General features: G+C 53.2%; 212 protein-coding genes, 4 tRNA genes, 4 pseudogenes, 2 riboswitches and 1 other annotated feature (2 of these 223 only partly in view). Of the genes and pseudogenes, 124 read left to right on the top strand and 96 right to left on the bottom strand.

Annotation, left to right across the window (positions count from 1 at the left end; all coding sequences use genetic code 11):
- Together ACA108_15050 and ACA108_15045 are read right to left on the bottom strand one after the other, a co-directional pair.
- A protein-coding gene (locus tag ACA108_15050) for a DUF6708 domain-containing protein (GenBank protein XEX94689.1) crosses the window boundary here: on the bottom strand, positions 1-759 show its 5' portion. It extends 333 nt beyond the left edge of the window; only the first 759 of its 1,092 coding nucleotides appear in the window; it begins with the start codon at positions 757-759; its stop codon lies beyond the left edge, outside the window.
- Complete coding sequence (locus ACA108_15045) at positions 752-3,397, bottom strand: T6SS effector BTH_I2691 family protein (protein XEX94688.1); 2,646 nt, start codon at positions 3,395-3,397, stop codon at positions 752-754. Before ACA108_15045 ends, ACA108_15050 begins: the two co-directional genes overlap by 8 nt.
- 377 nt (positions 3,398-3,774) lie before the next feature.
- On the opposite strand from ACA108_15045, the gene cirA reads away from it, so the two are divergent.
- Positions 3,775-5,757, top strand: a complete 1,983-nt coding sequence (cirA, locus tag ACA108_15040) for a catecholate siderophore receptor CirA (protein ID XEX94687.1) — start codon at positions 3,775-3,777, stop codon at positions 5,755-5,757.
- 662 nt (positions 5,758-6,419) lie between these two features.
- Positions 6,420-7,082 (top strand): hypothetical protein, encoded by a 663-nt coding sequence (locus ACA108_15035; protein XEX94686.1) that lies wholly within the window; start codon positions 6,420-6,422, stop codon positions 7,080-7,082.
- A 330-nt stretch (positions 7,083-7,412) separates the two neighbouring features.
- Here the strand turns inward: ACA108_15035 and fghA are convergent, their stop codons facing one another.
- Entirely contained in the window at positions 7,413-8,243 is an 831-nt protein-coding gene (gene fghA / locus ACA108_15030) for an S-formylglutathione hydrolase (protein XEX94685.1), read from the bottom strand.
- Between the two features lie 107 nt (positions 8,244-8,350).
- Between fghA and ACA108_15025 the strand changes: the two genes are divergently transcribed.
- The 7 genes from ACA108_15025 (at position 8,351) to mglC (ending at position 16,666) form a co-directional block, all read left to right on the top strand.
- Positions 8,351-9,475, top strand: a complete 1,125-nt coding sequence (locus tag ACA108_15025; GenBank protein XEX98124.1) for a YbfB/YjiJ family MFS transporter — start codon at positions 8,351-8,353, stop codon at positions 9,473-9,475.
- A 116-nt stretch (positions 9,476-9,591) separates the two neighbouring features.
- The gene (folE, locus tag ACA108_15020) at positions 9,592-10,257 is read left to right on the top strand and encodes a GTP cyclohydrolase I FolE (protein XEX94684.1); all 666 of its coding nucleotides are present in this window, start codon (positions 9,592-9,594) and stop codon (positions 10,255-10,257) included.
- A gap of 20 nt (positions 10,258-10,277) precedes the next feature.
- Positions 10,278-11,435, top strand: a complete 1,158-nt coding sequence (gene yeiB, locus ACA108_15015; protein XEX94683.1) for a DUF418 domain-containing protein YeiB — start codon at positions 10,278-10,280, stop codon at positions 11,433-11,435.
- 156 nt (positions 11,436-11,591) lie between these two features.
- Positions 11,592-12,614, top strand: a complete 1,023-nt coding sequence (gene galS / locus ACA108_15010) for an HTH-type transcriptional regulator GalS (GenBank protein ID XEX94682.1) — start codon at positions 11,592-11,594, stop codon at positions 12,612-12,614.
- A 292-nt stretch (positions 12,615-12,906) separates the two neighbouring features.
- Positions 12,907-13,905 (top strand): galactose/glucose ABC transporter substrate-binding protein MglB, encoded by a 999-nt coding sequence (mglB, locus tag ACA108_15005; protein XEX94681.1) that lies wholly within the window; start codon positions 12,907-12,909, stop codon positions 13,903-13,905.
- A 212-nt stretch (positions 13,906-14,117) separates the two neighbouring features.
- Positions 14,118-15,635 carry a galactose/methyl galactoside ABC transporter ATP-binding protein MglA gene (gene mglA / locus ACA108_15000; GenBank protein XEX94680.1) on the top strand — a complete coding sequence of 506 codons (1,518 nt, stop codon included), beginning with the start codon at positions 14,118-14,120 and terminating at the stop codon, positions 15,633-15,635.
- Positions 15,636-15,655: 20 nt separating this feature from the next.
- Positions 15,656-16,666, top strand: coding sequence for a galactose/methyl galactoside ABC transporter permease MglC (gene mglC, locus ACA108_14995; protein XEX94679.1), 1,011 nt, complete (start codon positions 15,656-15,658; stop codon positions 16,664-16,666).
- A 45-nt stretch (positions 16,667-16,711) separates the two neighbouring features.
- On the opposite strand, the gene ACA108_14990 is transcribed toward mglC, so the two are convergent.
- The 6 genes from ACA108_14990 to ldtB all read right to left on the bottom strand — a co-directional run bounded on the left by ACA108_14990 (position 16,712) and on the right by ldtB (position 22,056).
- Complete coding sequence (locus tag ACA108_14990) at positions 16,712-17,698, bottom strand: IS110 family transposase (GenBank protein XEX94678.1); 987 nt, start codon at positions 17,696-17,698, stop codon at positions 16,712-16,714.
- Positions 17,699-17,999: 301 nt separating this feature from the next.
- Complete coding sequence (sanA, locus tag ACA108_14985; protein ID XEX94677.1) at positions 18,000-18,719, bottom strand: outer membrane permeability protein SanA; 720 nt, start codon at positions 18,717-18,719, stop codon at positions 18,000-18,002.
- Between the two features lie 131 nt (positions 18,720-18,850).
- A complete protein-coding gene (gene cdd, locus ACA108_14980) occupies positions 18,851-19,735 on the bottom strand; it encodes a cytidine deaminase (protein ID XEX94676.1) in 885 nt (294 codons plus the stop codon).
- A gap of 130 nt (positions 19,736-19,865) precedes the next feature.
- Complete coding sequence (locus ACA108_14975) at positions 19,866-20,561, bottom strand: CidB/LrgB family autolysis modulator (protein XEX94675.1); 696 nt, start codon at positions 20,559-20,561, stop codon at positions 19,866-19,868.
- On the bottom strand, positions 20,558-20,959 hold the full coding sequence (locus tag ACA108_14970) for a CidA/LrgA family protein (GenBank protein XEX94674.1): 402 nt from the start codon (positions 20,957-20,959) through the stop codon (positions 20,558-20,560). Before ACA108_14970 ends, ACA108_14975 begins: the two co-directional genes overlap by 4 nt.
- A gap of 176 nt (positions 20,960-21,135) precedes the next feature.
- On the bottom strand, positions 21,136-22,056 hold the full coding sequence (ldtB, locus tag ACA108_14965) for a L,D-transpeptidase (protein XEX94673.1): 921 nt from the start codon (positions 22,054-22,056) through the stop codon (positions 21,136-21,138).
- A 233-nt stretch (positions 22,057-22,289) separates the two neighbouring features.
- Between ldtB and ACA108_14960 the strand changes: the two genes are divergently transcribed.
- On the top strand, positions 22,290-23,885 hold the full coding sequence (locus ACA108_14960) for an ABC-F family ATPase (protein XEX94672.1): 1,596 nt from the start codon (positions 22,290-22,292) through the stop codon (positions 23,883-23,885).
- Positions 23,886-24,124: 239 nt separating this feature from the next.
- On the opposite strand, the gene moeB is transcribed toward ACA108_14960, so the two are convergent.
- Positions 24,125-24,886, bottom strand: coding sequence for a molybdopterin-synthase adenylyltransferase MoeB (gene moeB / locus ACA108_14955; GenBank protein ID XEX94671.1), 762 nt, complete (start codon positions 24,884-24,886; stop codon positions 24,125-24,127).
- Between the two features lie 2 nt (positions 24,887-24,888).
- Entirely contained in the window at positions 24,889-26,121 is a 1,233-nt protein-coding gene (gene moeA / locus ACA108_14950; GenBank protein ID XEX94670.1) for a molybdopterin molybdotransferase MoeA, read from the bottom strand.
- Positions 26,122-26,334: 213 nt separating this feature from the next.
- Between moeA and iaaA the strand changes: the two genes are divergently transcribed.
- The 5 genes from iaaA to gsiD all read left to right on the top strand — a co-directional run bounded on the left by iaaA (position 26,335) and on the right by gsiD (position 32,659).
- A complete protein-coding gene (gene iaaA, locus ACA108_14945; GenBank protein XEX94669.1) occupies positions 26,335-27,288 on the top strand; it encodes a beta-aspartyl-peptidase in 954 nt (317 codons plus the stop codon).
- Complete coding sequence (gene gsiA / locus ACA108_14940; protein XEX94668.1) at positions 27,288-29,162, top strand: glutathione ABC transporter ATP-binding protein GsiA; 1,875 nt, start codon at positions 27,288-27,290, stop codon at positions 29,160-29,162. Before iaaA ends, gsiA begins: the two co-directional genes overlap by 1 nt.
- Before the next feature lie 23 nt (positions 29,163-29,185).
- Positions 29,186-30,724 carry a glutathione ABC transporter substrate-binding protein GsiB gene (gene gsiB / locus ACA108_14935; GenBank protein ID XEX94667.1) on the top strand — a complete coding sequence of 513 codons (1,539 nt, stop codon included), beginning with the start codon at positions 29,186-29,188 and terminating at the stop codon, positions 30,722-30,724.
- Between the two features lie 100 nt (positions 30,725-30,824).
- A complete protein-coding gene (gene gsiC, locus ACA108_14930; protein XEX94666.1) occupies positions 30,825-31,745 on the top strand; it encodes a glutathione ABC transporter permease GsiC in 921 nt (306 codons plus the stop codon).
- 2 nt (positions 31,746-31,747) lie between these two features.
- On the top strand, positions 31,748-32,659 hold the full coding sequence (gsiD, locus tag ACA108_14925; GenBank protein ID XEX94665.1) for a glutathione ABC transporter permease GsiD: 912 nt from the start codon (positions 31,748-31,750) through the stop codon (positions 32,657-32,659).
- 158 nt (positions 32,660-32,817) lie between these two features.
- Here the strand turns inward: gsiD and ACA108_14920 are convergent, their stop codons facing one another.
- The 3 genes from ACA108_14920 to ACA108_14910 form a co-directional block, all read right to left on the bottom strand.
- The gene (locus ACA108_14920; GenBank protein XEX94664.1) at positions 32,818-33,372 is read right to left on the bottom strand and encodes a hypothetical protein; all 555 of its coding nucleotides are present in this window, start codon (positions 33,370-33,372) and stop codon (positions 32,818-32,820) included.
- Positions 33,373-33,573: 201 nt separating this feature from the next.
- A complete protein-coding gene (locus ACA108_14915; protein XEX94663.1) occupies positions 33,574-34,449 on the bottom strand; it encodes a LysR family transcriptional regulator in 876 nt (291 codons plus the stop codon).
- A 33-nt stretch (positions 34,450-34,482) separates the two neighbouring features.
- Complete coding sequence (locus ACA108_14910; protein ID XEX94662.1) at positions 34,483-35,394, bottom strand: LysR family transcriptional regulator; 912 nt, start codon at positions 35,392-35,394, stop codon at positions 34,483-34,485.
- 620 nt (positions 35,395-36,014) lie between these two features.
- Here ACA108_14910 and ACA108_14905 point away from each other — a divergent pair.
- The 4 genes from ACA108_14905 to ACA108_14890 all read left to right on the top strand — a co-directional run bounded on the left by ACA108_14905 (position 36,015) and on the right by ACA108_14890 (position 39,323).
- Positions 36,015-36,320, top strand: a complete 306-nt coding sequence (locus ACA108_14905) for a hypothetical protein (GenBank protein ID XEX94661.1) — start codon at positions 36,015-36,017, stop codon at positions 36,318-36,320.
- 42 nt (positions 36,321-36,362) lie between these two features.
- A complete protein-coding gene (locus ACA108_14900) occupies positions 36,363-37,574 on the top strand; it encodes a serine hydrolase domain-containing protein (GenBank protein XEX94660.1) in 1,212 nt (403 codons plus the stop codon).
- Between the two features lie 135 nt (positions 37,575-37,709).
- Positions 37,710-38,093 (top strand): biofilm formation regulator BssR, encoded by a 384-nt coding sequence (locus ACA108_14895; GenBank protein XEX94659.1) that lies wholly within the window; start codon positions 37,710-37,712, stop codon positions 38,091-38,093.
- Between the two features lie 120 nt (positions 38,094-38,213).
- Positions 38,214-39,323 (top strand): PQQ-dependent sugar dehydrogenase, encoded by a 1,110-nt coding sequence (locus ACA108_14890; protein ID XEX94658.1) that lies wholly within the window; start codon positions 38,214-38,216, stop codon positions 39,321-39,323.
- Here the strand turns inward: ACA108_14890 and ACA108_14885 are convergent.
- Entirely contained in the window at positions 39,320-39,946 is a 627-nt protein-coding gene (locus ACA108_14885; GenBank protein XEX94657.1) for a glutathione S-transferase family protein, read from the bottom strand. The genes ACA108_14890 and ACA108_14885 overlap by 4 nt on opposite strands.
- Positions 39,947-40,195: 249 nt before the next feature.
- Here ACA108_14885 and dacC point away from each other — a divergent pair, with 249 nt between their 5' ends.
- The gene (gene dacC, locus ACA108_14880; protein XEX94656.1) at positions 40,196-41,401 is read left to right on the top strand and encodes a serine-type D-Ala-D-Ala carboxypeptidase; all 1,206 of its coding nucleotides are present in this window, start codon (positions 40,196-40,198) and stop codon (positions 41,399-41,401) included.
- Here dacC and deoR read toward each other — a convergent pair whose 3' ends face one another.
- The 3 genes from deoR to ACA108_14865 all read right to left on the bottom strand — a co-directional run bounded on the left by deoR (position 41,402) and on the right by ACA108_14865 (position 43,626).
- Positions 41,402-42,166, bottom strand: a complete 765-nt coding sequence (gene deoR, locus ACA108_14875; protein XEX94655.1) for a DNA-binding transcriptional repressor DeoR — start codon at positions 42,164-42,166, stop codon at positions 41,402-41,404.
- A gap of 114 nt (positions 42,167-42,280) precedes the next feature.
- The gene (ybjG, locus tag ACA108_14870) at positions 42,281-42,889 is read right to left on the bottom strand and encodes an undecaprenyl-diphosphate phosphatase (protein XEX94654.1); all 609 of its coding nucleotides are present in this window, start codon (positions 42,887-42,889) and stop codon (positions 42,281-42,283) included.
- Positions 42,886-43,626 (bottom strand): phosphatase PAP2 family protein, encoded by a 741-nt coding sequence (locus ACA108_14865; protein XEX94653.1) that lies wholly within the window; start codon positions 43,624-43,626, stop codon positions 42,886-42,888. Before ACA108_14865 ends, ybjG begins: the two co-directional genes overlap by 4 nt.
- Positions 43,627-43,806: 180 nt before the next feature.
- Between ACA108_14865 and ACA108_14860 the strand changes: the two genes are divergently transcribed.
- Positions 43,807-45,027, top strand: a complete 1,221-nt coding sequence (locus ACA108_14860; protein ID XEX94652.1) for an MFS transporter — start codon at positions 43,807-43,809, stop codon at positions 45,025-45,027.
- 89 nt (positions 45,028-45,116) lie between these two features.
- Here ACA108_14860 and metG read toward each other — a convergent pair whose 3' ends face one another.
- On the bottom strand, positions 45,117-47,147 hold the full coding sequence (metG, locus tag ACA108_14855) for a methionine--tRNA ligase (protein XEX94651.1): 2,031 nt from the start codon (positions 47,145-47,147) through the stop codon (positions 45,117-45,119).
- Between the two features lie 161 nt (positions 47,148-47,308).
- On the opposite strand from metG, the gene apbC reads away from it, so the two are divergent.
- The 4 genes from apbC (at position 47,309) to ACA108_14835 (ending at position 49,607) form a co-directional block, all read left to right on the top strand.
- Positions 47,309-48,421: an iron-sulfur cluster carrier protein ApbC gene (gene apbC / locus ACA108_14850; protein ID XEX94650.1), complete on the top strand. Its 1,113-nt coding sequence runs from the start codon at positions 47,309-47,311 to the stop codon at positions 48,419-48,421.
- Positions 48,422-48,553: 132 nt separating this feature from the next.
- Positions 48,554-48,814: a type II toxin-antitoxin system Phd/YefM family antitoxin gene (locus ACA108_14845; protein XEX94649.1), complete on the top strand. Its 261-nt coding sequence runs from the start codon at positions 48,554-48,556 to the stop codon at positions 48,812-48,814.
- The gene (locus ACA108_14840; GenBank protein XEX94648.1) at positions 48,801-49,067 is read left to right on the top strand and encodes a Txe/YoeB family addiction module toxin; all 267 of its coding nucleotides are present in this window, start codon (positions 48,801-48,803) and stop codon (positions 49,065-49,067) included. The genes ACA108_14845 and ACA108_14840 overlap by 14 nt, the downstream gene beginning before the upstream one ends.
- A gap of 69 nt (positions 49,068-49,136) precedes the next feature.
- Complete coding sequence (locus ACA108_14835) at positions 49,137-49,607, top strand: DUF1456 family protein (protein ID XEX94647.1); 471 nt, start codon at positions 49,137-49,139, stop codon at positions 49,605-49,607.
- Here the strand turns inward: ACA108_14835 and ACA108_14830 are convergent.
- Positions 49,604-50,572: an XdhC family protein gene (locus ACA108_14830; protein ID XEX94646.1), complete on the bottom strand. Its 969-nt coding sequence runs from the start codon at positions 50,570-50,572 to the stop codon at positions 49,604-49,606. The two genes, ACA108_14835 and ACA108_14830, sit on opposite strands and share 4 nt — an antisense overlap.
- On the bottom strand, positions 50,559-51,149 hold the full coding sequence (locus tag ACA108_14825; protein ID XEX94645.1) for an NTP transferase domain-containing protein: 591 nt from the start codon (positions 51,147-51,149) through the stop codon (positions 50,559-50,561). Before ACA108_14825 ends, ACA108_14830 begins: the two co-directional genes overlap by 14 nt.
- A 173-nt stretch (positions 51,150-51,322) precedes the next feature.
- On the opposite strand from ACA108_14825, the gene ACA108_14820 reads away from it, so the two are divergent.
- From ACA108_14820 to ACA108_14810, 3 genes are read left to right on the top strand one after another with little or no spacing between them, the layout of a single operon-like run.
- Positions 51,323-54,112: a xanthine dehydrogenase family protein molybdopterin-binding subunit gene (locus ACA108_14820; protein XEX94644.1), complete on the top strand. Its 2,790-nt coding sequence runs from the start codon at positions 51,323-51,325 to the stop codon at positions 54,110-54,112.
- A complete protein-coding gene (locus tag ACA108_14815; GenBank protein XEX94643.1) occupies positions 54,109-54,660 on the top strand; it encodes a (2Fe-2S)-binding protein in 552 nt (183 codons plus the stop codon). The genes ACA108_14820 and ACA108_14815 overlap by 4 nt, the downstream gene beginning before the upstream one ends.
- A complete protein-coding gene (locus ACA108_14810) occupies positions 54,657-55,898 on the top strand; it encodes a c-type cytochrome (GenBank protein ID XEX94642.1) in 1,242 nt (413 codons plus the stop codon). The genes ACA108_14815 and ACA108_14810 overlap by 4 nt, the downstream gene beginning before the upstream one ends.
- 128 nt (positions 55,899-56,026) lie before the next feature.
- Here ACA108_14810 and ACA108_14805 read toward each other — a convergent pair whose 3' ends face one another.
- From ACA108_14805 to ACA108_14795, 3 genes are all read right to left on the bottom strand, one after another.
- The gene (locus ACA108_14805; GenBank protein XEX94641.1) at positions 56,027-56,404 is read right to left on the bottom strand and encodes a hypothetical protein; all 378 of its coding nucleotides are present in this window, start codon (positions 56,402-56,404) and stop codon (positions 56,027-56,029) included.
- A gap of 242 nt (positions 56,405-56,646) precedes the next feature.
- The gene (locus ACA108_14800) at positions 56,647-59,064 is read right to left on the bottom strand and encodes a DUF3772 domain-containing protein (protein XEX94640.1); all 2,418 of its coding nucleotides are present in this window, start codon (positions 59,062-59,064) and stop codon (positions 56,647-56,649) included.
- A 216-nt stretch (positions 59,065-59,280) separates the two neighbouring features.
- On the bottom strand, positions 59,281-60,063 hold the full coding sequence (locus tag ACA108_14795; GenBank protein ID XEX94639.1) for a hypothetical protein: 783 nt from the start codon (positions 60,061-60,063) through the stop codon (positions 59,281-59,283).
- Between the two features lie 293 nt (positions 60,064-60,356).
- On the opposite strand from ACA108_14795, the pseudogene ACA108_14790 reads away from it, so the two are divergent.
- Positions 60,357-60,518 (top strand): annotated as a pseudogene (locus tag ACA108_14790) (IS256 family transposase).
- A gap of 107 nt (positions 60,519-60,625) precedes the next feature.
- Here ACA108_14790 and ACA108_14785 read toward each other — a convergent pair.
- A complete protein-coding gene (locus ACA108_14785; protein ID XEX94638.1) occupies positions 60,626-60,898 on the bottom strand; it encodes a hypothetical protein in 273 nt (90 codons plus the stop codon).
- Positions 60,882-62,039 (bottom strand): PAAR domain-containing protein, encoded by a 1,158-nt coding sequence (locus tag ACA108_14780; GenBank protein ID XEX94637.1) that lies wholly within the window; start codon positions 62,037-62,039, stop codon positions 60,882-60,884. The genes ACA108_14785 and ACA108_14780 overlap by 17 nt, the downstream gene beginning before the upstream one ends.
- Positions 62,040-62,343: 304 nt before the next feature.
- Positions 62,344-62,438, top strand: a riboswitch (TPP riboswitch).
- A 67-nt stretch (positions 62,439-62,505) separates the two neighbouring features.
- On the opposite strand from ACA108_14780, the gene ACA108_14775 reads away from it, so the two are divergent.
- A complete protein-coding gene (locus ACA108_14775; GenBank protein ID XEX94636.1) occupies positions 62,506-63,807 on the top strand; it encodes a tyrosine-type recombinase/integrase in 1,302 nt (433 codons plus the stop codon).
- 382 nt (positions 63,808-64,189) lie between these two features.
- Here ACA108_14775 and ACA108_14770 read toward each other — a convergent pair whose 3' ends face one another.
- Positions 64,190-64,996 carry a hypothetical protein gene (locus tag ACA108_14770; protein XEX94635.1) on the bottom strand — a complete coding sequence of 269 codons (807 nt, stop codon included), beginning with the start codon at positions 64,994-64,996 and terminating at the stop codon, positions 64,190-64,192.
- A 293-nt stretch (positions 64,997-65,289) separates the two neighbouring features.
- On the bottom strand, positions 65,290-65,865 hold the full coding sequence (locus ACA108_14765; protein XEX94634.1) for a recombinase family protein: 576 nt from the start codon (positions 65,863-65,865) through the stop codon (positions 65,290-65,292).
- A 253-nt stretch (positions 65,866-66,118) separates the two neighbouring features.
- On the opposite strand from ACA108_14765, the gene ACA108_14760 reads away from it, so the two are divergent.
- Together ACA108_14760 and ACA108_14755 are read left to right on the top strand one after the other, a co-directional pair.
- Complete coding sequence (locus tag ACA108_14760) at positions 66,119-67,114, top strand: hypothetical protein (protein ID XEX94633.1); 996 nt, start codon at positions 66,119-66,121, stop codon at positions 67,112-67,114.
- A gap of 387 nt (positions 67,115-67,501) precedes the next feature.
- Positions 67,502-68,320: a chaperonin gene (locus ACA108_14755; GenBank protein XEX94632.1), complete on the top strand. Its 819-nt coding sequence runs from the start codon at positions 67,502-67,504 to the stop codon at positions 68,318-68,320.
- Positions 68,321-68,404: 84 nt separating this feature from the next.
- Here ACA108_14755 and ACA108_14750 read toward each other — a convergent pair whose 3' ends face one another.
- From ACA108_14750 to ACA108_14700, 11 genes and pseudogenes are all read right to left on the bottom strand, one after another.
- Positions 68,405-69,184: a nucleotidyltransferase gene (locus tag ACA108_14750; GenBank protein XEX94631.1), complete on the bottom strand. Its 780-nt coding sequence runs from the start codon at positions 69,182-69,184 to the stop codon at positions 68,405-68,407.
- Positions 69,181-69,690 carry an SLATT domain-containing protein gene (locus ACA108_14745; protein ID XEX94630.1) on the bottom strand — a complete coding sequence of 170 codons (510 nt, stop codon included), beginning with the start codon at positions 69,688-69,690 and terminating at the stop codon, positions 69,181-69,183. Before ACA108_14745 ends, ACA108_14750 begins: the two co-directional genes overlap by 4 nt.
- 66 nt (positions 69,691-69,756) lie before the next feature.
- On the bottom strand, positions 69,757-70,224 hold the full coding sequence (locus ACA108_14740) for a DUF6392 family protein (protein ID XEX94629.1): 468 nt from the start codon (positions 70,222-70,224) through the stop codon (positions 69,757-69,759).
- Complete coding sequence (locus ACA108_14735; protein XEX98123.1) at positions 70,224-70,994, bottom strand: S-type pyocin domain-containing protein; 771 nt, start codon at positions 70,992-70,994, stop codon at positions 70,224-70,226. The genes ACA108_14740 and ACA108_14735 overlap by 1 nt, the downstream gene beginning before the upstream one ends.
- Positions 70,967-71,896 carry a PAAR domain-containing protein gene (locus ACA108_14730; protein XEX94628.1) on the bottom strand — a complete coding sequence of 310 codons (930 nt, stop codon included), beginning with the start codon at positions 71,894-71,896 and terminating at the stop codon, positions 70,967-70,969. The genes ACA108_14735 and ACA108_14730 overlap by 28 nt, the downstream gene beginning before the upstream one ends.
- 17 nt (positions 71,897-71,913) lie before the next feature.
- Positions 71,914-72,525 carry a hypothetical protein gene (locus ACA108_14725; GenBank protein XEX94627.1) on the bottom strand — a complete coding sequence of 204 codons (612 nt, stop codon included), beginning with the start codon at positions 72,523-72,525 and terminating at the stop codon, positions 71,914-71,916.
- A 265-nt stretch (positions 72,526-72,790) separates the two neighbouring features.
- A pseudogene (locus ACA108_14720) lies at positions 72,791-73,145 on the bottom strand (hypothetical protein).
- A 10-nt stretch (positions 73,146-73,155) separates the two neighbouring features.
- Positions 73,156-73,935, bottom strand: coding sequence for a hypothetical protein (locus tag ACA108_14715; GenBank protein ID XEX94626.1), 780 nt, complete (start codon positions 73,933-73,935; stop codon positions 73,156-73,158).
- Between the two features lie 761 nt (positions 73,936-74,696).
- On the bottom strand, positions 74,697-75,830 hold the full coding sequence (locus tag ACA108_14710; protein ID XEX94625.1) for a hypothetical protein: 1,134 nt from the start codon (positions 75,828-75,830) through the stop codon (positions 74,697-74,699).
- Positions 75,831-75,865: 35 nt separating this feature from the next.
- On the bottom strand, positions 75,866-76,180 hold the full coding sequence (locus tag ACA108_14705; protein XEX94624.1) for a DEAD/DEAH box helicase family protein: 315 nt from the start codon (positions 76,178-76,180) through the stop codon (positions 75,866-75,868).
- Positions 76,181-76,521: 341 nt separating this feature from the next.
- On the bottom strand, positions 76,522-76,698 hold the full coding sequence (locus ACA108_14700; protein XEX94623.1) for a hypothetical protein: 177 nt from the start codon (positions 76,696-76,698) through the stop codon (positions 76,522-76,524).
- A 406-nt stretch (positions 76,699-77,104) separates the two neighbouring features.
- Positions 77,105-77,201, top strand: a riboswitch (TPP riboswitch).
- 33 nt (positions 77,202-77,234) lie between these two features.
- On the opposite strand from ACA108_14700, the gene thiM reads away from it, so the two are divergent.
- From thiM to ACA108_14635, 13 genes and pseudogenes are all read left to right on the top strand, one after another.
- Positions 77,235-78,023, top strand: a complete 789-nt coding sequence (gene thiM, locus ACA108_14695) for a hydroxyethylthiazole kinase (protein XEX94622.1) — start codon at positions 77,235-77,237, stop codon at positions 78,021-78,023.
- Entirely contained in the window at positions 78,020-78,829 is an 810-nt protein-coding gene (gene thiD, locus ACA108_14690) for a bifunctional hydroxymethylpyrimidine kinase/phosphomethylpyrimidine kinase (GenBank protein XEX94621.1), read from the top strand. The genes thiM and thiD overlap by 4 nt, the downstream gene beginning before the upstream one ends.
- A gap of 290 nt (positions 78,830-79,119) precedes the next feature.
- Positions 79,120-79,422: a KilA-N domain-containing protein gene (locus ACA108_14685; GenBank protein ID XEX94620.1), complete on the top strand. Its 303-nt coding sequence runs from the start codon at positions 79,120-79,122 to the stop codon at positions 79,420-79,422.
- Positions 79,423-79,642: 220 nt separating this feature from the next.
- Positions 79,643-80,125, top strand: a pseudogene (locus ACA108_14680) (Hcp family type VI secretion system effector).
- Between the two features lie 11 nt (positions 80,126-80,136).
- Positions 80,137-80,604: an STM2901 family protein gene (locus ACA108_14675; protein XEX94619.1), complete on the top strand. Its 468-nt coding sequence runs from the start codon at positions 80,137-80,139 to the stop codon at positions 80,602-80,604.
- The gene (locus ACA108_14670; GenBank protein ID XEX94618.1) at positions 80,604-80,927 is read left to right on the top strand and encodes a DUF1493 family protein; all 324 of its coding nucleotides are present in this window, start codon (positions 80,604-80,606) and stop codon (positions 80,925-80,927) included. The genes ACA108_14675 and ACA108_14670 overlap by 1 nt, the downstream gene beginning before the upstream one ends.
- An 88-nt stretch (positions 80,928-81,015) precedes the next feature.
- Positions 81,016-81,261, top strand: a pseudogene (locus ACA108_14665) (fructose-bisphosphate aldolase).
- A 314-nt stretch (positions 81,262-81,575) separates the two neighbouring features.
- Positions 81,576-82,733 carry a mandelate racemase family protein gene (locus ACA108_14660; protein XEX94617.1) on the top strand — a complete coding sequence of 386 codons (1,158 nt, stop codon included), beginning with the start codon at positions 81,576-81,578 and terminating at the stop codon, positions 82,731-82,733.
- 66 nt (positions 82,734-82,799) lie between these two features.
- On the top strand, positions 82,800-84,425 hold the full coding sequence (locus tag ACA108_14655) for an ABC transporter substrate-binding protein (GenBank protein XEX94616.1): 1,626 nt from the start codon (positions 82,800-82,802) through the stop codon (positions 84,423-84,425).
- Positions 84,422-85,456 (top strand): ABC transporter permease, encoded by a 1,035-nt coding sequence (locus ACA108_14650; protein XEX94615.1) that lies wholly within the window; start codon positions 84,422-84,424, stop codon positions 85,454-85,456. Before ACA108_14655 ends, ACA108_14650 begins: the two co-directional genes overlap by 4 nt.
- Positions 85,456-86,361, top strand: a complete 906-nt coding sequence (locus ACA108_14645) for an ABC transporter permease (protein ID XEX98122.1) — start codon at positions 85,456-85,458, stop codon at positions 86,359-86,361. The genes ACA108_14650 and ACA108_14645 overlap by 1 nt, the downstream gene beginning before the upstream one ends.
- Complete coding sequence (locus tag ACA108_14640; GenBank protein ID XEX94614.1) at positions 86,333-87,199, top strand: ABC transporter ATP-binding protein; 867 nt, start codon at positions 86,333-86,335, stop codon at positions 87,197-87,199. The genes ACA108_14645 and ACA108_14640 overlap by 29 nt, the downstream gene beginning before the upstream one ends.
- Positions 87,200-87,214: 15 nt before the next feature.
- A complete protein-coding gene (locus tag ACA108_14635) occupies positions 87,215-87,988 on the top strand; it encodes an ABC transporter ATP-binding protein (GenBank protein ID XEX98121.1) in 774 nt (257 codons plus the stop codon).
- A gap of 36 nt (positions 87,989-88,024) precedes the next feature.
- Here the strand turns inward: ACA108_14635 and yegS are convergent, their stop codons facing one another.
- The 8 genes from yegS to ACA108_14595 all read right to left on the bottom strand — a co-directional run bounded on the left by yegS (position 88,025) and on the right by ACA108_14595 (position 101,848).
- Positions 88,025-88,924: a lipid kinase YegS gene (gene yegS / locus ACA108_14630; GenBank protein XEX94613.1), complete on the bottom strand. Its 900-nt coding sequence runs from the start codon at positions 88,922-88,924 to the stop codon at positions 88,025-88,027.
- Between the two features lie 263 nt (positions 88,925-89,187).
- Positions 89,188-90,549, bottom strand: a complete 1,362-nt coding sequence (yegQ, locus tag ACA108_14625; GenBank protein XEX94612.1) for a tRNA 5-hydroxyuridine modification protein YegQ — start codon at positions 90,547-90,549, stop codon at positions 89,188-89,190.
- Between the two features lie 283 nt (positions 90,550-90,832).
- Positions 90,833-91,555 (bottom strand): two-component system response regulator BaeR, encoded by a 723-nt coding sequence (gene baeR / locus ACA108_14620; protein XEX94611.1) that lies wholly within the window; start codon positions 91,553-91,555, stop codon positions 90,833-90,835.
- Positions 91,552-92,949 carry a two-component system sensor histidine kinase BaeS gene (baeS, locus tag ACA108_14615; protein XEX94610.1) on the bottom strand — a complete coding sequence of 466 codons (1,398 nt, stop codon included), beginning with the start codon at positions 92,947-92,949 and terminating at the stop codon, positions 91,552-91,554. Before baeS ends, baeR begins: the two co-directional genes overlap by 4 nt.
- A 2-nt stretch (positions 92,950-92,951) precedes the next feature.
- Positions 92,952-94,361, bottom strand: coding sequence for an MFS transporter (locus tag ACA108_14610; GenBank protein XEX94609.1), 1,410 nt, complete (start codon positions 94,359-94,361; stop codon positions 92,952-92,954).
- Between the two features lie 52 nt (positions 94,362-94,413).
- Entirely contained in the window at positions 94,414-97,494 is a 3,081-nt protein-coding gene (mdtC, locus tag ACA108_14605) for a multidrug efflux RND transporter permease subunit MdtC (protein XEX94608.1), read from the bottom strand.
- Positions 97,491-100,616, bottom strand: a complete 3,126-nt coding sequence (locus ACA108_14600; GenBank protein XEX94607.1) for an MdtB/MuxB family multidrug efflux RND transporter permease subunit — start codon at positions 100,614-100,616, stop codon at positions 97,491-97,493. The genes mdtC and ACA108_14600 overlap by 4 nt, the downstream gene beginning before the upstream one ends.
- Complete coding sequence (locus ACA108_14595; protein ID XEX94606.1) at positions 100,616-101,848, bottom strand: MdtA/MuxA family multidrug efflux RND transporter periplasmic adaptor subunit; 1,233 nt, start codon at positions 101,846-101,848, stop codon at positions 100,616-100,618. The genes ACA108_14600 and ACA108_14595 overlap by 1 nt, the downstream gene beginning before the upstream one ends.
- 229 nt (positions 101,849-102,077) lie before the next feature.
- Between ACA108_14595 and ACA108_14590 the strand changes: the two genes are divergently transcribed.
- Both ACA108_14590 and ACA108_14585 read left to right on the top strand, forming a co-directional pair.
- A complete protein-coding gene (locus ACA108_14590; protein XEX94605.1) occupies positions 102,078-102,431 on the top strand; it encodes a type II toxin-antitoxin system RelE/ParE family toxin in 354 nt (117 codons plus the stop codon).
- Positions 102,428-102,742: a helix-turn-helix domain-containing protein gene (locus tag ACA108_14585; GenBank protein ID XEX94604.1), complete on the top strand. Its 315-nt coding sequence runs from the start codon at positions 102,428-102,430 to the stop codon at positions 102,740-102,742. The genes ACA108_14590 and ACA108_14585 overlap by 4 nt, the downstream gene beginning before the upstream one ends.
- Positions 102,743-102,779: 37 nt before the next feature.
- Here ACA108_14585 and yegD read toward each other — a convergent pair whose 3' ends face one another.
- Positions 102,780-104,138: a molecular chaperone gene (yegD, locus tag ACA108_14580; protein ID XEX94603.1), complete on the bottom strand. Its 1,359-nt coding sequence runs from the start codon at positions 104,136-104,138 to the stop codon at positions 102,780-102,782.
- Positions 104,139-104,271: 133 nt separating this feature from the next.
- On the opposite strand from yegD, the gene alkA reads away from it, so the two are divergent.
- The 5 genes from alkA (at position 104,272) to ACA108_14555 (ending at position 109,744) form a co-directional block, all read left to right on the top strand.
- Complete coding sequence (gene alkA, locus ACA108_14575) at positions 104,272-105,117, top strand: DNA-3-methyladenine glycosylase 2 (protein ID XEX94602.1); 846 nt, start codon at positions 104,272-104,274, stop codon at positions 105,115-105,117.
- A gap of 200 nt (positions 105,118-105,317) precedes the next feature.
- On the top strand, positions 105,318-106,214 hold the full coding sequence (locus ACA108_14570; GenBank protein ID XEX94601.1) for an NAD-dependent epimerase/dehydratase family protein: 897 nt from the start codon (positions 105,318-105,320) through the stop codon (positions 106,212-106,214).
- On the top strand, positions 106,214-107,245 hold the full coding sequence (locus tag ACA108_14565; GenBank protein ID XEX94600.1) for a glycosyltransferase family 4 protein: 1,032 nt from the start codon (positions 106,214-106,216) through the stop codon (positions 107,243-107,245). The genes ACA108_14570 and ACA108_14565 overlap by 1 nt, the downstream gene beginning before the upstream one ends.
- A gap of 5 nt (positions 107,246-107,250) precedes the next feature.
- Complete coding sequence (locus tag ACA108_14560; GenBank protein ID XEX94599.1) at positions 107,251-107,829, top strand: sugar O-acyltransferase; 579 nt, start codon at positions 107,251-107,253, stop codon at positions 107,827-107,829.
- A 142-nt stretch (positions 107,830-107,971) separates the two neighbouring features.
- Positions 107,972-109,744, top strand: coding sequence for a polysaccharide biosynthesis protein (locus ACA108_14555; protein XEX94598.1), 1,773 nt, complete (start codon positions 107,972-107,974; stop codon positions 109,742-109,744).
- 62 nt (positions 109,745-109,806) lie between these two features.
- Here ACA108_14555 and ACA108_14550 read toward each other — a convergent pair whose 3' ends face one another.
- Positions 109,807-113,136 carry a diguanylate cyclase gene (locus ACA108_14550; GenBank protein ID XEX94597.1) on the bottom strand — a complete coding sequence of 1,110 codons (3,330 nt, stop codon included), beginning with the start codon at positions 113,134-113,136 and terminating at the stop codon, positions 109,807-109,809.
- Positions 113,137-113,493: 357 nt separating this feature from the next.
- Between ACA108_14550 and udk the strand changes: the two genes are divergently transcribed.
- The 3 genes from udk to asmA all read left to right on the top strand — a co-directional run bounded on the left by udk (position 113,494) and on the right by asmA (position 116,728).
- Positions 113,494-114,135, top strand: coding sequence for a uridine kinase (gene udk / locus ACA108_14545; GenBank protein ID XEX94596.1), 642 nt, complete (start codon positions 113,494-113,496; stop codon positions 114,133-114,135).
- Between the two features lie 140 nt (positions 114,136-114,275).
- Entirely contained in the window at positions 114,276-114,857 is a 582-nt protein-coding gene (gene dcd, locus ACA108_14540; GenBank protein ID XEX94595.1) for a dCTP deaminase, read from the top strand.
- A gap of 32 nt (positions 114,858-114,889) precedes the next feature.
- Positions 114,890-116,728, top strand: coding sequence for an outer membrane assembly protein AsmA (gene asmA / locus ACA108_14535; GenBank protein ID XEX94594.1), 1,839 nt, complete (start codon positions 114,890-114,892; stop codon positions 116,726-116,728).
- A 130-nt stretch (positions 116,729-116,858) separates the two neighbouring features.
- Here asmA and ACA108_14530 read toward each other — a convergent pair whose 3' ends face one another.
- On the bottom strand, positions 116,859-118,439 hold the full coding sequence (locus ACA108_14530) for a TerC family protein (GenBank protein ID XEX94593.1): 1,581 nt from the start codon (positions 118,437-118,439) through the stop codon (positions 116,859-116,861).
- A 771-nt stretch (positions 118,440-119,210) separates the two neighbouring features.
- Between ACA108_14530 and ACA108_14525 the strand changes: the two genes are divergently transcribed.
- From ACA108_14525 to wzzB, 37 genes are all read left to right on the top strand, one after another.
- The gene (locus ACA108_14525) at positions 119,211-120,344 is read left to right on the top strand and encodes a polysaccharide export protein (GenBank protein XEX94592.1); all 1,134 of its coding nucleotides are present in this window, start codon (positions 119,211-119,213) and stop codon (positions 120,342-120,344) included.
- A gap of 6 nt (positions 120,345-120,350) precedes the next feature.
- Positions 120,351-120,794 carry a low molecular weight protein-tyrosine-phosphatase Wzb gene (wzb, locus tag ACA108_14520; GenBank protein ID XEX94591.1) on the top strand — a complete coding sequence of 148 codons (444 nt, stop codon included), beginning with the start codon at positions 120,351-120,353 and terminating at the stop codon, positions 120,792-120,794.
- 2 nt (positions 120,795-120,796) lie between these two features.
- On the top strand, positions 120,797-122,965 hold the full coding sequence (wzc, locus tag ACA108_14515; protein XEX94590.1) for a tyrosine-protein kinase Wzc: 2,169 nt from the start codon (positions 120,797-120,799) through the stop codon (positions 122,963-122,965).
- A gap of 132 nt (positions 122,966-123,097) precedes the next feature.
- On the top strand, positions 123,098-123,946 hold the full coding sequence (gene wcaA / locus ACA108_14510) for a colanic acid biosynthesis glycosyltransferase WcaA (GenBank protein ID XEX94589.1): 849 nt from the start codon (positions 123,098-123,100) through the stop codon (positions 123,944-123,946).
- A gap of 2 nt (positions 123,947-123,948) precedes the next feature.
- Positions 123,949-124,458, top strand: a complete 510-nt coding sequence (wcaB, locus tag ACA108_14505; protein ID XEX94588.1) for a colanic acid biosynthesis acetyltransferase WcaB — start codon at positions 123,949-123,951, stop codon at positions 124,456-124,458.
- Positions 124,455-125,672 (top strand): colanic acid biosynthesis glycosyltransferase WcaC, encoded by a 1,218-nt coding sequence (gene wcaC, locus ACA108_14500; protein ID XEX94587.1) that lies wholly within the window; start codon positions 124,455-124,457, stop codon positions 125,670-125,672. The genes wcaB and wcaC overlap by 4 nt, the downstream gene beginning before the upstream one ends.
- Entirely contained in the window at positions 125,647-126,867 is a 1,221-nt protein-coding gene (gene wcaD, locus ACA108_14495) for a colanic acid polymerase WcaD (protein ID XEX94586.1), read from the top strand. The genes wcaC and wcaD overlap by 26 nt, the downstream gene beginning before the upstream one ends.
- An 18-nt stretch (positions 126,868-126,885) precedes the next feature.
- Positions 126,886-127,638, top strand: a complete 753-nt coding sequence (wcaE, locus tag ACA108_14490; protein XEX94585.1) for a colanic acid biosynthesis glycosyltransferase WcaE — start codon at positions 126,886-126,888, stop codon at positions 127,636-127,638.
- A 52-nt stretch (positions 127,639-127,690) separates the two neighbouring features.
- Positions 127,691-128,233, top strand: coding sequence for a colanic acid biosynthesis acetyltransferase WcaF (gene wcaF / locus ACA108_14485; GenBank protein ID XEX94584.1), 543 nt, complete (start codon positions 127,691-127,693; stop codon positions 128,231-128,233).
- A 118-nt stretch (positions 128,234-128,351) separates the two neighbouring features.
- Positions 128,352-129,473, top strand: coding sequence for a GDP-mannose 4,6-dehydratase (gene gmd, locus ACA108_14480; protein XEX94583.1), 1,122 nt, complete (start codon positions 128,352-128,354; stop codon positions 129,471-129,473).
- Between the two features lie 2 nt (positions 129,474-129,475).
- A complete protein-coding gene (locus tag ACA108_14475; GenBank protein ID XEX94582.1) occupies positions 129,476-130,441 on the top strand; it encodes a GDP-L-fucose synthase family protein in 966 nt (321 codons plus the stop codon).
- Positions 130,442-130,443: 2 nt separating this feature from the next.
- The gene (locus ACA108_14470; GenBank protein XEX94581.1) at positions 130,444-130,923 is read left to right on the top strand and encodes a GDP-mannose mannosyl hydrolase; all 480 of its coding nucleotides are present in this window, start codon (positions 130,444-130,446) and stop codon (positions 130,921-130,923) included.
- On the top strand, positions 130,920-132,161 hold the full coding sequence (wcaI, locus tag ACA108_14465) for a colanic acid biosynthesis fucosyltransferase WcaI (GenBank protein XEX94580.1): 1,242 nt from the start codon (positions 130,920-130,922) through the stop codon (positions 132,159-132,161). The genes ACA108_14470 and wcaI overlap by 4 nt, the downstream gene beginning before the upstream one ends.
- The gene (gene cpsB / locus ACA108_14460) at positions 132,158-133,594 is read left to right on the top strand and encodes a mannose-1-phosphate guanyltransferase (GenBank protein XEX94579.1); all 1,437 of its coding nucleotides are present in this window, start codon (positions 132,158-132,160) and stop codon (positions 133,592-133,594) included. Before wcaI ends, cpsB begins: the two co-directional genes overlap by 4 nt.
- Before the next feature lie 73 nt (positions 133,595-133,667).
- Positions 133,668-135,038, top strand: a complete 1,371-nt coding sequence (gene cpsG, locus ACA108_14455; protein ID XEX94578.1) for a colanic acid biosynthesis phosphomannomutase CpsG — start codon at positions 133,668-133,670, stop codon at positions 135,036-135,038.
- A 150-nt stretch (positions 135,039-135,188) separates the two neighbouring features.
- The gene (gene wcaJ / locus ACA108_14450) at positions 135,189-136,583 is read left to right on the top strand and encodes an undecaprenyl-phosphate glucose phosphotransferase (protein ID XEX94577.1); all 1,395 of its coding nucleotides are present in this window, start codon (positions 135,189-135,191) and stop codon (positions 136,581-136,583) included.
- A gap of 11 nt (positions 136,584-136,594) precedes the next feature.
- Positions 136,595-138,073 carry an MOP flippase family protein gene (locus ACA108_14445; GenBank protein XEX94576.1) on the top strand — a complete coding sequence of 493 codons (1,479 nt, stop codon included), beginning with the start codon at positions 136,595-136,597 and terminating at the stop codon, positions 138,071-138,073.
- 26 nt (positions 138,074-138,099) lie between these two features.
- Complete coding sequence (wcaK, locus tag ACA108_14440; protein XEX94575.1) at positions 138,100-139,380, top strand: colanic acid biosynthesis pyruvyl transferase WcaK; 1,281 nt, start codon at positions 138,100-138,102, stop codon at positions 139,378-139,380.
- Positions 139,377-140,597: a colanic acid biosynthesis glycosyltransferase WcaL gene (gene wcaL / locus ACA108_14435; protein XEX94574.1), complete on the top strand. Its 1,221-nt coding sequence runs from the start codon at positions 139,377-139,379 to the stop codon at positions 140,595-140,597. The genes wcaK and wcaL overlap by 4 nt, the downstream gene beginning before the upstream one ends.
- A gap of 29 nt (positions 140,598-140,626) precedes the next feature.
- A complete protein-coding gene (gene wcaM, locus ACA108_14430) occupies positions 140,627-142,060 on the top strand; it encodes a colanic acid biosynthesis protein WcaM (GenBank protein ID XEX94573.1) in 1,434 nt (477 codons plus the stop codon).
- 176 nt (positions 142,061-142,236) lie between these two features.
- Positions 142,237-143,133 (top strand): UTP--glucose-1-phosphate uridylyltransferase GalF, encoded by an 897-nt coding sequence (gene galF, locus ACA108_14425; GenBank protein XEX94572.1) that lies wholly within the window; start codon positions 142,237-142,239, stop codon positions 143,131-143,133.
- A gap of 385 nt (positions 143,134-143,518) precedes the next feature.
- Positions 143,519-144,604, top strand: coding sequence for a dTDP-glucose 4,6-dehydratase (rfbB, locus tag ACA108_14420; protein XEX94571.1), 1,086 nt, complete (start codon positions 143,519-143,521; stop codon positions 144,602-144,604).
- A complete protein-coding gene (gene rfbD, locus ACA108_14415; protein XEX94570.1) occupies positions 144,604-145,506 on the top strand; it encodes a dTDP-4-dehydrorhamnose reductase in 903 nt (300 codons plus the stop codon). Before rfbB ends, rfbD begins: the two co-directional genes overlap by 1 nt.
- A gap of 48 nt (positions 145,507-145,554) precedes the next feature.
- Positions 145,555-146,433 carry a glucose-1-phosphate thymidylyltransferase RfbA gene (rfbA, locus tag ACA108_14410; GenBank protein XEX94569.1) on the top strand — a complete coding sequence of 293 codons (879 nt, stop codon included), beginning with the start codon at positions 145,555-145,557 and terminating at the stop codon, positions 146,431-146,433.
- Between the two features lie 3 nt (positions 146,434-146,436).
- Positions 146,437-146,985: a dTDP-4-dehydrorhamnose 3,5-epimerase gene (gene rfbC / locus ACA108_14405; protein XEX94568.1), complete on the top strand. Its 549-nt coding sequence runs from the start codon at positions 146,437-146,439 to the stop codon at positions 146,983-146,985.
- Positions 146,986-146,987: 2 nt separating this feature from the next.
- Positions 146,988-147,389 carry an FdtA/QdtA family cupin domain-containing protein gene (locus ACA108_14400; protein ID XEX94567.1) on the top strand — a complete coding sequence of 134 codons (402 nt, stop codon included), beginning with the start codon at positions 146,988-146,990 and terminating at the stop codon, positions 147,387-147,389.
- Positions 147,382-147,930 carry a GNAT family N-acetyltransferase gene (locus ACA108_14395; protein ID XEX94566.1) on the top strand — a complete coding sequence of 183 codons (549 nt, stop codon included), beginning with the start codon at positions 147,382-147,384 and terminating at the stop codon, positions 147,928-147,930. The genes ACA108_14400 and ACA108_14395 overlap by 8 nt, the downstream gene beginning before the upstream one ends.
- Positions 147,923-149,026, top strand: a complete 1,104-nt coding sequence (locus ACA108_14390) for a DegT/DnrJ/EryC1/StrS family aminotransferase (GenBank protein ID XEX94565.1) — start codon at positions 147,923-147,925, stop codon at positions 149,024-149,026. The genes ACA108_14395 and ACA108_14390 overlap by 8 nt, the downstream gene beginning before the upstream one ends.
- Positions 149,023-150,285, top strand: a complete 1,263-nt coding sequence (locus tag ACA108_14385; protein ID XEX94564.1) for an O-antigen translocase — start codon at positions 149,023-149,025, stop codon at positions 150,283-150,285. The genes ACA108_14390 and ACA108_14385 overlap by 4 nt, the downstream gene beginning before the upstream one ends.
- Positions 150,278-151,192: a glycosyltransferase gene (locus tag ACA108_14380; protein ID XEX94563.1), complete on the top strand. Its 915-nt coding sequence runs from the start codon at positions 150,278-150,280 to the stop codon at positions 151,190-151,192. Before ACA108_14385 ends, ACA108_14380 begins: the two co-directional genes overlap by 8 nt.
- Positions 151,193-151,942: 750 nt before the next feature.
- On the top strand, positions 151,943-152,551 hold the full coding sequence (locus ACA108_14375; protein XEX94562.1) for a hypothetical protein: 609 nt from the start codon (positions 151,943-151,945) through the stop codon (positions 152,549-152,551).
- Complete coding sequence (locus ACA108_14370; protein ID XEX94561.1) at positions 152,541-153,473, top strand: glycosyltransferase; 933 nt, start codon at positions 152,541-152,543, stop codon at positions 153,471-153,473. The genes ACA108_14375 and ACA108_14370 overlap by 11 nt, the downstream gene beginning before the upstream one ends.
- Positions 153,474-153,532: 59 nt before the next feature.
- A complete protein-coding gene (locus tag ACA108_14365; GenBank protein ID XEX94560.1) occupies positions 153,533-154,282 on the top strand; it encodes a hypothetical protein in 750 nt (249 codons plus the stop codon).
- A gap of 151 nt (positions 154,283-154,433) precedes the next feature.
- Entirely contained in the window at positions 154,434-155,195 is a 762-nt protein-coding gene (locus ACA108_14360) for a glycosyltransferase family 2 protein (protein XEX94559.1), read from the top strand.
- Positions 155,196-155,214: 19 nt separating this feature from the next.
- Positions 155,215-156,381 (top strand): nucleotide sugar dehydrogenase, encoded by a 1,167-nt coding sequence (locus ACA108_14355; protein XEX94558.1) that lies wholly within the window; start codon positions 155,215-155,217, stop codon positions 156,379-156,381.
- Between the two features lie 190 nt (positions 156,382-156,571).
- Positions 156,572-157,984: an NADP-dependent phosphogluconate dehydrogenase gene (gndA, locus tag ACA108_14350; protein ID XEX94557.1), complete on the top strand. Its 1,413-nt coding sequence runs from the start codon at positions 156,572-156,574 to the stop codon at positions 157,982-157,984.
- A 277-nt stretch (positions 157,985-158,261) separates the two neighbouring features.
- Positions 158,262-159,248 carry an LPS O-antigen chain length determinant protein WzzB gene (gene wzzB, locus ACA108_14345; GenBank protein XEX94556.1) on the top strand — a complete coding sequence of 329 codons (987 nt, stop codon included), beginning with the start codon at positions 158,262-158,264 and terminating at the stop codon, positions 159,246-159,248.
- A gap of 58 nt (positions 159,249-159,306) precedes the next feature.
- Here wzzB and hisIE read toward each other — a convergent pair whose 3' ends face one another.
- From hisIE to hisL, 9 genes are all read right to left on the bottom strand, one after another.
- Complete coding sequence (gene hisIE / locus ACA108_14340) at positions 159,307-159,918, bottom strand: bifunctional phosphoribosyl-AMP cyclohydrolase/phosphoribosyl-ATP diphosphatase HisIE (protein XEX94555.1); 612 nt, start codon at positions 159,916-159,918, stop codon at positions 159,307-159,309.
- Positions 159,912-160,688 carry an imidazole glycerol phosphate synthase subunit HisF gene (gene hisF, locus ACA108_14335; GenBank protein ID XEX94554.1) on the bottom strand — a complete coding sequence of 259 codons (777 nt, stop codon included), beginning with the start codon at positions 160,686-160,688 and terminating at the stop codon, positions 159,912-159,914. The genes hisIE and hisF overlap by 7 nt, the downstream gene beginning before the upstream one ends.
- Positions 160,670-161,407, bottom strand: coding sequence for a 1-(5-phosphoribosyl)-5-[(5-phosphoribosylamino)methylideneamino]imidazole-4-carboxamide isomerase (gene hisA, locus ACA108_14330; GenBank protein XEX94553.1), 738 nt, complete (start codon positions 161,405-161,407; stop codon positions 160,670-160,672). Before hisA ends, hisF begins: the two co-directional genes overlap by 19 nt.
- Before the next feature lie 5 nt (positions 161,408-161,412).
- Positions 161,413-162,003 carry an imidazole glycerol phosphate synthase subunit HisH gene (hisH, locus tag ACA108_14325; protein XEX94552.1) on the bottom strand — a complete coding sequence of 197 codons (591 nt, stop codon included), beginning with the start codon at positions 162,001-162,003 and terminating at the stop codon, positions 161,413-161,415.
- A complete protein-coding gene (hisB, locus tag ACA108_14320; protein XEX94551.1) occupies positions 162,003-163,070 on the bottom strand; it encodes a bifunctional histidinol-phosphatase/imidazoleglycerol-phosphate dehydratase HisB in 1,068 nt (355 codons plus the stop codon). Before hisB ends, hisH begins: the two co-directional genes overlap by 1 nt.
- The gene (gene hisC / locus ACA108_14315; protein ID XEX94550.1) at positions 163,067-164,149 is read right to left on the bottom strand and encodes a histidinol-phosphate transaminase; all 1,083 of its coding nucleotides are present in this window, start codon (positions 164,147-164,149) and stop codon (positions 163,067-163,069) included. Before hisC ends, hisB begins: the two co-directional genes overlap by 4 nt.
- Complete coding sequence (gene hisD, locus ACA108_14310; GenBank protein ID XEX94549.1) at positions 164,146-165,468, bottom strand: histidinol dehydrogenase; 1,323 nt, start codon at positions 165,466-165,468, stop codon at positions 164,146-164,148. The genes hisC and hisD overlap by 4 nt, the downstream gene beginning before the upstream one ends.
- A 4-nt stretch (positions 165,469-165,472) precedes the next feature.
- Positions 165,473-166,372 (bottom strand): ATP phosphoribosyltransferase, encoded by a 900-nt coding sequence (gene hisG / locus ACA108_14305; GenBank protein XEX94548.1) that lies wholly within the window; start codon positions 166,370-166,372, stop codon positions 165,473-165,475.
- A gap of 35 nt (positions 166,373-166,407) precedes the next feature.
- Positions 166,408-166,530: a sequence feature (His leader region), on the bottom strand.
- Positions 166,506-166,556 carry a his operon leader peptide gene (gene hisL / locus ACA108_14300; GenBank protein ID XEX98120.1) on the bottom strand — a complete coding sequence of 17 codons (51 nt, stop codon included), beginning with the start codon at positions 166,554-166,556 and terminating at the stop codon, positions 166,506-166,508. It overlaps the preceding feature by 25 nt.
- 197 nt (positions 166,557-166,753) lie before the next feature.
- Between hisL and ACA108_14295 the strand changes: the two genes are divergently transcribed.
- The 4 genes from ACA108_14295 (at position 166,754) to ACA108_14280 (ending at position 171,541) form a co-directional block, all read left to right on the top strand.
- Positions 166,754-167,581 carry an SDR family oxidoreductase gene (locus tag ACA108_14295; GenBank protein ID XEX94547.1) on the top strand — a complete coding sequence of 276 codons (828 nt, stop codon included), beginning with the start codon at positions 166,754-166,756 and terminating at the stop codon, positions 167,579-167,581.
- Positions 167,582-167,618: 37 nt separating this feature from the next.
- A complete protein-coding gene (locus tag ACA108_14290) occupies positions 167,619-168,527 on the top strand; it encodes a LysR substrate-binding domain-containing protein (protein XEX94546.1) in 909 nt (302 codons plus the stop codon).
- A gap of 144 nt (positions 168,528-168,671) precedes the next feature.
- Entirely contained in the window at positions 168,672-169,970 is a 1,299-nt protein-coding gene (gene gabT, locus ACA108_14285; GenBank protein ID XEX94545.1) for a 4-aminobutyrate--2-oxoglutarate transaminase, read from the top strand.
- Positions 169,971-170,176: 206 nt separating this feature from the next.
- Positions 170,177-171,541, top strand: coding sequence for an APC family permease (locus ACA108_14280; protein ID XEX94544.1), 1,365 nt, complete (start codon positions 170,177-170,179; stop codon positions 171,539-171,541).
- 207 nt (positions 171,542-171,748) lie between these two features.
- Here the strand turns inward: ACA108_14280 and sbcB are convergent, their stop codons facing one another.
- Entirely contained in the window at positions 171,749-173,188 is a 1,440-nt protein-coding gene (gene sbcB / locus ACA108_14275; protein ID XEX98119.1) for an exodeoxyribonuclease I, read from the bottom strand.
- Between the two features lie 64 nt (positions 173,189-173,252).
- Entirely contained in the window at positions 173,253-174,404 is a 1,152-nt protein-coding gene (locus ACA108_14270) for an acyltransferase family protein (GenBank protein ID XEX94543.1), read from the bottom strand.
- A gap of 240 nt (positions 174,405-174,644) precedes the next feature.
- Here ACA108_14270 and dacD point away from each other — a divergent pair, with 240 nt between their 5' ends.
- From dacD to ACA108_14220, 10 genes are all read left to right on the top strand, one after another.
- Positions 174,645-175,811, top strand: a complete 1,167-nt coding sequence (gene dacD / locus ACA108_14265; GenBank protein XEX94542.1) for a serine-type D-Ala-D-Ala carboxypeptidase DacD — start codon at positions 174,645-174,647, stop codon at positions 175,809-175,811.
- A gap of 167 nt (positions 175,812-175,978) precedes the next feature.
- Positions 175,979-176,449, top strand: a complete 471-nt coding sequence (gene sbmC, locus ACA108_14260; protein XEX94541.1) for a DNA gyrase inhibitor SbmC — start codon at positions 175,979-175,981, stop codon at positions 176,447-176,449.
- Between the two features lie 130 nt (positions 176,450-176,579).
- Positions 176,580-177,638: an FUSC family protein gene (locus ACA108_14255; protein ID XEX94540.1), complete on the top strand. Its 1,059-nt coding sequence runs from the start codon at positions 176,580-176,582 to the stop codon at positions 177,636-177,638.
- Between the two features lie 168 nt (positions 177,639-177,806).
- A complete protein-coding gene (locus ACA108_14250; protein ID XEX94539.1) occupies positions 177,807-178,127 on the top strand; it encodes a DUF496 family protein in 321 nt (106 codons plus the stop codon).
- Positions 178,128-178,373: 246 nt separating this feature from the next.
- The gene (locus ACA108_14245) at positions 178,374-179,903 is read left to right on the top strand and encodes a cobyric acid synthase (GenBank protein ID XEX94538.1); all 1,530 of its coding nucleotides are present in this window, start codon (positions 178,374-178,376) and stop codon (positions 179,901-179,903) included.
- Positions 179,894-180,436, top strand: coding sequence for a bifunctional adenosylcobinamide kinase/adenosylcobinamide-phosphate guanylyltransferase (cobU, locus tag ACA108_14240; GenBank protein XEX94537.1), 543 nt, complete (start codon positions 179,894-179,896; stop codon positions 180,434-180,436). The genes ACA108_14245 and cobU overlap by 10 nt, the downstream gene beginning before the upstream one ends.
- Positions 180,433-181,176 carry an adenosylcobinamide-GDP ribazoletransferase gene (gene cobS / locus ACA108_14235; protein ID XEX94536.1) on the top strand — a complete coding sequence of 248 codons (744 nt, stop codon included), beginning with the start codon at positions 180,433-180,435 and terminating at the stop codon, positions 181,174-181,176. The genes cobU and cobS overlap by 4 nt, the downstream gene beginning before the upstream one ends.
- 30 nt (positions 181,177-181,206) lie before the next feature.
- On the top strand, positions 181,207-182,262 hold the full coding sequence (gene cobT, locus ACA108_14230) for a nicotinate-nucleotide--dimethylbenzimidazole phosphoribosyltransferase (protein XEX94535.1): 1,056 nt from the start codon (positions 181,207-181,209) through the stop codon (positions 182,260-182,262).
- A gap of 70 nt (positions 182,263-182,332) precedes the next feature.
- Positions 182,333-182,617 (top strand): damage-inducible protein J, encoded by a 285-nt coding sequence (locus ACA108_14225; protein XEX94534.1) that lies wholly within the window; start codon positions 182,333-182,335, stop codon positions 182,615-182,617.
- On the top strand, positions 182,614-182,913 hold the full coding sequence (locus ACA108_14220; protein XEX94533.1) for a type II toxin-antitoxin system RelE/ParE family toxin: 300 nt from the start codon (positions 182,614-182,616) through the stop codon (positions 182,911-182,913). Before ACA108_14225 ends, ACA108_14220 begins: the two co-directional genes overlap by 4 nt.
- Positions 182,914-182,919: 6 nt before the next feature.
- Here ACA108_14220 and ACA108_14215 read toward each other — a convergent pair whose 3' ends face one another.
- Positions 182,920-183,225 carry an ArsR/SmtB family transcription factor gene (locus ACA108_14215; GenBank protein XEX94532.1) on the bottom strand — a complete coding sequence of 102 codons (306 nt, stop codon included), beginning with the start codon at positions 183,223-183,225 and terminating at the stop codon, positions 182,920-182,922.
- A gap of 189 nt (positions 183,226-183,414) precedes the next feature.
- Here ACA108_14215 and fusA point away from each other — a divergent pair, with 189 nt between their 5' ends.
- Positions 183,415-185,514: an elongation factor G gene (gene fusA / locus ACA108_14210; protein XEX94531.1), complete on the top strand. Its 2,100-nt coding sequence runs from the start codon at positions 183,415-183,417 to the stop codon at positions 185,512-185,514.
- 138 nt (positions 185,515-185,652) lie between these two features.
- Here fusA and ACA108_14205 read toward each other — a convergent pair whose 3' ends face one another.
- The 3 genes from ACA108_14205 to ACA108_14195 form a co-directional block, all read right to left on the bottom strand.
- Positions 185,653-186,789, bottom strand: coding sequence for an HlyD family secretion protein (locus ACA108_14205; protein ID XEX94530.1), 1,137 nt, complete (start codon positions 186,787-186,789; stop codon positions 185,653-185,655).
- Positions 186,790-186,793: 4 nt separating this feature from the next.
- Positions 186,794-187,117 carry a DUF3302 domain-containing protein gene (locus tag ACA108_14200; GenBank protein XEX98118.1) on the bottom strand — a complete coding sequence of 108 codons (324 nt, stop codon included), beginning with the start codon at positions 187,115-187,117 and terminating at the stop codon, positions 186,794-186,796.
- A gap of 193 nt (positions 187,118-187,310) precedes the next feature.
- Positions 187,311-187,386 (bottom strand) — tRNA-Asn (locus ACA108_14195).
- A gap of 160 nt (positions 187,387-187,546) precedes the next feature.
- Between ACA108_14195 and ACA108_14190 the strand changes: the two genes are divergently transcribed.
- Positions 187,547-189,034, top strand: coding sequence for an EmmdR/YeeO family multidrug/toxin efflux MATE transporter (locus ACA108_14190; GenBank protein ID XEX94529.1), 1,488 nt, complete (start codon positions 187,547-187,549; stop codon positions 189,032-189,034).
- A 4-nt stretch (positions 189,035-189,038) separates the two neighbouring features.
- Here the strand turns inward: ACA108_14190 and ACA108_14185 are convergent, their stop codons facing one another.
- Positions 189,039-189,950: a LysR family transcriptional regulator gene (locus ACA108_14185; GenBank protein ID XEX94528.1), complete on the bottom strand. Its 912-nt coding sequence runs from the start codon at positions 189,948-189,950 to the stop codon at positions 189,039-189,041.
- Positions 189,951-190,079: 129 nt separating this feature from the next.
- Between ACA108_14185 and nfsB the strand changes: the two genes are divergently transcribed.
- Positions 190,080-190,733, top strand: coding sequence for an oxygen-insensitive NAD(P)H nitroreductase (gene nfsB / locus ACA108_14180; GenBank protein XEX94527.1), 654 nt, complete (start codon positions 190,080-190,082; stop codon positions 190,731-190,733).
- A 92-nt stretch (positions 190,734-190,825) separates the two neighbouring features.
- On the opposite strand, the gene ACA108_14175 is transcribed toward nfsB, so the two are convergent.
- From ACA108_14175 to ACA108_14135, 9 genes are all read right to left on the bottom strand, one after another.
- Positions 190,826-191,977, bottom strand: a complete 1,152-nt coding sequence (locus tag ACA108_14175) for a CdaR family transcriptional regulator (GenBank protein XEX94526.1) — start codon at positions 191,975-191,977, stop codon at positions 190,826-190,828.
- A gap of 3 nt (positions 191,978-191,980) precedes the next feature.
- Entirely contained in the window at positions 191,981-193,171 is a 1,191-nt protein-coding gene (locus tag ACA108_14170; protein XEX94525.1) for a glycerate kinase, read from the bottom strand.
- Between the two features lie 71 nt (positions 193,172-193,242).
- The gene (locus ACA108_14165) at positions 193,243-194,577 is read right to left on the bottom strand and encodes an MFS transporter (GenBank protein XEX94524.1); all 1,335 of its coding nucleotides are present in this window, start codon (positions 194,575-194,577) and stop codon (positions 193,243-193,245) included.
- Positions 194,578-194,702: 125 nt separating this feature from the next.
- Positions 194,703-195,890: an acetyl-CoA C-acyltransferase gene (locus ACA108_14160; GenBank protein XEX94523.1), complete on the bottom strand. Its 1,188-nt coding sequence runs from the start codon at positions 195,888-195,890 to the stop codon at positions 194,703-194,705.
- An 11-nt stretch (positions 195,891-195,901) separates the two neighbouring features.
- On the bottom strand, positions 195,902-196,639 hold the full coding sequence (gene fabG / locus ACA108_14155; GenBank protein XEX94522.1) for a 3-oxoacyl-ACP reductase FabG: 738 nt from the start codon (positions 196,637-196,639) through the stop codon (positions 195,902-195,904).
- Between the two features lie 17 nt (positions 196,640-196,656).
- Entirely contained in the window at positions 196,657-198,240 is a 1,584-nt protein-coding gene (locus ACA108_14150; protein XEX94521.1) for an acyl CoA:acetate/3-ketoacid CoA transferase, read from the bottom strand.
- Positions 198,237-199,784, bottom strand: a complete 1,548-nt coding sequence (locus ACA108_14145) for a class I adenylate-forming enzyme family protein (protein ID XEX94520.1) — start codon at positions 199,782-199,784, stop codon at positions 198,237-198,239. The genes ACA108_14150 and ACA108_14145 overlap by 4 nt, the downstream gene beginning before the upstream one ends.
- A gap of 260 nt (positions 199,785-200,044) precedes the next feature.
- Positions 200,045-200,120 (bottom strand) — tRNA-Asn (locus ACA108_14140).
- 170 nt (positions 200,121-200,290) lie between these two features.
- Positions 200,291-201,745, bottom strand: a complete 1,455-nt coding sequence (locus ACA108_14135) for an AMP nucleosidase (protein ID XEX94519.1) — start codon at positions 201,743-201,745, stop codon at positions 200,291-200,293.
- Between the two features lie 192 nt (positions 201,746-201,937).
- On the opposite strand from ACA108_14135, the gene ldtA reads away from it, so the two are divergent.
- Positions 201,938-202,873 carry a L,D-transpeptidase gene (gene ldtA, locus ACA108_14130; protein ID XEX94518.1) on the top strand — a complete coding sequence of 312 codons (936 nt, stop codon included), beginning with the start codon at positions 201,938-201,940 and terminating at the stop codon, positions 202,871-202,873.
- Positions 202,874-202,926: 53 nt separating this feature from the next.
- On the opposite strand, the gene ACA108_14125 is transcribed toward ldtA, so the two are convergent.
- A tRNA-Asn gene (locus tag ACA108_14125) sits at positions 202,927-203,002 on the bottom strand.
- 183 nt (positions 203,003-203,185) lie between these two features.
- Here ACA108_14125 and ACA108_14120 point away from each other — a divergent pair.
- The 6 genes from ACA108_14120 (at position 203,186) to cbl (ending at position 208,806) form a co-directional block, all read left to right on the top strand.
- Positions 203,186-203,551 (top strand): copper resistance protein, encoded by a 366-nt coding sequence (locus ACA108_14120; GenBank protein ID XEX94517.1) that lies wholly within the window; start codon positions 203,186-203,188, stop codon positions 203,549-203,551.
- A 49-nt stretch (positions 203,552-203,600) separates the two neighbouring features.
- Positions 203,601-205,496, top strand: a complete 1,896-nt coding sequence (locus ACA108_14115; protein ID XEX94516.1) for a protein-disulfide reductase DsbD family protein — start codon at positions 203,601-203,603, stop codon at positions 205,494-205,496.
- Positions 205,493-206,119, top strand: a complete 627-nt coding sequence (locus tag ACA108_14110) for a DsbA family protein (protein ID XEX94515.1) — start codon at positions 205,493-205,495, stop codon at positions 206,117-206,119. Before ACA108_14115 ends, ACA108_14110 begins: the two co-directional genes overlap by 4 nt.
- Positions 206,109-206,615, top strand: a complete 507-nt coding sequence (locus ACA108_14105; GenBank protein ID XEX94514.1) for a protein disulfide oxidoreductase — start codon at positions 206,109-206,111, stop codon at positions 206,613-206,615. Before ACA108_14110 ends, ACA108_14105 begins: the two co-directional genes overlap by 11 nt.
- Before the next feature lie 223 nt (positions 206,616-206,838).
- Positions 206,839-207,756 carry a nitrogen assimilation transcriptional regulator NAC gene (gene nac, locus ACA108_14100; GenBank protein ID XEX94513.1) on the top strand — a complete coding sequence of 306 codons (918 nt, stop codon included), beginning with the start codon at positions 206,839-206,841 and terminating at the stop codon, positions 207,754-207,756.
- Between the two features lie 105 nt (positions 207,757-207,861).
- Positions 207,862-208,806, top strand: coding sequence for an HTH-type transcriptional regulator Cbl (cbl, locus tag ACA108_14095; protein ID XEX94512.1), 945 nt, complete (start codon positions 207,862-207,864; stop codon positions 208,804-208,806).
- Between the two features lie 112 nt (positions 208,807-208,918).
- Here cbl and ACA108_14090 read toward each other — a convergent pair.
- Together ACA108_14090 and mtfA are read right to left on the bottom strand one after the other, a co-directional pair.
- Positions 208,919-208,994 (bottom strand) — tRNA-Asn (locus ACA108_14090).
- Positions 208,995-209,094: 100 nt separating this feature from the next.
- Complete coding sequence (gene mtfA, locus ACA108_14085; GenBank protein XEX98117.1) at positions 209,095-209,892, bottom strand: DgsA anti-repressor MtfA; 798 nt, start codon at positions 209,890-209,892, stop codon at positions 209,095-209,097.
- Positions 209,893-210,397: 505 nt separating this feature from the next.
- Here mtfA and drpB point away from each other — a divergent pair.
- The 4 genes from drpB to ACA108_14065 all read left to right on the top strand — a co-directional run bounded on the left by drpB (position 210,398) and on the right by ACA108_14065 (position 213,442).
- Positions 210,398-210,670: a cell division protein DrpB gene (drpB, locus tag ACA108_14080; protein ID XEX98116.1), complete on the top strand. Its 273-nt coding sequence runs from the start codon at positions 210,398-210,400 to the stop codon at positions 210,668-210,670.
- A gap of 92 nt (positions 210,671-210,762) precedes the next feature.
- Entirely contained in the window at positions 210,763-211,458 is a 696-nt protein-coding gene (locus tag ACA108_14075) for a phosphohydrolase (GenBank protein ID XEX94511.1), read from the top strand.
- 87 nt (positions 211,459-211,545) lie between these two features.
- Positions 211,546-212,955, top strand: coding sequence for a DNA cytosine methyltransferase (locus ACA108_14070; GenBank protein ID XEX94510.1), 1,410 nt, complete (start codon positions 211,546-211,548; stop codon positions 212,953-212,955).
- 13 nt (positions 212,956-212,968) lie between these two features.
- On the top strand, positions 212,969-213,442 hold the full coding sequence (locus ACA108_14065) for a very short patch repair endonuclease (GenBank protein XEX94509.1): 474 nt from the start codon (positions 212,969-212,971) through the stop codon (positions 213,440-213,442).
- Positions 213,443-213,470: 28 nt separating this feature from the next.
- On the opposite strand, the gene yedA is transcribed toward ACA108_14065, so the two are convergent.
- Positions 213,471-214,388 carry a drug/metabolite exporter YedA gene (gene yedA, locus ACA108_14060; protein ID XEX94508.1) on the bottom strand — a complete coding sequence of 306 codons (918 nt, stop codon included), beginning with the start codon at positions 214,386-214,388 and terminating at the stop codon, positions 213,471-213,473.
- A 168-nt stretch (positions 214,389-214,556) separates the two neighbouring features.
- Here yedA and ACA108_14055 point away from each other — a divergent pair, with 168 nt between their 5' ends.
- Together ACA108_14055 and ACA108_14050 are read left to right on the top strand one after the other, a co-directional pair.
- The gene (locus tag ACA108_14055) at positions 214,557-215,477 is read left to right on the top strand and encodes a DUF808 domain-containing protein (GenBank protein ID XEX94507.1); all 921 of its coding nucleotides are present in this window, start codon (positions 214,557-214,559) and stop codon (positions 215,475-215,477) included.
- A gap of 92 nt (positions 215,478-215,569) precedes the next feature.
- Positions 215,570-215,749 (top strand): YodC family protein, encoded by a 180-nt coding sequence (locus tag ACA108_14050; protein ID XEX94506.1) that lies wholly within the window; start codon positions 215,570-215,572, stop codon positions 215,747-215,749.
- A 36-nt stretch (positions 215,750-215,785) separates the two neighbouring features.
- On the opposite strand, the gene ACA108_14045 is transcribed toward ACA108_14050, so the two are convergent.
- Entirely contained in the window at positions 215,786-216,175 is a 390-nt protein-coding gene (locus ACA108_14045; protein ID XEX94505.1) for a helix-turn-helix domain-containing protein, read from the bottom strand.
- Positions 216,176-216,329: 154 nt separating this feature from the next.
- Here ACA108_14045 and dgcQ point away from each other — a divergent pair, with 154 nt between their 5' ends.
- The gene (dgcQ, locus tag ACA108_14040; GenBank protein XEX94504.1) at positions 216,330-218,006 is read left to right on the top strand and encodes a cellulose biosynthesis regulator diguanylate cyclase DgcQ; all 1,677 of its coding nucleotides are present in this window, start codon (positions 216,330-216,332) and stop codon (positions 218,004-218,006) included.
- Between the two features lie 4 nt (positions 218,007-218,010).
- Here the strand turns inward: dgcQ and ACA108_14035 are convergent, their stop codons facing one another.
- Both ACA108_14035 and yodD read right to left on the bottom strand, forming a co-directional pair.
- On the bottom strand, positions 218,011-218,829 hold the full coding sequence (locus ACA108_14035) for a mannosyl-3-phosphoglycerate phosphatase-related protein (protein XEX94503.1): 819 nt from the start codon (positions 218,827-218,829) through the stop codon (positions 218,011-218,013).
- A gap of 191 nt (positions 218,830-219,020) precedes the next feature.
- Positions 219,021-219,254 carry a YodD family peroxide/acid resistance protein gene (gene yodD / locus ACA108_14030; GenBank protein XEX94502.1) on the bottom strand — a complete coding sequence of 78 codons (234 nt, stop codon included), beginning with the start codon at positions 219,252-219,254 and terminating at the stop codon, positions 219,021-219,023.
- Between the two features lie 131 nt (positions 219,255-219,385).
- Between yodD and dsrB the strand changes: the two genes are divergently transcribed.
- The gene (dsrB, locus tag ACA108_14025; GenBank protein XEX94501.1) at positions 219,386-219,574 is read left to right on the top strand and encodes a protein DsrB; all 189 of its coding nucleotides are present in this window, start codon (positions 219,386-219,388) and stop codon (positions 219,572-219,574) included.
- A gap of 133 nt (positions 219,575-219,707) precedes the next feature.
- Here dsrB and rcsA read toward each other — a convergent pair whose 3' ends face one another.
- From rcsA to fliF, 14 genes are all read right to left on the bottom strand, one after another.
- Positions 219,708-220,331 carry a transcriptional regulator RcsA gene (gene rcsA / locus ACA108_14020; GenBank protein XEX94500.1) on the bottom strand — a complete coding sequence of 208 codons (624 nt, stop codon included), beginning with the start codon at positions 220,329-220,331 and terminating at the stop codon, positions 219,708-219,710.
- Positions 220,332-220,631: 300 nt separating this feature from the next.
- A complete protein-coding gene (gene fliR, locus ACA108_14015; GenBank protein XEX94499.1) occupies positions 220,632-221,417 on the bottom strand; it encodes a flagellar biosynthetic protein FliR in 786 nt (261 codons plus the stop codon).
- Positions 221,414-221,683, bottom strand: a complete 270-nt coding sequence (gene fliQ / locus ACA108_14010) for a flagellar biosynthesis protein FliQ (protein XEX94498.1) — start codon at positions 221,681-221,683, stop codon at positions 221,414-221,416. Before fliQ ends, fliR begins: the two co-directional genes overlap by 4 nt.
- A gap of 8 nt (positions 221,684-221,691) precedes the next feature.
- The gene (gene fliP, locus ACA108_14005) at positions 221,692-222,441 is read right to left on the bottom strand and encodes a flagellar type III secretion system pore protein FliP (protein ID XEX94497.1); all 750 of its coding nucleotides are present in this window, start codon (positions 222,439-222,441) and stop codon (positions 221,692-221,694) included.
- A complete protein-coding gene (gene fliO, locus ACA108_14000) occupies positions 222,441-222,815 on the bottom strand; it encodes a flagellar biosynthetic protein FliO (GenBank protein ID XEX94496.1) in 375 nt (124 codons plus the stop codon). The genes fliP and fliO overlap by 1 nt, the downstream gene beginning before the upstream one ends.
- A 4-nt stretch (positions 222,816-222,819) precedes the next feature.
- Positions 222,820-223,230 (bottom strand): flagellar motor switch protein FliN, encoded by a 411-nt coding sequence (gene fliN / locus ACA108_13995; GenBank protein ID XEX94495.1) that lies wholly within the window; start codon positions 223,228-223,230, stop codon positions 222,820-222,822.
- Positions 223,227-224,231: a flagellar motor switch protein FliM gene (gene fliM, locus ACA108_13990; protein ID XEX94494.1), complete on the bottom strand. Its 1,005-nt coding sequence runs from the start codon at positions 224,229-224,231 to the stop codon at positions 223,227-223,229. The genes fliN and fliM overlap by 4 nt, the downstream gene beginning before the upstream one ends.
- 4 nt (positions 224,232-224,235) lie before the next feature.
- Positions 224,236-224,703, bottom strand: a complete 468-nt coding sequence (gene fliL / locus ACA108_13985; protein XEX94493.1) for a flagellar basal body-associated protein FliL — start codon at positions 224,701-224,703, stop codon at positions 224,236-224,238.
- A 125-nt stretch (positions 224,704-224,828) separates the two neighbouring features.
- Positions 224,829-226,073 carry a flagellar hook-length control protein FliK gene (locus tag ACA108_13980; protein XEX94492.1) on the bottom strand — a complete coding sequence of 415 codons (1,245 nt, stop codon included), beginning with the start codon at positions 226,071-226,073 and terminating at the stop codon, positions 224,829-224,831.
- The gene (gene fliJ, locus ACA108_13975) at positions 226,070-226,513 is read right to left on the bottom strand and encodes a flagellar export protein FliJ (protein ID XEX94491.1); all 444 of its coding nucleotides are present in this window, start codon (positions 226,511-226,513) and stop codon (positions 226,070-226,072) included. The genes ACA108_13980 and fliJ overlap by 4 nt, the downstream gene beginning before the upstream one ends.
- A 12-nt stretch (positions 226,514-226,525) precedes the next feature.
- Complete coding sequence (fliI, locus tag ACA108_13970) at positions 226,526-227,884, bottom strand: flagellar protein export ATPase FliI (protein XEX94490.1); 1,359 nt, start codon at positions 227,882-227,884, stop codon at positions 226,526-226,528.
- Positions 227,884-228,585, bottom strand: a complete 702-nt coding sequence (gene fliH / locus ACA108_13965; GenBank protein ID XEX94489.1) for a flagellar assembly protein FliH — start codon at positions 228,583-228,585, stop codon at positions 227,884-227,886. Before fliH ends, fliI begins: the two co-directional genes overlap by 1 nt.
- Positions 228,578-229,570 carry a flagellar motor switch protein FliG gene (fliG, locus tag ACA108_13960; protein XEX94488.1) on the bottom strand — a complete coding sequence of 331 codons (993 nt, stop codon included), beginning with the start codon at positions 229,568-229,570 and terminating at the stop codon, positions 228,578-228,580. Before fliG ends, fliH begins: the two co-directional genes overlap by 8 nt.
- On the bottom strand, positions 229,567-230,686 hold the 3' portion of the coding sequence (gene fliF, locus ACA108_13955; GenBank protein XEX94487.1) for a flagellar basal-body MS-ring/collar protein FliF. 575 nt of this gene lie beyond the right edge of the window; 1,120 of the gene's 1,695 nt are visible here — the last part of the coding sequence; the start codon falls outside the window, past its right edge — the gene reads right to left on this strand; its stop codon occupies positions 229,567-229,569. Before fliF ends, fliG begins: the two co-directional genes overlap by 4 nt.

The raw sequence follows: 230,686 nt of genomic DNA, 5'->3' as shown, positions 1-230,686 counted from the left end.
GAGCAGCCCGAACAACCAGCCTTCCTTCTGTTTTTCAACTGGGGGACACCAGGGAATGGTATCGACCAGATCCGGGAGATACTCATCGCTCTCCTCCATATAGCAGCGGATAAACTCCCAGTACATGGTCAGGTCTTCGGGATCCCAGTTCAAATCGATCGGGAGAGGAATGGCCCCCGTGACAGTGTCCCCGTCATCCCCCGTAAGGCATCCCACAATGGTCCATTGTGTTGATAATGGCATCTTTGCTGAAGTCAGGACAAAGTGGATATCCCGCCACGGAACGGACAGCACCGTTCCACCGGACTGATACACATACACCATGCCGTTTTTACGGTTAAAGCGGATCGGGTAGTAGGTACTGAAAAATACCTCAGAGGTCATCATTCGGTATGTGAGTAAAGAGAGAGGTAATGTGATAGCCCAGATTAAAACGGTTCCAAACCAGATACCAAAACTGAACCCATCCCATCCCATCATCACTTCGATGAAGCTGTAACAAAAAGAACCAAAAATCATGCAAAAAAAGATTACCCCGGCCAGCGTCCACGTCCCGCGCCAGTTGTAAGACCGATCAACCAGCTCCAGATAGGTCGAGTTCAGTCGCACCACGCTGTCAAACCCGGATACACTTGGAACATCCGGATCGCCTGTTTTCTGCGAATAAATCCGTGAGACATTTTTATCACTCAGCCGACGAAAACCCGTATAGAACCGCTTTGACGGGTCGACAGGGAGTCGCTTAAAAGGATTAAACATGTTTCCCTCCCTGTGCGTTCAGGGCCATATAGCCGTCCTTTTCCATACGTGCATTCGGATAGATAGCCGGGATATCACTCTCGCCCGGCGGTACCCGCCGCCACTGCGTGCTGAGCAGCCAGTTCTGTATATCGTTCCGGGTATGGCTTAGCAGCCAGGCTCCGGCCCCCAGAACCAGCAGCATTCCGACAAATATCCCCGCCGGCCCCAGGAAGAACGCCGCCACAGAACTCGCCAAAACGGCATCCGACACCCCAAAAATGGAGATGAGCGCGATTGTTATCCTGCTGCCCCCTCCCACGGTCATCATCCCAACACCGAGAGCATTAATCAGATGCGCAATACCTGTGCCCATTTTTCCACTGTAAAGATCTATCCCCCCATTCCCAAACTCTACAAAGGTATAAACCAGTCCACCGCCATACCCTAATAGCCCCCAAAACCCTGCTCCGACAACCTTCATCATACCGTTCCTGATTACCGATAAGGTCGAAGGCAGCTCCAACGACATCAGCGGCGTCATCGCCAGCTTCAGCGCCTCCGCCGTGGACGCCACCGCCATGCTGGCATTGGCCACGAACACCGTCGCCGCTTTCCCTTTAACCGGCAGGCCGCTCTCTTTCACACCGTAACTCAGCACCATCCACTGGAAGTACGCCGAGAACACCGTCCCGCCAAACGTCATGCCTTTTGCCGCCATCTCCGTCGCCAGCGTGCCGGGTTTCATCCCGCTCAGCTTCGCCACCGATGAATTCAGTGAGTTCGGGAACAGCATCCGCGCCAGCTCATCCTCCGTGAGCATTGCCGTACTGAGCTTCGCCAGCCGTTCTTTGACCGGCAGTGCCGCCAGCGCTTTCGCCGCCGCCACATCCAGGATGCGCGGCAGCTGTATCTGCCCACCCGCGCTGTCCGGCAGGTCTTTCACCAGCCGCTCGGCCAGCTTACGCATTGCGCTGTACAGCTGACCGCCGCTTTTCCCGCTCATTTCCAGCATCCTGGCCATTCCGCGGGTCATCGCCCCGACAAAGTTTTTCGTCCCCGGCTGCACACTGACCGCAGAGAACGCCTTGCCCTGCATCGCCAGTATCCCGATGGCAAAGCGTACCGGCGTGCCCTTCACCATCAGGTCCACTGATTTCATCATCGCCTCAGACCACAGCAGGCTGAGTTTTTCCAGCCCCGTCAGAATGGCACTGGCATAGTTGCCGCTGTACTCTTTGGCCCCGTCAGCCAGACGGTCCCAGCTCATCCCCAGCCACCAGTCCGGGCCGCCGGTTTTCAGCTGTGCATTCACCTGAGCTATCCACCCGTCATGGTTAAAAAATGCTGCCCGCTGCAAAAAGTTTTCCGGGGTCAGCGGGGCCTGATTCAGCTGCTGGTCGATATGGGTAATTACCCCACCTTTGTCATTCATCCCGGCCAGTATTTTTGCCACCGTCTGAATATAGCGCCCGCCGCTGTGCGCACAGGCCGGGTCAAAATGCTGCACAAAGTAATCGGCCATCACCGGCCCCTGTATCCAGGTCAGATACATCCGAGTAATGGGAACCACCACCGTGTTATCGTACTCAGTGAGCCAGTCTTTCAGGGTCTGGCTGAATGCCTGCTCCTGTGTCCGGTCGATGTATTTTTCATAGCCGTTCTGCCACGCCTCATCCACCCGGTCGGCCCGGCTTGCGTCGTTCAGCGTGTGCATCCGGTCAGCCACGACCGGGGCCGGGAAATGCGGTCCTGCCGGGCTGTCCCAGCCGTAGCGCATCCGCTGCTCAACATGCGCATCGCCGGTTTCCGCAGACAGATAGAAATGATTACGCATCGCCAGCTCAACGCTGCCGAGCATGGTCTGCAGCGCAATTCCCCGGCTCAGCGCCGGATCCATGGCAATGGCCTGCCGCATTCGGTAACGTGCCAGCGCTGAAATCTCCGTCGCTATCCCGACCGGATCAGAAAGCACCAGAATCACGCCGTTACCGGCGTTAAGGGTATCGGCAGCCTGCTGCAGGTCGGTAGGGGAGTGGCCGTTGATCGTTTTGAGGGGAGACGGTGTCCAGTTTTTAAGGGTGCTGCTGCGCAGCCCTGGACTGTACTCTGCCACGCTGCTGAGCTGGCTGAACGGTAGCGCCTGCTGTCCGCTGTGGCTGGCAAGCCACGCATCCATATCAAATGGCTGCATGTACCGGCGGCGGAAAGTCACCTCTTCATGCTGCTGGCGAACCGCCGGTGTCCACTGCTCTTCTGACCAGGCAAACCAGTACACCCCGTTGAGCATACCCGCCGGTTTTACCGGTAAAGTCACCAGCGACGCGGTGGCCAGCTCTGCCGGCTGGGTGATACAGGGTTTCATCTCGTCGTTTGCCACGCGCGGCGGTACGCTGCCGTCTTCGGGCAGCGGGTAAAAATAACCGTCGCCGGTCGCGTAATAGTTAATCCAGCGCTGTGAGCGTTCTACCAGAATATAGAGATAGCCCTGGCGCATCAGACGGGCGGTATAGCCCGCTCCGCCTTCCGCTACCACCGGCACAGTGATGCTACCCGGGAGTACCGGTAGCCGGTCGCCTTTTTCCATGACCGCCGGACGAACCGGTAAAACAGGTAAACCGTAACGCCGGCAGAAGGTGCAGCCCTTATCGTTGCTCATAAAGAAGAATTCCTTTTCCTGTCAGAGGGAGACCCATCCGGCTGTGCGGAAAGCCTTCACCCTGTTTTTATGGTGGTTATTTGCCCATCATACACTGTACGGACCGCAACCAAAATTCCCTTAAAGGAATACAAAAGGATTTTCAGAAAGGGAAGGGCGCGATTATCGCACCCTTTTTTTTTAACCCTCTCGCCATCACTTCCTCCTCCGTAGTAAATTTTAACAATTCAATTGATAATCATTATCACTTAATTTATGGTGTCGGCAGTTTTTTAGCACGACCGCAGCCGCCCGCCAAAGTAGCGGATGGCGCAGCAAGGAATGTGAGCGCATTCAACGTAAGACTTTGTTGTATTTACCTCATGGAGAGAAAAGGAATGGTAAGGTTGAATCCCATCGTCCGGGGAGGACTTTGCGCGTCGGTTATCACGTTTGCGTTTCCAGCCGCTGCGGTTGAGCGCGAAGAGAGTCGTGAAGACACCGTGGTTGTGACCGCTTCAGCGACCGAACAAAACCTCAAAGATGCCCCCGCCAGTATCAGCGTGATCACGCAGGAAGACCTGCAAAAGAAACCGATTCAGAACCTGAAAGACGTGCTCCAGGAAGTGCCCGGCGTGCAGCTGACCAACGAGGGCGATAATCGCCAGGGCGTCAGCATTCGCGGTCTGAGCAGCAGCTACACGCTGATTCTGGTGGACGGCAAGCGCGTCAACTCCCGCAACGCCGTCTTCCGCCACAACGACTTCGACCTCAACTGGATCCCGGTGGATGCCATTGAGCGTATCGAAGTGGTGCGCGGCCCGATGTCTTCCCTGTACGGTTCCGATGCGCTGGGCGGCGTGGTGAATATCATCACCCGCAAAGTGGGCAAGGCGTGGCACGGCACAGTCTCTCTGGATTCAACCATTCAGGAAAACCGCGATCGCGGTGATGCCTATAACGGCAACTTCTTTACCAGCGGGCCGCTGATTGACGACCTGCTGGGCGTAAAAGTGTACGGCAACCTCGGCAAGCGCGAAAAAGATAAGCAGGAGCCGTCCGATACGGCCGCTTCTGGCGAAACACCGCGTATCGAAGGTTACACTACGCGCGGCGCCAGCACGGAATTTACGCTGACGCCAACGGATAATCAGGAGGTTCTTTTTGGCTACGGCTTTGACCGCCAGGACCGCGATTCCGACTCGCTGGACAAAAACCGCATGGAGCGCCAGGACTACTCCCTTTCTCACAATGGCCGCTGGGACTACGGCAACACCGAACTGCGCTTCTACGGTGATAAAGTGGATAACCTGAATCCGGGCAACAGCGATCCTATTACCGCCCGCAACAACAGCGTTGACGGCAAACTTACCCTGCCGCTGGGCGAAATCAATCAGCTGCTGACCTTCGGCGGCGAGTGGCGTCACGACAAGCTGACCGACCCGGTTAACCTGACCGGCGGCAGCAGTTCCGCCACCTCCGCCAGCCAGTACGCCCTGTTTGTGGAAGACGAATGGCGCATCTTCGAGCCTCTGTCATTGACAACCGGCGTGCGTATGGACGACCACGAAACCTATGGTGACCACTGGAGTCCGCGTGCGTACCTGGTCTATAGCGCGACCGACACCGTCACGGTAAAAGGCGGCTGGGCGACGGCGTTTAAAGCGCCTTCCTTATTGCAGCTCAGCCCGGACTGGAGCAGCAACTCCTGTCGCGGAAGCTGTAAGATTATCGGTAGCCCGGATCTGAAGCCGGAAACCAGCGAAAGCTTCGAGCTGGGCCTGTACTTTGCCGGTGATGAAGGGATCTTAGATGGCGTAACGGGCAGCGTGACCGCCTTCCAGAACAACGTCGACGATATGATTGGCATCAACCGTACCGCCAGCAGAACGGAAGCGCCGACCTATCCGAACTTTGTTGGTTTCGACAGCAACGGCAATCCGATCTTTAAATACTACAACGTCAACAAGGCGCGTATTCGCGGCGTGGAAACCGAAGTGAAAGTGCCGTTCAGCGACCAGTGGAAGCTGACGCTGAACTACACCTATAACGACGGGCGCGATCTCAGCGACGGCGGTAACAAGCCCCTGCAAAACATGGGATTCCATACCGCCAACGGAACCGTTGACTGGGTACCGGTGGATGACTGGTCATTCTACGTTTCGGCTAACTACACCGGCGAGAAGCGAGCGTTAACCCAGAATGCTGCAACGCCTGGCGGCTACGTTATCTGGAATACCGGCGCGGCGTGGAAAGCGACGAAAAACGTCAAGCTTCGCGCTGGCGTGCTGAACCTGCTGGATAAAGATCTGAACCGCGACGACTACAGCTATAACGAAGATGGCCGTCGTTACTTCGCGGCGGTGGATTACTCGTTCTGAGTTTTTCCCCGAGCCTCCCCCATTGGGGCTGAGTGCTCCCCAGTAATATGGTCAGTCATGCATGACCATATTACTGGAGCCCTTTCCCAGAGCCTTTAACGCCTGTCCGATATTCATCTACCTTATCTTGTTCAGCGACAGGTCCGTGTAGATGATATTCATACCATGGCGCAATGGCTGCGTCGTCAAGCCAGAAGGTGACGGAGCCAAGGCTGATAATGGCTTTGTTGTAAATACGCCAGTCGGTAGTTCGGAACGTCTGCGTTGTCACGGGATTGCCTGCGTTGCCAGGATCATGGGTGACTTTATCCGGCCATTCAGCAAAGGTTCGATTTTTTCAACAAGGCCCTGCCAGAATATTAAACATCTTGATCATAATATTTCCTTTCTAATTTAGTTAAGTGCGTGGGTGTTTTTTATGATCGAACTAGAAGTTAAAGGTCACATTCAGGTTCTGTAAGTGAATGTTAATTGGGATGGGATGATGTTTAATTTTAAACAATTATGTGGTTGCATTTTCTTTGGCTCTTCTTTGGTGTTTTTTTTAAATGAAATTATCGTGATAATATTAGGGGTTTAATGAAGCAGAACACTTATGGCTTAATGTTATCTTAATATTTGTTGCATACTTGCCTCGTATTTCTTCACGGGCATCACTTATTATGAAAATAAACACCACGCTTTCACCTGCAACCGCACTACTGGCACTCTTCTCCTGCATAATCCCTTTCGCCGCAAATATGCATATTCCTCTGCTGTATGGTCGCACGGTTACCTGGATTGAAAATTCACAGGCCGTTCTGCTGCTGCTGGGGGCGGTTCTTACCTTTAGCTACATGAAGCCGTTTGAACTTCCGGAAGGGGCTAAGAAATTCTGGCTATGGTCTGCCCTGTGGTGGGTCGTACTGCTTGGGCGCAGCACCAGCTGGGGACGCGATTACTTTCCCCACCTGCCGCACATTGTGTTCAGAAGCATTTCGGTGCTGCTGATTGGCGGTCTGGTGCTCTCCGTCATCGTTTCAAAACAGCTGCGAAAAGAGATAGCGCTGCGGCTGAATAAGCTCAGTCTGCCCGTCTGGACCTGCCTGCTGGTCGTAGCTACATTTTTATTAGCGGACACGGTAGAACATCACCGCCTGCTGGCGCCGTTGTTCCTGCATAGCGAAAAGTATCAGGATCTGACGGAAGAGCTGTATGAGACACCGTTTATACTCGGCCTGCTGATGATTTCGTTTGATTTTATGAAGCAGGAAGTGCAGTACAAAAACACCTTTTCCGAGGCGATGCTGGCGCTGCAGTACCGTCAGTCGATGAGAAAGGCGTAGGATATAAAATGCGGAATCAGCTAGCGTAGGGGTTTACGCCGGCTGATTTGTTGCCGCTGGTTATGCGAGCCTGATATCTGCTTCCGGGGCATATTATTGAGTTATAATGTATTGATTTAAAATACTAAAAATATTTTCGAAACATATCCAAAATGCCTCCCGGAAATGAACTTTAAAAACTTACCTTATATCAGCGATATAACGCTCAGATTTCGCGTAGCTTAATAGGGTAATGCCTCCAGTTATTAGAACATGTATTTTTAAATGAAGGCACCGATGGCCTTCATGATATCCAAAGCGGTCGCAACTTTAAGGGTTGTGTCCGTGATGCTAAGCCAGATGCTCCGCGTGGAACCGTAAATGGTCCTCCACGAAAGAAGCAATAAAATAGTAGCTATGATCGTAGCCCGGCTGAACGCGCAGGGTTAACGGCCAGTTTTTTTGTCTTGCTACTTCGGCAAGCTGGGCGGGCTGCAGCTGATCCGCCAGGAACTGATCCGCATCACCCTGATCGATTAAGGTCGGGATCGCATCCGCCTGATCCGCCGCCATCAGCAGGCAGCAGCTGTCCCACTTCTGCCACTCGCTTTCCTCATTGCCCAGATAGGCTGCAAACGCCTTTTGGCCCCACGGCACACGGGTTGGGTTGACGATAGGCGCGAACGCGGAAACGGAACGGAAGCGGCCCGGATTTTTTAACGCGATGCTTAACGCGCCGTGTCCGCCCATGGAATGGCCGAAGATGGAGGCCTTTTCGCTGATGCTGAAGTTGTCGGCGATCAGCGCGGGCAGCTCGTCACAAATATAATCATACATGCGGAAATGCTTCGCCCACGGCTGTTCGCTGGCGTTCAGGTAGAAGCTTGCGCCCTGGCCCAGGTCGTAGCTGTCGTTGTTCGGTACGCCGTCGCCGCGTGGGCTGGTGTCCGGCATGACAAGCACGATCCCCAGCTCTGCCGCCACGCGCTGTGCGCCTGCCTTGGTGGTGAAGTTTTCATCGTTGCAGGTCAGGCCCGAAAGCCAGTAGAGGACGGGAGGGGGCGTGGTGCGCGGCGGCGGCAGAAAAATACTGAACGTCATGGGGCAGTTGAGTAGCGCCGAATCATGGCGCCAGCGCTGCTGCCAGCCGTCAAAACAGCGATGTTCTTCGAGGAGTTCCATCCAGAGGTTCCTTAATTATATTCAGTATCGTTGAACAATTTTCACTTCAACCCAGTCTAGCTATGCTGCATCATGCTGACAACGGTATTGTAACAATTGAGGTCGGTGTGGCGGCACGTATCGCGTTAACGGGTTTTCTGGTGCTGGTGGTAGCGATGGGCATAGGCCGCTTTGCCTTCACCCCGCAGGTGCCGCTGATGATGTCAGAGGGCCAGCTTACCTTAACCAGCGCGGGCCTGGTCGCCGCAATCAACTATTTAGGTTATCTGGTCGGCGCGTGGGATGCCATGCGCGCGCATCGCCGCATAGAGCTCCGCCTGATGGCTGGGGTGTGGGGAGCTGCTCTTCTGACGCTGCTTTCTGCCACCGTCGATTCCGCGCTCTGGCACGGGGTGATACGCTTTCTGGTTGGCTGGGCAAGCGGCTGGGCAATGGTGCTGGTGGCCGCCTGGAGCAATGAACAGCTGGCGCGGCTGGGCAAGCCGGGCTTAAGCGCCGCGGTTTTCGCCGGGCCGGGGGCCGGGATTTTCATCAGCGGCCTGCTGGCTACGGGGATTCATAGCCTGAATCTGACCGCCCGGGAGGCCTGGCTGGTGTATGGCGTTCTGGCGCTTGCCCTGGTGCTTCTTATTGCACGCAATCTGCCTCGGAAAGGGGAGCTGCACCGTCCAGATACTGCGCCGGAGCCGCTGGTGCTGAACGCGCCGCTTAAACGTCTGGTCTGGAGCTACAGCCTCGCCGGTTTCGGCTATATTCTGCCCGCTACTTTCCTGTCGCAGATGGCGGCGGCCCGCTTCCCGGCCAGCGTTTTTGCCCAGTTTGCCTGGCCGATTTTCGGCGGGGCAGCGGTGGTGGGCATCGCCATCGGCATTGCCACGCGCCATCTGCTGCACAGCAATCAGCGTCTGGCTTTGGTGCTTTGGCTGCAGGCGGTCGGGGTCTTCGCCTCTGATTTAGTGCCCGGCATGACGGGCCTGGTATTGGGAGCCGTGCTGGTCGGCGGCGGCTTCCTTTGTGCGGTGCAGCTTTCGCTGCAGTATGGCCGCGAAATGGCACCGCAACACACGAGGTACCTGGCCGGGTTGCTGACAACGGGCTATGCCGTCGGCCAGCTTATCGGCCCTGCATTATCCGCATTATCAACGGCTTTAACGCATCAACTGGAACCGGCGCTGTATGTCGCCGGGGTAGCATTACTTATCGGCGGCGCGCTGGTCTGGAAAAGGTATTGACGATTTCAATAATTATCCCCGCCGCCACTGGATTATGCGAGCGCGCTCACGCACAATGAGCGCACACTTTGTCCCACGTAGGGCAGAGGTCAGCCACACCTGCAGGAGAAAACGACATGCCATCATTAAGTCACGAAGCCGCTCTCGTTCACGAGGCCCTCGTTGCGCGCGGGCTGGAAACGCCGCTGCGTCCCCCGGTTCGTGAAATGGATAACGAAACCCGCAAGCGCGAGATTGCCGGACATATGACGGAAATCATGCATTTGCTGAATCTGGATCTGAGCGACGACAGCCTGATGGAGACGCCGCACCGCATCGCCAAAATGTATGTCGATGAGATTTTCTCCGGCCTGGATTACGCGAACTTCCCGAAAATCACCGTCATTGAAAATAAGATGAAGGTCGATGAGATGGTGACGGTTCGTGACATCACGCTGACCAGCACCTGCGAACACCACTTCGTGACCATCGACGGGAAGGCCACCGTGGCGTACATCCCGAAAGAGACGGTTATTGGCCTGTCGAAGATTAACCGCATCGTGCAGTTCTTCGCCCAGCGCCCGCAGGTTCAGGAGCGCTTAACCCAGCAGATCCTGATTGCTCTGCAAACCCTGCTTGGCACCAATAATGTGGCGGTGTCTATTGATGCAGTCCATTATTGTGTGAAGGCTCGTGGGGTGCAGGACGCGACCAGCGCCACCACCACCACCTCGCTGGGCGGGCTGTTTAAATCCAGCCAGAACACACGCCAGGAGTTCCTGCGCGCCGTTCGTCATAGCTAACTGTTAAACGGGCAGGGACCATGGAAAGAAATGTCACGCTGGATTTTATTCGTGGCGTCGCCATCCTGGGTATTCTGCTGCTGAATATCGTCGCCTTCGGCCTGCCAAAGGCGGCGTATATCAATCCCGCCTGGTCCGGCTCCGTTTCCCTGAGCGATGCCTGGACATGGGCCGTGCTCGATCTGTTCGCGCAGGTTAAATTCCTCACCCTATTTGCTTTGTTGTTTGGCGCAGGGCTGCAGATGTTGTTACATCGCGGCAAGCGCTGGATCCAGTCACGCCTGACGCTGCTCGTCCTGCTCGGTTTTATGCACGCTTTGCTGCTGTGGGACGGCGATATTCTGCTGGCCTACGGGCTTGTGGGGCTAATCTGCTGGCGGATGATCCGCGACGCGCCGACGACGAAGCAGCTCTTTAATACCGGGGCGCTGCTTTATCTTATTGGGGTCGGCGTGCTGCTGCTGCTGGGCTTTATATCAGGCAACGCGCCCAACCGTTCCTGGCTACCGGACGCTGCGAACATCCAGTATGAAGCGTTCTGGAAGCTGAACGGCGGCGTGGAGGCCATCAGCAATCGCTCCGACCTGCTTTCTTCGAACCTGCTGGCGCTGGGCGCGCAGTACGGCTGGCAGCTGGCAGGCATGATGCTGCTCGGCGGCGCGCTGATGCGCAGTGGCTGGCTTAAAGGGCAGTACAGTTTGCAGCACTATCGCCGTACGGGATTCTGGCTGGTTGCGGTGGGTATGGCGATAAACCTGCCGGGGATTTACGCTCAGTGGCACCTTGACTGGAGCTATCGCTGGTGCGCATTTATTCTTCAGGCCCCCCGCGAGCTGAGCGCGCCCTTTCAGACGGCTGGCTATGCCGCGCTGGCCTTCGGCTTCTGGCCGTGGCTGTCTAAGCTGCGTCTGGCAGCGGCAATCACCTGCGTTGGCCGCATGGCCCTGTCTAACTATCTGCTGCAAACGCTTATCTGCACGACATTATTCTACCGCTTCGACCTGTTTATGAAATTCGACCGCCTGCAGCTGCTGGCCCTGGTGCCTGCCGTCTGGGCGGTCAATATTCTCTTCTCCGTTCTGTGGCTGCGCCGCTTCCGTCAGGGACCGGTGGAGTGGCTGTGGCGTCAGTTAACCGCACGTGCTGCGGGTGTTTCATTAAAGCCTTCCGCAAGATAATGACTTGCATCACAAAGGTTAACGAATTGTATGTAACCGTTTTCACGAGTGTGATCCTCTTCACGTAAACCCGCCCCGACTCGCTGCCAGAATAGCCACCTTGCCAAATACAGGGTTCCGCTATGAAACCGACACATCATCCGCACGGTGACAACCATGATCACCATCCGTGACGTTGCACGCATTGCCGGTGTTTCCGTGGCGACCGTTTCCCGCGTCCTGAACAACAGCGCGCTGGTCAGCCCGGAAACGCGTGAAAGCGTGATGCGGGCCGTGAACCAGACCGGTTACCGCCCCAACGCTAACGCCCAGGCGCTTGCTACCCAGGTGAGCGACACTATTGGCGTGGTGGTGATGGATGTTTCCGACCCCTTCTTTGGCGCGCTGGTTAAAGCGGTGGACGTAGTGGCACAAGAGCACAACAAATATGTGCTGATCGGCAACAGCTACCACCAGGAAGAAAAAGAGCGTCACGCCATTGAGGTGCTGATCCGCCAGCGCTGCAACGCGCTGATTGTGCACGCTAAGGCGCTGAGCGACGAAGAGCTTGCCGAATTCCTTGAGCACATTCCAGGCATGGTGCTGATCAACCGCATCGTGCCGGGCTACGCGCATCGCTGCGTAGGCCTCGACAACGTAAGCGGGGCTTTAATGGCCACGCGCATGCTGTTCAATCAGGGGCATCAGCGCATCGGCTATCTTGCCTCCAGCCACAACATTGAAGATAACGATCAGCGTCGGGAAGGGTGGCTGCGTGGCTTGTCAGAGCAGGGGATTGCGGCTCCGGAAAGCTGGGTTGGCGTGGGGTCGCCGGATATGCAGGGCGGCGAGGCGGCCATGGTTGAGTTGCTCGGGCGCAATCTGCAGCTCAGCGCGGTGTTTTCCTATAACGACAGCATGGCGGCGGGCGCGTTGACGGCGCTGAAAGATAACGGCATTGTCGTGCCGCATCATGTTTCAGTCATCGGCTTTGATGATATCCCTATTGCCCGTTACACGGACCCGCAGCTGACCACCGTTCGCTATCCCATCGTTTCAATGGCCCGGCTGGCGACGGAGCTGGCGTTGCAGGGGGCGGCAGGGACCATAGACGCTACGGCAACGCACTGTTTTATGCCGACTCTTGTGCGTCGTCATTCCGTCTCGCCAAAGCAAATTGTGGGGCCGATCACTCTCTGATTAAAGACTTTGATGTAACCGGTTTCAATTTGTGAGTAAATTCACAGTTAATTAACATAACGCTGTCTATGATGTCAGCGTTTTATAGGCTGAAACTATATGTAACGGTGATTAATCAGTTTCACTATAGGTATCAAGCTAAAAAGCAGCCATAAAATGCAGTACAGGATCGTTACAGAACACGGAAGCTTATTTTTTTAGGATAATTTTCGGCATTCAGTAACGTTTTCATAACATTACTGCCCTGCCTGAAGCTCACTAAGCACTACCCTGCAAAAAAACCGGAGATACCATGAATAAGAAGGTTTTGACCCTGTCCGCCGTTATGTCCTGCATGCTTTTTGGCACGGCTGCTCACGCTGCTGATACCCGTATCGGCGTGACCATCTACAAATACGACGATAACTTCATGTCGGTCGTGCGCAAAGCAATTGAGAAAGACGCCAAAGCAAGCCCGGACGTTGAGCTGCTGATGAACGACTCCCAGAACGACCAGTCCAAGCAGAACGACCAGATCGACGTACTGCTGGCGAAAGGCGTGAAGGCGTTGGCCATCAACCTGGTTGACCCGGCAGCGGCAGGCACGGTCATTGAAAAAGCCCGTGGCCAGAACATCCCGATTGTTTTCTACAACAAAGAACCTTCACGTAAAGCGCTGGATAGCTACGATAAAGCGTACTACGTAGGCACCGACTCTAAAGAGTCCGGCATCATTCAGGGCGACCTGATTGCGAAACACTGGGCGGCAAACCCGGCCTGGGATCTGAACAAAGACGGCCAGATTCAGTTCGTGCTGCTCAAAGGCGAGCCGGGCCACCCGGATGCTGAAGCCCGTACTACCTACGTTATCAAAGAGTTGAACACCAAGGGCCTGAAAACCCAGCAGCTGCAGTTAGATACTGCGATGTGGGACACCGCCCAGGCGAAAGATAAGATGGACGCGTGGATGTCCGGCCCGAACGCTAACAAAATCGAAGTGGTTATCGCCAACAACGATGCGATGGCAATGGGTGCGGTAGAAGCGCTGAAAGCACACAACAAATCTTCTATTCCGGTCTTCGGCGTGGATGCCCTGCCTGAAGCGCTGGCGCTGGTAAAATCCGGTGCGTTGGCCGGAACCGTGCTGAACGATGCCAACAACCAGGCGAAAGCCACCTTCGATCTGGCGAAAAACCTGGCGGCGGGCAAACCTGCGGCAGAAGGCACGAACTGGAAGATTGAAAACAAGATCGTGCGTATTCCTTACGTCGGCGTTGATAAAGACAACCTGGCGCAGTTCTCAAACAAATAAATGCCCGTCATACTTCGAGCCGCAGGTGCGTTAGCTGCGCTCGCTCACCCCAGTCACTTACTTGATGTAAGTTCCTGGGGATTCCCGAGCTTGTTGCCTTCCTGCAACTCGAATTATTTAGGGCATTACGGTTAGCAATGTTATGTCCGGGTGCGTTAACCGTGCCCGGACAGGTTTTACGCTCAGCAACACTTTCGCAGCCAGGTATAACTATGGTCAGCAATCAGACAGCGACGCCTGAATTCTTGTTGGAAATGACTAACGTCAACAAGTCTTTCCCCGGCGTAAAGGCACTGGATAATGTCAATTTAAAAGTTCGTCCTCATTCCATTCACGCGTTGATGGGTGAGAACGGGGCGGGTAAATCAACATTATTAAAATGCCTTTTTGGGATCTACAGTAAGGATTCCGGCAGTATTCTTTTTCAGGGACAAGAAGTAAATTTCAACAGCACGAAAGAGGCGCTGGAGAACGGTATTTCAATGGTGCACCAGGAGCTGAACCTGGTTCTGCAACGTACCGTGATGGACAATATGTGGCTGGGGCGTTACCCAACCAAAGGCGTATTTGTCGATCAGGATAAAATGTACCGCGACACAAAAGACATTTTCGACGAGCTGGATATTGATATCGATCCGCGCGCCCGCGTTGGCACGCTATCCGTATCACAAATGCAGATGATCGAAATTGCCAAGGCGTTTTCCTATAACGCCAAAATCGTCATAATGGATGAGCCAACGTCCTCCCTGACGGAAAAAGAAGTTAACCACCTCTTTAAAATTATTCGCAAATTAAAAGAGCGTGGCTGCGGTATCGTTTATATCTCCCATAAAATGGAAGAGATATTCCAGCTGTGCGATGAAATTACGATTTTGCGTGACGGACAGTGGATCGCCACCCAGCCGCTGGAAGGGCTGGACATGGATAAAATCATCTCCATGATGGTTGGCCGCTCCCTAAACCAGCGCTTTCCGGACAAGTCAAACGTGCCGGGGGAAGTGATTCTGGAGGTGCGCAACCTGACCTCGCTGCGTCAGCCCTCTATCCGCGATGTCTCTTTTGATTTGCATAAAGGGGAGATTCTGGGGATTGCCGGCCTGGTGGGCGCGAAGCGTACCGACATTGTGGAAACGCTGTTTGGTATTCGTGAAAAATCATCCGGTACCATTTTTCTACACGGCAAAAAAATTAATAACCACAGCGCCAACGAAGCGATTAACCATGGCTTTGCGTTAGTGACCGAAGAGCGCCGCTCTACTGGCATTTATGCTTACCTGGATATCGGTTTTAACTCGCTGATTTCAAATATTCGCAACTATAAAAACAAAATTGGTCTGCTCGATAATAGCCGTATGAAAAGCGATACCCAGTGGGTTATCGACTCCATGCGTGTGAAAACACCAGGGCACCGCACGTCAATTGGTTCGCTGTCAGGTGGCAACCAGCAGAAAGTTATTATTGGCCGCTGGTTATTAACCCAGCCGGAAATTTTAATGCTTGATGAACCTACGCGCGGTATCGACGTGGGAGCGAAGTTTGAAATTTACCAGCTGATTGCTGAGCTGGCTAAAAAAGGGAAAGGAATCATCATTATTTCGTCCGAAATGCCGGAGTTGTTAGGGATTACAGACCGTATTCTGGTAATGAGCAATGGCCTCGTTGCGGGAATTGTAGACACTAAAACAACCACGCAGAACGAAATATTACGTCTTGCGTCTGTGCACCTTTGATAATTTAGGGGCTATTGAAAATGAGTGCGTTAAATAAGAAAAGTTTTCTAACTTATCTGAAAGAAGGCGGCATTTATGTCGTTTTGTTGGTGCTGCTGGCGATCATTATTTTCCAGGATCCGACATTTTTAAGCTTGCTGAACTTAAGTAACATCCTGACTCAGTCTTCTGTGCGTATTATTATCGCGCTGGGCGTGGCGGGCCTGATTGTTACCCAGGGGACCGACCTGTCTGCCGGACGCCAGGTAGGCCTCGCGGCGGTAATCGCGGCAACGCTTCTGCAGTCGATGGATAACGTCAATAAAGTATTCCCGGATATGGCGACCATGCCTATTCCGGTGGTGCTGCTGATTGTCTGTGCCGTAGGCGCGATCATTGGCCTGATTAACGGCATTATCATTGCCTACCTGAACGTGACGCCGTTTATCACCACTTTGGGTACGATGATCATCGTTTACGGGATCAACTCCCTGTATTACGACTTCGTAGGGGCGTCGCCGGTCTCCGGCTTTGACTCTAACTTCTCGACATTTACCCAGGGGTTCATCGCCTTAGGGACGTTCCGTCTCTCCTACATCACGTTCTACGCGCTGTTTGCGGTGATGTTCGTATGGGTGTTGTGGAACAAAACTCGCTTTGGCAAAAACATCTTTGCTATAGGCGGCAACCCGGAAGCGGCGAAAGTGTCCGGCGTTAACGTCGGCCTGAACCTGATTATGATCTATGCGCTGTCCGGCGTGTTCTACGCCTTCGGTGGGATGCTGGAAGCGGGGCGTATCGGTTCGGCAACCAACAACCTCGGCTTTATGTACGAGCTGGATGCGATTGCGGCCTGCGTGGTAGGCGGCGTGTCGTTCAGCGGCGGGGTAGGGACGGTTGTCGGCGTGGTGACCGGTGTTATCATCTTCACCGTTATCAACTACGGTCTGACCTATATCGGCGTGAACCCTTACTGGCAGTACATCATCAAGGGCGCGATTATTATCTTCGCGGTTGCCCTGGATTCACTAAAGTACGCTCGTAAGAAGTAAGAAACGAATCCACCCTGCAGGTCAATGTAGCTACCGTCTTGAACGTCAAGCGGTAGCTGCATAATTTTCATCCCATGGCAGGCGTGTTTTCAGCACCCCGAAGCACATGTGCACCAGCTTGCGCATTACTGCACCCAGCGCCGCCTTCTTTGCCTTCCCTCTCGCTATCAGCCTTTCGTATATCTCTTTCGCCGGTTTATTCCACCGGCTGGCGCTCATTGCCGCCACATACAGCTTCGCTCTTATCCCCGACGGCCCTGTTTTCGACATGTGAGGACGCCCACGCACCGAGCTTCCCGACGTTTTTTCCACCGGTGTGATGCCCAGATACGCCGCCACCTGCGAGGCACTTCTGAACGCGCCGTCTTTCAGGATAGCCAGCATTTCCCGGCCTACCTGATCCTTTACACCCTTAATCGATTTCAGCAGATCAAGATCTGCTTTCAGCCCCGGATCGTTGTCCGTGTGGTCTGTAATGAGCCTTTCTATCCGCTCCAGCTCGTCGCTCAACCAGCTGTGAGTCCGCTGGAGCGAGGTGATAACTTCCCGCGGCGTGGCCGTGGAGTGGGCTTTTTCCAGCCGGTTTGCCGTCCGCTGAACGTCTTCTTTCAGCGCATCGCGCTGACGCAGGAGTGCCCTGAGCTTGCGAACTTCAGGCGATGGAGGCACCCAGGGTTCCGGGTGTTTCAGCTCGCCGTAACAGGCCAGAACGAAGGCATCAACCCTGTCGTTTTTGGTGAGGATATTCATCCCACAGGCAAATTCGCGCACGCGGTGGGGATTGGCCATACAGACCTTAACACCGGCATCATGAAGACCGTATGCCAGGTTCTCGTGATAGATACCGGTCGCTTCCAGTACCACGGTGACGCTATCAGACGGGCACTTCTGAGCGTCGAGCCAGTCCGTGACCCTACGGGCCACGCCGGGTTCATTGGTGAAAACCTTGTGCTTTTTCTTGCCTTTAACACCAGCAGCAAGCAGACAGATATCGATTTTATTTTTACTGACATCAACACCGAGAGTGAACATATTTTGTCTCCTTTCACCTGAGCCAACACGTCATTCCAGCCTTGTACATACGAAGTCAGAGCTTCTGGTTACCGTTCGGATTTTGAGTGACGTGAAAGGTGAAACGGAGGGCTTAAGCTACAAAGAAAGATCGGCGTCTTCAGGGTGGATACAAGCTTCCTCCGTTTCGTGTAACCGGTAGCTAACCAGCTACCGGTTCAAGATACAAGGGTGGATAAACGAAGTGTCATCCACCGTCCCGAACTCGATATATGGCGGATGACGCAGGCTTATCCTCCCTACGAATCATCCCCGCCTTACGTCACTTCTTCTCTTTTTTCTGCCGCTCCAGCAGCTGTTCCGGCGTCACCGCCGGGTAGGCCTGGGCGTCGTCCGGGACTTCATGCTGAGCCGGGATCGGGATCAGCGGCCCCAGAAAGCGCGGCTCGCTCTTAAAAATATACACATCGGCAATGGCCCCCAGCCGGGCGGCAAATTCACGCATGCGTACGGACAGCATATTTTTCGGTGACGGGACGGCGTAGCACTGTGCCTGAATGCCTTCATGCAGAGCAATGAAAAGCGCGCGCTCGCAGTGAAAACGCTGGGTAATAATGATGAAGTCGTTGGTGTCGAACACTTTTCGGGTGCGCACAATCGAGTCGAGCGTACGGAAACCGGCATAATCCAGCACGATATCGGCCGGGTCAACGCCTCCGGCGATCAAATCCTTGCGCATCGTTCTTGGTTCGTTATAGCTGGACTGCGCGTTATCGCCGCTTAGCAGCAGGTAGTTAACCTTGCCGCTGTTGTAGGCGTTCAGCGCGCCCTGAATACGGTAGAGGTAGTACTGGTTAATGACCCCGGTGCGGTAATACTTGGCGGTGCCGAGCACGACACCGACCTGGCGATAGGGCAGGTCCTGCAGTTCGTCGTAGACATAGGGGGAGGTTTTCCAGCTCATCCAGCGATCGAGGGCAAGCGCAGTCAACGCAGTCAAGCCGATGAGGACTAACAGGCTATAAAACAAGCGCTTCAACATGGACTTACGGACTCGTGGTTTGGATGAAATTTTATTCAAGGCTACTTTACCTGGGGGGGAAGAGCAAGATAAGCGGTTTTGGTTGAGGTAAATTTCAGCAGTGCGGGTGGGGTTACACCCGCAAAGAAGGTTCAGGCCAGCAGCTGGCGGTCGATATTCAGGCAGCCAAGGGCTTTCAGCGTGGCGGCGGTGGCGTCCCACTGCGTGAGTGGAGCATCAGCACGTTCGGCAAGCACCGCGCGCTGGATATCGCCGTACTCATAGCCTGAAAGGCTAAGCAGATTCAGCGCAGCCTGAAGCGGAGGCAGAGACGGGTTGAACGCCGCGTTTTCCGCGTAGCTGCCCGCGATGATTTTGCCGTCGCGCAGGGCGAGCGCCACGCCAGCAGGCGCTTTGCTGTAAGGCGCATGGCTGCGGTTTGCTGCCTTGATGGCTGCCTGGCTGATCTCATCGCCTTCAACTTTGTACCCGTGGTCCAAATCATCGAGCAGCAGCTTTTCGATAGCCAGGTCGCGCGGGCCGAAAGAGTCCGGCAAATAGTCGCCAAGGGTGGCGGGCTTGCGGCCAGGCAGGTTGATCTGCAGCTTCACACCGCTGTTCAGCTCATTCATGAACTGGCGGCAGTGGCCGCACGGCGTGTAATTTACGGTAATCGAAGCCAGACCTTTTTCACCGCGCATCCAGGCGTGGGTGATGGCACTTTGCTCGGCGTGGACGGTTTGCTGCATGGTGGCCCCGGCAAATTCCATGTTGGCACCGAAATAGAGATTGCCGCTCACGCCGCGGGCGACGGCCCCGACGTTAAAATTGGAGATTGCCGCGCGCGCGCAGGCGGCAGCAAGAGGAAGAAGGGCGAAGGCCAGCGCATCATCATCCAGTCCGGTCTGGTGCTTTATCGCTTCCACTTCCTGCGCGCAAATCATGGCAGGGAAGTGGTCATCGGCAAGCAGGGGAAGCAGAGCGGCCTGCAGCGAAGCCGGGAGCTGTGCAAAAGCAGCATCAAAACGAGAACGCATCTATCTGAGCCTCATATCAGGTTATGGAACCGTAGTTTACGGTGCTTATAAGGCTTTATATGTGATCGGTATCTAATTGCAAATGCAACAGATGAAATAAAAACTGAAAATGCGCGATCTCTCGCAAGTTTTAACCAAATAACGACACGATTACCGGCAGCAGGAAAGGCGCGAGCAGCGAGGTAATGATCCCGCAGATAACCAGCGCCAGCGAGCTGAACGCCCCTTCCTGGAAATCCATCTCCACGCAGCGGGCGGTACCCAGCGCATGCGCCGCGCTGCCAATGGCCAGCCCGCGGGAGGCTTTGGTTTTGATGCGCATGATATTCAGCAGCGTATGGCCCAGTACGGCACCAAGAATGCCGACGTAAATAACGCAGACGGCGCTAATCGCCGGTACGCCGCCGATGCTGCCGCCGACGGCCATGGCGATCGGGGTGGTGACGGACTTAGGCAAGATAGAGGCGGCGATCTGTACGGGCGCGCCCATCATCAGCGCAATGCTCGTGCCGGTAACCATCGCCACCAGGCTGCCAATAAAGCAGATGGTAATAATTGATTTCCAGCGCGCGCGGATCTGATGCAGCTGCTCATAAAGCGGGAAGGCCAGCGCGACGACCGCAGGCTGCAGCAGATCGTTAAGTACCTTCGATCCCAGGAAATAATGCTCGTAGGGAATGCCGGTGAGCACCAGGAACGGGATGAGGATAGCCATGCTGACCAGCAGCGGATTGAGCAGCGGAGTGGGGAAGCGAACCGCCAGCATGCGTGCGCAGTAAAAGACGACAAGCGTTAACGGCAGGGACCACCAGATATAATGAATCATTTTTGATCGCCCTCCGCTTCACCTATCACTTTGCGTTCGCCGTGCACCAGATGGGAACTCCAGCTTACGATCGCTAAGACCAGCAGCGTGCTCACCGTACAGGAGACGATAATCGGCGCGAATTCCGCACGCAGCACGTCGAAATACTGCATAACGCCGACCCCAATTGGCACGAACAGCAGCACCATATAACGGATAAAAAGATGGCAGCCTGGCTTGACCCATTTTGCGGGCAGGATCTGTAAAGAGAGCAGCAAAAATAGAATCAGCATGCCAAGAATGCTGCCGGGAATGGCAATCGGCAGCACGGAGGAGAGGGCGATACCGGCATATAAGCACAGGTAAATCAGAATAAACGATCTCAGAAATTGCCAGATTACGGTGAGCGAGTTACGCATGGAGATGACCCCTTAATAAACGCATTCATCATACAATTAAATCTAAAATTGTGCTAGCGATCACATCATGACTTTTGAGCATACCAAATATTCCTGAAAGTAACGTTCCAGCATGCCTGACCCCCAGACAATAAAAAAGGCGACCCGGAGGTCGCCTCATTACCGCTGAAGGCAGTTTAGTTCAGACGCACCGGCATACCGGAACGGTTCTGAATCGCCTGGTCAATAACGTTGGTGTCAACGTCTGGCTGAGCGGTGATCGCGGTTACGTTATCTTTCAGCGTAATTGGCACGATTTCGCCGGAATTGAACTGTGCTTCGGTAGTCGACAGCGGATTATGCACCTCAATGTAACGGGTGCCGTCCGGCTCTACGGTTGCTTTAACGGGCTCATCGATAAACTGCACGCGAGTACCGACCGGTACATTCTCGAACAGGAACTTGATGTCTTCGTTACGCAGACGTACGCAGCCGTGGCTTACGCGCAGGCCGATACCGAAGTTGGCATTGGTGCCATGAATAGCATACAGGCGACCGATATACAGCGCGTACAGACCCATAGGGTTGTCCGGGCCGGCTGGCACAACGGCTGGCAGTGGCGTACCCGCCGCTGCGTATTCCGCGTGCATCTTAGCGGTAGGCGTCCAGGTCGGGCCTGCTTTCTTACGTTCTACTTTCGTGGTCCAGTTGATGGGGGTGTCTTTGCCCAGCTGGCCAATACCGATAGGCAGCACGATAACCGTGTTGGTGTCTTTCGGATAGTAGTAGAGACGCATTTCAGCACTGTTGATAACGATACCTTCATGAACCGTGTCCGGCAGGATAAGCTGCTGAGGAATGTTCAGGATGGTGCCGCCTTTCGGCAGATAAGGGTCAACGCCAGGGTTGGCTTCCAGCATGTTAGACAGGCCCATCTGGTACTGCGCCGCAAACTCTTCAAGCGGAGCGGTGCTACCTTCAGGGATCGTAATCACCTGGTTTTGTCCAATCAGACGGCTGCCATCGGTAGGCAGAGGATAAGTCACTGCAGAGGCTGTTTTGCAGAAAGACACCGCAGCCACAAATGCCAGTAAAATTGTGCGTATTTTCATATTCATGATGTGCGTAGTATTTATGGCCAGACAGGCTAGTTAGTTGAGTATAAGGTACGGTTCAGCCGCGCATTATATGTGCATTCCATCTGTCTGGGAAATCAGATGTGGCTGAAATCACATTTTTTTCATATCGATTAAACTTTAGACAGTGTACAAGCAACGCGATCCACGACCGCACTTATGGCATAATGAGGGAGATATCACAAATTACACACCTCATTTATCAGGACATCTCTGTGCTAGTTTCCAGTAACGTCACTATGCAGTTCGGCAGTAAGCCGCTGTTTGAAAACATCTCCGTCAAGTTTGGCGGCGGCAATCGCTACGGCCTGATTGGCGCTAACGGTAGCGGTAAGTCCACCTTTATGAAGATCCTCGGTGGCGATCTCGACCCAACCGTGGGTAACGTCTCACTCGATCCTAACGAGCGCATCGGTAAGCTGCGCCAGGATCAGTTCGCCTTTGAGAAATTTACCGTGCTTGATACGGTGATCATGGGCCACGCCGAACTCTGGGAGGTAAAAGAAGAGCGCGACCGCATCTATGCGCTGCCGGAGATGAGCGAAGAAGACGGCTATCGAGTGGCCGACCTGGAATCCAGATATGGCGAAATGGATGGCTACACCGCCGAAGCGCGTGCTGGCGAATTATTGCTGGGCGTAGGCATTCCGGTGGAGCAACACTACGGCCCAATGAGCGAAGTCGCACCGGGCTGGAAGCTGCGTGTGCTGCTCGCGCAGGCGCTGTTCTCTAACCCGGACATCCTGCTGCTCGATGAACCGACGAACAACCTCGACATCGACACTATTCGCTGGCTGGAAACCGTGCTCAACGAGCGCAACAGTACCATGATCATCATTTCCCACGACCGCCACTTCCTGAACATGGTTTGTACCCACATGGCGGATCTGGACTACGGCGAGCTGCGCGTTTATCCGGGCAACTACGACGAATACATGACGGCAGCAACCCAGGCTCGCGAGCGCCTGCTGTCCGATAACGCGAAGAAAAAGGCGCAGATTGCCGACCTGCAATCCTTCGTCAGCCGCTTTAGCGCTAACGCATCAAAATCCCGTCAGGCTACCTCTCGCGCCCGTCAGATTGATAAAATCAAGCTTGATGAAGTGAAGGCCTCCAGCCGTCAGAACCCGTTCATCCGCTTTGAGCAGGACAAGAAGCTGTTCCGTAACGCGCTGGAAGTGGAAGGGCTGGCAAAAGGCTTCGACGAAGGCCCGCTGTTCAAAGGCGTTAACATGCTGCTGGAAGTGGGGGAGAAGCTTGCGGTGCTGGGCACCAACGGCGTGGGTAAAACGACCTTCCTGAAAACCCTGGTGAGCGAACTGACCCCGGATGCCGGAACGGTTAAATGGTCCGAGAACGTGCAGATCGGCTATTACGCACAGGATCATGAATACGAATTCGAAAACGACCTGACCGTCTTTGACTGGATGAGCCAGTGGAAGCAAGAAGGCGATGACGAGCAGGCCGTGCGCAGCATCCTTGGCCGTCTGCTGTTTAGCCAGGACGATATCAAAAAGCTTGCCAAAGTGCTGTCCGGCGGTGAGAAGGGCCGTATGCTGTTCGGCAAGCTGATGATGGAACGCCCGAACGTGCTGGTCATGGATGAACCCACAAACCACCTGGATATGGAATCCATCGAGTCGCTGAACATGGCGCTGGAAATGTATCCTGGCACGCTGATCTTCGTCTCCCACGACCGTGAATTCGTCAGCTCCCTGGCTACCCGCGTCGTCGAGATCACCCCAGAGCGCGTTATCGACTTTACCGGTGGGTATGAAGATTACCTGCGCAGTAAAGGTATAGACGGCTAAGCAGTACCTTCATTAATCAGGATCTCCTCCACCCCGCGTGGAGGAGGTTCCCTCTGCGTTCCGCACTGTCGCGCCATATTTATCAAATCATTTCTTCCGTCAGTAAAATGCTTCCCACAGCGACAGCCAGCTGTTTTCGCAGCGCTACGGTTTGTCCAACGTTTTGCAAAAGAAGAATTGCCGATGATACCGTTCGCAGGTCGTGGCGTTATGCTGTCCCGATCTGCGAAAAACCTTTCTTAAGATGAGTGAGAGCCACAAACCTCGCACTGCGCATTCCTCGTCAGTTTCATCTCGCGGAACTGGCAGGTCATGGCGTCGTACATCACTATTTTTCCGCTCGCCGGGGTGCCGTAGTTCGCCAGCAGCTTTATCGCTTCCATCGCCTGCAGCGAACCTATTACGCCCACCAGCGGGGACATCACGCCCGCCTCGACGCAGGTCAGAGCATTTTCGCCAAACAGGCGGCTCAGGCAGCGGTAGCAGGGTTCCTTTTCCTGATACGTAAAGACGCTGATTTGCCCTTCCATGCGGATAGCTGCACCGCTGACCAGCGGCTTCTTAGCTTGAAAACAGCAGTGGTTCAGCTGATTGCGGATAGCCACGTTATCCGTGCAGTCCAGCACCAGATCGTGGCCAGCAACTTCATCCGCCAGCCGTTGCTCATCAAGCAGGGCGTTGATAACCGCAAGCGAAACGTGAGGGTTGATAACCGCCAGCGCGTCGCGGGCGGACTCCACCTTTGGCTTTCCGATGGTCGCATCGCTGTGCAGGGTCTGACGTTGCAGATTGGACAGCGCCACGGTGTCGTAATCCAGCAGCGTGAGATGCCCCACGCCTGCCGCCGCAAGATACTGCGCGGCGGCACAGCCCAGGCCGCCGAGGCCGACGACCAGCACGCGGGCTGCCTTCAGCGCTTCCTGCCCGTCAAAGTCGAAGCCGCGCAGAATAATCTGCCGGTTGTAGCGCAGCATTTCGCCGTCGCTGAGCTCTTCTGCCACGGTCAGCCTCCGAACAGCGCGTTAAACGGTTCGATCTCCACCCAGTCACCGGCTTCCACGCTGCCGCGCTCGCGCTCCAGCACGATAAAGCAGTTCGCCTGGCTGAATGAGCTGAAGATGTGCGATCCCTGATGGCCGGTGCTGAGCACTTCCAGCTGGCCGTCTTCCGCCCTGCGCATAATGCCGCGCTGGAAATCCAGACGACCCGGCGCTTTTTTCAGGCGGCCTACGGTGCGGGCGCGCTGGCGCGGCGGTAGCGCGTTACCCTGCTGGCCGCTGAGCTTAGCCAGCAGCGGCTGCACGAGCTGATAGAAGGTGAGGGCTGCAGAGACGGGGTTGCCCGGCAGGCCGCAGAACCAGCTGTTTTGCAGACGCCCAAAGGCGAAAGGCTTACCCGGCTTGATCGCCAGCTTCCAGAAGCCGACTTCACCCAGCTCTTCGAGCAGCTGTTTTGTGTAATCGGCTTCACCGACGGAGACGCCGCCGCTGCTGATAACCACATCCGCCTTGCTGTCCGCCTCGATAAAAGCGGCGCGCAGTGCTTCAGGATCATCCTTAATAATCCCTAAATCGATAACTTCGCAGCCCAGCTGCTCGAGCATCAGGTGCACCGCAAGGCGGTTGGTATCGTAGATTTGCCCTTCGCCGAGCGGCTGGCCCGGCAGCTGGAGTTCATCGCCAGTAGAAAATACCGCAGCGCGCACTTTGCGGACGACTTCGACTTCCGGGATACCCAGCGAGGCGATAAGCGGCAGTTCGGCGGCGGTCAGTTTCTTACCGGCTGGCAGCACGCTGCCATCCTGACGAATATCTTCACCGCGCCGACGAATGTTCTGACCGTTGGTGACGGCTGCGTTAATGCGCACGCCGCTTTCGGTCACCTCCGTCTCTTCCTGCATAACCACCGCCTGCGCGCCCGCTGGCACCGGGGCACCGGTCATAATTCTTACGCAGGTTCCTTCCGGCCACTCGCCGGTAAACGGCTGCCCGGCGAAAGCTTTTCCGGCAACCGGCAGCGCGCCGCCCGTGGCGATATCGCTCATGCGCACCGCGTAGCCGTCCATCGCGGAGTTATCAAAGCCAGGGACGTCAATTGGCGACGTGACAGGGTGCGCGGTGATGCGCCCGTTAGCCCCTAATAAAGGAACGGTCTGGGTTTCAGTGACAGGCATGATGCGTGAAAGCATCTGCTCCATCGCGGCTTCAAGGGGGATCAGCCCGGCGGTATATTCCATGAAAAACTCCTGCGGCGGGGGCAAAGTGAGGGGCATATTATGGCAGATAAAGCCCAGCGACTGAATGTTCCATTCGGGGGCCGGCGTGAGGTCGATTTTCTTTACAACACTTTTACATCTTTCTATATTCAAAAATCGTATGAGGATTTCGCAACGATTCTGATATTTATAGAAAAACGCAGCCCCAGATAACTATGACAAGGCTATGTCGTTATGAACAAAGCGGTAATCGCCATCCACGGCGGAGCAGGTGCCATCACGCGCTCGCAGCTGAGCGTTGAGAAAGAGCAGCAGTACATCCGGGCATTATCAGAAATAATCGAAGCGGGTCAGGCGATTCTCGAAGCCGACGGCAGCGCGCTGGACGCCGTCACAGAGGCGGTACGCCTGCTGGAAGAAAACCCGCTCTTCAATGCGGGAGTCGGTGCGGTATTTACCCATACGGGCACCCATGAGCTGGATGCCTGCGTCATGGATGGCAACACGCTGAACGCCGGGGCCGTGGCGGGCGTCAGCCATATCCGCAACCCCATTCTTGCCGCCCGAAAGGTGCTGGAGCACAGTCCGCACGTGCTGTTAATCGGTGAGGGCGCAGAAGTTTTTGCTCAGCAGCAGGGGCTTGAAGCCGTTTCAGCGGACGTCTTTTCTACACCGGAACGTTGGGAACAGCTCCAGCGTGCGCGGGATAATCACCAGACCGTGCTGGACCACTCCGGCGGTGAGCCTCTCGATCCAGACCAGAAATTCGGCACCGTCGGCGCAGTCGCGCTGGATAAATTCGGTAACCTTGCTGCCGCCACCTCTACCGGCGGCATGACGAATAAACAGCCCGGCCGGGTGGGCGATTCACCGATTATCGGCGCGGGCTGCTATGCCAACAATGCCAACGTCGCCGTCTCCTGCACCGGCACGGGTGAGGTATTTATGCGCACGCTTGCCGCCTACGACATCGCCGCGCTAATGGAATACGGCGGGCTGAGCCTGCACCAGGCCACCGAACGCGTGGTGATGGAAAAGCTCCCGGCGCTGGAGGGCGAAGGCGGGGTGATTGCTATCGACAACGAAGGCAACGTGGCGCTGCCGTTCAACAGCGAAGGAATGTATCGCGGCTACGGCTATGCGGGCGACGCGCCGAGCGTGGGTATTTACCGTGACCGGGAGTGCTGATGCCGCACAGCCATGAACTGCCTGAGGATCGGGTGCTCTCCATCAGCGGCCTGAACATTCGTTTTCGCCAGGAGAAGGCGTATACCGACGCAGTGCGCAACCTCTCTTTCGATCTTAAGCGTGGGGAAACGCTGGCTATCGTCGGTGAGTCCGGCTCTGGGAAGTCGGTGACCGCGCTGGCGCTGATGCGCCTGCTGGAGCAGTCCGGGGGGCTGGTGAACAGCGGCGATTTCCTTCTGCGCCGGCGCAATAAGCAGGTCATTAACCCCAACGAGCTGAGCAACGCGCAGATGCGCGACGTACGCGGCGCGGATATCGCGATGATTTTTCAGGAGCCGATGACCTCGCTCAACCCGGTGTTCCCTGTGGGGGAGCAAATCGCTGAATCTATCCGTCTGCATCAGGGCATGGATAAACGAGCAGCGCTGCTGGAGGCCCAGCGGATGCTGGAGCGCGTGCGTATCCCCGAGGCGAAGGCCATTCTGGGCCGCTATCCGCACCAGCTCTCCGGCGGGATGCGCCAGCGAGTGATGATCGCCATGGCGCTCTCGTGCCGCCCGGCGGTGTTGATTGCCGATGAACCGACAACGGCGCTGGACGTCACCATTCAGGCACAGATCCTCCAGCTCATCCGCGTATTGCAGGATGAAATGCAGATGGGCGTAATCTTTATCACCCACGATATGGGCGTGGTGGCGAACATCGCCGACCGCGTGCTGGTGATGTATCGCGGGGAAGCGGTGGAAACAGGCAGCGTTGAGCAAATATTTCGTGCGCCCGTTCATCCATACACCAAAGCCCTGCTCTCCGCCGTGCCGCGCCTTGGTTCAATGAACGGCTCCGATCTACCGCGCAAATTCCCCCTCCTTAATCAGAACGAACCAGATAAGCGTGAGCCGGAAACCGAGCAGGACACCCTTCCCGAAGGGGCTGGCCCCGTTCTTGAAGTCCGGGATCTGACCACCCGCTTTGATATCCGCAGCGGCATTCTGAACCGCGTGACGAAGCAGGTTCATGCGGTAGAAAAGGTGAGCTTCGACCTGTGGCCGGGCGAAACGCTGGGGCTGGTGGGCGAATCCGGCAGCGGTAAATCCACCACAGGCCGCTCCCTGCTGCGGCTGGTTGAAAATCAGGGCGGGAGCATCAGCTTCAACGGCCAGCGCATTGATAATCTGCACAACGCGCAGATGCAGCACGTCCGCAAAGACATTCAGTTTATCTTTCAGGATCCTTATGCCTCGCTCGACCCGCGCCTGACGGTTGGCTACTCCATCATGGAGCCATTGCTGGTCCACAACGTTATGCCAAAAGTGGAGGCGGAGAAGCGAGTGGCGTGGCTGCTGGAGCGGGTGGGGTTACTGCCCGAACACGCGTGGCGCTACCCGCACGAGTTTTCCGGCGGGCAGCGGCAGCGTATATGTATCGCGAGGGCGCTGGCGCTAAATCCAAAGGTGGTCATTGCCGATGAGTCGGTTTCGGCGCTGGACGTGTCTATCCGCGCGCAAATAATTAATTTGCTTCTCGATTTACAGCGCGAGTTTGGCATCGCTTTTCTGTTTATCTCCCACGACATGGCGGTGGTGGAGAGGATCTGCCACCGCGTGGCGGTGATGTATCTGGGGCAGATCGTCGAAATTGGTCCGCGTCGCCAGGTGTTTGAAAACCCGCAGCATCCGTATACCCGTAAGCTGATGGCGGCCGTGCCGGTTGCGGATCCGGCGCACCGTCGGCCAATACCCGTTTTACTTTCCGATGAGATCCCGAGCAACACGCGCAGCATCGGGGATGCACCGCTCGTCGCACCGCTGGTTGCCGTTGGGCCGGGGCATTTTGTCGCCCGCCACCCGATAGGCAGCAGCGATAACCGTATTTAGGCAGGGATAACAGGAGAATAACAATGAAACTGAACATGCATACTAAATGGCTGCTGGCGGCGGGCCTCGCGACCTCGGTCTTCGCCGCACCGGCGTTTGCTGCCAAGGATGTCGTGGTAGCGGTTGCCTCTAACTTCACCACGCTCGATCCTTACGACGCCAACGACACGCTCTCCCAGGCGGTGGCGAAGTCGTTTTACCAGGGGCTGTTTGGCCTCGATAAGGACATGAAGCTGCAAAACGTGCTGGCGGAGAGCTATAAAGTCTCTGACGACGGGCTGGTTTACACCATCAAACTGCGTCCTGACGTGAAGTTCCAGGACGGCACGGACTTTAACGCCGAAGCGGTTAAGGTAAACCTCGACCGCGCAAGTGACCCGGAAAACCACCTTAAGCGCTACAACCTTTATAAGGCCATCGCAAAAACCGAAGCGGTAGATGTGACCACGGTAAACATTACCCTTAAACAGCCGTTCTCAGCGTTTATCAATATTCTTGCCCATCCGGCGACGGCGATGATCTCCCCCGCGGCGCTAAAAAAATACGGCAAAGATATTGGTTTCCACCCGGTGGGGACCGGCCCTTACCAGCTTGATACCTGGAACCAGACGGATTTCGTGAAGGTGAAGAAATTTACCGGCTACTGGAAGCAGGGCCGGCCGTTGCTGGACACCATCACCTGGCGTCCGGTGGTGGACAACAATACTCGTGCGGCAATGCTGCAAACCGGCGAAGCGCAGTTCGCCTTCCCCATCCCTTACGAGCAGGCCGCGCGACTGGAAAAAAACGACAAGCTGGATCTGGTTGCTTCACCGTCCATCATGCAGCGCTATATCAGCATGAACGTGACGCAGAAGCCGTTTGATAATCCGAAGGTGCGCGAGGCGATTAACTACGCTATCAACCGTCAGGCGCTGGTGAAGGTGGCCTTTGCGGGCTATGCGACCCCGGCGGAGGGCGTGGTGCCGCCGTCCATCGACTTCTCTGAAAAATACAAGCCGTGGCCGTACGATCCGGCTAAGGCGAAGGCGCTGCTGAAGGAAGCGGGCTTCCCGAACGGATTTGAAACCACGCTCTGGTCCTCCCACAACCACAGCACCGCGCAGAAGGTCCTCCAGTTTACCCAGCAGCAGCTGGCGCAGGTGGGCATCAAGGTGAAAGTGACGGCGATGGATGCCGGTCAGCGCTCCGCCGAAGTGGAAGGCAAAGGGCAGGCCGAAAGCGGCGTAAGAATGTTCTACACCGGCTGGACGGCCTCCACCGGCGAAGCGGACTGGGCGCTGTCGCCGCTGTTTGCCTCGCAGAACTGGCCGCCAACGCTGTTCAATACCGCGTTCTACAGCAACCCGCAGGTAGATAAAGAACTGACGGACGCGCTGAAAACCACCAACCGCGACGAGAAGGCGAAGCTCTACAATGACGCCCAGGATACCATCTGGAAAGAGTCCCCGTGGGTGCCGCTGGTGGTGGAAAAACTGGTGTCCGCCCATAGCAAGAACCTGACCGGTTTCTACGTGATGCCGGATACCGGGTTCAGCTTTGACGATGCGGATTTGAAATAGCACCGGAGCTGGTGTTGTAGGGTGGGTAAGCGCAAGCGTCATCCACCGGGAACACGGCGGGTAGCGGTTGTGCTACCCGCCCTACGTGAACGGAGCTTTCTTGTTTAACTATTTCCTCAAGCGCCTGCTGGGTCTCATTCCTACGCTGCTAATCGTGGCGGTGCTGGTGTTTCTGTTTGTCCACATGCTGCCGGGCGACCCTGCACGGATTATTGCCGGGCCGGAAGCGGATGCTCAGGTCATTGAGCTGGTGCGTAAACAGCTGGGCCTGGATCTTCCGCTCTGGCAGCAGTTCCTGCACTTTATCTGCAGCGTGCTGAAGGGCGATTTCGGCACCTCGATGGTGTCGCACCGCCCGGTTTCAGAGGAGATTGCCAGCCGCTTTATGCCGACGCTTTGGCTGACGCTGACCAGCATGGTGTGGGCGGTGATTTTTGGGTTGTTTGCCGGCATTGTCTCCGCCGTCTGGCGCAACCGCTGGCCGGACAGGCTGAGCATGACCATCGCCGTGTCGGGGATCTCTTTCCCGGCGTTTGCGCTGGGGATGCTGCTGATGCAGGTCTTTTCCGTCGAGCTGGGCTGGCTGCCCACGGTTGGGGCCGACACCTGGCAGCACTATATTTTACCTTCCGTCACCCTGGGCGCCGCGGTGGCTGCAGTCATGGCCCGCTTCACGCGCGCGTCGTTTGTTGACGTCCTGCAGGAAGATTACATGCGTACCGCCCGCGCGAAAGGGGTGAGCGAAACGCTGGTGGTGATCAAACATGGCCTGCGCAACGCGATGATCCCGGTGGTCACCATGATGGGCCTCCAGTTTGGCTTTTTGCTCGGCGGCTCTATCGTCGTAGAGAAAGTCTTTAACTGGCCTGGGCTGGGGCGCCTGCTGGTGGACTCGGTGGAAATGCGCGATTACCCGGTAATCCAGGCGGAAGTGCTGCTCTTTTCGCTGGAGTTTATTGTTATCAATCTGGTAGTGGATCTGCTTTACGCGGCCATTAACCCTGCAATCAGGTACAAGTAAGGATGCGACTATTTAACTGGCGACGTCAGGCCGTGCTTAATGCGCTGCCGCTTGTGCGGCCCGATAGGGTACGCACACCGTGGCATGAGTTTCTGCGGCGTCTGCGCAGGCAGCCGGTGGCGGTGACCGCAGGCATTTTCGTTTTGCTGCTGATCGCTGTTGCCCTGATTGCCCCCTGGGTCGCCCCGTTCGATGCTGAAAACTACTTCGATTACGACAGGCTTAACGACGGCCCGTCGATGCTGCACTGGTTCGGCGTGGATTCACTGGGGCGGGATATTTTCAGCCGCGTGCTGATCGGTGCGCAGATATCGCTGGCGGCGGGAGTGTTCTCTGTTTTAATCGGTGCGGTTATCGGCACCTTCTTTGGCCTGCTGGCGGGGTACTACGAAGGCTGGTGGGACAGGGTCATTATGCGCATCTGCGACGTGCTCTTTGCTTTCCCCGGTATTCTGCTGGCGATTGCCGTGGTGGCAATCATGGGCAGCGGCATGGCGAATGTGATTATCGCCGTGGCGATTTTCAGCATTCCGGCTTTTGCCCGTCTGGTGCGTGGAAATACGCTGGTGCTCAAACACCAGACGTTTATCGAGTCGGCCCGCAGCATCGGCGCATCTGACTGGACCATTATCTTCCGCCATATTTTGCCGGGTACAGTGTCGTCCATCGTGGTCTATTTTACGATGCGCATTGGCACGTCGATAATTTCAGCGGCGAGCCTGTCGTTTCTCGGGCTTGGTGCGCAGCCTCCTACGCCAGAGTGGGGCGCAATGCTTAACGAAGCGCGAGCGGATATGGTGATGTCCCCGCATGTGGCTATTTTCCCGAGCCTGGCCATTTTCCTGACGGTGCTGGCATTTAACCTGCTGGGGGACGGGCTGCGGGACGCGTTGGATCCGAAGATCAAGGGATGAAGGCGATGCCCCTCGATCCGTTTCGGGGGAGGGGCAGGGTCACAAATGAAACGCTTAGCATTGGCCTCATTTCAGGAATAGCCTTTCTGTTTCAGCGGAACAGGAACGAAATTTCTGGTGATAATAATGCTAAGCGTTTGCTGTTTAACCGCGACGGATTAAGACGCTAAATAGCGCTGGCCTTCGGTGTCGGTACACATGATGGCATTCTTCATTCGCGTCAGGGCTAAGGAGTTAAAGGCCTTCATTTTTAGCTTCCGCTTGAGAATGATTTTGTAGCCGCTGGCGGTTTTTTGCGACAAATTAAGCATCGATGCCATTGTTGTATTGTTTAAATGCACGTGGGGCAGAATATCCAATTCACGCTGCGTGAGTTTATCACCCTTGCTCATAATCGGGGAAGTGATTATTTTGCGAATATGCTGCTGAGAACTGTCCATTGAAAAATAGATAACGTTATCGATTTCAAACCAGTCATTTTTAATCATATCTTCCAGCAGCACGACATATTTGGCCTGGTTTGCCCGACAGAATTCAATAACCACGCCGCGTAAGTGCATGTTTCTGAGGGCAATAATCAGATGATTTGTCTGGGTGAAGCTGGCGAAAAAAAGATTAACATCTTCATGATCAAGAACATAATGTACCTGGTTCTGGGATGATTTTATTCCTTCGCAGTAGAAGTAATTGTCACTGATGACGTCAAATTTCATAGAGTAAACCTTGTATTACAAAAAGTAAGTGTGCTTTGCGTTATTCATTATTTGGCGAAAATTTTCGTAATCCTGCTGGCTATCGCTAATTAGCTTTAACCTTATAGTGTATGGGGGAACAGGTAAACCCTGAGCGCCCGTTGATCATTTGAATGTTAAATTTAAAGAAATAGCATTGCGATTATAACTGCTGTGGGCAGGCTAAATTTTTGCTCTACCCTGATGAAAAGCATTAAAAATCGCCAGCTGGCTGATACTGGCTGCCATAGAACGGTGATAATGGAGATGGCAATCAAAGGTTAACGAGTGGCTATCCGGCAGCCTGAAGTGTTTCACCGGGAATATCTTCTGCAGCGATGGAATGAATATCTCGGGCATCAGCATGATATGAGGGCTACGGGAGCAAATGGCCGCCAGCGTCAGCAGGTTTGCGCTCTCATAGGCCGTAACGCGGCTCGCCATCAGGGATTCAGAGGATTTGAGTCCGTCCACAATATCGGCAATGCTGCCTACATCCCGCCGCCAGCGCAAATGCTGATTCTGCTGCCAGTCCTCCATCGAGAAGCTGTTGCCGATGGTCGGATGAGCTTTATTAACCAGAACGTGGACGTCACAGTGCAGATATCGGGCGCAGACGATGGATTTGTCGTCGGGTAACTTGCCACCGATATCGATATCCACCTCCCGGTGCTTGAGCTTCATCAGCCGGTTGTCTTCATTGCTGTCCATGGTAATAAAGCGCAGGGAAGTAGTATCCGTTCGCCTTATCATCTTATAAAGATGCTGAGAGAGAATCATTTCGATAGGGGAATAGGTGGTAATAATAAAATCGCTGCGCGAAGAGTTCAGGGACGATATCTGCTGATATTTTTTCTGTAACGCGTAAACTTCCGGGTTAGCCTTCAACCCTTTTGCCGTGCGGGTGAACAGCTGCTGGCCAGTAAATTTCCTTGCTTGATTGAGCGTATAGCTGATGGCAGAGGGAGAAATGTTGAGCTTCTGTGCGGCAAGTGCAGCGCTTTGACATTCTATGACCGCGTTAATAATCGCTAACTGCTTAATATTCAGCTCTTCCATTTTCTCTCTCTTAAAACACGTTAGATTTACGGCTTAACCATATAAAGCTTTAACTTTGCCGAGCAGTTTATTCAGGTAATCGATAGCCGCAGGTTCATTTATCAGCTGCTTATTAAAATGTAAAAAACAGTCGTACCAGGTTTCGATCTCCTCCGGCATTGTGAAGCTTCGCAGCTGGAAATTTTTCTCAAGGATTGGCACGCAATAAGCCGGCACAATCATAATACAATCCGTTGCGGCGCAAAAAGTCAGCATGTTGATAATGCTTCCTGAAACGACTGATATTTTCCGCGCGTCAAAGTGTTTAAGCGCCGCGCTGGTCTGGTGAATACCCGTTGTATAATAATCCACCATCACAGACCAGACGGCATGATGGTTGCTGTACCAGTCATCAAGGGTAAAGGCCGTACCGGCATGACGGTTATTCGCACCCGCAACAATCGCGACTTTGGATGTAAATAACTTTGTTTTACCTATCATTGCATCGGCGGGCAGCTTCGAACCAATATCAATATCTATTTCTCCCTCGCGCAGGATCCTCACTCTTTCCACGACGCTTTCGACATAAGGACGAAAAACATGGCGCCAGGGCGAGGGCTTATCATCGGGCAGCGAATCGGTGGAGGCCAGCATTAGCTCAAGCAGGGACCAGGTATTGAACGTTAATGTATCGCGTTGATAACTCTGTTCCACCTCTTTCTTTTCAGAGAGGCTGGAGCTGAATTTTTGATAACGCAGACTTAATTCCAGTGCGGTGGAGTCAGGCTTCATCCCGGTACGCGTTCGAATAAACAGATGTGCGCCGGTCTGGAAACGAGCCTTATTTAATGAATAGCTGATCGCCCCCGGTGAAACATTTAATATTTCGGCGGTTTTAGTCACGCTGCCGCAGCTGACCAGGGTACTGATTACTTTTAACAGAGACAAATCAATATTATTATGCATAGTTGTATTTTTACACGCTTGTGACGTTTACACTATCTGCTTGCTATTAAATAAATAATAACCTGATAAGTGAAATGGATGTTTATCACTTTGGCGAATTTTACAGGTGAAGCACTTAAGGGGATAAAATATAACGATCTTCAGTTGAAAAAACAATGATTTGATCGCCGAGCCTAAGCTGGCGATATGTTATTAATGGCAAACTCTTAAGTAACCCTTTGAAAGTCAATCTTTTCAGTGAGGAGGTAAATTCGTTTAAATATAAACTTGCTGGCATATTGAATTATGCTATCGTCCTGAGTTGCGTTCGACGCGACCGATTAATATTCCATGTTGGTCAATTTATTCTGACCTGCTTATTAGGTTATAGCTCTTAATGTTAAAAATAAAAAAATAAGTATTTATTATTCTCATGGAATGTCGTTACTGGCTTGCCGTTAACCGTGACTTTTAGCGCTGATCATGCGGCGCCTAAAGTCCGGTTAGCCGCGCCGGGACCCGATCTTTCATCCTTTTCTGTGGCTTTGCGACATCTCTTATTTTGCTCAGCGCGGCGGTACGCTTTATTATCACAGCCGCCAGGCCCACCGCTGTTAACGAACTTTTAAAAGGACGCTGAAATGCACAAGATTTTAGCTTTAACCGGCCTTTTCGCCGGCTCGCTGTTGCTGTCTGCCTGTAATGTCATCCCGACGCCGCTGAACACGCCGCCGGATACCGCTCAGAAATTTGTCTGCGGCGGCGAGAAGCTGGCGCTGGATGGCGATTACGCCTGGTATAACGGTCGACGCTACTCCTATCAGAACATGAGCGGCGGCCAGGCGCTGTACCGCTACCACAGTAGCAATATTGCCGTGAAAAAAACCGGGAATGACCGAACGCTGCTTGTCGAACTGAGTGCTAAACCTTGTATTGCAGCCAACTGACCATAAGAGCACGACAATGAGCCACCGCGCGTGAAGAAATTTGTGGCTGTAAAGCCTGGGGCGCTGCTGATTGTGACTTTCAGCGGCCTGCTGACGGGCTGCGGTACGCTCTCGAACGTTGCTCCGGAGGTGGAAGTCCCCCAGTTAGCTCAGCGCGCATGCGGTGACCCGTCACCTCGCGACATCAACGAGTGGCTGCCTAAAATGGTTGATCTCCGCTCTCCGGGCATGTCAGTGGGGGTCATTGATGCCCACAACCAGCGCCACTACTGGTATTTCGGGGTGACGGATGCTGAGCATCATTACCCGGTGAATCAGGAAACGTTGTTCGCCGTCGGCTCACTGAGTAAAGGCATGACCGCAGAAACCACGGCGGTGCTGGTAGCTCAGGGGCATCTGCGCTGGTCGGATACGCTGGAACAATTGTTGCCGCCGGGCACGCCGCTCAGCGACGATGCAAAGCGGATAACCCTGCTGCAGCTCGTGACCCACACCTCCGGCCTGCCGCGGCAGACCATGAATCTACCAATGCTCGCCGCATTCGTTCGCTATCTTGGCAGCGGCGAAAACTTTTATCCGCACCTGGACAGCGATCGAGTGATTGACGATCTGGCGACGTTTTCTAAGCCTTCTGGCAACGAGCCTCGCTACTCCAATCTCGGCTACGCCGTGCTGGACTACGTGCTGAAGTACCAGACCGGTCAGCGTGCTGACAAGCTCGCTGACAATCTGCTGTTTAAGCCGCTGGGCCTGCAAAGCACCAGCTTCACGCCGCAAACCTTAAAAGCCTTTCCTGTAAGGGCCATCGGCCACGCGGGCAGCCAGCCGAAGTTCATTCCCACAGGCCAGGTTGTGCCCGACTGGCGGTTCACCGGCAACATGCTGGGGGCTGGCGGACTGTATACCAATACCGCCGACCTGCTGACCTTTGCCGCCGCGCATCTCAGCGGCAGCGGCGACGCCGTGATTGATAAGGCGATGGCCGACAGCATGCAGGTTTATTATCCGCGCAGGAAAGAGGCGGCGAATATCGCCTGGGTCAGCGACACCTTTGATGAGCAGACCATTACATACCAGGTTGGCTATATCGGCGGCTACTCGAGCTATATCGGTATCGACCGGAAACACCATTTTGCCGTCGTCGTCTTGCAGAACAGCTTCACCTGGCAAAACAACCTTGGCCACAGCGTGCTACGCCAGATGTGGCGCGAGCAAAACGCCGTTGCAACCTGCGCCAAAGCTTCTACAGCCTGATCGAAATGGGTTGATTTCCCCTCTGTAAATCAGCTTGCGATGGATCAAAGTCTGCCGCAAAAACGCCGCCGATCGCCTGAAAAATAACCATACTATAACTAAGTCTTACAGGCACACGAAGAGGAGGGAAAAGGTATGTCAAGGGGTCTGCTCAGGCGTGATCTGCTGCAAAAAATGATCGTGGCGAAACATGATGTCGCCGCTTATCTCTCTTTGCGGAGGGCAAAAGGCTACATGTCGGTGAGCGAAAGCGAGCATCTGCGCGACAGCTTGTTTGAGTTATGTAACGTTTATCACGAAAGCGCTCCACGTCTTCAGGATGTACTTGCTGCGGATGAGGCGGCGGCCTTCAAACAGGCAAACGCAGCGCTTTCTGCCGCAGCCATTGCGCTGATGACGGGGCGGCACGACTGTCCGCACTATATCGCGATCGATGCAGATAAGCTCGCAAGCTGCCACGACCGGCTTTCATCCAGCCTCCACTTTTTGCTAAGCCTGGAGCTGGCCGTTGAGTCGTGACGGGCCATGCCGGCAGCGGGGAGAAGGACTCTCCCAACTGTCGGTAAAGGTTATGTAAAAATGTCTCTTACACGAAGTCAGGCGGCTACCCTTATCCTGTTACCGGAAAAGGAGAATGCTATGCCGTCCCGTACCCTCATCGTCACCGTGTTGCTGTTTGCCTCCGGGCTGGCCTGTGCCGCCGGAGTTAACGTTGACGTGCTGCAAAGCAAACTCGATCACCCCTGGTCGCTGGCATTTTTGCCGGACGATAAAGGCATGCTGATAACCCTGCGTGACGGCCAGCTGCGCCACTGGCAGCCGGAAGAGGGGTTGGGCGACCCAATTGTGGGCGTGCCGAAAGTCTGGGCGCACGGACAGGGGGGACTGTTTGACGTTGTGCTGGCGCCCGATTTTGCTAAGAGCCGCCGGCTATGGCTGAGCTATGCCGAGGTCGGCGCCGATGATAAAGCGGGCACCGCCGTGGGCTACGGCACGCTAAGCCCTGATCTGGAACGTCTTGAAGATTTTAAAGTCGTTTTCCGCCAGCAGCCTAAGCTCTCCACCGGCAACCACTTCGGCGGGCGCATGGTGTTTGACGGCAAAGGGCACCTGTTTATCGCGCTCGGGGAAAATAACCAGCGCTCAACTGCGCAGGATCTCGACAAGCTCCAGGGCAAGCTGGTACGGCTGAACGAAGATGGCACGGTGCCGAAGGATAACCCGTTTGCGGATAAGCAGGGCGCGCGGGCAGAGATTTGGTCATACGGACACCGCAATCCGCAGGGGATGGCTATCAACCCCGCCAACGGCGAGGTGTGGCTGAACGAGCACGGGCCGCGGGGCGGCGACGAAATTAACATCCCGCAGGCGGGTAAAAACTACGGCTGGCCGATTGCTACCTGGGGCATTAATTACAGCGGCATGAAGATCCCGGAAGCGAAAGGGGAAATTGTGGCAGGGACGGAACAGCCGAGCTATTACTGGAAAGTCTCCCCGGCGGTAAGCGGTATGGCTTTCTATAACGCGGAAAAATTCCCGCAGTGGAAAGGCAGGCTGTTTATCGGCGCGCTGAAGGATGAAAATCTGATTGAGCTGACGCTTAGCGGCGACAAAATAACGGACCAGCAGCGCCTGCTGGATGACCACAAAGAACGGATCAGGGATGTACGCGTCGGTCCGGACGGCTATATTTATGCCCTGACCGACGCTTCTGACGGGCAGCTGTTGAAGCTAAGCCCGAAAAGTTAGTCCAGGGGGACCATTACCGTTTTCTGGAACGCCGGGCGCTGGGTCAGCTGTTGATACCAGCGCAGCAGGTTGAGGTGTGGCCCCAGCTGGATAGCCAGGTTGAGCAGCCCATAAACTGACGGGCCCAGGGCAATATCCGCAGGGCCAAACTCAGACCCTCCCAGCCAGGGTTGTTTCGCCAGTTCAGCATCCAGAATGCCAAAGAGCGCGTCGCATTGGGCGATACTTTCTTCAATCAGCTTGTGGTCACGTAGCGCGGGTTCGGTACGCACCAGACCCATAAAGACCCCACGAAAAGGGCTGACCAGCGTCCCCGCTGCCCAGTCCATCCATTTTTCACCGTGAGCGCGGGCGGCCGGATCGTCCACCCACAGCGTGTTTTTGCCGTACTGCGCAGCCAGATAGCGAACAATGGTGTTGGACTCCCACAGCGTCAGGTTTGTGGCGTCGTCGTGAATGCAGGGCACCAGCGCGTTAGGGTTCATCGACAAATAGTCTGCGTCATGTGTTTTGCCAAACTTCCCGCCTGCCGGAATAGACTGATACTCTTCCCCCAGCTCCTCCAGACACCACAGTACCTTCTTCACGTTGGTCGAATTGTCTCTGCCCCAAACGGTTATCATAAACGTTCCTGCTTAGCGTGGCTGTTTGCGATTTATTGCGATCTTCGTTTAAGAAAACACCATAGCACCTCAACTGACCAGAAAAAAACAGGCGCGACTGCGGCAAGTACGCATAATATCGAATAAACTTAACAAACTTTACCAACGTCATGTTTCTTTGAGCGAGTTCGCACGTTAGCTTACTCCCGACTTGAAACAATGAGTGCGGCACGCGTCGTGACTTTTTTGAATGGATACTCGGGTGGTTTTATGAAGATTTTGCAAATCCCAGCGTCATTACGAGCAATGCTTGCAGGGACGGCCCTATTATTGCTGGCAGCCCCGGTGGTGGCGGTAGAACAAACGGCGAACGCGCCGCAGGTTGATGCGCGAGCCTGGATACTGATGGATTATGCCAGCGGCAAAGTGCTGGCAGAAGGCAACGCCGACGAGAAGCTCGATCCGGCCAGCCTGACCAAGCTGATGACCAGCTATGTGGTTGGACAGGCGCTGAAGGCTGGCAAAATCCACCTGACCGATATGGTCACCATCGGCAAAGACGCATGGGCTACCGGCAACCCGGTGCTGCGCGGCTCCTCGCTGATGTTCCTGAAGCCGGGCGATTTGGTCTCGGTTGAAGATCTGAACAAAGGCGTGATTATCCAGTCGGGCAACGACGCCAGTATTGCCATTGCCGACTACGTAGCGGGCAGCCAGGACTCCTTTGTTAGCCTGATGAACAACTACGCCCAGAAGCTGAACCTCGCCAGCACGACCTTCAAAACGGTACACGGTCTTGACGCGCCGGGGCAGTTCAGTACCGCCCGTGATATGGCGCTGCTGGGCCGGGCGCTGATCCACGACGTGCCGGAAGAGTACGCCATCCATAAAGAGAAAGAGTTCACCTTCAATAAAATCAAGCAGCCGAACCGCAACCGTCTGCTGTGGAGCTCTAACCTGAACGTGGACGGCATGAAAACCGGCACCACCGCCGGAGCGGGCTACAATCTGGTCTCCTCCGCCACCCAGGGTGACATGCGCCTGATTTCCGTTGTGCTGGGAACCAAAACCGACCGTATTCGCTTTAATGAAAGTGAAAAGCTGCTGATCTGGGGCTTCCGCTTCTTTGAAACGGTCACGCCGATCAAGCCGGATGCCACTTTCGTCACGCAACGAGTCTGGTTTGGTAACAGCAGCGAAGTGAAGTTGGGTGCGGGTGATGCGGGTTCAGTAACCATCCCGCGTGGGCAGCTGAAGAACCTGAGGGCGAGCTTTACCCTCGATCAGCCCCAGCTGACCGCACCGCTGAAGAAAGGGCAGGTCGTTGGCAAGATTAACTTCCAGCTCAACGATAAGGTCATTGAGCAGCGTCCGCTGATAGTCATGGAGGCCGTTGAAGAGGGCGGCTTCTTCAGCCGCATGTGGGACTTTGTGCTGATGAAATTTAACACCTGGTTCGGCAGCTGGTTCTCCTGATTACCACACCAGCCTGACAGCTTCCGCCGCGGCGTAATCCACAAACTCCGCGGCGGGTTTTTCATTGCTGATGATAGTATTAAAAGAGGAGAGCGGCCCCATGCAGGCCGGGCGTACCTTGCCGAATTTGCTTCCATCCACCACCAGCACTCGCTGCTGTGCCATAGACAACGCCCAGTGTTTGACGGGCAGCTCATCCAGGTTAAAACAGGTTGCCCCGTGGCGCGTGTGCAGCCCCGCCGCCGAGAAAAAGGCGACGTCCGGGCAGAGGTTGCTCAGGCACTCCTGAAAATTAATGGGTTTGAAAATTGCGTTGCTGGCGTGGAACTCGCCGCCGCTTAAAATTACCCGGCAGTTGGGCTTGTCATGGAGCGCCAGAAATGTGTTCAGCGAATAACAGACGCCGGTAAACGGCAGATCGCTATCCAGTGCCTCGATGATGTAGGGCGTCGTGGTACCGCAGTCGAAAAAAACGGTCTGATGCGGGCGGATCATGGCGGCGGCCAGGCGCGCGGCCTGACGCTTTTCTTCAACCTGGCGAGTCTTCTGATCGCTTAAAAGATAGTGGCTGACGGATGAACTGCGCGGTTCGAGTACGACGTAGCCGCCCAGCAGAACGACGGGGCCGGCCTCGCCGTTCAGATCGCGGCGAATAGTCATCTCCGACACGCCAAGCAGCAGTGCCGCATCTTTCAGGTGAATTTTATCGCTGCGTTTAAGCGCCTGAATCAGGCGTGTAATGCGTTCGTCGCGCCGGGTTTCCATAATGCCCTCTGAACAGTAAAGACCCGGCATTGCCGGGTCTTTAAAAGCGTAGGGCGGATAAACCTAAGCTATCCGCCGTTTGTGTTTGAGCAGATATTACCTGCCGATCGCCGCTTAGTCACGTATCCAGCCCTTGCGGATAAACAGCGCGAAGCAGAAGCGGTGCAGCTGATACAGGCGGCGGTAGATGTTCACGCCCCACTGGTTCCAGATCATCTGCGACCACAGGCATGAGCACAGGCCGACCAGCAGCCCGCCGAGCATGTCCATCGGCCAGTGGACGCCCAGATAAACCCGCGACCAGGCGATGACGCAGGCAATAGAAAAGAGCAGCACACCTGACCATAACCGGTGCCATAACAGGAAGGCGAGGGCGAAGGTGAAGATCACCGTGCCGTGGTCGCTTGGGTAGGAATCATCCGCCGCATGGTGCAGGAAGTTATAGCCAATGCCTTCTACGAAGGGACGATCGTGCGGGAAGATATGGCCGACAATCCAGGACAGCGACACGCTGATAATGATAGCCATTGAGGTTTTAATGACAACCTCGCGCTGGGCGGCGATCTGTCTGCGCTGGCCCCACAGCCAGAGAATAGCAATCAGCAGCGGGACGATATTAATCAGATCTTTGGCGATAAAAATCGCCAGCTTAATCGTCCACTCCGGCGAGCCCGGGGTGGCATTAATCAGTAAAAAGAGCGTCTGATTGAGGTGTTCCATCATAGCGATTCGGGTTCCTTAACCAGCAGAGTGGAGACGATGCCGTACACCACAACCTGCGTTAACCATACCCACCAACCTGCCCACAGGTTGTGGCTGAAAAAGTGTGCCCCGCGCATGACCTGACCATAGCCCATCACCAGCCCGAGGGCGGTACCGCCAGCGAAGCAACACCAGGCAAGCGCTGGACGCTCGCGGTAAAAAAGAAAAAACAGCGCCATAACCCCAAACCCGCTGGAAGCATGGCCGCCGGGGAAGCAGCGCCCTGGACCGCTGCCGTCCGGCACCTGGCCGAACAGCGGCCAGGAGAGTGCCTTGCCGCCGTATTCCACCAGATCCCACGGGCATGAGTGGTGGCTGGTGGCTTTCAGCACGCCCACCGTCAGTGCGCCAAGCCCGAACAGTGCCGCAACGGTGACTAAGCGCGGCTGGCGGCGAATCAGGCCGTAAAACAGGCCGATTACGGCCCCGGCGATGACGATATCCTTCAATAGCCGGTGGTTGATCAGATCCAGCAGCTGATTTTTTTGCAACGGGAAGCGATGGCTGGCAGCGTCGTACCAGTAGCCGGTCATCAGACGATCCAGCCCTTCATTGCGCGACAGCCAGGTAAACACCACGGCAAGCAGAAGCAGCCAGCAGAACTGGTAAAAGTAAAAGCGTGCTGGCAGGCGGTAAATCGGGTTTGTCTTAATTGCCCAATCTTTAGCGGATATAGGGAGTTTGTCCTGGATCGTCATGGCTGAACTATTCAAGGGAAAAGAGCAGCATACGCAGGCGATCTTAAGAAAACCTTAAACAAAAAACCGGTTGTGCTATATCCCGGTTTTTAACCCACAATTTACTATCCGCCGCGCGGGCAATTGATTAAACTGCGCGTGATTTTCGTTTCTTCAAGTCATTATCCTCTCGAGTTACTAATGCAAAATAACAAACGACTGGGTCGCCAGGCGCTGCTTTTCCCGCTGTGCCTGGTGCTCTATGAATTTTCGACCTATATCGGCAACGACATGATCCAGCCAGGCATGCTGGAGGTCGTTAAACAGTACAACGCGGGGATCGAATGGGTGCCAACGTCGATGACGGCTTATCTCGCAGGCGGCATGTTTTTACAGTGGCTGTTAGGGCCATTGTCTGACCGCATTGGCCGCCGCCCGGTGATGCTGACCGGCGTGGTCTGGTTTATTGTCACCTGTCTTGCCACCTTGCTCGCGCAAAACATTGAGCAGTTCACCTTCCTGCGCTTCCTGCAGGGGATAAGCCTGTGCTTTATCGGCGCTGTGGGCTACGCGGCGATTCAGGAGTCGTTCGAGGAGGCTGTCTGCATCAAGATTACCGCGCTGATGGCGAACGTGGCGCTGATCGCCCCTCTGCTAGGGCCGTTGGTGGGGGCGGCGTGGGTGCATTATGCGCCCTGGGAAACCATGTTTATTTTGTTCGCCCTCCTGGCAGCCTTTTCATTCTTTGGCCTGCACCGCGCGATGCCGGAAACCGCCACGCGTCTGGGCGAGAAGCTCTCCCTCAAAGACCTTGGGCATGACTACAAGCTGGTCCTGAAAAACGTCCGCTTTGTCGCCGGATCGCTGGCTATCGGCTTTGTCAGCCTGCCGCTGCTGGCATGGATTGCTCAATCGCCGGTAATTATCATCAGCGGTGAACAGCTCAGCACCTACGAATACGGTCTGCTGCAGGTGCCAATCTTCGGCGCGCTGATTCTGGGGAACCTGGTGCTGGCGCGCTTAACGTCGCGGCGCAGCGTGCGCTCGCTGATTATTATGGGCGGCTGGTGGATTGTGCCGGGCCTGATTGTGGCGGCGGCAGCGACCGTCGTCTCCAGCCATGCTTATCTGTGGATGACCGCAGGGCTTAGCCTGTACGCTTACGGGATTGGCCTTGCCAACGCAGGCCTGGTGCGCCTGACGCTGTTTGCAAGCCCGATGAGCAAGGGCACGGTGTCGGCGGCGATGGGCATGCTGCAGATGCTGATCTTTACGGTTGGGATTGAAGTCAGCAAGCACGCTTATCTCCACGGCGGCAGCGGGCTGTTCAGCCTGTTTAACCTGCTGGGCGGCGTGCTGTGGCTGGGGCTGATGGTGGTGTTTCTGAAGGATAAAAATGTGGGTAGCCGGACGGATGCATAAACCCGGTGAATGACGCTGACGTTTATCCACCCTACAATCACCCTGCTCATTGATAAAAAAATACCCCGGCTTGCCGGGGTATTTTGTTTTTACTTAACGGCCATGCCGGGCTGTGCGCCGCTGTCCGGGCTTAGCAGGAAGATATCCTTACCGCCAGGGCCTGCGGCCATCACCATGCCTTCGGAGATGCCGAAGCGCATTTTACGCGGCGCCAGGTTGACCACCATCATGGTCAGACGGCCCTCCAGCTTAGACGGGTCAGGGTAGGCAGAGCGGATGCCGGAGAAGACGTTGCGCTTCTCGCCGCCGATTTCCAGCGTCAGGCGCAGCAGCTTGTCGGAGCCTTCCACGAATTCAGCTTTCTCGATCAGCGCGATACGCAGGTCAACTTTTGCGAAGTCATCGAAAGTAATGGTCTCCCCAATCGGGTCGTCCGCCAGCGGGCCGGTTGCCGGGGCCGCTGCCGCCTTCACTTCTTCCTTCGATGCTTCAACCAGCGCCTCAACCTGTTTCATCTCGATGCGGTTGTACAGCGCCTTAAAGTTGTTCACCTTGTGGTTGAGCAACGGGGCGTTGATGCTGTCCCAGCTCAGCTCGCAGTGCAGGAAAGCTTCTGCGCGCTCGGCAAGCGTTGGCAGCACAGGTTTCAGCCAGGTCATCAGCACGCGGAACATATTGATGCCCATGGTGCAGATGCTTTGCAGGTCGGCGTCGCGGCCTTCCTGCTTAGCAACTACCCACGGTGCCTGTTCGTCAACGTAGCGGTTTGCCACGTCGGCAAGGGCCATGATTTCACGCACAGCGCGGCCAAACTCGCGGCTTTCCCACGCTTCGCCAATGCTTTGCGCCGCGTCGGTGAAGGTTTTATACAGCGCCGGGTCGGCAATCTCAGCGGACAGCTGACCGTCGAAGCGTTTGGCGATAAAGCCCGCGTTACGGGACGCCAGGTTGACCACCTTGTTGACGATGTCGCTGTTTACGCGCTGCACGAAATCTTCCAGATTCAGGTCGATATCGTCGATGCGGGAAGAGAGCTTCGCAGTGTAGTAATAGCGCAGACTGTCGGCGTCAAAATGGTTCAGCCAGGTACTGGCCTTGATGAAGGTGCCGCGGGACTTGGACATCTTCGCGCCGTTTACCGTTACATAGCCGTGCACGAACAGGTTAGTTGGCTTGCGGAAGCCACTGCCTTCCAGCATCGCCGGCCAGAACAGGCTGTGGAAGTAGACAATGTCTTTACCGATGAAGTGATACAGTTCGGTGGTGGAGTCTTTTTTCCAGTACTCGTCAAAGTTCAGGTCGTCGCGCTTGTCGCACAGGTTCTTGAAGGAGCCCATATAGCCGATCGGCGCGTCCAGCCAGACGTAGAAGTATTTGCCCGGCGCGTCCGGGATTTCAAAGCCGAAGTAAGGTGCATCGCGGGAGATATCCCACTGCTGCAGGCCAGACTCAAACCACTCCTGCATCTTGTTGGCTACCTGCTCCTGCAATGCGCCGGAGCGGGTCCAGGCCTGAAGCATTTCGCTAAACGAAGGCAGGTCGAAGAAGAAGTGTTCGGAATCACGCATTTCTGGGGTCGCGCCGGAGACCACGGACTTAGGCTCGATAAGCTCGGTTGGGCTGTAGGTCGCGCCACAGACTTCGCAGTTATCGCCGTACTGATCCGGTGATTTACACTTCGGACAGGTGCCTTTAACGAAGCGGTCCGGCAGGAACATGCCTTTTTCCGGATCGTAAAGCTGCGAAATGATACGGTTTTTAATAAAACCGTTCTCTTTCAGTCGGCCATAAATCAGCGACGCCAGCTCGCGGTTTTCATCGCTGTGCGTGGAGTGATAGTTGTCATAGCTGATGTTAAAGCCGGCGAAGTCCGTCTGATGCTCCTGGCTCATTTCGCCAATCATCTGCTCCGGGGTAATGCCTAACTGCTGGGCTTTCAGCATGATAGGGGTACCGTGGGCGTCGTCCGCACAGATGAAGTTGACCGTGTTGCCGCGCATTCGTTGGTAACGGACCCAGACGTCAGCCTGAATGTGCTCGAGCATGTGACCGAGGTGGATTGAGCCGTTAGCGTACGGGAGTGCGCACGTTACCAATAATTTTTTCGCGACATGAGCCATAGTAGGAATTGCATCTTCTAAAGAGAAAAGGGCTTTGATGTTAACCGAAAGCCCGCCCCGGGGTAAACCACACAAGGCGCACAAGGAAATTTTATCGCCCCAGGCGGCATCTGGTATGCTTAACAAACTGCAATAGTCGATAAAAAACATAAGGAGTCGGGATGAACTCTCAATCCCAGCCAGGTAAGTCCCCGGAGCAGCTGCGCGCCATGGTTGCCGGAACGCTGGCCAATTTTCAACACCCAACCCTGAAGCATAACCTCACCACACTCAAAGCACTGCACCACGTCGCGATGCTTGACGACACGCTGCACGTTGAGCTGCTGATGCCGTTCGTCTGGCGCAGCGGTTTCGAAGCGCTCCAGGAGCAGTGCAGCTCGGATCTGCTGCGTATCACCGGTGCGAAAGCCGTGGACTGGCAGCTCAGCCACAACATCGCCACCTTAAAGCGCGTAAAAAATCATCCGGGCATCGGCGGCGTGAAGAACATTATTGCCATCAGCTCCGGCAAGGGTGGGGTAGGTAAGTCGAGCACGGCGGTTAACCTGGCGCTGGCGCTGGCCGCAGAAGGTGCGAAGGTCGGTATTCTGGATGCGGATATTTATGGCCCGTCTATCCCGACCATGCTGGGCGCGGAGCACGAACGTCCCACTTCGCCGGACGGCACGCACATGACGCCGATTACCGCCCACGGGCTTGCCACTAACTCCATCGGTTATCTGGTGACAGACGAAAACGCCATGGTCTGGCGCGGCCCGATGGCCAGCAAGGCGCTGATGCAGATGCTGCAGGAAACCCTGTGGCCGGATCTGGATTATCTGGTGTTGGATATGCCACCGGGTACCGGCGATATCCAGCTGACGCTTGCGCAAAACATTCCTGTTACCGGTGCCGTGGTCGTTACCACGCCACAGGACATTGCGCTTATCGACGCCCGTAAAGGCATAGTGATGTTTGAGAAGGTGGATGTGCCGGTCCTCGGCATCGTCGAAAATATGAGCATGCACATCTGCAGCAATTGCGGACACCACGAGGCTATCTTCGGTACCGGCGGCGCGCAGAAACTGGCTGAGCAGTACCACACGTCGCTGCTGGGCCAGATGCCATTGCACATTACACTGCGTGAAGATTTGGATGCGGGCACGCCAACCGTGGTCAGCCGCCCTGACAGCGAATTCACCGCGATATATCGCGAACTGGCAGGCCGCGTAGCGGCGCAGCTCTACTGGCAGGGTGAAGTTATCCCAGCCGATATCGCTTTCCGGGCTGTTTAAATGTCCTCTTACCCTCTTCCTGGTGGAAGAGGGTGAATCACTTCCCTCCGCAAAAATGCTCCCTTAAAGAGAGTGGTTTATCCGTATGATTGGCTCTATACTTGTACCGTAAATAGTACATGTGAGGCAGCTATGCAGGTTATTACTTTTTCTGAGGCGCGTAATCGTCTTAAATCCGTGCTTGATGAAGTGGCGGATAACGCAGATATCACCGTCATCACGCGCAGGGATGCAGAGGATTCAGTCGTGATGTCGCTTGATTATTACAATTCACTAGTGGAAACCGTCCATTTGCTCAGTTCCCCAGCGAACGCCACGCGGCTGATGGAGTCCATAGCACAGGTACAGACTGGACAAATCTCAAGGAGAGAGATTATCGATGAAGACGAATAGGATGCTTGCATGGACCGACCACGCATGGGAAGACTATTTGTGGTGGCAAAGTCAGGACAAGAAAACGTTAAGGCGTATCAATAAACTGATAGAAGAGGCGCAGAGAACCCCTTTTTCAGGGCTGGGCAAGCCAGAGCCGCTTCGCGGTAATCTCAGCGGCTTCTGGTCCCGGCGCATCAATGATGCGGACCGCCTGGTCTACAGCGTTAACGACGAGCTGCTGATTATTATCCAGTGCCGCCTGCACTACTAATTCTGCGAACCACTCAAGAACCCGATATACTGCCCGCTTTTCGAGAGTTTGAACGAGAGATTTTCCACCATGATGAACAACGACGTATTACGCAGCGTGCGCTACATGCTGAACCTGAACAATGACGACATGGTGAAAATTTTCGCCCTGACGGATACCACGGTCACTACTGAACAAATCGTGACCTGGACCAAAAAGGAAGAAGAAGAGAACTTCAAGCTCTGCCCGGACATTCTGATGGCTAACTTCTTAAACGGCCTGATCTATTTTCGTCGCGGCAAAGACGAAAGCCGCCCTGCGCCAAAACTTGAGCGCAAGATGACCAACAACATTATCCTGAAAAAGCTGCGCATTGCCTTCGATCTGAAAAGTGATGACGTGCTGGACATTCTGACCTCGCAGGAATTCCGCATCTCCATGCCGGAGATTACTGCGATGATGCGTGCGCCGGAACACAAAAACTTCCGCGAGTGCGGCGACCAGTTCCTGCGCTACTTCCTGCGTGGTTTGACCGCACGAGTGCAGCCTAAAAAAGCTTAACCCCGCGCTTCGTTTTTCCGTTTTACGATATCCGCCATCACCGCCAGCGCAATCTCCGCTGGCGTTTTGCTGCCAAGTTTCAGGCCGATGGGTGCCTGAATTCGCTTGAGTTCTTCTCTGTTTAATTCCGCAATATTTTCCAGCCGTTGCAGGCGTTTTGCGCTGTTCTTCTGCGACCCCATCACGCCGATATAAAACGCAGGCGTGTTTACCGCCTCCATCATAGTAAGGTCGTCCATGCGTGGATCGTGGGTTAGCGCCACAATAGCGGTGTTGGCATGACAGTTCTGCTGCTCCAGATAGTTGGCCGGAAACTGTTTCAGCAGCATGACGCCGGGTTTGAGCTGCCCAGCAAAGTTTTCCAGTGCGTCCGGGCGGTTTTCACAGACCACAACCTCAAACCCCAGCGACTGAGCAAAGTCAGCGCAGTAGAGCGCCACGCTCGACAGGCCAGCGATAAACAACCGCGGTGCGGCGGCAACGTGAAGGGTGATCGCCTGCCCGTTAACGTCGACCTGAGTGATGTCAGCAAAATCGGTCACTTCCAGGTGCCTGCAGGGCTGCCCAACTTCGAGGCGCTTTTGCAGGGCGAAATGGCCGTTCAGCGCATCCAGCATCTTTGCCACATAAGTGGTGCTTGCCTCCCCGGCGGGTAAATATTCCACCAGAATATCCAGCACGCCGCCGCAGGGCAGCGCGATGCCGGGCGTCAGGCCGCCTTCACCGTAGCGAACAATCTGGCTGGCGGCCCGGTATTCGCCAGCGCCGATGCGTTGTAAAAAATCATCCTCAACGCAGCCGCCGGACAGCGAACCGCAGAAGCGTCCGTCCGCCGTTGCCGCCATCAGCGCGCCAGGCGAGCGCGGGGAGGAACCGTAGGTTCTGAGTACGGTACACAGCCAGACCGGCTGCAGTTCCAGCCAGCTAAGAGACTGGTTGAGCACGCTAATATCAAGATGTTGCATGGGCATTATTACTCGCTGAAGGCAGCTGCGACGGGAGATCGATATCCCGCAGAAAGTCTGAATCTTTTAATTCTATGAAATATAGCGGCTGGCCGCGCAAAAGTTCACGCGCGCCGTCGTCACCCGTTAGCTGACAAAGTTCTTTACGCCAGACGGAAGAGAAGCCAACCGGGTGGCCGGGTTGGTTATCTGCGCGAGGACGTACCAGAGCGTGTTGCCCTAGCGCATCGGCTATCTGTATGAAAACGGCAGGGGGGACAAACGGCATATCGGCAAGATGGACCAGCCAGCCGTGCCAGCTGTCCGTCGCCGCAACGCCTGCGGCAATGGATTCCCCGAGCCCTTCGCTCGCAACCAGGGTAAAGGGGATGCGCTGTGCGGAGCAGATCTGCTGGACGTGAAGGTTGTCTGGACGAGTCACCACATGTACCTCAAGACCGCTGGCACAGGCGTTACGCAGCGTCTGTTCAAACACGCAGCCCTTTGCCAGCGCAGCATTGAGCTTATGTCCGATTCCGCCGGCGAGGCTAAAGCGCGTACCCAGGCCCGCAGCGGCAATAATAATGCCTGGCTTCATGAGGATGTTTTCCTTCTCCGTAGTAATCAAATTTGTTTTTTTTATGAAAATGAGATGTTAATTGTCACAGGGTTTCACTTAAAAGCATATGCTTATAATCACTACGGAGATGCATTTTTAATCACCCTTCGGCAGCAAATAAAAAGACAATAATAGTTTTAAAGGGAAGCTTTATGAGCAAGTTTAATCCATCACGGCGCCGGTTTATTACCGGCGCGGTGGTCGCGGGCGTTTCAGTCTATCTGGCCCCGCTCTACAGCCGCGCATACGCCGCTTTATTCGAAGAGAAAATTCTTCTCGCACCCAACTGGGACCCTGAAAAAAAACGCATCCGTTTCAGAATCGATGGCCGTTCTAAAGTCATGGGGCATAAGGTCTTTGCCCGTGATATTCGCGCCGTAGACATGCCGCACTGGCCGCAGAAACAGGCCCACGCCTTTATTATCCGCACCAGCAAAGCCGATCGCCTGTTCGCGGGCATCGACCTCTCTTCGCTGGGCGACGATCTGCAGCCGGACCGCGTTGTCACCGCGGAAGATCTGGCGCGCGATGGCCTTGCTTTCCCGGCGTTTTATGGCGATGACATGCTGCTGCCGTCGGGCAAAACGCCAGCCTATCTGGGCCAGGCCGTAGCGATCCTCATTTACCATGATTTTGCCCGCTTCCGCTTTGCCAAAGACAAGATCAAATTCAAAGAAGGCGTTGTGAAATACGGTGCAGAAACAGGCCCTTTGGAGCGTGACCCGTGGGGCACCTTCCGCTTTGTGCGCGTGGGCGGCGCAACCTCCCAGGATGACGACCAGTTCTCCAGCCTGAAAGATATGCCGATCTTCCCGGTGGCGATGAAAAAACACCTGCCGGTTTGGCCTGAAGGGCGTGAGGGCGGCAAGCTGGACGAAGAGGGCATGCACTTCGCCGCGACGATCGCCGATGAGCTTAAGAGCCCGCCGGACGACTGGCTGGTGCTCTCCCGTCGCTACACCACGCAGTCCATTGATACCGCAGCGCTGGAGCCGGATAATGCCAACGGCTGGTTCGACGAAGCCACGCAGACGCTGCACCTGGTGGTGCCAACCCAGTCACCGCAGGAAGTAGCGGACGAGCTGCCGCGTATGCTGGCAAAACGTATCCCGCCGGTGAAACAGCTGATCCTGCACCCTTGCTATACCGTGGGCTATGGCTCGAAAGATCACTACAACTTCCCTTATTACGGCGCAGTCGCGGCGATGTACGGCGACGGCAATCCCGTGCGCCTGGCGAACGACCGCTACGAGCAGTTCCAGACCTCCATCAAGCGTCATGCGTTTGATATGGATTACACCATCGGGGTGAATAAAAGCACCGGCATGATGCAGTCCTTCTACGGCTCGATGATCGCCAACGGCGGCGGGCGCAGCAACTTTACGCCATCCGTAGCGATGGTGGGGGCGACCGCCGCACAGTCCATTTATTACTTCCCGAAAAGCGATCTCTCTGCGGTTGGCATCGCTTCACGCGCGATTGACGCCGGTTCGGCACGAGGCTACGGCACGCTGCAAAGTATGGCCGCCACCGAGATGATGGTGGACGAAATTGCCGCCGAACTGAAGCTCGATCCGATCGAGTTCCGCATGCGTAACGCGCTGAAGTCCGGAATGAAAAATACCCAGGGGGCAATCCCTGCGGGTGCGATTCGCGTTGATGAAGTGCTGGCGAAAGCGGCTAAACATGAAATCTGGATCGATCGCGCAAAGCGTAAAGCGGAATTCGAAAGCAAAAACCCTGGCAAGCTTTACGGCGTGGGCTTCGGCTGCGTACAGAAAGACTTCGGTACCGGCGCGGAAACCTCCTTTGCCCGCGTAGAGTTCAGCGAAGAGGGGCGCATCACCCTGTACCACAGCGGCGCGGAAATGGGCACAGGCATGTCCACCTCCCAGTCCGTGCTTTGCGCGCAGTGGCTGGGTAAACCTGCCGATCGCTCTCATTTCTCCGTGACCGACTGGTCCATGCTGCCGGTCGTCACCAGCGGCGATCCGTACATCATGTCCCAGGAAGAGCAGGACAAGCTCGCCGCGAATCCGGCCTGGTCACCGTCTTACTGTTCACCGTCAAGCGCGAGCAACTCTGCTTTCTATTTCTCTCACAGTACGCGTGAAGCGGCGCGGCTGGTGTTTGAACATGGGCTTTGGCCTGCGGCGATGGCCATCTGGACCACGGGCATCGGCGGCGGCCAGGCGGCACCGCTGGTCGTGCGTATTGAAGACGCTCGTTGGGTGGAAGGCGGCCTGACCTGCGCGGGGATGGAAATCCTCAGCTTTGAGCGCCTGGCGAAGAAGGCCTACGAGCTGGGCCTGCTAACCGGTGCGGTTGTTCACGTCTTCAACCGCTGGCAGTGGGCGGAAGCAGATTTCACCATCGCTAACCAGAGCCGCCGCCTGCCGGTCGACGCACTTTCCGTGCGTACTGGTAAAGGCGAGTTTGCCGCGATCAATCGTGAACACGTTTACTATCCGCCAACGCAGCGTAACAACGCGTCGGTAACTTATTACAGTGCGGTCGGCACGCTGGTGGAGGTTGCCGTGGGCCGTGCCGACGGCAAAGTCGACGTGCTTAACCACCACTCGATTATGGAGTGCGGCAACCTGATTGTGCCGGAGCTGGTCTCCGGGCAGCTGCAGGGCGGCCTGGCCATGGGGATCGGCCACGCTTTACACGAATATCTCCCGCTATACGAAGACGGGCCGGGTGACGGAACGTGGAACTTCAACCGTTATCACCTGCCGCGCGCAGGCGACGTTGCGGTCTGGCAGCAGACCGGCGACATCATGCCTGCACTTTCGGAAACCGATCCGCCGAAAGGCATGGCTGAGGTCGTCATGATCCCGGTTGTCGCCGCGCTGGTTAACGCCATCGCCGACGCCACCGGCCACCGTTTCCGTGATTTGCCCGTCCGTGCTGAAAATATTCGTGAGGTATTACCATGAGCATCAAAACCAGGCCGCTAACCCTGACCCTGAACAACAAGCAGTACGGCCCGGTGGACGTGCCGGAAGGGCTGATGATGATCGACTTCCTGCACGAATATGTTCACATGACGGGCTCCCGTCTGGGCTGCGGGCAGGGCATCTGCCACGCCTGCGTGGCGATTGTCGATAGCCCAAGCGGCACCAGCGAAGAAGTGCGTACCTGTATCACCGGCGCGCATTTCTTTAACGGTAAAAAAGTACGAACCGTTGAAGGTATCGCGAAAGTTGATGAACAGGGTGAAGTGGTTTTGTCTGCCATCCAGCAGGCATTCCTTGATCACTACAGCTTCCAGTGCGGCTACTGCACGCCAGGCTTTGTGAATGCTGCGACTATCTTTGTTGAACAGCTCAAGCGCCAACCGATCGCCCGCGCAGATCTGGAAGGGGCTATCTCCAAAGCGCTGGAAAATCATATCTGTCGCTGTACAGGCTATGTACGCTACTACGAAGCGGTGCGTGACGTGGTGCTGAAAACGCCGGGGCTGCTGAAGGAGACGGTGAAATGAAAAAGCGTCTCGCGCTAATCGTGCTGGCGATAATTATTATTATCGTCGCGGTGCTCTACTGGCGGGAATACCGCACCTGGGACGGTCCGGTGCAGAAGGTCACCGCCAGCAAAGAGCAAATTGAACGCGGCAAGTATCTGGCTAAAGCAGCGGACTGCGCGGCCTGCCACACGGCATCAGGCGGTGCGCCGTTGGCAGGAGGCTATCCGTTAGCGTCCCCTTACGGCACGATTTTCGGCAGCAACATCACGCCGTCCGCAGACTACGGCATTGGCCGCTGGACGAAAGACGACTTCTACAAAGCGCTGACCGACGGCGTTGCACCGGGCGGACGCCATCTGTTCCCGGCGATGCCTTACACCTCCTATAAGGGCATTTCGCGGCAGGATTCAGATGATATGTACGCGTATCTGATGACGCGCCCAGCGGTGGACGTAGCCATTCCGGATAACGATATGACCTTCCCGTTCAACCAGCGCGTCGCGCTGATTGGCTGGAATATTCTGTTCCACAGTAAAGATCCGCTGCCGGCGATTTCAGAAGGCAACTCCGCCGACTGGCACCGTGGCCGCTATCTGGCGGACGTGCTGGGCCACTGCGGTGAATGCCATACCGAGCGGGGACTGCTGGGCCAGATGAAGCTGGACAAAGCGATGCAGGGCGGGCCGCTGGGCCGCTTTATGGCGCCGGATATCACGCCGAAAGCGATGGCGCAGCGGGGCTGGACGCAGGGCGACGTGAAGCAGTTCCTGGCGACGGGCATTGCGCCACAGGGCAGCGCGTTCAGCGAAATGCATATGGTGGTCGATCTCAGCACGCAGCATCTGACGAAAGAAGATCGGCAGGCGATGGCGACCTACCTGATGGGCGAGAAGCCACCGGCAGCGGCTGCGGCGATGACCGGTGAGGGTAATGATGCAGGTCGCATGACGTATCTGGATCAGTGCGCGGGGTGTCACGCCCGTGAAGGAGAGGGTAAACCGCACGTCGCGGTGCCGATGCTGAACAATGCCACACTGCGCCAGCCGGATGCGAAAAACCTGATTGTGTCAGTAATGGATGGTCTGCCTGCGCAGAACTTCCCGAATGGCGAAAGCATGCAGAGCATGCCGGGCTTTGGCGATCGTCTGAACGACGAGCAGATTGCCCAGCTGGTGAACTATCTGCGGGTGACCTGGGGTGGCTTACCGGGGGATGTCACTGCTGAGCAGGTGAAGGCTTTACGCCCTGAGAAGTAACTGAAACCGGCGGATGACGCTAAGCTTATCCGCCCTACGACTGAAACTGGTGGTTGACGCTTTGCTTATTGTCCCGACAATGAAGCAAACGTAGGGTGGATAAGCGAAGCGTCATCCACCTTATTTTTTTACTGGCAGGCCTTCATTTCAGCATTAGTTAAATCCGCACGAGAACAGTCCAGATCGCGTCCAGATGGGCCTTTCACCGCCTGTTGATCTGCGGGCAGGATTTCACCGTGGGCACGGTTTTTACCCGTCCAGCTTACAGACGCGTTCCCATCCGGCATTACCGCGATAGACAGCACCACGCCCTGACCGCGAGCTTCATAGAAGTTGTCGTTCACTTTCTTCAGCTTCAGCTCTTTGCCGTTCAGATAGACCGGGCCATTCTGGTCGATATGCACATCACCCGGCGCGCCTTTTCCGTTGAACAGCGGCAGCGCCGCGCTGGCTGAAAAAGCCACAAATCCCAGAACCAGCGCCATCGTTTTCAGTTTGCTCATCATTCACTCTCTTATTTTAACTTTCACATTACTCACGCTATGTGAATATATGAAATGGAATATTTGTCCGGCGAGATAATGCGGCTGCCCGGGGCGAGCCACGTTGATATAAATCAAATTGGCGAATGTGTTTTGCGGTAAATATTCTTAATAACTATAGCTGTCCGCAGCGGGGTTTCGAGCGATTTTCTGCGGCTTGCGTTCGAAGGCGCCGCTGGCTTTTGGCGCGCCAGCGGCGTAGGGGATTACTCGGCGGTGACCACTTTAGCGGGCTGCTCCAGGATCATCGTTTGCGTCTGGCTGAGGTTGATATCCGCCGCCCGCAGCATCTTGAGAATTTCATATAGCAGGTCGCTGCGCGCGCCGCCGACCATACGAGGACTGTTCACGTAGCCGGTCACGCTCAGCACGATCCCGTTTGGCCCCAGCTCTTTAAAACTAACGGAAGGCGCCGGGTTTTCCAGAATGGATTCGTGCAGGCCATAGGCTTCGAGGAGTAAATTACGCACCTGCTCCGGGTCGATATCCAGTGGGAAAGTCAGCGTAATGGTGGCGACGCCCTGGGCATTACCCATGGTGGCGTTACGCACGTTCTGCGAGATAAGCTGAGAATTCGGAACGATGACCGTCGACTTATCGCTGAGCTGTATTTCAGTGGCTCGCACGTTAATACGGCGAATATCACCCTCCACGCCGCTGATGCTGACCAGGTCGCCGACCTTAACCGGACGTTCGGTCAGCAGGATCAGGCCGGAAATAAAGTTCTTCACGATCTCCTGCAGGCCAAAACCGATCCCCACCGACAGGGCGCTGACGATCCACGCCAGCTTGTTCCACTCAATGCCGAGCATCGACAGCGTCAGCATGATGATCAGCACGTAGCCAACGTTGGTAAACAGCGTCACCAGCGAGGCCCGCATGCCGCGGTCCATGGTAGTTTTCGGCAGGAAGTCTTTATCCAGCCAGCGGCGCGTGGAGCGCAGAATGTACCAGCCGATCACCAGGAACAGCACGGCATTGACCGCGTGTGCCGGAATGATATTCATCCCCTCGAGGCCTTTACCGCCCCACATATCGGCAATTTTGCTGAGCAGCTCCAGCGGCGTGGTGGCGCCGAGCGTACCGTTGAGCAGGGCGAAGGCGGCGAGCAGCAGCAGGGTTGCTTTGCCCAGGGCGGAACAGAGCGTGGAGGCCAGAGACAGATGGCGATCGTTCACGCTGAGCGTACTTTTTAATATCGTGCCGCTATGGGTGGAGGGGGAAAACAGGCTTTCCGACAAATCGACCACGAAGTGAATAAGCAAATAGAGCACGCTGAGGACGATACCGACCCACAGCAGTTCAAAGGTAATGAACCGCGCCAGCGGGATGTAGCCAATCAGCAGCGCCAGCAGAATCACAAACGCGGTCAGGCTGATGATCAGGTGGATAAGGCCTGCCAGCGTGGAGCGGACTTCGGTTTGCTCGCCGTCGGCACGCATCTTGCGGCGTATACGGTTGACGCGGATTGGCGCGATAATGCAAATCAGCGCGACAAGCAGGGCGGAGAGGCCGTTGCCGAAAAGCGTGGCGGCGATGCTTGCGCTGACCAGCGCGTTCAGCTCCTCAATCGACCCGAAGATAAAGATTGAACCCGCCAGCAGAACCGGGAAGGACGCCAGCGATTTTGCCAGCTGATCCGCCATGCCCGGCAGACGCCAGGAGGGATGACGGTTAGACAGCAGGGCAATACCCACCCCGGCGATCACCGCTGAAACATAAGTCAGCTGAATAAGCTGGTCGGTAAATTCCATCACCATCTGCGAGGTATCCGGCAGGCGGGTGAAGATATAACACAGCAGCTGCATGCTGATACCAAGCGTGAACGTCGTGCTCAGCGTAGTAAAGCAGGCGAGGAAGCTGCGGCGCAATCTTCCCTGCGGCAGCCAGCGCGGCAATACCCAGTTGATGGGCATATCCAGCACCCGGCGGCCAAAAACACCGATGCCCAGCGCCAGCAGCAGGAAGAGACCGGAGCCGAGGCGCCACGCTTCACTCCATGCCTGCTCCCAGGCGCTGCTGACCTGCGCGCCAAAATTAGCAAAACGATCGGCGTCTTTATCGGCTGGATCGATAAGCGGGGACCAGAACTTCGCGCCCAGAATACTGCCGGTATTCAGGGCTATCTGCGTTTTTAGCGCGTCGCGGCGTAGGCCGGAGATTTGCGCAGAAAGATTCTGTGCCCCCACGCCAATCGCCTTCGTCTGTTCTATCTGGGTGGTGAGCAGCGTTTTGCTGTTATTAAGCTGTTTACGCTGGCTGATTACCTGCGGCGTTTCTTTCAGCGTATCCGGCGCGGGTGCGGGACCCAGAACGTCCAGCTGCGCTTTAATCTGCGCCAGCTGGGGAGCCAGCGCCGCGCCCAGCTTATCGGCATCGGCGACGAGCTTCTGCGCGTCATCATTCAGGCTGGAAAATTGCTTATCAATCTTCGCGTTAGAAGCGCGCTGTTTGAGCGCATCCAGCCGTTTTTGTAAGGCCGGCAGCTCGGTGCTGGCGTTGACCTTAACGGGCTGCTCGGTCGTGGCCTGGCCGGTGCTCTCGTCTGCATTCGATAAAAAAGGCGTTAACAGCAAGCAGGAGAGAAGAGCCAGTAAGAGCGGCAACCTGAATATTTTTGGCATGAAAGTACCCGGAAAAAAATCGTAAATGAAACGGCCATTGGCAACCGCTTAAGGATACCTTTTATTTACAAGATGAATAGTTCTGTTTGTCTGACAATGCTGCGGTCGCGGGCGATTTGCGCAGTTTTCAACGCGCCCGGATAGACGCCAGGCGCAGAGGGGAGGTTAAAGGGGAGGTCCAGACAGCAGGAACAGCCCCTTTATTAAACCTGACGCTTAATTTAAGAACTGCAGATTAAGCCCGGCGAAAATCTGCCAGCGCGGCTGTCCATCACCCCTGTCGGCGATGGATCCCTGCGGTTCGATGAAGAAGTTATACACCGTTTTCTGGCTCTTGATGACCTGACCAATACCGAGCCCCAGCGGAACGCTGTAATCATCGTTATGCAGGTTATACAGCCAGATTGGGGCTGAGCGTAAATAAGTGCCGCCGCCTAACTGATAAAAAAGAAACGGCTGGAAGGTGGCCAGATTGACGTTGCTGCGATCGTCCTCCCCGGCAAAGCTATGCTGCCAGGAGGCGAGATAGCCGTACTGAAATTTTGGATTGCTGGCGTTGAAAAGGACGTTAACCAGACCTGCGGACCATTTTCCTGAACCAACAGCGTCCTCAGAAGCCGTAGGTGCCGTAATCTGTGGGCCAAAGCCGAAACTCACAGCGGGATTGCCGGTATCAATAAGCCAGGAGGCAAACAGGTTAAGATCGCCAACCCCAGTCGTATGCCCACCGGTTGGAGGGGAAGGATAGGTATTGACGGGCAAAGAGGCACGTAACAGCCAGTCGCTGTCTCCTAATGAGAAAGGGGAGGCATAGCGAAACCAGAACTGATTGGCGTCCTTATCAGTACCGCTGACGTCACCGATGTAGTAGTTCTGCATGTTAAATGCGGTCATGTTAGCCAGCGGGTTATTGGCCTGCGCAGCATCTGGGCTGCCTCCGGCTGACCAAGCGTTGCTCGCGAAGATCGCCAGGGCGCTAAAGCAAATTGCTTTTTTCATACTATTCCAGTAGTCCATGGGAAATACTTGAATATTAGCTAAACTTTCAGAAAACGGTGATCTTGCGGTTGTTTTAACTTAAATTTTGGTGATGGTTTGGGGGGGAATGTGAAAGGGCTCTAAAGTTTTTCTCTCCGTGCGTTATCAATATCACTTTACAGGATTGTGTAGCGTGGGGTGGATCTTACCCAGCTAAAGTGAACATGGTACTAAGTCAGGATCTGGTTTCAAGCTGTTCAGGGCCGGGTTCGCCGTCACTGAGCCCTATGCAGCGCATTGCTGAACAGCATTTTCGTGTAGCCATCAAAAAGCACAAAGTGTTACCGACTGACGACTCGGTGCAAAAGTTATTTATCCGGTGTTCAAGGATGCTTCATAGAAATGGCCGAAACAGGCGGCTGGCGATGGGGCGTTTTATTATCGAGTTCGGTGACCGCCTGAGCGATCACCTTTAATACGGTGGCTAGTACACAGAATTATTTACATGGTTGAATACTAAAGCAATTCCACCCCATCTGAGGATAGCCTTTGGTCTATTCGTCATTCTAAGTAGTCCTCCAAATCATCTCACCTTTTTAAAGATAAGAAGAATGAGAGGTACACAGATCACAAAACCGTAAATCGCCGCATCAAAAACACTATTCGTAGCTTGAGCAAGTGAATCAACAGCTTGGTAGTACTCTTTTAGTGGAACAGGGTTTGAAACGAGGGGCTGATTTTCAGAGAAAACCGCGAATGCTTGTGAGGCAACAAATAACCCGAAGAAATAGCCCAGGGTGACAATGCCAATTCCTCCCCATCGGAGAATAGTTTTGGTTCTACTCGTCAATGTCATAGGATCCCTCTAATACACCGCCAAAAGTACCGCTGGAATACTGTGATAATGAATCACCAGTAGCGGCGGCTCCCGCTGCAATGTGCTGAATATTACCTCTTGGCGACTCTTGGTAGCGCGGCAAGTTGTCCTTATTGGGATACACTTTTTTAAACTTACCCGTCATTTCAATAACTGTCATTGATGAGAAGTCAGAACTTTTTGATTCAAGATAACGCTGCAATGAGACGGGGATTGTGAAATCTGCTTCGGATTCGATAGGAATCTGCGTCGTGGTCGATTTGTAGTTGTGTTCGAATACCCTTGAACCAGCAAACTTGATCCCTTCAACAGAGTGAGTGGTACAGTTATTCCCTGTTACGTCGTACTCATCGATTGTGTGGCCTCTTCGCTTGGTTGTTTCTTTCATCTCCGATGTTTGAATCGCTGGTTCACTCTTGTTCCAAAGGTCTTCAAAGAATTGTCTCGTTTTCATCAGATCAGCATCATCTATACGGAATACTCTTGCGCCCATCCGGTATAGTTCGGCTCTATAGTAAACTCTCGCATCTTCACCTTGCAGAAAGTTTAAAATCCCATCACCAGTTAAATTTCCTGGGCCTGTCCTGCCGTAACGACCATAGGTATAGAGATAAATCGAATTTTCCTGATGTACGGAAACGAAAGCGTGTCCTGCGTCGGTGGTTTCAGTCCAGATGTAAACGCCGTTCGAGAGCTGGTTATCTTCTGGCTTGCAGGTGTCAGCAAAGTTTTTTTGCTTCTTCGCTGCTTGGGCGTGTTGTTCTGGCTCTTGTATTGGTTCAGATACTGCTTTCGTTGCTACGGGTGTGGATGCTGCTCTAACAGGTGCTTGATAAGGGCCGTGAGACATAAAAGTATGAGTGGGGATGAAAAAAGCCTTACACGGACAGGTAGAGCGGCTGTAGAGCGTGATGGCGGCAAACTTCCCATGAATCTCTTCACCAAGATATCCACCATCCACGCTGTAGGTGCCAGGATGTTTGCCACAGGATACCTGGCAGCCTACTGTTGCTTGTCTGTTTTTATTCGGGCCAATCAACTTCCCTTTCGGGTGTCCGGTCAGTACAGACCCTCCGCAAGTAGTTTTATCGCCCTGGACTACCCAAAAACCTTTAGACATCCTTATTATCCTTATTTTGCTTAAAAGTCCATGCGGAAAGTGTAGGCTTTTGGCGCTGGCGAGTAAATGAGCAAATGTAACAAAATCAAAGTGTAATTATGGGTGAATGTTAGTTAAGTAGCGTTAAAGAACGAGGGGCGCTTGCACCCCCTTGACCTGCTCCCCGTTGATTAGTACGCCCCGATGTAAGTAAAGTCTTCATAAGCCACATGAGGACATCCCCATGAAGACGCGATAACCGGAAGGGCGGGCTTGCGCCAGTAACAAACTTCCCCTAAGCTGGCAAAAAGTAAGCTAATTTGTACCAAATGACTCGGGGTGCCCTTCTTTGTGAAGGCTGAGAAATACCCGTACCACCTGATCTGGATAATGCCAGCGTAGTTATCCAAGATTAGTCCTAACTATCATGAAGTTACATTTCTTTTTGTCCGTGTGTAATGCACCTAAGGTACAAAAGAGCGTAATCATGAGGTACAAAACCCTACCATACACGTTTCAACGAAACGGTAACTACTATCTACAGATCCGGCTTTCAAATGGCAGGATGTACAAAAAATCACTTCTCACTGATAGCTATCGGGAAGCCTGCATTTTGATGATTAGTATCGCTCCACACGTCCCTTTTGTTAAATCTTTAGCTACCTCAATCCCAATGTTTGATAAGTTTGTGTCAAACCTGATCACGTCTGAACGCAAGGCTGTGATAAACCCACTTTTACCCCAACAGCAAATCATTGTCCCTGCTGAAATAGTGGAATCTCAACCGCCAGCCGAAACGGTAAAAGTGCTAACACTTTCTGATGCGTGGGGTATGTACAAAGATGAAAAGGGGCGTAACTGGACAAAATCGATCTCAATGGCAAATGAGCGTTACATGGAAGTTTTGATAACTGTCTTGGGAGGGAAAACGGATGTCACGGCGATCACAAAGCAGGACATTAAACAGGTGATGGAAGTCGTTGAAAATCTTCCTAAGCGTGTTGTTCAGCCTTACCGCTCAATGTCTATTCAGCAATTGATAGATTGTGATGACGTGCCACCGGAAGAGTTAGTAGGAGCCGAAGCTATCCATAAACATCTTAAAATCTACAAATCGCTTTTCAAGACCTTTCTTACAGAAAACAAAGATATTCTGATGAAATCCCCAACTGATGGGGTAGTGGCAGCACCATCTAAAGCAAGGTTTGGAGCATACAGTTCGGCAGAGATGAATAAGTTTGTAAAGTGGGCACTTAAGCAGCCAGATTGCTGGCAGAAGTGGATAACATTGCTGTTGGCATACACAGTAGCCAGAAGGGGAGAAATTGCCAAACTGGAAAAATCACAAATCAAATATGATGAGGATAGCCAGCGGTATTATTTCCTGATTGCAGAAGGAGGGCAGGGGAAAACAGAAAACGCCACCCGGCAGGTGGTAATCCACCCTAAGCTCATCGAATGGGGGTTTATGGATTATATAGATCGCCAATGGAAAGAGCGGATTTTTTCAGAGGTGGCTGGTACAAATATGACAAAAATTGGCAAAGAATTTGCGGATATTCGTGATCAGCTTGGCATTCCTTACTTAGACGACTTTGGACAGCGGAGGCTTCTGCATAGTATTCGTCACTCTGTTTGCTCTGCTGCAATGGCTGGATGGGTTAAGAACATTTTGCATCTTCAACAAACGGTAGGGCATGAGAAGAGCGGTGGGATAACTAAACGCTACTTGCATACGTTTCCGCTAACATCGGTTAGCTATGTGATCGATGGAATTTGTTGGAATTAAATTTGATAACTTCTGAAATTTTTAACATAATAAATTGATTTGATGCTAATTTATATTCCACATGAACAATTATCATGTGGAATATAAGGAGAAAAATAATTTTGAGACTGTATTTAAAATTGCGTAACTGCCTGTTTTTGATATGTTCACTCCAGTAACTTAGAATTTCTGGAGTGAAGAAGGCACCAGTAGCACCGATCCCATCGCCTTTGTAGTTATTGAAGATTAATTCTTTATCATTTTGAGTAAGTTGTTTATCTGAGTAGACTAGATTCATCACCAGTCTGTGTAATCCTAATTGCTTTTTTGTGATTATTGCCATAAAAAATATCCGCATACGTTAATATGCAGGTATTTAGAAATGAAGAAACTAATTGATACATTATGTCCGTCTAAAATAAAACTTAATGTGAGGATCGCCAGAGAAAAATCTCTGATATTGATTTCTATAACTCATAATGTTAGTAAATGAGCTATTAATTGAATTAGTAAGAATCTCAAGCAACATATCTTTGTCATATTCTTCTGATGAGTACTGATTAAAAGTCAATGCCTCAAACATTGATGATGTACCAACAGCTCGGATTTTTAATGTCCTCACGCAGTCGCAAATACTATCAGCATTATGTAAAACAGCATTGAAATGGAAGAGCATCATTTTATAATCAATAAGTTTATCAATTTTAAAAGTAACACCCCTCCGTCTTAAAGAATTATAGTTTCTTTCAACCGCACTACGTTTTTCCTTCAATAACTCAATTTCTTTCTTAAACTCATCGACATTCCGACTTAACGAGTCCCAATCATTCTTAGCATCTTCTTTTTCGATAGAGCTGAAGAATGAAACCCCGGACAATGCAAAAAAGCCCAAGTGTATTTCAGGGATTGTTTCCTCAAGTAGCTTTAAAGAAAACTTTGTTGCCTCATCATTGAGAACTTGTCCAAACCAATTCCTAGCAAAAATCAAACCCGTGATGGCACATATTGACATTACTACATCTGAGATCCCGGATAACCAATCGGTTACAGAACTACTATTATCCGAAGTATAGTATAAAACTAATATTAACAATGCAAGAAGCAAGATATAATAACTATTATGTCTAACACTTCTACATTCAATGGATAATTTAGAAATCTTACCTCTGATAGATAATAAATCACTCTTTATCAATTGTCCAAAACGCATCTAATGCCCCATGAAAGATTTTTTATGATTCACCAATCAAGATTATCAATACTTTCCATATCTCATCAAGTGGAATGATGGGGAGTACTACACCATACAAGGCCAGTACTGGCACAATGACGTAGTTCCATTGAATGATGAACGTCAGTACCCACCCTAAGCTCTGTCGCCATGTGAAGCCCTTACGAGTTTCTTCAAATATGATCTAATTGTGCTTAATTTTATGATAGATATCGAAAGGATTCGGACAGCACCTAACAACAAACATCTTTTCTACACCCCCTTCCGCTATATCAGTTCAGAATGTTATCTGTACTGGTAAGCATTTCTTTCTTCACACGAAATACTGTAGCCCTGCCACAATCGCACAACTTTGCGATCTCGTCCGGTGTGTTCTTCCCAGCCTGTAACATATCGATAATCTTGCTATGTAGCTGTTTGTTCTTTTGCTTGCCCTTGTACTTCCGGGCTTGTTTAGCAAGGGCAATACCCTCCTGGCGGCGTAATGCAATCATACTCCTCTCGAATTCCGCTACTGCTCCCATCATAGTTAGGATCAGGCGAGATTGCGGGGACTTGTCAAAGCTCATTGAGTTAGCAAGGAACTGAACAGTGATCCCACGTTCAACGAGGTTATCAATCATTTCCAGTAAATCACGGGTATTACGTGCAAGATGATCAATCGAGTGAGTAACGAGCGTGTCACCTTCGCGGAGGTGCGAAAGCAGGTTCAACAATTCAGGTCTTTCGCTGGTGGACTTCCCTGATTCCTTCTCAGTAACAATTTTGTCACAAACTGGTTCTAGTACTGCCAACTGGCGATCCAGATTCTGGTTCCGATCGGAAACACGAGCATACCCAAAAATCATTTCCCTGCCCTCACTTGTTGGTAAGTATCATTTGAATTGACTTAATGATACGGTATCATTTAAGACCGTTCAACATCTAAATGATACTAAACAAGACGAGAAAAGTGAGTATCGTTAGGGAGTACTCAAAAGAGATTGGTTTTAAGCTCCTTGAAGTATAAAATCTGTAGAATATACTCTACATTTTTCAGTATAGGCTGATTTAAAGAAGGCTGCATTCTGGGATATGCAATACGAATAGGTAAATGTACTGATGAAAAAAAACGAAAACGAAAACGAAAACGAAAACGAAAATATTTTCCATCTAAATGTCGGAGTTGGAATAATTGGGTCAAAAGTAGTATCCGTTTCTAAAAATAATGATGAGACTGAAGTAAAGATCAGATTGACAGGAACAGCAAGAAATCCAGTAATTCCATGCATGACTGTTTTTTGTGAAGATGAGTTAACAAAAACTATTATGGAAAGCATAGCGGCAGAAGAAAAGATCCCTTTAAAGATACATCTAACAGGTTCTTGGAAAAATTTACCTCGGCTTAATTTTGGCTTAAATTTACTAATGAATCTTGATTCATCGCATCAAAAACATGTTTTCTTATGTGTAGTGGATGGTGACATTGAATACTCAGCAATAGAAAGTAGTATCAACAATGCTTTTGATGGAAATCATAAACCAGATTATCTCCCCCGGGTAATTTCAGACATGAAAGATAGCATTGTATCCTTTAAAATCCCTGCTGTAGACATTGCATCTTTTGGAATCCCCACGTTAGAAAGCATTAGTGGAACCCCTGAGTACTACCATAAAAAATTAATAGAAACAGTTAATGAAGACCTGTTGCTTTCAATAGAACCCCATAAATCAGAAATCGAAAAGTATCAAAAAATACTTTGCTTGGAAAATTTAAATGAGGATGTCAGAATAGGATGTGAAATAAACCTTTCTCACGAAGAAAGTTATATCAAAGAAGTACTAAGAATAATTGATGTTTCATGTTCCATTGTACCAAATCTATCAAAATCAGGAAAAACTTTAAACTACCATAATTATTATGAAGAGTTAAGTGAAAAATTAAAAGTTGGAAATAGTTTCATGTACTACCCTGTATACAATACATATTATGCTATTATGAAAATTATAAGTTCTTATCGTCATAAAGAATGGGTTGAATATACATCTCCGGTTAGAGATAAACTTAAAGAGAAATGGGAGTTACATAAAAAAATAGCAATCATAAAACCATATTAAATTCTCACCGTAAAAAATAACAAGTTATTTGTATAGTTCAACTATACCAACAGGATCTAACCATAACCTTTTTGTTGCAAGTGGTTTAGTAAAATGCCGACAATCATGTTGAAAAAAACGGCATTTTATTAGAGATAAGAAAACTTTTCTGATGAACGAAATTTTAAGCCAGGCGAAAAAAACAGACTGTATTTTTATCTGAGTAAAAGATTCCTTTAACTTTTTAGTCAAAAAATGGGATGCCTGGGATTTGATTTTTTGTGAACTAAAGGGGCAGTACCTTAGCCACATTCTTAAACGCGAAGGCTGTAAAGAAGATTAAGATAGAAATGCATAGATTACCTATTTGCAATAAAATCAGTCAAGATTGCTATTCCGAGGTTTCTTATGGGTAAAATTTCCGAACGTTTGAGACATGCAAGAATTAGTGAGGGGCATTGCGTAATTTGCGGTTCTTATGGTCAGTTGAGTAAGGATCATGTACCACCTCGTTGTGCAACAACCATTCAACCCATGTTTCAAAAAACAGTATCTGAACATTATTCCTCTGACGAAATTAAACCTATAAATGCCCATGCCGGAGCGACATTCAAAACTATATGCAAGAATTGTAATGGCAAAATACTTGGAAGTTTGGATCAAGAAATCAAGGTTCCCATCGAGAACTATATAAATCTAATTAGGCAATATTTAGCTGGTGTTCATTTCTACGGAAATATTATATCGACATCTTTCAATGCAATACCTTTCTTGCGTGCAATGGTGGGCCATCTTCTCGCAGCAACATCTGTTGAAGTATGCAAAAAAAATATTATCGATAGTGAATTCTACACACCATTAAGAAATTTTGTCTTAGGAAAAAATAATAAAATAGAAGATACTCATGATTTCCATTATTGGTTTTATCCTAACAAGACACAGATAACTGCTCAACTAACTTCGTTTTTTAACGATGGTCATTTATGCCACTGTAGTTGTATGCATTTCTTTCCTATAGCTTTTTTAATTACATTTAAAGATGAAGGGACATACCCTGCACATGCATCAAAATTAAAAATTGATGACAAAAAGTTATATTTCAATATGACTCAAGGAAATTTGGACTATGTAGCATTTCCCTTCACACCATTGAAAGGGAATCAAATGATGTTGATGACAGACACGTTCACTTCAGCAAGTTACCCTCAAAATAAGCTCCCTATATAGAAAAATCCGTACTAAAAGTAGTATTCGTTCTAAAAAAGCATAAAGCACAAGTGAAATGTTTGTGCTTTATATCAAATTTTGAAATTAAATATCAGGAAGAATCTTTTTTATTTCCAACTCGGCAGAATAGTACCATCGGCCACTTTCATATGCCTTAACTGATAATACTGTATTTTTTAATTTACTTACAGCATTTTGCTTCCACTGAGGCGACCAGTAGGAACAATGGAGTTGCTCAACAGCATGATAAAAATAGTCTTTAATATTAGAACAAAACAGAAAATTCATACCTACTATTTTTTGCTCAAGCTCATACGACTCAAAAACATAATCTGCATTTGCATTCCAATATTTTAGTATTCGTATTAATGGCTTTATTAAAAAATGGTTATTTCTATTTTTGTCTGTTAGTTTACTATTGAAATCATTTGGGTCAGTACTTATCCATGTTTCAAAGTTATTTGCTGGTGCCGGAATTTGATATCCGTAAAGCACATTATACACAGCCGGAACTAATTCAAATGTAATATGGTTGAGGTTTAACCTTATTGTTGGGTGGCTTTGTTTCCGTTCAGATGCAGAGTAATAACGCTCAACGAAATACTTCAACCGATTTAGATATGTTTGTGGTTGATGGCCTGTATTATTAAACACAACCATATAATCAACATCAGATTTTTGATCGTATTTTCTTGGTAGCATTGTATATCGAGTGTTAGAACCAAATGTGAAATGATTTATCACAGCAGAACTATCAAAATAATATCCAAGCCTATTTTTAAGCGTATTGATGGATGTTGTGATACTACTATCTTTCAAAATGGCATTCTTCGCTACGGAATCTAAATATGATTGAACGCTCATTCCTTTCCCTTGTCGATAGAATATTGAGTATAACCATTATTGACATCTGACTGAGTTTTTTCATAAGCCCATCTTGGTATGGTAGGCGAGCTTATGTTTAACTGATTTCTACGATCAGAAAAAACCTTTACTTTTTCTTTAAGATCCTTATCTGGAAAAGCAATTTCAATCAATTCAATCTCCCGAAAAAGACGTACATCATTTTTAAGATTATTATATTCCCCTGCCGCTGACTTATGATGCCCTGCTCGTTTACTTGGATTTAACGCGGTATTTATAGCAGTTAAACATGTAAGTAAGAAGGATATTACTATTGTAATGGTAGTCATATCTTTCAGAGCACTCAAACCTGCTATAGCAGACAAAATAGCTATAGGTATCCCAATGAATAAATTGCATTTTTCCCAAGGTGAGGATGCATTATAATGAGATTTTGAAGAATAAAGAGCATCTTCCTCAATGCGTAAACATTCTTCTTTGATTTTTTCAATAAGTTGATTACTCATATCATACCCATATACCGATTTATTCAGAAGAGGCAACAGCTCCTAAAGGAAACTGCTGCATCGTGACTACCAGCGAAGTTCTGATGTAGGCAAGAAAGTAACTGCAACTACCATATCTGCCATGTTATAGCGGATTTGCATTGTGATTGGAATATGGAAATCTTCAACAGTAAATCGCTCAATTCTGCCGATTTCCTGCTTCATAATCACTCTCGGCGGAATACTGTTTTCTGGTTCGCCAAAGTTTTCATGCACCCAATGGCGAGACATATTCTTTTGTAGCGGCGTAGGCAACTCATTGGGGAATATCCAATCGTTTAAAGTATCATGTTGGATGCTTAATGTAATTTCCTTAAGTATACGACCATCACGTTTAAATGCTAAAAACACGCCCTCTTTCGCCATATCAAGGCTAATTGTTGGTGAACCTGACGCTCCTTTAGGATCGCTTTTATAGGTTATCAATCCAGAATCAACCAAATCTTTATAACTCTTACCTATATTACGGATCAATGCTTCAACATTTACTGTCATTAGTATAATCCTTGCTCTGTATTCAGCTTGTGCATCTTGGCTCTGGCGGATTCAAGTTGTTCTTCAGTAATCCCATACTCTTTAAGAGCGGGTTTTATTGCATCAAAATTCCGATCCAGGGCACTTCTCAAATTCTTCGCATCCCTTGCAATTTGGTCTGGTTTATTACGTCCACCATAAGTTTGACTAATTTTTTGATGAACTTCTTTCGGTACAACAATTGCAGCTACCCGATCTTCCATTTTACTAATCAGTTTTTGATCAAGCCCAGGATACTCATCCATTAAGAGTTGTTCAACTGCGGCTCTTGAAGGCATATGGTCAGCCTCATACTTGCCCTGCCGTGAACGCCCTTTAAAATCACTATAAAGTTCTACTTCCAGCAGTTCTACCGGGGGCTTACTGAGATAGATGTAGATCGGCGGGTGTACATTTCCCGGAAACACCAGAATGTAATCCCGAAAATCCTTCTCTTCCGGTACTGGCGTAGTGGTAATAGTCACGCCCTGAATATCGGGATGTTCAAGCCCCGGAATCGTTACAGTACCCGCCTGTGAGCTGTTATTGCCTGTATCCCAGCTATCTTGTGATCCCGGAGTGCTCGCTGGTGTCCACGTGATCAGCGGTTTATCGCTCCGCTCGTCGCCCCAAAATTCATAGCTACCATCTGTTTGCTTATCCAGCATACGGACACGAACCTGATCACGCCCACTTTCAGTACTGGTATGATAGCCAACGGCTTTTAATCGCCCGGTTTCATCGTCAGTGATCCAGTTGTAGCGTACTCGGGTTGGTACGGTTCCCTTACTGTGTGCGACTTCCAGTAACTTTTCAGGGTTAGAAGATCGCTCTTTTCACCCTTGAGTTTTGATTGAACAATCGCCCCCATAACAACAAACGGCAAATTCATTGCAAGCGAGCCGCTCCAGGCTTCCGGGCCTGAAAGGTGCTTCATGGTATGCGTCAGGGCTTTGGCTGCGTCCTGATTCGCTTTTGCTGTAGCCCCTCCCGCTGTTGCTGCCATTCCGGCTTCAGCTGATCCTCCCATAACAACCGGAGGCGGGGGAAGTGGCATTGCTTCAGCTTCACCAAAGAAGAAACCCGTCACTTTATCAAATAGTGATTTTTTCTTCGGTGGTTCTGGCGGTGGTGAAGTTTTCTTCTTCGCGGCCTGTGCGTGCTGTTCTGGCTCAGAGGCTGGCTGCGATGGTCTGGACTGATAGAAACTCATTTCGCCAATGTTGGCTTGTGGCTCATCTGCCGTTCCTGCGTCAGTATTGCCAGTACCGCGAAGTACTGATTTAGCAAACACCGGAACGGCTGATACAGCAGCTTTACTCTCTGATAAAGATGATGAAGGGGCTATATTTGCTGATGTAGCAAATGTTTTCCTTTCTGGTGAAGAATGTCCCGTATAACCAGATATTGCTATGACATAGTTATCTTTGCAATTACAAAGGACTTGATCGCCGTCACCGACCAAAAAATCACCATCGGTATATCCTGAATAAGTTGCATTGATTTCAAAGGAATTTTTACATACATCACACCATGCTTTATCACCATTAACCACAAGGGGATCACGGCCATCAGAAATAGTTGACGATGCACTAACAATATGACCTTTCGTTGTTTTGTTACCTAATTTGGCAATCTGCCTTTGTCTTCCCATAACAAAATCCCTTTAATTCAGTGTACTTTTGAGGACGCAACACCATCGGGCGACGAAACAACCCATTCACTACCCGAATACGTCATAACACTTACATGAGTACTGGCGGTCAATAGCGGCTTATCGGTGACACTAGCCTGTGATATTGCTTTTCTTGCCATTATTTCAATATCATCTTTCGACATTTCATTCAGGTGCTGAATGTCCTGACAGTAATCGTTAAAATGTACTTTCCAGTACTCGTCTATCGATTCAAAGAAATCTTCCGCAAAACTTAAAATCGCGGGGTTCGTGTTCTGGTCAATCGAATCACTGACAGGGAATCCAACAGGAAAGTACACTGTACGGTATATCCCGGTGGTTTTGATCAAACGTCTGAAATCATCACCTGTAAAGCCAAAAATCAGCATCACCCAGTACTTTGATTGCTCCGCCTTTCTTTCAAGCATCATCTGCGTAACGTTGAAATCATTAAACGGGTAAACAACCCATGCGTCCCCATCTCGTTGATTAAGAACAAGGCTGCTAACAGTCGCATCAAGCCTTGAGGTATAGAGAGCGAGGCCATCCGGTACTTCACCATGTCCCCCGACCCATTGCGGTTCGAGCCACGGTGTGCCGTTAGCCATTTTAGAAACGCGAGCTACGCCCCACAAGGGAAGCATTGAGTATATTGGTTCTCACCAGGAGAGCAAAAATAGAGTTCCTGATTCATAACGTCCTGTACTTACACTATTTTTGGGTGATGGTTATTGTCCCACTATTTGTAATGGCGTGTATAGTCTTTGAACAGTAAAAATACATTTCAATTTTCGTAAAAAACTAAAAGAATATTTTTTTCAAAGACATAAACAAAAAAAGGCCGCTTTCGCGACCTTATGCCAGTACAAACACTCATTGAGAACGATCAAGTACCATATACGCTGGCTGGCACATACTGCCCCGCTCCTGTAGCCAGTAGTAATCAAGATCGGCTACACGCACATTCAGCCCCGAATCCACGCGGTTGATCTGTAACCGTAGCCCTACAGTGTCCTTGTACAATAAACCAGATTTAACATTGTACTTGTACTTGACCCCGCTTTCTTCTTCAAATGACTTGAGATAAGGGGTGATTTGTTTCTGAATTTGTTTTAAGCAAACAATTTCGTTATTAAATGCAAATGGTTTCTCTATTTCCGTCAGGTACTGCCGCGATAGAAGACACTGAAGAAAATAATAACAGCACTGCAATTGAATATTTTTTCACTTGTATTTCCTTATTGAAGGTTAGTACTTAATACTTCACCAGTATCAGCGTTGTATGTGCAGGAGTATTGTACGTTTTTAAATGCACCGAAACCGTTTTGAGCTTGTGCACGATGTCCATAAAGAGTAACTAATTTTCTGTTTTTATCGTACCAACTTAGGGATGAAAACTTTGGTTCAAGCATTCCATCAGTCCATTTAAATTCGTACTTAGCTGAATCCTCGACAGCTTTCGCACACATATAATCCCCACGTTCATGTTTCGAGATATAGCACTCGGGATTATCAAGACGAAGGCATTCAGCCTCTTCTTGTTTTGCTTTTTGTTCCTTCTCTGCCGCAAGTAATGTCTCATGAGCAGCTTTTTCTGCCGCTTTAACTTTTTGGTCAGCTAAGAATTTTGCGTAATCGGTAGGGTTTGTAATGTCATTTTCTCGGGCGGCAGCAAACTCTTTACCGTCTTTAAAACCGAGCTTTTGTGCTCTGGCTTCATTACTTGACGAGCTGGCAGAACTTGCCACGAAAGCAAGTACAATAATCAGTAACGGAACTGTATAATTATTAACAAATTTATAGGGTAAGTACTTTGATCTCAGAGTTCCAAACGCCAGTACAGCCCAGCTTATCGCGATAAGACCAGCCCCAAGCTGGCAAATCCCGGCAACGGAAAGCATGAGTACCGACCAGAAGCCAGTACCAGCGGCAAAGAAGTCTCCAAACTTTTCCAGTGCTGCCAGACAAAGGAATACCGCCCAAATTCCATATCCTCCCAATAGTGCGATTTTCTTCACTGTGTTGTATCTCCTGTTTAGTGTTTAAGGCTGAATAACATGGGCTTAAAAGCAAGTGGTTGTAGGTGAGAGAATATCATGCACACTAAAAATGATCGATTTAATCGATTAATAACAAGTAATTGATCGCTATAATCTATCAATATCTATTGATTCCAGTAAAATCAATAGGTAAAAACGATCAGAGGTTAGTTAGTATTTCGGAAAGCTTAGGGAAATGGGCTGGGTTTGCCGCTTAAACACTCTCATAGAGCCGCTAGGGCAGTTTTGTAGCTTATGACTAAGGAAAGTCTGCTTCTAGATAAACCGCGTTCAGGAGCTTCCTGTGCGTTTTGTCGGAAACACCATCATAGAAAGGGAATGATTGGATCGGGTTTCGCTTCGCTCCGTGCAGTACAGAAAGGGCTTGTGAGTACAGGAAATTCAATAATGTACTGAAAAAATAATTAGTTATGTACTTCCGAAGAGAACAAAAACGCGATTTGGTTAGCTCTGCAAGTGACCGAAGGGAATGCAGCAGTAGAACCGAATTCAGCGAACAGTGCTCGCTTGCGGGTACTGCTTGATTTCTTTATATATAACAATTAGATAGATGAGGAGTCCTCACTGCGTGAGCACTCTCATTAACTACCTGAAACAGTTCGCTCGCTTCGCAGCTCCTTATTTCAGATAGTTAACTCGCTTTCGCTCTTGATGATTGATGTCCATTTTTCTACTAACTATATATTATTAGGGGTTATTTTTGGACATCCCATTGCTTTTCATGTTGGTGTTTTGGACTGAAAGTGAGGCTTTTTCTTTTTTTGTACTGCCTTGTCATATCGGCTCCACATAGCGGCCTTATCTTCTGTACTTAGATCGTAATTAGTATCAATACTCATGAACATACGGAACGAGGCCATTTCAAGCCCCGGATTAGCAGCTTTCCAGCGATTGAATCGCCTCGATTTTGTATCACTCAATGCAGGGAGTTTATTGGCGTTTTTAGCCCCTTCTGGTCTTCCAGGTACGCCCTGTGTTACATCATCAAGTACACTAGGTATATGCTCTACATTGGTACTTAACGATTCTGCCTGATACTTATCAAATACATAGACAATCTGTTGCTCTGTACTGTTATACACCCTTGATACCCCTCTCAGAGCAAACTGGTGCAAGTTTTCGTACTCTCTCGCCAGATGAATATCTTCCCCGGTAATACCCAACAATAATTCACACAATTTAGCTTCTGTTTCATCAGGCCGCATACACGCAAGCCAGACGCAGATATTCAACTTTTTATAATCATTTAACCCTCTTGCATCAGGGCTTATTTTTGTTCCATTCTGAAGTCTATGAGTATCTTTCTCATTATTTGCCCAGTAAAATTTCTTCCCATCAAGCTCTGCATCGAGGTAATCATATATACATTTAACTTTTTCATGATTATTATCCTTCCAACCTTTTGACAGTTTTTTATTTTCAGAAAAATAATACACTTTAAGACGATCCTTTAATTGAATCTGTCTTGTTGATAATCCATCAAGTTCTGTTTCTTCAAATAAAGAAATATTGGCCTTATAGATCAAAGAGTTTTCAAAATTAGCCCCCATAAATGTCATCGGTAAACCTATGTATTTTTTAAGGTCTTTCCAACCGAGGATATTTAACTGTACTTTATCAGGTTTTTTAAAATAATCATTATTCATAATGAAAATATCATTTTCACTAATTACTGATAACTCCTGTGCTACCTTGTATAAAATGTCACCTTTAACGTCTTTCTTTTTAGCCGTTAAGTACTTTTCCGTACCTTCATCAACAATTTCATGATCCTTTATAAGAGCATGATAAATTAAATCTTTAATGCACTGATTTCCGTCATTAATACACTTATATGAATGGAAGTTAGTCACATCGTCAAGCCATATTTGCCATCCTTGTAGAAGATCTACAGGTATTTTAAAAAAGTCTTGTCACTAATAATTAATGCTCTTGATGTTGGTTTTTTAAAAAAATCAAGGACTGACGCTAATACATTCTTTCTACTGTTTTTCACCTCAGTGATTATAAGTTCGTAATCAGAAAGGTTTTTAGCTGTTTGCTTAGCAAGTTTTTGTGTATTCTGTACGATTATAAACTGATCTGTGCTTCCTTTTATTTTTAGTGCTTTATTGATCATCTCACATAATTTAGTTGTTTTTCCTGAACCGCATGGAGCAGAAATATATTTAAATCTATTATAAGCTGGAGTGGAATTAGTCATTAATTATCGCTGTGTAGTAGTTAATTTCATTAGGCCGACTATACTCTTATTTGTAGTGTCAGCCATTTATTTGTCAAAACCTAAATTTGCTATATGTGCTGTGTTTTTTTATTTTTTGATACCATTCACTATATTCTGGTATTTTATTATCTCTTAGCTTTTGTATGTACATTTTAGGCAAATTCACTTTTAATACATTACATATTCGGGGCGGGGGTATATCGCTGCATATAATGTTTTCATATTGGTAAAAAGTTAATGAAATATTTTCTGTGATGGGTTGCTTTCTTACTGATTTATTAAGTTTTTTTCTATTCGTCCGTATTCTATTTGTCCATAATCTATTTTTTCTCATTTTTATTCTCCTTTGCCTGCTTTTTCCTGAGATATGTTTCCGTGGATTCTGCATGAACAATATTTGTCTCTGGTGTCAGTTTGTTGGAGTACATCATTGATTCATATTCTTCTTCTAATTCTTTTTGATAGGATAAGACTTCATCTTCATAATAATATTTCATTTGATTTGTATTTCTTCTCGCCAAAGTGATTGATTTGAGATTTTAGTATAGGTTATAAAAAAATCTCATTTCATATAAAAATTATCAGCCTATTAGTGGCTTTATAGTTTTTATTTTCATGAGGTAATTACGTAATGATATGAAATAGAAAAAAATAAAAAATGTATTTATATCTTCTAATGCTATTCAATAGTACTTATGGCGATAATTATACTTCATTTATCCGTATATATTATCTGAAAATGTGTTATGTGAATGGTAGAAAAAGGATGTAATTTTTTGCTTTTCTGTGGGGTACAAAATGAGGTACAAGGTGGGGTACAGCGTGAAGAAGCGATATTCGTAAGATCAATCTTGTGCCAACAAATGACTTCGCATAAGCTACTAATTGCTAAAGAAATGTAATCTACATGACTCGGGGTGCCCTTCTTTGTGAAGGCTGAGAAATACCCGTACCACCTGATCTGGATAATGCCAGCGTAGGGAAGTCAGATACCTGTCCGGTATCCCTTCTTGACGCCGGGCAGGAGCCTGCAATGCAACCTGACCTGCTACCCGGCCATCGTGCCGCATCTGTTTTAACCCAATTACGCCTTGCTTCCCCACTGGTCCACTGCATGACTAACGATGTGGTGCAGAACTTCACCGCTAACGTATTGCTCGCCATTGGCGCTTCACCTGCAATGGTGATCGAGGCCGAGGAGGCCGTGCAGTTTAGCGCTGCGGCCAGCGCTTTATTAGTTAACATCGGCACGCTGACCGCTGAACGCAGCCATGCAATGCTCGCAGCCATTCACTCTGCTGATAAATCTTCTACACCCTGGGTACTTGACCCGGTTGCCGTTGGTGCCCTTACTTTCCGTACTCAGTTTGCCCGCGATATTCTTGCTCTGCATCCTGCAGCCATTCGTGGTAATGCCTCTGAAATTCTTGCTCTGGCCGGGGTGAATACCGGTGGGCGTGGCGTGGACAGTACCGATGATGCCCTTAGCGCACTGCCTGCCGCCCGGCATCTTTCCCTGCAAACCGGAGCCATCGTCGCCGTTACGGGTGAGCGCGACTACGTGACCGACGGGCTTAAAACCTGGGTAATCGTCGGTGGAGACAAATTGATGACGCGCGTGGTGGGCACGGGCTGCGCGCTCTCCGCCGTGGTTGCCGCCTGTAGCGCATTACCTGGCTCGCTGCTCGATAACGTCGCCTCCGCCTGCCAGTTTATGAAACTAGCGGGCGTTCAGGCGGTAGCTGCCAGCAATGGCCCCGGCAGTTTCATTCCGGCATTCCTGGACGCGCTTTACAATCTGGATCAGGAGGCGCTGGCATGAAAGGTTTAAAACGAGTTAACGCCCTGACGATTGCCGGGACGGATCCCAGCGGTGGCGCAGGTATCCAGGCAGATTTAAAAACCTTCTCCGCGCTCGGCGCGTATGGCACAAGCGTCATTACTGCGCTGGTGGCGCAAAACACCCGGGGCGTGCAGTCGGTTTATCGTATTGAGCCTGATTTCGTAGCGGCGCAGCTGGATTCGGTGCTGAGCGATGTGCGCATCGATACCCTTAAAATTGGCATGCTTGCCGAAACGGATATTGTTGAGACGGTGGCTGAGCGTTTAGCCTTCTATAAGGCGCAAAATGTGGTTCTGGATACGGTGATGCTGGCTAAGAGCGGCGATCCACTGCTTGCCCCGTCGGCGGTGGAAAGCCTGCGCCGTCGCCTGCTGCCCCTGGTAGCCTTAATCACGCCCAATCTTCCGGAGGCAGCAGCGCTGCTGGACGCGCCACAGGCAATCAGTGAAAAAGAGATGAAAGAGCAGGGCGATGCTTTGCTGGCGATGGGCTGCCGCGCAGTGCTGATGAAGGGCGGCCATCTGGAAGATGCAGAAAGCCCGGACTGGTTATTTACGCAAGAGGGCGCACGGCGTTTTACCGCACAGCGGGTGCAGACTCGCCACACTCACGGCACAGGCTGTACGCTTTCTGCGGCGCTGGCCGCCCTTCGCCCTCGCTATGCTGACTGGCCGCAGACGATAGACACCGCGAAAAAATGGCTGTCAAAAGCGCTGGAGCAGGCCGATTCCCTTGAGGTCGGGCAGGGTATCGGCCCGGTACATCATTTTCATGAATGGTGGTAGGTTGCGGCTACGCTATGTTTTGACCCCCGTGGCTGCATTCCGTTACAAATCAGCGCCTACCTGAAGTGCTCCCCCGGCTGGCGAAGATCGCGAGTCGCGACCAGGATTAGGACTGCCCTTTGCGAGGCTCAGGGCCAGGACATTTATCCTCAGCGGGCAGGCCGCTCGCTGACCCTACGGGTAATCCCCCCGAAAAACCGGTGTGTTTATAAGTAGAATTTTCACGTAATATAATCAGGGAGCAGGTCACTCTGACTTCTGATAAAGATGGTCTGTTTAATCTAAAAGATTTGCATACTGCATCTGGAGGAAAGAAAGCTGACCAACCTGGTGATTGGGTTAGGATGAACTCTACTAAGGCATTAATGGCTGAAATTCTAATTCCGGGAAATCCCGGTTTTAAAAGTAAAGCTGGCCGGAATGGTGGAACTTATGTGAATGAGCCTTTATCCTATGCTTATGCTGCATGGATTAGTGCGGAGTTCCATGCTGCGGTCATTGCAGCATTCACAGCGTTAGCAATTATTAATATGAAGAAAGCCATAGAGATTGTTCGCAGCTATGCTGCTTATTTCTGTCCGTGTCGAAAGTAGGTATTACTGCGTAATGCCGTTTGAGGTACGTAAACAAGTAGTAAGCAAGATTATGCGATATGGTGATTATCGCTGACCTAACACATTCATTATAATTATCATTGCGACAATTCATATTTATAGAAATTATCATTTGAAATATTTATTAATACATAGCACTTGAGGTCATCCATGATTCTGTGATTTATTATCCCTTAACAAACCAAGGAGATTACGATAAATGGCAATTCCTGCTTACTTATGGCTAAAAGATGATGGTGGAGCACTAATCAAGGGAGGCGTAGACGTTCAAGACCGTGAATTTAGTATTGAGATAAAAGGCTTTCATCACAATCTATCCATCCCCACTGACAATGCCACTGGCAAGCCTACAGGCACACGCCAACACTCTTAAATGATGCTTGTGAAAGAGTTTGACTACTCCAGCCCATATCTTTATAAGGCCGTTGCAACAGGGCAGAACTTAGCGTCAGCAGAGATTAAATGGTACAAGATTAATGACGCTGGTCAGGAAGTTGAGTATTTCAACATGTTCCTTGAAGGGGTTCGCATTGTATCTGTATCTCCAACAATGGCTTCACCACAAGACCCGAACAATAATCACGTTGAAACCATAGAATTACGTTATGAGAAAATCACATGGAAACACTGTGATGGTAATATCATCTATACAGATGCATGGAACGAGCGCCAGACAGCTTAACAGGTGATTGAATGGATACTACAGAAGAACTTAACGGAACTTACTTCTATCACGGTCATACTAACGTTACACCCATTGAGCTGTTCAATTTAATCTTTGTTGAACAATTAGCGGATGCATTAGGAATTACAACAGAGGCAGCAACATTGGTTGTAATCGGGCAACCTGTGATTCCTGTATCAGGTAAGTTGTCAGCGGCGACCAATACACCCGGCACGAGCGTTGCATCAATCTTAAGCAGAAGGCTTTTAAAAGATGCTCGCTTCCCTAATGGTTTAAAATTCTCTGCACCTATGGGTAAGCCCACTAAACTGAAGATGGTTCCAACACCTAAAATAGCAACCTTCATAGGTAGATGGATTCCGTTCATTGGCTATGCTCAATTTATTATCATGATTGAGGTAGTTGCAAAGCGTACCCGTGACAAATACAACCTCATAGCCAGACCCTCAGACCGTATAGCATGGACATATTTCTAATGAGAGATATTGAATCTGAAGTTATTCAATATTTAATGGAAAAATATCCTGTCAGAAAGCATTGGTACAAGCCGGGCTTTAAGCAGATTACAAAGGAGTGGACTCTTCAGGATGACTTCAAATTTTTACCAGAAGATGCACATGATTTCCTACTGGATGTGTTTGAACACTTCAACATTGAATACTCAGGCTTTGATGGAATAAACTATTTTGAATATGAATACCCATTCTGGCAGAAGAAGCCCTCAACAAAAGAGCTTAAGCCGCTTACAGTGGGGATGATTATTGAATCTGCTAGAGCTGGTGTCTGGCTTTATGAATAAGAAAAGCCTCCCTAATGGAGGCTCTATTCTTAATAATGGTCTACTAGCTACAAACTTTTGCTTCTGGCTAATATTCTATGTAGGTCACGATCTGGTGCGCTACCAGCTGGCAAACTGCTATATGGGACGCGCAGGGTTGATTAACTCAGGCGGCGCGGCAGGGGGCGAAACGGATCTGGCGGACGCCGTGCGCACCGCCGTCATTAACAAGCGCGCGGGCGGCATGGGCCTGATTCTGGGACGCAAGGCGTTCAAGAAATCCATGGCTGACGGCGTGAAGCTTATCAACGCCGTACAGGATGTTTATCTGGACGGGAAAGTCACCATCGCCTGACAATAGGTTGTCCCCCCCTCTCTGTTGCGGAGAGGGTTTTCTGCTCATCTCCCTCTTTTAACATCGTTAATCCCGTCACAATTCGATAACAATTTGTGAAAAGTGTCACGCCACCTTGTGCACATGTCCAAAAAATGGCCGTCATTTACGCACCTTTGAACGAGGCGAAGGTGAAAATTTACGCATAAAGTTGTTGCTGAAACGCTGTTTTAAATTTTGATTCAGGCCCACCTTCCTTCCGAAATCGTTCCGTTTTTGCAGCAGAAGTGGCACCGATTAACCGAATTCGTCGTTAAAAAAGGACATCCACGATTGTGAAAATTACCTCTGTAAATGTGACCGTTTTTACCTACCCAACCCGCCGCGCTGCCGACAGCGCCGGGCATTCGCATCCGGGTGAAGAGAGCCTGGCAAAAATGGCGATGCTCACCATTACCACTGATGAAGGGGACTGTGGTTACTCTTTCGCGCCGCCGGAGGTGGTTCGTCCTTATGTGGTAAACGCCTTCTTCCGCAAGGTACTGGTCGGGCAGGACCCCTTCAACCGCGAACGTATCTGGCAGGATCTCGTGCACTGGCAGCGGGGTAGCGCGCACCAGCTAACCGAACGCGCGCTCTCATTCGTTGAGCAGGCGCTGTGGGATTTAATCGGCCGCAGGCTGAAAGTGCCGGTCTATAAGCTGCTCGGCGGTTTTCGCGACAAGGTTCCCGCTTACGGCAGCACCATGTGCGGGGACGAGCTGGCGGGCGGACTTTCCACGCCGGACGAGTTCGGCCAGTTTGCCGAAAAGCTGGTGGCGCGGGGCTACAAGGCCATCAAGCTGCATACCTGGATGCCGCCGGTGGCGTTTGCACCCGATCCAAAGATGGATGTAAAAGCCTGCGCGGCGGTGCGTGAGGCGGTGGGGCCGGACATTGACCTGATGCTCGACGGCTACCACTGGTACAGCCGCAGCCAGGCGCTGTACATTGGCAAAGCGCTGGAGAAGCTCAACTTTGCATGGTTCGAAGAGCCAATGGAAGAGGAGAGCATGGCGTCCTACGTGTGGCTTTCGGAGAATTTATCCATCGACGTGGTGGGCCCGGAGAGCCTGGGCGGCAAACACCACAGCCGGGCCGACTGGGTTAAGGCCGGTGCCTGTGACATCCTGCGGGCGGGGGCAAACGGCGTGGGCGGGATCGCCCCCTGCATGAAAGTTGCCGGCCTGGCAGAAGCCTATGGCATGGACTGTGAGGTGCACGGCAACGGGGCGGCAAGCCTTGCCGTTGTCGGCGCTATTCGTAACTGCCGCTGGTACGAACGGGGTCTACTGCATCCGTTCCTCGAATATGATGAGCCAGCCGCTTATCTCAACAGCATCGTCGACCCGATGGACGCGGAAGGTTTCGTGCATCTGCCGCAGCGCCCAGGGCTTGGGGAAGACATCAATTTTGATTACATAGAGACGCATACCGTCAGCCGCGACGAATAATCGCAAACATAACAATCCCGACGCGAATGACGTCGGGGAAAACTGACCCTACAAACGGTATCCAATATGAACAGAAGCTCCCGACCGGGGGCGTGGCTGCTCACGCTCCTTTTCATGTTCGGTAGCGCGTCGGCGGCGGCAAAAACGCCCCCCGACCAGCTGATTATCGGCATGAATATGAACAACCTGCTGACGCTCGATCCGGCCGCCATGACCGGGAACGAAGTCGTTGGGCTGGTGGTTAATCTCTATGACTCGCTGGTGGAGCTGGATCCCGCGCAGCTTACGAATGTGCGCCCGGCGCTGGCAACGTCCTGGGCTGTTTCAGAGGACGGCAACCGCCTGACTTTTCATCTGCGCGACGGGGTGAAGTTTCACTCCGGAAATGCTTTGACCGCCGATGATGTCGTCTGGTCGATGCGCCGCGTATTGCATCTGAACCTTGCCCAGGCGTCCGTCTGGAAATCTTATGGCTTTACTAAGCAAAACGTCGATGAGCACGTCAAAGCGCTCGATGCCTCAACGGTGGAAATTATCCTGCCGAAAGCCAACGATCCGCTGCTGGTGATTTACTCGCTGGCCGCGCTGGGCAGCGTAGTGGTGCTCGACAGCAAAACGGTGCAGCAGCATGTACAGAATAATGACTGGGGCAACCGCTGGCTGACGACCAACGAAGCCGGGTCAGGGCCGTTCAGCCTGGAAGTCTGGCAGGCGAAAGATGTCCTGCGTATGAAGCGCAACCCTGATTACTGGCGCGGCGAGCCGAAATTAAGCCGCGTGGTGTTCCGCCATTTTCAGGAATCCCAGACGCTGCGGCTGATGATTGCCAAAGGGGATCTGGATATCGCCAGCAATATGGCGGTGTCGGACGTCAACGCCCTGCGGGAAGATCCCGACCTGACGGTGGACGCTGTCAAAAAAGGGACGATTTACTACGTGGCGATGAGCATGAAAGAGGCGCATTTTGCTAACCCGAAGGTGCGCGAAGCCGTGCGCTACCTGATTGATTACCAGGGGATTAACAAAGCGCTGATGCCGGGTTACGGCGTGCTGCACCAGCGGCCAATCCAGTCCGGCATGCCCGCCACGCTGCCCGACCCTGGCTATGCGCTTGATGTACCACGAGCGAAGCTGCTGCTGGCCGAGGCCGGGTATCCTGACGGGTTTGATACCACGCTGCGCGTGCTTGCCGATCAGCCTTTCCTGAATATTGCTATTGCCGTGCAGTCGACGCTGATGCAGGCGGGTATTAACGCGAAAATCATCACCGGTACCGGCAACCAGATTTACGGCGCGATGCGAGAGCGCCGGTTCGACATGCTGGTCGGGCGCGGCGGCAGCGGCGTGGAGCCTCATCCTCACTCCAGCCTGCGGTCGCTGGTTTATAACCCGGATAACAGCGATGCTGCCAGGCTGACCAACTTCCAGGGCTGGCGCACCAGCTTCTACGATAAAGCCCTCAATCAGCAGATAGACCGGGCGCTTGTGGAACGCGATCCGCGCAAGCAGCAGGAAGAGTATCAGGCGATTCAGGTGCGCTATGACAATTTAATTCCGGCGCTGCTGCCCGTTTCACAAATGGTGGATTCCGTTGTGGTACGCAAAGAGGTGCATAACTATCAGCCGCACCCGTCAGCGACAACATTCCTGCGCGATGTTTATAAATCGTCTGCCGGGGAGGATAAATCATGAGCATGATTCTGCTTGCGCCGGGCGGGCGCACCCGGCGTTTTTCCCGCCGCGTCGGTCAGGTACTTATTACTTTGTTCGGCTTGCTGTTGCTGACCTTCTTCATTGGGCGGGTGATGCCCATCGACCCCGTGCTGGCGATTGTCGGCCCGGATGCTGACCAGAGCACCTATCAGCAGGTTTACCACCAGCTTGGGTTCGACAAATCGCTGGCCACGCAGTTCTGGATTTATCTGGGCGGCCTGCTGCACGGCGACCTGGGCAACGCGCTGCTGACCGGAAAGCCGGTGCTGGACGATATCCTGCGGGTCTTCCCGGCCACGCTTGAACTGGCAACGGTGGCGATCGTTGTCGGCGCGGGCCTTGGTATTCCGCTTGGCGTCTGGGCCGCCGCTCGCCGCAACAGCATTGTCGATTATGCGGTGCGTATTATTAGCCTGGCCGGCTACTCCACGCCGATTTTCTGGGTGGGGATGATGGGGCTGCTGCTGTTTTACGCCTGGCTTGGCTGGGTAGGTGGTGCGGGACGTATTGACCTGGGGCTGGATGGCCTGGTGCCGCGCCGCACCGGGTTGCTGCTGATAGATGCATTGCTGGCTGGCAACGGCAGCGTATTTTTTAACGCGCTGAATCATCTGATCCTGCCCGCGTGCCTGCTGGGCTTTCACTCCCTGGCCTACATCAGCCGCATGACGCGCAGCTTTATGCTGGCGCAGCTCTCGCAGGAGTTCATCATTACCGCCCGCGTAAAGGGGCTGACCGAGCGGCAGGTTATCTGGAATCACGCCTTCCGCAATATTCTGGTGCAGCTTCTCACCGTCGTTGCGCTGGCTTATGGCTCCTTGCTGGAAGGAGCGGTGCTTATCGAAACCGTCTTCTCATGGCCGGGATTTGGCTCCTATCTGACGGGCAGCCTGCTGCTGGGGGATATGAACGCGGTAATGGGCTGCGTGCTGGTGGTCGGGGTGATCTTCGTGCTGCTTAACCTGCTGTCGGACATGCTTTATCAACTCTTTGATCCGAGGACGAAATGATGACCGTTTCCTTTGGTACGCCTCAGATTACCCGGGCAGGTGAACGCGCTCAGTCCTTCAGGCGCGCGGTCGTGCGGACCTGGGGATTTATCGGCAAAATGGCGCGCAATCCGCTGACCGCAATCGGCGGGGGAATTGTCTTTCTGCTGTTGATGGTGGCGATTTTTGCCCCCTGGATTGCACCGTTTAACCCGCTGGTTCAGGATCTCAACCACGCGCTGAGTCCGCCGGGTGCGACGCACTGGTTCGGCACGGATGAGTTTGGACGCGACATTTTCAGCCGTCTGGTTTATGGCTCACGCATTACCCTCTACATCGTGCTGTTGGTGTCGATAACCGTCGGGCCGCTTGGCCTGCTACTTGGCGTCACGGCGGGTTACTTCGGTGGCAGGGTTGATATGGTGCTGATGCGGATCACCGATATTTTTATCTCCTTCCCGAGTCTTGTGCTGGCGCTGGCTTTTGTCGCCGCCCTGGGTCCAGGCCTTGAGCATGTTGTTATTGCCATTACGCTCACCGCCTGGCCGCCCATTGCCCGTCTTGCCCGCGCCGAAACGCTCTCATTACGGCAGGCAGATTTTATCTCTGCCGTTCGTTTACAGGGCGCGTCGCCGGTTCGCGTGCTGTGGCGGCATATCGTGCCGCTTTGCATGCCCTCGGTGATTATCCGCATCACCATGAATATGGCGGGAATTATTCTGACCGCCGCAGGGCTGGGCTTTCTGGGGCTTGGCGCGCAGCCGCCCGATCCTGAATGGGGGGCGATGATTTCGAGCGGACGCACCTACATGATGGAGTGCTGGTGGGTAGTAACTATTCCGGGGCTGGCGATCCTCATCAACAGCCTGGCATTCAATTTTCTGGGAGACGGCCTACGTGACATCCTCGATCCGCGCGGTGAATAGCTCGCCAGCACTGCTTGACGTACGCGACCTGAACGTAACTTTCGTTAATGGCCGCCAGCAAACCCACGCGGTGCGTGGCGTTTCCTTCCAGCTTGGCCGCGAGAAGCTGGCCATTGTGGGGGAGTCCGGCTCCGGTAAATCCACGGTGGGGCGCGCCTTGCTACAGCTTCATCCTTCAAAAGCGCAGATTACCGCCGAACGCATGCGGTTTGGCGATATTGATCTGCTGCGCGCCACGGACGCGCAAATGCGTGAGGTGAGAGGCAGGCGCATTTCGATGATCATGCAGGACCCAAAATACTCCCTGAACCCTGTGATGTGCGTCGGGGATCAAATTGCAGAAGCGTGGCTGACGCACCATCGCGTCGGGCATAAAGAAGCGAAGCAAAAGGTGCTGGAGATGCTGGAAGTGGTGCGCATTCGCCAGCCGGAACGTGTTTACCACCTCTACCCCCATGAGGTGTCCGGCGGGCAGGGGCAGCGGATCATGATTGCCATGATGCTGATTACCGACCCGGAAATGGTGATTGCCGACGAACCAACTTCCGCGCTGGATGTGTCAGTGCGTTTGCAGGTGCTGGCGCTGCTGGATGATTTAGTGCAGTCGCGCGGGCTGGGGCTGATTTTTATCAGCCACGATATCAACCTGGTGCGCAGCTTCTGCGATCGGGTGCTGGTGATGTACGCCGGGCGTGTGGTTGAGTCCATTGCCGCTGACGAATTGCATAATGCGCGGCATCCTTACACCCAGGGGCTTATCAACGCGCTGCCGGATATGGATAAACGCCGGGATCATCTGCCGGTATTACAGCGCCAGGCAAGCTGGCTTAGCGAATAAGGGGTAACTATGTCGATGATTGCGGTCAGCCAGCTCAATTTAACCTTTGGCGAAGGAACAAAAACCAACCAGGTTCTGTTTGATGTGAATTTTAACGTGGCGCGGGGAGAAATCTTCGGCCTGGTCGGGGAGTCCGGCTCCGGGAAAACCACGGTGCTCAAGTGTCTGGCCGGGTTGTTTACCCACTGGCGAGGGGAGCTGGCCATCAACGGCTCGGCGCTGGGGCACAGCATTAACCGCGAACGCTGTCGGCGGGTACAGATGGTTTTTCAGGATCCCTACGGTTCGCTCCATCCCCGCCATACCGTGGGCGATATCCTGGAGGAGCCGTTGATTATTCAGGGCTTCAGCGAACGGGAACGGCGGATTAATTCGATACTTGATAAAGTCGGGCTAAACCGCGCTTTTCGCAGCCGCTATCCCCACCAGCTTTCCGGCGGCCAGCGTCAGCGCGTGGCGATTGCGCGCGCATTAATACTTGAACCGCAAGTGTTATTGCTCGATGAACCGACGTCCGCGCTGGATGTTTCAGTGCAGGCGGAAATTCTCAACCTGCTGGCGGACCTCCAGCAGGAGGCCAACCTTACCTACCTGATGGTGACGCATGATTTAGGGGTAATCGCGCACCTGTGCCATCGGGTAGCGGTGATGCAGCATGGCAAAATTCTGGAGACGATAGGCACGGAAGACTTGATATCGGGAAAAGCGAGAGTGGATTACACGCAGATGCTGGTCAATGCCAGTCGGCAATACAGCCGGGAAATGGCGAGCAGGGTGGCGAAGTTTTAATGATTCCCGATGCGCCGGTTTCCTGGCGCGCGGGGTTTAGCCAACCAGCGGACAGTTTGGCGGCAGGCGGCAGCGCAGGGCGGCAGGATGAACGTCAATGCGGAACTCGCGGCCTTTGAGCGGCTCGCCGTCTAAGTTAAAAGTAATATCGTGCGGGGCGGTGATTTCAAACCAGGAGGACTGCCCGTCGATAATATTCGGGTTGTCTTCCGGGCGGGTGAGGGTGGTTAACAGCGCGGGCAGCAGCTCTTCACCGGTAAAAATACGCAGATCCAGCTGGCCGTCGTTAATTAACGCCTGCGGACAAAGCTGCTGCCCGCCGCCGGCCTGACGCCCGTTGCCAATACCGATCACCAGCGCGTCGCCTTCCCAGCTGAAGTTTTCGCCGCGAATTTCGCAGCGGTCCGGCTTTAGCGTATCAATGCGCAGCAGGCCGTGAATAAAGTAAGAGACGCCACCCAGCGCCGCTTTTAATTTCTCCGGCGTTTCGGTGGTAATTTTCGTGCCGAAGCCACCGGTTGCCATGTTGATAAAGAAAGAGGATTCATTCACTTCAACCAGGTCGATATCAAAAGCGCGGCCGACCATCGCCAGCTGCAGGGCTTTATCCAGCTCGTCGGGGATGCCGACGCTGGTGGCGAAATCGTTGGCCGTACCTAAGGGAAGAATGCCGAGGGCAGGGCGATTTTCCTGCGGGCGCTGCGCCAGAGCCGTAGCCACCTCGTTAATGGTGCCATCCCCGCCGCCTGCAATCACGGTATCAACGCCCAGCGCAATCGCCTCATCGACGTAACGGGCCGCATCGCCATACTCCCAGGTCACTCGCATATGCAGCTGATAACCCTCGTCGCGCATGATATTCACCGCGCTGCGCAGAACGTCGTTATTGGCACCTTTGCCGTTGAGGATCACTAGCGATTCCGGGAACTTCTCCATGGCATACCTCAGGAATTTCTTTCGTGTCGAAAGTGTATCCTATGCCGGGCCGGGACGGGTAAGAACTGGCTGAAATATTGGGGATGACGCGCAAAAAGAAGGCCCGCGCAAGGGAGATTGCACGGGCCAAGGAGGTGGTTCCTGGTACAACAAGCATTTATGGGTTATGTTTTTCAGCCCGGCGATAATAACCAACTCAAACGAAGCGGTGTGTGATCGGTTTCTAAGAATTCTCCCAGCCTGAAAAAATAACCATTAATTAACTAGTTAGTATGCGGATTTCGAGTGGTCTGACCATCAAAATTGCGCATCAGCAGCGCAAAATCTAACGCTACGTCCTGAGGAACAGGCAACCATACGGTATGGCCGTCGCCGGGAGCGACCTCAACTGGCTGAGCTTTGCCGTTTTCCAGCACTTCCAGGGTAAAGGTAACATTGCCCTGCGGAGTCATCAGCTCAAGGCTATCCCCCAGCAGGAACTTGTTCTTAACCGCCACCGCAGCCAGGCCGCCACGGCGCTCGCCGGTAAACTCACCGACAAACTGTTGGGTGTCGGAAATGGAGTGGCCATATTCGTAGTTCTGGTGACTGTCATGGGTATGGCGACGCAGGAAGCCTTCGGTATAGCCGCGGTGGGCCAGGCCTTCCAGGGTTTGCAGCAGCGTCGGGTCAAACGGTTTACCCGCGGCGGCATCGTCAATGGCTCGGCGATAAACCTGTGCGGTGCGCGCGCAGTAGTAATAAGACTTGGTGCGGCCTTCGATTTTCAGCGAGTGAACGCCCATTTTGGTCAGGCGCTCCACGTGTTCGATGGCGCGCAGATCTTTGGAGTTCATGATGTAGGTGCCGTGTTCGTCTTCAAAGGCGGTCATGTACTCGCCCGGACGTTTGGCCTCTTCCATCATAAAGACCTTATCCGTAGGCGCGCCGACGCCCAGCGTAGGTTCAATATTCTGTACCGGGATAGGCTCGTGAAGATGGACGATGTTGCCCACGTCATCCTCTTTACCTTCCTGAACCTTGTATTCCCAACGGCAGGCGTTGGTGCAGGTGCCCTGGTTCGGATCGCGCTTGTTAATGTAGCCGGAAAGCAGACAGCGGCCAGAATAGGCCATGCACAGCGCACCGTGAACGAAGATTTCCAGCTCCATTTCCGGCACCTGTTCACGAATTTCTGCGATTTCGTCCAGCGACAGCTCACGGGAGAGAATCACGCGGGTCAGGCCCATCTGCTTCCAGAATTTTACCGTCGCCCAGTTCACGGCGTTCGCCTGCACGGACAGGTGGATATCCATCTCCGGGAAGGCTTCACGCACCATCATAATCAGGCCCGGATCGGACATGATCAGCGCATCCGGGCCCATTTCCACTACGGGTTTCAGGTCACGAATGAAAGTTTTTAACTTGGCGTTATGCGGGGCGATATTCACCACCACGTAGAATTTTTTACCGAGCGCGTGGGCTTCGTTGATGCCGAGCTGGAGATTTTCGTGGTTGAACTCATTGTTACGCACGCGCAGGCTGTAGCGCGGCTGGCCCGCGTAAACGGCATCGGCGCCGTAGGCGAAAGCGAAACGCATATTTTTCAGCGTTCCCGCCGGGGAAAGAAGCTCTGGTTTAAACATGATGTTCTCGTTCTGATGTCAGGTCAGAACCGCCTCACCGGGTGAAGCGGTTAGTTTGCTAACAAAGAAGGAAAAAGCGTGGTTTTTCCTTCTTTGTGGTTAGCTGCCGAAAATCAATAAATTGATTTTCCTTGTCTTTTGTTTGGTGAAATATTTGTGTCCCAGGATCGTATCAGGTTTTCACCGGTCTATGCCGCTTCACCGGGTGAAGCGGTTAGTGCGAAGTGGGATTGCCACACTTTTAGGGCGGGAATTGTAGCGCTAATTGTTTACGGAAACCACCCTAAGCCATCCGGCAGGCGTCTGCTTCCCAGCGGTAGCCCACGCCATAGACGGCGCGGATAAAGGACTGCTCTTCGTCCAGCGCTTCTAGTTTACGGCGCAGGTTCTTGATATGGCTGTCAATGGTGCGGTCGGTCACCACCCGATAATCATCGTAAAGCTGGTTGAGTAGCATTTCGCGGGAAAAGACTTTACCCGGCTCGTGGGAGAGGGTTTTCAGCAGGCGGAATTCTGCCGGGGTCAGGTCCAGCACCTTTTCGCGCCAGCTTGCCTGAAAGCGTCCTTCGTCGATGATAAGGAGGCTTTCTTCCCCTGCCGGGATTGGGTCCTGCTGGCGTTTACAGCGGCGCAGAATCGTTTTCACCCGCGCCACGACCTCCCTCGGGCTGTAGGGCTTGCAGATGTAGTCATCCGCACCGATTTCCAGCCCCAGCAGGCGGTCGATCTCTTCGATCTTGGCGGTCACCATCACGATGGGGATTTCAGAGAAGCGGCGGATCTCTTTACACAGCGTCAGCCCATCGGTGCCCGGGAGCATCAGATCCAGCAGGATCAGATCCGGCGGCGTCTGGCGTACGTAAGGCAGTACGTCGTTACCGTGGGTGATCAGCATTGGCGCGTAGCTGGCGGCGCGAAGATAATCCACCAGCAGCTGTCCGAGCTTCGGTTCATCTTCAACAATCAGAATGCGTGGGGCATTTTCATCAAGCGGGAATTCGGTCATACGTTTCTCTGTGATTCTGGATCCAGCGGTAACTCTACTGTAATGCTGACGCCGCCGAAAGGCGAATGGCCAGCCGTCAGGGTGCCGCCGTGGGCGGCAACAATGTTCTGGCAGATGGACAGCCCCAGGCCGGAACCGCCGCTGGCGCGGTTGCGCGAGCCTTCCGTGCGGTAGAAGCGGTCAAAAAGCATATTCAGCTGCTCGTCATTCACGCCCGGCGCGCTGTCAGCAAAGGTCATCACGAACCGCTGCTGGCTGACCTCACCGGAAATCAGCAGCTGGCCGCCCGCGTCGGTATAGCGCAGGCTGTTTTCCAGCAGGTTATTGAACAGCTGCATCAGGCGGTCGCCGTCGCCAAAAATGGTCACGTTGTCGGGCAGGGCCAGACGAATACTCAGGCCACGCGAGTCAAAGCGCTGGCGGAACGCTCCCGCAACCACTTCAAGCAGGTTAATGATATCGAGGGATTTTTTTTGATACGCCAGTGCGCCTTCGTCGGACATCGACAGCTGGTGCAGGTCGTCAACCAGCTTGGTCAGCGTGGCGACCTCCATCTGCAGCGAGGCTACGGAATCCGGGGTGAATTTCCTGACGCCGTCCTGAATAGCTTCCAGCTCACCGCGCAGAATCGCCAGCGGCGTGCGCAGTTCGTGCGAGATATCGGCCATATAGGCGCGGCGCATGTTGTGGTTTTTTTCAAGCGTGCTGGCGAGCTGGTTAAAGTCCTGCGCCAGCTTGCCCAGTTCGTCCTGGCTGGTGGAGGCTACCCGCGTCGTAAAGTCGCCCGCCGCAAGCTTATGCGTCCCTTCCACCAGTTTCTTGACCGGGGCGAGCAGGCCGCGCGCGAGCAGGAACGTCGCCGCAGCGGCAAGCAAAGTAGAAAGCGCGACGATGATCCAGCTCGTGCGGCGCTGCTGGCGGTCAAAATTAATGTCGGTATTGCGCGTCAGCCGCTCAACGGGGGAGGCGATAACCCAGCCTGCATTGCGCCCGTCAACTTTGATCGCCCGGCGCGTACCATCCGGTGGCACCGCGCCGCGTGGGCCGACAAGAACTTTGTAGTCCTCGTCAAGCACCCAGAACTGGGTACGCCAGCCGTGCGGCGGCATCTTCGGGTTCTCGGCATCTTCGTCGCGCTCAAACGATCTGAGGATCCGGAAAACAAAGCGATCGTTATGGCGCAGGAACTGCCAGTTGCCGTGCAGGGCGTACTGCTCGCCAAGCGCGTCGCTAAGCATCTCCAGCCGCTGCTCGTTGCCGTGTTTAATGTAGTCGATGAAGCCCCGCTCGAAGCTCAGCCGCACGCCCCAGTGCATAATCGCCAGCACCAGCAGGCAGGTTGAGAAGATGGCAAGAAACAGTTTCCCGGTAATGCCCGGCCGCCAGAGTTTCATGATTATTTCCTTTTGCGTCGCGCAATAATGACGTTTTTAGTGGTGTCCCTGGGAACGCGGGCGAAGACCAGCGCGGGAAGGGCGATAATCACCGCCATGCTTAAATACGTGTAGAGGAAGACGGTGTGCACCACGCCGCTATCCGGGGTGAGATGATGGTGACCGTACATGCCAAGCAGCATCCCGGCGACGGTTACGCCAATGCTCATAGAAAGCTGCATTACCATCGACAGCATGCTGTTGCCGCCGCTGGCGAGATCGTCCGGTAGGTCTTTCAACGTGAGGGTGTTCATCGAGGAGAAGCGTGTCGAGTTCACCATACCGAGGATAAACAGCACCACCGGCAGCAGGTAATACCAGCCCAGCAGCGCGGTGGCCATAAACAGCAGGATAACCAGCGCCAGCCCCAGCGTAGAGGCAACCAGCACGTTACGGTAGCCGAAGCGGTTGACCACCTGCACCACGATGCGCTTCATGCCCATGCTGCCCAGTACCATTGGCACCATCATCAGCCCGGCGTGGAAAGGAGAGAAGCCCAAGCCAATTTGTAAAAAAAACGGCGTCATAAACGGCAGCATGCCGCTGCCGATACGGCCGCAGAAGCTGCCGAACAGGCCGAGGGAGAAGGTGCGTGTTTTGAACAAGTTGAGGTTAAACAGGGCGTTGTCGTTACCTCTGGCATGCCAGAGGTAGAGCAGCATCGACAGCATGCCGCCGGCAACCAGCAGGCCGAGCGTCAGTGACGAAATGCCCAGCCCTTTTTGTCCGTCCAGCGCGATGGTCAGCGCCGCCATGCCAAACGCCAGCAGCAGGAATCCCGACGCGTCGAAGCGCCGGGTTTGCATGGTGTAGTTGGGCATCAGCCAGAGCGTGGCAATGCAGCCGATAATCCCCACCGGCAGGTTAATGAGAAAGATCCAGTGCCAGGAGGCATACTCAACCAGCAGACCTCCGAGCGCCGGGCCGAGCAGCGGGCCTATCTGGCCGGGCAAGGTGACGAAGGTCATTGCCGCCATGTACTGCTCGCGGGGGACAATTTTCATTACCGTGAGCCTGCCCACCGGTACCATCATCGCGCCGCCGATCCCCTGTACCACGTGGGATAAAATCAGCTCGTTGAGCGTGGAGGAGTGGGCGCACAGCAGCGATCCTGCGGTGAACAGCACGATGGCGGTGAAGAAGATATTGCGCACCCCAACCCGGTCCGCCAGCCAGCCGCTGACGGGCAGCATCACCGCCACCGTCAGCACGTAGGCGACAATCACCGAGTGCATATGCAGCGGACTTTCGCCCAGGCTTGCCGCCATCGAGGGCAGGGCGGTGTTGACGATAGTGGTGTCCAGCGACTGCATAAAGAAGCCGAAGGCGACAATCCACAGTTGCCAGCGGACGGCAGCGGGCAGATCGGTCATTTCATCTGATTCCTCTTCGGTGGATGACGCTGACGCTTCTCCACCCTACATTTTACTCGCCAATAAATTGTTTGTTGCTGTGGCGGCTAAAGCGCAAACGCAGCCGGTCAAAGAACAGATAAACAACGGGCGTGGTATAGAGCGTCAGCAGCTGGCTGACCACCAGGCCACCGACGATGGTGATCCCCAGCGGCTGGCGCAGCTCGGCACCGTCACCGCTGGTCAGCACCAGCGGCAGCGCGCCAAACAGCGCCGCAAGTGTTGTCATCATAATCGGACGGAAGCGCAGCAGGCAGGCCTGAAAAATTGCCTCCTGTGGCGTAAGGTTGCCGTTACGCTGCGCCTCTATCGCGAAGTCCACCATCATGATGGCGTTTTTCTTCACGATGCCGATTAATAGCATGATCCCGATGAGCGCAATCAGGCTGAACGGGGCACCAAAAAGTTCAAGCGCCAGCAGCGCGCCGACCCCGGCAGACGGCAGCGTTGAGAGGATGGTCAGCGGGTGAACGTAGCTCTCATAAAGGATCCCCAGCACGATGTAGACGGTGGCGATAGCCGCGATAATCAGCAGCACCTGCGACTTCATGGTGTCCTGGAAGACCTGCGCCGTGCCCGCGTAGCTTCCGCGTACCGTGGAGGGCACACCGAGTGACGTCATCATCCGGTCGATGGCGTCGCTTGCCTCGCTGAGCGAAACGCCCGTCGGCAGGTTAAACGAGATAGTGGAAGCCGCCGACAGCCCCTGGTGGTTCACCGCCAGCGGGGCGTTCGCAGGCTGCCATTTCGCAAAGTAGGAGAGCGGAATCGGCTTACCTTCGCTGTTAGTGACAAACATCTGATCCAGCGAGCTGATGTCCTGGGTATAGCGCGGGTCGACCTCCATCACTACCTTGTACTGGTTCAGCGGCTGGTAGATGGTGGAAATCTGCCGCTGGCCAAAGGCGTTGTTCAGCAGGCTGTTGGCGTCCGAGACGCTGATGCCCAGCCGCGACATGGTTTCGCGGTCATAGATCAAATCCATTTCCGCGCCGTTGTCCTGCTGGTCAGAGTTGACGTCCGCAAGCTGCGGCAGGCTGGCGAAGGCCTTACGGATTTTCGGCTCCCAGGTGCGTAAGTCGGCCAGGCTGTCGGAAAGCAGGGTGTACTGATAGCTGGCGTTAGCAGAACGCCCGCCGACACGAATATCCTGCACCGCCATCAGGAACAGGCTGGCTCCCGGCTCTTTCGCCAGCGCCTTGCGCAGTCGGTCAATCACCTGCTGCGCAGTTTCTTTACGTTCGCTAAGCGGCTTAAGAGAGATAAACATCATGCCGCTGTTCACCCGCGAGCCGCCGGTAAAACCGGTGACGTTATCCACCGCCGGATCCTCACGAATGATCTTCATAAAGTCCTGCAGCTTGCCGCGCATCGCCTGGAACGAAATGCTCTGGTCCGCCTGAATGTTGCCCATCAGCCGTCCGGTATCCTGCTCCGGGAAGAAGGTTTTCGGGATGGCGATATACAGCCAGACGTTCAGCGCGATGGTGGCAATCAGCACCAGACCGACAAGTTTCGCGTGGTTCAGCACCCACTTCAGTGAACGCCCGTAGCCTTCCTGCATCGCGACCAGCAGACGCCCAAAGCCGCGCCTGCGGGTTGGGGTGTGTTGGGGTTTGTTCTTCAGCAGCCAGCCGCACATCATTGGCGTCAGCGTCAGGGAGACGACCAGCGAAATACCAATCGCCACCGATAGCGTGACGGCAAACTCCTTAAATAATCGCCCCGGCAACCCGCCCATCAGCAGCAGCGGCAGGAATACCGCCACCAGCGACAGGCTCATTGAGAGCACCGTAAAACCGACTTCACGCACCCCCTGCAGCGCGGCCTGCAAGGGTTTTACCCCCGCTTCAAGGTGGCGGGAAATGTTCTCCAGTACCACGATGGCGTCATCCACCACGAAGCCGGTGGCGATGGTTAACGCCATTAACGACAGGTTGTTCAGGCTGAAACCGCACAGGTACATGGCAATAAACGTGCCGATAAGCGAGACGGGAACGGCAACGGCCGGGATCAGCGTGGCGCGGCCCGAACGCAGGAACAGGAAGACCACGAGGATCACCAGCGCGACGGAAATAATCAGCGACTGCTCAACTTCGGCAAGCGAAGCACGAATGGTTGGCGAGCGGTCCTGGGCAACCTGTAAATCTATGGAGGCAGGGATGGTTTCGCGCAGCTCGGGGAACTTTGCCCGGATGCGATCCACGGTTTCGATGATGTTGGCTTCCTGGGACTTGCGGATCATCAGCAAAATCGCGGGCTTGGCATTAGTCATCCCCGCGTTGCGCACGTCCTGCACCGAGTCGGTGACGTTTGCCACGTCGCTCAGGTGTACCGCCCCAGCGTTGTTGTAGTGGATTATCAGCGGCTTGTATTCCGCGGCGGTTTTCAACTCGTCGTTGGTCTGCAGCTGCCAGCGGCGCGTATCTTCTTCAACGGCACCCTGCGGGCGGCGCACGTTGGCATTGTCTATAGCGGTACGCACCGCGTCCAGAGAGACGCCCTGGTTAAACAAAGCCTGAGGATTCAAATCCACCCGCACCGCCGGTAGCGAACTGCCCCCAACATCGACGTCGCCGACGCCGTCAATCTGCGAAACGGTTTGCGCCAGCTGCGTAGAGGCGAAGTCGTACAGCTGGCCCTGGGACAGCGTGTCAGAAGTCAGCGTCAGAATGATAATCGGCGCGTCTGACGGGTTGGCTTTACGATAGGTCGGACGGCTCGGCATACCGCTTGGCAGCAGGCTCTGCGCGGCGTTAATCGCGGCCTGCACGTCGCGGGCGGCGCCGTTGATATCCCGGTCGAAATTGAATTCAAGAATGATGCGCGTGCTGCCAAGCGAGCTGGACGACGTCATTTCGCTGACGCCCGCGATTCGCCCCAGCGCCTGCTCAAGCGGCGTTGCCACCGACGACGCCATTGTTTCAGGCGACGCCCCCGGCAGCGAGGCGCTGATCATGATCACCGGGAAATCCACCTGCGGCAGCGGGGCCACGGGCAGCAGTCGGAAGCCGAGCACGCCGCACAGCGTGATGGCAGCGGTCAGCAGGATGGTCGCGACCGGACGGTAGATAAACAGCGCGAAGAATTTCACGGCAGTTCCTCTTCACGGCGGCCAAAGCGGTTGCGCGTATAGTGCGACAGGCGGTCAAACAGCAGGTAAATAACCGGCGTGGTAAACAGGGTTAATACCTGGCTGACCATTAGGCCGCCCACCATGCCGATACCCAGCGGACGGCGCAGCTCCGCGCCAACGCCCGTTGAAAGCATCAGCGGCAGCGCGCCGAGCAGGGCGGCCAGCGTAGTCATCAGGATCGGACGGAAACGCAGCAGGCACGCCTGGTAAATCGCCTCATAAGGTGCCATTCCCTGTTCACGCTCCGCCGCCAGCGCGAAGTCGATCATCATGATGGCGTTCTTCTTCACGATGCCGATAAGTAGGATGATGCCGATAATCGCAATCACATCCAGCTCGGCTCCCGCCAGCATCAGCGCCAGCAGCGCGCCTACCCCCGCGGTGGGCAGCGTTGACAGAATAGTAATTGGATGGATAAAGCTTTCATAAAGCACGCCCAGCACGATGTACATCGCTACGACGGAGGCAACGATCAGCCAGATGGTGCTTCCTAACGCGGCCTGGAAGGCGAGGGTGCTACCCTGGAACTGCGTGGTGATATCCGAAGGCAGCGCCAGATCTTTCTCCGCCTGGGTAATGGCATCTACGGCTTCGCCCAGCGAATAGTCATCCGGCACGTTGAACGAGAAGGTCGTCGACGGGAACTGGTCGAGATGGTTCACCGTCAGCGGCGCAAAGCGCTGTTCGACTTTGGCAATGGTATGCAGCGGCACGCTGCCGCCGTCGCTGCTTGCCAGGCGAATATTATCCAGCGCGCTGAGGCCCGGCGTGGTGGAAGTGTCGTGCTCCAGCACCACGCGGTACTGGTTGGCCTGGGTGTAGATAGTTGAAATCAGGCGCTGGCCGAAGGCGTTATAGAGCGCGTTGTCCACGTCCGACATCGAGATACCGAGGCGGCTGGCGCTGGCGCGGTCGACGTTGACGTAGGCTACCAGCCCCTGGTCCTGCCAGTCGCTGCTCACTTCCGTCAGTTGCGGCAGCGTTTTCAGCTCTTCGGTGAGTTTTGGCACCCAGGAGCTCAGCTCATCCAACGAGGTTGCCTGAAGCGTAAACTGATACTGAGTGCGGCTGACGGTGGTATCAATCGTCAGATCCTGGATTGGCTGCAGATAAAGCTGCACGCCGGGTACCTTCGCGACATCGGTTTGCAGCCGCGCAATAACGGCTTTGATGCGGTCATCGCGATCGTCCAGCGGCTTAAGGTTGATTTGCAGACGGGCGCTGTTAAGCGACGGATTTGTGCCGTCCACGCCGACAAACGACGTCAGGCTCTCTACCGCCGGATCCTTGAGAATGACATCCGCTACCTGCCGCTGGCGCTGGGCCATGCTGGCAAAGGAGACGGACTGCGGGGCCTGAAGCGTACCCTGAATAATGCCGTTGTCCTGAATCGGGAAGAAGCCTTTGGGGATGAAAACCCACAGCAGAACGGTGAGGGCCAGGGTGCCAAAAGCCACGCCGAGCGTGAGCCAAGGGTGGTGTAACACTTTGGTCAGAATGCGGCCATATCCTGCAATTACTCGTTCGAAGAAGCGTTCGCTGGCCCGTGAGAAGCGGTTTTGCTTACGCAGTGACTCATGGCTCAGCATGCGCGCGCACATCATTGGCGTAAGCGTAAGAGAGACCACCGCAGAGATTAGAATCGACACGGCGAGCGTGACGGCAAATTCCCGGAACAGGCGTCCGACGATATCGCCCATAAACAGCAGCGGGATCAGCACCGCGATAAGAGAGAGGGTCAGCGAAATAATAGTAAAACCGATTTCACCCGCGCCTTTCAGCGCCGCCGCCAGCGGTTTCTCTCCCTTTTCGATATAGCGGGAGATGTTCTCGATAACCACAATCGCATCGTCCACCACGAAGCCGGTGGCGATGGTAAGCGCCATCAGCGTCAGGTTATTGATGGAGAAATCGAGGAACACCATCACCGCGAAGGTGCCTATCAGCGAGAGGGGCACGGCGACGGCGGGAATAATCGTTGCCGGGACGTTGCGCAGGAAGAGATAGATGATCATCACCACCAGCGCGATGGCGAGCATCAGTTCGTACTGCGTATCGGTTACCGACGCACGGATGTTGGTGGTACGGTCGCTCAGCAGCTTCACCTCCACCGATTTCGGCAGGCTTTCGGTCAGCGTCGGTAGCATTTTGCGGATGCTGTCGGCGGTGTCGATGATGTTGGCACCCGGCTGGCGCTGCACGTTCATCACAATCGCCTGCTGCTTGTTAGCCCATGCACCGAGCCAGCTGTTTTCAGCACCTTGCTCAACGGTAGCCACGTCGCCCAGGCGGACAGGCGCACCGTTTTGATAAGCAATGATCAGGTTGCGGTACTCTTCCGCAGACTCCATCTGGTCGTTGGCGGACAGCGTAACGGCGCGTTCCGGGCCGTCGAGACTACCCTTTGCGGAGTTGACGTTGGCGCTGGTAATGGCGGTGCGAACGGTTTCGCTGGTCAGGCCGAGGGCGGCAATCGCCGGGGCGTTAAGCTTGACGCGTATCGCAGGGCGCTGCCCGCCGGCAAGCGTCACCAGCCCGACGCCGGAAACCTGGGAAATTTTCTGCGCCACGCGCGTTTCCACCATATCTTCGACCTGGGTCATCGGAATGGCTGTTGACGTCACGGCGAGCGTCATGATCGGCGGATCAGCCGGGTTCACCTTACTGTAAACGGGCGGGTTCGGCAGATCGTTCGGCAGCAGGTTGGTGGCGGCGTTAATCGCGGCCTGCACTTCCTGCTCGGCAACGTCCAGCGGTAGAGCGAGCTGGAACTGAAGAGTAACAACGGATGCGCCGCCCGCGCTCTGCGATGACATCTGCTTAAGGCCGGACATCTGCCCGAACTGGCGTTCCAGCGGAGCCGTGATAGCCGAAGTGATCACATCGGGGCTGGCGCCAGGATAGAGCGTGACGACCTGAATCGTCGGGTAATCGACTTCCGGTAGCGCGGAGACAGGAAGAAAACGATAGCCGATGATCCCCGCCAGCAGGATGGCCACCATCAGCAGCGTGGTGGCGACCGGACGCAGAATAAACAGGCGGGACGGGCCGCCCGTTGCGCTGGGAGGTAAGACCTGCATCAGGATTTCGCTCCGTGAGGTTTAACGGCAGCTTTCTCGTCCGCTGCGCTGGCCGTGGCAGACTGCGCCTCCACGACTTCAACTTTTGCGCCTTCCGTCAGGCGGTCGATGCCGTCCGTCACGACTTTGTCACCGGCTGACAGGCCCGCGCTGATAACCACTTTCTGGCTGTCCTGAATACCCGTTGTCACCAGGTGCTTGCTGACTTTATTTTCGCTGTTCAGCACCCAGACGAAGTTACCCTCATTGCCCATCTGCAGCGCTGCAGCCGGAATAACAACGGCGTCCTGCTGGGTATCCACCAGCATACGGGCATTAACGAACTGGTTCGGGAACAGCGCGTCGTCTTCGTTGGTAAAGCGGGCTTTAAGCTTGATGGTGCCGGTGGTGGCGTCGATCTGATTATCCAGGCTGAGCAGCGTCCCGCTGCTGAGCTTCATTTTGTTGGTGCGGTCCCAGGCTTCTACGCTCAGCGTCTTACCGTTTTTCTGGGCCTGAACAACGGTGGCGATATTGCTTTCCGGCAGCGTAAAAATAAGGTCGATAGGATGCGTCTGGGTGAGTACCACGATGCCGGTGGTATCGCCGCTGGAGATCTGGTTACCCACATCAACCTGTTTCAGCCCTACGCGCCCGTCGATGGGCGCCGTAATGCGGCTCCAGTCCAGCTGCAGCTGAGCGCTGGCTACGGAGGCTTGATCTGCTTTCACCGTGCCGATTGATTCATTAACCAGTGCTTGCTGCGCGTCCATCTCCTGACGGGAGACCAGGTTGGTTTTCACCAGCTGCTGATAGCGGGAAAGGTCGCGACGGGCGTTGGCGAGCGTCGCCTGGTCTTTAGCAAGCTGGCCCTGGGCCTGAGCCAGCGCGACTTTGAACTGACTTGGATCGATTTCAGCCAGCAAATCACCCGCTTTTACCTGCTGGCCTTCCTGGAAGTGGATCGCCAGCAGCTGGCCGTCTACCCGGCTGCGCACGGTGACGGTGTTGGCCGCCGTGATGGTACCGAGGCCTGTCAGGTAACGCGGAACGGATTCGCTGGTTGCTGTGGCAGCCTGCACGGGAGCCAGAGCTCCGCCTCGCATGCTGCGCCGTCCGCCAGACTGCTGCTGGGCAGGCTTCTGCGCGCCAGGCTCGCTGGCAGAGCCGCTGCGCCAGAAATACACGGCCGCGACGGCAACAATAATCGCCCCTGCAATCCAGAACCAACGGGTGTTGTGCGTACCTTTCATAGTTAAACGTCTTCTCTTCCTGAAACGATATAGCCAATGATACTAGTGTAGTGACCAGGCGGCCCTGAAAAATGAAGGAAATAAGGAGGACTGTATGGATAAATCCTATAGAACGTTATTTTTCGAGACGCCTCGCACGCGCGTGCTGAAACGGTATCCAGCTCAAAATTACAGCAATAAACTGTGGTTTCGCTAAAAAATATAAACTATAGTTTATGGCGGAGTGGCTATGACATGGACTGTACTGACAACAAGATGCTTTGATAACTGGTTTGACGTTCAGAGTGAGGCGCTACAGGACAAAACGCTGCACGCGATAGGAAACTTACAGTTTATGGGGCCGGGGCTACCACGACCCTATGCCGATACGGTGAAGGGATCGCGCTTTGCCAATATGAAAGAATTGAGGATTCGGCATTACGGCAAGCCGTTTCGCGTTTTCTATGCATTTGATTACTCACGGCAGGCAATTCTGCTTTGTGCCGGGGATAAATCAAAAGACAAACGCTTCTACGAATCGATGATCGCAATCGCTGATAGAGAATTTATTGCCTGGCTGAATTCACTGGAGGAACAGCATTGAAAAATTACAGAACGCTTGAAGAAATTATTGCCTCCCTGCCGCCGGAGAGGCAAAAGCGGGTCGCAGAAGGCACCCAGGCACTTATCCTGGAAACCTGCCTACACATGATCCGCGAGGAGATGGGCTGGTCGCAGAAGCAGCTGGCGGAGGCGATGGGCATCAGCCAGCCTGCTGTTACCGCCATTGAACGGCGGGGGAACGAGATAAAGCTCGGTACGCTTAAGCGCTACATTGAAGCGCTGGGCGGCACGCTTTCTCTGCAAATCGACTTTCCTGACGGCGTAAAGCATATCCAGATGGAAAAGCCGTAAGTTTCCCCACGGCTTAGCAACTGGAGAAGACTGACGTTTACCCGCGAAACACAACGTCGGCCCAGCGGGCTAGGCCTGCGGTTACCGAACCGAAGTCATCGCCGCCCGCAATCTCAATGCCCGGCAGCCGTTGAGCCAGCGCCTGCTTGATCATCGGTGAGCGGGCGCTGCCGCCGGTGAGGTAAATCACATCCGGCTTCACGTCGCTGCTTTCCAGCGCCAGACTGACCTGCTCCAGGATGCGCTGCAGCGGCTGGCTTATTGCACTTTCCAGCTCCGGCTGGGTGATTTCGCAGCCCAGATCTTTGGCGATAAATGGCAGTAGCGTGGCAACCTGCTCGCTGTCGGAAAGGGCGATTTTGCTCTCCTCCGCAGCCCGAACCAGGCGATAGCTCAGGCGCTGACGCCAGACCTTTTGCAGGTAAGCGACTTTTTCGGACTCGCGCGCATCGCGCACCAGCTCATTCAGCATTCTGCCGTTGGCGCTGCTGTAGAATTCGTTTTGTGCGGGCACGTCGTTGATGGCAACCGCGTTCCACCACGGCAGGACGGGCAGGGCGATGCCTTTTTCAGTTTGCCCACCCATGCCCAATAGCGGAGAGAGCTGCTTAAACGCCAGCATAATGTCGAGATCGTTTCCGCCAACGCGGCAGCCGCTGTGGCCGAGAAGGCTTTGCTCGCGGTCACGTCTTGCGTGCCACTGCGGCCCCATCAGCAGAACCGAGCAGTCCGTTGTCCCGCCGCCGATATCCACGACCAGCACCTGCTTTTCTTCCGTCAGCGTGGCTTCAAAATCCAGCCCTGCGGCAACCGGTTCAAACTGGAATACAACATCTTCAAACCCGGCGCGGTGCGCAGCACGTTCGAGAATGCCCTGCGCCTGGGCGTTGGCATCTTCACCACCTAAACCCTGAAAGTTTATCGGACGGCCAATCACCGCCTGGCTAATGGACTCCGCGACCTGGGTTTGCGCCTTGTTGCGGATATGCAGCATCATGGCGCAGACCAGATCTTCGAACAGCGCAACCTGCTGCGGCTTCAGGCCGCTGGCGCCGAGAAAGGATTTTGGGGATTTTACAAAGTAAACCTCTTCCGGATCTTCCATATACTGGCGAAGCGAGCTTAAGCCGAACTGTACGCTGCCCGGCAGCACGTCGATATCTTCTTCGCGGTTGAAAGAAACTGCCCTGCGAAGCAGCGCCTGGGTTTCATCGCCGCTTGCCGGTACCTGATGGTGACGATATAGCCATTCGCTCACCGACTCGCGCGTTGGCGCGCACAGCATTGAAGGAAGCAGCGAAGAGCCATCTTCCATTTCCAGCAGGACAGGGACACCCTCGCGCATCACCGCTACCGAGCAGTTTGCCGTACCATAATCAAAGCCTATAAATTGCATAAAAATCCCCATGCCGGTGAGAAGGGGGGCGACTTTAGCGGAATGCGTGCGTGCGGGCAACTGAATATCAATGCAAGGCGGAAATCCGCGTTTGCTATTATGCTAACCCCATAAAAATCACGGGGAATCGACCATGTTCGAACTTAAATACACGCCACCCTATGACTGGCAGTGGATGTTTGGCTTTCTCGCCGCACGTGCGGTTTACGGTATTGAGACCGTCAATGACAACCTCTATTGCCGAAGTTTCGCCGTGGGTAGCCACAGCGGGCTTATCACGTTAGAACCTGATGAGGCCAGCTGCGCGCTGAGGGTCAGTATCACCGACGGGCTGCTTCCCGTGGCAAATGACGTGCTGATAAAAGTACAAAAGTTGCTCGACCTCAGCCGTCAACCGCAGCCGGTGCTGGAGAGCCTGGGCGATCTCGCTAAAGCCCGTCCCGGCCTGCGCCTGCCGGGGAGTATGGACGCCTTTGAACAGGCGATTCGCGCCATTCTGGGCCAGCTGGTGAGCGTGGCGATGGCGGCGAAGCTCGCCGGTAAACTGGCAGAACGTTATGGTGACCCCCTTGCTGGCTACCCGGGCTGGCAACTTTTCCCGCAGGCCAGCCGTCTGGCTGCGCTGACGCCGGAAGAGTTGAAAACGCTGGGCATGCCGCTAAAGCGCGGGGAATCGATTATCAATCTTGCGCGACTGGTGAATGCAGGAGAATTTCCGCTTACGCTGCCGGAGGACGTCGGGCAGGGGGTTAAACAGTTAATCACGCTGCCGGGCATCGGGCGCTGGACGGCGAACTACTTCGCCCTGCGCGGCTGGCAGGCGAGCGATATTTTTTTGCCGGACGACTATTTAATCAAGCAGCGCTTCCCCGGCATGACCCCCGCACAGATACGCCGCTACGCCGAGCGCTGGCATCCCTGGCGCTCCTACGCGTTGTTGCACATCTGGTACAGCGACGGCTGGCTGCCGGAAATCTGACCGAAATGAGCGCCACAGGCCTGAAAAAAAGAATTCAACTTGTATCTCCCTTTCTTAAGTATGAAAATCTTTTGATTAAACTTTTATAAGAGTTTTTATCAACAATAATGTTGAACAACGTTGGTAGTGCTTTAACTTTGATAGGGTAAACTGTGAAAATACTTGTGACTGGGGCTACGGGGTTTGTCGGCAGTAAGCTGATGAGCGAACTCAAAGCTAACAACTATGATGTTTCAGGAACTACCCGGCGTTCATTGCAGGCAGCCCCTGAACTGATCAATATCGGAGAGATTTCAGAGCAAACTGACTGGTCTGTTGCTCTGGCTGGCTGTGATGTCGTGGTCCACACCGCGGGCCGTGCCCATATGATGAACGACACCGCGGTGGATAAACTAGCCGAGTTTCGTCGGGTTAATCGCGATGCTACCCTCAAACTCGCCCATGATGCCAAGGCTGCAGGGGTTAAACACTTCATCTTTATCAGTTCCATCGGCGTAAATGGTAATGCAACATCAGGCGTACCGTTTTGCGAAGATTCTGCGCCCGCACCCACCTCTGACTATGCCATTTCAAAATTAGAAGCCGAACTGGCGCTCAAAGAACAATTTGCTGAAGGTCCTATGGCGATCACTGTCATTCGCCCGGCTCTGATTTGCGGTGAGAACGCACCGGGTAATATACGCCGATTGCTAAAGTTGGTTAAAAGCGGCCTTCCACTCCCTTTCAAAGGCGTTAAAAACAAGCGCAGTATGGTTTCCTTAGCGAACGTGACAGGCTTTATCATTGCCTGTATTCAAAACCCGTTGGCTAAAAACGAACTCTTTTTGCTGGCGGATACGGATAAACCCGCGACCGCAGAGATCATTTCTGCTTTTGCTGAAGGAATGAACAAACCCGCAAGGCTTGTGTGGTTCCCGGCGTCGGTTTTGAAACTTGGATTAACGGCTGCCGGGAAAGCGAACATCTACGAGCAACTTTTTGGTTCGCTGGATATTGATGCCACAAAAGCCTCACGCCTTCTAAACTGGCAGCCCCCCGTCACCCTTCGTGAGACGATGAAAAAAACCGCAGCGTATTATTCTAAGGAACAAAACTAATGCTGGAACCGATCGTTGCAGTAGCCATATTTGCATGCTCTTTCGCGCTGACCTGGGGGCTTCGCATATACGCATTAAAAAACAATGTCATTGATGTCCCTAACCAGCGAAGCTCGCATTCCGTTCCGACCCCTCGTGGAGGCGGCGTTGCGATCGTCATTAGTTTTCAGATTGGCATCGTAGTGTTAAGTGCCCTTGGTTTTGTCCCCGTATCGCAGATGCTGTCGTTATTCATTGCTGGTGTGGTAACCGCAGTGGTCGGTTTTCTGGACGATCACGGACATATTGCAGCCCGCTGGCGGTTATTAATGCATTTTCTGGCCGCGGCCTCAGGTTTGTATTTCCTGGGGCAATTCCCGGTTATTGACCTTTTCGGCTATCCGCTTTCTGCTGGCTGGCTGGGTATGATCTTTGGCCTGGTTTATCTGGCGTGGATGCTAAATCTGTATAACTTTATGGACGGTATCAATGGCCTGGCCAGCATGGAAGCCATTATGTTCGCGTTACTTTCTGGCCTGCTGATCATGTTTAGCGTGCCGGACGGTATGGAAACCAGCCAGTTCGCCATCATGGCTTTGCTCGGCTGCGCGGCCCTGGGCTTTATTTTCTGGAATTTCCCAACGGCAAAAATATTTATGGGCGATGCTGGCAGCGGCTTCCTGGGGATCACTATTGGCCTCATCGTACTGCATGTTGCCTTGCTGGATAGTAAACTTTTCCTGGCTGAAATTTGCCTGCTTGGCGTCTTTATTGTTGATGCTACCGTCACGCTGTTACGCCGCCTTATTGGTGGTAAAAAGGTTTATGAGGCGCATGCCAGCCATACTTATCAAATCCTTGCGCGGAAGTTTGGCTCGCATAAACCCGTCACCCTTGGTGCATTTGTCATTAACGTTGTCTGGCTCTTTCCCGTCGCTATGCTCATCGCTACCGGTAGCGTCACCGGCGTCATTGGCGTACTGATTGCCTGGTTACCGCTTATAGCGCTTGCGTACCGCTTTGGTGCCGGTGTTAAAGATAAGGACCAGTGAGAGGCATGGACAACAGTCTGCTGATTTTGGGTGCTGGTGGGCACGGCCGTTCAATAGCTGAATTGGCTGCTTTGACTGGCATCTATTCAAATATTGCTTTTTTGGATGACTCATGGGAGCCCAATGCTCCCTCGTTGCCGCCGATAGTCGGACGTATGGATCACCTCAAAAAAAATCAGGCCTCTTTTACCCACGCCATCATCGGTATTGGTAACAATAGCATCCGGGAGCAACTGCACGTTCAGCTACAAGAAGAAGGCCTGGCACTCGCCACGCTTGTGCACCCTCGAGCATGCGTCAGTCCCTCCGCTCTACTGGGAAAGGGTAGCGTGGTGTTTGCGGGTGTGGTCATCGGTGCCAACGTGCGGGCAGGTGAGGGCACTATCATCAACTGTAACTCAACGGTGGACCATGATGGTGTCCTGGAGGATTTCGCCCATCTGGGAGTGGGTGTGCAGCTGGCGGGGGGGTGTCACATCGGAAAAGGTGCTTTTGTACAGGCAGGGTCACGTGGTGGCTTTGGTGCATTTGCAGAAGCTTTTGCTGTCTGCGCTCCTGGATCAACTTTGAACTCACGAGCATGATGCTCAGAATGAAGTGGTTAAAACTATGCTAACGTTTTTATTGACCTTACCCAGACCGGCAAAAAGGCTGATTACCCTGGGGATTGATATTGTTCTTCTGCTGTTTGCGTTCTGGTTTGCATTTTGGGTGCGCATAGACTCGATGACCCCGCTTTCCAGTCTGGCGCACTGGCAGCTAATCTTTTCTATTGTCTTGATTACCCTTGCTTTCTTTGTGAAGCTTGGATTGTACCGTGCCGTTATACGATACATCACCGCTAAAGTTTTTGTCGCAGTAGCAGCGGGAATGGTGGCTTCTTCACTCCTGCTTATTATCGCGGCGTTTTACACCAACCTTTATCTGCCCCGCACCATTCCGTTTATCTATTTCTCCTTCGGGGTCCTGTTGATCAGCGGCTCTCGACTCGCGTTGCGAATGATCGTAAATCGGGGATTAAGGCTGGGTACAAAAGTGATTATCTATGGTGCCGGCGCATCTGGCCGGCAGCTGCTACCCGCGTTGAGCCAGGCAGCGGAATATTACCCAGTGGCGTTTGTTGATGATAATCCCCGGTTGCAGGGAAGCGTGATGCATGGCGTAACTGTTTATCCGCCGGAAAAACTCGCCTGGTTAGTGCAAAAATATGAAGTGAAAAAAATCCTGCTCGCTATGCCCAGCGCCACCCGTTCACGTAAGAACGAAGTTATCACCATGCTTGAAGGTCTGCCTTGTGAAGTGCTGTCGATACCGGGCATGGTCGATCTCGTAGAAGGGAAAGCGCGGATTGATAGCCTGCAGAAAGTATCCATTACCGATTTACTGGGCCGCGATCCGGTCGATCCAGTGCCTGAGCTGATCTCCAGGAATATCACCGGTAAAGTGGTTATGGTGACGGGCGCCGGTGGTTCTATCGGTTCTGAACTGTGCAGGCAGATTTTGCGCAACGGGCCGAAAACGCTGGTTCTTTTTGAAATGTCGGAGTTTTCACTGTATGCGATTGAGCGCGAGCTTTCAGCTTACATTGCCGAGGAAAGGCTTGATGTTGTTTTATATCCTGTTCTCGGTAACGTGCAAAATCAGCAGCATCTTGAACGTGTCCTGACAAGTTTCCATGTCCAGACTATTTACCATGCAGCCGCTTATAAACACGTGCCGCTGGTCGAATATAACGTTACGGATGGCGTACGCAACAATGTCTTTGGTACGCTGGCCTGTGCTCAGGCTGCTATTAATTGCCATGTCCCAAACTTTGTGCTGATTTCAACCGACAAGGCTGTTCGACCTACGAATACCATGGGCGCGACTAAGCGCATGGCCGAATTGGTGCTTCAGGCGCTTTCTGCTCAGCAACCTTCTACCCTTTTCAGTATGGTTCGATTCGGTAATGTACTGGGATCGTCGGGCTCCGTTGTGCCTCTGTTTGAAAAGCAGATTGATGCCGGTGGCCCGATAACGCTGACTCACCCGGATATCATCCGTTACTTCATGACCATACCGGAAGCCGCTCAGCTGGTTATTCAGGCTGGTGCTATGGGAAGTGGCGGCGACGTATTTGTACTGGATATGGGAGAGCCGGTTAAAATTATCGATCTGGCGCACCGAATGGTTACGCTGAGTGGCTTAACCATTCGTGATGCTACTAACGTCAATGGCGACATCGAGATCAAAACAACCGGCTTACGGCCGGGTGAAAAACTCTTCGAGGAGCTGTTGATAGGAGATAGCGTCCTGCGTACCCAGCATCCAAGAATCATGACGGCAAACGAAGTGATGCTGCCATGGAATGAGCTTAAGGAGTATATTGAGCAGCTTGAAATCGCGTGCACAGAATTCAATCAGAATCGAATCAGGGAGCTTTTATTGCAGGCTCCAACCGGATTCAAACCCACTGATGAAATTTGTGATGTTCTGTGGCTAAAAGCCCGCGAAGCATAAGTCTTTAAAAATGAAAAAACGGCGCTGATGAAGCGCCGTTTTCTTATTCTGTTAACAACTCCTCAGTTAATCGCGAAATAGCTGGTGTTGATAAGCATCCCCAGCGGCTGAGCCATGCTGATAGTTTCGCCATAAATCATGTCTATGCCGATGCCTGAAAGAGTATCCATCACCAGCGGCATATCGGCTGGGCCGGCGATGGTCTGAATTTTCAGGCGCTGAGCGTGTCCGTGCGCGATGGTGACCATCATCTCATCCATTAAATTGCAGTGGATGTTCTGAATCAGCTCGCTGTCCACGATGAGGTAGCTGAAGTCCTGACGGCTAATCTTGTCAAAGATATCCAGATCTCGCCCCACCTGCGTCAGCACCAGCTGGCAGCCCTGCCTGCGCAGACGCTGCAGGTTCTCGCGAATATTTCCGTCTTCTGTCAAGAGGACCTCGCAGCCGACCTGCAAATGCAGCAGACGTGCCGGCAGCGGGCTACGGGAAAGCAGATTTAAAAGCTCGTCGATGAAGCTGCTGCAGGCAAGCCCGGCGCTGGAAAGCGGGAGCGCCACGCCGAAGCCTTTCAGTGCAAGCTGCTGGGCAAAATCACGGAAGAACTCGTTGAATACCCGGCGGTCCAGGGCCTGGTGCAATTCGTTGTCGGTAATACCGCTGCGCAGGGCCTGTTCGTCCAGTACCTCACCTTCGCTGTTCCAGAATTTCAGCTGCAGCAGATAGAAGCTGGTGGATTCCGGCACGCGCGGGGGGGCGATGGCCTGCGCAATCATTAGCATCGGATTATCGTTGATGATGCGCCATTGTTCATCTATGGGCAGCGTGCTGCGGCTGTTTTGCATTGGCTGCTGCGCATCATAAACGCTGACGCGCCCGCGACCGCTGTGCTTGGAGGCATAACATGCGATATCCGCCTGTGAGAGTACCTCTGAGGCAATACGGTTATCCGCGTGAATCTGGGTCATCCCGGCGCTGGCGCCGATGCGGTGCAGCCTGCCTTCCCAGACGAAGTGATAGTCGTTAATGCTCTTGATAATGCGCTCTGAGATATGGCGGGCGCTGTCCACCGAGCAGTCCGGCAGCAGCAGGCCAAACTCGTCGCCGCCCAGGCGTGCCAGGAAATCCCCGGTGCGCAGCATGCTGAGCATAAGTGAAGAAAGCTCGCGCAGCAGCGCGTCCCCCGCCGCATGGCCTGCGCTGTCGTTAACCGCTTTGAAGCGGTCGAGGTCGATGAATACCAGCGCATGGCGCTGGCGATTTTCCGCCGCGCTTTGCAGCAGCCGCTTCAGGTGGTTTTCGAAGCTCACCCGGTTGGCAAGATGGGTGAGGCTGTCATGGGAGGCGCTGTAGCTGAGCTGTTTTAGCATTTTACGCGACTCGGTCACGTCCTGGATCACCAATACGGAGCCGATGCTCTGGCCGTCCAGCGTGGTTAATGGCGTAATGCTGTAATGAATATCGTGGCTGCCGCCGTTACGGCAGTGCAGGACCACGTCCTGCTCGATGGCCATACGTGAGAAATCACCGCTGTGGATGTTTTCCATGGCAGGCCCATTGTCACCAAAGGTAATGTGCAGAATTGACAGGATATGCTGACCTGTGGCGCTCGCCTGGGGCCAGCCGCTTAGCTTTTCCGCCACCGGGTTCATAAAGGTGACGTTCATGTCGATATCGGTACAGATCACCGCTTCGCCGATGGAGTCCAGCGTGATGTGCAAACGCTCTTTCTCCTGATAAAGCGCTTCGTTCAGCTGTTTAACTTCCGTCATGTCCAGATTGATGCCAAGCAGACGCTCTACATCACCGTTTTTATTGAGCACCCGGTTGGCCAGCGAGCGGATATGGCGAATGCCATCCTTCACTTTGATGCGGTATTCAATTTTGAAAGGCATGCGCGCCCGCAGGGACTCGTGGACCACTTTTTCCGCTTCGGGTAAATCCTCAGGCAGCAGGCACTCGGCCCAAACCTGATAGGTCGGCTTAAGGTGAGGGGAGATTTCGTAGAGCTCGAACATGCGCTTGTCCCAGCTGAGCACATCGTTGGTTAAGTCCCATTCCCAGATGCCGATGCCGCCTGCTTCGTTCGCCAGCGTAATACGTTCCATCAGGCGTTTGTTAATCCACTCGGTATGCTTGAGGTCGTTAATGTCTTCAATCTGGGCAATCAGATAGAGCGGGGTGCCGTCGGTATCCCTTACCACCGAAACGGCCAGTAATGCCCACACAACGTCACCTTTGCTGGTGTAGTAGCGCTTTTCCATCGAATAGCTATTCAGTTCACCGGAAACCAGTTTCTCGAGCTGGACAAGGTCAGCGTGCAGGTCTTCCTGATAGGTAATCTGCTGGAAGGTTAGCGACCGGAGCTGGGCCGGGGTGTAGCCCAGAAAGTTACACAGGGATTTATTAACCTGAATCCACTGGCCTTCAATGGCGACCAGCGCCATACCGATGGCGGAATACTCCATCGCGTTACGAAAGCGTGCCTCGCTCTCGGTGATATGCTTGCGCTCTTCCCTGAACGAGTACATGACCATCGTCATGACGTTGGCGGGCAGCAGGATCATCAGGAAGGGCAGCCAGGGGGCGTTATCGACCACGGTAACGTGCGGGACGACCATAGACACGCTGTTTGTCGCCATCATGGCGGAAACCACCATCAGCGTGCCAAGGAAGATAATAAAGGCTTCCAGGCGAGGCAGGCGAATGGCGCTCCACATCAGGAAGACGATGATGAAAGTAAACGGCCACGGCATAAAGCGCAGCGCCAGCCAGCTCAGCGCCAGCGTGACGATAAACGTCAGCGCTGTTTCCAGCAGCTGCTTTGGATGGCGGGTGCTAAGTAAATAGCGTGGTTTAAATAGCAGACCGGTTGGCAGCAGGGCCATCGCGCCTATGGCCTCTGATAAGACCCAGACGAAGAAGGTTTTCGTCTCCGTTCCGCTTTCCGCTCCGGTGAGCCAGATTGCCAACGCCCCGCCGATAATCGGCGGAATTACGGCGCTGCAAAGCGAGAGGCGGACCCAGCTGTTGAGATTTTGCAGCGGGTTGTCCGGCGCCAGGAAGCGACGCATCAGCACCGCCCCCGTCAGAGCTTCTACAATATTGATGGCGGTGAAGCCGGGATTGATTTCGCTAACCGGAAACAGCACGGCGGACGCCGCCAGACTTCCTGCTGAACAGGCAATAATGACTGGCAGCCACAGGCGGAGCGGGTTACGAAAGAAGGCGACCATCATAATGGCGGTCGGAAACCAAAGCGGCGCCAGAACGGTGCCAAGCAGGGATAATTCCAGCGAGTAAAGGGTAAATACAAAACTCAGTAACCCCAGGCCCGCCAGCAGCAAAAGGGGAGGGGTGGCGACAATATTATTTGTTTTAGTTTTGGTCATTCCCACTAAATCCGTTAAGGCAGTGCCGCCAGGTGCAACGCCCGGATGCAAGAAAAATGAGTTGTTTCGTTTTATGCTAGTACAAAGATTTTACAATTCCTATGCCGTGCGCTCATAATTTAACATCAACGTGTTATAAAAAGTGCCGCTGAACGCTGCTTATTTTCATTTATGACATTCTCCGCCGATCCCTTCGTATTGTTGATGTTTCGAACGATATATTTCGCCTGCCTAAGCTAAATCAGCAGTCACTTAGTATTACTCTGGTATCACCCGCCGGAACTCCCTATAATTGGCGCGTTTGACGCATCTGCGTCGCCCTTCCTTCACATTAAGTCAACAAGGCTCGTTTACAACATGACTGACAAGTCTCATCAATGCGTCATCATTGGGATCGCCGGCGCATCGGCCTCAGGGAAAAGTCTTATTGCCAGCACGCTGTATCGTGAATTACGCGATCAGGTTGGTGATGAACACATTGGTGTTATTCCAGAAGACAGCTATTACAAAGATCAAAGCCATCTGTCGATGGAAGAGCGAGTCAAGACCAACTACGACCATCCAAGCGCGATGGACCACAATTTGCTGTTCCAGCATCTGCAAACGTTGAAGTCGGGTAAGGCCATCGAATTGCCGGTCTACAGCTATGTTGAGCACACCCGTACGGCCAGTACGGTGCATCTGGTGCCAAAGAAAGTCATTATTCTGGAAGGGATTTTGTTACTTACCGACGCCCGCCTGCGTGAAGAGATGAACTTCTCCATCTTTGTGGATACGCCTCTGGATATTTGCCTGATGCGCCGCATGAAGCGAGACGTTAACGAGCGCGGTCGCTCAATGGATTCGGTTATGGCGCAATACCAGAAAACCGTCCGTCCAATGTTCCTGCAGTTTATTGAGCCTTCTAAGCAGTACGCCGATATTATCGTGCCGCGTGGGGGTAAAAACCGCATTGCTATCGACATTCTGAAAGCGAAAATCAGCCAGTTCTTCGAGTAGCCCCGCAGGGGTTCAAGCGCGAGCGCTTTTCACCCGCGCCCGTAAGTTACAATGAATTACCAGTTATTAGCTGCCTGCCGTGGATATCTGCCGCCCGGTATGGCAGGGTAAACAAAACTGCCTGATAAGGAGAATCTGCGATGCGTTTATGTGACCGCGATATAGAGGCCTGGCTTGATGACGGGCGATTAACTATTACGCCACGTCCGCCGGTTGAGCGTATCAACGGTGCTACCGTTGACGTCCGTCTGGGTAATAAATTCCGTACCTTCAGCGGCCATACCGCACCGTTCATCGACCTTAGCGGGCCAAAAGATGAAGTGACTGCTTCTCTTGAGCGGGTCATGAGCGATGAAATCGTTCTTGGTGAGGGCGACGCATTTTTCCTCCATCCGGGTGAGCTTGCGCTGGCGGTAACGCTTGAGTCGGTAACGATTCCTTCCGACCTTGTGGGCTGGCTCGATGGACGTTCGTCGCTGGCGCGCTTAGGGTTAATGGTACACGTCACCGCCCACCGTATCGATCCGGGCTGGCACGGCTGTATCGTTCTTGAATTTTATAATTCTGGCAAGCTGCCGCTGGCGTTACGTCCCGGCATGATGATTGGTGCGCTAAGCTTTGAGCCGCTGTCTGGTCCCGCCGCTCGCCCTTACAACCGTCGTCAGGACGCGAAGTATCGCGATCAGCAAGGTGCCGTTGCCAGCCGCATCGACAAAGACTAAGCGGACGTCCCGATTTCTGAACTGAGGATCCAATGAGACGATTATTAACCACGCTGATGATTTTGCTGGTCGTGATAGTGGCCGGCCTTTCTGCGTTGGTGCTGTTGGTCAATCCCAATGATTTTCGCGCTTATATGGTGCACCAGGTTGAACAGCGCAGCGGATACCAGCTCAGGCTGGACGGGCCCCTGCGCTGGCACGTCTGGCCGCAGCTGAGTATTTTATCCGGCAGGATGTCTCTGACTGCCCCGGGGGCGATTCAGCCATTGGTCAGCTCAGATAATATGCGCCTTGATGTGGCGCTTCTGCCGCTGCTATCCCATCAGCTGCAGGTTCGTCAGGTGATGCTAAAAGGTGCGGTTGTCCAGCTGACGCCGGAAACCGAAGCGCGTAAGCCTGAAAATGCCCCGGTCGGCCCTTCCGGCAACAATCCGGTGCCTGAACCGGAGCAAGGCTGGTCTTTTGATATCGCCAGACTCAAAGTCGCCGACAGCGTACTGGTATTCCAGCACGACGACGATGAGCAGGTCACGGTGCGCAACATTAACCTGCAGATGGAGCAGGACGACAACAAACGGGCGCACATTGAATTCAGCAGCCGTATTAATCGCGATCAGCGTGACCTCTCTTTATCTTTTGTCGCGGACCTGAGTACCCGTGACTATCCGCAGAAGCTTGATGCCACCTTTTCGAAGCTGGACTACAAGTTAATTGGTGCCGACCTGCCGAAGCAGGGGATTACCGGTAACGGTACGCTGCAAATCAGCTGGCTGCAGCCGGGCCATAAACTTGAGCTAAAACAGATGCAGCTGACCGCTAATGAGAGCGATATCCGGGGGGCAGCAAGCGTCACCCTGCTGGATAAACCGCAGTGGGTGGCCGATCTCCAGTCCAGCAACCTCAACTTTGATAACCTGGTTGTTGCTTCCGCCGTGACTGACACCGCAGCGGCGCAGCGCGGGCAACAGCAGAGCAGCCTCCCTCGGCCGGTTATTGCTACAGGGCTGGAAGACACCACCTACCGCAGCCTGCGTGGCTTTAGCGCTCAGGTGAAGCTGGCTGCGAAAGCGGTTCGCTGGCGCGGTCTCGCCTTCTCGGACGTGCATTCGGACATGACTAACGACTTCGGTTTGTTGAAGATTTCTACGCTAACGGGGCAGTTTGGTAAAGGTAAAATGTCCCTTCCGGGTATACTTGATGCGCGCAAAGATGAGCCGCAGCTGAGCTTCCAGCCGCAAATAGACAATATCCAGATTGGCCCAATACTCACCGCCTTTGATTATCCCATTTCCCTGTCCGGCAGCTTCTCCATGCAGGGGGCGTTCACCGGCGACAAGCTTAATGCCGACGCATTCCGTCGCTCATGGCAGGGCAAGGCCGACGTCTCCATGGCTGACTCCCATCTGCAGGGCATGAACTTCCAGCAGATGATTGCCCAGGCGGTTGAGCGCAGCAACAGCGGCGTTAAAGCAAAGCAGGATTATGACAATGCGACCGTGCTGGAAAGCTTCAGCGCGGCTGCCACGTTGAAAAACGGCCAGCTGGCGCTGAACAATATGGTCGGGAATTCCGCCGTGCTGAAGCTTACCGGTGAAGGCACCATGGATCTGGTGAAGGAAGTTTGTGATACCCGCTTTGGCGTCACGGTGACCGACGGCTGGGAAGGGAATGATGAGCTTGTTTCAATGTTAAAAAATACCCCGATCCCACTGCGCGTTTACGGGCCATGGCAGAAACTGAACTACAGCCTTCAGGTCGACTCGGTGCTGCGTAATCAGGTACAGGATGAAGCGAAGCGACGCCTCCAGCAATGGCTCGATAAACATCCTGATAGCAGTAAAGCGGACGATCTGAGAAAATTGTTGGATTAACCTTTCGAGCGGTACTTATCGGCATCATCCGATAAGTACCGTAGGGCTACTTCAAGTGATGCGCAACATAATGATTTAGCACTCCTTCAGGAAGCCTCCGGCAGAAATCGACAGCTGGCGGATGGGCCGATTAGGGGTACTCCCATTCGTTTTCATCCTCCCCCAACGGGATAATCTGCACTTTCTGCACCCGGTGGCTTTCAACTTCCAGCGTTTTCAGCTCGTAGCCGCCGATTTTCACCGTCTCTCCGGCACCCGGAACGCGCTGCAGGTACTCCATCAGCAGGCCCGCGATGGTGTGGTAGCTGCGCTTTTCGTCGAGCGGCAGGGGAATGTACTGCACCAGATCCTCCAGCGGCATATGGCCGTTGGCCGTCCAACTGCCGTCGGCATTTTTCTGGATATCGTGCCGGGCGTCTATCTCTTCTACTTCGTTTGGCAGGTTGCCCGCAATGGTCTCCATAACGTCGCTTAACGTCACCACGCCTTCCACCGAACCAAACTCATCGACCACGAACGCAAAGTGCGTGCGCGCGTTGCGGAACTGCTCAAGCGCCTGAAGCAGCGGCAGCGCTTCTGGGAAAACCAGCGGCTGGCGGATCAGGGTTTCTATATTAAGAGGCTCGCCTTTAAGCGACTGGTTGAGCAAATCAATAACGTGGACTACACCCAGGATCTCATCATTCTCATCTGTTATCACAATGCGGGTGTGCTGATTTTTATCAAGGATCTCCCGGGTATGCGCTTCGCTCTCGCTTAGCTTCAGGTGCTCAACGTCGTGCCGTGAGGTCATAATACTGCTGACGGTGCGCTGGTTTAGATTAAGTACGCGTTCAATCATCAGCTTTTCTTGCGGATTGAAGATATCGGCTTGCGGGCCGTGGTCGGCGATCAGCGAGGCCGTTTGCGCATCCAGCTCCGCCTCCTCTTTTTTCCCATTCAGCAGCCTCAGCACGGCTTCCGCAGTTCGCTGGCGCAGGGACTGGTTCGCCGACAGAAAGCGGCGACGGTTAAATATCGCCAGCTGGTTGAGGGATTCAATCATCACCGAGAAGCCAATCGCGGCGTACAGGTAGCCTTTTGGGATCTGGTAGCCGAAGCCGTCCGCAATAAGGCTAAAGCCTATCATCAGCAGGAAGCTCAGGCAGAGAATGACGATGGTCGGGTGGCCGTTCACAAAACGGGTGAGCGGTTTACTGGCGAGCAGCATCAGGCTGATGGCGATAATCACCGCCGCCATCATGACCGCCAGATGGTCGACCATCCCCACCGCCGTAATCACCGAATCCAGGGAGAAAACGGCGTCCAGAATAACGATCTGCGCCACTACCGGCCAGAAGCGCGCCCCTTTACGCTGGGTTTGCGTTTCGCTGTCCTTGCCCTCCAACCGCTCGTTCAGCTCCACCGTGGCCTTAAACAGCAGGAACAGACCACCGCCGAGCATAATCAAATCCCTGGCGCTGAAGCCAAAGCTGCCTAAGGTAAATAGCGGTTTCGTCAATGTTACCAGCCACGAGATTGACGCCAGCAGCAGCAGGCGCATTAGCATGGCAAGGATTAGGCCTGTAATTCTGGCCCTGTCGCGCTGCGTAGGGGGGAGCTTCTCGGCCAGGATGGCGATAAAGACCAGATTATCAATGCCAAGTACCAGCTCGATAACCACCAGCGTGACCAGTCCAGCCCAGATTGAGGGATCGGCGATCCATTCCATACGGCGTTATTTTTCCTCTTAGCAGTGGGTGAAAAGTCTGCGGCAGGCAAAGCCTTATATAAGTTATGCTATATGAAAAGAATGGATAACCCTTAGCCAAAATGCAATAACACCCTGAGAATAATCTTAAGTAGTAGGGTTAAAAAGCTTTGTTTTTTATATAACCTTGCAGTAACAAGGGTAAACAATTAAAAAAATTAACGCCTTAAGGCAGGAATAAGAAATAAATATGACATTATATATATAAGATATATCTGTAATGCTAGCCCTGCCGTTTGCTCTTCATTGTTGTCAATATAAAGAAAATCCTAAAACGTATGTTTTGTGTGCTTAATATTATTCTTAAAAGTCTATTTCTTATCATTTGGTGCCTTGCCTGCGCCTGGGTTAGCTGTAACAATCGAAACCAGTGTCTGGCAAGGAATGTATTTTTTTATAATTGATTGGTGTGGCACTTTAGCGCTTCATTACTCGTAACTCCGCATAAAAGATAAATACTACAGATTTGTCTTAAGTTCGGAGATCTCTTATTATCTGCTTTCTTTTCAGTGGGTTGGTGACTGTAAGCCAAGGGCGGTAGCATGCCCGAAAGCAAGAGTTTAAGCCTCAATTATTCTGTCAATAAGATGTCGGGAAATAAGCGAGTTTTAGGACTGATGCCAGTTATTTTGTGGCGGTCAGTATGTTCAATTTTCTGGTGCGTCCTCATGATATTCGGTCGCTTATTTTATTCGCTCAGGATAATTACTCTGCCATAGTGATAAATACTCAATGATAAAATACAAACTTAAATTGATGCCTTTATTGGTATCCGTAACCCTGATGAGCGGTTGCACAGTACTTCCCGGTAGCAATATGTCTACGATGGGAAAAGATGTTATCAAGCAGCAGGATGCAGACTTCGATCTGGATCGCATGGTCAACGTTTATCCTTTAACGCCACGTCTGGTTGAGCAATTACGCGTGCGTCCTGCCGTCGCACAGCCAAATATGTCGCTGGACCAGGAGATCTCCCAGTATCAATATCGCGTCGGGCCTGGGGACGTGCTGAGCGTGACCGTTTGGGACCACCCTGAGCTAACCACGCCAGCGGGCCAGTACCGCAGCTCAAGCGATGCCGGTAACTGGGTGCAGTCCGACGGCACCGTTTTCTATCCCTACGTGGGCAAAATAAAAGTGACGGGCAAAACCCTTGCCGAGATCCGTAGTGATATTACCGGCCGCCTTGCGCAGTACATTGCTGATCCGCAGGTGGACGTTAATATCGCCGCCTTCCGCTCGCAGAAAGCGTACATCTCAGGCCAGGTCAATAAATCTGGCCAGCAGCCGATCACCAACGTGCCGTTAACTGTCCTGGATGCTATCAACGCCGCGGGCGGCCTGACAGATCTGGCCGACTGGCGCAACGTCGTCCTGACGCACAATGGGCAGGAGAAGCGTATTTCCCTGCAGGCCCTGATGCAGAACGGCGATCTGAGCCAGAACCATCTGCTGTACCCGGGGGACATCCTCTTTGTGCCGCGCAACGACGACCTGAAAGTCTTCGTGATGGGCGAAGTGAAGAAGCAGACCACTCTGAAGATGGACTTCAGCGGCATGACGCTGACCGAAGCGCTGGGCCAGGCGGAAGGGCTGGACATGACCGCCTCGAACGCCAGCGGCATCTTCGTGATTCGACCGCTTAAAGAGAAGCAGGGCGGCAAAATCGCCAACATCTACCAGCTGGATATGTCCGATGCCACCTCGCTGGTGATGGGCACCGAATTCCAGCTTCAGCCATACGATGTGGTCTATGTCACTACCGCACCGGTCACCCGCTGGAACCGTCTGATCAATCAGCTGCTGCCAACCATCAGTGGCGTTCGTTATATGACGGATACCGCCAGCGATCTTCATACATGGTAACGCGCTATGTTTAACAAAATTCTTGTGGTGTGCGTGGGAAACATTTGCCGTTCGCCCACGGGGGAGCGCCTGCTTAAGGCCTACCAGCCCGGACTGACCGTGGAGTCGGCGGGGCTGGGGGCGCTGGTCGGGAAGGGGGCGGATGCCAGCGCGATTCGCGTCGCGCAGCAGCATAATCTCTCTCTGGACGGACACTGCGCCCGGCAGGTTTCAGGCCGTATGTGCCGTGACTATGACCTGATCCTTACGATGGAAAAGCGTCATATCTCCGCCATTTGCGAAATTGCGCCGGAGATGCGCGGCAAAGTGATGCTGTTCGGTCACTGGGATGCGGAGAGGGAAATTCCCGATCCGTACCGCAAAAGCCGCGAAGCTTTCGAGGCGGTTTACGACCTCCTCGACCTTTCCGCCCAGAAGTGGGCTAACGCACTCAACGCTCATCAGGGATAACAATGACTGACAAAGTACACCGTTCGAGCGCCTCGAACGAGGGCAACGACGAAATTGATATTGGCCGCCTGTTCGGCACCGTGCTTGAAGCCCGCTGGTGGGTACTGGGCATCACCGCGGTTTTTGCACTGCTGGCCGTAATCTACGTGCTGTTTGCCACGCCTATATACAAGGCGGATGCGCTGGTGCAGATCGAACAGAACGCCGGGAATTCCCTGGTTAACGACATTAACTCGGCACTCTCCAACAAGCCGCCTGCTTCCGCTGCCGAAATGCAGCTGATCCAGTCGCGCCTGGTGATGGGCAAAACCGTTGATGACCTTAACCTGGATATTTCAGTCGCAAAAAACACCTTCTGGCTGTTTGGCGCGGGCTGGGATCGCCTGCACGGGCGCCAGAACGACACGGTTAAGGTCAGCAGCTTTGTTCTGCCTGCGGGGATGGGCAAAGACACCTTTACCCTTGAAGTGCTTAGCCCGACCCAGTACCAGCTGACCAGCGATAACGGCTTCAGCGCGAAGGGGCAGGTTGGCCAGCCGCTGGAAAAAGCGGGCATTTCGATGACGGTTGACGCCATCAAAGCGCAGGCTGGCGACACCTTTACCGTCACCAAATACTCCACGCTGGGCATGATCAACCAGCTTCAGGGCAACCTGACCGTGGCAGAAAACGGCAAAGATACGGGCGTGCTTAGCCTCTCTTATACCGGTGAAGACAAAGACCAGATCCGCGCTATCCTCGACAGCATTACCCGCAACTACCTCGAGCAGAACGTTCAGCGCAAATCTGAAGAGGCGGCGAAGAGCCTTAAGTTCCTTGCCGAGCAGCTACCGGACGTCCGTACCCGTCTTGACGATGCGGAGAATAAGCTGAACGCCTACCGCCAGCAGCAGGATTCGGTCGATCTCTCCCTTGAGGCCAAATCCGTTCTCGACACCATGGTCAACATTGATGCCCAGCTCAACGAGCTGACCTTCAAAGAGGCTGAAATCTCCAAGCTTTACACCAAGGCGCACCCGGCCTACCGCACGCTGCTTGAAAAACGCCAGACCCTGGAAGATGAAAAGACGCGCCTGAACGGCCGCGTTACCGCGATGCCTAAAACCCAGCAGGAAATCGTGCGTTTAACCCGCGACGTGGAGTCCGGCCAGCAGGTTTACATGCAGCTGCTGAACAAACAGCAGGAGCTGAAAATCACCGAGGCCAGCACCGTCGGCGACGTGCGTATTGTTGACTCGGCGATTACCCAGCCGGGCATCGTGAAGCCGCAGAAAGCGCTGATCGTGCTGGGGTCAATTATTCTTGGTCTGATCCTGTCTATCGTTGGCGTACTGCTGCGCTCGCTGTTTAACCGTGGCATCGAAAGCCCTACCGTGCTGGAAGAGGCCGGGCTCAGCGTTTATGCGAGCATTCCGCTATCCGAATGGCAGAAAACTCGCGATACCGCCGTGGTACGCAACGTCAAAGGCGCACGTCGGAATAAGCAAAGCCAGCTGCTGGCGGTGGGCAACCCGACGGACCTGGCTATCGAAGCCATCCGCAGCCTGCGTACCAGCCTGCACTTTGCCATGATGCAGGCCTCCAATAACGTGCTGATGCTCACCGGCGTCAGCCCGTCCATCGGTAAGACTTTCGTCTGCGCCAACCTGGCGGCGGTGATCAGTCAGACCAACAAGCGCGTGCTGCTGATTGACTGTGATATGCGCAAGGGCTACACCCACGAGCTGCTGGGGACGACTAACGTCAACGGGCTGTCGGACGTGCTGTCCGGAGTGGGCGATATCAGCCGCTGCACGCAGAAGACGTCAGTGCCTAACTTCGATCTGATCCCACGCGGGCAGGTGCCTGCGAACCCGTCCGAGCTGCTGATGAGCGATCGTTTCGGCGAGCTGGTGAAGTGGGCGAGCCAGAACTATGACCTGGTGCTGATCGATACCCCGCCAATCCTGGCCGTTACCGACGCCGCCATAGTTGGCCGCCACGCGGGCACTACGCTGATGGTTGCGCGCTATGCGGTGAACACACTCAAAGAAGTAGAAACCAGTATGAGCCGCTTCGAACAGAACGGTATTCACGTGCGCGGCGTGATCCTGAACTCCATCTTCCGTCGTGCGGCGGGGTACCAGGATTACGGTTATTACGAGTACGAATATAAATCTGATTCTAAATAAACTGTGCTGCGCGGCGGATGACGCTCTGCTTATCCGCCCTACTTCTCATTTGGGTAGGGCGGATAAGCGCCATCCACCATCAGGCAGCTGCACCGCACTTTTCTCATCAACGAGACTTTTTTGGGGAGTGTTATGAATACCACCGAATCGCGCCCGCTCATTTCAATCTATATGCCGACCTGGAATCGCCAACAGCTGGCGATCCGCGCCATTAAATCGGTATTGCGTCAGGATTTCGAAAACTGGGAAATGATCATCGTCGATGATTGTTCATCCTCCTATGAACAGCTGCAGCGCTTTGTTGAAGAGCTTAGTGATGCCCGCGTGAGCTATACCCGCAACGATTTCAACTCCGGCGCCTGCTCGGTACGAAATCAGGCGATTGTGCAGGCAAAGGGCGAATTTATCACCGGTATTGATGACGACGATGAATGGACGCCAAACCGGCTGTCGGCGTTCCTTGAGCACAAGCACCAACTGGTCACGCACGCTTTTTTATACGCTAACGACTATGTGTGCAAAGGGGAGGTGTATTCACAGCCTGCCAGCCTGCCGCTGTATCCCAAGTCGCCGTTTTCTTTAAAGAATTTTTATAAGCGCAACATTATCGGCAACCAAATTTTTACCTATACCAAACGTTTTCAGGATTGCCTGTTTGATATTGCTTTGCCTGCCGCTCAGGACTACGACGCCTTCCTGCGCCTGGTCGTAGAGAACGGTGCGCCGTGGAAAGTGGAAGAGGCCACCCAGGTACTGCATGTCAACCACGGTGGATTGAAAATTGGCACCTCAAGAAAGAAATTTGCCGGCTATTTCAACTTCTATCGCAAGCATAAAGACAAATTTGACCGTGGCAGCAGGAAATATCAGCTCTATACGCTGTATTCGATTCGCAGCAAGCGAATGTCTCTGCGTACGTGCATAGCGCTGCTGTCATTGCGTAACACTAAGCGTATGGCTCAGAACTTAATTGGGAAATAATCATGCATCTTCTGGAAGATTTACGTGCAAATTCATGGAATCCCCGTCCGTGCTTTATGGTGCTGGCCTATCGCGTGGCTCATTTTTGCTCAGTCTGGCGTAAAAGAAGCGTCATTAATAATCTCTGGGCTGCGCCTGTCCTGATCCTTTACCGTTTAGTGACTGAATGTTTAATGGGCTACGAAATCCAGGCCGCGGCAACGATTGGTCGACGCTTTACCGTCCATCACGGCTACGGTGTGGTGATCAGCAAGTTTGCGATTATCGGTGATGATTTCGCGATTCGCCATGGCGTGACCATTGGGGGACGCGGAGGAATAGGTGGCCTTGATAAAAGCCAGGCCCGGCCGGTGATTGGCAACGGCGTTGAGGTGGGGGCAAACGTAATGATTATTGGCCCTATCACCATCGGAAATAACGTTGTTATCGCGGCGGGTAGCCTTGTGCTGGACAGTATTCCGGACAATGCGGTCGTGATGGGCGATAAAGCACGGGTTAAAAGAATCCTATGAACATTATGCAATTCAACGTGCGCCTGGCCGAAGGCGGAGCGGCGGGCGTCGCCCTCGACCTTCATCAGCGCGCTCGCGAGGCCGGTATGGCTTCCCGCTTTATCTACGGCTACGGCAAGGGCGGCAAAAAAAGCGCCAGCCACGACGAATTCCACGGCGTCGAAAAACATACTCCGCGCCTGACCTCTATTGCCAATATCGTGCTGTTCCGCTTCTTTAACCGCGATCCGTTTGGCAACCTCAATAATCTCTATCGCAAAGTAACCCGTCAGGCTGGCCCCGTGGTTTTGCACTTCCACGTGGTGCACAGCTACTGGCTGAATCTTGAAAAGATGGTGGAGTTCTGCCAGCGCGTGAAAGCGCATAAAAGCGATGTCACCTTCGTCTGGACGCTTCACGACCACTGGAGCATCACCGGCCGCTGCGCCTTTACCGACGGCTGCGACGGCTGGAAGACCGGCTGCGGAAAATGCCCGACCCTGAACAACTATCCGCCGGTCAAAGTCGATCGGGCGCACCTGCTGGTGGATACCAAGCGCCAGCTGCTGCGTGAAATGCTTGCCCTGGGATGCCAGTTCATTTCCCCGAGCCAGCACGTCGCCAACGCATTTAACCAGATTTACGGGGCAGGGCGCTGCAAAATTATAAATAACGGCATCGACGTGGCGACGGAAGCCATTCTCGCGGAGCTGCCGTTAACCCAGCCGAGCAACAGCCGTCCGAAAGTGGCGGTGGTTGCCCATGACCTGCGCTACGACGGCAAAACCAATCAGAAGCTGGTTGAGGCGATGATGGCCCTGGGCGATGAAATTGAATTGCACACCTTCGGCAAGTTCTCGCCTTTCAGCGGCCCGAACGTGGTTAACCACGGCTACATGACCGATAAAAAAGCGCTGATGAGCGAGCTTAACGAAATGGATTCGCTGGTGTTCAGTTCACGGGTGGACAACTACCCGCTGATTTTGTGCGAGGCGCTGTCCATCGGCGTACCGGTCATCGCCACCAGAAGCGACGCCGCAGACGAAGTGCTGCGTAAGGTGGGCGGAAAAACCTTCAGCGAGGCGCAGGTGCTTGAGCTGGTGAAAATGCCGAAGGCCGACCTGGCTCAGCAGGTCTTCGCCATGGATTTGCAGACCTTTAAGGCCGTAAGCCGCAAATCGTACAGTGGACAACAGATGCTGGAGGAGTATGTCTCGTTCTATCAGAATCTGTAGCTATCTGCTGCTGCCGTTTATCTACCTGGTGGTCAACGTCAAGCTGGCCTCGCTGGGGGAAAGCTTCCCGATAACCATCGTGACCTTCCTACCCGCCATTCTGTTTTTGTACATTGAGCGCATTAGCGTTAAGAAACTGATGATTACGCTGGGCATTGGCGTGGGACTGATAGCATTCAACTACATCTTTGGCCTGTCGCTTAACAGCAGCAAATATGTGACCTCGATGATGCTGTTTGTCTACATTATCCTGATTCTGGCGCTGACATGGAGCTGCCGCTTCAAAACGATATCTCTACGCAACCACAAAAAGATCCTGCGTCTGTTTTATATCGTGGTCACCCTTATCGTGACGCTGGCTGCGGCAGAAATGGCTCAGATTATTCTCACCGGTGGCAGCAGTCTGATTGCGAATATTTCGAAATATCTTATTTACAGTAATAGCTATGTACTGAACTTTATTAGCTTTGGTGGGAAGCGAACCACCGCTTTGTATTTTGAACCGGCATTTTTTGCTCTGGCGTTAATCTCAATTTGGCTCAGCATTAAACAGTTCGGTATCAAAACGCTAAAGACTGATGCTATGATTCTTTTCGGGATCGTACTCTCAGGTTCGTTCTCCGGGGTGATGACCTTCATCCTGTTCTATCTTCTTGAGTGGGCGTTCCAGTATCTTAATAAAAATGCTATCAAGAAGAAGCTGCCGCTGGCGATTATCTCGTTATCCATATTTTTAGTCGGGGTTATCTTTGCGTTTCCATATATCGCAGATCGTTTAGGTGATTTGGGAACCGAAGGGTCGTCATCGTATTATCGTATAATTGGCCCGCTGGCCATGGTGGGATATTCTCTGACCAATATTGATGGTGTGGTGCGCTTCGGATCTTTATATGAATATGTTGCATCATTCGGAATCTTTAACGGTGCGGATGTCGGTAAAACAGTAGACAATGGTCTGTATCTGCTGATTATTTATTTCTCATGGTTCGCAGTGTTATTGACAGTCTGGTACATGTGGAAAGTTTTTAAAATGATGCGTACGGCATTTGGAAATAATGAAAATTTCCGCGTACAGCTCTGGCTTTTTACTCCCGTGTCGCTGTTTTTTACCGGTTCAATTTTTAGTCCGGAATATGCTTTCTTGATTGTTTGTCCATTTATTTTGCGCAAGGCACTCAAGATAACCCATTCCTGATTGACGAGGTCCACAATCATGTTATTAAGCGTTATCACGGTCGCCTGGAAAAATTTAGCCGGCATCGAAAAAACCTGGCGCTCTCTGGCACACCTTGCACGGGCAAATGACATCACCTTCGAGTGGATTGTGGTCGACGGCAATTCCCAGGACGGTACCGCCGAGTTCCTGGGAAACCTCAACGGTCAGTACAGCTTACGCTTTGTCAGCGAGAAAGATAACGGCATCTATGACGCGATGAACAAGGGCATTGCGATGGCGCAGGGGCGCTACGCTTTGTTCCTTAACTCCGGTGATATCTTTCACCAGGATATCGCAAACGTGGTGCGCCAGCTGGCCGCTCAGCCAGCCGCAGACGATGCCATGATTATTGGCGACGCATTATTAGACTTCGGCGACGGCACTAAAGTTGAGCGGCGGGCAAAGCAGGGGTGGTATATTTATCACAGCCTGCCCGCCAGCCATCAGGCGATATTTTTCCCGGTATCTGGCCTTCGCAAATACCCTTACGATCTACAGTACAAAGTCTCCTCGGATTATGCGCTCGCTGCCAGAATGTACAAAAGCGGCTATGCATTTAAACGCGTCAAGGGGCTGGTGTCTGAATTTTCTATGGGTGGCGTTTCCACCTCCAATAATATTGAGTTATGCCGTGATGCAAAAAACGTGCAGCGCAAAATATTAGGCGTCCCGGGCTTTATTGCGGAATTATCTTATAAACTCCGTTTGCGTACGACGGGTAAAGCCAAAGCGCTATACAACAAAGCGTAATTCTTCCAGGTCGGATAAGCGTAAGCGTCATTCCATAAAATAAGGAAATCTTATGCAGGACTTAAGCGGCTTCACTGTGCCGAGGGGTTTTCGCGGCGCAAACGGAATAAAAGTGCAGCTCTGGTGGGCGGTGCAGGCAACATTGTTTGCCTGGTCGCCGCAGATTCTCTACCGCTGGCGGGCATTTCTATTACGCCTGTTTGGCGCAAAAGTAGGGAAGGGCGTGGTGATTCGCCCCTCGGTAAAAATTACTTATCCATGGAAATTAACGCTCGGTGATTATGCCTGGGTCGGCGATGACGCCGTTTTATATACCCTCGGCGAAATTACCATCGGCGCAAATTCCGTGGTGTCACAAAAGTGTTATTTATGCACCGGATCTCATGACTATATGAGCAAGCATTTTGATATTACCGCCGCGCCTGTTGTTATCGGCGAAAAATGCTGGCTGGCCACCGACGTATTTGTTTCACCCGGCGTGTCGATTGGCGATGGCACCGTCGTCGGCGCACGGAGCAGCGTTTATAAATCATTACCGGCGAATGCCGTTTGCCGGGGTAACCCAGCTGTAAAAATACGCGATCGAGCTTTGTAGGTATGTAGGTGTGTAGGGGGATAAACGCAGTGCCCTCAGCCGCAACGTCGGATGGCGCAGGCTTATCCGACCTACAGATCCACAAATCAGAACCAGGTTTAACAGAGGAAAAACCATTATGACTAAAGTAGCTCTCATCACGGGTGTAACCGGGCAAGACGGCTCCTATCTGGCAGAACTGCTGCTGGAAAAAGGTTATGAAGTTCACGGCATCAAGCGCCGCGCTTCTTCTTTTAATACCGAGCGTGTGGACCATATCTACCAGGATCCGCACAGCACTAACCCTAAATTCCACCTGCACTACGGTGATCTGACTGACAGCTCCAACCTGACTCGTATCCTGCAGGAAGTGCAGCCGGACGAAGTATACAATCTGGGTGCGATGAGCCACGTTGCTGTCTCCTTCGAATCCCCGGAATACACCGCTGACGTTGATGCGATGGGAACCCTGCGCCTGCTGGAAGCTATCCGTTTCCTGGGCCTCGAGAAGAAAACCCGTTTCTATCAGGCGTCCACCTCCGAGCTTTACGGCCTGGTGCAGGAAACCCCGCAGAAAGAAACTACACCTTTCTACCCGCGCTCTCCTTATGCGGTAGCGAAGCTGTACGCCTACTGGATCACCGTTAACTACCGTGAATCCTACGGCATGTATGCCTGTAACGGCATCCTGTTCAACCACGAATCCCCGCGCCGTGGTGAAACCTTTGTGACCCGCAAAATCACCCGTGCGATTGCCAATATCGCTCAAGGCCTGGAGAAGTGCCTGTACCTCGGCAACATGGACTCCCTGCGTGACTGGGGCCATGCCAAAGACTACGTGAAAATGCAGTGGATGATGCTGCAGCAGGAAAACCCGGAAGATTTCGTCATCGCCACCGGCGTGCAGTACTCCGTTCGCCAGTTCGTGGAAATGGCTGCCGCACAGCTGGGTATCAAGCTGCGCTTTGAAGGCACCGGCGTTGACGAGAAAGGCATCGTTGTTTCCGTCACCGGTCACGATGCACCGGGCGTGAAGCCAGGCGACGTGATTGTCTCCGTTGACCCGCGCTACTTCCGTCCTGCCGAAGTGGAAACCCTGCTGGGCGACCCAACCAAAGCACACGAGAAGCTGGGCTGGAAACCAGAGATCACCCTGCAAGAGATGGTCGGCGAGATGGTTGCCAAAGATCTGGAAGCAGCGAAGAAGCACTCCCTGCTGAAGTCCCACGGCTACGAGGTCGCCATCGCGCTGGAGTCCTGAGCATGAATAAGAAACGTATCTTTGTTGCCGGCCACCGCGGGATGGTCGGATCGGCCATCGTCCGCCAGCTTGAGCAGCGCGATGACGTTGAGCTTGTGCTGCGGAGCCGTGATGAACTGAACCTGCTGGACGCGGCGGCGGTAAATGCCTTCTTTGCCGAAGCGCATATCGACCAGGTTTACCTGGCCGCCGCCAAAGTGGGCGGCATCGTGGCAAACAACAGCTTCCCGGCGGACTTCATCTACGAAAACATGATGATCGAGAGCAACATTATTCACAGCGCGCACACGCACAACGTGAATAAGCTGCTGTTCCTCGGCTCCTCATGCATTTACCCGAAGATGGCGAAGCAGCCGATTGCCGAAAGCGAACTGCTGCAGGGCACGCTTGAAGCGACTAATGAGCCGTACGCGATTGCCAAAATCGCCGGGATCAAGCTGTGCGAATCCTATAACCGTCAGTTTGGTCGCGATTACCGTTCGGTGATGCCGACCAACCTGTACGGGCCGCACGACAACTTCCACCCGAGCAACTCACACGTGATTCCTGCGCTGCTGCGTCGCTTCCACGAAGCAACCGAGCAGAACACGCCTGACGTGGTGGTATGGGGCAGCGGTACGCCAATGCGCGAGTTCCTGCATGTGGATGATATGGCCGCGGCCAGCATTCATGTCATGGAGCTGGACCCGGAAGTGTGGGGCGAAAACACCGAGCCGATGCTGTCGCATATCAACGTCGGTACCGGCGTGGACTGCACCATCCGCGAGTTAGCGCAGACCATCGCGAAAGTGACGGGCTACCGTGGCCGCGTGGTGTTCGATGCCACCAAGCCTGACGGCACGCCGCGCAAGCTGCTGGACGTCACCCGCCTGCGCCGCCTCGGCTGGTATCACGAGATTGCCCTGGAGCCTGGCCTTGCCAGCACCTATCAGTGGTTCCTCGAAAACCAGTCCCGGTTCCGGGGGTAAGCATGTTCCTGAGTCATGAAGATTTCGCCACCGTAGTGCGTTCTACGCCGCTGATTTCCATTGACCTGGTCGTCGAAAACCAGGCGGGTGAATACCTGCTTGGTTTACGAACCAATCGCCCTGCCCAGGGCTTTTGGTTTGTGCCGGGCGGGCGCGTGCAGAAAGACGAGCAGCTTGCCGACGCGTTTGCGCGTTTAACCGAAGCAGAATTAGGCAAGCGCTTTACCTTAAAGGACGGCGAGTTTTACGGCGTCTGGCAGCATTTCTACGACGACAACTTCTCCGGGCAGGATTTCTCCACGCATTACGTCGTGCTGGGCTTCCGCCTGCGCGTCAATGCGCAAGAACTGCAGCTTCCGATGGAACAGCACAATGAATACCGCTGGCAGAGCGTCGCGGAACTGCTGGCAAGCGAAGACGTGCACGACAACAGCCGTGCCTACTTCCTCGCGGAGCCGGCAGATAAGGTAATCGGATTATGAAGATTCTGGTCTACGGCATTAACTACTCACCGGAGCTGACCGGCATCGGGAAATACACGGGTGAGATGGTGGAATGGATGACCAGCCAGGGCCACGAAGTGCGGGTCATCACCGCACCGCCATATTATCCGGTCTGGGAAGTGCATCCTGACTACTCGGGCTGGAAGTACAAAAAAGAGCAGGGCGCGGCCACCGTCTGGCGCTGCCCGCTATACGTTCCAAAGCAGCCTTCAACTTTAAAGCGTCTGATCCACCTGGGCAGCTTTGCCCTGAGCTCTTTCTTCCCGCTGATGGCGCAGCGCCGCTGGCAGCCGGACCATATTATTGGCGTGGTGCCGACGCTTTTTTGCGTCCCGGGCATGCGCCTGCTGGCAAAACTGAGCGGCGCGCGCACGCTGCTGCACGTTCAGGATTACGAAGTTGACGCGATGCTGGGTCTCGGCATGGCGGGCGGCAGCACGAGCAAAGTGGCGAAGCTCGCCCAGCGCTTTGAACAAAGCTGCCTGCACAACGTCGACAACGTGTCGACCATCTCCCGCTCGATGATGAACAAAGCCATCGAGAAAGGCGTCGATCCAAAGCGCGTGATCTTCTTCCCTAACTGGTCGGAAGTAGAGCGTTTTCGCGACATCGCACCGCAGGACGTGCAGGCCGTGCGTGAAAGCCTGCGGCTGCCAGCCGACAAAAAAATCATTCTTTATTCCGGCAACATCGGCGAAAAGCAGGGTCTGGAGACGGTAATTGAGGTCGCTGCCCGCTTCAGCGACCAGCCTTATGTGTTTGTGATTGTCGGCCAGGGCGGCGGCAAAAACCGCCTCGAAAAACTGGTGGCCGATCGCAATCTGCACAACGTGGTGTTCCATCCGCTGCAGCCGTATGACGCGCTGCCCGCGCTGCTGAAGCTGGCGGACTGCCATTTAGTTATCCAGCGTCGCGGCGCAGCTGACGCGGTGCTGCCGTCCAAGCTGACCAACATTCTGGCCGTGGGCGGCAATGCGGTGATCACCGCAGAGCCGGAAACCGAGCTCGGCCAGCTTTGCGACCTGTATCCAGGAATTGCCGTCTGCGTGGAGCCTGAATCCGCCGACGCGCTGAGCGACGGCATCGTCCGCTGCCTGCAGCTGCCGGCTGACAACGCCATCGCCCGTGAATACGCCGAACGCACGCTCGAGAAAGAGAACGTGCTGAGTCAATTTATCGCTGCCTTATCAGCACCAGATGTCGGGGTTAAACCATGAGTCATTCCCAGCTTTATCCGGTCATTATGGCTGGCGGAAACGGCAGCCGCCTGTGGCCGCTGTCCCGCGTCCTCTATCCGAAACAGTTCCTCTGCCTGAAAGGGGAGCTGACCATGCTGCAAACCACCATTAACCGCCTGAACGGCGTGGAGTGCGAAAGCCCGGTGGTGATTTGCAACGAGCAGCACCGTTTTATCGTTGCAGAACAGTTGCGCCAGCTTAACAAGCTGACTGAGAACATCGTGCTGGAGCCTGCCGGTCGTAACACCGCGCCCGCTATCGCGCTGGCGGCGCTTGCCGCATTACGCAACCAGCCGGACAGCGATCCGCTGATGCTGATCCTCGCCGCTGACCATGTTATCCAGAACGAAGATGCCTTCCGTGACGCGGTGCGTAACGCGCTGCCGCACGCCGAGGCGGGCAAGCTGGTGACCTTTGGCATCGTGCCTGACCAGCCGGAAACCGGCTACGGCTATATCCGCCGTGGGCAGGCCGAATCGGCGGGCGTGGACGCGGTGGCGTTCAGCGTTGCGCAGTTCGTGGAGAAGCCGGACCTGACGACCGCCGAGGAGTACGTGGCCTGCGGTGAATACTACTGGAACAGCGGCATGTTCCTGTTCCGCGCCGGTCGCTATCTGGAAGAGCTGGGCAAATACCGCCCGGATATTCTCCAGGCCTGTGAAAACGCGATGGCGAACGTCGACCCGGATCTGGACTTTGTACGTGTGGATGAAGCCGCGTTCCTGGCCTGCCCGGATGAGTCCATCGACTACGCGGTAATGGAAAAAACCGCCGATGCGGTGGTGGTGCCGATGGACGCGGGCTGGAGCGACGTTGGATCCTGGTCCTCTCTGTGGGACATCAGCGCTAAAACGAATGAAGGTAACGTGCACCACGGCGACGTGATTAGCCACGAGACTGAAAACAGCTATATCTACGCCGAATCCGGCCTGGTAACCACGGTCGGCGTCAAAGACCTTATCGTTGTGCAGACAAAAGATGCCGTGTTGATTGCCGACCGCGACCACGTGCAGAGCGTGAAAAAAGTTGTCGAGCAGATCAAACACGATGGTCGTCACGAACACCACAACCACCGCGAAGTTTACCGCCCATGGGGCAAATACGACTCTATCGATTCCGGCGATCGTTATCAGGTGAAGCGCATCACCGTGAAGCCGGGCGAGGGGCTGTCTTTGCAGATGCATCATCACCGCGCCGAGCACTGGATCGTAGTGGCGGGCACCGCAAAAGTGACGCTGGGCGATGAGATCAAACTGCTGGGTGAAAACGAGTCCATTTACATCCCGCTGGGCATGACCCACTGCCTGGAAAACCCCGGCAAGATCCCGCTCGACCTGATCGAAGTGCGCTCCGGCACCTACCTCGAAGAAGACGATATCGTTCGTTTTAAAGACCGGTACGGGCGCGTTTAACGCTCATTAAATAAATATTCCCCGCAGGCCGACCCTGTGGGTTGGGTAACCGTTGCCCGAAGGAGTGAAACTGATGCAAAAACTGACCTGTTTTAAAGCCTACGACATCCGTGGAAAGCTGGGCGAAGAGCTGAACGAAGACATCGCCTGGCGCATTGGCCGGGCCTACGGCGAGTACCTGAAGCCGAAAACTATCGTGCTGGGCGGCGACGTGCGCCTGACAAGCGAAACCCTGAAGCTGGCGCTGGCGCGCGGCTTACAGGATGCGGGCGTTGACGTGCTGGATATTGGCCTGTCCGGCACCGAAGAGATTTACTTTGCCACCTGGCATCTGGGCGTTGACGGCGGCATCGAAGTGACCGCCAGCCACAACCCGATGGACTACAACGGCATGAAGCTGGTGCGCGAGGGCGCGCGCCCAATCAGCGGCGACACCGGCCTGCGCGACGTGCAGCGCCTGGCGGAAGCGAACGATTTTCCGCCGGTGAACGAAGCGAAGCGCGGAAGTTACAAGAAGATTTCCGTCGTGGAAGCCTACATCGACCACCTGTTCTCGTACATCAACGTCCAGAACATTAAGCCGCTGAAGCTGGTAATTAACTCCGGCAACGGCGCGGCTGGCCCAATTGTTGACGCCATCGAAGCGCGTTTTAACGCGATGAACGTGCCGTTGACCTTCATCAAGGTGCACAACACTCCCGACGGCAACTTCCCGAACGGCATTCCTAACCCCCTGCTGCCGGAGTGCCGCGACGACACCCGCAACGCAGTTATTGAGCACGGTGCGGACATGGGCATTGCCTTTGACGGCGACTTCGATCGCTGCTTCCTGTTCGACGAGAAAGGGCAGTTTATCGAGGGGTACTACATCGTTGGCCTGCTGGCGGCGGCGTTCCTTGAGAAACAGCCGGGCGCAAAAATCATTCACGATCCGCGCCTGTCCTGGAACACGGTGGATATTGTCGAGCGCGCGGGCGGCACGCCGGTGATGTCAAAAACCGGCCACGCGTTTATCAAAGAGCGCATGCGTGAAGAAGACGCGATTTACGGCGGAGAAATGAGCGCCCACCACTACTTCCGTGACTTCGCCTACTGCGACAGCGGGATGATCCCATGGCTGCTGGTGACAGAGCTGCTGTGCCTGAAGGGGAAAACTCTGGGCGAGCTGGTGCGCGACCGCATGGCGGCGTGGCCCGCAAGCGGTGAAATTAACAGCAAGCTGGCCGACCCAAAAATCGCCATCGAGCGCGTGCACCAGCATTTTGCCCCGCATGCCGATGAAATCGATAACACGGACGGCGTGAGCATGGCCTTCGGCGACTGGCGCTTCAACCTCCGAAGCTCGAACACCGAGCCGGTAGTGCGCCTGAACGTGGAGTCCCGCAGCAACGAGCAGCTGATGCAGGCGCGAACGCAGGAAATCATGGCGCTGTTGAATCAGTAATTTGGGATCGGCAATCTCGCGGTTTTTGTAGGGCGGATAAGCCTGCGCCATCCGCCGCTTTCGGGAACACCGGAGGTGAATGGCGCGTCGCTTATCCACCCTTAGTCGAAGCGAAGAGATAGCCGTGCTCCTTTCAATAAAGGTAAAACGATGACAAATCTAACAAAGCGCGAGCTGCCAAAAACGAACGCATCGTTAATTTCAATGGTGCAGCGTTTCTCCGACATCACCATCATGTTTGTCGGACTGTGGGTAGTCTGCAAAGTCAACGCGTTGCCGTTTATCTACATGCATCTGTTAATGGCTCTGCTTACCCTGGCTGTGTTCCAGATGATTGGCGGCATCACCGATTTCTATCGCTCCTGGCGCGGCGTGAAAATTGCCAGCGAGCTGGCGCTGCTGCTGCAAAACTGGACCCTGGCGCTGATTTTTAGCGCCGGTCTGCTGGCGTTTAACTCCGATTTTGACGGCTCGTTCTGGGTCTATCTTGCCTGGTACGTATTAACCGGCTTCGGCCTGGTGGTCTGCCGCTCGTTTATCCGCTTTGGTGCGGGCATGCTTCGCAATATGGGCTACAACACCCGCCGCATTGCCATCGCCGGTTCAATGCCGGTTGGGCGCACGCTGGCGTCGAGCTTCCGCAGCGAGCCGTGGTTAGGCTTCGAAGTGGTCGGCGTGTTTGATGATTTACAGCCGGAGACGGCGGATGGCGACTACGCCGGGAGCTTTGCCGAGCTGGTAGAAGAGGCGCGCTCTGGCCGCATCGATAACGTTTATATCGCTATGCCGATGAGCGAAGAGTCCCGCATCAAGAAGCTGGTGCGCGATCTGACCGACACTACGTGCTCCGTGCTGCTGATCCCTGACGTTTTCACGTTCAATATCCTTCATGCCCGTACCCATGAGGTGAACGGCGTGCCGGTTGTGCCGCTGTTCGATACGCCGCTCAACGGGATTAACCGCATCCTGAAGCGCGTGGAGGATATCGTTCTGTCCTCCCTGATCCTGCTGCTGATTTCTCCGGTCCTGCTGGCTATCAGCGTGGCGGTAAAAGCCACCTCGCCCGGCCCGGTTATCTTCCGGCAGACGCGTTACGGCATGGACGGCAAACCGATTAAGGTGTGGAAATTCCGCTCTATGAAGGTCATGGAGAACGACGCGATAGTCGTCCAGGCCACGAAAGGGGATAAGCGCATAACGCCGGTCGGCAACTTCCTGCGCCGGACGTCGCTTGACGAACTGCCGCAGTTTATCAACGTGCTGCTGGGCGGGATGTCGATTGTTGGGCCGCGTCCACACGCGGTGGCCCATAACGAACAGTATCGTTCGCTTATTGAGGGCTACATGCTGCGCCATAAGGTCAAGCCAGGCATTACCGGCTGGGCGCAGATCAACGGCTGGCGCGGTGAAACCGACACGCTGGAGAAAATGGAGAAGCGCGTCGAGTTCGACCTGGAGTATATCCGCGAGTGGAGCCTGTGGTTCGACATCAAAATCGTCTTCCTGACCATTTTCAAAGGCTTTGTTAACAAAGCCGCGTATTGAGTATAGCTGCCATGAGCCTTAGAGAAAAAACCATCAGCGGCGCCAAGTGGTCTGCTATCGCCACGGTCATTATCATCAGCCTTGGGCTGGTGCAGATGACGTTCCTGGCGCGTACCATTGATAACCACGAGTTCGGTTTACTGACTATTTCGCTGGTGATTATCGCCCTGGCCGACACCCTGTCCGATTTCGGTATCGCCAACTCTATCATCCAGCGCAAGCAGATAAGCCATCTCGAACTGACCACGCTTTACTGGCTCAACGTCAGCCTGGGGCTGGTGGTGTGTGTGACGGTGTTTCTGCTTAGCGACGTTATCGCCTCGATGCTGCATAACACTGCGCTTGTCCCGCTGATTAAAACGCTGTCGTTTGCTTTTATTATTATTCCCCACGGCCAGCAGTTCCGCGCGCTGATGCAAAAGGAGATGGAGTTTTCAAAGATAGGCTCGATTGAGACGATTTCGGTGCTGGTGGGATTCACTGTAACGGTCACCATGGCGATATTTTACCCGTTCGCCATGACCGCTATTATTGGCTATCTGGCCAACACCCTGGTACGCACATCGCTGTTTGGCTTTTTTGGGCGCAAGATTTACCGCCCGGGCTTTCACTTTTCGCTGAAGTCCGTCGGCTCGAATCTGAGGTTTGGCGCATGGCTAACGGCGGACAGCCTCATCAACTATGTGAATACCAATCTATCGACGCTAGTGCTGGCGCGAATTCTGGGTGCCAGCGTAGCGGGGGGATATAACCTCGCTTACAACGTGGCGGTTATTCCGCCGATGAAGCTCAACCCAATCATTACCCGCGTGCTGTTCCCGGCCTTTGCCAAGATTCAGGACGATACCGACAAGCTGCGCGTCAACTTCTACAAGCTGCTGTCGATTGTCGGCATCATTAACTTCCCGGCGCTGCTCGGTCTGTTGGTGGTGTCGAATAACTTCGTGCCGCTGGTCTTCGGCCATAAGTGGCACTTCATCACCCCCATTCTGCAGCTGCTGTGCGTGGTCGGTCTGCTGCGCTCCATTGGTAATCCCATTGGCTCGCTGCTGATGGCGAAAGCGCGCGTGGACATCAGCTTTAAATTTAACGTTTTCAAAACCTGCCTGTTTATCCCGGCGATTATCGTCGGGGGACATCTGGCAGGCGCGCTGGGTGTGACGCTGGGTTTCCTGCTGGTGCAGATGCTCAACACCGTGCTGAGCTACTTCATCATGATTAAACCAGTGCTGGGCTCGAGTTATCGCGAGTATATCGCCAGCATCTGGCTGCCGTTTTATCTGTCGATTCCTACGCTTGTGGTCAGCGCAGCACTTGGGGGGGCGCTGAAGGGCCATATGCCTCTCTCTGCACTGCTGGCCGTGCAGATTGCCGCAGGTGCCGCTGCCTTTATTGTCATGCTCGCACTTTCCCGCAACGCGCTGGTCGTTGAGCTTAAGCGCCAGTTTTGCCGCAGCGATCGCTTGAAGGCGCTGCTCCGCGCGAGCTAAGAACCCCATATAAATAAGAGGTCTGTATGAAATTATTGATTCTTGGCAACCACACCTGTGGCAACCGTGGCGACAGCGCTATTTTGCGCGGCCTGATTGATGCCATTACTACCGTTGACGACACGGTACAAGTTGACGTGATGAGCCGTTATCCGGTGAGTTCCGCCTGGCTGCTGGGCCGCCCGGTTCTGGGCGACGACCTCTATAAACAAAGGAGGCTGCATAACAATGCCGTCGGGCTAATGGGGCGTGTTAAGAAGGTGCTGCGCCGTAAATACCAGCACCAGGTGCTGATAGCGAAGGCGACAGACAGCGGTCGCCTGCGGAATATCTCTATTCCACAGGGTTTTATCGACTTTGTGAAATCGCTCCACCAATACGATGCCATCATCCAGGTTGGCGGGTCGTTTTTTGTCGATCTGTACGGTGTTTCCCAGTTTGAACATGCGCTATGTAGCTTTATGGCGAAAAAGCCAGTGTACATGGTTGGCCACAGCGTGGGGCCGTTCCAGGACCCGCAGTTTAACCAGTTGGCGAGCTACGCGTTTGGCAATGCAAAGGCGCTGATCCTGCGTGAATCCGTCAGCCTCGACCTGATGAAGCAGAGTAACATCGATACCAGCAAAGTGGAGGTGGGCGTGGATACGGCCTGGCTGGTTGAGCATCACAACGAGACGTTTGTGCCGAGCTACGCGGTGCGCCACTGGTTTGACATCATCAAACGTAAGAAAACCGTCGCCATCACTCTGCGCGAGCTTGCGCCGTTCGATAAGCGTCTGGGCACTACACAGAAGGCCTACGAGCAGGCGTTTGCCGCCGTGGTTAACCGCGTAATTGAGCAGGGCTATCAGGTGCTGGCGTTATCAACGTGTACGGGTATCGACAGCTACAACAAAGATGACCGCATGATTGCGCTCAACCTCAGGCAGTATGTGAATCAACCGGACCAGTATCATGTGGTCATGGACGAGCTGAACGACCTGGAAATGGGCAAGCTGCTGGCAGAATGTGAGCTGACCGTGGGCACGCGCCTGCACTCCGCCATTATCTCCATGAACTTCGGTACGCCAGCCATCGCCATCAACTACGAGCACAAGTCTGCGGGCATCATGCAGCAGCTCGGTATGCCGGAAATGGCGATTGATATCCGCCAGCTGCTGGACGGGTCGCTGCAGGGCGTAGTAGCGGACGTGCTTGGCCAGCTGCCGGTGATAAATGAGCGTCTTTCGCTTGCCGTACAGGCCGAGCGCCAGACTGGTCTGCGCATGGTCGAGTCTGTACTGACGCGAGTCAAGGAGGCGAAATGAAGGTTGGTTTTTTCCTGCTCAAGTTCCCGGTCGCGTCCGAAACCTTCGTCCTGAATCAGATCGTGGCGTTCATCGATATGGGCTACGAGGTGGAGATCGTTGCGATTCAGAAGGGCGATTTGGCCAACACCCATGCGGCGTTCAAAGAGTATCGCCTGGCGGAGAAAACCACCTGGCTAATGGACGAGCCGGAAGGGAAGTTGGCAAAGCTGCAGTCCCGCGCGTTGAACACGCTGCGTGGTTCGCTGCGGCCGCGCACCTGGCGTGCGCTAAACGCGAAGCGCTACGGTGAAGAGGCCCGCAATCTTATTCTGTCTGCTATCTGTGGGCGTAACCCACGGCCTTTACAGGCGGATGTTTATATCGCTCATTTCGGCCCGGCGGGTGTTACCGCCGCCAAGCTGCGTGAGCTGGGCCTGCTGAAGGGCAAAATTGCCACTGTTTTCCACGGTATTGATATTTCAGGCCGCGAGGCGCTGGCCCATTACACGCCGGAATATCAGAAGCTGTTCACGCGTGGCGATCTCATGCTGCCCATCAGCAATCTCTGGGCCAGCCGACTGGAGAAGATGGGCTGCCCGGCGCATAAAATTGCCGTCTCCCGTATGGGCGTGGACATGGAGCGTTTTTCAGTGCGCCCGGTAAAAGCGGCTGCCAAAACGCTGGATATCATCTCCGTCGCGCGGCTGACCGAGAAAAAAGGGCTGCACGTGGCGATTGAAGCCTGTCGGCTGCTGAAAGAACGCGGCGTTAAATTCCGTTACAATATCCTGGGCCTCGGCCCGTGGGAAACTCGTTTGCGCACGCTTATCGAGCAGAACCAGCTTGTTGGCGAGGTTCACATGCTGGGATTTAAGCCGAACCACGAAGTGAAGGCCATGCTGGACAAGGCCGATCTGTTTCTGCTGCCGTCCGTCACAGGCGGAGACGGCGACATGGAAGGTATCCCGGTTGCGCTGATGGAGGCGATGGCAGTGGGCATTCCCGTTGTCTCAACCGTTCACAGCGGCATTCCCGAACTGATTGACGCCGGGGAATCCGGCTGGCTGGTGCCCGAGTATGACGCCGTTGCCCTGGCAAATCAGCTACAGGCTTTTGCCAGCGTAGAAGAAGAACGGCTCAGGTCGATGCTTACGCTCGCGCGTGAAAAAGTAGAAAGCGAATTTAATCAAAAAGTTATTTATCAGAAGTTAGCCCATCAGCTCCATACGCTGTAAATCCACCGAGTGAAGCTTCACGAGGACGTATGCGAAAAAGATTTAAATTCAGTAACCTGCCGTTTTCTCCCTTCCGCCGAAAGCTGCTGTGGGCCAGTTCGCTGCTGGCCGCTGTGCCCGCAACGCTCCCGCGCGCAGTGCTGGCAGCCAGTTCTAAAAAAGAGGTCAGCGTTCAGATCTTTTTCAAAGGTAGCTGGCCCGCCGCTTTTGAACAGGCTTTTGAGCACGCGGATACGGTCGTCGTGCCAGCGGATTTAGTCTGTGATGGCATCAATTCCCCAATCTTCATGCCTGCGGGGAAAACGCTAAAGGTCGCGGGAGGCCTTAGGGGCAACGGGAAAGGCCGTTTTATCCTACAGGACGACTGTAAAATTCTCGGCGAGAAGGGCGGACGCTTCAATAACGTTATTCTCGACGTACGCGGCTCCGATATCAGCATCTGCGGTATCGACATGAGCGGCATGGTGCCGGTGACGCAGATTTATATCGGTGGCAAAGACAAGGTGATGCGCACGATGCGTAACTTGGTTATCGATAACATCACCATTCATGATGCCAACTACGGCATCCTGCGCCAGGGTTTTCAGAATCGGATGGAAAATGTGCGGATCACCAACGGTCACTTTAACCGCCTGCAGGGTGACGCCATTGAATGGAACGTGGCGATTAACGACCATAACCTGTTGATATCTGATCATGTTATCGAAAACATCGATTGCACGAACGGCAAGGTCAACTGGGGTATTGGCATTGGGCTTGCGGGCAGCCGATATAATAATGAGTACCGGGAAGAGCTGTCGGTGAAAAATTTTGTGATCGCCAATATTACCGGCAGTAACTGTCGCCAGCTGGTGCATGTTGAGAACGGCAAGCATTTCATTATCCGCAACGTTAAGGCTCGCAATATAAACCGTACCTTCAGCAAAACTGCCGGCATTGATAACGCCACCGTGGCAATTTATGGCTGTGATAATTTCGTCATTGATAATATTGATATGGTAGACAGTGCCGGGTTCCTGATTGGCTATGGCACGGTTAAGGGTAAATACCTGTCTATCCCGCAAAATTTCCGTCTGAATAACATTACGCTTGATAACACCCGGTTGCCGTATCACGCCCGCGGGATTCAGGTGTCTTCGGGTAACGCGTCGTCGTTCGTCTCGATCACTAACATGACGATTAAGCGCGCGTCGCTTGAGCTGCACAACAAACCGCAACATCTGTTCGTCAGAAATGTGAGCGTGATGCAGCGCTCCGACCTTGGCCCGGCCCTTAAGCTGCACTTCGATTTGCGTAAGGACGTGCGGGGCCGCTTTATGGCGAAGAACGACACGCTGCTGTCGCTTGCCGACGTGCATGCGGTCAACGAAAAAGGGCAAAGTTCGGTGGATATCGACCGGGTCGATCAACAGCACGTGAACACCGACAACTTGAACTTTGCGCTGCCTGCGTTGCGTAAATAAACAATCAAGCGACTTTGCGAGTTTTCTGAGCCCTTATTGACATTAATAGGGGCTTTTTTGTTTTGTAACCCCCGGCGCGGGGGATAAGATGAGCTACTAATATTGGGATGAATTCATGCTGGCATCAGGGCACGAAAAGACTATAATCCTTCAACCATTTTGAGGTGGGACTGAATATGATTAATTTGAAAGCAGTTATTCCAGTAGCAGGTCTTGGGATGCATATGTTGCCTGCCACCAAGGCGATTCCAAAAGAGATGCTGCCGATTGTCGATAAGCCGATGATCCAGTATATCGTCGATGAAATCGTCGCTGCTGGCATCAAAGAGATCGTGCTGGTAACCCACTCCTCCAAGAACGCCGTTGAGAACCACTTCGACACGTCTTACGAACTGGAAGCCCTGCTTGAGCAGCGCGTTAAGCGTCAGCTGCTGGCAGAGGTACAGTCCATTTGTCCTCCGGGCGTCACAATCATGAACGTCCGTCAGGCACAGCCGCTTGGTCTGGGGCACTCTATCCTTTGTGCTCAGCCGGCAGTAGGAAACAACCCGTTTGTGGTCGTTCTACCAGACGTGGTGCTCGATAACGCGAGTGCGGACCCACTGCGCTATAATTTAGCGGCAATGGTGGCCCGTTTTAACGAAACCGGCCGCAGCCAGGTGCTGGCGCGTCACATGCCGAATGAAGATCTTTCTGCCTACTCAGTGATTACCACCGAGGAGCCGCTGAACAACGACGGGCAGGTCAGCCGCATCGTAAACTTTGTTGAAAAACCAGATGAACCACAATCGCTGGATTCTGACCTGGCAGCCGTTGGCCGCTACGTCCTGTCTGCGGATATCTGGCCAGAGCTGGAAAAAACTGAACCGGGCGCATGGGGCCGTATCCAGTTAACGGATGCCATCGCTGCGCTGAACGAAAAGCAACCTGTTGAAGCGGCGCTAATGACGGGCGAAAGCTACGACTGCGGTAAAAAAATGGGCTATATGAAGGCGTTCGTACAGTACGGCCTGCGTAACCATAAAGAAGGGCAGAAGTTCAGGGAAAGCATCCAGAAGATGCTGGTTCGTTGATTTAACCGTCAATGACTGAATATGCCACATAAGAAGAACGGCAGTGATGAGTGGCGACAAGGTTGCGGTGTGCAGCTTCGTTGCGGCTTACTGCCGTTTTTTTATGGCTTAAAAGTTAGCATAATCCGATAGTTTTCGAGCCCATTAGAATAGGTCATGAGCAACAGGTAACATAACTTATCCTAATGTGCTCCTCTTCCGACGGAAGCCTCCCAAGGCCAAGTCTATGTAAGTACAAAATCAGTACTCTGGTAGCTGTTGAGCCAGGGGCGGTAGCGTGGGAAAATATTTCCTGCCCCAATTGTATATTTAATTCCTTTGATGATTATAACTTCAGATATTATTTTAGAAAATAATCACTCCATAATTTTAGAGAGAATATTTCGTGAAAATTCTTGTTACTGGTGGTGCCGGCTTTATCGGTTCTGCGGTCGTTCGTCATATTATTAATAATACCCAGGACAGCGTCGTTAACGTCGATAAATTAACCTATGCGGGTAATCTGGAATCTTTGATAGAAGTTTCTGCGAACGAGCGTTATGCGTTTGTACAGGCTGATATCTGCGACAGAGCGGCGCTGGATAAGATTTTTACAGAGCATCAGCCCGATGCGGTAATGCACCTGGCGGCGGAAAGTCACGTCGATCGCTCAATTACCGGGCCAGCCGAGTTTATTGAAACCAACATTGTTGGCACCTATACCCTGCTGGAAGCTGCAAGAGCATTCTGGTCTGCACTTGATGAAAAGCGCAAAGCGGCGTTCCGTTTCCATCACATTTCCACTGATGAAGTTTACGGTGATTTACCGCACCCTGACGAACGTCCAGCAGGCGAAGAATTACCTCTGTTCACAGAAACGACTTCATACGCGCCGAGCAGCCCATACTCTGCTTCAAAAGCTTCCAGCGATCATCTGGTTCGCGCGTGGCTTCGTACTTATGGTTTTCCGACCATTGTTACAAACTGCTCGAACAACTATGGCCCTTACCACTTCCCGGAAAAATTAATCCCGCTGGTAATTCTTAATGCACTGGAGGGTAAAAAGCTCCCGGTGTATGGGCAGGGGGACCAGATTCGCGACTGGCTCTACGTAGAAGATCACGCTCGTGCGCTTTACACCGTAGTGACCAAAGGCGCGATTGGCGAAACCTACAACATCGGTGGGCATAACGAGAAGAAAAATCTCGATGTGGTACATACCATTTGTGATCTGCTGGATGAAATTGTGCCTAAGGCCAATTCCTATCGTGAGCAAATCACCTATGTTGCCGATCGTCCTGGCCACGATCGCCGCTATGCGATTGATGCAGATAAAATCAGCCGCGAATTGGGCTGGAAGCCGCAGGAAACCTTCGAAAGCGGGATTCGCCAGACGGTGCAATGGTACCTGGCTAACCAGCAGTGGGTTGAGAACATTAAAAGTGGTTCCTACAAGAATTGGATCAAGCAGAATTATGGGGAACGCAAATAATGGATATCCTTCTGTTCGGTAAAACAGGTCAGGTAGGCTGGGAGCTGCAGCGCTCATTGGCACCTTTAGGTAATGTTATTGCCGTTGACGTACATTCAACTGAATATTGCGGTGATTTTAGTAATCCTGAGGGCGTGGCTGAAACCGTGCGCCGGGTTAAGCCAGATGTTATTGTTAACGCCGCTGCTCATACGGCGGTAGATAAAGCAGAAAGCGAACGTGATTTTGCTCAGTTATTGAATGCTACCAGCGTGGAAGCCATCGCTAAAGAGGCTGAAAAGCTGGGCGCATGGCTTGTCCATTACTCGACGGATTATGTCTTCCCGGGTGATGGAGATAAACCCTGGCAAGAAACCGATGCCACCGCGCCCCTTAATGTCTACGGCGAAACGAAGTTAGCGGGTGAAATGGCTGTACAAACCTATTGTTCCAAGCATCTCATTTTCCGTACCAGCTGGGTTTATGCAGGGAAAGGCAATAACTTCGCGAAGACTATGCTGCGGCTGGCAAAAGATCGTGAGGAACTTTCGATCATTAATGATCAGGTTGGTGCGCCTACCGGTGCTGAATTGCTGGCGGATTGCACGGCGCATGCCATCACTACTGCGAGAAGAGATCCTCAGGTTTCAGGCCTCTATCACTTGGTTGCTTCCGGTACGACAACCTGGTTTGATTACGCCAATCTGGTGTTTTCAGAGGCAAGACAGGCTGGTTTGATTTTGGCGGTGAACAAAACAAATCCAGTTCCTACTTCTTCTTATCCAACCCCTGCACGTCGCCCAAATAATTCTCGCCTGGATACAAATAAGTTCCAGACGACTTTTGGATTGACCTTGCCAGCATGGGAAGTGGGTGTAAAAAGAATGCTTGCTGAGCTGTTTTCTACGGCGAATAACTTATAACGATTGGTAATTACCCCCTTCTGGGCACAAACAAATTGAGAAATTATTATGACTAAGCGTAAAGGGATTATTCTCGCTGGTGGTTCAGGTACTCGTCTGTACCCGGTAACAATGGCTGTCAGCAAACAACTGTTGCCTATTTATGATAAACCTATGATCTACTATCCGATCAGCACCTTAATGCTGGCGGGTATTCGTGACATTTTGATCATCAGTACCCCTCAGGACACCCCGCGCTTTGAACAACTGCTGGGCGATGGAAGCCAGTGGGGTCTGAACCTGCAGTATAAAGTACAAGAAAGTCCAGATGGACTGGCGCAGGCATTCATCATCGGTGAAGAGTTTATCGGTAACGATGATTGTGCGTTAGTTTTAGGAGATAACATCTTCTATGGCCACGACCTACAGAAACAGTTAGAAAACGCTGTTGCTAAAGATAATGGCGCAACCGTCTTTGCTTATCATGTCCATGACCCAGAACGTTATGGTGTTGTCGAATTCAACAAAGAAGGAAAAGCTATTTCTCTGGAAGAGAAACCGCTTGAGCCGAAAAGTAATTATGCCGTTACTGGTTTATATTTCTATGACAACAGCGTTGTAGAAATGGCCAAGACCCTTAAACCTTCACCGCGCGGCGAATTAGAAATAACAGATATCAACCGTCTCTACATGGAACAGGGCCGCATGTCCGTTGCAATGATGGGCCGTGGGTACGCATGGTTAGATACCGGTACCCATCAAAGCCTCATTGAAGCGAGTAACTTCATCCAGACCATCGAGCTGCGTCAGGGTTTGAAAGTCGCATGTCCGGAAGAGATCGCTTTCCGTAAGGGTTTTATCGATGCGGAGCAGGTGAAGAAACTGGCAGCGCCACTGGCGAAGAATGATTATGGTAAGTACTTGTTGAAGATGGTTAAAGGTAGCTAGCCGATGATAGTTATTAAAACAGAGATTCCAGATGTTCTAATTTTTGAACCCAAAGTTTTTGGCGATGAGCGAGGGTTCTTTTTCGAGAGTTTTAATCAAAAAGCATTTGAAGAAGTAGTTGGTCGCAGCGTTAATTTTGTTCAGGATAATCATTCTTTATCATCGAAAGGCGTTTTACGTGGTTTACATTATCAACTTGCACCTTTCGCTCAAACGAAGTTGGTCAGATGTTTGAGTGGAACTATCTTTGACGTTGCTGTTGATATTCGTAAAGGTTCGGCTACTTTCGGAAAGTGGGTTGGTGTTGAACTAAGTGCAAGTAATAAAAAGCAAATTTGGATACCAGAAGGATTTGCACATGGATTTATTGCACTGGAAGATGCTACCGAAATTCACTATAAAACCAATAATTTTTACTCAAAGGAAACTGAGCGAAGCATCCTCTGGAATGATGCCCAACTTAACATTGAGTGGCCAATTCAACCTGATATCATCTCCGATAAAGATATGCAGGCTTTAACTTTCGAATCAGCTGATATGTTTAGCGAGTAACTATGGAAATAAAACTTATACCACTACAAGCACATGGTGACGAACGCGGATCGCTAATTGCGCTTGAAGAGGAACATAACATTCCTTTTGAAATTAAACGTGTCTATTACATGTTTAATACCAAAGAAGGTGTTAGAAGAGGGTTTCATGCACACAAAAAACTAAAACAAGTTGCAATTGCGGTTCGAGGGTCGTGTCGTTTTGTTCTTGATGATGGAGTTGAGCGGGTTGAGCTACTATTGGATAATCCTGCACAGGGTCTATTGATTGATTCTTGTATTTGGCGAGAAATGTACGATTTCTCGGAAGATTGCGTGTTGATGGTATTGGCAGATTGTCTTTATGACGAAGCTGACTATGTTAGAGATTACGAAAAATTCCTTGAAGAGGCTTCAGATGTTTAAAAACAACAGAAGCAAAACAATTGAGTTTAGACTTGTTGAAGAAGATGATGCTGAATTCATTTATGAATTACGAGTCAATAAAGATTATAATAAGCACTTATCGAAAACAGAAGGAGGCGTCAGTACTCAGAAAAAATGGATCAAGCAATATAAAGAAAAAGAATCTGAAGGTGGTGAGTATTATTTCATAATTCAGCGAGCTGATAATAAAAAAAGAATAGGTACGGTAAGATTGTATGATTTTATAATAGAGAAAAAATCATTTTGCTGGGGAAGTTGGATATTAAATAATGACAAAACACCTTCTTCAGCTATTGAAAGTGCTTTGTTAGTTTATAATATTGCTTTCAACGATTTGAACTTTGAACGCTCTCATTTTGACGTGAGAAAAGATAATGCAAAAGTTGTTCGTTTTCATACTAAGTTAGGCGCGAAAATAATTAGTGAAAATGAATTGGATTACTTCTTTAATTTCGAAAAAGAATCATACTTCAATGCGCTGAAAGGCTTCTCAAAATACATGGTGAACAATAATGATTGATTTTTTGAATTTAAAAAAAATTAACTCCCGATATAGCAATGAATTAAAAAATGCTTGTGCGCGTGTTATTGATTCTGGTTGGTATATTGCGGGAAATGAACTAAGTTTATTTGAAGAAGAATTCGCATCCTACTGCGGGGTAAAACATTGTGTAGGTGTAGCAAACGGGTTGGATGCACTGGTTTTGACGCTGCGAGCATGGAAAGAGCTTGGAAAAGTAAAAGATGGGGACGAAGTTATCGTGCCTGCCAACACTTATATAGCCACAGTTCTTGCGATAACTGAAAATAAACTGACTCCTGTATTTGTTGAACCTGATCCACTAACATTTAATATAACGACTTTTGGAATTGAACGCGCTCTGAGCGCAAAAACGCGCGTAATAATACCAGTGCATCTTTATGGGCAGATTTGTCCAATGAAAGATATTATGCGTATTGCTAATGAAAAGGGGCTTCTGGTGTTAGAAGATTCGGCTCAGTCTCACGGTGCTAGCATTGATGGCAGACGAGCGGGATCATGGGGCGATGCTGCTGGTTTTAGCTTCTATCCTGGTAAAAATCTTGGAGCCCTTGGCGATGCCGGCGCGGTAACAACAAATAGCGACGAATTAGCCAGTGCACTGCGTGCTTTGGGAAACTATGGGTCCAAAGAAAAATATAAAAACATATATAAAGGTGTGAATAGTAGACTTGATGAGATTCAAGCTGCTATGTTGAGAGTGAAATTAAAATATTTAGATGAAGATATTACTCTCCGTCGCTATATCGCTTCATCCTTCACTAAGGGTATTGAAAATCCACTTATAACCAAACCTGATTTGAGGGATTCTGAAAACCACGTTTGGCATCTCTATGTTATCAAAACAGCGTGTCGAGATAGCTTTGTAGAATATATGCGTAAATGTCAAATTAGCACACTAATTCATTATCCAATCCCACCACATAAACAAATTGCCTATAAAGAATATAATAATTTAACCTTGGAGTTGACTGAAAAATTACATACCCAAGTGTTGTCACTTCCGGTTGATCCTACTATGGACGAGCATGATATTAAGCGAGTGATAAAAGCAGTCAATGAGTTCACTGCATGAAAAAATTGCTCAGTGTAACTTTCTTTTCGGCATTGTTAACACTTTGCCGAATGTTTTCAGGATTTATAGTTGCCAAAGTAGTTGCTGTTTATATTGGCCCTTCAGGGATGTCTATGCTGGGCCAAATACAAAATGTCATGACCATGCTGAATGGGTTAGTTACATCCCCTGCAGGTAATGGTGTTGTGCGATATACTGCACAATATAACAAGGATGGCTATATTGCTTGTTCTCCATGGTGGAAAGCAAGCCTCAAGCTAATCTTGTTATTACTCGCAATAGTTACTCCCCTCTTTGCTGTGTTTTCAAGGCCTCTATCAGCATGGCTATTTTTAAACCCTGATTACTTCTGGATTATATTACTTTGTTTGATAGCATTACCTTTTTCTGCATTCGGTAATCTTTTAATATCAATAATCAATGGTCAGCAATTATTTAAACGATTTATAATCCAAAGTTTTATCTCGGTGTTAATATCGTGTGCTGTGATGATCACCTTTGTCGTTAAATTGAATGTTGAAGGTGCTTTAATTGCTGTCGCGTTACAAAATGGATTGATAGGTACGGCTATAATAATAGGCAGTTATAAACAATCTTGGTTTAGATGGTGTCATTTTTGGGGGGGGGCTGAAAAAGAGCAGTACAAAGCATTAAGTGGCTATATTCTTATGGCAATAACAACCGCATTATGTACTCCTATTGCACTTATAATTATTAGAAAGATCATGGTACAACATTTAGGTTGGGATGCAGCTGGACAGTGGCAGGCCGTATGGAAGATATCGGAAACCTATCTTTCAGTCCTTACTATTGCACTAAGTACATATTATCTTCCAAAACTATCAGCAATAGATGATAGTCTACTGCGCAAAGAAGTTAATAAAACAGCGTTGTTATTTATTCCTATCGCTACTGTATTAGCAATGATAGTGTATTTTTCAAAAGATATTATAATCACTTTGCTTTTTACAAAAGATTTTTCTGAGGCGAGAGGATTATTTGGTATTCAACTTGTAGGCGATGTCGTAAAAATTGCAAGCTGGCTTTATGCATTTCCTATGCTTTCTCGAGGTATGACAAAATGGTTCATTACAACAGAGTTAATATTCTCGTTAACATTTGTTCTTTTATCCACATTGTTTATTAATATTTATGGATTACAAGGCGCCAATATAGCCTATCTATTAAACTATGTTATTTATTTCTGTGTTATGTTTTTCTTCCTCAAGCCAATTAAAGCAATAAATAATAATGCATAAATTAAACGAAACAAAAGCGATTGTGACATGTTGCATACCTTCTTATAACCATCAAGAATATGTTAAAGATGCCATGCTAAGTGTTATTAGTCAGACATATGCTTATATTGAGCTAATAATTATTGATGATGGTTCTACTGATAACAGCGTTAATGAAATTAAGCAATTAGAACAAGCTTGCCGTGAGCGCTTTGTAAACACCATCTTTATATATCGAGAAAATAAAGGGCTGACTGAAACATTAAATGAGATGTTGAGTCTTTCTACAGGACAATACATTACCTTGCTTGCTTCGGACGATCAGTTTTTACCTCATAAAATAGATAGTCTTGTCACTATACTCGACTCTTTAGATCATGATTCTTATGCTGCCGTATTTGGAGATGCGTTAATCTTCTCTGAATTGAACCCTCAGAGTAATGAAAAATTTATTGAGAAATATAATGCAGATATATCAACTGAAGAAGACGTAACCTATCGCTCTATTCTTCATAAAAATTATCTACCTGCAATGTCGGCTTTGTATACTCGGAAATCGCTTGAAGATATCGGTTGGTTTTCTAAAGAGCTCCGTCTCGAAGACTGGGATCTTTATCTAAAGTTATTGCAGCATTATCATATTAAACTGACCAATGATGTTGTGGCAAAATATCGGCTGCATGAAGCGAATTCTATATTCGTCGAGAATACTCGACTATTAAAAGACACGCTAACAATTCTGGACAAGCAAAAGGACTTTGCGTTCCAAAGTGGATGTAAAGGAATATGGTATTACAAGCTTTATGACACATGTTATACGCTGATTCGTCGAAATGAGTTGAGAGTTAATGACATAAAATATTTTTCTCTATTATATTTCATAAAATACTTATTCTCCAAGATAAAAAAGAAAGTATCTGTTATATAAAATACCCCTATTGTAAAATGGGATTTTTCTTCCTTCAAGAATAAAAACATTATGGCTAAATACGATTTTTTTCTTCTATTTACACAAAATTTAGGAGTAGGGTTATTTTTTCTTTTTCTAAGTTTGATCTCAGTTTGGTTGTTGATGAGGAAACATGTATATTCTATTTATGAGCCAATGTTTTTCTTTTTGATATTAGCTGCGTCAAGTTATTCTGTGGTGTACTTTTTATATTATGAAGGAAAAATATCTGATTACTATTTTGTAATGTTCTTATTTACTCAGTTTGCTTTCTTTGTGGGTGGAAATTGAACCGTCCAATTAGGAAAAGGATAATTCTAAAGCCTTTCAATTATAGTGGTAGCGCTGGTGTTTTATATACATTATCATCCGTGTTATTTGTTATCTCTCAATTAATTGTTTATAAATATAAAGGAATTCCCCTATTTAGTGAGTCGAGGCTTGAAACTTTTGCAGGTGGGGGGGATTTGGTATTTTTAATAGAATAATTACCATAACTTCTATTGTTTCCTTAAGTATAGTGCTGTTTAGAGTCACATACCTTCAAAGAAACATTGCACAAAAAATTTACGACGGTGTATTTATTTTATTTTATTTAGGCACACAAGTGTTGAGTGGTTCTAAAGCAGGATTGCTGACAATAGTTTTTATCTATGGACTTGTGTTATTTTATTCACAACAATTTGAATTACCAAAAAATAAAGAGAAAGCAATAAAAAAATATATTCTTTGGTTAATCGTTTTGGCTATTCCCGTGGCGTTAGTAACAATATATATAAAAGCCTTGCCGTATATGGCGTTGTGGATATTGAGTTCTTATTTGTGGGCTTAATGATGAGATTTGTCAATTCCGGTGATGTTTTCTTCATGGCTTGGCCGAATGATTTCTTAGCTACCGTTATGGCAAGCGATCACGCTTTTATGGCATTATTTAAAGATTTTCTGGGTGCAACGCGAATTGTTCCGCAAGATTTACTGCCTACTCATATTGGTCTTGTTATTTTTGATAGTATGTACAATTCTGAAGCTTTATCAGGACCGAATGCTAGGCACAATGTTTTTGGTTTATTTTATTTTGGCACTTTTGGTGCAATCATTTATTCATTTATACTGGGGCTAATGGTAGGGTTTATCCGAAATAAATTATATTACCTTTCCGGTAAGGGAGTTTTTGGTTTAGCCCTGTACGTTACACTGGCATATTTTGCATGTTTCATAGAACAGGACTTTTCAGGAATGGCAATGATGTATTTCCTGTCATTTGCTCTAATTTTCCCAGCGTTATGCTTAATAGCTTTAATTATTCATTATGGAAGCAAACCTATTTATGGAAAATAACAATGCACTTATATTATTAGCAACATATAATGGTGCTAGATTTATTGAAGAATCCCTCAATTCATTTCCTTCATGTGTTGATTTATTTGTTTCTGATGATTGTTCAACTGATGCAACTATTGATATCATCGGAAAATGTGAGCACCTGAACATTTCTTTGAGTAAGGGCAATCGACATGGAAGTGCTACCGCGAATTTCATACATTTAATAAATAATTGTGATGATAACTATGGTTACTACTTCCTTGCTGACCAAGATGACTGCTGGACTAATGAGAAGTACAATAGGTTGATGGATGAAATTGCGGGTCTAGAAAACAAATTTGGCCAAGAAAGGCCAATTTTGATCTTTGGAGATTCGATAGTTACTAATGAAAAACTTCAAATCATTGACGGTTCATTTTTTCACTATGATGGTATCAACCCTTATTTAATCGAGAGAAATCCGCTGAATTTATATTTCCAAAATGTTGGCCAAGGGGCAACGATGATTTTTAATCGTGCCTTATTGAAAAAGGCACGAAAAATTAATAGTAATATATACATGCATGATTGGTGGCTTATGTTGGTTGCCCAAACCTTTGGTTTAATTCATTTTTCAGATCATAAAACTCTTCTGTATCGGCAGCATGATAATAATAATATCGGGGCTAATAAAAGGAATGTTCTTCAACAAGTAAGCTCGCAATTTAAAAGAACAGGTAAAATGCAAGCGCAGCTTATAAAAATATCGCAGCAAATAAATTGTTTTTATGATGTATATCATGATGAAATAGAAGATAAACAATTGATGGTTTTTTTGCAAGATTTTAAAGAAATCTTTAATGTTAAATCCACCTTCAAGAGAAAGTTGTTTTTGCTTAAAAATAAAATCTATTTAAGTTCTCTAAAACGCACTATAGCTTTATATCTGTATTTCTGAGGGAAAAAATGGGAAAGATACTAGTTTTATGTGTGGATTATAATTCCTCTGATGATACTATGAAATTTGTAGACTCAGTACTTAAAATGCATAGTGCAGTGGAGGTTGCAGTAATCTTAAACTCAGGAAAAGAGCAGTTTACAGAGTCCTTTTTTTCCAGAGAACGGTTACATATTTATGATTATGGTGAGAATCTCGGTTACATGCAAGCCGCCGCTGAGGGCTTAAAGGAATACTTAAGCAATAATCTGCTGCCGTCATGGATAATTCTTTCAAACACAGACATAAGTTTTCCCGATGATGGTTTTTTTGAAAAACTCTCCAAGGATAAAAGACACGATTTCATCCTTGCCCCTGACATCGTTTCTTCAGATGGGATTCATCAAAATCCCTTTTTGATCAACAGACCTAGTAAAAATAAGTTACTCATGTTAAGCCGCATCAACAGCCATCCATTACTTGCCTCCCTTTATAGTTTATTGGCTAAAATTAAGGGCAGAATAAAATCATCTACGAAAAGAGTAAAACCAGAGTCATCTTTTATTTATGCACCTCATGGATCATTTATTATTATTGGTGACCAGTATTTTAAACGTGGGGAATCCCTGGACCATCCCGCATTTCTTTATGGTGAAGAATTATTTATTGCTGAGCGAGCTCGGCGTAGTCATATTTCTGTATATTATGATGAAGGTTATAAAATTCATCATGCTGAGCATGTAACCACTGCGAAAATGTCTACAAAATTTAAAGCTGATGCATTAAGAAACTCATTGGATATAGTTATACAGAAATATTACAATAGATGACTATTATGGGTTTAAGGTATGGTTATTGATTAGACGTTTTGGTATTAATCTTTCCAATGTGAATTGCCACAAAAGTAGTATTCACCTGTTTTTTCAATGTTTATATAATGCTATTTGGCATTACATAATATAAATACTGGACTAAGTAGATATGTCACCGACAGTTTCTGTAATTATGCCAACCTTCAATTCAGAATTGACTGTTGCAGACAGTATAAAATCAGTAATTCAACAAACTTATCATGATTGGGAGCTATTGATTACAGATGATTGTTCAATTGATGGAACGCAGAAAATATTGGAAGAATTTTCTGCGCATGATCTCCGCATCAAAATATTTCGGAATGAAGTGAATTCTGGTGCAGGGGTTTCTCGTAATAATAGTATTATGCAAGCGCGTGGACGCTTTATTGCTTTTCTTGACAGTGATGATATGTGGGAGAAAGAAAAATTAGAGGAACAGATTTCCTTTATGCTCAAAAATAGTTACTATCTCACCTATACACAGTATAAAAAAATAGATGAGTTCGGGCAGGTATCTGGTTTTATCCATCCCCCTCACTGTGTGAATTACTCAGAATTGTTAAAAGCTAATGTGATTGGTTGTCTTACTGCAATGTATGATACTAAAAAATTAGGCAAGATTTATATGCCAACCATTCGTAAACGTCAGGACATGGCACTTTGGTTAAAAATACTAGAACAAATTGATTTTGCATGGTGTGTTCCTAAGGAACTTGCTATATATAGAGAAGGCCATAATAGTTTATCTTCTAATAAATTCAAAATACTAATATCTCAATGGCAGTTTTATAAAAACCACCTGAATTTCAGCACCTACAAAGCGGCATGGTACTTTACCTTTTATGTAATACGATCTATTAAAAAACATGGCATACGGAAAACTCTCTAAAACAAGAGTGAATTAAAAAATGAAAATCACTATCGTTGGCACAGGCTATGTTGGTATCTCTAACGGTGTGCTTATTGCACAATCTCATGAAGTTGTAGCATTAGATATTGTCCAATCTAAAGTCGACCTTCTGAATGAAAAAAAATCTCCCATTGTTGATTCAGATATTCAGGATTATCTTTATAGCAAAAAGCTGAGATTTAAAGCAACGACTGATAAAATTGAAGCGTATAATGATGCAAATTTTGTTATTATCGCTACGCCCACAGATTATGATCCCAGCACCAATTATTTTAATACTGCTAGTGTCGAATCTGTCATTGCGGATGTTTTAGAAATTAACCCTTCTGCTGTAATGGTTGTAAAGTCAACTGTTCCGGTAGGCTTTACAAATTCAATTAAAGAAAAACACGGAATTGATAACATCTTTTTCTCGCCTGAGTTTTTACGAGAAGGAAAGGCGTTGCATGATAATTTATATCCTTCCCGCATTATCATTGGCGAGCGTTCCGAGCGCGCAAAGCTGTTTGCTGAATTACTTATTGAGGGAGCAATCAGAAAGGATGTTCCTGTATTATTTACCGACTCCACCGAAGCGGAAGCTATAAAGCTTTTTGCAAACACCTATCTGGCAATGCGTGTAGCCTATTTTAATGAGTTGGATAGTTATGCAGAGCATTTAGGCTTAAATTCGCAGCAAATTATTGAGGGAGTATGCTTGGATCCCCGAATTGGCAATCATTATAATAATCCCTCATTTGGTTATGGTGGCTACTGTCTGCCAAAAGATACCAAACAGTTACTTGCAAATTATGAAGCAGTTCCAAATAATCTTATCAGTGCAATTGTGGATGCCAACCGTACGCGGAAGGATTTTATTGCGGATTCAATAATTAAACGTAATCCAAAGGTGGTCGGTGTCTACCGACTTATAATGAAAAGCGGCTCTGACAATTTCCGCGCGTCTTCAATTCAAGGTATTATGAAGCGTATAAAAGCAAAAGGAATAGAGGTGGTCATCTATGAGCCAGCCATGGAAAATGAAGAGTTCTTTAAATCACGTGTAGTACGTGATTTAGATGCGTTTAAAAAACAGTCAGATATAATAATTACTAATCGTATGACTCATGACCTGAATGATGCATTAGAGAAGGTTTACACCCGTGATTTGTTTGGAAATGATTAGATTTATTTATTGCTAGCCACGTGTTCTGTTTATTATTTGATCATGCAGCTCAGTATAATCTCTTTGTTTTTCTACAATTCAGGTCACATAGTATCTAATGCTATCACGCTCTATCAAACCTGAGTTAACATCTGATCCACACTTCAAGCCGCGCTCAAGCTGCGGTGACCACACCTGACAGGAGTATGTAATGTCCAAGCAACAAATCGGCGTTGTTGGTATGGCAGTGATGGGGCGTAACCTTGCGCTCAATATCGAAAGCCGTGGCTATACCGTTTCCGTATTCAACCGCTCTGGCGACAAGACTGAAGAAGTTATCGGCGAGAACCCGGGCAAGAAGCTGGTTCCTTACTACACAGTGCAAGAGTTTGTGGAATCCCTGGAAACGCCTCGTCGTATTCTGTTGATGGTGAAGGCGGGTGAGGCCACGGACAAAACCATCGAGTCCCTTAAGCCTTATCTGGATAAAGGTGACATTCTTATTGATGGTGGCAACACCTTCTTCCTGGATACCATTCGTCGCAACCGTGAACTGTCTGCTGAAGGTTTCAACTTCATCGGCACCGGTGTTTCCGGTGGTGAAGAGGGCGCACTGAAAGGCCCATCTATTATGCCTGGCGGCCAGAAAGAAGCATATGAGCTGGTAGCGCCTATCCTTAAGCAAATCGCGGCAGTTGCGGAAGATGGTGAACCTTGCGTAGCTTATATTGGTGCGGATGGTGCTGGTCACTATGTGAAGATGGTTCATAACGGCATCGAATACGGTGATATGCAGCTCATCGCGGAAGCCTATTCGCTGCTGAAGCACGGTCTGAATCTGTCTAATGAAGAGCTGGCAACTACCTTCACCGAGTGGAATAAAGGTGAACTGAGCAGCTATCTCATCGACATCACGAAAGACATCTTCACTAAGAAAGATGAAGCCGGTAATGACCTTGTTGATGTCATTCTTGATGAAGCAGCGAATAAAGGCACTGGTAAGTGGACCAGCCAGAGCTCATTGGATCTTGGTGAACCGCTGTCACTGATCACTGAATCCGTATTCGCGCGTTACATCTCTTCCCTTAAAGAGCAACGCGTTGCCGCGTCTAAAGTCCTGAGCGGACCACAGGCTAAGCCTTTCTCAGGCGATAAAGCTGAGTTCGGCGAGAAAGTTCGTCGCGCGCTGTACCTGGGTAAGATCGTCTCATACGCGCAGGGCTTCTCACAGCTGCGCGCAGCGTCTGAGGAAAATAACTGGGATCTTAATTACGGCGAAATCGCTAAAATTTTCCGTGCTGGCTGTATCATCCGTGCTCAGTTCCTGCAGAAAATTACCGATGCGTATGCCGAGAACCCAGCAATTGCTAACCTGCTGCTGGCACCATACTTCAAGAAAATTGCTGATGAATACCAGCAGGCGCTGCGCGACGTTGTTTCTTACGCGGTACAAAATGGTATCCCTACGCCTACTTTCTCCGCTGCAATTTCTTACTACGATAGCTATCGCTCTGCGGTTCTGCCTGCCAACCTGATCCAGGCGCAGCGTGACTACTTTGGTGCTCATACATACAAGCGTATTGATAAAGAAGGGATTTTCCATACCGAGTGGGTGGAAAAATAATTTCTTTCAATAGGTTATAGTTTCTGAAAAAGACCAGTGAAATCCACATCATTGGTCTTTTTTTTGCAAGCCCTTCCTTCAATGTTTAGTCGTCTTTTACCTTGGGTTAACGAAATTCTTACCCACTTCTTCCCTTGGAATTCCCTGCGTTTTTCCTGCCTTTTCAGTTAATTCTGACAAATTTTCGCAATTACTTTCAGGCATTTTCTTGGTTATCTGATTATACTGTGGTTGCATAATTCCTCGCTTTATTTGGAACATTTTTCTTAGGGTAATCATGAACCAAGATAACAATAATATGATGCGCAATCATATTGGAAACACGCCTGAATCTGTTGATTTGATTGATCTTATTGTTCAATTGTGGAAGGGAAAGGTGACCATCATCGCCGTTACCGTTGTGATGATCGTCCTCGCAGGTGTCTACCTTCTGGTAGCAAAAGAGAAATGGACTTCTTCAACAATCATCACGCAGCCTGATGCTGCGCAAATAGCAACCTATAACAATGCCCTCAATGTCCTTTATGGCGGCGCAGCACCGAATATTACCGATATTCAAAACCGCGTTGTGGGGCGCCTAAGCACCTCTCTTTCAGCCTTGTCCGAAACGCTGGACAACCTGGAAGAGCCGGAAAAGCTGACCGTTGAGCCTTCGGTTAAAGGACAGGCTCTGCCGCTGAAAATCAGTTACGTCGGCGACACGCCTGAGAATGCCCGCGCCAAGGTTGCCCAGTATTTGCAACAGGTTGATGAGCAGGTGGGTGAAGAGCTGGCGCTGGATCTCGATGATAACATCAAGCTGCAAATCCAGATTCTGATTGATTCACTGCAAACGCAGGAAAAGGTGGCTCGAGAGCAAAAAGAGCTGCGTATCAAGCAGATCAAAGAGGCACTGAAATTTGCTGAAGAATCAAAGGTTACCTCGCCGCAGATTCAGCAGGGTTCAGACGTAACCCAGGACACCTTGGTTCTGCTCGGCAGTGAGGCGCTCTCTTCAATGGTCAAAAATGAGTCGACTCGTCCGCTTGTTTTCCCTGGCGCTTACTATCAAACAAAGCAAAACTTGTTTGATATCCAGGCACTGAAAATCGACCCTAAAACCATCCATGCCTATCGTTATGTTTTAAAGCCAACTTTGCCTATAAAGCGCGATGCGCCTAAAAGAGGCTTAACCCTGATTCTGGCGGCGCTACTCGGTTGTATGATTGGGGCCGGTGTGGTGCTAGGACGTAATGCGCTTCGCAACTACAAGCTAAACGCTTAAGTATCTCGCAAAAATATATCAGGCCGCGTCAGCGGCCTTTTTTGCATCTATCAAACAGCTATTTATGCCGCTGCTTCAAATTCTCAATCACCGCGCTTAAATCCAAATCCTGATCCTGCAGCAGTACCAGCAGGTGATAGATCAGGTCGGATGCTTCATTCTTCAGTTCAAACCTGTCATTCACCGTGGCGGCAAGAGCAGTTTCAACGCCTTCTTCACCCACTTTCTGGGCGATACGTTTTGTGCCGCTGGCGTACAGTTTCGCTGTGTATGAGCTTTCCGGGTCGGCGGTCTTGCGTGAAGCCAGGAGCTGTTCCAGTTCGTACAGAAAATGCCAGTCATGCTTCGCAGGTGCGAAGCAGCTGGGTGTGCCCAGATGGCACGTTGGGCCTATTGGGTTTGCCAGCACCAGCAGCGTGTCGTTATCACAGTCAGGCGTGATGCTGACAACATTCAGGAAGTTGCCGGAGGTTTCACCCTTGGTCCACAGGCGCTGCTTAGTGCGGGAATAAAAGGTAACTTTGCCACTCTGTTCCGTCTGTGCCAGCGCGTCCTGGTTCATATAGCCCAGCATCAATACTTCGCCGGATACGGCGTGCTGGACGATGACCGGCATCAGGTTATCCGTTTTTTCCCAGTCCAGCTGGTTACGCTGTTGTTCTGTTAACACACTCGAATCTCCACGCCCTGCTGAACCAGGTAGGCCTTCAGTTCAGCAATATTAATAATCTGTTTATGGAACACGGAAGCCGCCAGCGCACCGTCAACGTCCGCGTCGCGGAATGCCTGGTGGAAGTGTTCCATCGTTCCCGCGCCGCCGGAGGCAATCAGCGGCACTTGGCATACTTCGCGTGCTTTTCGCAGCTGCTCGAGGTCGTAGCCGTTGCGTACGCCGTCCTGGTTCATCATATTTAGTACGATTTCCCCGGCGCCGCGCTTCTGGACTTCCCGCACCCAGTCCAGCGTTTCCCACTGCGTCACACGCGTACGGCTTTCGTCGCCGGTGTACTGGTTAACGTGATACTTGCCGGTCTCGCTGTCAAACCAGGTATCAATGCCCACTACAATACACTGCACGCCAAAGCGGTCGGCCAGGCGGGCGATCAGCTCCGGGTCCGCCAGGGCAGGGGAGTTGATTGAGATTTTATCCGCGCCAAACGACAGAATTTTTGCCGCGTCGTCTACTGATTTGATACCGCCCGCCACGCAGAAAGGAATATCGATAACTTCGGCTACCCGGGATACCCAGCTCTTATCGACCACGCGGCCATCGCTTGACGCGGTGATATCGTAAAAGACTAACTCGTCCGCGCCTTCCTGCGCATAGCGACTTGCCAGCGGCACAATATCACCAATGATTTCGTGATTGCGGAACTGCACGCCTTTTACGACCTGGCCGTCACGCACGTCCAGGCAGGGAATTATCCGTTTTGCCAGCATGAAATCGCCTCCGCTACGTTGAATTTACCTTCCAGCAAAGCCCGCCCGACAATCACGCCGCGCACGCCGGTTCCGCGCAGTGCGGCTACGTCATTTATATCGCCAATGCCCCCGGATGACTGAAACGCCACCTGAGGGTAACGCGCGCAAACCTCTTCATATAATGAGACGTTAGAGCCAGCCAGCGTACCGTCCCGGGAAATATCCGTGCACAGCACGTGTTTCAGGCCGACCGGCAAATAAGTCTCCACTAACTCTTCCAGCGACACGCCGGAGTTTTCCTGCCAGCCGCTTACCGCTACCTGCTTATTGCCTTGCTCGTCGATACGCACATCTAATGCCAGCACCAGCGCATCTGCGCCGAAGCGTTCAAACCAGCCTTTGACAATTTCAGGGGATTTCACCGCCGTTGAGCCAACAACTACACGTGCAACGCCGGTTTCTAATAATGCAGCTACATCTTCTTCGGTACGCACGCCGCCGCCAACCTGCACGGGGATTGTCACTCCGGCAACCAGCGTTTTGATTAATGGGATCTGGCGCTTCGCCGGATCTTTGGCGCCGGTCAAATCCACCAGGTGCAGCACTTCGGCGCCCTGGGCCTGGTAGTCCTGTAGGCGAGGAAGCGGGTCGCTACCGTAGTCGCGCTGCTGGCCGTAATCCCCCTGATGGAGACGCACCACTTTGCCGTCAATTAAATCGAGAGCGGGAATAATCATCGTGCTTACATCTCCAGGAAGTTCTTGAGCAATTTCGCGCCTGCCGTGCCCGAGCGTTCCGGGTGGAACTGCACGCCGTAGAAATTGTCTTTCTGTACCGCCGCGGTGAACGGTTCGCCGTAGCTGGCCTGTGCGATAGTGTTTGAGCAAACCGGCATCGCGTAGCTGTGAACGAAATAAAAATACGACCCGTCTTCAATATCGCGGAAGAGGCGGTCGCCCGCTTTTGGGTAGACGCGGTTCCAGCCCATGTGCGGCAGCGGCAGACCGTGGTCGGTCATTTTCAGCACCGGCTCGTCAATGATGCCCAGGGTTTTCACGCCCTGATTTTCGTCGCTGTGGCTGCCCAGAATCTGCATACCGAGGCAGATGCCCAGCACCGGCTGGGTACAGGCCTGAATCAGCTCGATTAATTCACGCTCGCGAATCTGGTCCATCGCTGCCTGTGCCGTGCCCACGCCCGGCAAAAACAGTTTGTCGGCATGTAGCACAACATCCGCATCGCGGCTGACGACAGGATCGTAGCCAAGGCGCTTAATAGATGATTTTACCGACAGAAGGTTGGCGCAACCGGTATCGAGGATCACCACGTTCATCACAGCACTCCTTTTGAGGAGGGTAGCGTATCCCCTTCAACGCGAATCGCCTGGCGCAGCGTGCGGCCAAAGACTTTAAACAGGCTTTCAACGCGGTGGTGGTCGTTTTTGCCCTTGGTCTTCAGATGCAGCGTGACGCCCATGGTATAAGAGAGCGAGCGGAAGAAGTGTTCAACCATCTCGGTGCTCAGGTCGCCCACGCGCTGAAAGTTGTATTCGGCTTTGTACTCGAGGTGCGGGCGGCCGGAAATATCCAGCGCGCAGCGCGCCAGGCATTCATCCATCGGCAGGGTGAAGCCAAAGCGGGTAATACCGCGCTTGTCACCCAGGGCAATTTTCAGCGCCTCACCCAGCGCAAGGCCGGTGTCTTCTACGGTGTGGTGATCGTCAATATACAGATCGCCTTTTACGCTGATCTCCATGCGGAAACCGCCGTGGGTGGAGATCTGATCAAGCATATGGTCGAAGAAGCCGACGCCGGTATTGATCTTGCTGCCGCCTTCGCGATCCAGCCAGACCTGCACGTCAATCTGCGTTTCTTTGGTGGCGCGTTCGACGTGTGCGTAGCGGTCGCGTTTGGTTAGCTGCTCGCCGATTGCAGGCCAGTTCAGCGTCTCAACGTTATAACGCAGACCCTGAATGCCCATATTCTCCGCAAGCTCGATGTCCGTTGCACGGTCGCCAATCACGTAGCTGTTTGGTTTATCCAGCACGCCTTCTTCCAGATATCCGTTCACCATGGCAATTTTCGGCTTGCGGCAGTCGCACTCATCCGCTGGCAGATGTGGACAGATCAGCACGTCGTCAAACGTCACGCCCTGCGAGGTGAACACCTGCATCATCAGGTTATGCGGGCCATCAAAATCGGCCTGTGGGAAACTTGCCGTGCCCAGACCGTCCTGATTAGTGATCATCACCAGCCTGTAGCCAGCTTTTTGTAATTGCAGCAGGGCGGGGATCACGGCTGGCTCAAAGGCCAGTTTGTCCATGCGATCCACCTGGAAATCAGAAGGTGGTTCGGAAATTAAAGTGCCGTCGCGGTCGATAAATAAAATTTTCTGGCTCACACAGCCTCCGTGGCCGTCAGGCCGGGTTGTTGGCGCAGCGCGGTGAGGGTGCGCTCGCACTCGGTACGGGTGCCAACGGTGATCCGCAGGCAGCCGCTTAACGAGGGTTGTTTATTCTGGTCGCGTAAGATAATGCCCTGATCCCACAAAGATTTAAATACCGCACTGGAGGCAGTTATTCTCGCCAGCACGTAGTTTGTCTCTGAGTCGAAAACTTGCTCAACGCAGGCGGTTTGTCGCAGTCCGGCAATCAGATACTGACGATTGAGCAGCACTTCTGCCACGCGCTCACGCATTGCGTTGATGCCCTGCGGGCTTAACGCCTGAGCGGCTATGTCCGCAACCGGCGTGGACAGGGGATAAGGCGCGATAACTTTCATCAGCAGATTGATGACTTCTTCACTGGAGAGGGTAAAGCCGCAGCGCAGGCCGGCAAGCGCGAAGGCTTTCGAGAGCGTGCGCAGCACGACTAAATGCGGATATTCTTCCATCCAGCCCGTCAGCGTCGCCTGCGGGCAAAACTCAATGTAGGCCTCGTCGACAACGACCAGCGCCTTGCCACGCGCCATCTCCAGCAGCACACGGAAGTCCTGCGGGTCGATGAGCTGCCCGGTTGGGTTATTTGGGCTGCAAACGTAAATGACTTTGACGCCTTCGATATTTGCCGCAATGCCCGGTAAATCCAGCTGCCAGTTTTCAAGCGTCGGCACCGTGCGGCACTCAACGTTGAACGCTTCGGAGCTGACGCTGTACATGCCGTAGGTTGGCGGGCAATACAGCACGGCGTCTTTACCCGGTTCGCAGAAGGCGCGGATCAGCAGTTCGATGCCTTCGTCTGCGCCACGGCTGACCAGCACCTGCTCCGGTTTCACGCCCGCGTATTCGGCATAGCGCTCAATCACCAGTTTTGGCTGGCACTCCGGGTAACGGTTCAGCGTTTGCTGGGTCAGTTCGAATTCAACCGCCGTTGGATATTCGTTGGCGTTGAGCCAGACGTCGCCGTTGCCGCCCAGACGGCGGGCCGACTGGTAAGGGGTCAGGGCGCGAACGTTCTCGCGGGCTAACTCTTCAATGCTCATTGCATCTCCTCGTTTTTATTACGGTTCAGGGCGGCAACGCGCAGGGTCACGGCGTTTTTGTGTGCGTCCAGCAGCTCGGCAGCGGCCAGGGTTTCAATCGTTTTTGCAAGGCTTGCAAAACCTTGTGGCGTCAGCTCCTGCACGGTCATGCGCTTCTGGAAATCCGCCAGGCCCAGGCTTGAACAGGTGGCGGTATAACCGTAGGTAGGCAAGACGTGGTTGGTCCCTGAAGCATAGTCTCCGGCAGATTCGGGCGACCAGTCGCCCAGGAACACGGAGCCGGCGCTGGTGATGCTTTCCACCAGGTCACGGGCGTTACGGGTCTGAATAATCAGGTGCTCAGGCCCGTACTGGTTAGAGATCTCAATACACTGTTCCAGCGAGCTGGCAACAATCAGGCGGCTGCTTTCCAGTGCTTTGCGGGCCGTCTCCGCACGGGGCAGAGCGGCGAGCTGACGTTCAACAGCTTCGGCTACGGCCTGCGCCATGGCGGCATCCGGCGTAAGCAGGATGACCTGCGAATCCGGCCCGTGTTCCGCCTGGGAAAGCAGATCAGAGGCCACGAAATCTGGCGTTGCACCGCTGTCGGCAATCACCAGCACCTCAGATGGCCCCGCTGGCATGTCGATAGCGGCTCCGTCCAGGCGCTGGCTCACCTGGCGTTTAGCTTCGGTCACAAAGGCATTGCCCGGCCCGAAGATCTTATCTACTTTCGGGATGCTTTCAGTACCAAGCGCGAGGGCAGCAATGGCCTGCGCGCCGCCAACCTGAAACACTTCCTGCACGCCGCAAAGCTGCGCGGCATAAAGGATTTCATCGGCAATCGGCGGTGGAGAGCAAAGGACGACTTTTTTGCAGCCCGCAATACGCGCGGGCGTAGCAAGCATCAACACGGTAGAAAACAGGGGGGCAGAGCCGCCCGGGATATATAGACCAACGGAGGCAACCGGACGAGTAACCTGCTGGCAGCGCACGCCGGGCATGGTTTCAATGTCGACGGTGGCGAGCTGCTGGGCAACGTGAAATTTTTCGATGTTGGCAACGGCAACCGCCATCGCGTCTTTGATTTCTGGCCCGAGGCGCGCCACGGCGGCGTCGATTTCCTGAGCCGTAACCTTCAGCTGCTGCACTTCAGTTTTATCAAACTTCGCGCTGTATTCGCGCAGCGCCTGGTCACCGTTACTTTTAACATTATTGAGAATGTCAGCCACCGTGCGCGTGATGCTTTCAGAGGCTGAAATCGCCGGGCGGGTCAGCAGCGCCTGCTGCCCGGCCCGATCGCGTTCGTTCCAGTTAATTACCGTATTGAAGGTCGACATGGCCTTACTCCATCATCTTCTCAATTGGCAGCACCAGAATGGAGCTCGCGCCCAGCGCTTTCAGCTTCTCCATGGTTTCCCAGAACAGCGTTTCGCTGCTCACCATGTGCATGGCAACCCGTTGCTGGTCACCTGCCAGCGGCAGAATGGTCGGGCGCTCGGCGCCGGGCAGCAGGGAGATAATTTCGTCCAGACGCTCGCTCGGCGCGTGCATCATGATGTATTTGGATTCGCGGGCCTGAATAACGCCCTGGATACGGGTCATCAGCTTGTCGATGAGCTGCTGTTTTTCCGTCGACATTTCACCGTCGCGCTGAATAAGGCAGGCTTTAGAACGGTAGATAACTTCCACTTCGCGCAGGCCGTTGGCTTCAAGCGTGGCACCTGTTGAGACCAGGTCACAGATCGCGTCGGCAAGGCCAGCGCGTGGGGCAACTTCAACGGAGCCGTTCAGCAGGCAGGATTTGAACTGCACGCCTTTCTCATCAAGATAGCGCTTCAGAATATGCGGGTAAGAGGTAGCGATACGTTTGCCGTTAAGGGAGGCAGGGCCATCCCATGGTTCGTCAACGGATACCGCCAGCGAGAAGCGGCAGCCGCCGAAATCCAGACGACGCAGGGTGAAGTAACGCGGGTCTTCGCCCTGAGCGCGGCGGTTCAGCAGCTCTTCTTCAAGGACGTTTTCACCAATGATGCCAAGGTCGACAACGCCGTCCATCACCAGGCCCGGGATATCGTCATCACGCACGCGCAGAATATCAATCGGCATGTTCTCTGCCAGGGCGATGAGGCGCTGGGTGTGCAGGTTGATTTTAATGCCGCAGCGCGCCAGTAATTCGCGTGAATCATCGCTCAAACGGCCAGATTTCTGCATAGCTATGCGTAAACGTTTGTTATCTAACATTGGTGATACCCCTTATCAATTCCTGTCTGACGTCCAAAAAAAAGCCCCCGGAAGAAATCTTCCGGGGGCTTATTCACACGTTTATGCGCCACTGGAAGATCTTTTCATCTTCCAGCACACATCGCCTGAAAGACTAGTCAGGATGATGGTGATGATGGTGGCTTGCAGTCTGAACGCGTGTCATAAAATTCTCGTATGAATGGTTATTCATGGTGTGCTTTTAACGTAAACCAGATGCAGCACCGAGCGCAAGGGCTTTTTTCCTTCTGGGTTAATATTATGTTTAGCCAGGGTAATTGTCAGTTCCGCTATCCTGGCGTAGCCTTAATCAAGGGCAGATAAATAGCGCAGATGAATATGCTGCACGCCAGGAGATAAGGCATGAAAACGGTTGCGATTGTCGGGTTGGGATGGCTGGGAATGCCGTTAGGGCTGTCATTATCAGCGAGGGGCTGGCAGGTTACCGGCAGCAAAACGACGCTGGACGGCGTGGAAGCCGCCCGCATGTGCGGCATTGACGGCTATCAGCTTGAGCTGACCCCGGAGTTGGTCTGCGAAAGCGACGATCTGGATGCCTTACTGAACGCCGATGCGCTGGTGATTACGCTTCCTGCCCGCCGGGCTGGAGACGGCGATGATTTTTACCGTCAGGCCGTGCAGGAAATTGTAGACAGCGCGCTGGCGCACCAGATCCCGCGCATTATTTTTACCAGCTCAACGTCGGTCTACGGCGATGAAGAAGGAACGGTAAAAGAGATCTCTCCTCTTAATCCGGTTACGGCCAGCGGTCGCGTTCTTAAAGAGCTGGAACAGTGGCTGCACGACTTGCCGGGCACGTCCGTTGATATTCTGCGCCTCGCGGGGCTGGTGGGGCCTGAACGCCATCCGGGCCGTTTCCTTGCAGGCAAAGCCGACGTGGCTAATGGGGGACACGGTGTCAATCTGGTCCATCTGGAAGATGTGATTTCAGCAATTACGCTGTTGTTGCAGGCTCCGAAGGGCGGACACATCTATAATTTATGTGCACCCGGTCATCCGTCACGCGAAGAATTTTATTCGCAGATGGCGCGCCAGCTGAATCTACCCGCGCCGGGTTTCCGCGCGCAGCAGGTTTCAGGGCGTGGAAAGCTGGTGGACGGTAGCCGAATTTGCAATGAACTCGGATTTGAATATCAGTATCCAAATCCTTTAGTGATGCCTATGCAATAGCACAGCGGGGGCATTGCTCGTTATCGTCGAGGCGAGTATGAAACCATTGCTGGATGTACTGATTATTCTCGACGCCCTGGATAAAGAGGGGAGCTTTGCTGCGGCGGCAACGAAGCTCTTTAAAACACCTTCAGCGCTCAGCTACACCGTTCAGAAACTCGAAAACGATCTCAATATTCAAATCCTCGACCGGACGGGGCACCGCGCCCGCTTCACCCGCACCGGTCAACTGCTGCTGGAAAAAGGCCGCGAAGTGCTGCATACCGTTCGCGAGCTGGAGCAGCAGGCGATCAAACTTCATCAGGGCTGGGAAAACGAGCTGGTGATCGGCGTCGATGACTCCTTTCCGTTTTCGCTCCTGACGCCGCTTATCGAGGCGTTTTATAAAAGCTACAGCGTGACGCGGCTGAAATTCATTAACGGCGTGCTGGGTGGCTCATGGGAAGCGCTGACCGAGGGGAGGGCCGACATCATCGTCGGCGCTATGAGCGACCCGCCCTCATTAAGCGGCTTTGGCTTTACGCTGCTGGGTCAGCTGGAGATCGTATTTGTCGTTGCCCCTCATCACCCCCTCGCCGAGGCGGAAGAGCCGCTCACTCGCCGAATAATCAAACGCAGCAGGGCAGTGGTAGTGGGCGACACTTCTCGTCTTGAACCTTCCCGCGCGATGCACCTGCTCGAAGACCAGGAAGCCATAACGGTCTTTGATTTCAAAACCAAACTTGAGCTGCAAATCAGCGGGATCGGCTGCGGCTACATGCCGCGCTACATGGCGCAGCGGTTTATCGAAAGTGGCGTGCTGGTGGAAAAACAGGTTGTCTCCCACGTGCCGTTTGTACCGGTCTGGATTGGCTGGAACGAACAAACAGCAGGGCTTGCCAGCGAGTGGTGGCGGGAGCAAATCGTTGCCAGCCCGGAGATCGCCACCGTCTACGGCACCGCGTAAAATAATGCTTCCGGGTGAGTGGCAGACCCCAGGACGGACATCTATTGTTAAAAGTGGATCGATATATCTTCTGACAATGTCTTCGCGTTTAAATTTTCTCCTCTGCTTTGTTTTGCAGAGGTTTTTTGTGCGCAAGGAGTCCGTATGAAGCAAACCAATCAGCAGTGGCAGTCGCGGCGTGAGCAGGCCGTCCCGCACGGCGTCGGTAACTCACTGCCTGTCTATATAGAGAAAGCAAAGAACGCTGAACTGTGGGACGTCGAGGGAAAGCGTTACATCGATTTTGCGTCGGGCATCGCCGTTCTGAATACCGGTCATAACCATCCGGCGGTCATCGAAGCGGTTCGTCAGCAGCTGGAGCAGTTCACCCATCCTTGTTTCCAGGTTACGCCTTACGGGAACTATATTGAGCTGGCGGAACGTCTGAACGAACTGGCGCCCATCAGCGAGCCTTGCCAGACGCTGTTTTTAACCACCGGAGCGGAAGCCGTAGAAAATGCGATTAAGGTGGCGCGCATTGCCACCGGGCGTTCGGCGGTGATTGCATTTCGCGGGGCGTTCCACGGCCGAACACTGCTGGGCATGGCGCTGACCGGCAAAGTTCAGCCCTATAAGAAAGGATACGGTCCGTTCCCGGCAGGCATCTATCATGCCCCTTATCCGGCGGCCTATCTCGGCGTGACGGATACCCAGGCGCTGGCTTCACTGGCGGGGATTTTTGCAGCGGATGTTTCTCCGGAAGAAGTGGCGGCGATTATTATTGAGCCGGTGCAGGGAGAAGGGGGCTTTTACGCGGCGTCACCCCAGTTTATGAAGCAGCTCCGCGCCCTGTGCGATAAGCACGGGATTGTGCTGATTGCCGATGAAATCCAGAGCGGCTTCTGCCGCACCGGCAAAACGTTCGCCATCGAGCACAGCGAAGTGGAACCTGACCTGATTACCATGGCGAAAAGCCTGGCGGGAGGCTTCCCGCTTTCCGCTCTGGTTGGCAAGAAATCTCTGTTCGATAAAGCGCTGCCCGGCGGGCTGGGCGGTACCTATGCCGGGTCACCGGTAGCCATTGCTGCGGCGCTGGCGGTGACGGACATTATCAGGGAAGAGAAGCTAAACGAGCGCGCCCAGGATATTGGCGAGCAAATCACTTCGCGACTCCGGCAGATGGCAGAGAAATTTGACTGTATTGGTGACGTCCGTGGATACGGCGCAATGATCGCCATGGAGCTGGTAGAAGGGCGGGACAGCCACCGTCCGGACAAAGAGCTAACCGCAGCTCTGGTGCAGGAAGCGGGCCGCCAGGGCCTTGTGCTTTTGTCATGCGGCGTGCGCGGAAATGTCATCAGGTTTTTAGTGCCATTAACCGCCGAAAAAGAAATTGTGAATCAAGGCCTCAACATCTTGTCATCCTGCCTCGAATTGGTGCAAAATACGCGCCTCACTAAATGAGATTAAAAAACCGACGTTAAACGCGTCGGTTATTTTTTTGCATTGAGTTCAAGCAGTCAAACAGGCATCCGCCAAAAAAACCAAGAGGCCGGGCTTCGTACCGGATAGATACTAGCTTTTAAAAAACGACAGTCGTGTCGCCGAGGAAATTAAGATGGGGCAGCTTTTTGCTTTTGCGCAGGCATTCGCCGTTTGGGGAATCAACCATGTCGCTTAACGTCACCGCAGGTGCAAATTCACGCCCAGGGTTGCGTAAAACTCTGACGCTGGTTCCGGTTGTGATGATGGGCCTCGCCTACATGCAGCCAATGACCTTGTTTGATACTTTCGGCATTGTTTCCGGCCTGACCGACGGTCATGTTCCGACAGCATACGCCTTCGCGCTGGTGGCCATTCTGTTCACCGCGTTAAGCTATGGAAAGTTGGTAAAACGCTTCCCGTCAGCTGGCTCCGCCTATACCTACGCTCAGAAATCATTTAACCCGTTTATCGGTTTTATGGTGGGCTGGTCATCCCTGCTCGACTATCTGTTCGCGCCGATGATCAACATCCTGCTGGCTAAAATCTATTTCGAAGCGCTGGTGCCTGAAATTCCTTCGTGGATATTCGTCATCGTGCTGGTTGGTTTTATGACCGTTTCCAACCTGCGCAGCGTGAAAACCGTGGCCAACTTCAACAGCGTCATCGTGGTGCTGCAAATCGTGCTGATCGCCGTGATCATGGGCATGGTTATCTCCGGCGTTGCCGGGGGCGAAGGTGCCGCAACGCTCAGCAGCACCAAGCCATTCTGGTCTGAAAACGCCCATGTGGTGCCGATGATCACAGGTGCGACCATCCTTTGCTTCTCCTTTACCGGCTTTGACGGGATCAGCAACCTGTCGGAAGAGACTAAAGACGCAGAGCGTGTTATTCCTCGCGCTATCTTCCTGACCGCGCTGATTGGCGGCATGATCTTTATCTTCTCTACCTACTTCCTGCAGCTCTATTTCCCGGATATCTCACGCTTCAAAGATCCTGATGCGTCCCAGCCGGAAATTATGCTGTACGTAGCGGGTAAAGCCTTCCAGGTTGGCGCACTGATCTTCTCTACTATCACCGTGCTGGCTTCCGGTATGGCGGCGCACACCGGCGTTTCCCGCCTGATGTACGTGATGGGTCGTGACGGCGTGTTCCCGAACCGCTTCTTCGGCTATATCCATCCGAAATGGCGTACCCCGGCGCTGAACGTTCTGCTGGTTGGCGCGATTGCGCTAATGGCCATCGACTTCGACCTGGTGACCGCGACCGCGCTGATCAACTTCGGTGCGCTGGTGGCGTTCACCTTCGTTAACCTGTCGGTCATCTCCCAGTTCTGGATCCGCGAGAAGCGCAACAAATCGCTTAAAGAGCACATCAACTATCTGGTGCTGCCAATCTGCGGTGCGCTGACCGTAGGCGCGCTGTGGATTAACCTGGAAGAGAGCTCGATGATTCTGGGGCTTATCTGGGCGGGTATTGGCCTGGTGTATGTGGCCTGCGTGACCCGCAGCTTCCGTAACCCGGTTCCTCAGTACAATGAAGACGTCGCATAGCGACGGCGAATAAAAATGGCTCCTGCGGGAGCCATTAGATTGCTGACAAAGAAGGAAAAGCGTGGTTTTTCCTTCTTTGTGATAAGCAGGCGAAAATCAATGAATTGATTTTCCTTGTTATATATTCGGTGTGATCTTTGCGAAATTCATTCGCCTTAGGTTTGTCATTAGTCTGAAATGGCTCCTGCGGGAGCCATTTTTTTGTCTTTAATTCACTAAAAACTGCGCATACTCAAACAGCGCTTTAAGCAATGCCGTCTTCTCTTTATCCCCTTCGTGCAGGTTATAGAGCGCTTCCAGCTCCAGCGCATAGGCCTGCAACGCCTCCTGAGAAAGAACGTCCTGGCGATGGGCTAACCAGCGCTGCTGCTCCGCTTCATCCAGCGTGGCGGGGAAGTTACGGGCCCGGTAGTTGAACAGCAGCTTATCTATGCGCTTATCGACGAAGGTAATATCCAGCGCGGCAAGGTTTTGCGGCTCGGTTTGCAACACGATGCGCATGGCGGCGCGGTCGGCATCGCTGAAGAAACCGTTGTAGATCTGGGCATCCACGTTATCGGACGGCACAAACGGTTCGGCCTCGGCAAAAATCGCCACGGCTTTTTCACGCACGCCAGGGTGTTCGCGCAGCAGCCTGAGATTATTCAGACACTGCTGGCGGTCAATGCCCAGACGCTCCGCATCTTCCGGGCGCAGCGTGTTGGCCACCGCCAGCACGGGGCATTTATTCAGATGAACGAGCTTAATGGGTACTGCTGCCGCATCGCCAAGCGCTGCTTTTGGCGTATACAGCCGTTCGCGGAGCGCATCAGCATCCAGTTCCAGCAGCGGAGAGATGTCCCCTGCAAGATCGACCATAATCACCGCGTTGCGGTTTTCAGGATGCCATGCCAGAGGGGCAATCCAGCTCGTATTACCGCGCCACGCGCCAAACATGCCGGAAACATGCACCAGCGGCTTCATCTGTGGGATATCAATCAGCGTGGTCAGCTTCTGCTTAGAGCGATGGCTGTAAAGGTATTCAAACAGGCGGGGCTGACGCGTTCTGACCAGCTGCGCCATCGCGATGGTCGCGTAGACGTCTGACATTGCATCGTGGGCATTAGCGTGTTCAATGCCGTTGGCTTTGGTCAGATGTTCCAGACGGAAGCTCGGCAGCCCGTCTTCGTTTTCGGGCCAGACGATGCCTTCCGGGCGCAGCGCGTAGCAGGCCCGCATGACGTCCAGCAGGTCCCAGCGGGAATTGTCGTTCTGCCAGGCCCAGGCGTAGGGATCGTAAAAGTTACGGTAAAAGATATTGCGGGTGACTTCATCATCAAAACGAACGTTGTTATAGCCCACCACGCAGGTTTTCGGCACGGTAAAGATGTCGTGAATGCGTTTCGCGAACGCGGCTTCGTTCTCACCTCTCGCCAGCGCGACCTGAGGCGTGATGCCGGTGATCATTACCGCTTCCGGCTGCGGCAGATAGTCACCCGCAGGCCTGCAGTAAAAAACCTCCGGCTCGCCGATGATGTTGAACTGGTCGTCAGTGCGGATAGCAGCAAACTGCGCAGGACGGTCAAGGGAGGGGCTTTTGCCGAAGGTTTCATAGTCATGAAAAAGGAAGGTAGGTAGCGCTACGGTTTCAGACACGGAAGTTACCATTAAGCTGATGAAAGTCTGGCTCAATGGTAACTCATTTGTTAACGCATCAGAAGCAGACCCGTGTTCAGGATATCTCGCGCTGGGGCTGTGCCGGCGGGACGCCAGTCACCCGTTTGCCAAGCGCAATGCCCGGCTTCTCCACTTTATGGTACAGGCCGCAGGCAATCAGGTACGTCACCGGCAGGCAGATGCAGGTCACTGCCATAAAGCGCACGAAAGAGGGCAGGTGGCTGAAGGCTGTGTACTGGACCAGCAGGCCAATCACCGGGATGACGATCATCAGGTGCAGCAGATAGACGGAATAAGAGACGTCGCCTAAAAACAGGCTAACCGGCCGGGTCAGAATATGGCGTGGGTAAGTAAAGAGTTCCGTAAGGCGCGTACGCTTTTCTGGCCGCCAGAGCAGGCCGGTCATACCGGCAATGAGCAGGCATTCCATTACCAGGCGCAGGTGATTTTCGGCGATGCGCATTTGCCAGGCAACAACCGGGGCCAACAGTGCGAGGCCCATATAGCGGATTTGCCTGTGCCGAATCGCCTGTGAAATCAGCATCCCCGCGATAAACATGGGGAGTTTAATCAGTATCATCGACGGCATCGGGAAGGCGTTGAAATAGTCAGGCAGCAGCCAGCGGGCCGCCAGGCAGAACAGCATCAGCATCACGGCGCTGATGGCAAAGCCAAAACGCATAATAATCAGCATGATGAAAGGGAAGATGAGGTAGTACTGCATCTCCAGGCCGATGCTCCAGTCCGGTAAAACCGTGCGGTACGAATACTCGGGGATAAAGCCAAACACGAACGTCAGATGGCTCAAAATATTCATCAGGCTGTGGTCGGCATAGCGGCTGCTTAGCGTCGCCGTGGTGGGCCAGGCGCTGGCTATCATGTCGCGCATTTCCCCAAACCAGGTGCCAAATAATAGCGCAACAAACAGCAGTAAATAATAGAGCGGAGCGATTCTGAAAAAGCGTCTTAACCAAAAAACTCGCCAGGTGTTTACGCTATTCCACGGCTCTCTTTCAGCCCTGTCCTGATAATTTTTGGTCATCAGATAGCCGGACAATAAGATAAAGAGATCGACCCCCATTCCCGGATCGTAAAGCAGGGGGATAGGACACTGGGTTAACAGACAAATATGACCAAGAAGTACCCACAGCGAGGCAAAACCCCGCAGCCCCTCTAGTTCCGGCGTCCAGTTCTTACTTTGCACCATGCTGGTACCTTTAGAATAAAAATTATGCAAAAGCGCACGATATAAATGAACGGGGGGGTCTGGCAATAAGACGAATGAGAGGAATCTGTATTATCGGAAAATACGGAGGGAGAGAGGAAGTTGCTACCTGAAAAATTAACCTGATATAAAATATGTCATATTTTCTTGCAATTTTCCCGCGCAAAATAATCTGAATTCCCGTAAAACGAGCCGCTTAAATAAGTTTCTGAGGATATCCCGTTGAAAACCCGCCTGCTGTTCGCACTGAGCCTTCTGTCGGTGCCCGTACATACTGTTTTTGCTGATGATACTTTCGCTTCTTCACCGCAGCCACCGCAAATTCAGGCAGGATCTTGGGTCTTAATGGATTACACCACCGGGCAAATTCTGACCGCGCAGAACGAACATGTTAAGCGCAATCCGGCGAGCCTGACTAAGCTTATGACCGGGTATGTGGTTGACCGGGCTATTGACAGTGGGCGCATCAGCGGCGAGGACATCGTGACGGTGGGTAAGGACGCCTGGGCGAAGGGCAACCCCGTATTCGACGGCTCATCGCTGATGTTTTTAAAGCCCGGCGACAAGCTTAGCGTTCACGATCTGAGCCGTGGGCTGATTATCGATTCCGGTAACGATGCCTGCGTGGCGCTTGCGGATTACGTGGCGGGCGGCCAGCCACAGTTCGTGGCGATGATGAACAAATACGTGGCTAAGCTTGGCCTGCGGGATACGCATTTCGAAACGGTTCACGGCCTGGACGCGCCGGGGCAGCACAGCTCAGCCTACGACCTGGCCGTCCTGTCGCGCGCAATCATCCATGGTGAGCCAGACTTCTATCATATGTACAGTGAAAAGAGTCTCACCTGGAACGGGATTACACAGCACAACCGTAACGGGCTGCTGTGGGATAAAAATCTCAACGTCGACGGGCTGAAGACCGGCCACACTGCGAGCGCCGGGTTTAACCTGATTGCTTCAAGCGTGCAGGGCCAGCGCCGTCTGATTGCGGTGGTCATGGGGGCCGAAAGCTCAAAAGGGCGTGAAGACCAGGCGCGTAAGCTGCTGCACTGGGGCCAGGACAACTTCGATACGGTGCAGGTCCTGCATAAAGGTAAAAAAATTGGCACCGAGCATATCTGGTACGGCGACAAAGACAGCATAGACGTCGGACCGGGGCAAGATGTTTTTATGGCGCTGCCAAAATCTGAAGTGCCAAATATCAAGGCTAAATATGTCCTTGATCATCCGAATATGGAAGCGCCGCTGGCGGCAAATAAGCGGGTGGGGGAGATTGAACTCTTCGACCGCGACAAGCTTATCGCCCACTGGCCGCTGGTGACGCTGAATGAAGTGCAGAAGGGCGGTATGTTCTCGCGCTTTAGCGACTATCTGCACCGCAAGTTTTGATTTCCCCTGAGAAGGAATGGCGGGTGGGGAGCGATCTCCACCCGTTTTTTTTATCTTTTCCAGATGTGTGCCTGCTCGCAAATTAATCATAAATAGCCGCGGTCTGGTTCGTTCCAATTGAAAAATGGTGTATGTTTATACAGGTCATTATCCTACGAGGAGGATCTATGGAATTCACAATAAAGCAGGTTTCACAAAAAAAAGTCGCCGGTTTTCATATGGTTGGTCCATGGGAGAAAACCGTATATCAGGGATTTGAGCAGCTGGCAATGTGGGTAAAAGCCCATCAGGTTCCCGAAACCGAGTGGCTTGCGGTCTATTATGATAACCCCGAGGTCGTGCCGGCAGAAAAATTACGCTGCAACACTGTCGTTGCCGTTGCGGAAGACTTTGCGGTGCCGGATAACAGCGAAGGCGTCATCGTCACCCATATCGAAGGCGGCCAGTATGCCGTAGCGCGAGCAAGAGTTGATGACAACGATTTTGCCAGACCCTGGAACCAGTTCTTTGAGAAGCTTATGGGTGATTCTGAATACCAGCCGGACGGCAAGCCGTGCTTTGAACATTACCTGAACGACGGCACGCAGAGCGGCGTCTGGGATATCGATATGTATATCTCTGTTTCCAGTAAGCGTTGAATCACTGCTGGTAAAAGCAAGCATATTTTTACGCGGTAGTTTGATCTAACCCAAACACCCGAAAGCCGCCTGTCTCGGGTGTCTGGCTTTACTCTGTTACAATCACGTTTTTTATTCTCTGGAGACGGGTGTGCGCCCCGATAAATCACTCAGCCCCCTGGAATTACGGGTTTACGGCCACTACCGTACGGTGCATGGCATCCGCATTGCTTTAGCTTTTATTCTGACATTCCTGATTGTCCGCCTGCTGGACGTGCCCGAAGGCACATGGCCACTGATTACGCTGGTGGTCGTTATGGGGCCCATCTCCTTCTGGGGCAACGTGGTTCCCCGCGCATTTGAGCGCATCGGTGGCACGATATTTGGTGCCGCTCTCGGGCTGGTCGCGCTACGCATTGAGCTTTATTCACTGCCGTTGATGCTCATCTGGTGCGCGATCGCCATGTTTTTATGTGGCTTTCTGGCGCTCGGTAAACGGCCCTATCAGGCATTGCTTATTGGCATCACCCTCTCTGTGGTCGTCGGCGCTCCCGCAGGGAATATGGAGCTTGCGCTGTGGCGAAGCGGCGACGTCATTTTCGGTTCGCTGCTGGCGATGCTCTTCACCAGCATCTATCCTCAACGGGCGTTCATCCACTGGCGAATCCAGATGGCAAACTTCGTCACCGCCTTTGGCCGCATTTACAATGCCGGGTTCTCGCCGAACCTGCTCGAAAGGCCACGCCTTGAAAAGCCGCTGCACAGCATCCTCAATGACGTAGTGAAAATGCGCTTGCTGATTGGCCCGTGCAGCAAAGAGACGCGCATCCAGAAGTCAATTTTTGAGGCGATCCAGAAAGTCAGCCGCAATATGGTCTGCACCCTTGAGCTGCAAATTAATGCTTACTGGGCCTCCCGCGCCAGCCATTTTCTGATGATCAACGCCCGTACGCTGCGTGACACGCAGCAGATGACGCAAAAAACGCTGCAGGCGATTGCCTTAGCCTTGCAGGAGGGGAATCCGTCCCCCATATCAGCGAACACAGAAGAACTGACCGACATTGCCAACGAGCTGCGGCTGTTGATGCAGGAGCAGCAGGGCAACTCGCTCCAGGAAACACCGATTCACGGCTACGTGTGGCTGAGCCTGGAACTGGCTCGTCAGCTGGAATTACTGTCGCAGCTAATCTGCCGTGCGCTCAGAAAGTAGTGCGTCAGCGCCCAGCTTTCACAATGCTGGTTTCGATTCAGCACTATTTGAGGTTAAGATAGGTCAAGCGACCTATAAATTATTGTCAACGACGGCCGCTACCTTTATGGTTAGCCTTATGGCGGTTGTCTTAACGAATCCGAGTCTGTATTTAGCAGGGGTGTAAAAATGGAAAATACTAAGCCTTCATTCCAGGACGTTCTGGAATTTGTGCGTCTGTTCCGTCGTAAGAACAAGCTGCAACGTGAAATCCAGGACGTTGAGAAAAAGATCCGCGATAACTCAAAACGCGTTCTGCTGCTGGACAACCTGAGCGATTATATCAAGCCTGGCATGAGCATCGAAGCGATTCAGGGCATCATCGCCAGCATGAAAACCGACTACGAAGACCGCGTGGATGACTACATCATCAAGAACGCCGAGCTGTCGAAAGAGCGTCGTGAAATTTCCAAAAAGCTCAAAACCATGGGCGAGCTAAAAGCAGACTAGGTGCTGCTGTCCTGAAGTCTTTAAAACCGCCGGTCCGGCGGTTTTAAATTGCTGGCGCAGAAGGAAAAAGCGTGGTTTTTCCTTCTTTGTGGTAAGCAGGCGAAAATCAATGAATTGATTTTCCTTGTTATTTATTCGGTGAGATCTTTGCGAAATTCATTCGCTTTAGGTTTGTCACCAGTCTGAAACCGCCGGTCCGGCGGTTTTTTTACGTCTGCCCTTCAAACTATCGATTAAGGAGCCGGGATGTCTCTTGCTGTCATGATTCAGGGAACCGCATCGGACGTGGGGAAAAGCGTGCTGGTGGCCGGGCTGTGCCGTATTTTTGTCCAGGATGGTCTGCGTACCGCGCCTTTTAAATCGCAGAATATGGCGCTTAATTCAGGCATTACGCCAGACGGTAAGGAGATGGGGCGCGCACAAATCTTTCAGGCGGAAGCGGCAGGCATTGCCCCGGACGTGCGTATGAATCCCGTGCTGCTGAAGCCAACCAGCGATTGTCAGGCGCAGGTGGTGCTGATGGGTAAAGTGGCTACCAATATGGACGCGGTCACCTATCACAACTACAAACCGCAGCTCCGTACGCAGATCCGACAAACGTACCAGTCTTTAGCCTCTGAATATGACGTTATGGTGCTGGAAGGGGCGGGCAGCCCGGCGGAAATCAACCTGCGCGATCGCGATATCGTCAACATGGGGATGGCCGAACTGGCCGAATGCCCGGTTATTCTGGTGGCGGATATCGACCGCGGCGGCGTGTTTGCGGCGATTTACGGGACGATCTCACTGCTTCTTGAACATGAAAAATGGCGTGTGCAAGGCGTCATTATTAATAAGTTTCGCGGTGATAAAGCGCTGCTTTATTCCGGCCTTGAGCAAATCGAAGCGCTAACCGGGGTGCCGGTGCTGGGCGTTATGCCGTGGCTGAAAGTCGATCTGGAAGATGAAGACAGCGTGGTGCTTGAACGTGGTAAGTACGACCCAGTGACGCCAAAAGATATCGACGTGGCGGTCATACAGCTGCCGTACATGTCCAATTTCACCGATTTTAACGCGCTGGCGGCCCAGCCGGACGTGCGCCTGCGCTATGTGACCCATCCCCATGAGCTTCAGAACTGCGATCTCGTCATCCTCCCCGGCAGCAAAAATACCTTAAGTGACTTGCAGTGGCTGCGAGTGCGGGGGCTGGAATCCGCTTTGAATGCTCATCATCTTTCCGGTCGCATGGTGATGGGTATTTGCGGTGGCTATCAGATGCTTGGAAGGCATATCTACGATGGCGTGGAGTCCGGGCTGGATGACATGCCGGGTGTGGGTCTGCTGGATGTGACGACTCGCTTTGCCAGGGGGAAAATCACTACCCGTGTGGCGGGCCAGACCCTGCCTGGCGGTATTAGCACAGAGATGGCTTACAATATTGAAGGCTACGAAATCCATATGGGTGAAACGCAGCGAGGGCCGCATGTCCGACCTTTCGCTCGGCTGACGCAATGCAATGCACGGCCTTATGACGGCCTGGACGGCGCGGTCAGCGAATCGGGGAATGTTGTGGGTACCTATCTGCACGGCATTTTTGATAACGGCGGGTTTACCCGTGCGCTCCTTGACGGCCTGCGCCTGCGAAAGGGCCTGGTGGCGTGGAGCGGTGAGCATGTTGATTATCAGCAGTACAAGCAGCAGCAGTTCGATATTCTTGCCGACGCAATGCGCGAGCATATCGATATCGCCCGCATTTATCAGATTATGCATGAGCACCAGGAGCAACCATGTACCTGATTACCGGCGGCGCGCGCAGCGGCAAAAGTAGCCATGCCGAGCGGCTGGTTTCAGCCAGTGAGCGCGTGCTTTATATCGCCACCTCAAAAATCCTCGACCCGGAAATGGCGGAGCGAATTGCTCACCACCGCGCTTCACGTCCCGCGCACTGGCGTACCGTTGAACAATATCGTGGGTGGCCTTCATTGATTGGTCCACGTAACGATCCGCAAGAGGCCGTGCTGCTCGAATGCATCACCACGCTCATCACTAACATCATGTACGATGCGGCAGGCGGTACGCCGGAGGATGAATGGGATTTCGCGTATATGGAGCATGAGGTCAATCAGCAAATTGACGAGCTGATTGCTGCCTGTGCGGCTTGCCCGGCTCCGGTCTTTCTGGTGACCAATGAAGTAGGGATGGGTATCGTGCCGGAGAACCGTCTGGCACGGCATTTCCGGGATATTGCCGGCAGGGTTAATCAGCGTCTGGCAGCGCAGGCCGAAGCGGTCTGGCTGGTGGTTTCAGGGATAGGAGTGAAAATAAAATGATCTTCCGTTTGTACTTCGCCATGCTGCAGTTTATGAGCCGTTTGCCGGTGCCAGGCCGCTGGTCGCAGGGGCTGGAGGTGAACCAGTACGTGCGCGGTATCGTTACCTTTCCGTTCGTCGGGCTGCTGCTGGGGGCGCTGGCAGGGCTGGTCTTTATTCTCCTGCAGCCCTGGTGCGGCCTGCCGCTGGCGGCTCTGGGCTACGTGTTAGCACTTGCCTTACTGACCGGGGGATTTCATCTCGACGGCCTGGCCGATACCTTCGACGGGATTTTCTCGGCGCGTACCAGGGAAAGAATGCTGGAGATTATGCGCGACAGCAGGCTTGGCACGCACGGCGGGCTGGCGCTAATTTTTGTGCTGGTTGCCAAAGTGCTGGCGGTCAGCGAATTGTCATTGCGCGGCTACAGCATGCTCGGCGTGCTGACGGCGGCGTCTGTGGCCGGGCGAACCGCCTGCGTGATGCTGATGTACCGCCAGCAATACGCGAGGGAATCCGGCATGGGCAACCTGTTTATCGGCAAGGTCAGCGGTACACAAACCGCGATCACGCTAGCCTGCGGGGCATTGCTCTGCCTGATGCTTGTCCCTTCTGCCGGGCTGCTGGCATTCGCCGTAACGTTCATTGCCATTATGGCATTTGCCTGGGCGCTGCGGCGCACCCTCGGCGGCCACACTGGCGATACGCTCGGCGCGGCCATCGAACTTGGCGAAGTTGTTTTCCTGCTGGCGCTGCTTTAGCGTCCGCTCAATCGTACAGAGAAGAATTAAATGCAGACACTGGCTTCACTTCTGGCGGCAATTGCTCCGCTGAATCGCGACAAAATGGCAGTTGCACAGCGGCATATTGACGGTCTTTTGAAACCTCAGGGCAGTCTTGGACGCCTGGAGTCCCTTGCCGTGCAGCTTGCGGGAATGCCCGGGATGAAAGATGACCTGGATACGCGGCGCAAGGCAATTCTGGTGATGTGTGCGGATCACGGCGTATATGCCGAAGGCGTTGCGGTTGCACCGCAGATTGTCACCGCGATTCAGACCATGAATATGACTCGTCATAATACGGGCGTATGCGTGCTGGGTGCGCTGGCGGGCGCAGATGTTACCGTGGTCGATGTCGGGGTGGACAGCGAGCCAATGCCGGGCGTGCTGAACATGAAGGTTGCTCGTGGCTGCGGCAACATCGCACAGGGGCCAGCCATGTCACGCCAGCAGGCGGAAGATTTACTGCTGGCAATGGCGAAACTGACGCTGGCGAAAGCGGCCGAAGGCGTACGCTTGTTCGGTGTCGGTGAACTGGGCATGGCCAATACCACGCCTGCGGCAGCCATGGTGAGCATCTTTACCGACAGCGATCCGCGGCAAACCGTGGGCATGGGCGCAAACCTGCCGGGTGACAAAATGGCCAATAAGGTCGCCGTGGTTCGCCGTGCGCTGGAGATTAACCAGCCTGATGCGCATGACGGTATCGACGTGCTGGCGAAGGTCGGCGGATTCGACCTGGCAGGAATGACCGGCGTGATGCTGGGCGCGGCGGCGGCGGGGCTGCCGGTGGTGCTTGACGGCTATCTTTCATATGCCTCGGCGCTGGCCGCCTGTGCCATTGCACCGGGCGTACGCGACTATCTTATCCCCTCACACCAGTCGGCAGAAAAGGGCGCGCAGATTGCGCTCCAGGCACTTGGGCTTGAGCCCTATTTGCAGATGGGCATGCGCCTTGGCGAAGGTAGCGGAGCGGCGCTGGCGATGCACATCGTTGATGCGGCATGCGCGATGTATAACCAAATGGGGACGCTGGCGGACAGCAATATCGTGTTGCCTGAGGCGTAATAGGTCGGGTTGTCATTGTGGTGAAAAATCAGCCATAATGACAACACAAATGACAATACAAAGGTGCATTATGCCCAACATTAATCTGCGCATCGATGAAGTAACCAAGCGGCTTGCGATGCAGGCAGCAAAGCGGCGAGATACCGATCTGACTAAGCTGGTCCGGGAACGAATTGAAGAACTGGCGGACGAAGAGCTCGCTTTGCAAAATTGCAGCCAGGAACGCTGGCTCGAACAAGAAATCGAAAACGCGTTTAGCCGCTATGATGCCGGAAAGTCGACATTTATTAGCAACGATGACATGGAAAATCGTATGGCGATTCTTAAGGATAAGGCAATGCGAGGGCGCGAATGACGAAAGTATTCTGGGAGCAGGCGGCGCAGAAAGACCGTGAAGAAATATTTAATTATCTCCTTCAGGAAGCTGGTACGGCAGTTGCTATTGCAGCAGATGAGAAATTTACCGCGCAGGCTACCCTTCTTTGCGATAATCCTTACGCGGGTTTAAAGGCGGGGAAAAGCGATATGCAAAGAAAGCTTGTTGTACCGCACTTCCCTTTCATCCTGGTTTACGCCCTTGCGGCCAGCGATATTTACATTCTCAGAGTACTGCATATGGCAAGAAAGCTTACCGGGTCGTACAAGCCTTAGCGGGGGTTAATTATCCTGCATTACCCGCAGCAGCGTTTCCAGCAGGCCTGGAAATCTCGCATCCAGATCCTCTCGTCTTAACGAAATCAGATTCTCCCGCCCCTGCGGCCGCTGCCAGATCACGCCGCTGTCGCGCAGCACGCGCCAGTGATGCGTCATGGTCGACTTCGCGATGTCCTTACGCAGGTTGCCGCACGCCAGCTCCCCCTGTTCCGCTAAGGTGCGAACGATATCCAGCCGCAGCGGATTGCCCAGCGCAAAAAGGACATTTTCCAGGCGGATTTGTTCACGTTCGGGGTGATTGGCGATCATACTCTACCTGTCTCGTTGGCGGTTAGCGGCCGACAATATACCCAAACCGCGCGGCCAGCGCCATGTGGCTTCATTGAGATAAACTATAGCTGCAATAGTTCGAATATACTCGTACAGTTGTACTATGATGATGGCGAACAAAAAACGCGGCACTTCCGCCGCCAACGGTCAACAGACTAAGGACGCATCATGCCCCGACCCATCCCCCTCGAACGCTATCGCAACATTGGTATTTCCGCCCACATCGATGCCGGTAAGACGACCACTACCGAACGCATTCTGTTTTACACTGGCATGAGCCATAAACTGGGTGAAGTTCACGATGGCGCAGCAACGACAGACTGGATGGCGCAGGAGCAGGAGCGCGGGATAACCATTACCTCCGCGGCGGTGAGCTGTTTCTGGCCCGGCATGGACAAAAACTTTGAACCGCACCGTATCAACATTATTGATACCCCAGGGCACGTCGATTTCACCATTGAGGTTGAACGCTCGATGCGCGTGCTGGACGGTGCGGTAATGGTTTATGACGCGGTAGGTGGCGTCCAGCCACAGTCTGAAACGGTGTGGCGACAGGCCAATAAATACCACGTGCCGCGACTGGCCTTCGTGAACAAAATGGATCGCCAGGGCGCTGATTTCTTCCGGGTCGTGCAGATGATGATCGATCGCCTGAAAGCTAATCCGGTGCCGATTGTTATTCCGATTGGCAGTGAAGACCATTTCACCGGCGTGATTGACCTGATAAAAATGCGCGAAATAGTGTGGGATGATGCTACTCAGGGCGTGGCTTTTAGCTATGAGCCCGTACCCGATGAGCTGCTAGCCACCGCGCAGAAATGGCGCGAGAAGATGGTGTCCGCCGCAGCGGAAGCCACCGAGGCCCTGATGGACAAGTATCTTGAAACGGGCGACCTGAGCGAAGAAGAGATCGTCGCTGGCCTGCGCGCCCGTACCGTCACCGGGGAAATTCAACCGATGCTGTGCGGCAGCGCGTTCAAGAATAAAGGCGTGCAGCGCATGCTCGACGCGGTGGTCGAACTGATGCCTTCCCCGCTGGATATTCCGTCCATCAAGGGCGTGGATGAAAAAGGGCAGGAGGTCGAACGCCATGCGGATGACAATGAGCCATTTTCCGCGCTGGCATTCAAGCTGATGACCGATCCCTACGTCGGCCAGCTGACGTTTATCCGCGTCTATTCCGGCGTGCTGAAAAAAGGCGACTCGGTTTATAACCCGGTTAAGGGCAAGAAGGAGCGAATCGGGCGCATCGTTGCGATGCATGCCAACGATCGTCATGAGGTAGAGGAGCTGCGTGCGGGTGACATTGCCGCCTGCGTCGGGCTGAAAGATGTGACAACTGGCGATACCCTGTGTGACCCGAATGCCGTGGTTGCCCTGGAACGCATGGAGTTCCCGGAGCCGGTGATTTCACTGGCTATCGAGCCGAAAACCAAGGCCGACCAGGAGCGGATGGGCATTGCGCTCCAGCGTCTGGCTGCGGAAGATCCTTCGTTCCGGCTGCATACGGACGAAGAGTCCGGACAGACCATTATTTCCGGGATGGGCGAGCTGCATCTGGAAATTATCGTTGACCGCATGAAGCGCGAGTTTGGCGTGGAGGCGAACATTGGGCGTCCGCAGGTCACCTATCGCGAAACCATTCGCAAAACGGTGAAAGAGGTTGAAGGTAAGTTTGTCCGCCAGTCCGGTGGTAAAGGTCAGTACGGTCACGTGGTGTTAACGCTCGAACCGCAGGACGCCGGAAAGGGTTTTGCTTTTGAAGACGCAACGAAAGGCGGCGTGGTGCCACGTGAATTCATTCCTTCGGTGGAAAAAGGGATTCGCGAAGCGCTTAACAGCGGGGTGCTTGCTGGTTATCCGGTGGTGGACGTCAAAGCAACGTTAACCTTTGGTTCGTACCATGACGTGGACTCCTCGGAAATGGCCTTCAAAATGGCAGCTATCCTGGGCTTTAAAGAAGGGGCGAAGCGAGCGGACCCGGTGATTCTGGAACCGATAATGCACGTTGAGGTGGAAACACCGGAAGAGTACGCCGGTAGCGTGATGGGCGATCTCTCTTCACGCCGCGGCATGGTGCAGGGTATGGATGAGAGGCTGGGCAGCCACGTTATACGTGCCGATGTACCGCTTTCGGAAATGTTTGGCTACTCCACCACGCTGCGATCCATGTCCCAGGGGCGCGCGACATACAATATGGAATTCCACCACTACGCGGAAGCCCCGCGCAACGTGGCTGATGACATTATTGCCAGCCGCAAGAAATAAATCAACGTAACCCCAAAGCCCGCTCAGGATAACCTAAGCGGGCTTTTTTATAAGCCGGGCAGGCCGCAACGAGCGGGAGATGACTGTTGCGCTCGGAATGAAGGCCCGCTTTTAAACGGGCCTCTCTGCCGGAAGGCATCAATGATCGAGATAGAGATAGTGCATCCAGCTGGTCATGCGTAACAGGACCTTACGCATGACGGAAACGTGGCTGAAGTGGTCAGAATACACGGCGACCTGGGCAAAAATTCCGTCCGGTAGCGCATCGACATCGTTATTAGGCGCAAGTTCTATCACTGCGATGACACCGTCGCTACCCGGCGTCACGTTCAGTGACTGTAACGTGCCCTGAGCCTGATAGCTGCCTCCCGGAACAACGGGCAGCACTCGTGTCAGCCTACCCTGGAAAACCTGGCCGGGTAGGGCATTGAAGACCACTTCCGCCTCGTCTCCCGCCTCCAGGCGCAACAGTGAGTTTTGCCGGAACTGGGCGATTATCTGTCGCTTTTGCTCGGGAATAAAGACCATAACCGGTCTGAGCGGCAGCGCCGCCGCGTACGTCCCCGGACGGATCAAAACCTGCGTGACATAGCCGTTGCCCGGCGCGCGGATCACCGTCTGGTCAAGGTTATATTTTGCTTCCGTCAGCTGGGCCCTGAGGCTGGCAATCTGCGACTGCTCTCCGTTGACCATGCTGTCCAGCTGACTTTTGATTTGCGACTGCTCGGCGACCGAACCCTTTACCAGAGCATCCTGAGCCAGATAGTTCTGCCGGGCATTGTCGATATCACTTTCTGAGAACGGGTTTACCCTTGCCCTGCTGCCCTTAAGATAACGCTGATAGTCGCCGTATAGCCTGTCGCGCTCTGCAGAAACTCGCGACGTGTTTGCTATCGCCTCATCAAGCTGACCTTTAAGCGTCTGAATATTATGCACCGCCGTCATCAGATCGGCCTCCAGCCGTTTCACCCGCGAGGCATAACGAGTCGGCTCAAGTTTAAAAAGAACCTCTCCCTTTTTAATTAATACGTTTTGGTTTTCATTCACTTCACTCACGATACCGGTGACCTGTGGCGTAATTGGAATGGAAATAACGGCTTTTTGTGCCAGGGACGTATAGGGATGGTTGTAATTCATTAGCAGAATTAGCGCGCTAACTATAAATACGCCGCCCAGGGCCGCAGTGGGTACCGTCCATTTATTTACCGGTATTCTGAATATTTTAAAAATGGCCCAGGCAAAGGCAACATAGGTCAGTATAATGAGTAAATCCATGATATTACTCCAATGGCGGCGTTTGTCGCTGATTCAGCTTGTGCTCCAGCTCCGCAACGCGTTGCTGTAACTGGTTAAATTCGCCCTGCTGGCCCTGCATACCCCAGCCGCGCTCCGGACGGTATAGCGTCGCCCAGATCCATAAAAAAGGCCAGATGACATGTAGCGTAAATAAACTGACCCACCCGGCAACGTGAATCGCATCGGCGTGAGGATGATTACGAGATTTTGCAATGAGATAGGGAATGTCATGTAGGATAATTATCCCATAAAAAATAACGAGGAAAACGCAAATGAGCACACCTAGCGCAAAATAATTGAGAAACATAGCGACCTCGAACAATCTGACCTGAACCTTAAATAAAGATAGCCGCTAAGTAATGCCAGCGTAAGGATTAATATAAAAATCTGTATTTTAATAATGAAAAGCGGGATAAAGTTTTTCCGCTCCTTAGGCGTAAAGAGAAGAGGTTTGAAAACAAAAAAGCCCGCTTTAGTTTCCTTAAGCAGGCTCTTGAAGATGGCTCCTCTGACTGGACTCGAACCAGTGACATACGGATTAACAGTCCGCCGTTCTACCGACTGAACTACAGAGGAATTGCAGTGCGATGTATCTTAGCGAGTGCGCCCGGATTGTCAAAGGCTAAATCGGCCCGCGCCGGTTGATTGCGGATTCCGTCAACATTTTGTCGCCTTTTTAGTCGACTAAATGCAAAAAATTCTTTGCAGGATAAGCATTTGTAAATCATTATTTGAAATGTGGTTTCACTTCTCTCACAGGTCTCTCTTGAACTTACATGCCGTACTCCGCCAGCGCGTGGCTAAGACTCGCTGGTACGCCAAAAGAAAAAGCTATCGGGTTCTCTTCTGGCGGGAAATAACCCCCCTTGCCGTGCCTATTTTTCTGGAAAATACCTGTGTGCTGATGATGGGGGTGCTGAGCACCTTCCTGGTGAGCTGGCTGGGTAAAGAGGCGATGGCGGGCGTGGGCCTTGCCGACAGCTTCAACATGGTGATCATGGCTTTCTTCGCCGCGGTGGATCTTGGTACGACGGTCGTGGTGGCATTCAGCCTCGGCAAGCTCGATCCTAAACGGGCGCGGGCGGCTGCACGGCAATCGCTTGTGCTGATGACGATTATCGCCGTTCTGCTGGCCATCGGCATTCACCTTGCCGGCAACGCCATTATTAACGTTATTGCTGGGGATGCGACGCCGGAGGTTAAAGCGCTGGCGCTCTCCTATCTGCAAACCACGGTGTGGAGCTATCCGGCGGCGGCCATTGCGCTTATCGGCAGCGGCGCGCTGCGCGGGGCGGGCAACACCAAAATCCCCCTGCTGATTAACGGCGGCATGAATATCCTCAACATTATGATCAGCAGCGTGTTGATCTACGGCCTGTTCGGCTGGCAGGGGATGGGGTTTGTCGGCGCAGGGCTGGGGCTGACCATCTCCCGCTACATTGGCGCGATAGGGATTATCTACGTGCTGATGATTGGCTTTAACCCGGCGCTGCGCATCTCGCTGAAAAGCTACTTCACGCCCCTCAAGCTCAATATCCTTTGGGAAGTGCTCGGCATTGGTATTCCGGCCAGCATTGAATCCGTGTTATTCAACGGCGGGAAGCTGCTGACGCAGATGTTCGTGGCCGGGATGGGCACTAACGTTATCGCGGGTAATTTTATCGCCTTCTCGATTGCCTCTCTGATTAACCTGCCGGGCAACGCCCTCGGCTCAGCCTCGACGATTATTGTCGGCAGGCGGCTGGGTAAAGGTCAGATTGGCCAGGCAGAGCGGCAGCTGCGGCACGTGTTCTGGCTCTCTACCATAGGCCTGACGATTATCGCCTGGGGCACCGCGCCGTTTGCCGGGCTGTTCGCCTCGTTCTACACGCATGAAGATGACGTCAAAGAAGTTGTGAAGGTGCTTATCTGGCTTAACGCCGCGTTTATGCCGATCTGGGCCGCTTCCTGGGTGCTGCCCGCTGGTCTTAAGGGCGCGCGTGACGCCCGTTTTGCCATGTGGGTATCCATGCTCGGCATGTGGGGCTGCCGCGTGGTGGCGGGTTATACGCTGGGGATTGTGCTGGGCATGGGCGTGGTGGGTGTCTGGCTGGGCATGTTCTTCGACTGGGCCGTACGCGGTGCGTTCTTCTACTGGCGTATGATCAGCGGACGCTGGCTGAAAAAATATCCTCGCATCAGGCAGCAGCAAACCGAAAAGATGACAGAGCTACCGCCTGCCTGATTCGTTAGTGCGGTAAACCTTCGAGCAGTGCGTCACAGCGCTGCTTTACCGCTTCATGCAGCAGCCGCACCGTTGCAGAGAGCTGTTTGCGGTGCGGACAGATCAGGCTTAGCGGCACCGCGTCGCCGTGATACTGCTCAAGCAGCACTTTCAGCCTTCCTGCGGCAACATCCTCGCTTACGTCCAGCCAAGATTTAAACGCAATGCCCTCGCCGCGAATAGCCAGGCGGCGGATAACTTCGGCGTCATCGCTCATCATCGAACCTTTCACGGCGACATGGTGCACGTTGCCATCCTGGGTAAACGTCCACTTGTCGAAAACCCTGCCCTTCAGTAAATAAGTCAGCGCGTTGTGATGGGCTAAGTCGGCAATCTTATTAGGTTCCCCAAAGCGTTCGATGTAACCAGGCGATGCCACTATCACGCGGCGATTAGTGGGGGCGAGGGGGAGGGCGATGAACGACGCGTCATCGTTGATGCCGTAGCGAAAGGCGATATCCACAGGATCTTTAAACACGTCGGCGATTTGATCGGAAAACAGAATCTTCAGCTGCAGCGCGGGATGCTGGCGGCGAAACTCCTGAAACACCGTCAGCATAATGTTGCGGCCCAGATCCGAAGGCACGGCGATTTGCAGCACGCCCCGTACTTCATCGTTCGCCGGCTGAATTTGTTCCATACCCGCCTCGAGCGCCTGTAGCGCCTGAATGGCATAGGGCAGCCAGTTCTCGCCTTCCGGCGTCATCCGCAGGCTGCGGGTGGAGCGGGCAAAAAGCCGAACGTTGAGGATTTTCTCCAGCCGCTTAATGGCGGTGCTGACCTGCGCGGGCTGCAGGCCCGCCTCGCGCGCCGTGTCGCTGAAACTGTTTAAGGCGCTCGCCCTGACGAATAAAGAAAGATCTTCCAGCCTGAGCATTTTCACTCCCCGAGGATAAGTGTTGTTTTTATAGGTGTGTTTCTCGAAAGCGCGGCGCCTGGTAACATACTCACATGGCTCCGGTCGTAAACCGTTATGCGACCATGTTAACTAACTCAGGGAATAATCATGAATATTATTGATGCAGCGTCTTCACGTTACTCAACCAAAGCGTTCGACGCGGCCAAAAAAATCAGCGCAGAGGACATTGCCAAAGTAAAAGATTTGCTGCGCCTTAGCCCGTCCAGCACTAACTCCCAGCCGTGGCACTTTATTCTGGCAAGCAGCGACGAAGCGAAAGCGCGCATTGCGAAGGCAACCTCGGGCTTCTACGTATTTAACGAACGTAAAGTTCTGGACGCCTCTCACGTCGTGGTGTTCTGTGCGAAGACAGCGATTGACGAAACACATCTGCAAACGCTGCTGGAAAAAGAGAATGCGGACGGACGTTTTGCCAGCCAGCAGGCCATGGAAGGACAGCATAAAGGTCGCTCATACTTCGTGAACATGCATCGGTTTGATTTGAAAGATGCGCAGCACTGGATGGAGAAACAGGTATATCTTAACGTCGGTAATTTCTTGCTGGGTGTTTCAGCGCTGAATATCGACGCCGTGCCGATTGAAGGCTTTGACGCCCGAATTCTTGATGAAGAGTTTGGCCTGCGTGAGAAGGGCTATACCAGCCTGGTGATCGTGCCAATCGGCTACCGCAGCGTGGAAGATTATAACGCTGCGCTGCCTAAGTCCCGTCTCGATTTCAGCGAAATTCTGACCGAAATTTAATTGCCCAGGTGGATGACGCTGGTGGCAAACCGGAAAGCGCAGCGTCATCTCACGATCAATTAGATCGGGGGCCGAACATAACAGGACTGTCATCAGACTACCGAATCCATCCATTCGTTAGGACGAGGATGACTATGACGGTAACAATGCACAGAGACAGAAAGTTGTACCAAATCGGCAAAAGAGAAAGGGTCCAGCTGTAGTTTTTTTTTGATTTGATTAAGGCGGTAGGTAAGCGTGTTGCGGTGAACACCGAGCTGACGGGCGGCTTTTCCCGGTTCACCGTTGTTGAGAATAAAAACCTCCAGCGTATCGAGTAATACGCTCCCCTGGTCATGCCTGAGTATTCGGTTAACGTTATTATTAAAAAAGTTGTACATATAGCTATTTTTCAGCACGCTAAACAGGCAGAACATCGCCATGTCCCGGAAATGATAAATTTGCTGCTGAGGCTGCACCTGCTGGCCCACATCAATTACCGCCCGAGCCAGTTGTATGGCTTCGCGGATGCCGCAGGCACTCTCTGCTTTAACGCCAACACCGATGTGATAATGACTGAGATGACTGCTCAGTGAAAAGTTAACGCTGTCGATGTGCCTGGTGGTCTCCCTTTTCATCGAACCGAGAAGCAGAATTTCATGGCTGCCTAAGATAATGACGTCCTGTATATCGTTTAAGCGAGATAAATCCCCTAACAATCCGGCCAGTACATTGGTGTGGTGATGGTGGGATATCTGCACCACTATCGGTACCAGTGGCCGATCGAGGTGGAAACCGAGGCCACTCAGCCGCTGCAGGGCTTGCTGGCCGGAGGGCGTATCACCGTCCTGAATATATTGTACAAACAGAGTATCCCGCAGGCGCTGCTGCCAGTTTACATCTCTGATTTCAAGCGCCTGACGCACCAGGAGTTCAGCGGTGAGAATAGCCAACTCGGCATAGCGGTTGATGGCAGGGGGATCGCCGCTAACACCGATCACCATGACAACCTGATCGTCAGCCATAACGGGGTGATTGATGCCGGGCTGTACATTTTCATAGTTAGCGGCTTCACTGGCCGGGTGTATGGAAATTCGTTTCCCGGTGCGAATAACCTGTTGCGCTATCGTATGTCGTGTCCCTATGCGCGAGTGTTCCCCAGAGGCGATAATGACGCCCCTGTGGTCAATGACGTTCACATTGTGATGAATAATCGCCATGGCTCTGGTTACAATTTCATTGGCAAGTTCGGGAGTAATTAGCATGCACTAACCTGGTTGTCGGTTATTAGAATAAATCGGCAGCGTACGGCTTAACATACCGGCTAAAAAGGTGCGGAGGGTATTCTCTGCGGTATCCGCCAGAAGGTTTTCGCTGTTACTCATCGCTTCTTCGAGGGACATCGGGCGCGGGCACAGTGACCACATTGCCGTAATTGCATGTTCATACAGTAGACGGCTGCTGTCATCGCGTCCGCCACAAAGTGCGATGACCGGAAGCTGGTACTCGGCGGCGCGTGTCGCCATACCTACAGGCGCTTTCCCCCAGGCACTCTGGCTGTCCATTCGTCCTTCACCTACCAGCACCAGAGTGGCCTCCTGAAGATGTTTACGTGTATCCAGCAGGTCCATGACCAGCTCTATACCCGGCGACAACGTTGCGTCACAATACCAGAGAAGCGCCGCTCCCATTCCACCAGCAGCACCCGCTCCAGCCTGAGGGGCAACATTCTTGCCTGTCGCTTGTGTCATCAGGCGAGCATAATGTGCCATACCTGCTTCGAGTTCAGCCAGCGTAGTTTTCGTGGCGCCTTTCTGTGGGCCATACACCCATGTTGCCCCTCGTTCACCGAGTAAAGGATTGGTGACATCACAGGAAGCCGTTATGTGAACATTCTGCAGGCGAGCATCCAGCGTTGAGATATCCACGCGATCCAGGCGGGCCAGATCGTCGGCACAACCAGGACGGCTGAGTAGCGATCCATCTTGCAACCAGAACGTTGCCCCTAAAGCTTGTGCAAACCCCAGGCCGCCATCGTTCGTTGCGCTTCCTCCCAGACCAATGACAATGTCACAGGCTCCGGCATCCAATGCTGATTTGACCTGTTCGCCCAGTCCATAGCTGCTGGCGTAGCGCACATCCCGCCGGGCGGGGGGAGTTAGCTCCAGTCCACAACTCTGCGCCATCTCAAGCACTGCACGTCCACCGGGCAGTAATAAATAGCTGGCCTCGGTGGTGCCGCCATAAGGACCAGTACATGTGCAGCTAAGTTTGCTTGCGTGGCGTAATGGGGCACTGTCGGATAACGTGGCGATCAATCCTTCCCCACCGTCTGAAAGCGGCAGTTCAACCAGTTCGGCATCGGGACATACCCGGCGAATGCCTCTGGCGACCGCGGCACATGCGGCGTGGGCGCTACAGCTTCCCTTAAACGAGTCCAGTGCGATAATAATCTTCATTTTAACTGTCTTCTCAATTATTCGTTATAGGTCGTTACCGGCCAGCTGTTTCGCTGGCCGAAAAAAGAAGGTTAACGTGAGCTTTGTCGTACCGAAGAGGGGGGCATTTCGGGTGGTCTGGTGCCTCGAATGAAAAGCGAAAGTACCGCACCGACTACCAACAGACCAACCGCAAACCACAATCCTGAAGCGGCTAACCCCGTGCGGTCTTCGAAGCTTCCAAGAATAAAGGGTCCCAGGAAACCACCACACAGACCCAGGCAGTTCAGCAGGCCAAAACTTCCGGCCAGCAGTTTCCCGCTCATGATATTGGGCAGCCAACTGAAGATAACGGACTGAACGGCGAAGAACATAAAAGCGGCGATACAAAATCCTGCGAGAGCCGTGAGCGGGCTTCCGCTGGCACCGAGCGCCATGCCGAAGGCCATAATCAGATAACCTGCGGTGAGCAGCTTGCGTGAGCTGGATTCAGCCCGAGCAAAGCGGGGAAGAATGATGCCCCCCAGCGCTGCGGAAATCCAGGGTACAGCGGTGATCAGTCCAACCTGAATCGGGGTTAAATCTCCCCAGCTTCCGACAATACCAGGCAAGAAGTAACTCAGACCATAAACTGAAAACTGATGGGTGAAATAAATGCCAATCAGCAGCAAAAATACAGGGATTGCAAAGGCTGATTTTAATGAGAAATGGCTGTCAGTATGGGGTGCTTCACGCTGCTCACGAGCCAGTTTTTCTTCTACTGCCGCGACTTCATCCGGCGTTAACCAGGGTGCATCCGCAGGTTTATCCGGTAGTTTCTTCCAGACAATAACCGCCAGTACCAGGGCAGGCAGACCTTCAATAAAGAACATCCATTGCCAGCCAGCCCATCCCAGCACGCCGTGCATATTAAGCAGCAGTCCGCCCAGCGGTGCGCCGATAATATTGGCAAAGCAGACGCCCAGCAGGAAGAGTCCCGTTGCTTTTGCCCGCTCTTCACGGCCATACCACAGCGTCATATAGTAAATGATGCCTGGGTACAATCCGGCTTCTGCGGCGCCAAGCAGCAAACGCATGGCATAGAACGACCAGGGCCCGGTAACAAATGCCATGGCACATGAAATGACACCCCAGGTCAGCATGATACGGGCAATCCAGCGACGAGCACCTATTTTGACCAAAAAGAGATTACTCGGGATTTCCAGTACGGCATAGGTTAAGAAAAATAGCCCTGCTCCCAGGCCAAAAGCGGTGGCCGAAAGGCCAAGGTCAACGGACATTGTCGCTTTGGCCATACCAATATTCGTGCGATCAATAAAACTGATGATGTAAGCGATGATCAGTAGCGGCATCAAATGACGATAAATCTTTTTATTGGCATTTTGTTCATGCCCTGTAGCTGTGAGCTTTTCATTTAGCTGGGACATCGTTACTATTCTCCTGTTATCGCGGTCAGAAGCACACAGCGAGTGTGATATTCCCTGTTGTGCGCCTCATGCATTGAGTCTTGAACGTCATAACACTGGCCCGATGCCCCACATCGGGCCACCCGCTACGCTTCTCGTTCAAACAGCATTGAAATGCCTTGTCCGCCACCGATACAAAGTGTGGCAAGCCCTGTCTGTGCACCGGTTCTTTCCATTTCATACATCAGTTTCACCGGCAGAATGGCACCACTGGCCCCAACCGGATGTCCTAAGGCGATCGCTCCGCCGTTGACATTGACACGCGCGGGATCGAGGTGCAGATCCTGCATAACTGCCAGCGCCTGGGCGGCGAAGGCTTCGTTCAGTTCAATCAAATCCACAGCCTGAATATTCATCCCCAGGCGCGCCATAAGCAGGCGGGTCGCAGGAGCAGGGCCGAATCCCATAATTTCAGCCTCACATCCCGCAACGGCCCACCCGCGAATGGACATGTGCGGTTTCAGACCTTGTAAATCGGCTTGCTTTCTGGTCATTAAAACCAACGCCGCTGCCCCGTCATTAATGCCGGACGAGTTTGCTGCGGTGACTTTTCCACCTTCTTTAAATACGGCTCGCAGGGTGCTAAGTTTCTGCGGGGAAGTCTCCCTTGGGTGCTCATCTACTGAGAATAAGCGCTGGCTCTTTTTGCCATCAGGAACGGCAAGCGGCAGGATTTGCGACTCAAAATACCCGCTGGCAATGGCATGCAATGCCTTCTGTTGGCTGCTCCATGCAAACTCATCCATCGCTTCGCGAGAAATATTGAACCGCTCGGCAACATTTTCCGCCGTCATGCCGTTGTGCCAGGGGCCTTCCGGCCAGGTCAGAATAGATATCAGCCCATCTTCAAGCTCCCCGTTTCCCATGCGGTAGCCGGACCGCGCCTGGCGCAGGTAGTAGGGAAGCTGCGTCATGTTTTCCGTTCCGCAGGCGACGGCGATGTCTGAATGTCCGGTTTGCAGCGACAGCATCGCGCTGGCAATAGCCTGTAGCCCTGAGCCACACTGGCGGTTAACCGAGTAAGCCGTGGTTTGGTTGGGTAAACCCGCCCTTAGCTGACATACCCGGGCAATAAAACCGCTTTCAGCGATCTGCCCAACGTTACCGACGACCACTTCACTCACGCTCTCAGGTGAAATGCCTGCACGGTTGACCGCTTCACGGATCACCGCAGCCCCGAGGTCATGTTGATGCGTCTCTCTGAAGCTGCCATTAAATGTGCCGATAGCGGTGCGGACACCGCTGACAACGACAATATCATTTGCCTGTTTCATCTCATTTCTCCTTAAAGCACCATGCCGCCGCCTACGTTAATCACTTCCCCGTTGATATACCGGGCCCCGTCTGATGCCAGGAAGGCGGCGCATTCACCCACATCACTGGCTTCACCGGCAAATCCTGCGGGAATTTTATTGATCATCATTTCCCAGACTTTTTCAGGAACGCCACGTGTCATCTCGGTATCAATAAAACCCGGGCAAATAGCATTTACGGTCACGCCTTTGCGGGCCAGTTCACGGCAGGCCGTTTTGGTCATCCCCACAACGCCGGCTTTCGAGGCGGAGTAGTTCGTCTGTCCGACGTTACCAAGCCAGCTGGCAGACGCGATGTTGATGATGCGGCCATATCCGCGTTCACGCATGCGCAATGCCGCTTGTTGCAGGCAAAAGAAGGTGCCTTTCATATTCACGTCCACCACCAAATCCCAGTCGGCTTCTGTTAACTTATGCAGCATGGCATCACGGTTTATGCCCGCGTTATTGACCAGAATATCCACGGGCCCCAGCAGCGCTTCCGTTTGTTGAAACAGTGATTGCACTTGCGGGAGCAGAGCAATATTGCAGGGGATAAAATGCGCGGAATAACCTGCGTCACGTAATGCTGCGGCTGAAGCTTCGCCCTGAGTAGCGTCCATATCAGAAATCACTACCTGTGCACCTTTGCGCGCCAGGACCTCAGCGATCCCCAAACCAATGCCTCTGGCGGCACCGGTGACAATGGCAATTTTATTAGTCAGTTTCATTTCCCTTTCCTTTTTGGTTAGTGAGCTGATGATGAAAGCAATGCTGACAGCCCAAAGGAGGCTGGCGAAAACAGTGCGGGATCCATCACTTTGAGATCGTTGGCAATTAACGGCTTAAACGCCATGTGTGCCAGAATGTCGCGTTCCAGATCGATGCCTGGTGCAATCTCTACCAGCGTCGCCCCCTCGGGCCGCATCTCGAAGACGGCTCGTTCAGTGACGTAATGCATGGTTTGTCCTTGTTGACGGGCCTGTTCGCCATTCCAGGAGATTTGATTAACCCGGGCTGGGAACTTGCAGACTTCTCCTTCACGAAGAATTTTTAAAGCACCGTCCAGACAGTCGATGCTCAACCCTTTAGCGGTAAATGAAGAGCAGAAGACGACGTGACGTGCATTTTGAGTGATGTCGATAAAACCACCGGCACCAGGGCATGACTCTCCAAGCCGGGTAGCGTTGACGTGACCCTGGGCATCCATTTCACCAGCACCCATAAAGGTGACATCCACTCCGGCACCGTTGTAATAAAGCATCTGATCCTGATGGCTGATCATCGCGCTCAGATTGCGACCGATACCAAAATCCGTTCCCCCTTCCTGGCTGCCGCCATAAATTCCGGACTCCACCGTAATGAGAACATCATCCGTGACTTTCTCCTGGCGCAGGATGTCGCCAATAACGTCATTAGGAATGCCTGTGCCAAGATTGATCACATCGCCGCTTTTCAGATAACGGCAGGCAATACGACCAATCAATTTTCTCAGGTTGAGCGGCAGGGAAATGTCATGCTGTAAAGGGAGTCGGGTATCGCCGCAGAGGGCAGGGTCGAAATACCAGCCGGAGGTTTGGCGATGGTCGGTTTCCGGCGAGTCGCACACAACAATGGCATCGATAAGGGGTCCCGGAACCGTAATATCTTTTGGGTGCAGTGACCCCCGTGCAACCTGATATTTTACCTGGGCTATGACTCTGGCCCCGAAGCGTCGGGCTGCCAGCACGGCCGGCAGAATTTCTAACTTCATCGCTTCTTCGCTGGTCGTCAGATTACCGTCTTCATCAGCATGCGTGCCTCTGACGACAACGACGTCGAGCGGCAGAGAGGGGTAGAAAAGATACTCTTCGTCTCGAAACGTGACACATTCCAGCAGTCCAGGTTGCTCCCGGGTACGCTGGTTCATGCAGCCTCCTTCGATCCGCGGATCGACAAAGGTACCCAGTCCGACTTTTGACAATCGCCCCGGTAATCCTGCCGCCATCGCGCTATATAGATGCACCATTTGGCCCTGCGGCAGACACCAAGCGTCGACAGCATTTTCATTGATCATCTTCATCCAGCGAGGGGCCAGCCCCCAGTGTGAGCCTATTAATCGCGTCACCATCCCCGGATGGGCAAAATGCTGGATCCCCCGCTGCCTGTCACTCTGACCTGCAGCATGTACCAGCGTCAGATCGCAAGGATGTCCGCTTTCTAAAAAACGCTGTTCTACGGCACTCAAAATTGACTCCGCTGCCCCGATCAGCGTCATGCCAACGGTGCATACACGATCGCCATCCTTAATGAATTCAGCAGCTTCTTTTGCGGTGATAAATACAGGTTTCATGATTGATTTCCCGAAGTGAGCAAATGATCCTGGAGCTGCGTTTTCAATTCGCGTTTACATATTTTTCCGTTATGGGTGCGAGGCAGAAAACGAGTGAAAATAATGCGGCCAGGGAGCTGATATTTGGCGACCTTTTTTTTCAGCCAGTGGAGCAGTTCATCACGGGTTAAGTGGCAATCCCGATCCGTCACGATGAAGGCGACAGGTTCCTCCCCATAGATTGGGCTGGGAGCAGGGATGACGGCGACCTCCTTAACCCCGGAATAGGTCGAGATTAAGTTCTCCAAATCGATGGAGTAAATTTTCTCACCCCCGCGATTGATCATGTCTTTGCTGCGATCTTTGATAAACAGATAGCCGTCGTTATCGAGGTAGCCTAAATCCCCTGTAGCAAACCAACCCTGCTCATCACAAGCCGGGCGATGATGCGGGGGCTGCCAGTAGCGCTTGACGACAACGTCTCCTCTTAACCATATCTGGCCAATTTTGTTACGCAGCTGACGCACATTTTGATCGTCACGAATGTCAATTTCCAATCCCTGAACGGCTTGGCCGGAGCTGCCCGTTCGCGGGTGGTGGCGAATGTCATTAGTGAAGAGCGTGGCCGGGGACGTAGTTTCGGTCAGCCCGTATACCGGGTGGATGGCGGCATGCGGAAAGCACGAAGTTAATTCTTTAATTAAGCCGGCATTTAAATGTCCCGCTCCACAGGCAATTTTCCGTAAAGAAGGAAATGAGAGAGGGGCGCTGACATTCTTAGCCTTCACAGCCTGGCTAAGTAAAATGAATACGGTCGGCGAACCGTGCAGGAAAGTTATGTTCTCTTGAATAACGGTATTCAAAACCGCATCGGCCTGGAAACGTTGCTGGAGCCATATTGCCCCCCCCAAAGCAATGAACAGTGACAGCAGGGCGGACAATCCCGTAATGTGATAAACAGGGACGGCAAGTACGGTACTGTCGTTTTCATCCAGCTGAAAGCCTTCTTTATAGGCCGTTACGGCACTTAACAAATTGCCCTGGGTTATCACTGCCCCTTTGGGCGTGCCGGTGGTGCCGGATGTGAACATAATGACTGCCGTATCGTCCCGCACTACCTCGGGAAGCGCCGAGCTTAATCGTTCGGGAAGCGTGAGCGAATGCCATTGTTCCAGCGATACCGTCAGGGTATTTGCTATCCCGGAGAGCCAGTTCTGGCCGTCGCCGTTATAAAAGACGGCATCCGGACTGACATGCTGTATTAACCGAAGCCCTTCTTCTTCCTTCAACTTTGTGCTGAAAGGAACAACCTCGATCCCCAATCCCATCGCGGCAAAAAATATTTCGCAGAAGGCAGGCGTATTACCATATGCAAGGACAATTCTTGCACCTGCAGATAAGGACCAGTTCGTTCTGAGCTGTTCCATAACGCTATGAACACGCTGATTAAGCTGGCCATAGGTGTATCTTTCGCCCTCAAATGCCAGCGCCAGCGCATTTTCTCGTGTGTTGGCGCTATGCTGAAGCAGCTGAAAGACATTCTGAAATTGCGAACTAAAACTCATTACTGTCTCCACAGGAATGCAGGAAGTGGAGCCAGTCTAATGAAAAGCAGAGGGAGCAAACTCGGCGTCAGTCACAACAAAAAATCAACATAATGGGTTTGTCGTTGTAACGTTGCACAAGGGGATGAGAGATTGTTCAAAACTTTCAGGGCGTAACGAATGGGGTTTCGCGACCCGCCGGGGATTGCGGCTTGAAGATAATGTTGAAATGTTGAAAGCAAAAAGCCCGCTTAAGTTTCCTTAAGCGGGCTTCTCTAATATGGCTCCTCTGACTGGACTCGAACCAGTGACATACGGATTAACAGTCCGCCGTTCTACCGACTGAACTACAGAGGAATCGTGTGAACGGGGCGCATGTTAACGGCACAGGCTGGGGTTGTCAAAGGCTGTTTCAGCGATTTGCGTTTAACTGCTGATAATTACGCCAAAGTGCCAAAAAAGACCGCTTCTCAGCGGCCTGTTTCTTACCCTTCATCTGGATGCCCGAGAAGCCACACCAGCCCCAGCTAGCGGAAAGGTGGCTCATTAAAGGTGCGCAGCTTGCGGGAATGCAGACGCTCGCCTTCGGCACGCAGCAGGTCAATGGCGCAGATGCCGATCTGTAAATGTTCGGAAATCGCCCCCTCGTAAAAGCGGTTTGCCTGGCCCGGGAGTTTAATCTCGCCGTGCAGCGGCTTGTCCGACACGCACAGCAAAGTCCCGTACGGCACTCGGAAGCGATACCCCTGCGCGGCAATGGTCGCGCTTTCCATATCGATGGCTACGGCGCGGCTGAGGTTAAAGCGCAGCGCGGAGGCCGAATAGCGTAGCTCCCAGTTACGATCGTCGGTGGTGACCACCGTTCCGGTGCGCAGACGCTGCTTCACCTCTTCACCCGGCATACCGCTGACAACCTTGGTGGCATCGTAGAGCGCGCGCTGTACTTCGGCGATGCTTGGGATAGGGATGTCCGGCGGCAGCACGGCGTCAAGTACGTGATCGTCACGTAAATAAGCATGCGCCAGCACATAGTCGCCAATGGCCTGGCTTTCGCGCAGGCCGCCGCAGTGGCCAATCATCAGCCACGCATCCGGTCGCAGTACGGCAAGGTGATCGCAGATGGTCTTTGCGTTCGACGGGCCAACGCCAATGTTAATCAGCGTAATGCCCGTACCGTCAGCGTTAATCAGATGCCAGGCGGGCATCTGGTGCCTCTTCCAGGCCAGGTCGGAAATCGCCGCCTCCGGCGCTTCTGAATCCGCCGTCAGCCAGACGCCACCGGCGCAGGAGAGTGCCACGTAAGGACTTTCAGGATCGAGAATTTGCTGGCAGCCCCAGCGAACGAACTCATCCACGTAGCGGGTGTAGTTGGTGAACAGAACAAAAGACTGGAAATGTTCAGCAGGCGTACCGGTGTAATGCCGCAGGCGCGCGAGGGAGAAATCCACGCGGCGGGCGTCAAAATGCGACAGCGGATAAAACTCCGTTGGGTGGAACAGGCCATCCGCCGTTTCATCCCCAATCTGCGCCAGTTCGGTCGTCGGGAAGTGGCGGGTTAAATCGGCGCTCATTGAACGATCCAGCGACAGGCCGTCTATCACATAAGGGTAGGGGATTTCGTGCTGTGAAGGGCCAACCTCAATGTGCGCGCCGTAATCTTCGTGCAGCAGCGAGAGCTGTTCGATGAGATAAGTGCGGAAAAGTGAAGGGCGGGTGATGGTGGTGGTGTAGCTGCCGGAATGGGTAAAACGCGCGTAGGCTCTGGTTTTATTTGGTTTATTCGTTGTGCCATCCCAGCTGACTCGAAGTTCCGGGTAGACAAACAGGCCAGCCGTGCGGGCTATAGGATCGGGCAACGTTCCCTGGTGCGTATAGGTGTCTATGGCATCACGCAGGGCGTTCACTGCATCATCAAAAAGGGTTTCAAGCTTATCGAGCGCCTGCTCGGGCGTCAGCCCGTGGTCGATTGCGTCATTGTTCATTATTTCTCCTTGTGCCGGGCATGCCGGGTGGACGCGGGTTCAGTTAGTATGTCATGGACGGGAAAGAACGGAAGGGGGATGTAGCGGGAATGTGAAAAACTATAAGACTCAAGACCGCACTCGAAAGCTAAACAGATCCGCAGCGGAAGGTTATATTTAATCTGAATCCATCTTATTTATAACGGGGAAACTATGATTCGCTTATCCTCGCTTGCCCTGGTGCTTGCTGCGGTTACCCATAGCGCCATTGCGGTCACTTACCCGCTTCCGCCAGAGGGCAGTCGTCTTGTTGGTACGGCGTTAATCGCTACGGTACCGGACGGGAATACCCAGCCGCTGGAGTATTTTGCCGCCCTCTACGGACAGGGGTTAAGCAATATGCTGGAGGCCAATCCGGGCGTCGATCCGTTCCTGCCAAAAGCAGGTAGCCAGCTGACTATTCCGCAGCAGGTGATTCTGCCGGATACCTTACGCCAGGGGATTGTCATAAATGTCGCCGAAATGCGCCTTTACTACTATCCGCAGGGCAGCGGCACGGTAGAAATCCTGCCGATTGGCATTGGTCAGGTTGGACGTGAAACACCGCGCAACTGGGTGACGAAGGTTGAACGTAAGCAGGAGGCCCCCGCCTGGACACCGACGGCTAATACCCGCCGCGAATACGCGAAGGAGGGCAAAACCCTGCCGGCGTTCGTGCCGCCGGGCGAGGATAATCCGATGGGGCTTTACGCGCTTTACATCGGCAGGCTCTACGCCATCCACGGGACTAACGCCAACTTTGGTATCGGCCTGCGCGTCAGCCAGGGCTGTATTCGCCTGCGCAAAGACGACATAAAATATCTGTTCGATAACGTGCCGGTGGGGACGCGCGTACAGCTGATTGACCAGCCGGTGAAAGTCACCGTCGAGCCGGACGGGCGGCGCTGGCTGGAAGTGCACGAGCCGCTGTCCCGTAACCGCGCCGAGTTTGAATCCGACAGGAAAGTCCCGCTGCCCATGACCCCGGCACTGCGCAATGTAACCGAGGGGGACGGCGTCGATGCGGATGTTGTGAGCGCCGCGTTGCTCCGCCGTTCCGGGATGCCGATGCTTATTAGCGCCGCGCCCGGTAGCACAGGCCAGCTTTAAGCACAGACAGCAAAAAGCCCGCTTAAGTTTCCTTAAGCGGGCTTCTCTAAATATGGCTCCTCTGACTGGACTCGAACCAGTGACATACGGATTAACAGTCCGCCGTTCTACCGACTGAACTACAGAGGAATTGTGTGAACGGGGCGCATATTAACGGCCCCGCTCCACCTTGTCAAAGCCTGAAACAGGGCATGACGTTTGTTTGCTGATAAAACAAGCAAACGCGCGCCCGGGGCAGACATAACTTTACAGCGCATCGGTTGCCAAACGGCGCGGACTGGCTAAGATAGGCGGTTCACAAACGAGGGAAGCATGTTTAAACGCAAGCATTTGGCAAAGTGGTTTCTGGTTCTGGCATGTCTGGTGGTGGTAGTTTGTACCGCGCAGCGCATGGCGGGCCTGCACGCCCTGCAAATGAAAGCGGCCACAGAGATCGCCTTAAGCCAGTCCATCAGTTCCGATGTTGATGATGCCGCTCCGGTGACACCCTGTGAACTGAGCGCCAAGTCGCTGCTCTCTGCTCCCCCTGTGCTATTCGAAGGCGCGCTTTTTGCCGTAAGCCTGCTCCTCGCACTGCTTATTCCCGCACGGACGATACCTTCGCCCGTTGCGCCCGTCCAGGCCTTCTCCTCGCCCACGCTAAGAGTCCATCTGCGATTTTGTGTCTTCCGTGAATGATAAACCGGCTGTGCAACACGGTTAGTTAATTCATTTACGGAGAAAAAATATGTTGAGTCTTTTCAGGCAGGCTTTGCTCTGCCTTCTGCTGCTGTGGCTGCCGTTTTCATGGGCCGCGGAACCCGGCTGGCTGACGTCCGCCGATAACAATCATGCCAGTGTGCGCCTGCGCGCCGATACCGGCGATACCGGCGACAGCGGCGAGACCCGCCTGCTGCTGGACGTAAAGCTGGAAAAAGGATGGAAAACCTACTGGCGTTCGCCGGGTGAGGGGGGCGTTGCGCCTGCTATTGCCTGGAAAAATGCTATGCCTGCGGTTGAGTGGTTCTGGCCTGCTCCGCAGCGCTTTGACGTCGGCGGTATTACCACTCAGGGCTACCACGATCGGGTCAGCATCCCGATGACCACGCCCGGTAAGCCGCCTGCTCATATCGCTGGCGTGCTGACGCTTTCAACCTGCAAAGATGTTTGCCTGCTCACAGATTATCCCTTTGAAATATCGCCAACTACCGGCGATGCAGCTTTCGCCCATGACTATGCTCAGGCGATGGGCAGCGTTCCGCTTAAAAATGGGGTCACGGACAGCCTGATCGCGGGCTACCGAACCGGTGAACTGGTGGTAAAGGCCACCCGTGCTGCGGGCTGGAAGAAACCCGATCTGTTTCTGGTTGTGCCGGACGATGCGAGCTTTGCCAGACCCAAAATTCAGACGGAAGGCGACACCCTGTGGGCTACCGTGCCGACCAGCGACGGCTGGGACGGCACCGGGCCGAATTTACGCGGGCGTTCGCTTACGCTCGTGGTGTCCGATGACGGCATTGCCCAGCAGTCGACGGTGAACGTGACTGAGGCGGCTGCGATACCCGCTCCGCAGGATTCGTTTGTTCTCTGGCAGGTGGTGCTGTTCGCGCTGCTCGGTGGATTCATTCTTAATCTGATGCCTTGTGTGCTGCCGGTTCTCGGCATGAAACTGGGTTCGATACTGCTGGTGGGGCAGCAGGACCGGAAAATTATCCGCCGCCAGTTTCTGGCCTCCGTTGCCGGCATCATCGCCTCTTTCATGGCGCTGGCGCTGCTGATGACCGTACTGCGGCTGACCAATCAGGCGCTGGGCTGGGGGATTCAGTTCCAGAACCCGTGGTTTATCGGCTTTATGGCGCTGGTGATGGTGGCGTTCAGCGCCAGCCTGTTTGGCCTGTTTGAATTCCGCCTCTCTTCGAATCTTACTACCCGCCTTGCCACCCACGGCGGCACCGGCATGACCGGGCATTTCTGGCAGGGAGCGCTGGCGACCCTGCTCGCAACGCCCTGTAGCGCACCTTTTTTAGGTACTGCGGTTGCGGTAGCGCTGGCCGCTCCGCTGCCGGTGCTGTGGGGGCTGTTCCTGGCGCTGGGCACAGGGATGAGCCTGCCGTGGCTGCTGATTGCCCTGCGTCCGGGGCTGGCGCTGCGTTTGCCACGTCCCGGCCCGTGGATGAACTGGCTGCGTAAGATCCTCGCCGTCATGATGCTGGGCTCCGCACTCTGGCTGGCAAGCCTGCTGCCCGCCCACTTCGGCAGCGCCACGGGCAAAGCCAGCGAAGAGCAGATTGCCTGGCAGCCGCTGAGTGAAGAGGCCGTGCAAAATGCCCTTGCGCAGCATAAACGGGTCTTTGTGGATGTGACGGCCGACTGGTGCATCACCTGCAAAATCAACAAGCTTAATGTGCTTTCCCGGGATGATGTTCAGGCGGCCCTTCAGGCCCCGGACGTCGTGGCGCTGCGCGGCGACTGGACGCTGCCCTCGAAAGAAATCACCGACTTCCTGAAGCGGCGCGGCCAGGTGGCAGTGCCCTATAACCAAATTTACGGCCCTGGATTACCGGAAGGGAAAGCGCTGCCCACGCTGCTGTCGCGTGATGCCGTCCTGAATACGCTTACGGAAGCTAAAGGAGAGACAAAATGAAGCTGGTGATGACTTTTTTACTGGTGCTGATGGTGACCTTCAGCGCGCAGGCCGCGGAACAGCCGCAGCAGCCGCAGGATCGGGAAGAGGAAATGCAGCAGCTTATTTATGAGGCGCTGTTCCATGACCCGCAAAGCCCGCGCATCGGGGCCGCCAACCCTAAGCTGACGCTGGTCTCCTTTACCGACTACAACTGCCCTTACTGCAAGCAGCTCGACCCGATGCTGGAGAAAATCACCCGGAAATATTCGGACGTGGCGGTTGTCATTAAGCCGCTGCCTTTTAAAGGCGACACCTCCACCGAGTCTGCGCGCATCGCGCTGACTACCTGGCGGGAGCATCCGGAGCAGTTTCTGAAGCTGCACCAGATGCTGATGTCTAAAAAGGGCTATCACACGCCGGCGAGCATTAAAACCGCCGTTGATAAGAGCGGCGCCACGCCCGTGACGCCGGATCAGAAAAGTATGGAAACGTTGAGCCTGAACCTTCAGCTCGCCAGAGTTGTCGGCGTACAGGGAACGCCAGCCACCATCGTCGGCGATACCATGCTGGCCGGAGCGGTGCCGTGGGAGACGCTGGAAGCGCTGGTCCTGGAAAAGCTGGAGCAGGCGAATGACCAATAAACTCCTGCGCTGGGGGCGGGAAGGACTGGTGCTGCTGGTCCTCCTCGGAGCCGTGCTGCTGGTCATGGACTGGTGGCGGGCGCCGCAGCTGCCCGCAGCCTTTGACAGCATGCCTCTTCACACGCTCGACGGCAGAAATGTTTCGCTGGCCGCGTTAAGCGAAGACCGTCCGCTGCTGATTTACTTTTGGGCGAGCTGGTGCGGAGTCTGTCGTTTCACCACCCCGGACGTGTCGCGCCTGACGGAAGAGGGCAAAAATGTTATGACCGTGGCGCTGCGCTCTGGGGACGACCAAAAAGTTACCGGCTGGCTTGCCCATAAGAAGGTGGCGCTGCCGGTTATCAACGATGCGGACGGCAGGCTGTCGCAGAACTGGGAAATTGGCGTTACGCCAACATTTGTCGTGCTTCACAAGGGCGCGATCGTCTCCTCAACCACCGGCTGGACGAGCTACTGGGGCATGAAGCTGCGCCTGTGGTGGGCACGTCTGTCATAAGTTTTTGTTTTTCTCGCGCACCATCACGGTGCGTGAGTACCTCTTATGGGGCATAAGCAAACCCAGGTTTCATTAATACAACGGGGCCACTATATCAGTTTCACTTATTATCCAGCTGCTTAGACCATCTGGTCCGGCTTTCCCAAAAAGTGGCAAGCATCTTGCAGTTCCTTCTGAGACATCACTGCTGAAACTGGCGCTGGCATTCCCCGAAGGAGGCAAAATGAACTTAAGACGGCTGAAGTACTTCGTAAAAATCGTCGATATTGGTAGCCTGACGCAGGCCGCTGAAGTGCTGCATATCGCGCAGCCGGCCCTGAGCCAGCAGGTCGCAACCCTTGAGGGGGAAATGGATCAGCAGCTTTTAATCCGCACCAAGCGCGGCGTAACGCCAACGGAGGCAGGAAAGATCCTTTATACCCACGCGCGCACTATTTTACGCCAGTGCGAACAGGCCCAGCTTGCGGTCGGAAACGTGGGCCAGACGCTAAGCGGCACGGTCTCCATTGGCCTTGCGCCGGGAACCGCCGCCTCCTCGATTACCATGCCTCTGCTTCAGGCAGTGCGCAACGAACTTCCGGACGTGCTGGTCTACCTGCACGAAAACAGTGGTTCATCCCTGAATGACAAGCTGTTAAGCGGCCAGCTTGACATGGCGGTCCTGTACGACCGTTCCCCGACGGCGGGCATCACCAGCCAGCCGCTACTGAAAGAGGAGCTGTTTCTCGTCGGCACCCGCGACTGTCCAGGCCAGACGGTCGATCTCGCTGCGGTGGCCGAAATGAACCTGTTCCTGCCGCGTGACTACAGCGCCGTGCGCAAGCGCGTGGATGAAGCCTTTTCGCTCCGTCGCCTGACGGCGAAGATCATCGGCGAAATAGAATCTCTCTCAACGCTTACCGCCGCGATTGCCAGCGGGATGGGCGTGACGGTGCTGCCAGAATCTGCCGCTCGCTCGCTGACCGCCTCCGCCAATGGCTGGATGGCGCGCATCGCCAGCCCGTCCCTTAACCTACCCCTGTCGGTTAACCTTTCGGCGCGCCTGCCGTTAACGCCTCAGGCCCAGGCGGTAAAAGATATTCTTATGTCGCTGGCGGCACGTCCGGCGCTGGAAAATCGTGAGCTGCTGCTGGTGGGCTGAGGGTCTTATCGCTAAAAGGAATAACTTGCTGGTTTTTATTATTTGTTCGCCGGGGGCTGTGACTTTAACAATGGCGTAAAGAACAGCCATGCTCCTGGGGGCAACGTGAATTTCCAGCAACTCAAGATTATCCGCGAGGCGGCCCGGCGGGATTACAATCTCACCGAGGTCGCCAATATTCTTTTCACCTCGCAGTCCGGCGTCAGCCGCCACATTCGCGAGCTGGAAGAAGAGTTAGGCATAGAGATTTTCATTCGCCGGGGCAAACGGTTATTAGGTATGACTGAGCCGGGAAAGGCGCTGCTGGTCATTGCTGAACGCATCCTGAACGAAGCGAGCAACGTCAGGCGGCTGGCGGATCTTTTCACCAACGACGCCAGCGGCATGCTGACCATCGCCACCACCCACACCCAGGCACGCTACAGCCTTCCCGTGATTATTAAGGCCTTCCGGGCGCTGTTCCCTGAGGTACGCCTGGAGCTTATCCAGGGAACGCCGCAGGAAATTGAAGCGCTGATCCACAGCGGCACGGCGGATATCGGCATCGCCAGCGAACGCCTGAGTACCGACCCGACACTGGTCGCCTATCCCTGGTTCCGCTGGTACCACAGCCTGCTGGTGCCGAAAGGCCATCCTCTGATCCATGCCAGCCCTCTGACCCTCGATGATATCAGCCGCTGGCCGCTTATTACCTATCGGCAGGGCATTACCGGCCGTTCGCGCATTGACGAAGCATTTTCACGCCGGGGGCTTACGCCGGATATCGTGCTCAGCGCCCAGGATTCAGACGTGGTGAAAACCTACGTCGAGCTTGGTCTGGGTATCGGGCTGGTGGCCGATCAGGCCAGCGGCGAGGAGGGGAGTCTGGTACGCCTGGATACGCGACATCTTTTTGACGCCAATACCGTCTGGCTCGGGATCAAGCGAGGTCAGCTGCAGCGTAACTATGTCTGGCGGTTTATCGAGCTTTGCAATCCTGAACTTTCGGTAGAGGAAATTAAGCGCCAGGCGCTGGAGTCGGACGAAGTGGTTATCGATTTCCAGATCTAATCTGTCGGGAATGGGTGATAGCATTGCCCGTTCTTGTTAGCGTTAACGAGAGATTCATAATGCGTAAACGCAAAAAAGCCTGCTTAAGTTTCCTTAAGCAGGCTCTCGAATTTGGCTCCTCTGACTGGACTCGAACCAGTGACATACGGATTAACAGTCCGCCGTTCTACCGACTGAACTACAGAGGAATCGTTTGAACGAGGCGAATAGTAGCCTCACGTTTAAAAAGAGTCAACGACAAAAATAACGTCTTGATTCGAATGAGCAAATTAGAATCAACTTGCGGCATTAATGCACCGTTTTGCCGTCCGACTCGTGGGGGTTTTCGTTACGATGCAGCCGTTGCAGAGGATCCTGGCCGTAAAACAGACGAAAGCGCTGATAGAGCGAAGGAAAGCGCGGGGCCAGCAGCTCTGGGGCGCTGAAGAAATACTCGGAAAGCACCGCGAAGCACTCTGCCGGCTCGCTTGCCGCGTAGGCATCAATGCTTGCCGCATTCTCACCGACCAGATCGATTTCATCCTGGATATTATTCATAGCGGCGTACAGGTCGTGTTCCCAGGCGGCGACGTCCCGCAGCGCGATAAGCGGGATACCGCTTGCCCTGTCGCCGTTGCGCATATCCAGCTTGTGGGCCACCTCGTGGACGATAAGGTTAAAGCCTGAGGCATCGAAGGAGTCCTGGACGTCCAGCCAGTTAAGTACGATTGGGCCCTGCTGCCAGCTCTGCCCGGACTGCACGACGCGCTGGTTGTGAACCAGGCCGAAATCATCCTGCCATTCATCGTCAACCACGAAAGGAGCAGGGTAGATCAGCACCTCGTGAAAGCCATCCAGCCATTCCAGTCCCAGCTCCATCACCGGCAGGCAGAACAGCAGGGCAATGCGCGCGCTTTTCAGCTCGTCAAGTTCAAAGCCCTGAAGCGGGACCAGCCGCTTTTGCTGCAAAAAACGGTCCGCAAGACGGATAAGTTTCTGCTGCTCTACGGGGGTCAGGTCGGCCAGCACGGGAATAGCAAAAGCCTGCTCCCAGGGCAGGGTGGAGACAGCGGATGAATCACTCACTTTCCAGGGCCACTTAATCATGTACTTGCTCACAAAGTCATCATGGTTACAGGAGAGAAGATATCGGCATCATTAATGCCCCTCAGCGGGCCATTATTCAAGCACTTAATAATTTTCACTTCAACGACGCGGGTCACAAGTGTGCCTGCAGCGGCGGAATTATCTGAATAACATGACTATTGCTTTGGTTTACATAAAGTGCGGGTGAAATAAATCCGCTCCGGCGTGGGTTAAACAATACAAAAAAGGGGAACGGATAGATCACGCTAATACCAACAACGTCGTATAAAGAAAAGTCGCAATAGAGTTAGAAATTATCGTTGCCAACAGGCAGCTTGATTTTGTAATCCCTTTAGTTGCCAGTATTTGCACGGAATATGACCTGTTTTCTGCCGGGCTTGATAAGGGACAAAAAACATCGTTAGAAGCGACCAAATGCACACTATAATGTGATAAAAATCACATTGTGAAGGTGGCGAGGCCATCGTTTATCCAGTGTTTTGCTTAAGAGGAGATGTTAAACGTTATGGATGCGAAGCCAACCCGTAGCCCGGGTGGAAAACTAGCGCTGTGGTTGTTCTATGCTTATTGCCTCTACATCGTCTGGACAATGGTGAAGTACTTTTGGGTGGTCAGCAGCGTGACGGAGGGCGATATGGGTTCCTTTGCCGGTAAGCTGATGGGGGCGCTGATGGGCCTGCTGGTGCTTGGATCGGTTGCCGCCGTGCTGGGCTGGGTCGTCTGGTATACGCGGCCTCGTCAGTACGGCTCGCGAGCGCGTTCGTCCCATCGCGGATAATCTGCCTTAGCGTTGTTGCCCGTTAATTTGCTAAATTTGTGATCCTGTACTCATATTAAGTACCGGGTTTAGCAACGAATCGAGGAGTACGTATGCCGATAGCCCTCTGGCAGGAACGCTTTGAAACCTGGCTGCGTGACAACTGGGCGCAGGACGATAAGGCCCACGATGTGGCGCACTTTCACCGCGTGTGGAAGACCGCACAGCGAATAATAGCAGGCAGCGAAGCCGACCGTTTAGTCGTCCTCACCGCCTGTTACTTTCACGACATCGTTAACCTGCCGAAAAACCATCCTCAGCGCCATCTCGCCTCCACGCAGGCAGCACAAGAGACGTTGCGCATTCTGGATGCCGACTTCCCGGATTTTCCCCGTGAGCTTTACGATGCGGTGGCGCATGCCGTCCGCGCCCATAGTTTTAGCGCAGGCATTGCGCCGCAAACCCTGGAAGCAAAAATCGTTCAGGATGCGGACCGGCTTGAATCTCTGGGCGCGATTGGTCTTGCTCGGGTGTTTTACACATCGGGGGCGTTAGGCCGTCCGTTGTTCGACAGCACGGATCCGCTGGCGCAGTCGCGTGAGCTGGATGACACGACCTACGCGCTCGACCATTTCCAGAAAAAACTCTTTAAACTTCCTGAAACTATGCAAACCGAAGCGGGCAGGGAGCTTGCACGCCTCAACGCCGATTTTCTGGTGCACTACATGGCCAAGCTGTGCGCCGAGCTAAAAGGCGATTACCACGAAATAGACAGCGACGTCCTGCAGCAGTTTATCTCTTCTCGCTAACGGCTGGCCCGCCGGATGCGGGCACGCTTTCTCTCTGGGTCAAATCAGTGATAAAGTCGCACATTATTTTCCCTTCCAGGGTTTAGGATGAACGACCTCGACGCGATTGCAGAGCACCTCTCAGAACAGGCCTTACACCAGCAGCGCCAGCAGATGGAAGCTGACCACGAGCTGGTCAGCCGGATCCTTAAAATCTACGATCAAAAAACCGTGGCGCATCATCTGCGGCAGGTCAGCGGCGACTGGACGCGTGAATCGTTAAACCGCTGGTTCAACCGTAAATCAGCCCCGCGAAGCCTGACGCCTGTAGAAGTGACGATGCTGCAAAGCATGCTTCCCTCGCCGCCTGCTCACCACGGAAAATACGCGTTTCGTTTTATCGATCTTTTTGCGGGTATCGGCGGCATTCGCAGCGGCTTTGAGGCCATTGGCGGACAGTGCGTATTTACCAGCGAGTGGAATAAATATGCGGTACGCACCTATAAGGCCAACTGGTACTGCGATCCGCAGCAGCATCAGTTCAACGAAGACATCCGCGATGTGACCCAGAGTCACCGCACGGACCTCAGCGATGAGGAGGCCGCAGCGCACATCAAGGCAATCCTACCGGATCACGACGTTCTGCTTGCGGGCTTCCCCTGCCAGCCTTTCTCGCTGGCTGGCGTCTCGAAAAAGAACGCGCTGGGACGGGCGCATGGTTTCGCCTGCGAAACCCAGGGCACGCTGTTCTTCGACGTGGCCCGCATTATTGATGCCAAACGTCCGGCAATCTTCGTGCTGGAAAACGTTAAAAACCTCAAGAGCCACGATAAGGGCAACACCTTCCGTATCATTATGGAAACGCTTGATGGGCTGGGGTATGAAGTGGCCGATGCGGCCGTGGCGGGAGCGCGCGATCCTAAGATTATCGATGGGAAAAACTTCCTGCCCCAGCACCGCGAGCGTATCGTGCTGGTCGGGTTCCGTCGCGACCTGAATCTGCACCATGACTTCACGCTGCGCACTTTGGACGCGCTTTATCCAAAGCGCCGCATCACCTTCGGTGAGCTGCTGGATCCGGTCGTGGACGAAAAATACATCCTGACGCCGACGCTGTGGAAATACCTCTATAACTACGCGAAAAAGCATCAGGCGAAGGGCAACGGCTTTGGCTACGGTCTGGTGGACCCGACCAATCCGGCCAGCGTGGCAAGAACCCTGTCGGCGCGTTATTTTAAAGATGGGGCGGAAATTCTGGTCGACAGAGGCTGGGACAAGGCGCTGGGCGAGAAGGATTTTAACGATCCTGAAAACCAGAAGCGTCGGCCACGCCGCTTAACACCGCGTGAATGCGCGAGGCTGATGGGCTTTGAGACTGTGCAGGGCAAATCTTTCCGTATTCCGGTGTCTGATACTCAGGCTTACCGGCAGTTCGGCAACTCTGTCGTGGTGCCAGCGTTTGCGGCCGTCGCAAAGCTGCTGGAAGAGAAAATCGGGCTGGCGGTGAAAAAGCGCTGACGGGAGGTAAACAATGGCTGATGTTCACAGCAAAGAAGTGCGCAGCAAAAATATGCGCGCTATTGCAACGCGGGATACGGCCATTGAAAAGCGCGTAGCGTTGCTTCTGAACGACTGCGGGTTTGCTTTCCGGGTGCAGGACGCGGCGCTTGCCGGGCGGCCTGATTTTGTTGTCGAAGCGTACCGCTGCATTATCTTTACCCACGGCTGCTTCTGGCATCATCACGACTGTTATCTCTTCAGGGTGCCCGCGACGCGCACCGACTTCTGGCTGGAGAAGATCGGCAAGAACGTTGCGCGTGACAAGCGTGATATTCATCGCCTGCTTAGCGAAGAGTGGCGCGTGCTGATAGTCTGGGAATGCGCGCTGCGGGGCCGGGAAAAGCTCAGCGACGAATCGCTGAGGGAAAGGCTTGAAGAGTGGATTTGCGGCGGCGGGCGCTATGCGGAGATTAATACCGCAGGTATTCGCGAGCGCGAGGTGTAACGGGCAGCCAGCGCCGCCCGTGAACGCATTACTTATCTACCTCACACGCGGTCATTACCGGCTTTGGGGGCAGCAGATATTTCCCCAGCGTCACCAGCACTACCGCAAAGATAATTACGCCTAACGCCAGCCATTCGACCGGCGACAAACTTTCCCCTGCGAAGCCGGTGCCCAGTAAAACCGCCACCACAGGATTAACGTAGGCGTAGCTGGTAGCGACCGCTGGCGCCACGTTTCGAATCAGGTACATATAAGCACTGATGGCGATAATCGAGCCGAACAGGGCCAGATATCCAACGGCCATAAAGCCCGCTGCCGTTGGCATCACCGTCAACCTTTCCCCCGTCAGGGCTGCCGCGCCCAGCAGGACAATGCCCGCTGCCAGCATCTCAATGGCGCCCGCCATCAGCCCCTTAGGTAGCTCAATACGCGAGCCGTAAACTGAGCCGAATGCCCAGCTCACAGAGCCAACCAGAATCAACAGCGCCCCGCCAGGGTTGCCGCTCAGGTTGCCGCCGCTGTTCAGCAGGACAATACCCGCCAGGCCTATGGCGATGCCCAGCCACTCCAGCTTGCGCGTGGGAATGCCAAACAGGCGGCTGAAACACAGGGTAAACAGCGGCACCGTTGCCACCATTACGGCCGCGATGCCGGAAGGCACGTGCTGATGTTCTGCAACGGTCACAAAGCCGTTGCCCACGGCCAGCAGCAGAACGCCAATTAACGCGGCGTTAAGCACAGGCCGGAGGGGCGGGAGTTTATGGCCGCGCAGCAGCAGAACCGCCAGCAGCAGAACTCCGGCGCTCATAAAGCGCACGCCAGCCATCATAAACGGCGGCCAGCTTTTCACACCGATGGCGATGGCAAAATAGGTTGAACCCCAGATGATATACAGCGCAAAAAGCGCGGCTACCAGCGGTAACAGCTGTCCGGAACGAACACGCATATTTCCTCACGATACGATAGACAGAAGGCTAATAGTTAACGCCTAAACTATCCGCCTGGCGAGACTTTTACTTGTTATTGAACTGTTAATTTTCATTGACAGTGCGCTTCGATTTTTCGTCGCCCGGGTTTTGCTCCATACTGTTGACGTCACTTACAAAAAAGGAAGATGATTTTGGCTGGAAGTAGCTTACTAACGCTTCTCGATGATATCGCCACGCTGCTGGACGATATCTCTTTAATGGGCAAGCTGGCGGCAAAGAAAACGGCTGGCGTACTGGGAGATGATTTATCGCTAAACGCCCAGCAGGTTTCCGGCGTGCGGGCAAACCGCGAGCTGCCGGTGGTGTGGAGCGTGGCGAAAGGTTCGTTTCTCAATAAACTGATCCTGGTGCCGCTGGCTTTAGTCATCAGCGCCTTCGCGCCCTGGGCTATTACGCCGCTACTGATGGTGGGGGGGGCGTTTTTGTGTTTTGAAGGGGTGGAGAAGGTTGTCCATAGCCTGCAGGCGCGCAAGCACAAAGAAACCCCCGAAGAAAAACAGGCCCGTCTGGATGCCGTGGCTAAGCAGGATCCGATGGTTTATGAGCGCGATAAGGTGAAAGGGGCTATTCGCACCGACTTTATTCTTTCGGCCGAAATCGTCGCCATCACGCTCGGCATTGTCGCTGATGCGCCGCTGCTAACCCAGGTGCTGGTGCTGTCCGGGATTGCGATTCTGGTTACCGTTGGCGTTTATGGCTTAGTTGGCATGATCGTTAAGCTTGACGATCTGGGCTACTGGCTGGTGGAAAAGAGTTCGGCGCTGGCGAAAGGCATCGGCAAAGCGCTGCTGGTGCTGGCCCCCTGGCTGATGAAGTTCCTGTCGGTTGTCGGTACGCTGGCCATGTTCCTCGTCGGCGGCGGGATCCTGGTGCACGGCATTCCCGCGTTACACCATGCGATTGAAAATTTTACGCAGCAGTTCGGCGGCGTGGTGCATCTGCTTGGCCCGACGCTGGTCAATCTTGTGCTCGGCTTTATCGTCGGCGGCATCGTTCTGCTGGCGGTAAACGGAATAAACCGCATGCGGGGCAAAGCGGCACACTAAGAATTTACTGAAATTTGCGTTTTGTGCCGGGCATAAATGCTGCTTTTTGACTATACCTGTAAAAGTTTTCACCCCTGATACCGGAGGCAGATATGGTCTATTTGGTCAGCGATGAAGTTCAGCCTAAAAATGGTGGCCCAAGGATGATCGTTACCGGCTATTCCAGCGGCATGGTTGAGTGCCGCTGGTATGATGGTTTTGGCGTCAAACGTGAAGCCTTCCGCGAGGACGATCTGGCCCCTACGGCCACCAGAGCACAGCAGCAAAGCTAAATAAAAAAATACCCGGTTTAATCACCGGGTATTTTTTTATGCCACGTCGGCAGCAAGGGGCGCCAGCGGGGGAGTGAGGCGCAGCTTCAGATGTGGATCCTGGCGGCAGGCCTGCGGAGTAATCCCGTAGTATTTCTTGAACAGCGTGGTGAACTGCGACTGAGAACTGAAGCCAAACTCCATGGCGATATCCAGAACCCGCAGGTTAGTTTCACGCAGTTTATAAACCGCCTCGGTGAGTTTTCGCTCCCTAATGTAACGTCCGATGGCAATGCCGGTCGTGGCGCGAAAAACGCTTTGCATATACCACACTGAAAAACCGGAAATCGCTGCCAGCTCCGGCAGCGCGATGCCGCAGTCGAGATGCTTTTCTATCCATTCGCGCAGCGAGATGACCAGCGCCTGATGTGGATTCAGTGTCGCCATGGCGAAATCCTCAATTTGAAATTACCCTAAGAATGATCCCTGGGAGAAAGCCCGCATTTGCAGGCATAATACCCGCCCTGGCGCCGGGGACGAAATCAAAGGGCACTTGCGGAAAAATCAGGTAGCAAATCGGGTTTCTATCAGGGAGCGTTGAGTGTCGGTATCATCCCTAAAGCGTGTCATTAGCCGTTTCAAACGGCCATTAAAAGTAGTCAACATCTGCTTTATTTTCGTTTTGATTTTCTCAACCCTGCTGACCTGGCGCGAGGCGGTGGTGCTGGAAAATGCCTACGTATCAAGCCAGCGCAACAGCCTGGACAACATCGCCACTGCGCTTGACAGGCAGCTGCAATACAATATTGATAACCTGCTGTTTTATCGCAATACGATGTATTATGCGCTGCAGTCGCCGATCTCTACCGACAAATCGCGCAAAGCGCTGGCCTCCTTCGAAGAGCAACGGACCCTGCCTTTCTGGCAGATACGTCTGGATATCAACCGTAGCCTGCCGCTGAGCGGCGTGTCCGATGAGTTTGTCAGCAGCAGCAGGCTGCTCGACCGCGATGCGGGCACCATTCATCAGGAGCTGGAAGCCGCGCTTGAATTCAGTTACATCATGCGCCTGACGGACAGCAAAAACGATTTACAGCGCCGCGTTTTCTATGCCTCCCGCTCAGGCTTCTACCTGTCCAGTACGCCGCCGAAAGACGATCCGCAAATTATCTCTCGCTATTACCGCCTCGTCGCGCAGCCTTATTTCACCGCTCAGTCGCCGGAAAATAACCCGGACCGTAGTCTGGAATGGACACACACTTTTAATCCCGCCAGCGCCACTGGTCAGGTCATCACCGCGGCGGTGCCGCTGGACAGCCAGGCCCGCTGGTACGGTGTAGTGGCGATGGATTTCTCCGTTGCATCCATGCATAAGTTTTTGAGCGATGCGCGTCGCGATGAGGACGAAGGGACCATCCTGCTCTACGACAAGAAGTTTAATCTGATCGCCAGCTCGGCAAACGAACCGCCGTCCGTCGCCCAGTTCACGGCGACGCAGAAGGCGGAGATTGCCCGAAAAGTGGGGGCGGCAAGCCGCGGGGATGAAGGGGAGCTGCGTATGGACAGCCGCTTTGTCACCTGGTCCAGGCTGAATAACTTTGACGGCGTGCTGGTGAAGGTGCATACCCTTGAAGAGGGCGTGCAGGGTGAGTTCGGCCGGATCAGCATTGTAATTGGCATCCTGTGGGCGCTGTTTACCCTGATGCTGCTGGCTTCCTGGCTGGTGATCCGCAGGCTGGTGCATAACATGCTCGCGCTGCAAACGAAGCTTACCTGGAAGGCGAACTACGACACGCTGACCAACCTGTACAACCGCGGCGCATTTTTCGATCTCGCCCGCTCGACCGCAGAGCAGTGCGAACGGCAATTGCTGCCGTTCAGCGTAACCCAGATGGACCTCGACTTCTTTAAAAACATCAACGATCGCTTCGGGCATCACGCCGGGGACGTAGTGCTGGCCCGTGCGGCGGCGATCATAAGCGGGGCGCTACGAGCCGGGGATGTAGCAGGGCGAGTAGGGGGAGAAGAGTTCTGCATTGTTCTTCCGGGAGCGACGATTGACGACGCGGCGCTGGTGGCTGAACGCATTCGCGCGCGTATCAGCATTAAAGAGCTGCTGTTGAAGCTGGGTGAAACGGTGAAGATTAGCGCCTCGTTTGGGGTCAGCAGCGCTCAGGAATACGGTGACTATGATTTCGAACGTCTTCAGTCTTATGCCGACCAGCGTCTGTATAAGGCCAAGCAGGCCGGTCGTAATCAGGTATGTGCCCACGATTAACCGATTATTTTTCGGAGGGGATGAAGTGATCCAGCCCTTCTTTCCAGCCTTCCGGTCCGTAGTGAACGCTGTGGTAGACCCGCTGCGGGTTATCGTTGCGTAGAACGACAGGCTGTCGACTGTAGCCTTTTACCACCACGGCAAAATCGACGCTATCGAGCAGCGTTGCGTCGTTCGGACCGTCGCCCAGGCCGATAGTGGCGTAGCTTATACCGTCTCGCTGCTGGTATTCACCCTGTAGCCAACGAAACGCCTGTCCTATATCACACTGTTTATCCAGCACGTGCCAGAAACGCCCGCCCTGGACCAGCTTCAGCCCGTGTTTGGCCACCTCCTCTGCGAACGCAGAAAACATCTCTTCGCTGTCACGCCAGATAAATGCCTCTGAGGCTTCCCTCAGACGCGCCAGGGATGCCTGTTTACGGGTCTGACCGGTCAGATCGCTAACAGTGTTGTCGTCTACGTCGGCGAAACAGGTAAATTTAAAAGTGAACCGATCGCGTAATTTGTTAAGCAAAGCGATAATTTCATCGTGTCGGACACCTACTAAAATTCGTGGGGCTCTCTCATGATCGTCCCACGTTTCCGGCAGCTGAATGACGCCGCCGTTCTCGGCGATAAACGGCTGTCCGCTCAGCCCCAGCTCCTTTTGCCACTCAACCATTTCTGCGGAACTTTTACTGCTGCACAAAACCACTGGGACGCCACGCTGCTTGAACAGGCCCAGCCAGCCACTTGCCGCTTCCCAGCGGTAGGTGTGATGGTCCAGTAGGGTGCCATCAAGGTCAGAGGCGATCAGTAACGAATCAGACAGATGTGGCATTGAGTTTCCTTCATATGTTCGGTGAATTTGTATTTGCTAATTCATAATCATTGAAAATATATTCTTGTTTTACAAAAAATTTGCAGTAAGGTGAGTGTCGCCATCAGATTTCCTGATGTAGCGAATTTCAAATGCTTCTTGCATGATTCATGCTTTTTACATCCCGGCTCCCCGGCCGGGATGCTTTTTCGCTACCTGTTGATCTCACTGACGGTGAAATCATGAATGTCTAATTCAAAGGCCTCCGCAAGCTCGGTATAGGTATGCCATGTCCGGCCATCGACGCTGACCCGGTGAGGATCTTCCTCATCACCTGCCCGTTTCACTTCGCTTTCGCTGATTTCGTTGATGGCCGCCAGAAGGGCGTCGACATCGATACCAATCTCACGGTGTACCGTTTCGCTGTACTCTTTTGCGGTCTTCATGCGTTTATCTCCTGCAACTCAACAAACTTAAGTATAGACGCTTAAGTAAATGCTTCGCCGCGGGCGTTCTGTCATGCGAATGAGTCGTTTTTGATCTACACTGGGCACAAAGAATCAGGAGGCTTTTTGTTATGCATATCAATGACCGAGTGACAGTGAAGACCGATGGGGGGCCGCGCCGTCCGGGCGTTGTGTTAGCGGTAGAGGAGTTCAGTGAGGGCACCATGTATCTGGTCTCGCTGGAGGATTATCCGCTGGGGATCTGGTTCTTTAATGAGACGGGTCATCCTGACGGGATTTTTGTCGAGCAGCAGGAGTAAAGACGGTTGCTCGTGGGGCGGATAAGCCTGTGCCATCCGCCTTTTCGGTTTAACCCGCTAACTGGCTCGTCGTTTAGCCATTATGCCGGATGCTGATATTTTTGAAGGCGTAGGGCAGAGGCCGGTCTAATAATTAACGAAGATTAACAAATATTCCGTTGGTTACGTTATCCGTCAGGCGGACAACATGATATATCACCTGCTTATTATGCGTTTTAATTTTGCGCTTGATATTGCCTTTGTGGGATGAAACCGTTTTTGCCTTAATGTTCATCTGATCGGATATTTGTATCGTTCCCTGTCCGGACATCCACATTTTTAACATACTCGATTCGGTGCGGCTTAAAGAAAGGGTCGGTATATTAATATGTCCGGTGCACTGCGCATTCTTGGCTAAGTATTCTTCGAGTATTTCGTCCAGCGATTCTGGCTTAATAGATTTGGAACTGATTAACAGGTTGTTTCTCACCAGCAGATATTCATCAAAATGGATATTGGCGATAGCCATAAACACGAGGAACAGCGTGCCGGGATGCTGATTGATGATCTGCTTAATGCGCAGGCTGCTTTGCGGGTCGTGTATAAAGCAGTCTTCATTAATAAACACCACGTTGGGCGTCAGGGTCCGGCAGGCTTCATCGAGCTCATCGACGCTCTGCACGTCGGTTATCTGCCGCTTTCTGATACCCCGGCTGGCAAGATAACCGGTGAGCCCCAGCCGGGTATAACTGCATAAGTCCATAATTATCGTTGACATAGCAAACCCTCACTAAGTGTATTTTCTTTATCGCGATCGGTCGGATCGTCCGCTGCTAAATCACCCTGCCTGAATGCTTAAGAATTTTCGCCCAGAGGTGATGATTCGAAAGTAATTTTTGGCGGGATTACTATCCCGTAAAGTTATGTATAATTTGCTAAGACAATTCTCAAATTAATGTGAATGTTACGATATGTGAGAGCGATAAAAACATATATCCCGCGTCAGGGATATCCTGGTAGATGTTATTCAGTTTTATTTTTAGGATTATCCTCAGAGAGGCATTAAGAAGAGTGTGGATTAGCCGGCGGGTATTTCGCTCACGATATCGGCAAGCAAGTCAAATATCTCGCTAAATAAATGTTCGGCGAAGGGAGCAATCAGCGGCATTAATGCCGCCATCACCAGCATGCCAATCGACAGCGTGACCGGGAAGCCAATGACAAATACCGAAAGCTGGGGAGCCATGCGGTTTAACAGCCCGAGCGCCAGGTTCAGGGTCAGCAGGAGGGTAATCAGCGGCAGCGCCAGCATCAGGCCGTTGAGAAAAATCAGGCCGCCCGCCCGGCTTAGCGCCATAAACACGTTGCTGTTGATCGGATCGCCGCCAATCGGCAGGGTGTGGAAGGTGTCCACCAGAATAGAGATCAGCCACAGGTGGCCGTTAAACGTCAGGAACAGCAGCATCACCAGCATATCCATCAGCCGCGCCAGCACGGGCATATTCAGGCGGCTGGCAGGATCGAAGAAGGTGGCAAACGACAGGCCCATCTGCAGGCCAATAATCTCACCCGCCATGCGAATGGCCGCGAAGGCAAACTGCATCGTAAAGCCGATCAGGATGCCAATCAGGATCTGCTGTGCCGCAAGCCAGAAGCCGGCGACGGAGAAAATGGTCACGCCGGAGGCGGGAAGCGTCGGGGCGACAATCCAGGTGATCATCAGCCCGAGGCCGATTTTGACCTTTTTGGAAATCGCCCGCTCGCTGAAGATAGGCGCGGTGCTGATAAGCGCCATAATCCGCAGAAAGGGCCAGAAGCCCATGCTCAGCAAATTCAGCCACTGCGTGCTGTCAACGTGGATCATCCAATCATCGTCGGCAGATTAGTCAGCAGGGTGCGCATATAGTCGAGCAGCAGGTTGAGCATCCAGGGCCCGGCGACCACCATCGTCACGAATACCGCGAGGATCTTCGGAATAAACGACAGGGTCATTTCGTTAATTTGCGTAGCGGCCTGCAGCATGGAAATAATCAGCCCCGTTACCAGGGCCACCAGCAGCAGCGGCGCGGCGAGCGCCAGGGCAACTTTCATCGCCTCGGTGCCCATCATCATGACCGATTCAGGGGTCATCGCTTACCTCAACTGTAAAAGCTTTGCGCAAGGGAGCCGACCAGCAGCTGCCAGCCGTCCACCAGCACGAACAGCATCAGCTTGAAGGGCAGGGCAATCGTGGCGGGGGGCACCATCATCATCCCCAGCGCCATCAGCACGCTGGCGACCACCAGATCGATAATCAGGAACGGAATAAATACCGTAAAGCCAATCTGGAAAGCTGTTTTCAGCTCGCTCGTCACGTAGGCGGGCAGCAGGATACGCATCGGCACCACCTCAGGGCCGTCCAGCGGCGGGGTATTGGCCAGGCGAGCAAACAGCGCAAGGTCCGCCTCACGCGTCTGGCGCAGCATAAACTCGCGCAGCGGCTGGGCGCCTTTTTCGATGGCTTCCGGCATCTCGATCTTGTTTTCGCTGAACGGCTGATAAGCGTCGGTGTAAATCTTGTCAAACACCGGCGACATGATAAAGAAGGTCAGGAACAGCGCCAGGCCCAGCAGCACCTGGTTCGGCGGCGCGGAGGGCGTACCGAGCGCGTTGCGCAGCAGGCCAAAGACGATGATGATGCGCGTGAAGCTGGTCATCATCAGCAGAATGGCGGGCAGGAAGGTCAGCGAGGTAATAAAAACCAGCGTCTGCACCGGCAGCGACCAGCTCTGGCCGCCGTTGGCCATCGGCTGGCTAACCAGCCCCGGCAGCTGGGCCAGTGCCTGAGGCGTGACAAACAGCAGGCTTATCAGAAAACCCATTAACGAGAAGGACAAAAAACGTTTCATCAGGCTTTCCCGTTACGCTTTAGCAAATTTTTCATCAGATTCTGGAATTCAGCCTGTCCGGCAGGGGCTGGATCGCTACTGACCACCGCAGGTGGCAACGTGTGCAGATGGGTTATCTGTGAAGCCGTGACGCCCAGCACCAGGCGAGCGTCCTCCACGTCGATAATCACCACGCGTTCGCGCGGGCCTACGCTTGCGCTCGCGCTGATATTCAGCCCCTTTCGGGAGCCTGACTTGCCGCCAAAACCAAAGCGTTTGACGAGCCACGCCGCCAGCAGGATAAACAGTATGATGGCCGTTAATGCACCGCTCACCTGGACGAGCGGCGAGCCGGCACCAACCGCGGGCTGCTGTACAGCAGTCTGGGTCTTCATGGGTTTAACGGCTCAGACGACGCATGCGTTCCGACGGCGTGATGATATCGGTGATGCGAACGCCGTATTTATCAGCAACAACCACCACTTCACCCTGGGCAATCAGATAGCCGTTGATCAGGATATCCAGCGGCTCACCGGCCAGGCCGTCAAGGGCGACGACGGAGCCCTGGGAGAGGCGCAGCAGCTCTTTGATGGTCATACGGGTGCGGCCAAGCTCGACGGTCAGCTTGACCGGGATATCCATGATCAGATCGATATCCTGCATGGCTCCGGCAATGTCGTTGCCTTCCAGCGCACGGAAGACGTTGTCGGCGTTACTTTTGCTGGAGACTTTCTGTTCGTTCAGCGCGTCAGCCCACAGATCGTCCACGGAGCCTGCATCGTCTTTGGACGGGTCGTTAATATCACTCATTTGGGCTGTTCCTCATTCAGCGAATTCAGTATCGGGTTGATCAAGTGTTCGACGCGCAGGGCGTACTGGCCGTTGAGCGTGCCGTATTGACTGGTCAGCACCGGTACGCCGTCAACGTGAGCCAGAATGCGATCCGGCTTGTCGACGGGCAGCACGTCGCCAGGTTTTAGTTTTAAGATCTGCGAGAGACGCAGCGGAATATCGGCGAAGTTCGCCACCAGCTCCAGCTCGGAATGCTGCACCTGGCGCACCAGCGTGTCGCGCCAGCTCTGGTCTTCCTGGCGGGAGTTCTCCAGCGGCGGATTCACCAGCAGCTCGCGCAGCGGTTCGATCATGCTGAACGGCAGGCAGATGTTGAATTCGCCGGTCAGGTTGCCGATCTCGACGTGGAACGGCGTATTCACCACGATGTCGTTAGGCGAGGTGGTGATATTGGTGAACTTCACCTGCATTTCGGAGCGCACGTACTCCACTTCCAGCGGGTAGATGGCTTTCCACGCGTCGCTGTAGGCTTCCAGTGCCAGCTTCAGCATGCGGTTAATCACGCGCTGTTCGGTATGGGTGAACTCGCGGCCTTCGACTTTCGTCGGGAAGCGCCCGTCGCCGCCGAACAGGTTGTCCACGGCGATAAACACCAGGCTTGGGGAAAACACGAACAGACCGGTGCCGCGCAGCGGTTTTAGATGCATCAGGTTGAGGTTGGTCGGTACCGGCAGGTTACGCGCAAACTCGTGATAAGGCTGGATGCGAATCGCCCCGACGGTGATGTCCGGGCTGCGACGCAGCAGGTTGAACAGCCCCATGCGGAACTGACGCGCAAAGCGCTCGTTGATGATCTCCAGCGCCTGCAGGCGCTCACGCACCACGCGACGCTGGGTATTCGGGTCGTAGGGGCGGATGTTGGTTTCACTCGCCGCCCCGGCCTTTGGTTCATCGCTGCTGTCGGCATCGCCGTTAAGCAGCGCGTCAATTTCGGCCTGTGAAAGAATGCTGTCGCCCATGGTCCTACCGCAAAATAAAGGCGGTATACAGCACGTCGCTGACCGCCTGTTGAGGCTGACCAGCAACCAGAGGCGGCGCCAGCGTATTCTTAATGGCTTCGACCAGCTTCTGCTTGCCTTCATCGGTCGCAAGGGCAGAGGCGTCCTGACGGGAAAACAGCAGTAGCAGGCGGCTGCGCACTTCCGGCAGGAATTCGCTCAGGCGCTGACGGGTGGCATCATCTTTCAGGCGCAGCGTAATGCCGATATACAGCACGCGGTCCGCATCGCCCAGGTTAACGGTGAAAGTATCAAGGGCGAAAAAGACTGGCGCAGGCGGCGGCTCGGGCTTGTCTGCCTGCGCCGTGGTCGGGTGCTGCTGCATTCGCCAGTAGCTGTAGCCTGCGGTGGCACAGGCGGCAAGAGTTATCAGGACCAGTAACGGCATCCAGATGGAGCGCCTGCGGCCTTTGGTCTGTGCGGTGTCGGTCATATCCCACGTTATTCCTGTATCGGTACTGCTTATGGACTGATTATCCCGCGCCGTCCACGGCATCAAAGCCTGGAAAACACGGGATAATTGCTGCTACCTCGGACGTTTGAGTTAAGTCACGCCGCTCAGGCAAAAATATCGACGGCGTTATTGCCGCTGGCCATGCGCTGAATGCTGGCTGGAACCGCAGCGGATTCCGCCTCGCCGACTGGGCCTGGGAAGCTGCCCGCTGAACGCCGTGAAGCCTGCTGCTGGCCCGACTGCTGCTGTTGCTGGGCGAAGTTCTCGCCGCCGCCGCTGATGCTGCTCTGGCCGAGCTGGATGCCGCTTTCCGCCAGCGCCGTGCGTAAGGTCGGCAGCGTGGCTTCCAGCGCCGCGCGCACGTGGCCGTGCGGTGAAGCCATCTGCAGCTGCGCCTGGTTGTCATCGAGCTTCAGGGTGATCTGGATCTGCCCCAGGTCCTCAGGATGCAGGCGCAGCTCGGCGCTCTGCTGGCCCTGGCGGGTAAACAGGGTCACCTGCTGGCTAATCGCCTGCTGCCACTCCTGGCTGCCAAGCTGGGCGCTAATCTGCGGCGCAACCGGCGTGGCGATTTGCGTGCTTACCGGCGTGCTGACGGTGGCACTGCTTAGCGCAGGCGTGGCGTTTACGGTTGGAGCGGCGTTATTACTGATGGCGCTGTCCCGGCTCTCTTTATCGGCGGTGGCAGCAGGCAGGGCAGTATCATGGACAGCCTGTTGGGGGGCCGGCGCAGGCGTTTTAACCGCAAACTTGTTTTCTTCTGTCCCGCCCGGCGCGGTCATGCTTTCTTCGGCTTTACCAGGCGTGGTTTTGGCCTGCGCGGAGCTGCCGCCCAGCAGGGCGCTCAGCGCTGAGGTTTCATCGTTATTCTTTCCGGCACTGGCCGCTACTAATGCTGTCGCGGGCGCAGCCGGATTCTGCTGTGGCAGCATGGCGAACAGCGCGCTCAGGGCCTGCATGTCCGCCGGACTTAATTTATGACTGCCGTCAGCGGCGGTATCCGACTTGGTTGTTTTGTCCTGGGCGATAACATTGCCGGAGTTTGCCAGCAGGGCGGTGAGCGCTTCGGGCTGGCCTGCATCCAGCTCGTGCAGCAGATCGGCAAGGGGCGTTTTAACCGCCCCTGAATCATCGGCTGCGGCGTCTTTGCCGGTCACTTTCTTCAGCGCGGCGCTTAAAGAGAGCGTCTCGCCGTCTTCCAGCGTCAGCTGGCCCGGCAGGGCTTTACCGAACAGGCTCAGGAAATCGTCGCTTATACCTTTCGTTTCTTTGCTGCTTTTACCGAAGGCCGCAGTCGTCAGGCCCGCGTCGGTATCGGCGGCGGGGGTCACCAGGGGCAGTTTGATCATTGGCTTTTCCTCATCGTTGCCCGCTGGGCGTATTCATCCATCAGTTTCTGATCGAGCTTATTTTCCGCCAGCAGCCTCTCCGCCGCTCTGCGATCCCGCAGCGTCTGCCAGGCCTGCAGGCGCTTCTGCTTTTCCTGCCAGAAGTTCAGCGCCTGCTCGACCTTGCTGGTCCACTGCGTCAGCTGCTGGCGATGCTGGTCGATGGCCTTCTCCAGCGTCTGGATAAACTGCTGGTAGTTCTGCCAGCGCGTGCTGGCAATGCCCTGGCTCATGCTGTCGTTCAGGCTGTTGCGGTACTCAAACTGGTAGCCAATCAGCATGTTGAGCTGCTCTTCCGCCTGCTGAAATCCCCTGCGCATTTCGCCTAACCGTACCGCCGCGTTTTCAACGTCTTTTTCCGCAAGCTCGCGCAGGGTGTCCAGCGCCGTATTCTGGTTCATGGTTATCTCTCATCACACCGTCGGGAAGATAAGATCGAGCGCCGTGCAGGCGTCGTCCCACCCGCTGCGTTCGAAAATTCCCTGTTGTAAAAAGGCTTCCAGCTGTGGCCACAGCACGATAGCTTTATCGAGCATCGGGTCGCTGCCTTTGGCGTATGCCCCAACGCTCACGAGATCCCGGTTGCGCTGGAAGCTGGATAACAACTGCTTGAACTGCCTGACTCTTGCGTAGTGCTCATCGCTGATAAGCGCGGTCATGGCGCGGCTTATCGAAGCTTCGATATCTATAGCCGGATAGTGCCCGGCCTCGGCAAGACGGCGCGAAAGCACGATGTGGCCGTCGAGGATCGCGCGCGCGGAGTCGGCAATGGGATCCTGCTGGTCATCCCCTTCGGTCAGAACCGTATAGAACGCGGTAATTGAGCCTCCGCCGTGGATGCCGTTCCCGGCGCGCTCGACCAGCGCGGGCAGTTTCGCAAAGACCGAAGGCGGATACCCTTTGGTGGCCGGCGGCTCGCCGATGGCCAGCGCAATCTCACGCTGCGCCATGGCGTAGCGGGTGAGGGAGTCCATAATCAGCAGCACGTGCTGACCCCGGTCGCGGAAGTCTTCGGCGATGCGGGTGGCATACGCCGCGCCCTGCATACGCAGCAGCGGGGAAACGTCCGCAGGGGCAGCAATCACTACCGAGCGGGCGCGGCCCTCCGGGCCAAGAATGTTTTCGATAAAGTCTTTTACTTCGCGCCCGCGCTCGCCAATCAGCCCGACGACGATAACGTCGGCCTTGGTGTAGCGCGCCATCATCCCCAGCAGCACGCTCTTACCGACGCCGGAGCCCGCAAACAGGCCCATACGCTGGCCGCGTCCGACGGTGAGCAGGGCGTTGATCGGGCGAACGCCGACGTCCAGTACGTCTTCGATTGGGGTACGCTGGAGCGGGTTAAACGGTGCGGCGCCGAGCGCGCCCAGGGTGGTCGTTTCCGGTGCGGGCAGGCTGTCGAGCGGACGTCCGCTGCCGTCGAGCACTCGTCCCAGCAGCGCGGGACCAAGCGGCAGCTGTTTGCCGCTGTGCAGGCCGCTAACGCTTGTGGATCGGGCGTAAACGCGCGCGCCGGGCAAAATGCCTTCCACGTCTTCCAGCGGCATCAGGAAAAGCTTGTCGCCGTTAAATCCGACGACTTCGGCCTCAACTTCGCGGCTGTGCTGCTCGATGATGCAGGTCGCCCCGAGGGGTAGCTGTAACCCTGTGGCTTCGAGTACCAGCCCGGTTGCACGGGTCAGTCGCCCGTAGCGGCGCACGGAGGGGAGCTGGGACATGCGCTCCTCAAAACTATCCAACGTGTTGAGCCAGCGAGTAAGCCGGGCGGTCATCACAGCACACCCGGCGCGGCGAGGCGGCAAAGTTCCTGCCAGCGCGTTGCCACGCTGGCGTCGAGATCGCCTTCGTCAGCGGAGACTTTACAGCCGCCCTGATGCAGGCTCGGATCCCCGCGTAGCCGCCAGCCGTGCAGGCTTAACGTCGCGCCAAGCATCTCTTCGACGCGCTGCAGGTCGTCCGGGTGGACGCGCAGCTGCGGCTTGCCGCTGAAAATAGGCTCCTGCTGCAGCAGGCCCTGGATCTGTTTAATCAGCGCTGAGTTATCAACGCCCTGCGTGTGGCCAATCACCTGGCGAGCCGCCTCCAGCGCCATCTGCATCAGGCGTGAGGCGATAACGCTGTCCAGCGCATCCAGCGTGTACTGGAATTCGCTGACCAGCTGCTGCATGCGGGCGTGAACCGGAGCCTGCTGCTGTCTGGCCTCCGCCATGCCCTGCTCCAGCCCCTGCTGAAAACCCGCTTTGCGGCCTTCTTCAATCCCGGCCTGGCGACCGTCGCTGAAACCGGCCTGGTGGCCCTGTTCACGAGCCTGCGCCTGCATCATGGCCAGCGCATGCTGTAAATCCGGCTCGCTCTCCTGCTGCGCCTCGTCCGCCTGTTCACCATCCGGCAGAGTTATGCGTTCAAATTCCGGGGTGGCAGGGGGCGCCAGATCGTCCGGCAGCCAGGTTTTCCACGGCAGCGAATCAGACATAGGTGTCCTCGCTGGTGCCAATCACCATCTCGCCGGTTTCCGCCAGGCGGCGCACGATAAGCAGGATCGCCTTCTGTTCGTTCTCCACCTGCGACAGGCGTACCGGGCCACGGTTGGAGAGGTCGTCGCGCAGAATGTCCGCCGCGCGCTGGGACATGTTGCGCAGGAATTTCTCGCGCAGCGGCTGTTCGGCACCCTTCAGGGCAACCAGCAGGGATTCGGACTCCACTTCCTGCAGCAGGCGCTGGATGCTGCGGTCGTCCACTTCCACCAGATTTTCGAACAGGAACATCTCGTCGATGATTTTCTGCGCCAGTTCGCCGTCGAAGTCGCGCACTGCGGTAATAACCGCTTCCTCCTGCTGGGTTTTCATCAGGTTGATGATTTCCGCCGCCGTTCTCACGCCGCCCATTTTGCTGCGCTTGAGGTTCTGGCCGTCGAGCAGGTTGTTGAGCACTTCGGTCAGCTCCGCCAGCGCCGCAGGCTGCACGCCGCCGAAGGTGGCGATACGCAGCATGACATCGTTGCGCAGGCGCTCGTCGAACAGCGCCAGAATATCCGCCGCCTGGCCGCGCTTGAGGTGCACCAGAATCGTGGCGATGATCTGCGGATGCTCGTCGCGAATCAGGTCCGCCGCGCTCTGCGGCTCCATAAAGTTGAGCGTCTCCATGCCCGAGGTGGTTTCGCGGGTTTCGAGAATATCCTCCAGCAGGCTGGAGGCGCGCTCCTCGCCCAGCGCTTTGACCAGCACCGAACGCAGGTAGTCGTTGGCGTTGACGGAGAGGGCGGCAAACTGTTCCGCCTCCTGCTCAAACTCTGCCAGCACGTCGGTTAGCTGTTTGTTGGAAATCTGGCGGATGTTGGCCATCGCCGCGCTGACGTGCTGCACTTCACGCGGGCTGAGGTGCTTGAACACCTCGGCGGCGCGGTCTTCACCAATTGTCATCAGCAGAATGGCGCTCTTTTCGGTGCCGGTAATACTCATAGTTCGGTACTCATCCATTGGCGGATAACCAGCGCAACGACGCGCGGATCGTTATCGGACATGTCGCGGATACGCTGGCTCATCACTTCGGCGCTCAGGCGCTGGTTGGCTTTACGCTGCATCTGCTGTTCGTCTTTACTCAGGCGAACGGAGACGGCATCTTCTTCTTCCTCACGCTGCTTCAGGGCTTCGATCTGCGCTTTCTGCCGCTCTGCCTTACGCTGCAGCTGCGGACGGATGCCTTTGCGCCACAGTAGCCAGGCGACAATCAGTACGATTAACCAGCGGCCTGCGGACATCAGCAGGTCGAAGAAGGCCTGCTGCTGCCAGAACGGCAGTTCGCCACCGGTCTCATCGCTTGCGGTGAACGGTGAGTTCACCACGTTGAGCGTATCGCCACGCTTCTGCGAATACCCCATCGCTTCGCGCGTCAGATCTTCAATCTGTTTGATCTGGTCGTTGGTCATCGGCAGCGGCTTGCCGTCTTTTAGCTGGCGATAGTTCACCACCACCGCAACCGACAGGCGTTCAATATCGCCGGTGTTCAGTTTTGTATGGCGGATGGTGCGATCAACTTCGTAGTTGGTGGTTTCGTCGCGCTGGGTGTTGCTGGATCCGCTTTGCCCGGAGGTAGAGGTTGTCGGAGCCTGCCCGCCGTTTGCCGCCTGCTGTCCGTTAGCCTGATTCTGCTGCGCAGGCGCAGTGATAGGAGCGTTGTTCGGTGGGGCAGGCTGGTTGGAGAGCGCGCCGGGCACGCCGCCAGGCGCACGGCCATTGACCTGCTCGCTTTGGTTCAGCTGGCGTGAGCGCACCGCCGTCTGGCTCGGGTCGCTGTTCGGGCGGTACTGCTCTTCGGTCTGCTCTTTGTTAGAGAAGTCGATCTGTGCGGTGACCTGAGCGTGAACGTTGCCGCTGCCGACAATTGGCCCGAGGATGGATTCAATGCGGCGCTGGTAGCGGTTTTCAACGTCGGCGGCGTATTTCAGCTGCGCGTCGTTGAGGTCACGCCCGGCGGTGTTGGATTGGGTCAGCAGGTGGCCGCCCTGATCCACAAGCGTCACGTTACCCGGCGGCAGACCCGCCACGGCGCTGGAGACCATGTGGACCACGGCGCTA

Source organism: Dryocola sp. LX212 (genome assembly GCA_041504365.1).
Lineage (GTDB): Bacteria > Pseudomonadota > Gammaproteobacteria > Enterobacterales > Enterobacteriaceae > Dryocola.
Note: the sequence above shows the minus strand (reverse complement) of the source record. Positions and strands in the feature narration are given on the sequence as shown.

Coding starts and splice junctions, on each gene's coding strand:
- fghA (XEX94685.1), bottom strand. CDS start 8,243: ATGGAACTCCTCGAAGAACATCGCTGTTTTGACGGCTGGCAGCAGCGC.
- metG (XEX94651.1), bottom strand. CDS start 47,147: ATGGCTCATGTCGCGAAAAAATTATTGGTAACGTGCGCACTCCCGTAC.
- ACA108_14355 (XEX94558.1), top strand. CDS start 155,215: ATGAAAATCACTATCGTTGGCACAGGCTATGTTGGTATCTCTAACGGT.
- ACA108_14525 (XEX94592.1), top strand. CDS start 119,211: ATGATAAAATACAAACTTAAATTGATGCCTTTATTGGTATCCGTAACC.
- ACA108_14590 (XEX94605.1), top strand. CDS start 102,078: ATGACATGGACTGTACTGACAACAAGATGCTTTGATAACTGGTTTGAC.
- ldtA (XEX94518.1), top strand. CDS start 201,938: ATGATTCGCTTATCCTCGCTTGCCCTGGTGCTTGCTGCGGTTACCCAT.
- mglB (XEX94681.1), top strand. CDS start 12,907: ATGAATAAGAAGGTTTTGACCCTGTCCGCCGTTATGTCCTGCATGCTT.
- ACA108_14840 (XEX94648.1), top strand. CDS start 48,801: ATGAAGACGAATAGGATGCTTGCATGGACCGACCACGCATGGGAAGAC.
- ACA108_14595 (XEX94606.1), bottom strand. CDS start 101,848: ATGAAAGGTACGCACAACACCCGTTGGTTCTGGATTGCAGGGGCGATT.
- fliN (XEX94495.1), bottom strand. CDS start 223,230: ATGAGTGATATTAACGACCCGTCCAAAGACGATGCAGGCTCCGTGGAC.
- ACA108_14970 (XEX94674.1), bottom strand. CDS start 20,959: ATGCGTAACTCGCTCACCGTAATCTGGCAATTTCTGAGATCGTTTATT.
- cobS (XEX94536.1), top strand. CDS start 180,433: ATGATCTTCCGTTTGTACTTCGCCATGCTGCAGTTTATGAGCCGTTTG.
- yedA (XEX94508.1), bottom strand. CDS start 214,388: ATGCGTGTTCGTTCCGGACAGCTGTTACCGCTGGTAGCCGCGCTTTTT.
- ACA108_15035 (XEX94686.1), top strand. CDS start 6,420: ATGAAAATAAACACCACGCTTTCACCTGCAACCGCACTACTGGCACTC.
- ldtB (XEX94673.1), bottom strand. CDS start 22,056: ATGAATATGAAAATACGCACAATTTTACTGGCATTTGTGGCTGCGGTG.
- ACA108_15045 (XEX94688.1), bottom strand. CDS start 3,397: ATGAGCAACGATAAGGGCTGCACCTTCTGCCGGCGTTACGGTTTACCT.
- ACA108_14990 (XEX94678.1), bottom strand. CDS start 17,698: ATGTTCACTCTCGGTGTTGATGTCAGTAAAAATAAAATCGATATCTGT.
- ACA108_14570 (XEX94601.1), top strand. CDS start 105,318: ATGAGCGAACTCAAAGCTAACAACTATGATGTTTCAGGAACTACCCGG.
- fliJ (XEX94491.1), bottom strand. CDS start 226,513: ATGAACCAGAATACGGCGCTGGACACCCTGCGCGAGCTTGCGGAAAAA.
- sanA (XEX94677.1), bottom strand. CDS start 18,719: ATGTTGAAGCGCTTGTTTTATAGCCTGTTAGTCCTCATCGGCTTGACT.
- dacC (XEX94656.1), top strand. CDS start 40,196: ATGAAGATTTTGCAAATCCCAGCGTCATTACGAGCAATGCTTGCAGGG.
- fliQ (XEX94498.1), bottom strand. CDS start 221,683: ATGACCCCTGAATCGGTCATGATGATGGGCACCGAGGCGATGAAAGTT.
- hisG (XEX94548.1), bottom strand. CDS start 166,372: ATGTTAGATAACAAACGTTTACGCATAGCTATGCAGAAATCTGGCCGT.
- ACA108_14220 (XEX94533.1), top strand. CDS start 182,614: ATGACGAAAGTATTCTGGGAGCAGGCGGCGCAGAAAGACCGTGAAGAA.
- mglA (XEX94680.1), top strand. CDS start 14,118: ATGGTCAGCAATCAGACAGCGACGCCTGAATTCTTGTTGGAAATGACT.
- ACA108_14175 (XEX94526.1), bottom strand. CDS start 191,977: ATGCTAATTACTCCCGAACTTGCCAATGAAATTGTAACCAGAGCCATG.
- ACA108_14470 (XEX94581.1), top strand. CDS start 130,444: ATGTTCCTGAGTCATGAAGATTTCGCCACCGTAGTGCGTTCTACGCCG.
- ACA108_14360 (XEX94559.1), top strand. CDS start 154,434: ATGTCACCGACAGTTTCTGTAATTATGCCAACCTTCAATTCAGAATTG.
- ACA108_14770 (XEX94635.1), bottom strand. CDS start 64,996: ATGCGTTTTGGACAATTGATAAAGAGTGATTTATTATCTATCAGAGGT.
- wcaE (XEX94585.1), top strand. CDS start 126,886: ATGTTATTAAGCGTTATCACGGTCGCCTGGAAAAATTTAGCCGGCATC.
- wcaC (XEX94587.1), top strand. CDS start 124,455: ATGAACATTATGCAATTCAACGTGCGCCTGGCCGAAGGCGGAGCGGCG.
- ACA108_14190 (XEX94529.1), top strand. CDS start 187,547: ATGTGGTTTCACTTCTCTCACAGGTCTCTCTTGAACTTACATGCCGTA.
- ybjG (XEX94654.1), bottom strand. CDS start 42,889: ATGATGGAACACCTCAATCAGACGCTCTTTTTACTGATTAATGCCACC.
- ACA108_13980 (XEX94492.1), bottom strand. CDS start 226,073: ATGATCAAACTGCCCCTGGTGACCCCCGCCGCCGATACCGACGCGGGC.
- ACA108_14115 (XEX94516.1), top strand. CDS start 203,601: ATGTTGAGTCTTTTCAGGCAGGCTTTGCTCTGCCTTCTGCTGCTGTGG.
- ACA108_14830 (XEX94646.1), bottom strand. CDS start 50,572: ATGCAACATCTTGATATTAGCGTGCTCAACCAGTCTCTTAGCTGGCTG.
- dsrB (XEX94501.1), top strand. CDS start 219,386: ATGCATATCAATGACCGAGTGACAGTGAAGACCGATGGGGGGCCGCGC.
- ACA108_14835 (XEX94647.1), top strand. CDS start 49,137: ATGATGAACAACGACGTATTACGCAGCGTGCGCTACATGCTGAACCTG.
- ACA108_14135 (XEX94519.1), bottom strand. CDS start 201,745: ATGAACAATGACGCAATCGACCACGGGCTGACGCCCGAGCAGGCGCTC.
- ACA108_14295 (XEX94547.1), top strand. CDS start 166,754: ATGAAAACGGTTGCGATTGTCGGGTTGGGATGGCTGGGAATGCCGTTA.
- ACA108_14225 (XEX94534.1), top strand. CDS start 182,333: ATGCCCAACATTAATCTGCGCATCGATGAAGTAACCAAGCGGCTTGCG.
- ACA108_14055 (XEX94507.1), top strand. CDS start 214,557: ATGATTTTGGCTGGAAGTAGCTTACTAACGCTTCTCGATGATATCGCC.
- fliR (XEX94499.1), bottom strand. CDS start 221,417: ATGATCCACGTTGACAGCACGCAGTGGCTGAATTTGCTGAGCATGGGC.
- ACA108_14905 (XEX94661.1), top strand. CDS start 36,015: ATGCACAAGATTTTAGCTTTAACCGGCCTTTTCGCCGGCTCGCTGTTG.
- ACA108_14290 (XEX94546.1), top strand. CDS start 167,619: ATGAAACCATTGCTGGATGTACTGATTATTCTCGACGCCCTGGATAAA.
- hisH (XEX94552.1), bottom strand. CDS start 162,003: ATGAACGTGGTGATCCTCGATACCGGTTGCGCCAACCTTCTGTCGGTA.
- ACA108_14170 (XEX94525.1), bottom strand. CDS start 193,171: ATGAAGATTATTATCGCACTGGACTCGTTTAAGGGAAGCTGTAGCGCC.
- ACA108_14750 (XEX94631.1), bottom strand. CDS start 69,184: ATGAGCGTTCAATCATATTTAGATTCCGTAGCGAAGAATGCCATTTTG.
- ACA108_14395 (XEX94566.1), top strand. CDS start 147,382: ATGTTTAAAAACAACAGAAGCAAAACAATTGAGTTTAGACTTGTTGAA.
- hisF (XEX94554.1), bottom strand. CDS start 160,688: ATGCTGGCAAAACGGATAATTCCCTGCCTGGACGTGCGTGACGGCCAG.
- cirA (XEX94687.1), top strand. CDS start 3,775: ATGGTAAGGTTGAATCCCATCGTCCGGGGAGGACTTTGCGCGTCGGTT.
- ACA108_14740 (XEX94629.1), bottom strand. CDS start 70,224: ATGACAGTAAATGTTGAAGCATTGATCCGTAATATAGGTAAGAGTTAT.
- folE (XEX94684.1), top strand. CDS start 9,592: ATGCCATCATTAAGTCACGAAGCCGCTCTCGTTCACGAGGCCCTCGTT.
- yeiB (XEX94683.1), top strand. CDS start 10,278: ATGGAAAGAAATGTCACGCTGGATTTTATTCGTGGCGTCGCCATCCTG.
- apbC (XEX94650.1), top strand. CDS start 47,309: ATGAACTCTCAATCCCAGCCAGGTAAGTCCCCGGAGCAGCTGCGCGCC.
- ACA108_14760 (XEX94633.1), top strand. CDS start 66,119: ATGAAAAAAAACGAAAACGAAAACGAAAACGAAAACGAAAATATTTTC.
- ACA108_14820 (XEX94644.1), top strand. CDS start 51,323: ATGAGCAAGTTTAATCCATCACGGCGCCGGTTTATTACCGGCGCGGTG.
- ACA108_14890 (XEX94658.1), top strand. CDS start 38,214: ATGCCGTCCCGTACCCTCATCGTCACCGTGTTGCTGTTTGCCTCCGGG.
- galS (XEX94682.1), top strand. CDS start 11,592: ATGATCACCATCCGTGACGTTGCACGCATTGCCGGTGTTTCCGTGGCG.
- wcaJ (XEX94577.1), top strand. CDS start 135,189: ATGACAAATCTAACAAAGCGCGAGCTGCCAAAAACGAACGCATCGTTA.
- cobT (XEX94535.1), top strand. CDS start 181,207: ATGCAGACACTGGCTTCACTTCTGGCGGCAATTGCTCCGCTGAATCGC.
- wcaK (XEX94575.1), top strand. CDS start 138,100: ATGAAATTATTGATTCTTGGCAACCACACCTGTGGCAACCGTGGCGAC.
- ACA108_14670 (XEX94618.1), top strand. CDS start 80,604: ATGAGAGATATTGAATCTGAAGTTATTCAATATTTAATGGAAAAATAT.
- rfbC (XEX94568.1), top strand. CDS start 146,437: ATGATAGTTATTAAAACAGAGATTCCAGATGTTCTAATTTTTGAACCC.
- ACA108_14270 (XEX94543.1), bottom strand. CDS start 174,404: ATGGTGCAAAGTAAGAACTGGACGCCGGAACTAGAGGGGCTGCGGGGT.
- ACA108_14555 (XEX94598.1), top strand. CDS start 107,972: ATGACCCCGCTTTCCAGTCTGGCGCACTGGCAGCTAATCTTTTCTATT.
- nac (XEX94513.1), top strand. CDS start 206,839: ATGAACTTAAGACGGCTGAAGTACTTCGTAAAAATCGTCGATATTGGT.
- ACA108_14675 (XEX94619.1), top strand. CDS start 80,137: ATGGATACTACAGAAGAACTTAACGGAACTTACTTCTATCACGGTCAT.
- ACA108_14565 (XEX94600.1), top strand. CDS start 106,214: ATGCTGGAACCGATCGTTGCAGTAGCCATATTTGCATGCTCTTTCGCG.
- sbmC (XEX94541.1), top strand. CDS start 175,979: ATGGAATTCACAATAAAGCAGGTTTCACAAAAAAAAGTCGCCGGTTTT.
- ACA108_14920 (XEX94664.1), bottom strand. CDS start 33,372: ATGAAATTTGACGTCATCAGTGACAATTACTTCTACTGCGAAGGAATA.
- fliI (XEX94490.1), bottom strand. CDS start 227,884: ATGACCGCCCGGCTTACTCGCTGGCTCAACACGTTGGATAGTTTTGAG.
- hisD (XEX94549.1), bottom strand. CDS start 165,468: ATGTCGACCTTCAATACGGTAATTAACTGGAACGAACGCGATCGGGCC.
- ACA108_14065 (XEX94509.1), top strand. CDS start 212,969: ATGGCTGATGTTCACAGCAAAGAAGTGCGCAGCAAAAATATGCGCGCT.
- ACA108_14800 (XEX94640.1), bottom strand. CDS start 59,064: ATGCCAAAAATATTCAGGTTGCCGCTCTTACTGGCTCTTCTCTCCTGC.
- gsiB (XEX94667.1), top strand. CDS start 29,186: ATGAAACTGAACATGCATACTAAATGGCTGCTGGCGGCGGGCCTCGCG.
- ACA108_14105 (XEX94514.1), top strand. CDS start 206,109: ATGACCAATAAACTCCTGCGCTGGGGGCGGGAAGGACTGGTGCTGCTG.
- galF (XEX94572.1), top strand. CDS start 142,237: ATGATTAATTTGAAAGCAGTTATTCCAGTAGCAGGTCTTGGGATGCAT.
- ACA108_14865 (XEX94653.1), bottom strand. CDS start 43,626: ATGACGATCCAGGACAAACTCCCTATATCCGCTAAAGATTGGGCAATT.
- ACA108_14245 (XEX94538.1), top strand. CDS start 178,374: ATGTCTCTTGCTGTCATGATTCAGGGAACCGCATCGGACGTGGGGAAA.
- gsiA (XEX94668.1), top strand. CDS start 27,288: ATGCCGCACAGCCATGAACTGCCTGAGGATCGGGTGCTCTCCATCAGC.
- hisC (XEX94550.1), bottom strand. CDS start 164,149: ATGAGCATTGAAGAGTTAGCCCGCGAGAACGTTCGCGCCCTGACCCCT.
- cdd (XEX94676.1), bottom strand. CDS start 19,735: ATGCGTTCTCGTTTTGATGCTGCTTTTGCACAGCTCCCGGCTTCGCTG.
- ACA108_14730 (XEX94628.1), bottom strand. CDS start 71,896: ATGGGAAGACAAAGGCAGATTGCCAAATTAGGTAACAAAACAACGAAA.
- gmd (XEX94583.1), top strand. CDS start 128,352: ATGACTAAAGTAGCTCTCATCACGGGTGTAACCGGGCAAGACGGCTCC.
- ACA108_14725 (XEX94627.1), bottom strand. CDS start 72,525: ATGGCTAACGGCACACCGTGGCTCGAACCGCAATGGGTCGGGGGACAT.
- ACA108_14910 (XEX94662.1), bottom strand. CDS start 35,394: ATGCATAATAATATTGATTTGTCTCTGTTAAAAGTAATCAGTACCCTG.
- ACA108_14550 (XEX94597.1), bottom strand. CDS start 113,136: ATGACCAAAACTAAAACAAATAATATTGTCGCCACCCCTCCCCTTTTG.
- ACA108_14390 (XEX94565.1), top strand. CDS start 147,923: ATGATTGATTTTTTGAATTTAAAAAAAATTAACTCCCGATATAGCAAT.
- baeR (XEX94611.1), bottom strand. CDS start 91,555: ATGACCGAATTCCCGCTTGATGAAAATGCCCCACGCATTCTGATTGTT.
- ACA108_14385 (XEX94564.1), top strand. CDS start 149,023: ATGAAAAAATTGCTCAGTGTAACTTTCTTTTCGGCATTGTTAACACTT.
- ACA108_14045 (XEX94505.1), bottom strand. CDS start 216,175: ATGGCGACACTGAATCCACATCAGGCGCTGGTCATCTCGCTGCGCGAA.
- fusA (XEX94531.1), top strand. CDS start 183,415: ATGCCCCGACCCATCCCCCTCGAACGCTATCGCAACATTGGTATTTCC.
- ACA108_14530 (XEX94593.1), bottom strand. CDS start 118,439: ATGGAATGGATCGCCGATCCCTCAATCTGGGCTGGACTGGTCACGCTG.
- wcaD (XEX94586.1), top strand. CDS start 125,647: ATGTCTCGTTCTATCAGAATCTGTAGCTATCTGCTGCTGCCGTTTATC.
- ACA108_14815 (XEX94643.1), top strand. CDS start 54,109: ATGAGCATCAAAACCAGGCCGCTAACCCTGACCCTGAACAACAAGCAG.
- fliH (XEX94489.1), bottom strand. CDS start 228,585: ATGTCTGATTCGCTGCCGTGGAAAACCTGGCTGCCGGACGATCTGGCG.
- yegS (XEX94613.1), bottom strand. CDS start 88,924: ATGGAGAAGTTCCCGGAATCGCTAGTGATCCTCAACGGCAAAGGTGCC.
- ACA108_14805 (XEX94641.1), bottom strand. CDS start 56,404: ATGATGAGCAAACTGAAAACGATGGCGCTGGTTCTGGGATTTGTGGCT.
- ACA108_14075 (XEX94511.1), top strand. CDS start 210,763: ATGCCGATAGCCCTCTGGCAGGAACGCTTTGAAACCTGGCTGCGTGAC.
- ACA108_14775 (XEX94636.1), top strand. CDS start 62,506: ATGAGGTACAAAACCCTACCATACACGTTTCAACGAAACGGTAACTAC.
- wcaL (XEX94574.1), top strand. CDS start 139,377: ATGAAGGTTGGTTTTTTCCTGCTCAAGTTCCCGGTCGCGTCCGAAACC.
- thiM (XEX94622.1), top strand. CDS start 77,235: ATGCAACCTGACCTGCTACCCGGCCATCGTGCCGCATCTGTTTTAACC.
- ACA108_14895 (XEX94659.1), top strand. CDS start 37,710: ATGTCAAGGGGTCTGCTCAGGCGTGATCTGCTGCAAAAAATGATCGTG.
- ACA108_14070 (XEX94510.1), top strand. CDS start 211,546: ATGAACGACCTCGACGCGATTGCAGAGCACCTCTCAGAACAGGCCTTA.
- alkA (XEX94602.1), top strand. CDS start 104,272: ATGTTCGAACTTAAATACACGCCACCCTATGACTGGCAGTGGATGTTT.
- ACA108_14795 (XEX94639.1), bottom strand. CDS start 60,063: ATGAAAAAAGCAATTTGCTTTAGCGCCCTGGCGATCTTCGCGAGCAAC.
- ACA108_14650 (XEX94615.1), top strand. CDS start 84,422: ATGAGCATGATTCTGCTTGCGCCGGGCGGGCGCACCCGGCGTTTTTCC.
- wzb (XEX94591.1), top strand. CDS start 120,351: ATGTTTAACAAAATTCTTGTGGTGTGCGTGGGAAACATTTGCCGTTCG.
- wcaI (XEX94580.1), top strand. CDS start 130,920: ATGAAGATTCTGGTCTACGGCATTAACTACTCACCGGAGCTGACCGGC.
- fabG (XEX94522.1), bottom strand. CDS start 196,639: ATGAAACTGACTAATAAAATTGCCATTGTCACCGGTGCCGCCAGAGGC.
- dcd (XEX94595.1), top strand. CDS start 114,276: ATGCGTTTATGTGACCGCGATATAGAGGCCTGGCTTGATGACGGGCGA.
- gabT (XEX94545.1), top strand. CDS start 168,672: ATGAAGCAAACCAATCAGCAGTGGCAGTCGCGGCGTGAGCAGGCCGTC.
- gndA (XEX94557.1), top strand. CDS start 156,572: ATGTCCAAGCAACAAATCGGCGTTGTTGGTATGGCAGTGATGGGGCGT.
- ACA108_14380 (XEX94563.1), top strand. CDS start 150,278: ATGCATAAATTAAACGAAACAAAAGCGATTGTGACATGTTGCATACCT.
- rcsA (XEX94500.1), bottom strand. CDS start 220,331: ATGTCAACGATAATTATGGACTTATGCAGTTATACCCGGCTGGGGCTC.
- ACA108_14655 (XEX94616.1), top strand. CDS start 82,800: ATGAACAGAAGCTCCCGACCGGGGGCGTGGCTGCTCACGCTCCTTTTC.
- ACA108_14825 (XEX94645.1), bottom strand. CDS start 51,149: ATGAAGCCAGGCATTATTATTGCCGCTGCGGGCCTGGGTACGCGCTTT.
- fliO (XEX94496.1), bottom strand. CDS start 222,815: ATGAAGACCCAGACTGCTGTACAGCAGCCCGCGGTTGGTGCCGGCTCG.
- ACA108_14845 (XEX94649.1), top strand. CDS start 48,554: ATGCAGGTTATTACTTTTTCTGAGGCGCGTAATCGTCTTAAATCCGTG.
- ACA108_14050 (XEX94506.1), top strand. CDS start 215,570: ATGGTCTATTTGGTCAGCGATGAAGTTCAGCCTAAAAATGGTGGCCCA.
- ACA108_14205 (XEX94530.1), bottom strand. CDS start 186,789: ATGGATTTACTCATTATACTGACCTATGTTGCCTTTGCCTGGGCCATT.
- ACA108_14035 (XEX94503.1), bottom strand. CDS start 218,829: ATGCCACATCTGTCTGATTCGTTACTGATCGCCTCTGACCTTGATGGC.
- drpB (XEX98116.1), top strand. CDS start 210,398: ATGGATGCGAAGCCAACCCGTAGCCCGGGTGGAAAACTAGCGCTGTGG.
- moeA (XEX94670.1), bottom strand. CDS start 26,121: ATGGAATATACCGCCGGGCTGATCCCCCTTGAAGCCGCGATGGAGCAG.
- ACA108_14400 (XEX94567.1), top strand. CDS start 146,988: ATGGAAATAAAACTTATACCACTACAAGCACATGGTGACGAACGCGGA.
- wcaF (XEX94584.1), top strand. CDS start 127,691: ATGCAGGACTTAAGCGGCTTCACTGTGCCGAGGGGTTTTCGCGGCGCA.
- yegQ (XEX94612.1), bottom strand. CDS start 90,549: ATGTTTAAACCAGAGCTTCTTTCCCCGGCGGGAACGCTGAAAAATATG.
- ACA108_14700 (XEX94623.1), bottom strand. CDS start 76,698: ATGAAATATTATTATGAAGATGAAGTCTTATCCTATCAAAAAGAATTA.
- wcaM (XEX94573.1), top strand. CDS start 140,627: ATGCGAAAAAGATTTAAATTCAGTAACCTGCCGTTTTCTCCCTTCCGC.
- ACA108_14645 (XEX98122.1), top strand. CDS start 85,456: ATGACCGTTTCCTTTGGTACGCCTCAGATTACCCGGGCAGGTGAACGC.
- ACA108_14185 (XEX94528.1), bottom strand. CDS start 189,950: ATGCTCAGGCTGGAAGATCTTTCTTTATTCGTCAGGGCGAGCGCCTTA.
- ACA108_14915 (XEX94663.1), bottom strand. CDS start 34,449: ATGGAAGAGCTGAATATTAAGCAGTTAGCGATTATTAACGCGGTCATA.
- mglC (XEX94679.1), top strand. CDS start 15,656: ATGAGTGCGTTAAATAAGAAAAGTTTTCTAACTTATCTGAAAGAAGGC.
- ACA108_14150 (XEX94521.1), bottom strand. CDS start 198,240: ATGAAACCTGTATTTATCACCGCAAAAGAAGCTGCTGAATTCATTAAG.
- ACA108_14145 (XEX94520.1), bottom strand. CDS start 199,784: ATGAGTTTTAGTTCGCAATTTCAGAATGTCTTTCAGCTGCTTCAGCAT.
- ACA108_14810 (XEX94642.1), top strand. CDS start 54,657: ATGAAAAAGCGTCTCGCGCTAATCGTGCTGGCGATAATTATTATTATC.
- ACA108_14780 (XEX94637.1), bottom strand. CDS start 62,039: ATGTCTAAAGGTTTTTGGGTAGTCCAGGGCGATAAAACTACTTGCGGA.
- rfbA (XEX94569.1), top strand. CDS start 145,555: ATGACTAAGCGTAAAGGGATTATTCTCGCTGGTGGTTCAGGTACTCGT.
- ACA108_14120 (XEX94517.1), top strand. CDS start 203,186: ATGTTTAAACGCAAGCATTTGGCAAAGTGGTTTCTGGTTCTGGCATGT.
- fliM (XEX94494.1), bottom strand. CDS start 224,231: ATGGGCGACAGCATTCTTTCACAGGCCGAAATTGACGCGCTGCTTAAC.
- fliG (XEX94488.1), bottom strand. CDS start 229,570: ATGAGTATTACCGGCACCGAAAAGAGCGCCATTCTGCTGATGACAATT.
- ACA108_14110 (XEX94515.1), top strand. CDS start 205,493: ATGAAGCTGGTGATGACTTTTTTACTGGTGCTGATGGTGACCTTCAGC.
- ACA108_14765 (XEX94634.1), bottom strand. CDS start 65,865: ATGATTTTTGGGTATGCTCGTGTTTCCGATCGGAACCAGAATCTGGAT.
- wzc (XEX94590.1), top strand. CDS start 120,797: ATGACTGACAAAGTACACCGTTCGAGCGCCTCGAACGAGGGCAACGAC.
- baeS (XEX94610.1), bottom strand. CDS start 92,949: ATGAAACTCTGGCGGCCGGGCATTACCGGGAAACTGTTTCTTGCCATC.
- asmA (XEX94594.1), top strand. CDS start 114,890: ATGAGACGATTATTAACCACGCTGATGATTTTGCTGGTCGTGATAGTG.
- nfsB (XEX94527.1), top strand. CDS start 190,080: ATGAATATTATTGATGCAGCGTCTTCACGTTACTCAACCAAAGCGTTC.
- sbcB (XEX98119.1), bottom strand. CDS start 173,188: ATGGTAACTTCCGTGTCTGAAACCGTAGCGCTACCTACCTTCCTTTTT.
- cobU (XEX94537.1), top strand. CDS start 179,894: ATGTACCTGATTACCGGCGGCGCGCGCAGCGGCAAAAGTAGCCATGCC.
- yodD (XEX94502.1), bottom strand. CDS start 219,254: ATGAAGACCGCAAAAGAGTACAGCGAAACGGTACACCGTGAGATTGGT.
- ACA108_14860 (XEX94652.1), top strand. CDS start 43,807: ATGCAAAATAACAAACGACTGGGTCGCCAGGCGCTGCTTTTCCCGCTG.
- fliP (XEX94497.1), bottom strand. CDS start 222,441: ATGAAACGTTTTTTGTCCTTCTCGTTAATGGGTTTTCTGATAAGCCTG.
- wzzB (XEX94556.1), top strand. CDS start 158,262: ATGAACCAAGATAACAATAATATGATGCGCAATCATATTGGAAACACG.
- ACA108_14785 (XEX94638.1), bottom strand. CDS start 60,898: ATGACATTGACGAGTAGAACCAAAACTATTCTCCGATGGGGAGGAATT.
- ACA108_14560 (XEX94599.1), top strand. CDS start 107,251: ATGGACAACAGTCTGCTGATTTTGGGTGCTGGTGGGCACGGCCGTTCA.
- ACA108_14165 (XEX94524.1), bottom strand. CDS start 194,577: ATGTCCCAGCTAAATGAAAAGCTCACAGCTACAGGGCATGAACAAAAT.
- yegD (XEX94603.1), bottom strand. CDS start 104,138: ATGCAATTTATAGGCTTTGATTATGGTACGGCAAACTGCTCGGTAGCG.
- ACA108_14610 (XEX94609.1), bottom strand. CDS start 94,361: ATGACCGATCTGCCCGCTGCCGTCCGCTGGCAACTGTGGATTGTCGCC.
- ACA108_14975 (XEX94675.1), bottom strand. CDS start 20,561: ATGATTCATTATATCTGGTGGTCCCTGCCGTTAACGCTTGTCGTCTTT.
- wcaB (XEX94588.1), top strand. CDS start 123,949: ATGCATCTTCTGGAAGATTTACGTGCAAATTCATGGAATCCCCGTCCG.
- udk (XEX94596.1), top strand. CDS start 113,494: ATGACTGACAAGTCTCATCAATGCGTCATCATTGGGATCGCCGGCGCA.
- wcaA (XEX94589.1), top strand. CDS start 123,098: ATGAATACCACCGAATCGCGCCCGCTCATTTCAATCTATATGCCGACC.
- ACA108_14600 (XEX94607.1), bottom strand. CDS start 100,616: ATGCAGGTCTTACCTCCCAGCGCAACGGGCGGCCCGTCCCGCCTGTTT.
- cpsG (XEX94578.1), top strand. CDS start 133,668: ATGCAAAAACTGACCTGTTTTAAAGCCTACGACATCCGTGGAAAGCTG.
- iaaA (XEX94669.1), top strand. CDS start 26,335: ATGAACAAAGCGGTAATCGCCATCCACGGCGGAGCAGGTGCCATCACG.
- deoR (XEX94655.1), bottom strand. CDS start 42,166: ATGGAAACCCGGCGCGACGAACGCATTACACGCCTGATTCAGGCGCTT.
- gsiD (XEX94665.1), top strand. CDS start 31,748: ATGCGACTATTTAACTGGCGACGTCAGGCCGTGCTTAATGCGCTGCCG.
- mtfA (XEX98117.1), bottom strand. CDS start 209,892: ATGATTAAGTGGCCCTGGAAAGTGAGTGATTCATCCGCTGTCTCCACC.
- thiD (XEX94621.1), top strand. CDS start 78,020: ATGAAAGGTTTAAAACGAGTTAACGCCCTGACGATTGCCGGGACGGAT.
- ACA108_14475 (XEX94582.1), top strand. CDS start 129,476: ATGAATAAGAAACGTATCTTTGTTGCCGGCCACCGCGGGATGGTCGGA.
- ACA108_14215 (XEX94532.1), bottom strand. CDS start 183,225: ATGATCGCCAATCACCCCGAACGTGAACAAATCCGCCTGGAAAATGTC.
- ACA108_14200 (XEX98118.1), bottom strand. CDS start 187,117: ATGTTTCTCAATTATTTTGCGCTAGGTGTGCTCATTTGCGTTTTCCTC.
- ACA108_14160 (XEX94523.1), bottom strand. CDS start 195,890: ATGAAACAGGCAAATGATATTGTCGTTGTCAGCGGTGTCCGCACCGCT.
- ACA108_14370 (XEX94561.1), top strand. CDS start 152,541: ATGGAAAATAACAATGCACTTATATTATTAGCAACATATAATGGTGCT.
- ACA108_14885 (XEX94657.1), bottom strand. CDS start 39,946: ATGATAACCGTTTGGGGCAGAGACAATTCGACCAACGTGAAGAAGGTA.
- ACA108_14445 (XEX94576.1), top strand. CDS start 136,595: ATGAGCCTTAGAGAAAAAACCATCAGCGGCGCCAAGTGGTCTGCTATC.
- ACA108_14755 (XEX94632.1), top strand. CDS start 67,502: ATGGGTAAAATTTCCGAACGTTTGAGACATGCAAGAATTAGTGAGGGG.
- ACA108_14250 (XEX94539.1), top strand. CDS start 177,807: ATGGAAAATACTAAGCCTTCATTCCAGGACGTTCTGGAATTTGTGCGT.
- cpsB (XEX94579.1), top strand. CDS start 132,158: ATGAGTCATTCCCAGCTTTATCCGGTCATTATGGCTGGCGGAAACGGC.
- ACA108_14365 (XEX94560.1), top strand. CDS start 153,533: ATGAAATTTGTAGACTCAGTACTTAAAATGCATAGTGCAGTGGAGGTT.
- hisA (XEX94553.1), bottom strand. CDS start 161,407: ATGATTATTCCCGCTCTCGATTTAATTGACGGCAAAGTGGTGCGTCTC.
- rfbD (XEX94570.1), top strand. CDS start 144,604: ATGGATATCCTTCTGTTCGGTAAAACAGGTCAGGTAGGCTGGGAGCTG.
- ACA108_14705 (XEX94624.1), bottom strand. CDS start 76,180: ATGACTAATTCCACTCCAGCTTATAATAGATTTAAATATATTTCTGCT.
- fliL (XEX94493.1), bottom strand. CDS start 224,703: ATGACCGACACCGCACAGACCAAAGGCCGCAGGCGCTCCATCTGGATG.
- ACA108_14280 (XEX94544.1), top strand. CDS start 170,177: ATGTCGCTTAACGTCACCGCAGGTGCAAATTCACGCCCAGGGTTGCGT.
- ACA108_14745 (XEX94630.1), bottom strand. CDS start 69,690: ATGAGTAATCAACTTATTGAAAAAATCAAAGAAGAATGTTTACGCATT.
- ACA108_14635 (XEX98121.1), top strand. CDS start 87,215: ATGATTGCGGTCAGCCAGCTCAATTTAACCTTTGGCGAAGGAACAAAA.